The sequence below is a fragment of the Blastococcus sp. SYSU DS0973 genome (assembly GCF_054051055.1).
The window spans coordinates 1-228,533 of sequence record NZ_JBJHAN010000003.1; the positions used below are offsets into that span (position 1 = coordinate 1).

Annotated in this window: 213 protein-coding genes, 1 tRNA gene, 4 pseudogenes and 2 riboswitches (1 of these 220 running past the window's edge); of the genes and pseudogenes, 112 read left to right on the forward strand and 106 right to left on the reverse strand. The window is 74.3% G+C overall.

Annotation, left to right across the window (positions count from 1 at the left end; genetic code table 11):
• Positions 1–108: 108 nt before the first annotated feature.
• Positions 109–654 (reverse strand): YbhB/YbcL family Raf kinase inhibitor-like protein, encoded by a 546-nt coding sequence (locus ACI791_RS06705; RefSeq protein ID WP_456585338.1) that lies wholly within the window; start codon positions 652–654, stop codon positions 109–111.
• Positions 655–820: 166 nt separating this feature from the next.
• Between ACI791_RS06705 and ACI791_RS06710 the strand changes: the two genes are divergently transcribed.
• Together ACI791_RS06710 and ACI791_RS06715 are read left to right on the forward strand one after the other, a co-directional pair.
• Positions 821–1,564, forward strand: a complete 744-nt coding sequence (locus ACI791_RS06710) for a beta-phosphoglucomutase family hydrolase (RefSeq protein WP_456585339.1) — start codon at positions 821–823, stop codon at positions 1,562–1,564.
• Positions 1,561–3,921, forward strand: coding sequence for a glycoside hydrolase family 65 protein (locus ACI791_RS06715; RefSeq protein ID WP_456585340.1), 2,361 nt, complete (start codon positions 1,561–1,563; stop codon positions 3,919–3,921). The genes ACI791_RS06710 and ACI791_RS06715 overlap by 4 nt, the downstream gene beginning before the upstream one ends.
• Positions 3,922–4,011: 90 nt before the next feature.
• On the opposite strand, the gene ACI791_RS06720 is transcribed toward ACI791_RS06715, so the two are convergent.
• The 3 genes from ACI791_RS06720 to ACI791_RS06730 form a co-directional block, all read right to left on the reverse strand.
• Entirely contained in the window at positions 4,012–4,716 is a 705-nt protein-coding gene (locus ACI791_RS06720) for a M50 family metallopeptidase (RefSeq protein WP_456585341.1), read from the reverse strand.
• Positions 4,717–4,829: 113 nt separating this feature from the next.
• On the reverse strand, positions 4,830–5,018 hold the full coding sequence (locus ACI791_RS06725) for a hypothetical protein (RefSeq protein WP_456585342.1): 189 nt from the start codon (positions 5,016–5,018) through the stop codon (positions 4,830–4,832).
• Between the two features lie 142 nt (positions 5,019–5,160).
• Positions 5,161–5,751, reverse strand: a complete 591-nt coding sequence (locus ACI791_RS06730; RefSeq protein ID WP_456585343.1) for a hypothetical protein — start codon at positions 5,749–5,751, stop codon at positions 5,161–5,163.
• A gap of 541 nt (positions 5,752–6,292) precedes the next feature.
• Between ACI791_RS06730 and ACI791_RS06735 the strand changes: the two genes are divergently transcribed.
• On the forward strand, positions 6,293–6,520 hold the full coding sequence (locus tag ACI791_RS06735; protein ID WP_347060639.1) for a hypothetical protein: 228 nt from the start codon (positions 6,293–6,295) through the stop codon (positions 6,518–6,520).
• A gap of 9 nt (positions 6,521–6,529) precedes the next feature.
• Here ACI791_RS06735 and ACI791_RS06740 read toward each other — a convergent pair whose 3' ends face one another.
• Complete coding sequence (locus ACI791_RS06740; RefSeq protein ID WP_456585344.1) at positions 6,530–6,934, reverse strand: hypothetical protein; 405 nt, start codon at positions 6,932–6,934, stop codon at positions 6,530–6,532.
• A gap of 73 nt (positions 6,935–7,007) precedes the next feature.
• On the opposite strand from ACI791_RS06740, the gene ACI791_RS06745 reads away from it, so the two are divergent.
• The 6 genes from ACI791_RS06745 (at position 7,008) to ACI791_RS06770 (ending at position 12,562) form a co-directional block, all read left to right on the forward strand.
• A complete protein-coding gene (locus tag ACI791_RS06745) occupies positions 7,008–8,231 on the forward strand; it encodes a MalY/PatB family protein (RefSeq protein WP_456585345.1) in 1,224 nt (407 codons plus the stop codon).
• A 4-nt stretch (positions 8,232–8,235) separates the two neighbouring features.
• Complete coding sequence (locus ACI791_RS06750; protein WP_456585346.1) at positions 8,236–9,012, forward strand: glycerophosphodiester phosphodiesterase; 777 nt, start codon at positions 8,236–8,238, stop codon at positions 9,010–9,012.
• Positions 9,009–9,890, forward strand: a complete 882-nt coding sequence (locus tag ACI791_RS06755; protein WP_456585347.1) for a lysophospholipid acyltransferase family protein — start codon at positions 9,009–9,011, stop codon at positions 9,888–9,890. The genes ACI791_RS06750 and ACI791_RS06755 overlap by 4 nt, the downstream gene beginning before the upstream one ends.
• A gap of 52 nt (positions 9,891–9,942) precedes the next feature.
• Positions 9,943–11,298, forward strand: a complete 1,356-nt coding sequence (locus ACI791_RS06760; RefSeq protein ID WP_456585348.1) for an MFS transporter — start codon at positions 9,943–9,945, stop codon at positions 11,296–11,298.
• Complete coding sequence (locus tag ACI791_RS06765; protein ID WP_456585349.1) at positions 11,295–12,029, forward strand: thymidine kinase; 735 nt, start codon at positions 11,295–11,297, stop codon at positions 12,027–12,029. The genes ACI791_RS06760 and ACI791_RS06765 overlap by 4 nt, the downstream gene beginning before the upstream one ends.
• Positions 12,030–12,217: 188 nt before the next feature.
• A complete protein-coding gene (locus tag ACI791_RS06770) occupies positions 12,218–12,562 on the forward strand; it encodes an RNA polymerase-binding protein RbpA (protein ID WP_347060647.1) in 345 nt (114 codons plus the stop codon).
• 164 nt (positions 12,563–12,726) lie between these two features.
• Here the strand turns inward: ACI791_RS06770 and ACI791_RS06775 are convergent, their stop codons facing one another.
• From ACI791_RS06775 to ACI791_RS06790, 4 genes are all read right to left on the reverse strand, one after another.
• On the reverse strand, positions 12,727–13,251 hold the full coding sequence (locus ACI791_RS06775; protein ID WP_456585350.1) for an FxsA family protein: 525 nt from the start codon (positions 13,249–13,251) through the stop codon (positions 12,727–12,729).
• Positions 13,252–13,314: 63 nt separating this feature from the next.
• Positions 13,315–14,088, reverse strand: coding sequence for a polyprenol monophosphomannose synthase (locus ACI791_RS06780; RefSeq protein ID WP_456585351.1), 774 nt, complete (start codon positions 14,086–14,088; stop codon positions 13,315–13,317).
• Positions 14,085–15,665 (reverse strand): apolipoprotein N-acyltransferase, encoded by a 1,581-nt coding sequence (gene lnt, locus ACI791_RS06785; protein WP_456585352.1) that lies wholly within the window; start codon positions 15,663–15,665, stop codon positions 14,085–14,087. Before lnt ends, ACI791_RS06780 begins: the two co-directional genes overlap by 4 nt.
• A gap of 608 nt (positions 15,666–16,273) precedes the next feature.
• On the reverse strand, positions 16,274–17,788 hold the full coding sequence (locus ACI791_RS06790; protein WP_456585353.1) for an amidohydrolase: 1,515 nt from the start codon (positions 17,786–17,788) through the stop codon (positions 16,274–16,276).
• A 224-nt stretch (positions 17,789–18,012) separates the two neighbouring features.
• Between ACI791_RS06790 and ACI791_RS06795 the strand changes: the two genes are divergently transcribed.
• Complete coding sequence (locus ACI791_RS06795) at positions 18,013–18,540, forward strand: GNAT family N-acetyltransferase (protein ID WP_456585354.1); 528 nt, start codon at positions 18,013–18,015, stop codon at positions 18,538–18,540.
• A 10-nt stretch (positions 18,541–18,550) separates the two neighbouring features.
• Here ACI791_RS06795 and ACI791_RS06800 read toward each other — a convergent pair whose 3' ends face one another.
• Together ACI791_RS06800 and ACI791_RS06805 are read right to left on the reverse strand one after the other, a co-directional pair.
• A complete protein-coding gene (locus ACI791_RS06800; RefSeq protein WP_456585355.1) occupies positions 18,551–19,411 on the reverse strand; it encodes a lysophospholipid acyltransferase family protein in 861 nt (286 codons plus the stop codon).
• 9 nt (positions 19,412–19,420) lie between these two features.
• Positions 19,421–20,599 (reverse strand): carboxylate-amine ligase, encoded by a 1,179-nt coding sequence (locus tag ACI791_RS06805; protein WP_456585356.1) that lies wholly within the window; start codon positions 20,597–20,599, stop codon positions 19,421–19,423.
• A 234-nt stretch (positions 20,600–20,833) separates the two neighbouring features.
• On the opposite strand from ACI791_RS06805, the gene ACI791_RS06810 reads away from it, so the two are divergent.
• Entirely contained in the window at positions 20,834–21,679 is an 846-nt protein-coding gene (locus ACI791_RS06810) for a hypothetical protein (RefSeq protein WP_456585357.1), read from the forward strand.
• A 7-nt stretch (positions 21,680–21,686) separates the two neighbouring features.
• On the opposite strand, the gene ACI791_RS06815 is transcribed toward ACI791_RS06810, so the two are convergent.
• From ACI791_RS06815 to ACI791_RS06825, 3 genes are read right to left on the reverse strand one after another with little or no spacing between them, the layout of a single operon-like run.
• Positions 21,687–22,814 carry an Rv2578c family radical SAM protein gene (locus tag ACI791_RS06815; protein WP_456585358.1) on the reverse strand — a complete coding sequence of 376 codons (1,128 nt, stop codon included), beginning with the start codon at positions 22,812–22,814 and terminating at the stop codon, positions 21,687–21,689.
• Between the two features lie 40 nt (positions 22,815–22,854).
• Positions 22,855–23,328 (reverse strand): Lrp/AsnC family transcriptional regulator, encoded by a 474-nt coding sequence (locus tag ACI791_RS06820; protein WP_347060661.1) that lies wholly within the window; start codon positions 23,326–23,328, stop codon positions 22,855–22,857.
• Complete coding sequence (locus tag ACI791_RS06825) at positions 23,303–24,448, reverse strand: M24 family metallopeptidase (protein ID WP_456585359.1); 1,146 nt, start codon at positions 24,446–24,448, stop codon at positions 23,303–23,305. The genes ACI791_RS06820 and ACI791_RS06825 overlap by 26 nt, the downstream gene beginning before the upstream one ends.
• 180 nt (positions 24,449–24,628) lie before the next feature.
• Between ACI791_RS06825 and ACI791_RS06830 the strand changes: the two genes are divergently transcribed.
• Positions 24,629–25,546: a 5'-3' exonuclease gene (locus tag ACI791_RS06830; protein ID WP_456585665.1), complete on the forward strand. Its 918-nt coding sequence runs from the start codon at positions 24,629–24,631 to the stop codon at positions 25,544–25,546.
• Positions 25,547–25,552: 6 nt separating this feature from the next.
• Here ACI791_RS06830 and ACI791_RS06835 read toward each other — a convergent pair whose 3' ends face one another.
• The 8 genes from ACI791_RS06835 to ACI791_RS06870 form a co-directional block, all read right to left on the reverse strand.
• Complete coding sequence (locus tag ACI791_RS06835) at positions 25,553–26,194, reverse strand: DUF4333 domain-containing protein (RefSeq protein WP_456585360.1); 642 nt, start codon at positions 26,192–26,194, stop codon at positions 25,553–25,555.
• Positions 26,195–26,276: 82 nt separating this feature from the next.
• A complete protein-coding gene (locus ACI791_RS06840) occupies positions 26,277–29,111 on the reverse strand; it encodes a DEAD/DEAH box helicase (protein ID WP_456585361.1) in 2,835 nt (944 codons plus the stop codon).
• Positions 29,112–29,218: 107 nt separating this feature from the next.
• Positions 29,219–30,130 (reverse strand): diacylglycerol kinase family protein, encoded by a 912-nt coding sequence (locus ACI791_RS06845; protein ID WP_456585362.1) that lies wholly within the window; start codon positions 30,128–30,130, stop codon positions 29,219–29,221.
• 5 nt (positions 30,131–30,135) lie between these two features.
• On the reverse strand, positions 30,136–31,050 hold the full coding sequence (tatC, locus tag ACI791_RS06850) for a twin-arginine translocase subunit TatC (protein ID WP_347056832.1): 915 nt from the start codon (positions 31,048–31,050) through the stop codon (positions 30,136–30,138).
• A gap of 25 nt (positions 31,051–31,075) precedes the next feature.
• Complete coding sequence (tatA, locus tag ACI791_RS06855; protein WP_456585363.1) at positions 31,076–31,402, reverse strand: Sec-independent protein translocase subunit TatA; 327 nt, start codon at positions 31,400–31,402, stop codon at positions 31,076–31,078.
• A gap of 113 nt (positions 31,403–31,515) precedes the next feature.
• A complete protein-coding gene (locus ACI791_RS06860; RefSeq protein WP_456585364.1) occupies positions 31,516–31,722 on the reverse strand; it encodes a hypothetical protein in 207 nt (68 codons plus the stop codon).
• A 10-nt stretch (positions 31,723–31,732) separates the two neighbouring features.
• Complete coding sequence (locus ACI791_RS06865) at positions 31,733–32,707, reverse strand: helix-turn-helix transcriptional regulator (RefSeq protein WP_456585365.1); 975 nt, start codon at positions 32,705–32,707, stop codon at positions 31,733–31,735.
• Positions 32,704–33,681 carry a helix-turn-helix transcriptional regulator gene (locus tag ACI791_RS06870; RefSeq protein ID WP_456585366.1) on the reverse strand — a complete coding sequence of 326 codons (978 nt, stop codon included), beginning with the start codon at positions 33,679–33,681 and terminating at the stop codon, positions 32,704–32,706. The genes ACI791_RS06865 and ACI791_RS06870 overlap by 4 nt, the downstream gene beginning before the upstream one ends.
• A 79-nt stretch (positions 33,682–33,760) precedes the next feature.
• Between ACI791_RS06870 and ACI791_RS06875 the strand changes: the two genes are divergently transcribed.
• A complete protein-coding gene (locus ACI791_RS06875) occupies positions 33,761–34,930 on the forward strand; it encodes a DUF3866 family protein (RefSeq protein WP_456585367.1) in 1,170 nt (389 codons plus the stop codon).
• Between the two features lie 102 nt (positions 34,931–35,032).
• Here ACI791_RS06875 and pafA read toward each other — a convergent pair whose 3' ends face one another.
• The 7 genes and pseudogenes from pafA to dop form a co-directional block, all read right to left on the reverse strand.
• Positions 35,033–36,391, reverse strand: coding sequence for a Pup--protein ligase (gene pafA, locus ACI791_RS06880; RefSeq protein ID WP_456585368.1), 1,359 nt, complete (start codon positions 36,389–36,391; stop codon positions 35,033–35,035).
• A gap of 56 nt (positions 36,392–36,447) precedes the next feature.
• A complete protein-coding gene (locus ACI791_RS06885; protein WP_456585369.1) occupies positions 36,448–36,795 on the reverse strand; it encodes a hypothetical protein in 348 nt (115 codons plus the stop codon).
• A gap of 27 nt (positions 36,796–36,822) precedes the next feature.
• Positions 36,823–37,704 carry a proteasome subunit alpha gene (gene prcA / locus ACI791_RS06890; RefSeq protein ID WP_456585370.1) on the reverse strand — a complete coding sequence of 294 codons (882 nt, stop codon included), beginning with the start codon at positions 37,702–37,704 and terminating at the stop codon, positions 36,823–36,825.
• Between the two features lie 3 nt (positions 37,705–37,707).
• Positions 37,708–38,565, reverse strand: a complete 858-nt coding sequence (prcB, locus tag ACI791_RS06895; protein ID WP_456585371.1) for a proteasome subunit beta — start codon at positions 38,563–38,565, stop codon at positions 37,708–37,710.
• A 245-nt stretch (positions 38,566–38,810) separates the two neighbouring features.
• A pseudogene (locus ACI791_RS06900) lies at positions 38,811–39,098 on the reverse strand (endonuclease domain-containing protein); the annotation flags it as partial.
• A 201-nt stretch (positions 39,099–39,299) separates the two neighbouring features.
• Positions 39,300–39,509 carry a ubiquitin-like protein Pup gene (locus ACI791_RS06905; RefSeq protein WP_456585372.1) on the reverse strand — a complete coding sequence of 70 codons (210 nt, stop codon included), beginning with the start codon at positions 39,507–39,509 and terminating at the stop codon, positions 39,300–39,302.
• Between the two features lie 467 nt (positions 39,510–39,976).
• A complete protein-coding gene (gene dop, locus ACI791_RS06910) occupies positions 39,977–41,482 on the reverse strand; it encodes a depupylase/deamidase Dop (RefSeq protein WP_456585373.1) in 1,506 nt (501 codons plus the stop codon).
• Between the two features lie 287 nt (positions 41,483–41,769).
• On the opposite strand from dop, the gene ACI791_RS06915 reads away from it, so the two are divergent.
• Positions 41,770–42,393, forward strand: a complete 624-nt coding sequence (locus ACI791_RS06915) for a transglycosylase family protein (protein WP_456585374.1) — start codon at positions 41,770–41,772, stop codon at positions 42,391–42,393.
• Positions 42,394–42,485: 92 nt separating this feature from the next.
• Here ACI791_RS06915 and arc read toward each other — a convergent pair whose 3' ends face one another.
• Together arc and ACI791_RS06925 are read right to left on the reverse strand one after the other, a co-directional pair.
• On the reverse strand, positions 42,486–44,261 hold the full coding sequence (gene arc, locus ACI791_RS06920) for a proteasome ATPase (protein WP_456585375.1): 1,776 nt from the start codon (positions 44,259–44,261) through the stop codon (positions 42,486–42,488).
• Positions 44,262–44,437: 176 nt separating this feature from the next.
• Entirely contained in the window at positions 44,438–45,385 is a 948-nt protein-coding gene (locus ACI791_RS06925; protein WP_456585376.1) for a tRNA (adenine-N1)-methyltransferase, read from the reverse strand.
• 95 nt (positions 45,386–45,480) lie between these two features.
• Between ACI791_RS06925 and ACI791_RS06930 the strand changes: the two genes are divergently transcribed.
• Positions 45,481–46,431: a RecB family exonuclease gene (locus tag ACI791_RS06930; protein WP_456585377.1), complete on the forward strand. Its 951-nt coding sequence runs from the start codon at positions 45,481–45,483 to the stop codon at positions 46,429–46,431.
• 91 nt (positions 46,432–46,522) lie between these two features.
• On the opposite strand, the gene ACI791_RS06935 is transcribed toward ACI791_RS06930, so the two are convergent.
• The 3 genes from ACI791_RS06935 to ACI791_RS06945 form a co-directional block, all read right to left on the reverse strand.
• On the reverse strand, positions 46,523–47,275 hold the full coding sequence (locus tag ACI791_RS06935) for an HAD family hydrolase (protein WP_456585378.1): 753 nt from the start codon (positions 47,273–47,275) through the stop codon (positions 46,523–46,525).
• A gap of 62 nt (positions 47,276–47,337) precedes the next feature.
• On the reverse strand, positions 47,338–48,027 hold the full coding sequence (locus tag ACI791_RS06940; protein ID WP_456585379.1) for a class F sortase: 690 nt from the start codon (positions 48,025–48,027) through the stop codon (positions 47,338–47,340).
• Positions 48,028–48,106: 79 nt separating this feature from the next.
• A complete protein-coding gene (locus ACI791_RS06945; RefSeq protein ID WP_456585380.1) occupies positions 48,107–48,877 on the reverse strand; it encodes a hypothetical protein in 771 nt (256 codons plus the stop codon).
• A 228-nt stretch (positions 48,878–49,105) separates the two neighbouring features.
• On the opposite strand from ACI791_RS06945, the gene ACI791_RS06950 reads away from it, so the two are divergent.
• Both ACI791_RS06950 and ACI791_RS06955 read left to right on the forward strand, forming a co-directional pair.
• Positions 49,106–49,708, forward strand: coding sequence for a copper resistance CopC family protein (locus tag ACI791_RS06950; RefSeq protein ID WP_456585381.1), 603 nt, complete (start codon positions 49,106–49,108; stop codon positions 49,706–49,708).
• Positions 49,705–51,093 carry a copper resistance D family protein gene (locus tag ACI791_RS06955; protein WP_456585382.1) on the forward strand — a complete coding sequence of 463 codons (1,389 nt, stop codon included), beginning with the start codon at positions 49,705–49,707 and terminating at the stop codon, positions 51,091–51,093. The genes ACI791_RS06950 and ACI791_RS06955 overlap by 4 nt, the downstream gene beginning before the upstream one ends.
• 100 nt (positions 51,094–51,193) lie before the next feature.
• Here the strand turns inward: ACI791_RS06955 and metH are convergent, their stop codons facing one another.
• Positions 51,194–54,994 carry a methionine synthase gene (metH, locus tag ACI791_RS06960; protein ID WP_456585383.1) on the reverse strand — a complete coding sequence of 1,267 codons (3,801 nt, stop codon included), beginning with the start codon at positions 54,992–54,994 and terminating at the stop codon, positions 51,194–51,196.
• A gap of 197 nt (positions 54,995–55,191) precedes the next feature.
• Between metH and ACI791_RS06965 the strand changes: the two genes are divergently transcribed.
• Positions 55,192–56,064 carry a PAC2 family protein gene (locus ACI791_RS06965; RefSeq protein WP_456585384.1) on the forward strand — a complete coding sequence of 291 codons (873 nt, stop codon included), beginning with the start codon at positions 55,192–55,194 and terminating at the stop codon, positions 56,062–56,064.
• Positions 56,065–56,079: 15 nt separating this feature from the next.
• Here ACI791_RS06965 and ACI791_RS06970 read toward each other — a convergent pair whose 3' ends face one another.
• Positions 56,080–57,132, reverse strand: coding sequence for an HD domain-containing protein (locus ACI791_RS06970; protein WP_456585385.1), 1,053 nt, complete (start codon positions 57,130–57,132; stop codon positions 56,080–56,082).
• Positions 57,132–58,382, reverse strand: coding sequence for a cysteine--1-D-myo-inosityl 2-amino-2-deoxy-alpha-D-glucopyranoside ligase (mshC, locus tag ACI791_RS06975; RefSeq protein WP_456585386.1), 1,251 nt, complete (start codon positions 58,380–58,382; stop codon positions 57,132–57,134). The genes ACI791_RS06970 and mshC overlap by 1 nt, the downstream gene beginning before the upstream one ends.
• Positions 58,383–58,490: 108 nt before the next feature.
• On the opposite strand from mshC, the gene ACI791_RS06980 reads away from it, so the two are divergent.
• Positions 58,491–59,207 (forward strand): maleylpyruvate isomerase N-terminal domain-containing protein, encoded by a 717-nt coding sequence (locus tag ACI791_RS06980; protein WP_456585387.1) that lies wholly within the window; start codon positions 58,491–58,493, stop codon positions 59,205–59,207.
• 131 nt (positions 59,208–59,338) lie between these two features.
• Here the strand turns inward: ACI791_RS06980 and ACI791_RS06985 are convergent, their stop codons facing one another.
• The 4 genes from ACI791_RS06985 to ACI791_RS07000 all read right to left on the reverse strand — a co-directional run bounded on the left by ACI791_RS06985 (position 59,339) and on the right by ACI791_RS07000 (position 62,356).
• Positions 59,339–60,088, reverse strand: coding sequence for an SCO1664 family protein (locus ACI791_RS06985; RefSeq protein ID WP_456585388.1), 750 nt, complete (start codon positions 60,086–60,088; stop codon positions 59,339–59,341).
• A gap of 14 nt (positions 60,089–60,102) precedes the next feature.
• Positions 60,103–60,654, reverse strand: a complete 552-nt coding sequence (locus ACI791_RS06990) for a DUF3090 family protein (RefSeq protein WP_456585389.1) — start codon at positions 60,652–60,654, stop codon at positions 60,103–60,105.
• A gap of 69 nt (positions 60,655–60,723) precedes the next feature.
• Positions 60,724–61,422, reverse strand: a complete 699-nt coding sequence (locus ACI791_RS06995) for a histidine phosphatase family protein (RefSeq protein WP_456585390.1) — start codon at positions 61,420–61,422, stop codon at positions 60,724–60,726.
• A 67-nt stretch (positions 61,423–61,489) separates the two neighbouring features.
• Entirely contained in the window at positions 61,490–62,356 is an 867-nt protein-coding gene (locus ACI791_RS07000) for an undecaprenyl-diphosphate phosphatase (protein ID WP_456585391.1), read from the reverse strand.
• Between the two features lie 177 nt (positions 62,357–62,533).
• On the opposite strand from ACI791_RS07000, the gene ACI791_RS07005 reads away from it, so the two are divergent.
• On the forward strand, positions 62,534–63,499 hold the full coding sequence (locus ACI791_RS07005; protein WP_456585392.1) for an aldo/keto reductase: 966 nt from the start codon (positions 62,534–62,536) through the stop codon (positions 63,497–63,499).
• Positions 63,496–65,457: an AAA family ATPase gene (locus ACI791_RS07010; RefSeq protein WP_456585393.1), complete on the forward strand. Its 1,962-nt coding sequence runs from the start codon at positions 63,496–63,498 to the stop codon at positions 65,455–65,457. The genes ACI791_RS07005 and ACI791_RS07010 overlap by 4 nt, the downstream gene beginning before the upstream one ends.
• A gap of 197 nt (positions 65,458–65,654) precedes the next feature.
• Here ACI791_RS07010 and ACI791_RS07015 read toward each other — a convergent pair whose 3' ends face one another.
• Positions 65,655–65,927: a hypothetical protein gene (locus tag ACI791_RS07015; protein ID WP_347056862.1), complete on the reverse strand. Its 273-nt coding sequence runs from the start codon at positions 65,925–65,927 to the stop codon at positions 65,655–65,657.
• Positions 65,928–66,058: 131 nt separating this feature from the next.
• Here ACI791_RS07015 and ACI791_RS07020 point away from each other — a divergent pair, with 131 nt between their 5' ends.
• Positions 66,059–66,262 (forward strand): DUF5703 family protein, encoded by a 204-nt coding sequence (locus ACI791_RS07020; RefSeq protein WP_269194247.1) that lies wholly within the window; start codon positions 66,059–66,061, stop codon positions 66,260–66,262.
• 58 nt (positions 66,263–66,320) lie between these two features.
• Here the strand turns inward: ACI791_RS07020 and ACI791_RS07025 are convergent, their stop codons facing one another.
• The gene (locus tag ACI791_RS07025) at positions 66,321–67,277 is read right to left on the reverse strand and encodes an NADPH:quinone oxidoreductase family protein (protein ID WP_456585394.1); all 957 of its coding nucleotides are present in this window, start codon (positions 67,275–67,277) and stop codon (positions 66,321–66,323) included.
• A gap of 131 nt (positions 67,278–67,408) precedes the next feature.
• On the opposite strand from ACI791_RS07025, the gene ACI791_RS07030 reads away from it, so the two are divergent.
• The gene (locus tag ACI791_RS07030) at positions 67,409–67,972 is read left to right on the forward strand and encodes a class I SAM-dependent methyltransferase (protein WP_347056864.1); all 564 of its coding nucleotides are present in this window, start codon (positions 67,409–67,411) and stop codon (positions 67,970–67,972) included.
• Positions 67,973–67,979: 7 nt separating this feature from the next.
• Here the strand turns inward: ACI791_RS07030 and ACI791_RS07035 are convergent, their stop codons facing one another.
• A complete protein-coding gene (locus tag ACI791_RS07035; RefSeq protein ID WP_456585395.1) occupies positions 67,980–68,789 on the reverse strand; it encodes an SDR family oxidoreductase in 810 nt (269 codons plus the stop codon).
• Positions 68,790–68,886: 97 nt separating this feature from the next.
• On the reverse strand, positions 68,887–70,212 hold the full coding sequence (locus tag ACI791_RS07040; protein ID WP_456585396.1) for a M20/M25/M40 family metallo-hydrolase: 1,326 nt from the start codon (positions 70,210–70,212) through the stop codon (positions 68,887–68,889).
• A gap of 87 nt (positions 70,213–70,299) precedes the next feature.
• On the opposite strand from ACI791_RS07040, the gene ACI791_RS07045 reads away from it, so the two are divergent.
• Together ACI791_RS07045 and ACI791_RS07050 are read left to right on the forward strand one after the other, a co-directional pair.
• The gene (locus ACI791_RS07045) at positions 70,300–71,337 is read left to right on the forward strand and encodes a diguanylate cyclase (RefSeq protein WP_456585397.1); all 1,038 of its coding nucleotides are present in this window, start codon (positions 70,300–70,302) and stop codon (positions 71,335–71,337) included.
• A 68-nt stretch (positions 71,338–71,405) separates the two neighbouring features.
• Positions 71,406–71,490 (forward strand) — tRNA-Leu (locus ACI791_RS07050).
• Positions 71,491–71,591: 101 nt separating this feature from the next.
• On the opposite strand, the gene ACI791_RS07055 is transcribed toward ACI791_RS07050, so the two are convergent.
• The 4 genes from ACI791_RS07055 to ACI791_RS07070 all read right to left on the reverse strand — a co-directional run bounded on the left by ACI791_RS07055 (position 71,592) and on the right by ACI791_RS07070 (position 74,858).
• On the reverse strand, positions 71,592–72,173 hold the full coding sequence (locus ACI791_RS07055; protein ID WP_456585398.1) for a site-specific integrase: 582 nt from the start codon (positions 72,171–72,173) through the stop codon (positions 71,592–71,594).
• 43 nt (positions 72,174–72,216) lie between these two features.
• A complete protein-coding gene (locus ACI791_RS07060; RefSeq protein ID WP_456585399.1) occupies positions 72,217–72,747 on the reverse strand; it encodes a hypothetical protein in 531 nt (176 codons plus the stop codon).
• A gap of 282 nt (positions 72,748–73,029) precedes the next feature.
• Positions 73,030–73,653: a TPM domain-containing protein gene (locus ACI791_RS07065; protein WP_456585400.1), complete on the reverse strand. Its 624-nt coding sequence runs from the start codon at positions 73,651–73,653 to the stop codon at positions 73,030–73,032.
• A 50-nt stretch (positions 73,654–73,703) separates the two neighbouring features.
• The gene (locus ACI791_RS07070) at positions 73,704–74,858 is read right to left on the reverse strand and encodes a heparan-alpha-glucosaminide N-acetyltransferase domain-containing protein (RefSeq protein ID WP_456585401.1); all 1,155 of its coding nucleotides are present in this window, start codon (positions 74,856–74,858) and stop codon (positions 73,704–73,706) included.
• Between the two features lie 1,121 nt (positions 74,859–75,979).
• On the opposite strand from ACI791_RS07070, the gene ACI791_RS07075 reads away from it, so the two are divergent.
• The 4 genes from ACI791_RS07075 (at position 75,980) to ACI791_RS07090 (ending at position 77,840) form a co-directional block, all read left to right on the forward strand.
• Complete coding sequence (locus ACI791_RS07075; protein WP_456585402.1) at positions 75,980–76,540, forward strand: P-type ATPase; 561 nt, start codon at positions 75,980–75,982, stop codon at positions 76,538–76,540.
• 8 nt (positions 76,541–76,548) lie between these two features.
• Positions 76,549–76,674: a hypothetical protein gene (locus ACI791_RS07080; RefSeq protein ID WP_456585403.1), complete on the forward strand. Its 126-nt coding sequence runs from the start codon at positions 76,549–76,551 to the stop codon at positions 76,672–76,674.
• Positions 76,675–76,707: 33 nt separating this feature from the next.
• Positions 76,708–77,385: an ABC transporter ATP-binding protein gene (locus tag ACI791_RS07085; protein WP_456585404.1), complete on the forward strand. Its 678-nt coding sequence runs from the start codon at positions 76,708–76,710 to the stop codon at positions 77,383–77,385.
• A gap of 308 nt (positions 77,386–77,693) precedes the next feature.
• Positions 77,694–77,840, forward strand: a complete 147-nt coding sequence (locus ACI791_RS07090) for a hypothetical protein (RefSeq protein ID WP_456585405.1) — start codon at positions 77,694–77,696, stop codon at positions 77,838–77,840.
• Between the two features lie 525 nt (positions 77,841–78,365).
• Here the strand turns inward: ACI791_RS07090 and ACI791_RS07095 are convergent.
• Entirely contained in the window at positions 78,366–78,719 is a 354-nt protein-coding gene (locus ACI791_RS07095; protein WP_456585406.1) for a nuclear transport factor 2 family protein, read from the reverse strand.
• Between the two features lie 78 nt (positions 78,720–78,797).
• Between ACI791_RS07095 and ACI791_RS07100 the strand changes: the two genes are divergently transcribed.
• The 7 genes from ACI791_RS07100 to ACI791_RS07130 all read left to right on the forward strand — a co-directional run bounded on the left by ACI791_RS07100 (position 78,798) and on the right by ACI791_RS07130 (position 88,102).
• Positions 78,798–79,595: a MerR family transcriptional regulator gene (locus tag ACI791_RS07100; RefSeq protein WP_456585407.1), complete on the forward strand. Its 798-nt coding sequence runs from the start codon at positions 78,798–78,800 to the stop codon at positions 79,593–79,595.
• Positions 79,596–79,913: 318 nt separating this feature from the next.
• Complete coding sequence (locus tag ACI791_RS07105) at positions 79,914–80,237, forward strand: type II toxin-antitoxin system RelE family toxin (RefSeq protein ID WP_456585408.1); 324 nt, start codon at positions 79,914–79,916, stop codon at positions 80,235–80,237.
• Between the two features lie 266 nt (positions 80,238–80,503).
• On the forward strand, positions 80,504–80,719 hold the full coding sequence (locus tag ACI791_RS07110) for a tautomerase family protein (protein WP_456585409.1): 216 nt from the start codon (positions 80,504–80,506) through the stop codon (positions 80,717–80,719).
• Between the two features lie 85 nt (positions 80,720–80,804).
• Positions 80,805–82,637 (forward strand): BTAD domain-containing putative transcriptional regulator, encoded by a 1,833-nt coding sequence (locus ACI791_RS07115; RefSeq protein WP_456585410.1) that lies wholly within the window; start codon positions 80,805–80,807, stop codon positions 82,635–82,637.
• A gap of 428 nt (positions 82,638–83,065) precedes the next feature.
• Positions 83,066–84,268, forward strand: a complete 1,203-nt coding sequence (locus ACI791_RS07120) for an MFS transporter (protein ID WP_456585411.1) — start codon at positions 83,066–83,068, stop codon at positions 84,266–84,268.
• Between the two features lie 494 nt (positions 84,269–84,762).
• Positions 84,763–85,566, forward strand: coding sequence for an ABC transporter ATP-binding protein (locus tag ACI791_RS07125; protein ID WP_456585412.1), 804 nt, complete (start codon positions 84,763–84,765; stop codon positions 85,564–85,566).
• Between the two features lies 1 nt (position 85,567).
• Complete coding sequence (locus ACI791_RS07130; protein WP_456585413.1) at positions 85,568–88,102, forward strand: ABC transporter permease; 2,535 nt, start codon at positions 85,568–85,570, stop codon at positions 88,100–88,102.
• Between the two features lie 52 nt (positions 88,103–88,154).
• Here ACI791_RS07130 and ACI791_RS07135 read toward each other — a convergent pair whose 3' ends face one another.
• The gene (locus tag ACI791_RS07135) at positions 88,155–89,801 is read right to left on the reverse strand and encodes a histidine kinase (RefSeq protein WP_456585414.1); all 1,647 of its coding nucleotides are present in this window, start codon (positions 89,799–89,801) and stop codon (positions 88,155–88,157) included.
• 139 nt (positions 89,802–89,940) lie between these two features.
• On the opposite strand from ACI791_RS07135, the gene ACI791_RS07140 reads away from it, so the two are divergent.
• The 3 genes from ACI791_RS07140 to ACI791_RS07150 all read left to right on the forward strand — a co-directional run bounded on the left by ACI791_RS07140 (position 89,941) and on the right by ACI791_RS07150 (position 92,284).
• Positions 89,941–91,134: a sensor histidine kinase gene (locus ACI791_RS07140; RefSeq protein ID WP_456585415.1), complete on the forward strand. Its 1,194-nt coding sequence runs from the start codon at positions 89,941–89,943 to the stop codon at positions 91,132–91,134.
• Positions 91,131–91,799, forward strand: coding sequence for a response regulator (locus tag ACI791_RS07145; protein WP_456585416.1), 669 nt, complete (start codon positions 91,131–91,133; stop codon positions 91,797–91,799). Before ACI791_RS07140 ends, ACI791_RS07145 begins: the two co-directional genes overlap by 4 nt.
• Positions 91,800–91,936: 137 nt before the next feature.
• Positions 91,937–92,284 (forward strand): hypothetical protein, encoded by a 348-nt coding sequence (locus ACI791_RS07150; RefSeq protein ID WP_456585417.1) that lies wholly within the window; start codon positions 91,937–91,939, stop codon positions 92,282–92,284.
• 144 nt (positions 92,285–92,428) lie between these two features.
• Here the strand turns inward: ACI791_RS07150 and ACI791_RS07155 are convergent, their stop codons facing one another.
• The 5 genes from ACI791_RS07155 to ACI791_RS07175 all read right to left on the reverse strand — a co-directional run bounded on the left by ACI791_RS07155 (position 92,429) and on the right by ACI791_RS07175 (position 95,738).
• The gene (locus ACI791_RS07155) at positions 92,429–92,929 is read right to left on the reverse strand and encodes a TetR/AcrR family transcriptional regulator (RefSeq protein WP_456585418.1); all 501 of its coding nucleotides are present in this window, start codon (positions 92,927–92,929) and stop codon (positions 92,429–92,431) included.
• Complete coding sequence (locus tag ACI791_RS07160) at positions 92,926–93,318, reverse strand: DUF4260 family protein (RefSeq protein WP_456585419.1); 393 nt, start codon at positions 93,316–93,318, stop codon at positions 92,926–92,928. Before ACI791_RS07160 ends, ACI791_RS07155 begins: the two co-directional genes overlap by 4 nt.
• Positions 93,315–93,779, reverse strand: coding sequence for an SRPBCC family protein (locus tag ACI791_RS07165; protein WP_456585420.1), 465 nt, complete (start codon positions 93,777–93,779; stop codon positions 93,315–93,317). Before ACI791_RS07165 ends, ACI791_RS07160 begins: the two co-directional genes overlap by 4 nt.
• A 190-nt stretch (positions 93,780–93,969) precedes the next feature.
• Positions 93,970–94,629 carry a response regulator gene (locus tag ACI791_RS07170; protein WP_456585421.1) on the reverse strand — a complete coding sequence of 220 codons (660 nt, stop codon included), beginning with the start codon at positions 94,627–94,629 and terminating at the stop codon, positions 93,970–93,972.
• The gene (locus tag ACI791_RS07175; RefSeq protein ID WP_456585422.1) at positions 94,626–95,738 is read right to left on the reverse strand and encodes a sensor histidine kinase; all 1,113 of its coding nucleotides are present in this window, start codon (positions 95,736–95,738) and stop codon (positions 94,626–94,628) included. The genes ACI791_RS07170 and ACI791_RS07175 overlap by 4 nt, the downstream gene beginning before the upstream one ends.
• 155 nt (positions 95,739–95,893) lie before the next feature.
• Between ACI791_RS07175 and ACI791_RS07180 the strand changes: the two genes are divergently transcribed.
• The 6 genes from ACI791_RS07180 to ACI791_RS07205 all read left to right on the forward strand — a co-directional run bounded on the left by ACI791_RS07180 (position 95,894) and on the right by ACI791_RS07205 (position 101,046).
• Entirely contained in the window at positions 95,894–96,238 is a 345-nt protein-coding gene (locus ACI791_RS07180) for a YrdB family protein (RefSeq protein ID WP_456585423.1), read from the forward strand.
• Positions 96,235–96,981: a hypothetical protein gene (locus ACI791_RS07185; RefSeq protein ID WP_456585424.1), complete on the forward strand. Its 747-nt coding sequence runs from the start codon at positions 96,235–96,237 to the stop codon at positions 96,979–96,981. Before ACI791_RS07180 ends, ACI791_RS07185 begins: the two co-directional genes overlap by 4 nt.
• Positions 96,982–97,140: 159 nt before the next feature.
• The gene (locus ACI791_RS07190; RefSeq protein ID WP_456585425.1) at positions 97,141–98,574 is read left to right on the forward strand and encodes a sensor histidine kinase; all 1,434 of its coding nucleotides are present in this window, start codon (positions 97,141–97,143) and stop codon (positions 98,572–98,574) included.
• The gene (locus tag ACI791_RS07195) at positions 98,571–99,215 is read left to right on the forward strand and encodes a response regulator (protein ID WP_456585426.1); all 645 of its coding nucleotides are present in this window, start codon (positions 98,571–98,573) and stop codon (positions 99,213–99,215) included. The genes ACI791_RS07190 and ACI791_RS07195 overlap by 4 nt, the downstream gene beginning before the upstream one ends.
• Before the next feature lie 516 nt (positions 99,216–99,731).
• On the forward strand, positions 99,732–100,142 hold the full coding sequence (locus ACI791_RS07200; RefSeq protein WP_456585427.1) for a hypothetical protein: 411 nt from the start codon (positions 99,732–99,734) through the stop codon (positions 100,140–100,142).
• Positions 100,143–100,479: 337 nt separating this feature from the next.
• Positions 100,480–101,046, forward strand: coding sequence for a hemerythrin domain-containing protein (locus ACI791_RS07205; protein WP_456585428.1), 567 nt, complete (start codon positions 100,480–100,482; stop codon positions 101,044–101,046).
• Between the two features lie 156 nt (positions 101,047–101,202).
• Here the strand turns inward: ACI791_RS07205 and ehuA are convergent, their stop codons facing one another.
• Genes ehuA through ehuB form a run of 4 tightly spaced genes read right to left on the reverse strand, consistent with a single transcriptional unit; the run spans position 101,203 to position 104,281 of the window.
• Complete coding sequence (gene ehuA / locus ACI791_RS07210; RefSeq protein ID WP_456585429.1) at positions 101,203–101,967, reverse strand: ectoine/hydroxyectoine ABC transporter ATP-binding protein EhuA; 765 nt, start codon at positions 101,965–101,967, stop codon at positions 101,203–101,205.
• A gap of 37 nt (positions 101,968–102,004) precedes the next feature.
• A complete protein-coding gene (ehuD, locus tag ACI791_RS07215; RefSeq protein ID WP_456585430.1) occupies positions 102,005–102,670 on the reverse strand; it encodes an ectoine/hydroxyectoine ABC transporter permease subunit EhuD in 666 nt (221 codons plus the stop codon).
• A complete protein-coding gene (gene ehuC / locus ACI791_RS07220; protein ID WP_347056904.1) occupies positions 102,667–103,368 on the reverse strand; it encodes an ectoine/hydroxyectoine ABC transporter permease subunit EhuC in 702 nt (233 codons plus the stop codon). The genes ehuD and ehuC overlap by 4 nt, the downstream gene beginning before the upstream one ends.
• Before the next feature lie 4 nt (positions 103,369–103,372).
• A complete protein-coding gene (gene ehuB / locus ACI791_RS07225) occupies positions 103,373–104,281 on the reverse strand; it encodes an ectoine/hydroxyectoine ABC transporter substrate-binding protein EhuB (protein WP_456585431.1) in 909 nt (302 codons plus the stop codon).
• Positions 104,282–104,657: 376 nt separating this feature from the next.
• Between ehuB and ACI791_RS07230 the strand changes: the two genes are divergently transcribed.
• A complete protein-coding gene (locus tag ACI791_RS07230; protein WP_456585432.1) occupies positions 104,658–105,674 on the forward strand; it encodes an SDR family oxidoreductase in 1,017 nt (338 codons plus the stop codon).
• 38 nt (positions 105,675–105,712) lie between these two features.
• Here ACI791_RS07230 and ACI791_RS07235 read toward each other — a convergent pair whose 3' ends face one another.
• Positions 105,713–106,465, reverse strand: a complete 753-nt coding sequence (locus ACI791_RS07235; protein WP_456585433.1) for an alpha/beta fold hydrolase — start codon at positions 106,463–106,465, stop codon at positions 105,713–105,715.
• Between the two features lie 336 nt (positions 106,466–106,801).
• On the opposite strand from ACI791_RS07235, the gene ACI791_RS07240 reads away from it, so the two are divergent.
• The 4 genes from ACI791_RS07240 to ACI791_RS07255 are packed head-to-tail and all read left to right on the forward strand — an operon-like array spanning position 106,802 to position 113,158.
• Complete coding sequence (locus tag ACI791_RS07240; protein WP_347056908.1) at positions 106,802–107,827, forward strand: 3-oxoacyl-ACP synthase III; 1,026 nt, start codon at positions 106,802–106,804, stop codon at positions 107,825–107,827.
• Positions 107,824–110,433, forward strand: a complete 2,610-nt coding sequence (locus ACI791_RS07245; protein WP_456585434.1) for an alpha/beta fold hydrolase — start codon at positions 107,824–107,826, stop codon at positions 110,431–110,433. Before ACI791_RS07240 ends, ACI791_RS07245 begins: the two co-directional genes overlap by 4 nt.
• The gene (locus tag ACI791_RS07250; protein ID WP_456585435.1) at positions 110,430–111,464 is read left to right on the forward strand and encodes an NAD-dependent epimerase/dehydratase family protein; all 1,035 of its coding nucleotides are present in this window, start codon (positions 110,430–110,432) and stop codon (positions 111,462–111,464) included. The genes ACI791_RS07245 and ACI791_RS07250 overlap by 4 nt, the downstream gene beginning before the upstream one ends.
• Before the next feature lie 23 nt (positions 111,465–111,487).
• Complete coding sequence (locus tag ACI791_RS07255) at positions 111,488–113,158, forward strand: class I SAM-dependent methyltransferase (RefSeq protein WP_456585436.1); 1,671 nt, start codon at positions 111,488–111,490, stop codon at positions 113,156–113,158.
• A gap of 457 nt (positions 113,159–113,615) precedes the next feature.
• Here ACI791_RS07255 and ACI791_RS07260 read toward each other — a convergent pair whose 3' ends face one another.
• The 4 genes from ACI791_RS07260 to ACI791_RS07275 form a co-directional block, all read right to left on the reverse strand.
• The gene (locus tag ACI791_RS07260) at positions 113,616–114,524 is read right to left on the reverse strand and encodes an NAD-dependent epimerase/dehydratase family protein (RefSeq protein WP_456585437.1); all 909 of its coding nucleotides are present in this window, start codon (positions 114,522–114,524) and stop codon (positions 113,616–113,618) included.
• A 205-nt stretch (positions 114,525–114,729) separates the two neighbouring features.
• Entirely contained in the window at positions 114,730–115,557 is an 828-nt protein-coding gene (locus tag ACI791_RS07265) for a phosphoenolpyruvate hydrolase family protein (protein WP_456585438.1), read from the reverse strand.
• 322 nt (positions 115,558–115,879) lie between these two features.
• Entirely contained in the window at positions 115,880–116,098 is a 219-nt protein-coding gene (locus ACI791_RS07270) for a hypothetical protein (protein ID WP_456585439.1), read from the reverse strand.
• 177 nt (positions 116,099–116,275) lie between these two features.
• The gene (locus tag ACI791_RS07275; protein WP_456585440.1) at positions 116,276–117,442 is read right to left on the reverse strand and encodes an MFS transporter; all 1,167 of its coding nucleotides are present in this window, start codon (positions 117,440–117,442) and stop codon (positions 116,276–116,278) included.
• A gap of 344 nt (positions 117,443–117,786) precedes the next feature.
• Between ACI791_RS07275 and ACI791_RS07280 the strand changes: the two genes are divergently transcribed.
• The 3 genes from ACI791_RS07280 to ACI791_RS07290 all read left to right on the forward strand — a co-directional run bounded on the left by ACI791_RS07280 (position 117,787) and on the right by ACI791_RS07290 (position 120,923).
• A complete protein-coding gene (locus ACI791_RS07280; RefSeq protein ID WP_456585441.1) occupies positions 117,787–119,301 on the forward strand; it encodes a flavin-containing monooxygenase in 1,515 nt (504 codons plus the stop codon).
• A 74-nt stretch (positions 119,302–119,375) separates the two neighbouring features.
• Entirely contained in the window at positions 119,376–120,197 is an 822-nt protein-coding gene (locus ACI791_RS07285; RefSeq protein WP_456585442.1) for an alpha/beta fold hydrolase, read from the forward strand.
• A 270-nt stretch (positions 120,198–120,467) separates the two neighbouring features.
• The gene (locus ACI791_RS07290; RefSeq protein ID WP_456585443.1) at positions 120,468–120,923 is read left to right on the forward strand and encodes a hypothetical protein; all 456 of its coding nucleotides are present in this window, start codon (positions 120,468–120,470) and stop codon (positions 120,921–120,923) included.
• Positions 120,924–120,949: 26 nt separating this feature from the next.
• On the opposite strand, the gene ACI791_RS07295 is transcribed toward ACI791_RS07290, so the two are convergent.
• Positions 120,950–122,773 (reverse strand): flavin-containing monooxygenase, encoded by a 1,824-nt coding sequence (locus ACI791_RS07295; protein ID WP_456585444.1) that lies wholly within the window; start codon positions 122,771–122,773, stop codon positions 120,950–120,952.
• Between the two features lie 132 nt (positions 122,774–122,905).
• Here ACI791_RS07295 and ACI791_RS07300 point away from each other — a divergent pair, with 132 nt between their 5' ends.
• On the forward strand, positions 122,906–124,123 hold the full coding sequence (locus tag ACI791_RS07300; protein ID WP_456585445.1) for a transcriptional regulator: 1,218 nt from the start codon (positions 122,906–122,908) through the stop codon (positions 124,121–124,123).
• A gap of 138 nt (positions 124,124–124,261) precedes the next feature.
• Here ACI791_RS07300 and ACI791_RS07305 read toward each other — a convergent pair whose 3' ends face one another.
• Positions 124,262–124,888, reverse strand: a complete 627-nt coding sequence (locus ACI791_RS07305; RefSeq protein ID WP_456585446.1) for a class I SAM-dependent methyltransferase — start codon at positions 124,886–124,888, stop codon at positions 124,262–124,264.
• Between the two features lie 82 nt (positions 124,889–124,970).
• Positions 124,971–126,548, reverse strand: a complete 1,578-nt coding sequence (locus tag ACI791_RS07310) for a phospholipase D-like domain-containing protein (RefSeq protein ID WP_456585447.1) — start codon at positions 126,546–126,548, stop codon at positions 124,971–124,973.
• Positions 126,549–126,665: 117 nt separating this feature from the next.
• On the opposite strand from ACI791_RS07310, the gene ACI791_RS07315 reads away from it, so the two are divergent.
• Positions 126,666–127,664: a YihY/virulence factor BrkB family protein gene (locus ACI791_RS07315; RefSeq protein WP_456585448.1), complete on the forward strand. Its 999-nt coding sequence runs from the start codon at positions 126,666–126,668 to the stop codon at positions 127,662–127,664.
• 58 nt (positions 127,665–127,722) lie between these two features.
• Here the strand turns inward: ACI791_RS07315 and ACI791_RS07320 are convergent, their stop codons facing one another.
• The gene (locus ACI791_RS07320) at positions 127,723–129,087 is read right to left on the reverse strand and encodes a TrpB-like pyridoxal phosphate-dependent enzyme (RefSeq protein WP_456585449.1); all 1,365 of its coding nucleotides are present in this window, start codon (positions 129,085–129,087) and stop codon (positions 127,723–127,725) included.
• Positions 129,088–129,283: 196 nt separating this feature from the next.
• Entirely contained in the window at positions 129,284–130,348 is a 1,065-nt protein-coding gene (locus tag ACI791_RS07325; RefSeq protein ID WP_456585450.1) for an AraC family transcriptional regulator, read from the reverse strand.
• Between the two features lie 64 nt (positions 130,349–130,412).
• On the opposite strand from ACI791_RS07325, the gene ACI791_RS07330 reads away from it, so the two are divergent.
• From ACI791_RS07330 to ACI791_RS07340, 3 genes are all read left to right on the forward strand, one after another.
• The gene (locus ACI791_RS07330; protein ID WP_456585451.1) at positions 130,413–131,912 is read left to right on the forward strand and encodes a flavin-containing monooxygenase; all 1,500 of its coding nucleotides are present in this window, start codon (positions 130,413–130,415) and stop codon (positions 131,910–131,912) included.
• Between the two features lie 71 nt (positions 131,913–131,983).
• Positions 131,984–132,919, forward strand: a complete 936-nt coding sequence (locus tag ACI791_RS07335; RefSeq protein ID WP_456585452.1) for an alpha/beta hydrolase — start codon at positions 131,984–131,986, stop codon at positions 132,917–132,919.
• Between the two features lie 264 nt (positions 132,920–133,183).
• Positions 133,184–133,618, forward strand: coding sequence for a fibronectin type III domain-containing protein (locus ACI791_RS07340; RefSeq protein ID WP_456585453.1), 435 nt, complete (start codon positions 133,184–133,186; stop codon positions 133,616–133,618).
• Between the two features lie 414 nt (positions 133,619–134,032).
• Here the strand turns inward: ACI791_RS07340 and ACI791_RS07345 are convergent, their stop codons facing one another.
• Positions 134,033–136,633 carry a SpoIIE family protein phosphatase gene (locus tag ACI791_RS07345; RefSeq protein WP_456585666.1) on the reverse strand — a complete coding sequence of 867 codons (2,601 nt, stop codon included), beginning with the start codon at positions 136,631–136,633 and terminating at the stop codon, positions 134,033–134,035.
• Positions 136,634–136,801: 168 nt separating this feature from the next.
• Between ACI791_RS07345 and ACI791_RS07350 the strand changes: the two genes are divergently transcribed.
• The 19 genes from ACI791_RS07350 to ACI791_RS07440 all read left to right on the forward strand — a co-directional run bounded on the left by ACI791_RS07350 (position 136,802) and on the right by ACI791_RS07440 (position 155,953).
• Positions 136,802–137,068: an isochorismatase family protein gene (locus ACI791_RS07350; RefSeq protein ID WP_456585454.1), complete on the forward strand. Its 267-nt coding sequence runs from the start codon at positions 136,802–136,804 to the stop codon at positions 137,066–137,068.
• A gap of 121 nt (positions 137,069–137,189) precedes the next feature.
• On the forward strand, positions 137,190–138,197 hold the full coding sequence (locus ACI791_RS07355; RefSeq protein WP_456585455.1) for an acetamidase/formamidase family protein: 1,008 nt from the start codon (positions 137,190–137,192) through the stop codon (positions 138,195–138,197).
• Complete coding sequence (locus tag ACI791_RS07360; RefSeq protein ID WP_456585456.1) at positions 138,194–139,717, forward strand: AtzH-like domain-containing protein; 1,524 nt, start codon at positions 138,194–138,196, stop codon at positions 139,715–139,717. Before ACI791_RS07355 ends, ACI791_RS07360 begins: the two co-directional genes overlap by 4 nt.
• A gap of 45 nt (positions 139,718–139,762) precedes the next feature.
• Positions 139,763–140,254: a 2-oxo-4-hydroxy-4-carboxy-5-ureidoimidazoline decarboxylase gene (gene uraD / locus ACI791_RS07365; protein ID WP_456585457.1), complete on the forward strand. Its 492-nt coding sequence runs from the start codon at positions 139,763–139,765 to the stop codon at positions 140,252–140,254.
• Positions 140,251–140,565, forward strand: coding sequence for a hydroxyisourate hydrolase (gene uraH, locus ACI791_RS07370; protein WP_456585667.1), 315 nt, complete (start codon positions 140,251–140,253; stop codon positions 140,563–140,565). Before uraD ends, uraH begins: the two co-directional genes overlap by 4 nt.
• The gene (gene pucL / locus ACI791_RS07375) at positions 140,565–141,476 is read left to right on the forward strand and encodes a factor-independent urate hydroxylase (RefSeq protein WP_456585458.1); all 912 of its coding nucleotides are present in this window, start codon (positions 140,565–140,567) and stop codon (positions 141,474–141,476) included. The genes uraH and pucL overlap by 1 nt, the downstream gene beginning before the upstream one ends.
• Positions 141,473–142,816 (forward strand): allantoinase AllB, encoded by a 1,344-nt coding sequence (gene allB, locus ACI791_RS07380; RefSeq protein WP_456585459.1) that lies wholly within the window; start codon positions 141,473–141,475, stop codon positions 142,814–142,816. Before pucL ends, allB begins: the two co-directional genes overlap by 4 nt.
• A complete protein-coding gene (locus tag ACI791_RS07385; RefSeq protein ID WP_456585460.1) occupies positions 142,816–144,036 on the forward strand; it encodes a pyridoxal-phosphate-dependent aminotransferase family protein in 1,221 nt (406 codons plus the stop codon). The genes allB and ACI791_RS07385 overlap by 1 nt, the downstream gene beginning before the upstream one ends.
• Positions 144,033–145,274 (forward strand): allantoate amidohydrolase, encoded by a 1,242-nt coding sequence (locus tag ACI791_RS07390; protein ID WP_456585461.1) that lies wholly within the window; start codon positions 144,033–144,035, stop codon positions 145,272–145,274. Before ACI791_RS07385 ends, ACI791_RS07390 begins: the two co-directional genes overlap by 4 nt.
• Positions 145,271–146,086: a MurR/RpiR family transcriptional regulator gene (locus ACI791_RS07395; protein ID WP_456585462.1), complete on the forward strand. Its 816-nt coding sequence runs from the start codon at positions 145,271–145,273 to the stop codon at positions 146,084–146,086. Before ACI791_RS07390 ends, ACI791_RS07395 begins: the two co-directional genes overlap by 4 nt.
• On the forward strand, positions 146,086–146,895 hold the full coding sequence (locus tag ACI791_RS07400; RefSeq protein WP_456585463.1) for an FAD binding domain-containing protein: 810 nt from the start codon (positions 146,086–146,088) through the stop codon (positions 146,893–146,895). Before ACI791_RS07395 ends, ACI791_RS07400 begins: the two co-directional genes overlap by 1 nt.
• On the forward strand, positions 146,892–149,534 hold the full coding sequence (locus ACI791_RS07405) for a molybdopterin-dependent oxidoreductase (protein WP_456585464.1): 2,643 nt from the start codon (positions 146,892–146,894) through the stop codon (positions 149,532–149,534). The genes ACI791_RS07400 and ACI791_RS07405 overlap by 4 nt, the downstream gene beginning before the upstream one ends.
• A complete protein-coding gene (locus ACI791_RS07410) occupies positions 149,531–150,007 on the forward strand; it encodes a nucleoside deaminase (RefSeq protein ID WP_456585465.1) in 477 nt (158 codons plus the stop codon). Before ACI791_RS07405 ends, ACI791_RS07410 begins: the two co-directional genes overlap by 4 nt.
• A 212-nt stretch (positions 150,008–150,219) precedes the next feature.
• Positions 150,220–151,275 (forward strand): ABC transporter substrate-binding protein, encoded by a 1,056-nt coding sequence (locus ACI791_RS07415; RefSeq protein ID WP_456585466.1) that lies wholly within the window; start codon positions 150,220–150,222, stop codon positions 151,273–151,275.
• Between the two features lie 5 nt (positions 151,276–151,280).
• Positions 151,281–152,144, forward strand: coding sequence for an ABC transporter ATP-binding protein (locus ACI791_RS07420; protein WP_456585467.1), 864 nt, complete (start codon positions 151,281–151,283; stop codon positions 152,142–152,144).
• Complete coding sequence (locus tag ACI791_RS07425) at positions 152,141–152,932, forward strand: ABC transporter permease (protein ID WP_456585468.1); 792 nt, start codon at positions 152,141–152,143, stop codon at positions 152,930–152,932. The genes ACI791_RS07420 and ACI791_RS07425 overlap by 4 nt, the downstream gene beginning before the upstream one ends.
• Positions 152,929–153,783: an ABC transporter permease gene (locus ACI791_RS07430; RefSeq protein WP_456585469.1), complete on the forward strand. Its 855-nt coding sequence runs from the start codon at positions 152,929–152,931 to the stop codon at positions 153,781–153,783. The genes ACI791_RS07425 and ACI791_RS07430 overlap by 4 nt, the downstream gene beginning before the upstream one ends.
• Positions 153,780–154,907, forward strand: a complete 1,128-nt coding sequence (add, locus tag ACI791_RS07435) for an adenosine deaminase (RefSeq protein ID WP_456585470.1) — start codon at positions 153,780–153,782, stop codon at positions 154,905–154,907. Before ACI791_RS07430 ends, add begins: the two co-directional genes overlap by 4 nt.
• Positions 154,904–155,953: an isopenicillin N synthase family dioxygenase gene (locus ACI791_RS07440; protein ID WP_456585471.1), complete on the forward strand. Its 1,050-nt coding sequence runs from the start codon at positions 154,904–154,906 to the stop codon at positions 155,951–155,953. Before add ends, ACI791_RS07440 begins: the two co-directional genes overlap by 4 nt.
• 55 nt (positions 155,954–156,008) lie before the next feature.
• Here ACI791_RS07440 and ACI791_RS07445 read toward each other — a convergent pair whose 3' ends face one another.
• Together ACI791_RS07445 and ACI791_RS07450 are read right to left on the reverse strand one after the other, a co-directional pair.
• Positions 156,009–156,314 (reverse strand): hypothetical protein, encoded by a 306-nt coding sequence (locus ACI791_RS07445; RefSeq protein ID WP_347056950.1) that lies wholly within the window; start codon positions 156,312–156,314, stop codon positions 156,009–156,011.
• Between the two features lie 108 nt (positions 156,315–156,422).
• Entirely contained in the window at positions 156,423–157,160 is a 738-nt protein-coding gene (locus tag ACI791_RS07450) for an HpcH/HpaI aldolase family protein (RefSeq protein ID WP_456585472.1), read from the reverse strand.
• A 733-nt stretch (positions 157,161–157,893) separates the two neighbouring features.
• Here ACI791_RS07450 and ACI791_RS07455 point away from each other — a divergent pair.
• The 3 genes from ACI791_RS07455 to ACI791_RS07465 all read left to right on the forward strand — a co-directional run bounded on the left by ACI791_RS07455 (position 157,894) and on the right by ACI791_RS07465 (position 161,257).
• The gene (locus ACI791_RS07455) at positions 157,894–158,544 is read left to right on the forward strand and encodes a hypothetical protein (protein WP_456585473.1); all 651 of its coding nucleotides are present in this window, start codon (positions 157,894–157,896) and stop codon (positions 158,542–158,544) included.
• A gap of 65 nt (positions 158,545–158,609) precedes the next feature.
• A complete protein-coding gene (locus ACI791_RS07460) occupies positions 158,610–160,622 on the forward strand; it encodes a sensor histidine kinase (protein ID WP_456585474.1) in 2,013 nt (670 codons plus the stop codon).
• Positions 160,619–161,257 (forward strand): response regulator, encoded by a 639-nt coding sequence (locus ACI791_RS07465; RefSeq protein WP_456585475.1) that lies wholly within the window; start codon positions 160,619–160,621, stop codon positions 161,255–161,257. The genes ACI791_RS07460 and ACI791_RS07465 overlap by 4 nt, the downstream gene beginning before the upstream one ends.
• A gap of 73 nt (positions 161,258–161,330) precedes the next feature.
• Here ACI791_RS07465 and ACI791_RS07470 read toward each other — a convergent pair whose 3' ends face one another.
• Positions 161,331–162,152: an SRPBCC family protein gene (locus ACI791_RS07470; RefSeq protein WP_456585476.1), complete on the reverse strand. Its 822-nt coding sequence runs from the start codon at positions 162,150–162,152 to the stop codon at positions 161,331–161,333.
• 184 nt (positions 162,153–162,336) lie between these two features.
• Positions 162,337–164,460: a DEAD/DEAH box helicase gene (locus ACI791_RS07475; protein WP_456585477.1), complete on the reverse strand. Its 2,124-nt coding sequence runs from the start codon at positions 164,458–164,460 to the stop codon at positions 162,337–162,339.
• Positions 164,461–164,829: 369 nt separating this feature from the next.
• On the opposite strand from ACI791_RS07475, the gene ACI791_RS07480 reads away from it, so the two are divergent.
• On the forward strand, positions 164,830–165,852 hold the full coding sequence (locus tag ACI791_RS07480) for an MsnO8 family LLM class oxidoreductase (RefSeq protein ID WP_456585478.1): 1,023 nt from the start codon (positions 164,830–164,832) through the stop codon (positions 165,850–165,852).
• 35 nt (positions 165,853–165,887) lie between these two features.
• Here the strand turns inward: ACI791_RS07480 and ACI791_RS07485 are convergent, their stop codons facing one another.
• Genes ACI791_RS07485 through ACI791_RS07495 form a run of 3 tightly spaced genes read right to left on the reverse strand, consistent with a single transcriptional unit; the run spans position 165,888 to position 168,172 of the window.
• Positions 165,888–166,148: a hypothetical protein gene (locus ACI791_RS07485; protein ID WP_347056955.1), complete on the reverse strand. Its 261-nt coding sequence runs from the start codon at positions 166,146–166,148 to the stop codon at positions 165,888–165,890.
• Positions 166,149–166,206: 58 nt separating this feature from the next.
• Positions 166,207–167,295 (reverse strand): 1-acyl-sn-glycerol-3-phosphate acyltransferase, encoded by a 1,089-nt coding sequence (locus tag ACI791_RS07490; RefSeq protein WP_456585479.1) that lies wholly within the window; start codon positions 167,293–167,295, stop codon positions 166,207–166,209.
• A gap of 1 nt (position 167,296) precedes the next feature.
• The gene (locus ACI791_RS07495; RefSeq protein ID WP_456585480.1) at positions 167,297–168,172 is read right to left on the reverse strand and encodes a patatin-like phospholipase family protein; all 876 of its coding nucleotides are present in this window, start codon (positions 168,170–168,172) and stop codon (positions 167,297–167,299) included.
• Positions 168,173–168,257: 85 nt separating this feature from the next.
• Between ACI791_RS07495 and ACI791_RS07500 the strand changes: the two genes are divergently transcribed.
• Positions 168,258–168,428: a hypothetical protein gene (locus ACI791_RS07500; protein WP_456585481.1), complete on the forward strand. Its 171-nt coding sequence runs from the start codon at positions 168,258–168,260 to the stop codon at positions 168,426–168,428.
• 41 nt (positions 168,429–168,469) lie between these two features.
• On the forward strand, positions 168,470–169,441 hold the full coding sequence (locus ACI791_RS07505; RefSeq protein ID WP_456585482.1) for a zinc-binding dehydrogenase: 972 nt from the start codon (positions 168,470–168,472) through the stop codon (positions 169,439–169,441).
• An 11-nt stretch (positions 169,442–169,452) separates the two neighbouring features.
• Here the strand turns inward: ACI791_RS07505 and ACI791_RS07510 are convergent, their stop codons facing one another.
• Both ACI791_RS07510 and ACI791_RS07515 read right to left on the reverse strand, forming a co-directional pair.
• A complete protein-coding gene (locus tag ACI791_RS07510; RefSeq protein WP_456585483.1) occupies positions 169,453–170,283 on the reverse strand; it encodes an SMP-30/gluconolactonase/LRE family protein in 831 nt (276 codons plus the stop codon).
• A 20-nt stretch (positions 170,284–170,303) separates the two neighbouring features.
• Positions 170,304–170,909 (reverse strand): peroxidase-related enzyme, encoded by a 606-nt coding sequence (locus ACI791_RS07515; RefSeq protein ID WP_456585668.1) that lies wholly within the window; start codon positions 170,907–170,909, stop codon positions 170,304–170,306.
• A gap of 144 nt (positions 170,910–171,053) precedes the next feature.
• On the opposite strand from ACI791_RS07515, the gene ACI791_RS07520 reads away from it, so the two are divergent.
• The 4 genes from ACI791_RS07520 to ACI791_RS07535 are packed head-to-tail and all read left to right on the forward strand — an operon-like array spanning position 171,054 to position 174,020.
• Complete coding sequence (locus ACI791_RS07520) at positions 171,054–172,025, forward strand: asparaginase (RefSeq protein WP_456585484.1); 972 nt, start codon at positions 171,054–171,056, stop codon at positions 172,023–172,025.
• Positions 172,026–172,080: 55 nt separating this feature from the next.
• Positions 172,081–172,971, forward strand: coding sequence for a polysaccharide deacetylase family protein (locus tag ACI791_RS07525; RefSeq protein WP_456585485.1), 891 nt, complete (start codon positions 172,081–172,083; stop codon positions 172,969–172,971).
• Between the two features lie 16 nt (positions 172,972–172,987).
• The gene (locus tag ACI791_RS07530) at positions 172,988–173,500 is read left to right on the forward strand and encodes a hypothetical protein (protein WP_456585486.1); all 513 of its coding nucleotides are present in this window, start codon (positions 172,988–172,990) and stop codon (positions 173,498–173,500) included.
• A 10-nt stretch (positions 173,501–173,510) separates the two neighbouring features.
• Complete coding sequence (locus ACI791_RS07535; protein ID WP_456585487.1) at positions 173,511–174,020, forward strand: phosphohydrolase; 510 nt, start codon at positions 173,511–173,513, stop codon at positions 174,018–174,020.
• Positions 174,021–174,282: 262 nt separating this feature from the next.
• On the opposite strand, the gene ACI791_RS07540 is transcribed toward ACI791_RS07535, so the two are convergent.
• The 4 genes from ACI791_RS07540 to ACI791_RS07555 form a co-directional block, all read right to left on the reverse strand.
• Positions 174,283–175,107, reverse strand: a complete 825-nt coding sequence (locus ACI791_RS07540) for a sulfite exporter TauE/SafE family protein (RefSeq protein WP_347060707.1) — start codon at positions 175,105–175,107, stop codon at positions 174,283–174,285.
• Positions 175,108–175,219: 112 nt separating this feature from the next.
• Positions 175,220–176,053: a crotonase/enoyl-CoA hydratase family protein gene (locus ACI791_RS07545; RefSeq protein ID WP_456585488.1), complete on the reverse strand. Its 834-nt coding sequence runs from the start codon at positions 176,051–176,053 to the stop codon at positions 175,220–175,222.
• Positions 176,054–176,127: 74 nt separating this feature from the next.
• Entirely contained in the window at positions 176,128–177,156 is a 1,029-nt protein-coding gene (locus tag ACI791_RS07550; protein ID WP_456585489.1) for an ATP-dependent 6-phosphofructokinase, read from the reverse strand.
• Positions 177,157–177,251: 95 nt separating this feature from the next.
• Positions 177,252–178,070, reverse strand: coding sequence for an acyl-CoA thioesterase (locus ACI791_RS07555; RefSeq protein ID WP_456585490.1), 819 nt, complete (start codon positions 178,068–178,070; stop codon positions 177,252–177,254).
• Between the two features lie 228 nt (positions 178,071–178,298).
• Between ACI791_RS07555 and ACI791_RS07560 the strand changes: the two genes are divergently transcribed.
• Together ACI791_RS07560 and ACI791_RS07565 are read left to right on the forward strand one after the other, a co-directional pair.
• Entirely contained in the window at positions 178,299–179,162 is an 864-nt protein-coding gene (locus tag ACI791_RS07560) for a siderophore-interacting protein (protein ID WP_456585491.1), read from the forward strand.
• Between the two features lie 152 nt (positions 179,163–179,314).
• The gene (locus ACI791_RS07565; RefSeq protein WP_456585492.1) at positions 179,315–180,847 is read left to right on the forward strand and encodes a DUF2252 family protein; all 1,533 of its coding nucleotides are present in this window, start codon (positions 179,315–179,317) and stop codon (positions 180,845–180,847) included.
• Here ACI791_RS07565 and ACI791_RS07570 read toward each other — a convergent pair.
• The 4 genes and pseudogenes from ACI791_RS07570 to ACI791_RS07585 form a co-directional block, all read right to left on the reverse strand.
• A complete protein-coding gene (locus ACI791_RS07570) occupies positions 180,838–181,911 on the reverse strand; it encodes a YihY/virulence factor BrkB family protein (RefSeq protein WP_456585493.1) in 1,074 nt (357 codons plus the stop codon). The two genes, ACI791_RS07565 and ACI791_RS07570, sit on opposite strands and share 10 nt — an antisense overlap.
• Before the next feature lie 25 nt (positions 181,912–181,936).
• Positions 181,937–182,455 (reverse strand): annotated as a pseudogene (locus tag ACI791_RS07575) (UGSC family (seleno)protein).
• A complete protein-coding gene (locus ACI791_RS07580; RefSeq protein WP_456585494.1) occupies positions 182,452–183,846 on the reverse strand; it encodes a thioredoxin family protein in 1,395 nt (464 codons plus the stop codon). Before ACI791_RS07580 ends, ACI791_RS07575 begins: the two are co-directional and overlap by 4 nt.
• A gap of 57 nt (positions 183,847–183,903) precedes the next feature.
• The gene (locus ACI791_RS07585) at positions 183,904–184,131 is read right to left on the reverse strand and encodes a hypothetical protein (protein WP_456585495.1); all 228 of its coding nucleotides are present in this window, start codon (positions 184,129–184,131) and stop codon (positions 183,904–183,906) included.
• Between the two features lie 224 nt (positions 184,132–184,355).
• Here ACI791_RS07585 and ACI791_RS07590 point away from each other — a divergent pair, with 224 nt between their 5' ends.
• Both ACI791_RS07590 and ACI791_RS07595 read left to right on the forward strand, forming a co-directional pair.
• Complete coding sequence (locus ACI791_RS07590; RefSeq protein WP_456585496.1) at positions 184,356–185,309, forward strand: hypothetical protein; 954 nt, start codon at positions 184,356–184,358, stop codon at positions 185,307–185,309.
• 241 nt (positions 185,310–185,550) lie between these two features.
• Positions 185,551–185,838: a Dabb family protein gene (locus ACI791_RS07595; protein WP_347056975.1), complete on the forward strand. Its 288-nt coding sequence runs from the start codon at positions 185,551–185,553 to the stop codon at positions 185,836–185,838.
• A 73-nt stretch (positions 185,839–185,911) separates the two neighbouring features.
• Here the strand turns inward: ACI791_RS07595 and ACI791_RS07600 are convergent, their stop codons facing one another.
• Positions 185,912–186,658 (reverse strand): alpha/beta fold hydrolase, encoded by a 747-nt coding sequence (locus tag ACI791_RS07600; protein WP_456585497.1) that lies wholly within the window; start codon positions 186,656–186,658, stop codon positions 185,912–185,914.
• Between the two features lie 185 nt (positions 186,659–186,843).
• Between ACI791_RS07600 and ACI791_RS07605 the strand changes: the two genes are divergently transcribed.
• A complete protein-coding gene (locus tag ACI791_RS07605; RefSeq protein ID WP_456585498.1) occupies positions 186,844–187,314 on the forward strand; it encodes a heme-degrading domain-containing protein in 471 nt (156 codons plus the stop codon).
• A 10-nt stretch (positions 187,315–187,324) separates the two neighbouring features.
• Here the strand turns inward: ACI791_RS07605 and ACI791_RS07610 are convergent, their stop codons facing one another.
• Positions 187,325–188,296 (reverse strand): patatin-like phospholipase family protein, encoded by a 972-nt coding sequence (locus ACI791_RS07610; protein ID WP_456585499.1) that lies wholly within the window; start codon positions 188,294–188,296, stop codon positions 187,325–187,327.
• Between the two features lie 208 nt (positions 188,297–188,504).
• Between ACI791_RS07610 and ACI791_RS07615 the strand changes: the two genes are divergently transcribed.
• The 3 genes from ACI791_RS07615 to ACI791_RS07625 all read left to right on the forward strand — a co-directional run bounded on the left by ACI791_RS07615 (position 188,505) and on the right by ACI791_RS07625 (position 191,784).
• Entirely contained in the window at positions 188,505–188,894 is a 390-nt protein-coding gene (locus ACI791_RS07615) for a universal stress protein (RefSeq protein WP_456585500.1), read from the forward strand.
• Between the two features lie 88 nt (positions 188,895–188,982).
• Positions 188,983–189,582, forward strand: coding sequence for a TetR/AcrR family transcriptional regulator (locus ACI791_RS07620; RefSeq protein WP_347056980.1), 600 nt, complete (start codon positions 188,983–188,985; stop codon positions 189,580–189,582).
• Between the two features lie 6 nt (positions 189,583–189,588).
• Entirely contained in the window at positions 189,589–191,784 is a 2,196-nt protein-coding gene (locus ACI791_RS07625) for an MMPL family transporter (RefSeq protein WP_456585501.1), read from the forward strand.
• Between the two features lie 71 nt (positions 191,785–191,855).
• Here the strand turns inward: ACI791_RS07625 and ACI791_RS07630 are convergent, their stop codons facing one another.
• A complete protein-coding gene (locus ACI791_RS07630; RefSeq protein WP_456585502.1) occupies positions 191,856–192,731 on the reverse strand; it encodes a mechanosensitive ion channel family protein in 876 nt (291 codons plus the stop codon).
• Positions 192,732–192,885: 154 nt separating this feature from the next.
• Here ACI791_RS07630 and ACI791_RS07635 point away from each other — a divergent pair, with 154 nt between their 5' ends.
• Complete coding sequence (locus ACI791_RS07635; protein WP_456585503.1) at positions 192,886–194,691, forward strand: helicase-related protein; 1,806 nt, start codon at positions 192,886–192,888, stop codon at positions 194,689–194,691.
• Positions 194,692–194,869: 178 nt separating this feature from the next.
• Entirely contained in the window at positions 194,870–195,289 is a 420-nt protein-coding gene (locus ACI791_RS07640; protein ID WP_456585504.1) for a WhiB family transcriptional regulator, read from the forward strand.
• Positions 195,290–195,354: 65 nt separating this feature from the next.
• Here ACI791_RS07640 and ACI791_RS07645 read toward each other — a convergent pair.
• A pseudogene (locus ACI791_RS07645) lies at positions 195,355–195,780 on the reverse strand (ferredoxin); the annotation flags it as partial.
• Positions 195,781–195,823: 43 nt separating this feature from the next.
• On the opposite strand from ACI791_RS07645, the gene ACI791_RS07650 reads away from it, so the two are divergent.
• The 4 genes from ACI791_RS07650 to ACI791_RS07665 all read left to right on the forward strand — a co-directional run bounded on the left by ACI791_RS07650 (position 195,824) and on the right by ACI791_RS07665 (position 199,563).
• Positions 195,824–196,852, forward strand: coding sequence for an acyl-CoA thioesterase (locus ACI791_RS07650; RefSeq protein WP_456585505.1), 1,029 nt, complete (start codon positions 195,824–195,826; stop codon positions 196,850–196,852).
• A complete protein-coding gene (locus ACI791_RS07655; protein ID WP_456585506.1) occupies positions 196,800–198,263 on the forward strand; it encodes a protein adenylyltransferase SelO in 1,464 nt (487 codons plus the stop codon). The genes ACI791_RS07650 and ACI791_RS07655 overlap by 53 nt, the downstream gene beginning before the upstream one ends.
• A 59-nt stretch (positions 198,264–198,322) precedes the next feature.
• Positions 198,323–198,478 carry a hypothetical protein gene (locus ACI791_RS07660; RefSeq protein WP_456585507.1) on the forward strand — a complete coding sequence of 52 codons (156 nt, stop codon included), beginning with the start codon at positions 198,323–198,325 and terminating at the stop codon, positions 198,476–198,478.
• A 113-nt stretch (positions 198,479–198,591) separates the two neighbouring features.
• Positions 198,592–199,563, forward strand: coding sequence for an NADPH:quinone oxidoreductase family protein (locus ACI791_RS07665; protein ID WP_456585508.1), 972 nt, complete (start codon positions 198,592–198,594; stop codon positions 199,561–199,563).
• Between the two features lie 24 nt (positions 199,564–199,587).
• On the opposite strand, the gene ACI791_RS07670 is transcribed toward ACI791_RS07665, so the two are convergent.
• On the reverse strand, positions 199,588–201,492 hold the full coding sequence (locus ACI791_RS07670) for a protein kinase domain-containing protein (RefSeq protein ID WP_456585509.1): 1,905 nt from the start codon (positions 201,490–201,492) through the stop codon (positions 199,588–199,590).
• 119 nt (positions 201,493–201,611) lie between these two features.
• Between ACI791_RS07670 and ACI791_RS07675 the strand changes: the two genes are divergently transcribed.
• A complete protein-coding gene (locus tag ACI791_RS07675; RefSeq protein ID WP_456585510.1) occupies positions 201,612–201,938 on the forward strand; it encodes a hypothetical protein in 327 nt (108 codons plus the stop codon).
• A gap of 218 nt (positions 201,939–202,156) precedes the next feature.
• On the opposite strand, the gene ACI791_RS07680 is transcribed toward ACI791_RS07675, so the two are convergent.
• From ACI791_RS07680 to ACI791_RS07695, 4 genes are all read right to left on the reverse strand, one after another.
• Positions 202,157–203,071 carry a hypothetical protein gene (locus ACI791_RS07680; protein ID WP_456585511.1) on the reverse strand — a complete coding sequence of 305 codons (915 nt, stop codon included), beginning with the start codon at positions 203,069–203,071 and terminating at the stop codon, positions 202,157–202,159.
• 268 nt (positions 203,072–203,339) lie between these two features.
• A riboswitch (cyclic di-AMP (ydaO/yuaA leader) is annotated at positions 203,340–203,487 on the reverse strand.
• Between the two features lie 69 nt (positions 203,488–203,556).
• On the reverse strand, positions 203,557–205,320 hold the full coding sequence (locus ACI791_RS07685) for a bifunctional 3'-5' exonuclease/DNA polymerase (RefSeq protein WP_456585512.1): 1,764 nt from the start codon (positions 205,318–205,320) through the stop codon (positions 203,557–203,559).
• 45 nt (positions 205,321–205,365) lie between these two features.
• Positions 205,366–205,935, reverse strand: coding sequence for a DNA-directed RNA polymerase subunit alpha C-terminal domain-containing protein (locus ACI791_RS07690; protein WP_456585513.1), 570 nt, complete (start codon positions 205,933–205,935; stop codon positions 205,366–205,368).
• Positions 205,936–205,982: 47 nt separating this feature from the next.
• A complete protein-coding gene (locus ACI791_RS07695) occupies positions 205,983–207,212 on the reverse strand; it encodes a saccharopine dehydrogenase family protein (RefSeq protein ID WP_456585514.1) in 1,230 nt (409 codons plus the stop codon).
• Between the two features lie 135 nt (positions 207,213–207,347).
• On the opposite strand from ACI791_RS07695, the gene ACI791_RS07700 reads away from it, so the two are divergent.
• Entirely contained in the window at positions 207,348–208,979 is a 1,632-nt protein-coding gene (locus ACI791_RS07700; RefSeq protein ID WP_456585515.1) for a glycoside hydrolase family 13 protein, read from the forward strand.
• Positions 208,980–209,042: 63 nt separating this feature from the next.
• Here the strand turns inward: ACI791_RS07700 and ACI791_RS07705 are convergent, their stop codons facing one another.
• From ACI791_RS07705 to ACI791_RS07720, 4 genes are all read right to left on the reverse strand, one after another.
• Positions 209,043–209,879, reverse strand: a complete 837-nt coding sequence (locus ACI791_RS07705; RefSeq protein WP_456585516.1) for an HpcH/HpaI aldolase/citrate lyase family protein — start codon at positions 209,877–209,879, stop codon at positions 209,043–209,045.
• Between the two features lie 78 nt (positions 209,880–209,957).
• Positions 209,958–210,986 carry an LLM class flavin-dependent oxidoreductase gene (locus ACI791_RS07710; protein WP_456585517.1) on the reverse strand — a complete coding sequence of 343 codons (1,029 nt, stop codon included), beginning with the start codon at positions 210,984–210,986 and terminating at the stop codon, positions 209,958–209,960.
• Between the two features lie 225 nt (positions 210,987–211,211).
• Positions 211,212–212,087: an alpha/beta fold hydrolase gene (locus ACI791_RS07715; protein ID WP_456585518.1), complete on the reverse strand. Its 876-nt coding sequence runs from the start codon at positions 212,085–212,087 to the stop codon at positions 211,212–211,214.
• 106 nt (positions 212,088–212,193) lie between these two features.
• Positions 212,194–212,832, reverse strand: coding sequence for a hypothetical protein (locus ACI791_RS07720; RefSeq protein WP_456585519.1), 639 nt, complete (start codon positions 212,830–212,832; stop codon positions 212,194–212,196).
• Between the two features lie 356 nt (positions 212,833–213,188).
• Here ACI791_RS07720 and ACI791_RS07725 point away from each other — a divergent pair, with 356 nt between their 5' ends.
• Entirely contained in the window at positions 213,189–214,136 is a 948-nt protein-coding gene (locus tag ACI791_RS07725) for a hypothetical protein (protein ID WP_456585669.1), read from the forward strand.
• 25 nt (positions 214,137–214,161) lie between these two features.
• A pseudogene (locus tag ACI791_RS07730) lies at positions 214,162–214,646 on the forward strand (acetyl-CoA hydrolase/transferase C-terminal domain-containing protein).
• Between the two features lie 131 nt (positions 214,647–214,777).
• Here the strand turns inward: ACI791_RS07730 and ACI791_RS07735 are convergent.
• Together ACI791_RS07735 and ACI791_RS07740 are read right to left on the reverse strand one after the other, a co-directional pair.
• On the reverse strand, positions 214,778–215,854 hold the full coding sequence (locus ACI791_RS07735) for a hypothetical protein (protein ID WP_456585520.1): 1,077 nt from the start codon (positions 215,852–215,854) through the stop codon (positions 214,778–214,780).
• A gap of 56 nt (positions 215,855–215,910) precedes the next feature.
• Entirely contained in the window at positions 215,911–216,375 is a 465-nt protein-coding gene (locus ACI791_RS07740; protein WP_456585521.1) for an SRPBCC family protein, read from the reverse strand.
• Between the two features lie 59 nt (positions 216,376–216,434).
• Between ACI791_RS07740 and ACI791_RS07745 the strand changes: the two genes are divergently transcribed.
• Together ACI791_RS07745 and ACI791_RS07750 are read left to right on the forward strand one after the other, a co-directional pair.
• A complete protein-coding gene (locus ACI791_RS07745; RefSeq protein ID WP_456585522.1) occupies positions 216,435–216,860 on the forward strand; it encodes a DUF1622 domain-containing protein in 426 nt (141 codons plus the stop codon).
• The gene (locus ACI791_RS07750) at positions 216,857–217,204 is read left to right on the forward strand and encodes a hypothetical protein (protein ID WP_456585523.1); all 348 of its coding nucleotides are present in this window, start codon (positions 216,857–216,859) and stop codon (positions 217,202–217,204) included. Before ACI791_RS07745 ends, ACI791_RS07750 begins: the two co-directional genes overlap by 4 nt.
• A 94-nt stretch (positions 217,205–217,298) precedes the next feature.
• Here ACI791_RS07750 and cobN read toward each other — a convergent pair whose 3' ends face one another.
• On the reverse strand, positions 217,299–220,928 hold the full coding sequence (cobN, locus tag ACI791_RS07755; RefSeq protein WP_456585524.1) for a cobaltochelatase subunit CobN: 3,630 nt from the start codon (positions 220,926–220,928) through the stop codon (positions 217,299–217,301).
• A 52-nt stretch (positions 220,929–220,980) separates the two neighbouring features.
• A riboswitch (cobalamin riboswitch) is annotated at positions 220,981–221,044 on the reverse strand.
• A gap of 278 nt (positions 221,045–221,322) precedes the next feature.
• Here cobN and cobG point away from each other — a divergent pair.
• From cobG to ACI791_RS07780, 5 genes are all read left to right on the forward strand, one after another.
• Positions 221,323–222,492, forward strand: coding sequence for a precorrin-3B synthase (cobG, locus tag ACI791_RS07760; protein ID WP_456585525.1), 1,170 nt, complete (start codon positions 221,323–221,325; stop codon positions 222,490–222,492).
• Positions 222,493–222,608: 116 nt separating this feature from the next.
• The gene (locus ACI791_RS07765) at positions 222,609–223,865 is read left to right on the forward strand and encodes a DUF222 domain-containing protein (protein ID WP_456585526.1); all 1,257 of its coding nucleotides are present in this window, start codon (positions 222,609–222,611) and stop codon (positions 223,863–223,865) included.
• A gap of 62 nt (positions 223,866–223,927) precedes the next feature.
• A complete protein-coding gene (locus ACI791_RS07770; protein WP_456585527.1) occupies positions 223,928–224,548 on the forward strand; it encodes a precorrin-8X methylmutase in 621 nt (206 codons plus the stop codon).
• Positions 224,545–226,062 carry a precorrin-2 C(20)-methyltransferase gene (locus ACI791_RS07775; RefSeq protein ID WP_456585528.1) on the forward strand — a complete coding sequence of 506 codons (1,518 nt, stop codon included), beginning with the start codon at positions 224,545–224,547 and terminating at the stop codon, positions 226,060–226,062. The genes ACI791_RS07770 and ACI791_RS07775 overlap by 4 nt, the downstream gene beginning before the upstream one ends.
• Before the next feature lie 47 nt (positions 226,063–226,109).
• Positions 226,110–227,342: an MFS transporter gene (locus tag ACI791_RS07780; protein WP_456585529.1), complete on the forward strand. Its 1,233-nt coding sequence runs from the start codon at positions 226,110–226,112 to the stop codon at positions 227,340–227,342.
• Positions 227,343–227,399: 57 nt separating this feature from the next.
• On the opposite strand, the gene ACI791_RS07785 is transcribed toward ACI791_RS07780, so the two are convergent.
• Together ACI791_RS07785 and ACI791_RS07790 are read right to left on the reverse strand one after the other, a co-directional pair.
• A complete protein-coding gene (locus ACI791_RS07785; RefSeq protein ID WP_456585530.1) occupies positions 227,400–228,011 on the reverse strand; it encodes a flavodoxin family protein in 612 nt (203 codons plus the stop codon).
• Positions 228,012–228,055: 44 nt separating this feature from the next.
• Positions 228,056–228,533: the 3' portion of a cobalt-precorrin-6A reductase gene (locus ACI791_RS07790; protein ID WP_456585531.1), read on the reverse strand. Its footprint extends 260 nt past the window's final position; only the last 478 of its 738 coding nucleotides appear in the window; its start codon lies beyond the right edge, outside the window; it ends in the stop codon at positions 228,056–228,058.

Sequence of the window (228,533 nt, forward strand, 5' to 3'; positions counted from 1 at the left end):
CCGCCGCCCGCCGGCGGCCCCGGGGCGGGGCCCGGGGGCGGGGCCGGCCGGGCGCCGGCCGCGGCGGCCCCCCCCCCCCCCCCCCCCCCCCCCCCCCCCCCCCAAGGCTCACTCCTGCTCGTAGGTGGCGACGAGCGTGGCCCGCGCCAGCGTGTGGAAGAACAGGTTGAACCCGAGGACGGCGGGCGTGGTGCCGGCGTCGACGTCGAGCCGCTCGGTGTCGACCGCGTGCACCACCACGAAGTAGCGGTGCGGGCCGTGCCCGGCCGGGGGAGCGGCGCCCACGAAGCCGGCAAAGCCGCCGTCGTTGCGCAGCTGCACCGCGCCGTCGGGGAGCTGCGGGGCGTCCTTGTCGCCGGCGCCGGAGGGCAGCTCGGTGACCGACGCCGGGATGTTGGCCACCGCCCAGTGCCAGAAGCCGCTGGCGGTGGGGGCGTCGGGGTCGTAGACGGTCACGGCGAAGCTGCGGGTGGCCTCGGGGAAGCCGGACCAGGCCAGCTGCGGCGAGCGGTCTTCGCCGCCGGCGCCCATGACGCCGCTGACCTGGGGCATCGGCAGCACCTGGCCGTCGGACACGTCGCTGCTGGTGACGGTGAAGCCCGGCACCTGCGGCAGGAAGTCGTACGGGTTCGGCGGGGTGGGCCGGTCGGCCATGGCGTTCCTCTCCTCGTAGCGGTGCGACGGCTGGTGGAGTTCGCCGAAGCGTTCCCCGTCGGGGACCCTAGGCAGCCCGGCTGCGCGGCGCCCGTCGGATCACCGGGACACGGCACCGCGCCCGGCTGGACACGTGCGCGTTGCCCCGCGCCGGTAGCGTCGAGGCGTGCCCACTCCGCGATCGCTCGGCCTCCCGGACGGCGTCCGTGCCTGCCTGTTCGACCTCGACGGCGTCCTCACCGCGACGGCGACGGTGCACATGGCGGCCTGGAAGCGCACCTTCGACGGGTTCCTGCGGTCGCGTGACCCCCGGGCGCCCGAGTTCACGCAGGACGACTACAACCGCCACGTCGACGGCAAGCCCCGTGCCGACGGCGTCCGCGACTTCCTGGCCAGCCGCGGCATCACCCTCCCCGAGGGCGACCCGGGGGACGCTCCGGACGCGGAGACGGTGCAGGGCGTGGCCACTCGCAAGAACGAGTTGGTGCAGCGGGAGCTCGAGGAGCACGGCGTCGAGGTCTACGAGGGGTCGGTGGCCTACCTGCGGGCGGTGAAGGAGGCCGGGCTGGCCACCGCGGTGGTCACGGCGTCGGCGAACGGGGAGCGGGTGGTGGCCGCCGGCGGCTTCGCCGAGCTCATCGACGCCCGCGTCGACGGCGTCGTCGCCCGCGAGGAGGGGCTGGCGGGCAAGCCGGCGCCCGACACGTTCCTCGCCGGCGCCCGCGCCCTCGGCGTGACGCCGCAGGAGGCCGTGGTGTTCGAGGACGCGCTCGCCGGGGTGGCCGCCGGACGGGCGGGCGGGTTCGCCTTCGTCGTCGGCGTGGACCGGGTCGGCCACGCCGACGGGCTGCGCGAGGCCGGCGCCGACGTCGTCGTCACCGACCTCGCCGAACTGCTGGACCGGACGTGACCGAGGGGCGGGCGATCTTCCCGGTCGAGCCGTGGGCGCTGACCGAGGTCGGGCTCGACCACGACAGCCTCGCCGTGCACGAGTCGGTCTTCGCGCTGGCCAACGGGCACCTCGGGATGCGTGGCTCCTTCGAGGAGGGCGAGCCGGTCGTCGTCCCCGGCACCTACCTCAACGGCTTCTTCGAGGAACGGCCCCTGCCCTACGCCGAGGTCGGCTACGGGTTCCCCGAGATGGGCCAGACCGTGGTCAACGTGACCGACGGCAAGCTCATCCGGCTGCTGGTGAAGGACTCGCCGCTGGACCTCAACTACGGCGAGGTGATCGACCACCGCCGCACCCTCGACCTGCGCGCCGGCGTGCTGCGCCGGTCGACCGAGTGGCGCTCACCCAGCGGCCGCACGGTGCGGGTCACCAGCACCCGCCTGGTCTCGCTGGCGCGGCGGTCGATCGCCGCGATCGAGTACCAGGTGGAGGTCACCGACAACCTCGGAGACCTCTACGTCGCCCTGCAGTCGGACCTGCTCGCCAACGACGACAACGCGCCCGCCGACGACGGCGACCCGCGCGCGGCGGCCGCCCTCGCCCGCCCCCTGGAGTGCGAGCTGGCCGCCGGCCGCGGGCGCCGGGCGGTCCTGGTGCACCGCACCAAGCGCAGCCGGCTGCGCATGGCCGCCGGCATGGACCACGTCATCCAGATCCCGGACAGCTGCACGGAGGACATCGAGGCCGCCGGGGACCTCGCCCGCTACACGCTGGCCGCCCGCATCCCGCCCGGCGGGTCGCTGAAGCTCGTCAAGTTCCTCGCCTACGGATGGTCCTCGCGCCGGTCCGGTGCGGCGCTGCGCGACCAGGTCGAGGCGGCGCTGGCGACGGCGAAGCTGGCCGGTTTCGAGCGGCTGCTGCGGGAGCAGCGGGAACTGCTGGCCCAGCACTGGGAGGACGCCGACGTCGAGATCGACGGCGACGACGAGCTCCAGCAGGCCGTCCGGGTGGGCATGTTCCACGTCCTGCAGGCCGGGTTGCGGGGGGAGCGGCAGGCCATCCCGGCGAAGGGGCTGACCGGCCCCGGCTACGACGGGCATACCTTCTGGGACACCGAGACCTACGTCCTCCCGGTCCTCACCTACACCGCCCCGCACGCCGCCCGGGATGCGCTGGCCTGGCGGCACACCACGCTGGCGCTGGCGCGCGAGCGGGCCCGGGTGCTGGGGCTGCGCGGCGCGGCGTTCCCGTGGCGGACGATCCGCGGCGAGGAGACCTCGGGCTACTGGCCGGCGGGGACGGCGGCCTTCCACATCAACGCCGACATCGCCGACGCGGTCATCCGGTACAACGACGCAACCCTGGACGAGGCCTTCGACCGCGACTACGGCGCCGAGCTGCTGATCGAGACGGCCCGCCTGTGGGCGTCGCTGGGACACTTCGACGCCGAGCACGGTTTCCGCATCGACGGGGTCACCGGCCCGGACGAGTACACCGCCGTGGTCGACAACAACGTCTACACGAACCTGATGGCGCAGCGGAACCTGCGCGGCGCGGTCGATGCCGTCCGCCGGCAACCCGAGGTCGCCGGCCGGCTGTCGGTGACCGAGGAGGAGGTCGACGGGTGGCTGCGGGCCGCGGCCCTGGTGGCGGTGCCCTACGACACCCAGCGCGGCGTGCACATGCAGTCCGACGGCTTCACCCACCACGAGGAGTGGGACTTCGCCGCCACACCGCGGGAGAAGTACCCACTCCTGCTGCACTACCCCTACTTCGAGATCTACCGGACGCAGGTGGTCAAGCAGGCCGACCTGGTGATGGCGCTGCACCTGCGGGGGGACGCGTTCACCCTCGAGGAGAAGATCGCCGACTTCGCCTACTACGAGGCGCGCACCACCCGGGACTCGTCGCTCTCGGCCACCCAGCAGGCCGTCGTCGCCGCCGAGACCGGGCACCTGCAGCTGGCCCACGAGTACTGGGCCGAGGCGGCGCTGACCGACCTGCAGAACCTGCACTCCAACTCCGGGCACGGGCTGCACATCGCCTCGCTCGCCGGTGGGTGGACCGTCGCCGTCGCCGGTTTCGGCGGGCTGCGCGACCACGGCGGGCAGCTGGCGTTCGCGCCGCGGCTGCCGGAGCGGATCAGCCGGCTGCGCTTCCGGGTGGTGTACCGCGGCCGCAAGCTCACCGTGACCGTGGAGCGGGACCGGGCCACCTACCGCCTGGTCGACGGCGACCCCATCGACGTCCGTCACCACGGGCGGCAGGTGCGGGTCGACCACGAGGACGTGGTGCTCGACGTACCGCCGCCCCCGCGAGTGGAGCCGGTGCACCAGCCCCCGGGCTGCGAACCCCGGCGCCGCGTCCGCGGCTGATCGCAGAGACCACCGGCCTGGCTTTTCCGTCGGCGACGCCTGGCTCGGGTACGACCGTTATCCCCAACGAAAACTTCAAGATGCTTGGGTTCAGCCGAGCAACCACCTCGCGCCCAGAACCAACGCCCCAAGGTCGACGACCAGGAAGACACCCACCCAGACGAGGGCAGGGAAGGGGGTCAGCCGGGCGAGCTGGTCGGCGTCGGAGTCCCGGGTGCCGCGGCGCCGGCGGGCGGTGTGCAGCTCGAGCACGGCCCGCGGCGCGGCCAGTAGCAGGAACCACGTGGCCACCGCCGCGAACACCGACTGGCCCGCCGGCGGCAGCCACCAGGTGGCGGCGAGGACGATCCCGCCGGTGACCAGCACCGACCACAGCCCGTACCAGTTGCGGATCTGCACCAGCAGCAGGGTGAGCAGGAGGAGCAGCGTCCACAGCAGCCCGATGGCGTGTCCGGCGGCGAGCAGGGCTGCGGCGCCGAGCCCGAAGAGGGCGGGGCCGGTGTAGCCGGCGGCGCAGGTCAGCACCATGCCCAGCCCGGTCGGCCGACCCGCGGAGACGGTCAGGCCGGAGGTGTCGGAGTGCAGCCGGATGCCGGAGAGCCGCCGCCCGGCCGCCAGCGCCACCAGCCCGTGAGCGCCCTCGTGGGCGATGGTCACGACGTTGCGGGCCGGGCGCCAGAGGCTGGGGGAGAGGACGAGGAGGGCGGCCGCCGCCGCGGTGGCGAGCAGCACCAGCGGCGGAAGGTCGGGGACGGTCGCCGTCGCGCGGGCCCAGAACCGGGCGAGGGCGTCCACGCCCGGCAGTCAACCGCACGTACCCGGCGGTTCCCGGGGGGCGAGCAGGGTGTCGGGGGAGGCGGGCCTCACACCGGCGCGGGGAGCCCACCGGGGCCCACCCCAGGCCCGACTCAGTTCCCCGGCTTCACAGCCTTGCCGCGCTCCTGCTCGGCCTCGTCGGCCTGGTAGACGCCCGGCACGGCCCGCGCCGCACCGTCGTCGCCGGGCCCCACCGGCCGGTCGGTCAGGTTGTCCGGGCCGGGGGAGGGCGTGCCCCCGGGCTCCCGGCGGTCGTCGGTGTCGGGCCGGGCGTCGGTCATGAGTCCTCCTGGTCGGATTGGTCCCCGGGTCCGCTACCCGTCCGGAGCGACCGGAACCGGGCTGGCAGCAGACCGGCGTCGTGCACCACCGCTCGGCAGCACCCGGCCCGGCGCTCCCGCGCCGACCGCCGGATCTGAGCGGTCAGCCCGCGCGGGTGAACAGCCAGCGGGCGAAGACCGCGTCCTCGTAGAGCTCCGTGCGCCAGAGGACCGACAGCCGGAACGCCCCCGGGGGCACGACCAGCAGCGGGCTGGCGTCAGTGGCCGCGCCGTCGCTCAGCGCGTCGGATTCCGGCGTCGGGCCGGGGGACTCGGGGAGCAGGAAGGCGCCGTCCTCGCCGGTGCCGTCCAGCGCCGCGCTGATGAACGCCAGGCGGCCGCTGGGTACGAATACCACGTCGCCAGCCTGGTCGTCGGCCTCGGGAAAGGCCAGGGCTGCGTCGAGGATGCCCCGGTAGTCAGCCGCGTTCGCCTGGACGACGGCGATGCTCCCGTCGTCGGCCCGGAAGACCTCCAGCCAGCCCTCGTCGCCGACCTCCGGGTCCGTGAGGACCAGTGCGGCGGTGCTCGCACCCACGGGGATGCCGGTCAGCTGGTAGTCCAGTCGCGGCACGAGAGCCTCGTAGGCCTGGTCGCTCAGCCCGCGCCAGGAGGGCAGCAGATCGCCGTCGAGGGCGAGGAACGGCTCACCGTTGGTCCAGCAGCGGCCGACATGGGTCCAGGTGCGGGGCATGGTCCGATCATCACCCTCTCGGGCAGGTTGCCGCCCTTGCTGTCCGGGGGATGGGGCTGCTTCACAGGCTAGTTGACATAACGTCGATTATCGGCGCGTCGATCAGGAGCGTGAGAGGGGCAGTGATCATGGTTCGCCGTCCGGTTCGCGCGCTCGGCACGCACGACGGCCATCGGGTGCTCGGGAGTTCCTCGAGCGGGTATCGCCGTGCGCGTCCCGCTGCATCCGCCCCGTCCCGCCCCGTCGTCGCAGACCCGACCCCGAAGCTCCATGGCCGGCCGGCCGTGCGGGATGAGACGACGGGCCTCCCGCCATTCCCGTCCTCGACTCCCCCGGCGTTGATCTTGGCCTTATTGATCTTGACCATCCGACTGGCCAACCCGATCGCTTGGTCCGGACGGCGTTCTGAAGCTCGGCGACCCGTCGGCGAGACCTCTTCCCCCATCCGGCTACACCGCCACCAATACGTCACGGTGACGTAAGCAATGTGGTCTCGGTCGTTCGACGGGCGCCGGACGGTCGGCGTTCGTAGGGTCGGTGCATGAGAATCCGACGGCCGTTCGCCGCACTGATGACCTCGCTGGCACTGTTCGGCGGAGCCGCCTCGTTGACCGCCTGCGGCGACCCGGCCGGGCTGGACCGCAACGACGGATCGACCGACGAGTCTGTCCAGACGGTCGACCCGGAGGACGCTGACCGCGAGAACCTGCCGGACGTCAGCAATCCCGAGATCGAGCAGAACACCGACGAGGACACACAGGGGGACTGACCCCGGGGCTCAGTTGGAGCGTTCGGTCACCCACAGGCGGTCGAGCCGGCCGGTCGAGTGGACGAGGTCGGCCAGCGAGCGCTCCAGCTCGGCCTTCGTCGGCCGTTCCTGCAGCAACGTCTGGACGTCCTCGAGGGCGCAGCGCAGCTGGAACAGCCGGTCCTGCAGGCCGTCGAGCTCGGCCCGGGACACGAGGACGACGTCGCCCGGCAGGCCTGCCTTCGCCGTCGCCGAGCGCTGCTCGTACGCCCGCTGGCGGCACGCCTGACCGCAGTACAGCCGTGGCCGCCCGACCGAGCCCTGCTGGGGAAGGGGCCGCCGGCACCAGCCGCACCGCCGTTCACCGCTCCCCCGGCCGGGAAGGGGTGCGACGGGGATGGCGGCCGTGCTGCCGGACGTGTGCTGCTGTGCCACGTCTGCGCACGGTAGACGCCACCACCGACAGGTTCGGGTGACACGCCAGGACGGCGCACGGAAGGGGCCGGCGATGGACGACCACGCTCCCGAGGACCTCTCCCCGGTCTTCGACGCGTTCAGCGAGGAGGGGCTGCGGGCCGCCGGCAGCCTGAAGTGGACGCGGTACGGCCAGGCCATGGGCGCGTTCGTCGCCGAGATGGACTTCGGGACGGCACCGGCGGTGACGGACATCCTCGCCGCCGCCGTGGCCGGGAACCGGTTCGGCTACCTGACGCCGGAGGCCGCGACGGACATGGCCCGGGCCTGCGCGCGGTGGCAGGCCGACCGCTACGGCTGGGCGGTGCCCGCCGAGTGGGTGACCCCGCTGCCCGACGTGCTGGCCGGCCTGCAGGCGGCGATCGAGCACTTCACCCCGCCCGGCAGCCCGGTCGTCCTCCCCACGCCCGCCTACATGCCGTTCCTGCGGGTGCCCGGTCTGCTCGGGCGGGAGATCCTCCAGGTGCCGATGGTGCGCCGCGATGGCCGGACGACCTACGACCTGGGCGGGATCGCCCGGGCGCTGCAGGCGGGTGGCCGCCTGGTCGTGCACTGCAATCCGCACAACCCGCTGGGGCGCGTGTTCTCGGTGGAGGAGCAGCTGGCGTTGGCCGACGTCGTCGAGCGGGCAGGGGCGCGCGTCTTCTCCGACGAGATCCACGCACCTCTGGTGCTGCCCGGCGCGGTCCACCGGCCCTACGCCTCGCTCTCCGCCGTGACGGCCGGGCACACCGTCACCGCGACGTCGGCGTCGAAGGCCTGGAACCTGCCCGGTCTCAAGGCGGCGCAGCTGATCCTCACCAGTGAGGCCGATGTGGACCACTGGTCGCAGGTGGGCTTCCTCGCCGGCCACGGCGCGTCGACGCCCGGAGTGCTGGCCGCCACCGCCGCCTACGACCGGGGCCGCGGCTGGCTCGACTCGGTCCTCGGCTACCTCGACGGGAACCGACGGCTGCTGGGACACCTGCTGGCCGAGCGGGTGCCGGGCATCCGGTTCGAGCCACCGGAGGGCACCTACCTCGCGTGGCTCGACTGCCGGGAGCTGGCCCTGCCGGGCCCGGCGGGCCAGTTCTTCCTCGAGCAGGCCGGCGTGGCGCTGGTCGAGGGCGCGGAGTGCGGCGCTCCCGGTGCCGGTCACGTGCGACTGAACTTCGCGACGCCCCGCCCGGTGCTGACCGCCCTGGTGGACCGGATGGCCGCCGCCCTCGCCCGCACGGACGGGGGCCCGCAAGGGGGCGTGGGGCTGCCACTAGCGTGAACGCGTGCCTGCCGCGCGGTTCGCCTTCCTCGACGCGCCGACCCCGTTGGCCATGGCCCACCGCGGTGGTGCCATCGAGCACCTGGAGAACAGCATGCCCGCCTTCGAGGCGTGCGTGGAGCTGGGGTACCGGTACCTGGAGACCGACGTCCAGGTGACCGCCGATGGCGTGCTCGTCGCCTTCCACGACCCGACGCTGGAGCGGACCACCGACCGCAGCGGGCGGATCGACTCCCTGACGTGGGCGCAGGTCTCCGAGGCCCGGATCGGTGGCCGGGAGCCGGTCGTGCGCCTGGAGGACCTGCTCGGCGCGTGGCCCGACGTCCGGATCAACCTCGACATCAAGGCTGCCGGGGTACTGGCTCCGCTCGTCCGGCTGGTCGGGCGCATGGAGGTGACCGACCGGATCTGCCTCGGCTCGTTCTCCGACGCCCGGATCGCGGCCGCCCGACGGTTGTTCGGCCCGACCGTCTGCACGTCCCTGGGGCCCCGCGGGGTGGCGGCGCTGCGGCTGTCGTCCTACTCCCCCCGGGCGGCCGGCCTCGTGCGCATCTCGGCCGGCTGCGCGCAGGTGCCCCTCCAGCTCGGCGGGCGCGCGCTGGTCGACGAGCGGTTCCTCGCGGCCGCGCACGCCCGCGGGCTGCAGGTGCACGTGTGGACCGTCGACGACCCGGTCGAGGCCGAGGCGATGCTGGACCTCGGCGTCGACGGGATCATGACCGACCGGCCGGCCATGCTGCGCGAGGTGCTGGAGAAGCGCGGTCAGTGGTCGCCGCGGTGAGGCGGCTGCGCGACTGGCGGCCGCGCACCCCTCCCCTGCCGGAGGACCTCGCGCAGCTGGTCCGGCCCGGTGACCCCGAGTGGTTCGCCCGCGAGCTGGCCATCGCCGTGGCGCCGCCGTGGTGGCTCTGGCGTTCGGTCCTGCGCCGGCTCTCCTGGCTGGTGGGCGTCTTCGGCCGGGTGGAGGTCACCGGCACCATCCCCGAGGAGCTGCGCCGGGGGCCGCTGCTGCTGGCGGCCAACCACATCGGCGACTTCGACCCGTTCGTCGTCGCCGTCGTCCTCCACCGACTGGGCGTCACCCCGCGGATCATGGCGACCGGCGGAATCATCTCCGCGCCTTTCGCCGGCGCGCTGCTGGAGCGGACCGGCGCCATCCGGGTCGAGCGGGGGACGGAGCTGGCGCGGCACGCCGTGCGGGTGACCGAGGTGGCCCTCGTCCACGGCGGTCACGTCGTCGCCTATCCCGAGGGCCGGGTGGGCCTGGCCCCGGACTTCTGGCCCGAGCGGGGCCGCACCGGCATGGCGCGGCTCGCACTCGGCCTGCGGGTGCCGGTCATCCCGGTCAGCCAGTGGGGGGCCCACGAGGTGCTCCAGTACGGCAACGACCGGGGCAAGCTGCGCACCGCCGTCCGAGCGGTGCTGCGCCGTCCGGCGCTGCGGGTCCACGTCGGCCCGCCGGTGGTCTTCGACGACCTGCAGATGGGCCGGGTCGGCGACGCCAACCGCGCTCGGGTCCGGATCGCCGCAGCGCTGACCCGAGGGCTGCGGCCGCTGCGCGAGGGAGAGCTCGACGGCCCCGCGTTCGTCGACCCGACCCGCCCGACCAGCGCCGTCGCCGCCTTTCCGGGTGGTGTCGTGCCGGACGACATCCCGTGAACGGCGGAGCCCGGTGCTGGACCGGTTCCGCCCTGCCTGGCACCCTGCCGCGGTGACCTCTGCCCCGGCCAGCGCCGGCCCGTCGGCGGCCCCCGCAGACCACGCCCTGAAGCGCGAGCGGTTCGGCTGGTACTCCTACGACTGGGCGATGTCGGTCTTCAACACCTCGGTGACGACGGTCTTCCTGGGCCCGTACCTGACGGCGATCGCCCGCGACGCCGCCGGCCCGGACGAGCGGCTGTCCTTCCTCGGCCTGTCGCTCGCCGCCGGCAGCTGGTTCTCCTACGTGCTGTCGGCCTCGGTCGTCCTGCAGGTGCTGGTGCTGCCGCTCACCGGCGCCGTCGCCGACCGCACCGGGCGCAAGAGGGAGATGCTGGCCGCCTTCGCGAGCCTCGGCGCGCTCGCGACCACGGGGCTGTACTTCGCCGGCGACGGGCGGTGGCTGCTGGCCGCGGCGCTGTTCGTCGTCGCCAACATCAGCTTCGGCGCGGCCACCGTCGTCTACTACTCGTGGCTGCCCGATCTGGCCGGTCCGGAGGAGCGCGACGCCGTCTCCAGCAAGGGCTGGGCGTTCGGCTACGTCGGCGGTGCGCTGCTGCTCGCCGTGCACCTGGGTCTCGTCGTCGCCGCCGAGGACCTGGGGCTGACGACCGGCGAGGCGGTGCGGATCTGCCTGGCCACTGCGGGGCTGTGGTGGGGCGCGTTCACCTTCTTCTCGGTGTCCCGCCTCCGCAACCGCCCGGTCGCCGCCTCCGCCATGCGGTCGGGCAGCAGCTTCCGCCAGCTGGCCACGACCTTCCGGGAGATGCGGGCCTTTCCGCTCACCCTGTGGTTCCTCGGGGCCTACCTGCTGTTCAACGACGGCGTGCAGACGGTCATCTCGCTGTCGGCCACGTACGCGACCGAGGAGTTGGACCTCGAGCAGGACGTGCTCACCGGCGCGATCCTGATGGTGCAGGTGGTGGCGGTCTTCGGTGCCCTGGGCCTGGGCCGGATGGCCGGGCGCTACGGCGCCAAGCGCGTGGTCCTCGGCGCCCTGGTGGCGTGGATCGGCGTGCTGTTCGCCGCCTTCTTCCTGCAGACCGGGGCCGTGGCGCAGTTCTACGCCCTCGCGGCGGTCATCGGGCTGGTCCAGGGCGGTACCCAGGCGCTGTCGCGGTCGCTGTTCAGCCAGCTGATCCCGCTGGGCAAGGAGGCCGAGTACTACGGCTTCTACGAAATCAGCGACCGCGGGACCAGCTGGCTCGGACCGCTGGCGTTCGGCCTGACCTACCAGCTCACCGGCTCCTACCGGCTGGCCATCGTCAGCCTGGTGGTCTTCTTCGTCGCGGGGTTCGTCGCGCTCGCGGCACTGCCCATGCGCCGCGCCGTGATCGCTGCGGGCAACGTCCCGCCGGAGCGGCTGTGACCACGGCCCCGCCCGCACCACCGGGACCATCGGCGGTCCCGGCGTCCGGCGACCGGCGACGGCACCCCGCACCTGCCCACCTGCACTTCTTCCATGGCCCCATGGACTGCGGCAAGTCCACCCTCGCCCTGCAGGTCGACCACAACCACAGCCGGCAGGGCAGGCACGGGGTGCTGGTGACCCAGGGCGATCGGTCGGCGGTTCCGCAGATCAGCTCCCGCGTGGGGCTGCGCCGGGAGGCGGTGGAGATCGACGAAGGCACCGATCTGCGGCTGCTCGTCCGTGACCGGTGGGCCGCCGGGCACCGGGTGGACTACCTGATCGTCGACGAGGCGCAGTTCCTCTCCCCCGCGCAGGTCGACCAACTCGCCGAGCTCGCCGACGAGTCGCACGTCGACGTCTACGCGTTCGGGCTGACCACCGACTTTCGGGCGCGGTTGTTCCCCGGCACCCAGCGGCTGCTGGAGGTGGCCGACGACGTGCAGCGCATCCAGGTCGAGGTGCTGTGCTGGTGCGGCCTCCCCGGGCTGCTCAACGCCCGCGTCGTGGACGGGGCCATGGTGCGGTCCGGCGCGACCGTGGTCGTCGCCGACACCGCGCCCCCGGAGCCGCCCGGCGAGGTCGCCGGCCCCTCCCCCGCCGTCCGCTACCAGGTGCTGTGCCGACGGCACTACGTGCGGGGCGAGCTGGGTCCCACGGCGGCCGGGCCGGGTCAGCTGGCCCTTCCCTGAGCGGCGCTCTCACCCCTCCGAGGGGCGGCGGGGCCGCGGATGCCCCCCCATGCGATGATGAACAGCCGTCTCGGCGGAATCTCTCCGCCTTTTCGGTCGTTCATCTCTCTGACTCCCCGTTGTCTGGGTAACGCCATGGCACCGGACGTCGAGTCCCGACCGACACAAGCACGAGAGGACGGTGTGCCATGGGCGAGCGTTCCCTGCGCGGCAGCCGACTGGGCAGCGTCAGCTACGAGACCGAACGGAACACCGCGCCGATCGAGCGGCAGTACGCCGAGTACCGCTGTTCCTCGGGGCACCTGTTCACGGTGCCCTTCGCCGACGACGCCGAGCTCCCCGACACCTGGGAGTGCAAGTTCGACGGCTCCGCGGCGAAGCTGGTCGGTGGGAGCGAGCCGACCCCCAAGAAGGTCAAGCCGCCGCGGACGCACTGGGACATGCTGCTCGAGCGCCGCAGCGTCGAGGACCTTGAGGAGGTCCTCGCCGAGCGCCTCGAGGTGCTCCGCGGCCGGCGCACGCGGGCCAGCTGACACCAGCACTACGCAACGGAACGGCCCCGGTGGAGCGATCCACCGGGGCCGTTCTGCGTCCGGAGGCCGTTCCCGCGCGGCGTCGCGACCAGCGATGACGGCGGTTGGCGACGATTGAGTCGAGAGGCTGGCGGCCGCACGAGCCTGACGTTCCGGGTGCCCAGCTAGGCCTTGGGGCGGCCGTCGGGGTCGCGGAGGACTTCCCCCTCGATGATGAGCGGCGTCGCCCGTGTGCTGCCGCTCCTGCTACCGGGGACGTCGCCCACCTCCTCGACCCGGACGCTGCGGGTGCGCACCGGGCCGCGCATCCGGTCGGGCAGCCGGGAGAGCACCGCCCGCGCCAGGGCCCGGCGCACCAGGCCGCGCGTCCCGGGCAGCAAGCAGAGCAGTCCGAGCAGGTCGCCGAGGAAGCCGGGCAGGACCATGAGCAGCCCGCCGACGGCGACCAGCCCGGCGTCCCCGAGCTCCCGGCCCGCGCTCTCGCGCGACCGGGCCCGTTCCCGCAGGTCCGCCAGCGCCCGCCGGCCCTGCCGGGCCAGCAGCACCGAGCCCAGCGCGCTGGTGAACAGGGTGGCGAGGATCGTCCAGGCCAGCCCGATCCAGGCGGCCACCAGGATGAGGACGACCAGCTCCGCCAGCGCGGTCAGCCCCACCACCACGCGCAGCCGTCGGCGCACCAGGTCAGCCACGACGGTCCCTCCTCCCGGTAGCCCTGCTCGTGCCCGGACGGCGGTGGCCCCACCGTGCGCGGGTCACCGGCCGGAGCTCCCGGCCGGGCCGGTCACCGGCGGAGGCATGCGGCCCGGCAACCACTCGGCCAGCCGGTCCTGCACACCCCACACCGTCACCCGTGCCCACGCCTCCCCAACGATCGAGCCGCTCATCTTGCTCCGGCCCAAGGCGCGTTCGGTGAAGGTGATCGGTACCTCGGTGATCCGCGCACCGGAGCGCAGCGCCCGCCAGGCCCAGTCCACCTGGAAGCAGTAGCCCTCGCTGGCGACCTCGTCGAAGGGCAGCCGGTCGATGAGGTCGGCCCGCGCGGCCCGGAAGCCGCCCGTGGCGTCCTGCAGGGGGAGGCGCAGCACCCACCGGGTGTACCGGTTGCCGAGGCGGGACAGCAGCAGCCGGTGGACCGGCCAGTCCTCGACCCGGCCTCCGTCGACGTACCGGGAGCCGAGCACCAGATCGGCGTCGGCCAGCGCGGCCAGCAGGTCCGGAAGCTGCTCCGGGGGGTGCGAGCCGTCGGCGTCCATCTCCACCAGCACCCCGTAGCCGCGCTCCCGCGCCCAGCCGAACCCGGCGACGTAGGCGCGCCCCAGGCCGGTCTTGGCAGTGCGGTGCAGCACGTGGACGCGCGGGTCGGCAGCCGCCAGCCGGTCCGCGAGGTCGCCCGTGCCGTCGGGCGAGCCGTCGTCCACGACCAGGGCGTGGGCCTCGGGCACGCTGGCGTGCAGCCGCTGGAGGACCCGCTCCAGGTTCTCGACCTCGTTGTAGGTGGGGATGATGACCAGCACCTGGTCGCTCACGCCGCTGCCCTCCCCCGGCGCCGGCCCAGCGCCCAGAGCGCCGCACCGAGGCCCACTGCGGTCAGCAGCCACTCGGGCGCGGCGCCGAGCCGCTGGGCCACCGTCCGGTCGTCGCGCTGCGCGATCTCCTCGACGAACACATCGGGCTCGAACAGCTCCGACGAGCGGACGACGGTGCCGTCCGGGGCGACGATCGCCGAGATGCCGCTGGTCGCGGCGACGGCGACGGTCCGGCCGACCTCCACCGCCCGCACGCGGCTCATCGCCAGCTGCTGGGCGCTCTCGTCGGTGTGGCCGAACGTGGCGTTGTTCGTCTGGACGACGAGCATGCCCGCGCCGCCGTCGACCACATCGCGCAGCAGCCCGTCGTAGACCACCTCGAAGCAGATGAGGTCGCCGATCCGGATGCCACCGATGTCGAGCACGCCGACCTCCTCGCCCGCGGCGAAGTCCCGGCGGACCAGGTCCACCTTCTCGCTGAACAGGCGGAAGAAGTCGCGGGCCGGCACGTACTCGGCGAAGGGCACTGGATGCCGCTTGACGTAGGTGTCTCCGGGGCCGTCCTCCGGGGACCAGACGATGGCGGTGTTGCTGATGAACTCCCCCGGGCCCTGGACGACCGCACCGACGAGCACCGGGGCGCCCACGGCGTCGGCCGCGCGCTGGATCTGCGCGGCGGCGTCGTCGTTGCGGTAGGGGTCGATGTCGGAGCTGTTCTCCGGCCAGAGGACGACGTCGGGCTGTGCGGTCCGGCCCGCGGCGACGTCCTCGGCCAGCCGCAGCGTCTGCTGGACGTGGTTGTCGAGCACCGCTCGGCGCTGGGCGTTGAAGTCCAGCCCGGCACGGGGGACGTCACCCTGGATGACCGCGACGGTCGCGGTCGGCCCGCCCGCGGTGAGGGATCCGCCCGTCAGCGGCAGCCAGGCCAGCCCGCCCACCAGCGGCACCGCGAGCGCGGCGGCGACCGCCTGCAGGGCGCGGCGGGGCGCGGTGCGCCGCGCCCCCGCGGGGTCGTTCGCGGCGTTCCGGGCGCGCAGCAGGGCCAGGACGGCGGCGGCCAGCAGCGTGCCGGTGAGAGCGACGGCGAAGCTGACCAGCGGCACGCCGCCGTAGGCGGCGAGCGCCAGCAGTGGGCCGTCGGTCTGCGAGAAGCCGAGCCGTCCCCAGGGGAAGCCACCGAACGGGAAGCGGCCGCGGACGGCCTCGTCGGCGACCCAGAGCGCCGCGGCCCACAGCGGCCAGAGCGGCAGCCGGGAGACCACCGCGGTCAGGGCGCCCAGCAGCGCGAGGAACAGCGCCTGGCTGACCGCCAGGGCCAGCCACGGGAACGAACCCACGTAGATGCCGGTCCAGGACAGCAGGGGCACGAAGAACGCCAGCCCGGTGACCAGGCCGAGCCACAGGCCGGCCCGCACGCCCTGCCCGCGCACGGCCAGGGCGAGGGCGGCGGGACCGCCGACGGCCAGGCCGGTCAGGTCGTGCTCGGGGAACGCCAGGAACAGCGACAGCCCGCCGGCGACGGCCAGCAGGGTGCGCCACGGGAGGTGGGACCGGCGGGAGCGCGTCGACGGCTCCACCGGCCGCCCGGGTGATCCTGGGCCGGCCGGACGAGGGAGCGTTCCCGTCACCGGCCCGCCATCGCCTGCGGGCACGCAGCGCCTCCCCGGTGCAGCCGCCTGTCGGGCGGATCCTCCCCGCACCGATCGGGCGGGGTCCGGACCGCGGCGTCCGCGCGCGGTCCTGACCCAGCATCCCATTCCGGCCCGGGCGGGCGAGCGGACGTGCCCGCCACCACCCGGCCGGGCTCCGGGCCCCCGACCGGACGGCGCCGGCGGCAGCTCCAGGCGTCGGCGCGCCTTCGGGCCGGACGGCCGGTCGCTGGCGGCGAGCGGCGCGACCGTTGTCTGATGGCTCGGGTCCACGTGGGCTTCACCGGGATGCCCGCCCCGCGGCCTCCCGCGGGCCCGCCGCTCCTCCACGACCTGGTGGCGTGCCGGCGCGAGCCGGTCCACGCCGGCCGGGGGGACCGTGCGCGCCCGAGGAGGAAGCGCAACGGTGCTTCCGGTCAGGAACTGCAGGGACTGTAGGAACCGCCGCCCGAGGAATCGAGACCGGGGAGGGTTGCGAGCCGCGATGTGATCGGATCGTTACTGCTCGGTGCAGCCGGCTCCGGCCGACCAGGCCCTCAGACCGGTGCGCCGACGGGCTCACCGGCGACCACCAGCAGCCGGCACGCCGGGCGTCCCCGATCCGCCAGGACCCGCGAGAGACCGTCCCCGGTCCCCCACAGCGCCAGATCCGCGGGCGCACCGACGGCGAGCGGCCCGCCGGGGTGCTCCGCCCGGGCGGCGAACCAGCCGCCGTGCGTGGCGGCGTCGAAGGCGTCGAACGGGCGCAGGCCCGATCCGGGCGCCCGGTGGTCGACGGCCGCGTGCACGCCGCCCCAGGGATCGAGCGGGGTCACCGGGGTATCGCTGCCCAGGGTCAGCGCCACACCTCCGTCCGCGAGATCGGCGAACGGATTGGTGGCCAGCGCCCGCTCCACCCCCAGCCGCTCGGCGTACATCCCGGTGTCCCCGCCCCAGGCCGCGTCGAACGCCGGCTGCACGCTGGCCACCATGCGCCAGTCGCGCATCCGGTCGACGACCTCCGCCGAGGGCATCTCCAGGTGCTCGAGGCGGTGCCGGCAGGCCCGGACGGCGGAGGCGCCGAGCTCGGCGACCACGGCTCCCACGGCGTCGAGGACCTGGTCGACGGCGGCGTCGCCGATGACGTGGAAGCCCGCCTGGATGCCGGCGACGGTGCACGCCCGGACGTGCTCCACCAGCGCGGCCGTCTCGAACCGGAGGGCGCCCGAGGTCTCGGGCCGGTCGGTGTAGGGGGTGCTCAGCGCCGCCGTGTGCGAGCCGAAGGCGCCGTCGCAGAACAGGTCTCCCCCGGCGCCGGCCAGGTCGAGCTCGCGCACCAGGTCCAGCCCGCCGCGTTCCGAGAGCTCGCCCCAGTACCCGAGGACGCGGGGCCCCGGCACCTCGGCCGCGAGTGCCAGCAGGTCCCCGAGGTCCTCGGCCGAGGAGACCTCCGGCCCGGCCATCTCGTGCAGGCTGCCGATGCCCAGCGCCGCCGCGGCGGCGCGGGTGGCCTGCTGCGCCGCTCGCCGCTGGGCCGGCCCGACCGCGCCGTAGGCGGCCCCGCGGGCGGCGTGGTGGGCATCGAGCCGCAGCTGCCCGTCGGCCGAGAACCCGGCCAGCCCGGCGATGCCCGGGATCCGGTCGAGCAGGGCGGTCGAGACGGTTGCGGAGTGGACGTCGACCCGCGCCAGGTAGACCGGCCGGTCCCCCGCCACCGCGTCGAGGTCGGCCCGGGTGAGCCCGCGGCCCTCGGGCCATCCGGTCTCGTCCCAGCCGGTGCCCAGGACGATGCCGTCCGGCGCGGAGGCGATGTGGGCCCGGACCGCAGCCAGGGCATGCGCAAGGCTCGAGCTCGAGTGGAGGTCCAGACCCGAGAGCGCCAGGCCGGTGGCCGTGGCGTGGACGTGCGCGTCGACGAACGCGGGGGTCAGCAGCGCCCCCTCGCCCCTGACCACCCGGTCCGCCGACGGCGCGGCCGCGGCGTCGCCGGTCCACGCGATCCGGCCGTCGTCGACGAGCAGCGACCTCCCGGGGCGGTCCCCCACCTGCACGTCGCTGAGCAGCAGGCTCATGTCGGCACCGGACCGCCCCGCTGGATGCGCACCGTCGTCCCTCCCTCTCGGTTCTCCTCGCCGCCCTGCGGCGGCGCCGGGGAGCAGGGAACCACGCGGTACCGACGGCGACGCCAGGTGCCGTCGGCGCCGTACGGTGCAGCGACGGCAGGCCCTCCGCGGCGTGTCGGGTCGTCGGTTCCGTCCGGGTGGCCGCAGCCCTCCCCCGACGGTAGGCAGGACGGATGACGGCGGTGGCGGAGGAGCTGCGCACGGAACGGCTGCGACTGCGTCCCTGGACCACCTGGCCGGCGGACCTGGCCCGGCTCACCGACATCTACGGTCGCGGGGAAGTGACCCGTTGGCTGGGCGGCGCACCGTCGGTGCCCCCCGAGGAGCTCGTGATCCGCTGGGCGGCCGTGCACCGGCTCGACGAGCGCTTCCTGTGCTGGGCGATCGAGCGGCCCGACGGCACCCCGGCGGGCACCGTGCTGCTCAAGCCGCTGCCCGACGGGGTCGGCGAGGTGGAGGTCGGGTGGCACCTGCACCCGGACTCCTGGGGGTACGGCTACGCCACGGAGGCGGCGCGCGCGGTCATCGACCGGGCGTTCGCCCTCGGCCTTCCTGAGGTGTACGCCGTGGTGCGGCCGGGGAACGAGCCGTCGATGGCCGTCTGCCGACGGCTGGGCATGACGCCGCTCGGGCGCATGCGTCGCTGGTACGACGTCGAGCTGGAGGCCTTCCGGCTCATGGCGCCGCCGGTCGTGGCGTGACCTCCCCGGGTCAGCTGCGGCGCACGAGCCCGGAGACGCGGCGGCCCAGCGACTTCTTCTGGGCCTTGGTCCCCCGGCCGGTGGCGCGCACCGTGTCGGCGGTGGCGGCCTCGGCGGGCGTCGGGGCGGTGCCGCCGAGGTGGGCCGGCTGCCACCAGCGGTCGTCGTCACCGGCGGGCTGGTCCGGGTAGCTGCGCTGGGCCTCGTCCAGGAGTGCCTCCATGGCCGTCCTCGTGCGGGCCAGGAGAGCCGGGATCTGCTCCCCCGGCTGGGCCGTGATCGGCTCGCCGAGGACGACGGTCACTGCGACGCCGCGGCGGAGCTCCACCTTGTGGTTCTTCGTGGCCACCCGGTGCCCGCCCCACACGGCGGCCGGGATGATCGGCACGCCGGAGTCGATGGCCATGCGAGCGGCGCCCGCCTTGAGGTCCTTCACGGTGAAGCTGGTGCTGATCGTCGCCTCCGGGAACACCCCGACGATCTCGCCGTCCTTGAGCGCCCGCACCGCCGCCTCGAAGGCTGCCGAGCCGGCCCTCCGGTCGACCGGGATGTGCTTCATCGCGCGCATGAACGGGCCGGAGAACCAGTGGTCGAACACCGCTGACTTGGCCATGAACCGGACCAGGCGGTGCTGCGGCAGCGCGCCGAGCCCGAGGAAGGTGAAGTCGAAGAAGCTGACGTGGTTGCTGCAGATGATCGCGCCACCGGTGGGTGGCACGTGGTGCGAGCCGCGGACGTCGAAGCGGAAGCGGAACAGCCGGAACACCACCAGGGCGAGCCGGATGATGAACCGGTAGGGCTTGTCCCGGGGGTCGGGCGAGGCACCGAACAGCCCGGGACGGACGACGTCACGCCAGCTCGCGGTGTACATGGCCGGAATCTAGCGGCTGACCCCGGCGGCCGCCCGGTCGCCTTCCGTCCCGGCGGTGACCTCGACGGCGGCCCGGACGACCGCGGGGAGGCTGCCGGTCTCCCGGTGGACCCGCCGCTGGAAGTCGGCCCCCGTGCCACGGGTGAGCAGCGCGTCGAGCCCGTCGGTCACCCGCTGCTCGTCGCCGGCGTCCGCGAGGGCGGGACGGACGTGGTCGAGGAGGTCCGCGAGCACGTCAGCCGCGGGCGCGGGCCGACCGGTGCTCGGGTGCACGAGCTCGCCGGACAGCCCCGAGCGGCCGGCTCGCCAGGCGGACAGGCGCAGGACCTCCGCCCGCATCTGCGGGGGCGCCGAGCCGGTCCGGGCCTCGCGGGCGGCGGTCTCCACCAGTCCGCGCACGATGCCGGTCACGGTGACGGCGTCCTCGACCCGCAACGCGACATCGGCGGTGCGGACCTCGACGGTGGGCCAGTTGGCCGACAGCCGGGCGTCGAAGTACACCATTCCCGTGTCCAGCACGGTGCCGGTGGCGAGCACCGCGTCGACGAGGCGGTGGTAGTCGGCGGCATCGGCGAAGGGGCCGTTCGGCCCGGCGGAGGGCCACCGGTGCCAGACCTCCGACCGGAAGCTGGCGTACGAGGTGTCCCGGCCCTGCCAGAAGGGCGAGTTGGCGGTGAGGGCGGTGAGCACCGGGAGCCAGCTGCGGATGCGGTTGAGCACCGCCACGCCCTCCTCGTCGTCGGCCACGGACACGTGGACGTGGCACCCGCAGGTCAGCACCTCCTCCGCCGTCCGACCGAAGGCGGTCACCAGGCGCCGGTAGCGCTCCCCCTCCGTGGGCACCGGCTCGACCGCGACCGGGGAGGTGGCCAGGGCAGCCACCCGAGCGCCCACGGCGCCGGCCGCGGCGTCGGCCCGGCCCCGCCAGTGGCGCAACTGGACACCCACCTCGTCGAGCGTCGAGCAGACCGGGGTGCCGAGCTCGAGCTGCTGGGCCTTGAGCTCCGGCATGAGGTGAGCGGTGTCGGGAACATCGGCTTCCTCGCCTCGCTCGGCCCGGTCGTGCTGCCGGACGTCCTCCCCTTCGCCGCGGCGCGCGGCGATCTCGAGGGCCTCGGGAGCTCGCGAGACGGGGACTCCCTCCGCGTCGACCACGAGCAGTTCCTCCTCGACGCCCACCGTTCGCACGGGTCCATGATCCAGAGCCGGTCGCCCGAGCGCAGAACCGGCCAGCGGTGGTGACACCCGACCTGGCCGGGTGCACGCGGGCTCCGTCCCGGCGGGGGCCATCGGTCCCGCGGTGCGATGGTCGGTGCCGGGTTGTTGGTGCCTCGGCGCCCGGAGGGCGCCGTGTCCGTGGTCTCGGCAGGTGACGACACAAATTTTGTGTGGCATTGTTGGGGATAACGGTAGTATTGCGCAATGCGACGTGCATGGCAGCAGCCGCTGCCCGACATGCCCGCTCCTTCTCCGGAGCGCGCCTGGGCGCGGTGGACGCCCCCTCCCGGGTACGAGGCGCAGTGGCGCCGGCTGGTCGATGCCGCGCTCGAGCTGGACCTCGGTCCCGACGACCTCGCGGCCGCCGGTCTCGACGAGCTGGCCGCCGCCCGGGGGTGGAAGCCGGCGACCGTGGCGCTCTACAGCAAGGTCGCCCGGTACGGCGGCCTGGCCCTGCCGCTCCCCCGCACACCCGAGCCCGATCCCCCGCGACTGGACCTGCGGCCTCTCACCCAGGTGCGCGGGAACGACCCGGAGCACCTCCGCTCGGTGGCCTGGTGCGCGCTCGCACTGGGCTGGCCGGCGCCCGTCGGCGTCTTCCGGTCGCTGCGCCGGGACCAGGTGCGGGTGACCACCCGCCGGCTGCTGCTGTCCACCGACGACGGCGAGTGGGCGGTCCCCGGTGCGCTGACCGCCTGGCACGCGTGGGAGTCGGTGCGGGCGAGGTACCCCGCGCTGTCCGCGAGCGACTGGGTGCTCCCGGCGCTCCGGCGCGGTCCGGGGCTGGACTCCCGGGTCGGGGGGCGGCTGTCCAACCAGGCGTTGCAGGCCACCTTCACCAAGCACGTGCGGAGGACGGTCGGGCATCTCCGGGCCGGCGCGCCGCCGTTCCGCCGCGAGTCGGTCGAAGAGCTCGCCGCCGCCTACCGGACCCTCTCCTACGACTCCTACCGCCGGCTCGCCCTGGCCGCCGGCGCCCCACCGGTGGCGTCCCGGGGCGCGGTCCGGGCGAGCCGCGCGGTGGCGCGGGCGTCCCGGCTGGCCGGCTGAACTCCGCTCACAGCAGTGTCAGCTGCTCGGCCGGCCCGGCCGACGGGGCTCGCCCGCGGGCCGGCGCGGGCACGGTGCCGGGCGATCGACCGGAGGGGAGGGTCCCGGCGGGGAAGCCGACGGCCTCGTCCACGGGCACGTCGTCGGCGACCGCCGGGTCGACCCGGCGTGCTGCGCCGCCGGCCCGGCGGTCGAGCCCGTGGCGCACGAGCAGGGGCGCCACCCGCCGTGCCAGCCAGGCGCGGTACTCGGCCGGGACGTACGCGCGCCGGGCGTAGAGCTGCTCGTAGCGCGGGACCAGCTCCGGATGCGTGCGGACCAGCCAGGCCATGAACCACTCCCGGGCGCCGGGGCGCAGGTGCAGCGGGATGACCGTCACCCCGGCGGCACCGGCGGCGGCGATCGCCCCGAGAGCCGTGTCGAGGTGCTCCACCGTGTCGGTGAGGCCCGGCAGCACGGGCGCGAGGAAGACGCCGCAGGGCAGCCCCGCCTCGGCGAGCGCCCGCACGAGATCCAGTCGGGCGCGCGGCGTGGGAACGCCGGGTTCCAGGCCGGCGTGCAGGTCGTCGTCCCAGATCGCCAGGGAGACCCCCAGGCCGAGCGGGACGTCGCGGGCCGCCGCAGCGAGCAGTGGCACGTCGCGCCGCAGCAGGGTGCCCTTGGTCAGCACGGAGAACGGGGTGCCCGAGCGGGCGAGCGCGCCGATGACGCCGGGCATGAGCCGGTAGCGCCCCTCGGCCCGCTGGTAGGGGTCGGTGTTCGTGCCCAGCGCCACGTGCTCGCGCTGCCAGGACGGCCGGGCGAGCTCCCGCTGCAGCACCTCGACCAGGTTGGTCTTCACCACGACCTGGCTGTCGAAGTCGCGGCCGGTGTCCAGCTCCAGCCACTCGTGCGTCCGGCGGGCGAAGCAGTAGACGCACGAATGGCTGCAACCACGGTAGGGGTTGATCGTCCACGGGAACGGCATCGCCGACTCCCCCGGCACGCGGTTCAGGGCGCTCTTCGACCGCACCTCGTGGAAGGTCAGCCCCGGGAACTCGGGCACCTGCACGCTGCGCAGCAGGCCGCGGATGCTCGGCATGCCCGGCAGGGCCCCGGGCTCCTCCAGGTCCAACCGCTGCGAGTCCCACCGCATGGCCCTATCCGAACACGCGTTCGAACCGTTGTCCAGCGGGTCAGAGCAGGGGGCGGGCCTCGTAGGGGGTCGAGAGGACCACCGTGGTCCGGGTCGTGACGTTCGCGGTGCAGCGGATCTCCTTGAGCAGGAGCTCCAGCGCGTCCGGCGAGGCCACCCGCACCTTGAGGATGTAGCTCTCCACGCCGGCGACCGCGTGGCACTCCTCGATGGCGTCCAGGTGCGCGAGCAGGGCCGGGGCGTCGTCGGTCTGCGCATCGGTCGGGGTGATCGACACGAACGCCGTCAGCGGGAGCCCGATCTGCGTGGCGTCCAGCGTCGCGCGGTATCCGGTGATGAGCCCACGCTGCTCCAGCCGGCGCACCCGCTGGTGCACTGCCGAGACGGACAGGCCCACGCGCTCGGCGAGGTCGGTGTAGCTTGCGCGGCCGTCCCGGGCCAGGGCGGCGAGGAGGGCGCGGTCGACGTCGACCGCGGTCGCCCCGGCCTCAGCCGGGGAGTTCGACGAGCTCACGGGAACCGTTGTTGAGGACGCGGACGCCGTCGTCGGTGCAGACCACGATGTCCTCGATGCGGGCGCCGTGGCGGCCGGGCAGGTAGATGCCCGGCTCCACCGAGAACGCCATGCCCGGCTCGAGGGGCAGCTGGTTGCCCGCGACGATGTAGGGCGCCTCGTGGGTGTCCAGCCCGATGCCGTGACCGGTGCGGTGGATGAAGTACTCCCCCCAGCCGGCGCCGGCGATGATCTCGCGCGCCGCGGCGTCGATCTGCTCGGCGGTGACGCCCGGCCGCACGGCCGCGGTCGCGGCCTGCTGCGCCTCGTGCAGCACGGCGTACCACTCGGCGATCTCGGCATCGGGGGCACCGCCGACGACGTAGGTGCGGGTGCAGTCGGAGCGGTAGCCGGTGGCGGTCTCCCCGCCGATGTCGACCACGACCAGGTCGCCGGCGGCGATCACGCGGTCGGAGAGCTCGTGGTGGGGGCTGGCCCCGTTGGGCCCGGCGCCCACGATGGTGAAGTCCACGCCGACGTGCCCCTCGGCCAGGATGGCGGCGGCGATGTCCGCGCCCACCTCGGCCTCCGTGCGCCCGACGGTCAGCCACTCCCCCATGCGGGCGTGCACCCGGTCGATGGCGGCGCCGGCCAGCGCCAGCTCCTCGACCTCGGCGGGGGTCTTGACCATGCGCAGGCGGTCGACGACCGGCGACGCCAGCTCCAGGGTGGAGCCGGGCAGTGCCCGCTGCACGCCGAGCGCGTGTTCGGCCCAGGTGCGCGAACCGACGGCGACCCGCACCGGGGCCGAGCCCAGCCGCTCGGTGGCGGCCGAGGCGAGCGCCGCGTACGGGTCGTCGGTCTCGTCCCAGGCCATCAGCTCGAGGCCCAGCGCACCGGCGGGGCTGACGCCGACCATGGGGGCCTCCAGCCGCGGCACGACGAGGAAGGGCTCCCCCGACCGCGGGACGGCGAGGGCGGTCAGCCGCTCCATCGCGTGCGCGTCGTACCCGCACAGGTAGCGCAGGTCGGCGCCCGGGGTGAGCACGAGCAGGTCGACACCCAGCTGCCCGGCGACCGCCCGCGCGGCGTGCACCCGGTCGGTTGTCAGGAGCGGGCCGGTTCCGGCCGGAGTCGTCACGGTTCCCACCTGCGCAGACTAACCACGGGGACCGCCGTTTCCCGCAATCGTTGCCAGACCGCTACCGTCCGCCGTCGTGGACGAGTTCGCGAGGTCCGGCACGAGCACGGCACCGTCGATCGCCCGGGCGGCGGACCGCTGCCCGTCCGCCGGGATCGGCGGTGCAGTCGCGTGACCACCATGCTGCTGGATGCCGCGTCCCTGTACTTCCGCGCCTTCTACGGCGTGCCCACCAGCGTGACCACGCCGGACGGGCGCCCGATCAACGCCGTCCGCGGCTTCCTGGACATGACCGCGCGGCTGGTCGCCACGCAGGCCCCCGACCGGCTGGTGGCCTGCTGGGACGACGACTGGCGGCCGGCGTTCCGCGTCGAGGCGCTGCCCTCCTACAAGGCCCACCGGCTCTCATCCGACGGCGGCGAGGAGACCCCCGACGAGCTCGGACCGCAGGTGCCGGTCCTCGTGGAGGTGCTGGCCGCCGCCGGGCTCGCCCGCGTGGGCGCGCCCGGCTACGAGGCCGACGACGTGATCGGCACGCTCGCCACCCGCGCGCGCGGCCCGGTCGACGTCGTCACCGGTGACCGCGACCTGTTCCAGCTCGTCGACGACGCCCGCGGGGTGCGGGTGCTCTACACCGCCCGGGGCATCTCCGACCTCGAGTTCGTCGACGAGGCCGCCGTCGCCGCCAGGTACGGGATCCCCGGCCGCGCCTACGCCGACTTCGCCGTGCTGCGCGGCGATCCCAGCGACGGGCTGCCCGGCGTGGCCGGTGTCGGCGCCAAGACGGCGGCCGCCCTGATCAACGAGTTCGGGGACCTGGCCGGCATCCGGTCGGCGGCCGCGCGGACCGTCGTCCCGAAGCCGCCGTTGACCGCCGCGGTGCTCAAGAAGCTGCACGCCGCGAGCGACTACCTCGACGCGGCCCCGGTCGTGGTGGCGGTGGCCACGGGCATCGACCTGCCGGCGGTCGAGGGCACGCTCCCCCGCACGCCCGCCGACCCGGGGGCCCTCACCGCCCTGGCCGAGGCCCACGGGCTGCAGTCGTCGCTCAGCCGGCTGGGCGCCGCCCTCGGCTGGCCCGACGGCGTGCTGGGCTGACCGGGGTCAGGGCTCGGTCCAGGTGTAGCGGGCACCGTCCTCGTCGGTGATCTCGATCCGGAGGGTGATCCGCTCCTCGTCGGCGGTCACCCCGGTGCACTCGTAGGTGGCGCCCTGCTCGACGGTCATCTCCTCGGCGCACTCCAGGTCGACCGCCACGCCCTCGCGCTGCTCGAACTGGACGGCGACGTCGCGCTCGACCGCCCCGCGCGACAGGACGGTCGGCCCCGACGTGGTCGCCAGCACGGCGATGCTCCCCAGCACGACCACGGCCAGGACCGCCAGGACGGCGAGCACGCCCCGGCGGGGCCCGCGGCGCGCCGGGGTCGGGCCGGACGGGGGGCCGCCGTCGCCGGGCGGTCCGTACCCGGGCACGCCGGAGGAGGGCATGGCGCCGGCTGGGGATCCGTAGGGCCCGGCGGCGCTCGGCGGCGTCGCCCAGTGCTGTTGCGGTGGCGGCAGCGGCTGACCGAAGCCCCCGGGCGGCCGGGCGTAGGGCTGGGTGGCCCCGTGCGGAACTCTCCCCGGCTGCTGCCGCCAGGGCCCGGGCCGGCCGTGCGGGGGCTGCTGGCCGTACGGGGGCGGCTGCGCGGAGTCGCCGTCGGGGTCCCCGCCGCGGCGGCCGTCGCGGTACGGCGGGTCGGTCATCGTCGCTCCCGGGTCGCTGGCGCTCCTCGCGGAACGCGCTCGGATTCTGCCGCACCGGCCACGCCCGCGCGGAACGCGCCGGTCAGCCGCCGACGGCCACGGCCACCACGCCACGCCGGATCCGGTCCACCGCCGCGCGGGCCGTCCGGGCGACCGCGTCGTCGGCGACCTTGCCCAGCTGGTCGAGCAGGTCGAGCAGCTGCCGGGTCCACCGGACGAAGTCACCACCGGAGAGCTCGGTGCCGGCCTGCTCCGCCCCGGCCAGCACCCGGTCCAGGCTCTGCCCGTCGGCCCAGCGGTAGGCGGCCCAGGCGAAGCCCAGGTCGAGATCGCGGCTGGCCGGCACGCCATGGTCGAGCTCGACGTCCTGCAGCCGCGACCGGATCTGCCGCATCCCGCCGATCGCCGCGGCGACCTTGCCGGCCGGAACCGCGGGCAGGCTCGGGGTGTCCCGCCGGGCCTCGAAGACCAGCGTGGAGACCGTGGCCGCCAGCTCCGGCGGGTTCAGCCCCCGCCACACGCCGGCCCGCAGGCACTCGGCGGCCAGCAGGTCCGACTCCGACCAGATGCGGGACAGCCGGCGGCCGTCGTCGGTCACCACCGGGACGTCGTCGACCGCGCCGACCACCTCGGTGTCGGCCGGGACCAGCGGCGCGACCTCCGGCACCAGGTAGCCCAGCTCCTCCAGGACGTCGCAGGTGCGGTCGAACTGCCGGGTGAGGGATCCGGTGCGCTCGGCCATCGTCCGCTGCAGCGACTCCGCCTCCCGCACCGCGCGCAACCAGCGCTCGGCCACCCGCACCCGCTCCTCGCGGTCGGGCAGCTGGTGCACCGGGTGGTGACGCAGCGCCTGCCGCAGCTCGGCGAGCACCGGGTCGTCGGCCGCGGCCGAGCGGTTCTTCACCCGCCGGGCACCCAGCTCGTGCTCCACCCGGGCGTTGCGCAACGTGGAGGCGAGGTCCCGGCGCGCGTGCGGGCTGCGGTGGTTGAAGTTCTTGGGCACCCGGACCCGGGCCAGCGCCGTCACCGGCGCGGGGAAGTCCACCGAACCGAGCCGGCCGGCCCACTTGTCCTCGGTCAGCACGAGCGGCCGGGGGTCGGCGAGGTCGGTGATGCCGGGGTCGAGGACGACCGCGAGGCCCTGCCGCCGCCCCGTGGGCACCCGGATGACGTCGCCCGGGCGGAGCGCGGCCAGGGCGTCGGCGGCCTCCAGGCGGCGCTTGGCCTGCGAGTCGCGGGAGAGCTCCTTCTCCCGGTCGGCGATCTCCCGGCGCAGCCGCGCGTATGCGCCGACGTCCCCGCGGTCGGACCGCATCTCGGCGGCGAACTGCGCGGCGTCCCGTTCGTGCCGGGCGGCCGCCCGGGCCAGGCCCACGACCGAGCGGTCGGCCTGGAACTGGGCGAACGACGACGCCAGGAGCTCCCGCGCCCGCGCCCGGCCGAAGGAGCTGACCAGGTTGACGGCCATGTTGTAGCTGGGCCGGAAGCTCGACCGGAGCGGGTAGGTGCGGGTGCTGGCCAGTCCGGCGACCACCGAGGGGTCCATGCCCGGCGACCAGATGACCACCGCGTGCCCCTCCACGTCGATGCCGCGGCGGCCGGCCCGGCCGGTGAGCTGTGTGTACTCTCCCGGCGTCACGTCGACGTGCGCCTCGCCGTTCCACTTGACCAGCCGCTCCAGGACGACGGTGCGTGCGGGCATGTTGATGCCCAGCGCGAGGGTCTCGGTGGCGAACACGGCCTTGACCAGGCCGCGCACGAAGCACTCCTCGACCGTCTCCTTGAACGCCGGCACCAGGCCGGCGTGGTGGGCGGCCAGCCCGGCCAGCAGGCCCTCGCGCCACTCCCAGAAGCCGAGGACGTGCAGGTCCTCCTCCGGCAGCGAGCCGGTGCGCTCGTCGATGATCGCGGCGATCTCGGCGCGCTCGGCCTCGTCGGTGAGCCGCAGGCCGCTCATCAGGCACTGGTGGACGGCGGCGTCGCAGCCGTTGCGGCTGAAGACGAACGTGATCGCCGGGAGCAGGCCGGCGCGGTCGAGCCGCTCGACGACGTCGGACCGGGCCGGCGGACGGTACCGGGGCCGGTGGTGGCTCTCCCGGCGGCTCGGACCGCCCCAGCTGTCGATCCGTCGCTCGTACTCGCGCACGTAGCGCACCAGCTCGGGGTCGACGACGGAGGCGCCGCGCTCCCGGGTGGACAGCGGACGGGGGCTGTCCCCCTGCTCACCGGCGTGCGCGGCCGGGCGGAGGGAGAACAGGTCGAACACCCGGCTCCCGACCAGCATGTGCTGCCAGAGCGGGATCGGCCGCACCTCGCTCACCACGACCTTCGTGTCGCCGCGCACGGTGACCAGCCAGTCGGCGAACTCCTCGGCGTTGCTCACCGTCGCCGACAGGGACACCAGGGTCACCGACGGCGGGAGGTGGATGATCACCTCCTCCCAGACCGCGCCCCGGAACCGGTCGGCGAGGTAGTGCACCTCGTCCATGACCACGTAGCCCAGCCCGCTCAGCGCCGGCGACTCGGCGTACAGCATGTTGCGCAGCACCTCGGTGGTCATCACGATCACCGGGGCGTCGCCGTTGACCGCGTTGTCGCCGGTCAGCAGCCCCACCCGCTCGGCGCCGTAGCGCTCCACCAGGTCGTTGTACTTCTGGTTCGACAGCGCCTTGATCGGCGTCGTGTAGAACGCCTTCCGCCCCTCGGCCAGGGCCTTGTGCACGGCGAACTCGCCCACCACGGTCTTGCCGGCGCCGGTGGGCGCGCAGACGAGGACCCCCGAGCCGTCCTCCAGCGCCTCGCAGGCCTCCACCTGGAACGGGTCCAGGGAGAAGCCCAGCTCGGCGGTGAAGTCGGCCAACGTCGGGTGGGAAGTCCGCCTCCGGGCAGCGGCGTACCGCTCAGCGGGGCTGGACATGGCTCCACGTTAGGCGCTGGGCCCGGAACGATCAGGTCGGCTGACCATTCGGGGTCCTGGCTCACTGCTGACGGGCAGCCAGGACCCGGAACGACCAGGCCACCTGATCATCGGGGAGGTTCAGGCCGAGTCCTGGACGGGGCCGCGCCGACCACCCGGAGGGCGCCGGGGACGCACTCGCTCACGACCGGCAGCGGCGCCACCGGCTCGCCGTCGGCGTAGGTGGTGACGCCGGCGCAGGCCAGCTCCACGCGGGCAGCCCGGTGCACGGTGACCAGCGGGTGGTCGACGTGGGAACCGTCGGCCAGTCGCGGCTTGGTGCGGACCAGCTCCCGCCGGGTGGTGGCGCCGACGACGGTGACGTCGAAGAGCCCGTCGGCCGGGTCGGCGGTCGGGCAGATGCGCAGCCCGCCGCCGTACCAGGCGGTGTTGCCGACGGCGACCATCGTCGCCGGCAGGGTCCGTTTCTCACCGTCCAGCGACAGCGTCACCTCGTACGGGCGCAGCCGGGCCAGCTCGGTGAGGACGGCGAGGTCGTAGCGCCGTCGCCCCGGCGGCCAGCGCAGCCGGTTGGCCCGGTCGGTCACGGCGGAGTCGAAGCCGCAGCACAGCACCGTGGCCCACCACCGGTCCGCGGACCGGCCGGCGTCGACGCTCCGCGAACGGCCGGCGAGCAGGTCGGCGGCGGCGGCGCGGACCGCTGCGGCGGGGTCGGCGGGCACGCCGAGGGCGAGCGCCAGGTCGTTGCCGGTGCCGGCGGGGACCACCGCCAGGGTCGTCGTGGTGCCGGCGACCGCCTGCAGCGCGGCGTGCGCCGCGCCGTCCCCGCCGACGGCGAGCACCGCGGCCGCTCCGCCCGCCACCGCGGCGGTCGCCTGCCGCTCGGCGTCCGGCCGCGTGCACGCGTCGAGGACGCGGGGCGTCAGCCCGGCTTCCCGGAGCAGGCCGGGGACGGCGGCGGACAGGGCCCGTGCGCGGCCCCGGCCGGCGGCGGGGCTGGTGAGGACGGCGACGTCCACGCCGGTCAGCGCTGGGGGGACGGCGAGGAGTCGACGGGCTCGTCGAGGGACGAGGGCCGGGCGTCGAGGGGAGAGGCCTCGTCGTCGCCGAGGTCGTGGAAGTGCTCGGCGGCGGCGCGCCGGGCCCGGCGCCGGTCGACGACGCGGGCGAGTTGGATGGCGAGCTCGAACAGCACGATCATCGGCCCGGCCATGAGCAGCATGGTGAACGGGTCCTGCGTCGGCGTGACGAACGCGGCGAACACGATGGTGAGGAAGAAGATCCACCGGCGGCTCCTGGCCAGCACCTCGTGGCTCAGCACACCGGCCAGGTTCAGCGCGACCGCGATGAGCGGCACCTCGAAGCTGGCGCCGAACGCGACCAGCAGCGACAGCACGAACCCGATGTAGTCCTGGGCGGTCAGCGCGACGACGACGCCGTCGCCGGCGAGGCTCAGCAGCAGCTCCAGCCCGGCCGAGAGCGACACGTAGGCCAGGACGGCGCCGAGGGCGAACAGCGTCGAGGAGACGGCGACGAACGCGATGCCGTAGCGCTTCTCGTTGCGCTTGAGGCCGGGGGTGATGAACGCCCACAGCTGGTACAGCCAGAAGGGGGCGGAGAGCACCACCCCGGCCAGGAAGGCGACCTTGAGGCGGATGAAGACGCCACCGAAGACGTTGGTGATGAGCAGACCGCACCCGCCGGCGTCGTCCCCGCCGTAGCGGAGCTCCTCGGGCAGCCCGCAGTACGGGGCACGGATGAACTCCCCGAGGCCGTGCCCGTACCACCAGAACGAGATGGCGGTGGCCACGAGGATGGCCAGCCCCGCCTTGGAGATGCGGTTGCGCAGCTCGGTGAGGTGCGCGATCAGGCTCATCGTCGCCTGCGCGTCGCGGGGTGGCCGACGCCGACGGCGCGTGCCGCGGGTCGACTCGCTCACCGCCGTGCTCCCGGGTGCAGGAGGGTCAGCGCGAGCTGTCGGACGAGCGCGCCTGGTCCGCCCGAACCCGCAGCTCGGCGGCGCGGAGCTCGGCGAGCCGGGCCTCCTCCTGCAGCTGCGCGTTCGGGTCGCCGGACGGGGCCGCCGGGGGAACGATCTCGCCGCGGACCGGCGTGGTGGTCGTGGCGGCGTCCTTCGAGCGGACGTCGTCGTCCTTCATGCCCTTCATCTCGCCCTTGAAGATGCGCAGCGAACGGCCGAGCGAGCGCGAGGCGTCGGGCAGCTTCTTGTAGCCGAAGAGCAGCAGGATGGCCAGGATGATCAGGCCGATCTCGAGCGGGCCGAGTCCCATGGCGCGTCCTCCAGAACGTTCGGGTGGCTGCGGAGATGCTACGCCGGGAAATGGGGCGTCCCAAGGGCCTGCGCCGACGCCGCGGGGCAGGCGGCGGCGTGTTCGCCCGCCGTTCAACCGGCGGTCGCGCGCTGGTCGCGCAGCTGCGCGGCCCGTTCCGCGGACTGCTGCGCCTGTGCGCGCACCGGGGCGACGTCGCGCTCGGCCGCCTCGAGCTCCCGGCCCAGCCGGGCGAAGGCGCCCAGCGTGCCGTGCGCGACCACACCGAGGACGACGAGCGCCAGCACCACCACGACGGCCAGGACGATCCAGAACACCACGGGGGCGACCCTAGCCGTCGCGGCCCGGCCGAACGCCGTACCGGGCGAGGGCGGCCCGCGCCTCGGCGGCCACCTGGACGCCGATCTCGGACGGCTCGTCGACGACCGCCCTGCCGCCGAGGGTGGCCACCAGCCGCCGCGCCCAGGCGAGGTCGCCGGTGCGGACGGTGACGGCCAGCCCACCGGGGGGGTCCTCGACCGGGGTGACGTCCTCGGTCGGGTAGTACTCGGCGACCCACCGCGCGCTGCGGTCCAGCCGCAGCCGGACCGCCGGGGCGTCGGGGGCCGGCTGGTAGATGCCGTCGTCCAGATTGCGTTCCGTGGCCTGCGGCGGGGGCGCGGCCGCCTCGTCGAGGACGACGACGTCGTCGAGCCGGTCGAGCCGGAACAGCCGGACCCCCTCGGCCCGCCGGCACCAGGCCTCCAGGTACGACCGGCCGTCGACCAGGAGCAGCCGCATCGGGTCCACGGTGCGCTCGGTGCGCTCGTCACGGGTCGGCACGTAGTAGTGCAGGTGGAGGGCGCGGCGGCGCTCCAGGGCGTCGCGGAGGACGGCCAGGTTCTCCTCCCGCGCGTCCACGCTGACCGCCACCGGGCTGACCCGGTCGGCCGCGTCACCGGCTGCGGCCGACACCTTGGCCAGCGCGTGGCTGACCGCGTCCCGCTCGGCGAGCCCCGGCAGCTCGAGCAGCGTGCGCAGCGCCACCACGAGCGCGACCGCCTCGTCGGTGGTCAGGCGCAGCGGCCGGACCATGCCGGCGCTGAAGGTGACCCTGACCCGGTCGCCCTCGAAGGCGACGTCGATCAGGTCACCGGGACCGTAGCCGGGCAGGCCGCACATCCAGAGCAGCTCGAGGTCGCTGCGCACCTGCCGCTCGGTCACGCCGAAGTCGCGGGCGGCCTCGGCGACCGCCACCCCGTCGGGGCGGGCGCTGAGGTACGGCACGAGGGCCAGCAGCCGGGTCATCCGGTCGGTCGTCCTCACGCCCCCTCCCCCATCGCGGCCAGGCGGGTCAGCCGGGCGATGACCGCCTCGCGGACCTGGGTGGGCGCCTCCACCACGACGTCGGCGCCGTAGGCGGCCAGCTGGTCGGCCAGCGCCCACGGCTCGGTGGTGCGCAGCTGCAGCCGGTCGTCGCCGTCGTCGGCGGGGCCGAGCGACGTGGCGTGCCGGCGCAGCCCCACGGCGGTGCCGGGCCGGGCGCGGACGACGACCAGGTGCTCCTCCCCCCCGACCTGGCCGGCCACGACCGCGGTGAGGTCGAGGTCGGCCGGGGGCTCGAACGCCCCGTCCGGGCCGACCGCCTTGGGTGCGCCGACCACCCGGGACAGGCGGAACACCCGCGGGGCCTGCCGGTCCAGGTCGTGGCCGACGAGGTACCAGCGCCCGTGCCAGGCGACGACGCCCCACGGCTGGACGTCCCGGCGGACGGCGGTGTCCTCGTCGGGACGCCGGTAGTCGAACTGCAGCCGCCGGCGGTCACGCGCCGCGGCGTAGCAGGGCTCGAACGCCGTCTCCCCCCGGTCGATGCGTGGCTGGATGGGGATCGAGCCGGAGGTGTCGACGTCGACCCCGGCGGCCCTGAGCTTGACCAGCGCGCTCTGTGCGGCGCCGGCCAGCTGCGCCGACTCCCAGAGCCGCAGGGCCAGGCCCACCGCGGCCGCCTCCTCGCCGGTCAGGTGGATCTCGGGCAGCTCGTAGTCGGCGCGGGCGATGCGGTAGCCGTCCTCGGTGTCGAAGACGCTGGTGCGGCCGGTCTCCAGCGGCACGCCCATCTCGCGCAGCTCGGCCTTGTCCCGCTCGAACATCCGCTTGAACGCCTCGTCGGCCCGGTCGCTGCCGTCGTCGGCCTCGTAGCCGGGCACCGTGGCGCGGATCCGTGCGGCGGTCACGTACTGCCGGGTGCTGAGCAGCGCGATGACCAGGTTGACCAGTCGCTCCGCCCGCTTGGCCGCCATGACGACCAGGCTAGTCAGCCGGTGCCCGGTCCACCTCGCCGGTGCGCCCTCCCCGGGGTCCGCTGGCTAGCCTTCGTCCATGCCCTTCTCCGCCTCTCCCCCGCCCTCGCGCATCCGTTGGCGCCGCGGTCGGGTGACGGCCAGCGCACGGAGCGGGCGGGACACCTTCGCGCTGACCGTCGACGTTCCCGGCGACGGGGAGCTCCCCGCCCTCGCGTACGCGTCGCTGGTCGGCTCACCCGAGGTCGGCGACGACGTGCTCCTCAACACCACGGCGCTCGCCCAGGGCCTCGGGACCGGGGGCTACGCGCTCGTCGTCGCCCTCCCCGACCGGCTGCCGCCGGACCCGGAGGGCCCCGGCCACCTGGTCAAGGCCCGGTACACACCGCTGCAGGTGACGGTGCAGGGCGTCGATGAGCAGGACACCGAGCACCACGCCGCGATCGCGGCGGCCGACGACCTCGCCGGGATGCCGGTGGTGGTCGCGGACCTGCACTCGGCGCTGCCGGCCGTCCTCATCGGGATGCTCGCGACCGACCCGGACCTGAAGGTCGCCTACGTGATGACCGACGGCGGCGCGCTCCCCGCCGCCTTCTCCCGGACGCTCGACGCGCTGAAGACCTCGTTGGCGGGGGTGGTCACCGTGGGTCAGTCCTTCGGGGGTGACCTGGAGGCGGTCACCCTGCACACCGGGCTGCTGGCGGCCAAGCACGTGCTCGGCGCGGACCTGGCGGTCGTCAGCCAGGGGCCGGGCAACCTGGGCACCGGAACGCCGTGGGGCTTCTCCGGCGTCGCCGCCGGCGAGGCGTGCAACGCGGTGAGCGTGCTGGGCGGCCTGCCCGTAGGCGCGCTGCGGATCTCCGACGCGGACCCGCGTCCCCGCCACCGCGGGGTCTCCCACCACTCGCTGACCGCGTTCGGGCGGGTGGCCCTCGGCGGAGTGACCGTGGTCGCGCCGCGGGGGCTGACGTCGGAGCTGGGCGGCCAGGTGGACGAGGACCTCGCCGGGCAGCCCGAGCGCAACGTGGTGGTGTGGGTGGACACCGATGGGCTCGACACCGCTCTGGGGCTCTCTCCCGTGCCGCTGCGCACGATGGGCCGGGGCTACCCCGAGGAGCGCGCCTACTTCCTCGCCGCCGCCGCGGCCGGCCGCTACGCCGCCCTGCAGGTACCCCTGCCGGAGGCCGCCGTCGCCCAGGAGGAGGCCACCGGGAGCACCGACCGAGCGGGTGCGGACGCCACCACCTGAGGTCGTGCCGAGCCGGCCCGGAGGGGCCCGCGCAGGCACGACGCAGCGGCTCGACGCCGTCGGGCGCGGCACCTGGCCGCGTGCGGTCCGGAGAACCGCAGGTCACATGGAGGCGATGAGCTTCTCGACGCGCTCGTCGACGGACTTGAACGGGTCCTTGCACAGCACGGTGCGCTGGGCCTGGTCGTTGAGCTTGAGGTGCACCCAGTCGACGGTGAAGTCCCGGCGCTTCTCCTGGGCCTTGCGGATGAACTCGCCGCGCAACTTGGCGCGGGTCGTCTGCGGCGGCACGTTCTTCGCCTCGAACACCCGGGGCTCGTGGACGACGCGGTCGACCTGACCGTTGCGCTCGAGCAGGTAGTAGAGGCCGCGGGTGCGGCTGATGTCGTGGTAGGCGAGGTCCATCTGCGCGACCCGCGGGGAGGACAGCGGCAGGTCGCGCTTGGTCCGGTACCGCTCGATCAGGCTGTACTTGATGGCCCAGTCGATCTCGCGGTCGATGAGGCTGAGGTCCTCGCTGTCGACGGCCTTGAGCACCCGCCCCCACAGCTCCAGCATCTGCCGGTGCACGGGGCTGCAGCCCTCGCGGTCGACGAACTCGGTGGCCCGGCTGTGGTACTCGGACTGGATCTCCAGCGCCGACATCTCGCGGCCGCCGGCCAGCCGCACCTTGCGGCGGCCGGTCATGTCGTGGCTGATCTCCCGGATCGCCCGGATCGGGTTCTCCAGCGTCATGTCCCGGATGGGCACCCCGGCCTCGATCATGCGCAGCACGAGGTCGGTCATGGTGACCTTGAGCAGCGTCGTCGTCTCGCTCATGTTCGAGTCGCCGACGATGACGTGCAGCCGGCGGTAGCGCTCGGCGTCGGCGTGCGGCTCGTCGCGGGTGTTGATGATCGGGCGGGACCGGGTGGTGGCGCTGGAGACGCCCTCCCAGATGTGCTCGGCCCGCTGGCTGACGCAGTACAGCGCGCCGCGCGGCGTCTGCAGCACCTTGCCGGCGCCGACGACGACCTGCCGGCTGACCAGGAAAGGGATCAGGACGTCGGCCAGCCGGCCGAACTCGCCGTGCCGGCCGACGAGGTAGTTCTCGTGGCAGCCGTAGCTGTTGCCGGCCGAGTCGGTGTTGTTCTTGAACAGGTAGATGTCGCCGGTGACGCCCTCCTCGGCCAGGCGTTGCTCGGCGTCGACCAGCAGCCCCTCGAGGATCCGCTCACCGGCCTTGTCGTGGACGACCAGCTCGGAAAGGTCGTCGCACTCGGCCGTGGCGTACTCGGGGTGGCTGCCGACGTCGAGGTAGAGCCGGGAGCCGTTGCGCAGGAACACGTTGGAGCTGCGCCCCCACGACACCACCCGCCGGAACAGGTACCGCGCCACCTCGTCCGGCGAGAGCCGGCGCTGGCCCCTGAAGGTGCACGTGACGCCGTACTCGGTCTCGATCCCGAAGATCCGTCGGTCCACGCTTCGAGACTAGGCGCCGAAAGCGACACAGGCCCATCGCCGGACCCGCGGGTTCGCTACCGCTTCGCGTCGAGCCGCTGCAGCAGGTCGTCGAACGCCTGCTCGATCTCGTCGTGCCCGTTCTGCGCCGCGCGCTGCTTGCCGTGGATCAGCGCCGCCCGGTTGACCTTCGCGAAGTCCCCGTAGGGGAAGTGGTAGCGCTTCTTGGTCTCCACGTTCGCGTCCGGGTCGACGGCGAGGTGCCAGGCGGCGTAGCCGTCCCAGCCGTGCTCATCGATCTCGGTGTTGCCGTCGTCGGCGGACGGCGCGGCGTCGGACCACTCGGTCTCGTCGTCGTAGGTTCCCGCGTCGATCAGCTTCCGCGCCCGGGCGACGGCGTCCTGGTTCACCTCGTAGTTCGGCATGCCGTCTCCCCTACCCAGCCGACGGGCTCAGTCCTCCGGTTCCCCGTCGGTCCGCGGGTGGCTCTCGCCGGTGTCGGGAACGCCGCCCGCGGTGTCCGGCGCCGCCGGGTCACCGAGGCCGGCGGGCGTGCCGGGTGCGGGGTGGGTGGGCACGTGGGCGGAGTGCTGCGTCTGCGGCTCCTGCTCCCCGGCCTGCCCGTCGCCCAGGAGGCCGTGCAGGGCGGCGCCGACGACGCGTCGGAACGCCCGCTTGGGCCGCCGCCGGTCGAGGACGGCGACCTCGAGCTGCTGGGCGCCCAGACGAGCGGGGCCGCCGTTGCCGGCGCCGGCCGTGGCGGGGCTGACGGCGGAGAGTGCGTCGACCCCCACCTTGAGCGCGTCGGCCAGGCCCATGCCCGGGTGGAAGTTCTCGCGCAGGTGCGAGGTCACCGAGTCGGCCTGACCGCCCATGACGACGAAGTCCGGCTCGTCGACGACGGAGCCGTCGAAGGTGAGCCGGTACAGCTGGTCGAGGTCGGGGGTCTCCCCGACCTCGGCGACGCAGAGCTCGACCTCGTAGGGCTTCATCTGCTCGGTGAAGATGGCGCCGAGCGTCTGGGCGTAGGCGTTGGCGATGACGCGGCCGGTGACGTCGCGGCGGTTGTAGGAGTAGCCGCGGACGTCGGCCAGGCGCACCCCGGCCACCCGGAGGCTCTCGAACTCGCTGTAGCGGCCGACGGCGGCGAAGCCGATCCGGTCGTAGATTTCGCCGAGCTTGTGCAGCGTGGAACTGGGGTTCTCGGCGATCAGCAGGACGCCGTCGGCGTAGGTGAGGACGGCGACGCTGCGGCCGCGGGAGATGCCCTTGCGGGCGTACTCCGAGCGGTCGCGCATGACCTGCTCGGCGGAGGCGTAGTACGGCATGGTCATGGCTCAGGCCTCCCGCTCGGTGTTCTGGCGGTCCGCGGCCGCGCGCTCGGTGACGATGCGGTCGGCGACCGCGGCCACCTCGGCGTCGGTCAGCCGGACGGCGCCCTCGGCGTCCACCCGGTAGACGATCGGGTAGAGCCGGCGGACCGGGTCGGGGCCGCCGGTGGCGGAGTCATCGTCGGCGGCGTCGTAGAGGGCCTCGACGACGGTGCGGGTGGCCTCGTCGGCCGGCAGGCCGTACCGCCAGGTCTTCTTCAGCGAGTTCTTGGCGAACAGCGAGCCGGAGCCGACGGCGGCGTACCCGCGCTCCTCGTAGTTCCCGCCGGTGACGTCGTAGCTGAAGATGCGCCCCGGGGAGGAGCCCGGCGCGGCGTCGAGGTCGAAGCCGGCGAAGAGCGGAACGACGGCGAGGCCCTGCAGTGCCGCGCCGAGGTTGCCGCGGATCATCTGGGCCAGGCGGTTGGCCTTGCCGTCGAGGCTCATCGTGAGCCCCTCGATCTTCTCGTAGTGCTCGAGCTCGACCTGGTAGAGCTTCACCATCTCGATCGCGATGCCCGCGGCGCCGGCGATGCCGATGACGCTGTAGGAGTCGGCCGGGTAGACCTTCTCGATGTCGCGGCTGGAGATCAGGTTGCCCATCGTGGCCCGGCGGTCGCCGCCCATGAGGACGCCGCCGTCGTAGGTCGCCGCGACGATCGTGGTGCCGTGCGGCGCGATGTCACCCACGGGCAGCTGTGGAACCGGCCGGCGGCCGGGTAGCAGCTCCGGCGCGGCCGTCGACAGGAAGTCGGTGAACGAGGAGCCCACCCGGTCCAGGTAGGCGGGCGGGAACCCGCTCCGGCCAGCCGACGACTCGCTCACCCATCCACCTCTCCCGCCTGCGTCTGCCGGCGTGACCGCTGCTCCACCGGGACGCCGCGCGTGGTGCTCGTGCGTGTTCCCGGACCTCGCTGCGACCCTACCGGCGGCCGGTGACGTCGGCTGGCCCGTCCGGGTCCGCGCTGCCCGCGGCCCGGAGCAGCGCCAGCGCGTGCTGCTCGCGGTGGTGCTGCACGTAGAAGGCGGCCACGTGCAGCAGGTCGGGGTCGTCGGTAAAACAGACCGAGGCCGTTGTTGCATCTCTGACACAAGGGTCGGCGGGTGACCCCGGTGTCGTGGTCGTGATCCAGGTGCTCCGGAGACGGGCTCCGACAGATGGCGCAGACGTCTCCCTGCGCCATCCGCAGCGCATCAACCTGGGACTTGGTCATGCCGTAACGACGCTCGAAGTAGCCCTCGCTGCTGGCGGCGTTCGCGCAGCTCTTGCACCGGCTGCCGAATCCCGGGTGCGGCGGTTGCGCGTGTAGTCGTCGTGGGACACCGGTCGACGACAGGAGGGGTACCAGCGGAAGCATCGGGGATCCACGAGTAGGCGCGGACTTGCTTGCCCATCTCCTCCCGCCGCTGGCGATACCAACCGCTGTTCCGCTGGCGAGTGCACGCGAGGCAGTAGAACAACAGCCCGCCCTCGAGCGAACGGTTGCGGCCGAACTCAGCAGCCTGCACGTGGCCGCATGCCGGACACTGCTTGCTCATAGCAGGCAGTAATCAGCTGATCACTGTCCGCCCTTCTGTACGTAGGCCCGAACGAACTCCTCGGCGTTCTCCTCGAGGACGTCGTCGATCTCGTCCAGGAGCGAGTCGACGTCCTCGGTCATCTCCTTGTGCCGCTCGGCGACCTCGGTGTCGACCGAGGCCTCGACCTCGTCTGTCTCCTCGCGCGACCGCGTCGCCTTCTGCTGCCCGCCGGTGTCCCTGGTGGCCATCGCTCGCCCTCCGCTCCTGAGAACTGCTGCTGCGCAGAAAGCTACCCGCACACACCGACATCCGGACGCCCCGAGAGCGACTCCGCCCTGCCCGGCACAGGCGACCGGCCGACAGGAGGCATGTCGCGGCACCGTCATGGGATTGTCAGGGCTCCGGGCTGTCGGCCGAAACTCCGGGCGGAAACACCGAGGGTGCGGACCGTTACCTCCTCGGTCCGACGACCGTTCAGAGGCCGTGGCGGGCGCCCGAAGGGTCCCTGTCCTCGGTCCCGGAGGACCTGCGCGACGACCTCGTGCGGCTGTCGCGGCATGAACCCGGGTCGACTCGGCTCGCTCCGGTCAGTACGGCCTGGGCCTGGACACGCGGACCGGCTGGGCGGCCGACGCCGCGGAGCGGTGGAACCTCTCCAGAGGACCCGACGGCACCTCGGGCGACGGCGGCAACTGACCACCCGGTCCCCGGCGGCTCAGCTGCCGGTGATGGTGTCCACCAGCTCCTGCGCCGTCGCCGAGGCCTCGAACAGGGCGCCCACGTGCTCGCGGGTGCCCCGCAGCGGCTCCATGGTCGGGATCCGGACCAGGTTGTCCCGCCCCAGGTCGAACACCACCGAGTCCCAGGACGCCGCGGCGACCTGGGCGGGGAAGCGGCGCAGGCACTCGCCGCGGAAGAACGCCCGCGTGTCGCCGGGCGGGTGCACCATCGCACAGGCGACCTCCTCGTCGGTCAGCAGCCGCTGCATGGCACCCCGGGCCACCAGCCGGTGGTACAGCCCCTTGTCGGTCCGCACGTCGGAGTACTGCAGGTCGACCAGGCGCAGCCGGGAGTCACCCCAGCCCAGGCCGTCGCGGGCGCGGTAGCCCTCCAGCAGCCGCAGCTTGGCCGGCCAGTCCAGCCGGTCGGCCAGGCGCATGGGGTCGGCCTCCAGGTCGTCGAGCACCTCGGCCCAACGGCGCAGCACGTCGGCGGTCTGCTCGTCGGCCTCTCCCCCGCTCTCGATGAACCGCACGGCATGCTCGAGGTAGCGGCGCTGGACCTCGACGGCGGTCATGCGACGGCCGTCGCGCAGGAGCACCCGGTGGCTGAGCGTCGGGTCGTGGCTGATCGCCTGCAGCTCCTGCACCGGCTCCTCCAGGGCCAGGTCGTGCGGGAGCGCCCGCGCCTCGATCATCGCCAGCACCAGCGACGTCGTCCCGACCTTGAGGTACGTCGCGAGCTCGGCGAGGTTGGCGTCACCGATGATCACGTGCAGCCGGCGGTACTCGTCGGGATTGGCGTGCGGCTCGTCGCGCGTGTTGATGATCGGCCGCTTGAGCGTCGTCTCCAGGCCCACCTCGACCTCGAAGAAGTCGGCCCGCTGCGACAGCTGGAAGCCCTCCTTGCGGCTCTCGGTGCCGATGCCGACCCGGCCCGAGCCGGCGAACACCTGGCGGGTCACGAAGAACGGCACCAGCCCGCGGATGATGTCGATGAACGGGGTGCGCCGGTCCATCAGGTAGTTCTCGTGGGAGCCGTAGGAGGCGCCCTTGCCGTCGGTGTTGTTCTTGTAGAGCTGGATGGGCTGCGTGCCGGGGATACGCGCCGCGCGACGGGCCGCCTCGGCCATCACCCGCTCCCCCGCCTTGTCCCACAGCACGATGTCGCGCGGGGTCGTGACCTCCGGGGTCGAGTACTCGGGGTGGGCGTGGTCGACGTAGAGCCGGGCGCCGTTGGTCAGGATGACGTTGGCCATCCCGGAGTCCTCGTCCAGGTCGTTGTGATCGAGGGCCTGCGCCGGCGTGAGGTCGAAGCCGCGGGCGTCGCGCAGCGGCGACTCCTCCTCGAAGTCCCAGCGTGGCCGGCGCGGGGTCGGCGCCTCGGCGACGGCCCACGCGTTGACGACCTGGCTGCTCAGCGTGGTCGGGTTCGCCCCCGGCTGCCCCGGCACGGAGATCCCGTACTCCACCTCGGTGCCCATGACCCGCCGCACGCTCATGGCCCAACCCTAGGCCGCGTCGGTCCGGAGGCTCCGGGTCGCCACCGGACCGGTGCGGTGGCAGGCATCGAGACGAATCCGTAACCTGGGTGACGCCCCGGCCGCAGCAGAGCGGCCGGGACCGCGTGCGGGATGCCACGGCCGTCGAGCCGCTCCCCGTGCAGTCACCGGACGTGCCGCGCGTCCTCTCCGCCCAGCGGCACGGTCCTCCACCTCTCCGGCTCCGTGGGCGGAGCGTGCTGCCGTCGCGACGGCGGGCACGTCGGCGCCCGCCGTTCGAGAGGATCATGACGAACCCGAGCACGAACTCACGCCTGTCCACCCGCTCCCTCCGGCGTCGTACCGCCGGCATCGCCGCCACCGGCGCCGTGCTCCTGGCCCCGTTCCTGGGAACCGGCACCGCCGCGGCTGCCGACGGCGCCACCTGGGACCGCCTCGCGCAGTGCGAGAGCAGCGGCGACTGGGCGATCAACACCGGGAACGGCTACTACGGCGGCCTGCAGTTCTCGCCGTCCACCTGGGCGGGCTTCGGCGGCACCGAGTACGCCGAGCGTGCCGACCTGGCCACCCGTGAGCAGCAGATCGCGATCGCCGAGAAGACCCTGGCGGTCCAGGGCTGGGGCGCCTGGCCGGCCTGCTCGGCGAAGCTGGGTCTGGGCGAGGCGGACAAGGCGGGCAGCGCCGCGGCTCCCGCACCCGCCCCGGCGCCGGCGCCGGGGCCTGCGGCGGAGGCCCCAGCGCCCGCTCCGGCCGACCCCGCCGCGCCGTACACGGTGCGCGCCGGCGACACGCTGTCGGCGATCGCCGCGGACAACGGGCTGCAGTGGCGGTCGCTGTACGAGAACAACCGGGACGTCATCGGTGCGGACCCCGCGCTGATCTTCCCCGGTCAGGTGCTCGACGTGGCCTGACCGACCGGCACAGGGATCGGCCCGGCCCACCCCGTGGGTGGACCGGGCCGTTCGCTGTCCTTCCAGACCTGCCCCGGGCGGACTGGCCCTGGCTACAGGTACTGGCCGGTGTTCGTGGCCGTGTCGATGGCCCGGCCGGTCTCGTTGCCCTTGCCGCTGATGAGCGTGCGGATGTAGACGATCCGCTCGCCCTTCTTGCCCGAGATCCGCGCCCAGTCGTCGGGGTTGGTCGTGTTCGGCAGGTCCTCGTTCTCCTTGAACTCGTCGAGGCAGGCCTGCATCAGGTGCCCGACCCGGAGCCCTCCGGTGCCGGTCTCCAACCGCTCCTTGATCGCCATCTTTTTCGCGCGGTCGACGATGTTCTGCAGCATGGCCCCGGAGTTGAAGTCCTTGAAGTACAGGACCTCCTTGTCGCCGTTGGCGTAGGTGACCTCGAGGAAGCGGTTCTCCTCGCTCTCGGTGTACATCCGCTCGACGGTGCGCTGGATCATCCCGGCGATCGTCGAGTCGCGGTTGCCACCGTGCTCGGCGAGGTCGTCGGGGTGCAGCGGCAGCTCCGGCACCAGGTACTTGCTGAAGATGTCGCGGGCTGCCTCGGCGTCGGGGCGCTCGATCTTGATCTTCACGTCCAGCCGGCCGGGCCGGAGGATCGCCGGGTCGATCATGTCCTCGCGGTTGGAGGCGCCGATGACGATGACGTTCTCCAGCCCTTCGACGCCGTCGATCTCGCTGAGCAGCTGAGGGACGATCGTCGACTCGACGTCGGAGGAGACCCCCGAACCGCGGGTGCGGAAGATCGAATCCATCTCGTCGAAGAACACGATGACCGGCGTGCCCTCGCTGGCCTTCTCGCGGGCCCGCTGGAACACCAGCCGGATGTGCCGCTCGGTCTCCCCGACGTACTTGTTGAGCAGCTCCGGGCCCTTGATGTTCAGGAAGTACGACTTCGCCTGGTTGACGCCCTCGCCGCGGACGGCGGCGACCTTCTTCGCCAGCGAGTTCGCCACCGCCTTGGCGATCAGCGTCTTGCCGCAGCCGGGCGGACCGTACAGCAGGATGCCCTTCGGCGGCCGCAGCTGGTACTCGCGGAACAGGTCGGCGTGCAGGAACGGCAGCTCGACGGCGTCGCGGATCTGCTCGATCTGCCGGGAGAGCCCGCCGATGTCGGCGTAGTCGATGTCGGGGACCTCTTCGAGGACCAGCTCTTCGACCTCGCTCTTGGGGATGCGCTCGTAGACGTAGCCCGAGCGCGTCTCCAGCAGCAGCGAGTCGCCCACGCGCAGCGGCTGACCGGTCAGCGAGTCGGCGAGGTAGACCACGCGCTCCTCGTCGGTGTGTCCGATGACCAGCGCACGCTGGGTGACGCCGTCGACCGGCTCCAGCAGCTCCTTCAGCATGACGACATCGCCCTGGCGCTCGAACTCCCGCGCCTCGACGACGTTCATCGCCTCGTTGAGCATGACCTCCTGGCCGGCCCGCAGCTCGTCCACCGGGACGTTCGGCGACACCGACACCCGCAGCTTCCGGCCACCGGTGAAGACGTCGACGGTGCCGTCGTCGTACCCGGTGAGGAAGACGCCGTAGCCCGACGGCGGCTGCCCGAGCCGGTCCACCTCCTCCTTGAGCGAGACCAGCTGCTCGCGGGCGTCCCGCAGCGTGCCGGCCAGCTTGTCGTTGCGCTCGGAGAGGAAGGCCGCCCGGCCTTCCGCCTCCGCGATCCGCTCCTCCAGCGCACGCACCTGGCGCGGGCTGTCGGCCACCTTGCGGCGGAGCAGGCCGATCTCCTCCTCGAGGTAGGAGATCTGGCTGAGCAGCGCCGTCACGTCGCGTTCGCGCCGCGCGCGCAGTTCGTCAGGACCCAGGCCCATCACGCACCTCCGCACTGTCGGGGGAGCCAGGACGCAAATCTATACACGCGCGGCGACACTTCGCCGTGGGCTCGCTGAGGTCGCGACGCGGTGCTAGGAGGTCGCGAACGGCGCCCACGGCTCCGTCCCGGGGCTCGCCGCGAGCTGGCCAGCGGGAAGGGGGCCGGGGTCCGCTTTCAGTGCTTCTGCGCGCGGCGCTGCCGGATCGGGGCGACGGTGCCCTCGGCGAGACGGCGGGCGGTCACCAGGAAGGCGGTGTGCGCCACCATCCGGTGCTCCGGCCGCACCGCCAGGCCCACCGCGTGCCACGGCCGCATCAGCGTCTCCCAGGCGTAGGGCTCGGTCCAGGCGCCCTGCGCGCGCAGCGCCTCCACGTAGGTGGACAGCTGGGTGACCGTCGCGACGTAGCCGACCAGCACCCCGCCCGGCCGCAGCGCGGCGGCGACGGTGGGCAGCACCGCCCAGGGCTCGAGCATGTCGAGGACGACGCGGTCGACGACCTCGTCGGCGGGGTGGTCGGCGAGGTCGCCCAGCCGGAGGGTCCAGTTGGCCGGCACCTCGCCGAAGAACGCCCCGACGTTGCCGCGGGCGACGTCGAGGAAGTCCTCGCGCCGCTCGTAGCTGGTCAGGGAGCCCTCGGCGCCGACCGCGCGCAGCAGCGAGCAGCTCAGCGCGCCCGAGCCGGCCCCGGCCTCCAGCACCCGCATGCCCGGGCCCACGTCGCCGAAACCGACGATCTGCGCGGCGTCCTTCGGGTAGATGACCTGCGCGCCGCGGGGCATGGAGAGCACGTAGTCCGACAGCAGCGGTCGAAGCGCCAGGTAGCCGGTGTTGGCCGTCGAGTGGACGACCGACCCCTCAGGGGCGCCGATGAGATCGTCGTGCTCGATCGCCCCGCGGTGGGTGTGGAACTGCTTGCCCGGCGTGAGGACGACGGTGTGCAGGCGGCCCTTGGGGTCGGTCAGCTGCACCCGGTCGCCGGCCACGAAGGCGCCGTCGACCGGCTCGGCCCGCTGGGCCGACACCTCGGCCGGCGCGTCCGTCGGCGCCTGCGCGGGCGTCTCCCCCGGCGCGGGCTGCGCCTCGTCGACGACGTCGGTCCCCGGCTCCTGCTCACTGGTCACGGGCGACCAGCGTACGGACGGCGTGGATGTGACCCGGGACGCCGATGCGGCGCGGGCACTCGGAACTGTCGGAGGGGCGACCTAGCCTCGGGGGCATGACGGCGATGGTGCACACCGAACCGCAGGCCGACGGCTCCGCTCCGGCGGCCGTCCCGCCCGCCCAGGACGCCCCGGCCCCCCGCCGCCCCTCGTTGTCGCCCAGCCGCGCGGCCGACTTCAAGACCTGCCCGCTGCTGTACCGCTTCCGCACCATCGACCGGCTGCCCGAGCGCAAGAGCCTCGCCGCGGTCCGTGGCACCCTCGTCCACTCGGTGCTCGAGCGGCTCTACGACCTGCCGCCGGCCCGGCGCACCCCCGAGGAGGCGCTGGAGCTGCTGGAGCCGGCCTGGGCGGAGCTGCGGGAGGAGCCCGGCATCGCCGAGCTGTTCGAGACCGCGCAGGCCGATGGCGGCGAGACCGACGCGAACGCCCCCGAGTCCGTCGCGGTGTGGCTGGCGTCGGCCGGAAAGCTCGTCGAGCGCTACTTCACGCTGGAGGACCCTCGCCGGATCCAGCCCGACGGGCGCGAGCAGCTGGTGGAGGTGACGCTCCCCGACGGGCTGCTGCTGCGCGGTTACGTCGACCGGCTCGACGTCGCCCCGAACGGTGCACTGCGGGTGGTCGACTACAAGACCGGCTCGATGCCCCGCGAGGCCTTCGAGTCCAAGGCGCTCTTCCAGATGAAGTTCTACGCGCTGGTCCTCTGGCGCACCCGCGGCGTGGTCGCCGCCCAGCTCAAGCTGCTCTACCTGGGTGACGGCGACGCGCTGACCTACGCCCCGGAGGAGGCCGAGCTGGTCCGCTTCGAGCGGACGCTGCTGGCCATCTGGTCGGCCATCGAGCGGGCCGTCGCCACCGGTGAGTTCCGGCCGAACAAGTCCCGCCTGTGCGGCTGGTGCGACCACCAGGCGCTGTGCCCGGCGTTCGGCGGCACTCCCCCGCCGTTCCCCGCCGAGGCGGCCGCGGCCGCGGGCTGGCGCACCACCCTGCCGGTCGCCCCCGTCTGACCCACGGCAGCCGCTGACGGTGATGCGCACGTCGGTGAGCGCACGAGGGTCGGGCGGCGGGGGCGTCGGGTCGCCCGGTCAGGCGGGGCGCTCAGCGGCCGGGGACCGCCCTGGCCGGTCCGGCCGCGAGCACCTCGTCGAGCTCGGCCGGCCCGACGCCCACCAGCGTGCCCCGCAGGGTGAGCCCGGGGGTCGGCGGCACCGGCTGCAGCGCGGGCACGCCGAGCACCGCCATCCCGGCGGCCAGCCCCGCGGTCACGCCGACCAGGGAGTCCTCGATCACCACGCAGCCGACGGGATCGACGCCCAGTGCCGCCGCGGCCTGCAGGTAGGGCGCCGGATCGGGCTTGCGGGCCGGCACCTCGTCGCCGCAGACGGTCACATCGAACGGATCCGCGCCCAGGTCGGCGGTGATCCTGGCCAGGACGAGCGCGGCGAGCCGGCGGGGGGTCGTCGTCACGAGGGCGGTGGCCGGGCCGGCCTCGCGGACGGCGGCCAGCAGCTCGCGAGCCCCGGGGCGCCACGGGATGCCGCCCCCGGACATCAGCACCGCCACCCGGTCCTCGATCCAGCCGGCATCGGCGAGCAGCTGCGCCTCGGTCCGGTGCACCCCGAGATCGGCGTGGAGCACCTGCATGGCGCGCCGCATGCTGGTGCCCACCGTCGCAGCACGTGCCTCCGGCGACATCTGCCCGCCGAGCGAGGCGGCGAGCTCGAACATCGCCTCGCCCCAGTACTCCTCGGTCTCCACGAGCGTGCCGTCCATGTCGAACAGCACCGCCCGGACGCCGTCGCCGACCGAGGGGGCCGTGGCGCCCCGTCCACCCACCGGAGCCACCGACACGCTCCCGAGTCTAGGGACGACGCCACCGTCGCTCCCCCGCGCCGGGCGACGTGGCGCGGAACTCAGGCCGGGCGGGTCCCCACCATCGTGGCGAAGGCGATCACGTTGTCCTCGTAGCTGCGGGCCGAGGAGTCGAAGTCGCCGCCGCAGGTGATCAGGCGCAGCTGCGCGTCGTCGGTGTTGCCGTAGACCTCGAGGGTCGGGAAGTCGTTCTTCGGGTGCCGCTCCACCCGGTCGACGGCGAACACCGCGACCGTGCCGTCCGCGCGCGCCACCTCCACCTCGTCGCCGGGCTGCAGCGCCCCGAGGCCGAAGAAGACACCTGGGCCGTGCTCGGCGGAGTCCACGTGGCCCAGGATCACCGCCGGTCCGAGCGCGCCGGGGGCCGGACCGCGCTGGTACCAGCCGGCCTGGTCGTCCGGGCCTAGCGGCGGCACCTCGACGGCGCCGTCGTCGTCGAGGCCCAGACGCAGCAGGCCGCTGGTGACATCGATGGCAGGGATGGTGACCGAGACGGGGGCGGCCACGGTCCCGGCCTGCGGCGCGGGAGCGGGCTGCTCCCCCGCCTCTGCCGGTGCGGGCTCGGCCGTGGGCGAGGGCTGGATCCGGTCGGGGGGCGCCACGGCGGGCTGCGGCGCCTGCCGCTGACCGGTCACGGCCACCGCGACGGCGACCACGGCCACGACGAGGAGGCCCGCGGCCAGCGCCAGCCAGGTGCGGGGGCTCGGCCGGCGGCCGGTCTGCTCGGTCACGGTGGTCCTTCCGATGGGGGTGGACGGTATCCGGGTCGCGCGGGAGGCGTGCTGCCTCCCGCGCGACCCGGCGGCCGGATCAGGCCTGGTCGGCCTGGCGACGGCGGTAGGCGACGGCGCCGGCGGCAGCCGCACCGACGGCGGCCAGGGCCCCGACACCGATGGCGGCTCGGTTCTCCGCACCGGCCGTGCTGCCGGCGCCGGTCTCGGCTCCACCGGCGGGTGCGGCACCCATCTGCGCGACCTCGAGCACACCGCAGGCGGCCGGGGCAGTGGCCTCCATGGGCAGCGACGGGTCGAGGTCGCTCATCACGTCGCCGTCGTAGGCGCCGCTGCCGTCCTCGTCGACCCCGTGCAGCACGAGAACGGCGGTGCCGTTCTCGAGGGCCGTGTGCACGTCGTCGGTCACCTCGAAGGTGCGCTCATAGCCGAGCGTGCCGTCGTCGGCGGTCGGGAACCGGTCGATGGCCAGGCCGCTGTCGGGGCCGGTGCCGCCGGTCGTGGTCAGGGACGACCCGATGGCGCCGTAGTACGGGGCGCCCTCGGTGACGCTGACGAAGCCGTCGCCGTTCTCGTCGTCGGCGTCGGTCGGGCACTGGCCCTGCGCGCCGATGTGGAAGTGCTGGGCGTGCGGGGAGCCGGCCAGGAGACCCGAGGCCTCGATCATGACGGTGGCGGCGTTGCCGTCCAGCGTCACCATGCCCGTGCCCTGGACCCCGGACTGGTTGAGTGCGCCGAGGTCGGCTTGGTAGCTCTGCGGGCCCTCGTGCGCCGAGGCGGCGGACGTGGACAGCAGCGGGAAGGCCGCGGCGGCGAGCGCGACGGTCGGGAGTGCGAGTGCCTTGCGCAAGGTGTGCTCCTCGTGGTCGGAATGGTGGCCGGAGCAGCGCGCGTTGCCGGGCAGGAGGTTCCTGCCGCCGCGCTGTTCGTCCTGCTTTCGGCGGCCGCGGTCGGATCGGTTCACCCCGGTCTGGGGGAATGCCGACCGCCCGGTTGGTGGTCGACCGCGGGCCGCGTGGTCGCCGACGCTGTCGCCGCCCGGGACAACCGGAAACCCGGCGGTGCGCGAAGGACGGGCATGACTGCTTCGCGACGCCCGCCCTGCGGCCGGGTCCACCGGCAGCGGGCAGCCACGCTGCTGCTCGCCCTGGTGGCCGGCGTGCTGTCGCTCGGTGCGCCCGCACTCGCGCACGACGGCCTGGTCAGCACGAGCCCCGCGGCCGGCGCCACCGTGGCCACGGGCCCCGCCGTCGTCGAGCTCGGCTTCACCGGCGAGACCCTCCCCCTCGGCACGCAGGTGGCGGTCACCGGCCCCGACGGCGCCACCGTGTCCGAGAGCCCCGCCGAGATCCAGGGCACGACGGTTGTCCAGGCGCTCGCGGCCGACCTGCCCGCCGGGAGCTACCGGGTGGAGTGGCGCAGCGCGTCGTCCGACGGGCACCCGCTGGTGGGCAGCTTCGACTTCACCGTGGCCGCGGGCAGGGCTCCGGCTGGTCCGGCATCCGTGGCGCCTCCGTCGGCGGCGGCCGACGGGGACGCGAGCACCGGCACGGACACCGCAGTCGCCGGCTCGGGCGGCCCCGCCGGCACGGACCTGGCGACGGTGTGGCCGGTCGTCGCCGCCGTCGTCCTCATCGGGCTGGGCGCCCTCCTCGTGGGCCGGCTGCGCAGGCGCGCGTGAGCCGCGCCGTTCCGCTGGCCCGCGCCCGTCCGGCCACCGTCGAGGACCGGCCGCCGCGGGGCGGCCGGGTGCCGTGGCGTGCTCTCGCTCTCACGGGCGTGGGCCTGGTCGCCGTCCTCGTCGCCGCGCTGGTCGTCGGGGGCGGGACCCCCGGCTCCGCCGCGTCCGGGCTGCCGGGCGCCGGCCGGGCCGTCGAGTGGGGGCTGCCGCTGGTCACGCTGGCCGGCCGGATCGCGGCCGTCGGCACGGTGGGCACGCTGCTCGCCGCCGCCGTCCTGCTGCCCGGCCGGGCCGGATCGCCCGCGGAGTCGCGGCGGGCGTGCCGGGCGGCGTCGGGCTGGGCGCTGGCCTGGACGGTCGCGACCGCACTGGCTGCGCTGCTCACGGTCAGCCGGCTGGTCGGCGTCGCACCCACGTCGCTGACCTGGGAGGCGCTGCGGATCTTCGTCGAGGACACCGGGGCCGGTCGCGCCGCCGTGCTGGTGGTGGTTCTCGGCGGCCTCGTCGCCGTCGCCGCCCGCCGCAGCACCGGGGCGCTCGCCGCCGGGCTCCTGCTGGTCCTGGCGCTGTCGGCGCACCTGGTCCCGGTCGTGCTCAGCGGCCACTCCGCCGGGGCGCAGGACCACGTGCTCGCGGTCACGACGCTCGGCGTCCACGTCGTCGCCGCGACCGTGTGGGTCGGTGGCCTGCTCGCCCTCCTCGCCATCGCGCGCCGCGGGGCGGCGTCGGCCGAGGCCGCGACCCGGTTCAGCCGCCTGGCGCTGGCCTGCTTCCTCGCGACGGCGGTCTCCGGCGTCCTCGCTGCCTCGCTGGTGCTCGGCGGCCCCGACGCGGCGCTCGCCGCGCTGGGTACCGGCTACGGCGCGTTGCTGCTGGCGAAGACCGCCGGGCTGACCGTCCTGGGTGTGCTCGGCCTGCACCACCGCCGGCTGACCCTCCCCCGGCTGCGCGCGGGCGACGGCCGCGACTTCCGCCGGTTCGCCGCGGGGGAGGTCCTGCTCATGCTCGCGACCGTGGCGCTCGCCGTCGCGCTCGCGGCGTCCCCGCCGCCGATGGACGCCGCGCACGCGGTCCCCGGGACCACCGCTCCGGCGGCCGGTCCTGCCGCGGACCCGATGGCCGGGCACGACCACGGGGAGCTGTCGGTCGGCGTGCTGGTCGACGGCACGCGCTTCCACGTCGCCGGCCCGGTCGCCGCCGGCTCCCGGGTGACCGTGCACAACGCCACCGAGGCGGAGGTGACGCTCACCGCGGCCGACGGGTCGTTCGACGTCGCCGTCCCCGGCGGGACACTGACGACCTTCCTGGCTCCTCAGCAGCCGGGTGAGTACCGCTTCACCAGCGGCCATTCGGCGTCATTCACCGACGTGCTCGTCGTCGAGTGACCGCGGTGCGCGCGCTGGCACGGTCGCGGTGCAGGGCCCCGCCGTCGGCCCCGTCCCGGTGCCGCCCTGAGCCCGCGGAGGGTGGGGACGACGGGGTCCTTCATTCGTCCTCGGTGCGGTAACCCAGGTTCGGGGAGAGCCACTTCTCCGCCTCGTCGACCGTCCAGCCCTTGCGCCGCGCGTAGTCCTCGACCTGGTCGCGGCCGACCCGGCCCAGGACGAAGTAGCGCGACTCCGGGTGGGAGAAGTACAGCCCGCTGACCGCCGCGCCCGGCCACATCGCCATGCTCTCGGTCAGCTCGATGCCGGTGGTCGCCTCGACGTCGAGCAGGTCCCAGATGGTGAGCTTCTCGGTGTGCTCCGGGTACGCCGGGTAGCCGGGCGCCGGGCGGATCCCGGCGTACCTCTCGGCGATCAGCGCCTCGTTGTCCAGGCGCTCGCCGGCCGCGTAGCCCCAGAACTCGGTGCGCACCCGCTCGTGCAGCCGTTCGGCGAACGCCTCGGCAAGCCGGTCGGCCAGCGCCTCCAGCAGAATCGCGCTGTAGTCGTCGTTGTCCTTCTTGAACGCCGCCACCCGCTCGGTCGACCCCAGGCCCGCCGTCACGGCGAACGCCCCGACGTAGTCGCGCAGCCCGGTCTCCTTCGGGGCGACGAAGTCGGCCAGCGATTTGCGGGGCGAGCCGTCGCGGCCCTCGGTCTGCTGGCGCAGCTGGTGCAGCGTCGTCCGGACGGCGGTGCGCGACTCGTCGGCGTACACCTCGATGTCGTCGCCGTCGACCTGGTTGGCCGGGAACAGCCCGAACACGCCGCTGGCGCGCAGCCACCGCTCCGCGACGATCCGGTCGAGCATCACCTGGGCGTCCTCGTACAGCCGCCGCGCGGCCTCGCCGGTCGCCGGGTTGTGCAGGATGTCGGGGAACCGGCCGCGCATCTCCCAGGCGTTGAAGAACGGCTGCCAGTCGATGTAGCCGCGCAGCTCCTCGAGCGGGTAGTCGGGGAACGTCTTGACGAACTGGGTGGCCCGGTCGTGCAGGTGGTCGCAGCCCGGGCCGCTGCACACGTCCTTCGCCTGCTGCAGCAGCATCCGCGGGCGCGGCGGGGTGTAGCCGCTCCACTCGATGGGCGTCGCGGCGGCGCGCGCGGCGGCGATCGGCAGCAGCGCGCGGCTGTCCTGGCGGGCGGCGTGCCGCTCCCGCAGCGCGGCGTAGTCGGCGTCGGTCTCGGCCAGCAGCGCCGGCCGCTGCTCGTCGGACAGCAGCGCGGCGACGACCGGGACCGACCGGGAGGCGTCCTTCACCCAGATGACCGGGCCGGAGTACTGCTGCGCCACCTTCACCGCCGTGTGCGCCCGGGACGTGGTGGCGCCGCCGATGAGCAGCGGGATCTCGAAGCCCTGCCGCTCCATCTCCGAGGCCAGGCTGACCATCTCGTCCAACGAGGGCGTGATGAGGCCGGAGACGCCGATGATGTCGGCGCCTTCGGCCTTGGCGGCGTCGAGGATGCGCTGCGCGGGAACCATGACGCCGAGGTCGACGACGTCGTAGTTGTTGCACTGCAGCACGACGCCGACGATGTTCTTGCCGATGTCGTGGACGTCGCCCTTCACGGTGGCCATGACGACCTTGCCGTTGCTCCGCTCGGCGTCACCGGGCTGCTTCTCCGCCTCGATGAACGGAATGAGGTAGGCGACGGCCTTCTTCATCACCCGGGCGGACTTGACCACCTGCGGCAGGAACATCTTCCCCTGACCGAACAGGTCGCCGACGACGTTCATGCCGGCCATCAGCGGGCCCTCGATGACCTCGATGGGCCGGCCGCCGCGGGCGGCGATCTCGGCCCGCAGCTCCTCGGTGTCGTCCTCGACGTGCGCGTCGATGCCCTTCACCAGCGCGTGGGTGATCCGCTCCCCCACCGGCAGGGTGCGCCACTCCTCGGTGGCGACCTCCCGGGCCGCGCCGTCGCCGGCGTAGTCGCCGGCGATCTCCAGCAGCCGCTCGGTGGCGTCGGGGCGCCGGTTGAGGACGACGTCCTCGATGCGCTCGCGCAGCTCGGCCGGCACCTCGTCGTACACCTCGAGGGCGCCGGCGTTGACGATGCCCATGTCCATGCCGGCGGCGATCGCGTGGAACAGGAACACCGCGTGGATGGCCTCGCGGACGCGGTTGTTGCCGCGGAAGGAGAAGGAGACGTTGGAGACACCGCCGGACACCAGCGCGCCCGGGAGGTGGGACTTGATCCAGCGGGTGGCCTCGATGAAGTCCAGGCCGTAGTTCGCGTGCTCCTCGATGCCCGTGGCGACGGCGAAGACGTTCGGGTCGAAGATGATGTCCTCGGCCGGGAAGCCGACCGTCCCGGTGAGGATGTCGTACGCCCGGCGGCAGATCTGCTTGCGGCGCTCGAGGTCGTCGGCCTGCCCGTCCTCGTCGAAGGCCATGACGACGACGGCCGCGCCGTACTTGCGGCACAGCTGCGCCTCGCGGACGAACTCCTCCTGGCCGTTCTTGAGCGAGATCGAGTTGACGATCGCCTTGCCCTGGACGCACTTGAGCCCCGCCTCGATGACCTCCCACTTCGATGAGTCGATCATCGTGGGAACGCGGCTGATGTCGGGCTCGGCGGCGATCAGCTTGGTGAAGCGGTCCATCGCCTCGACGCCGTCGATCATCCCCTCGTCCATGTTGACGTCGATGACCTGCGCGCCGGCCTCCACCTGCTGGCGGGCGACGGCGAGGGCGGCCGGGTAGTCCCCGGCCTTGATCAGGTTCCGGAAGCGGGCGGAGCCGGTGATGTTGGTGCGCTCGCCCACGTTGACGAAGAGACTCTCCTCGGTGACGACGAGCGGCTCCAGGCCCGACAGCCGGAGCGCGGCCCGGTGCTCGGCCGGCGTCCGAGGGGTGCCGCCCTCGACGGCCCGGGCGATGGCGGCGATGTGCGCCGGGGTGGTGCCGCAGCAGCCGCCGACCAGGTTGACGAATCCGCTGGCGGCGAACTCGGCGACGATCGACGCGGTCTCCTCAGGCGACTCGTCGTACTCGCCGAAGGCGTTGGGCAGGCCGGCGTTCGGGTAGCAGGAGACGAAGGTGTCGGCGACCCGGGAGATCTCGGCGATGTAGGGCCGCATCTCCTTCGCGCCGAGGGCGCAGTTCAGCCCCACCAGCAGCGGCTTCACGTGCCGGACCGAGTACCAGAACGCTTCGGTCACCTGACCGGAGAGGGTGCGGCCGGAGGCGTCGGTGATCGTGCCGGAGATGAGCACCGGCCAGCGGCGGCCGCGGTCCTCGAACAGGGTCTCCAGGGCGAAGATCGCCGCCTTGGCGTTGAGCGTGTCGAAGATCGTCTCGATCAGCAGCGCGTCCGCCCCGCCGTCGACCAGGCCGTTCGCCTGCTCCAGGTAGGCCTCGACGAGCTGGTCGAAGGTGACGTTGCGGGCGCCGGGGTCGTTGACGTCGGGCGAGATCGAGGCCGTCCGGCTGGTCGGGCCGATCGCCCCGACGACGAACCGGGGCTTGTCCGGCGTGCGCTCGGTCATCACGTCGCACTCGCGGCGGGCCAGCCGGGCCGAGGCGACGTTGAGCTCGTAGGCCAGCTCCTGCATGCCGTAGTCGGCCAGCGAGATGGTCGTGGCGTTGAAGGTGTTCGTCTCGATCAGGTCGGCGCCGGCCTCGAGGTACTCGCGGTGGATGCCGGCGATCAGCTCGGGCCGGGTGAGGCTGAGCAGGTCGTTGTTGCCCTGCACGTCGCTCGGCCAGTCGGCGAACCGCTCCCCGCGGTAGCCGGCCTCGTCCGGGCGGTCCCGCTGGATCGCCGTCCCCATCGCGCCGTCGAGCACCAGGATGCGCTGCTCGAGCAGAGCGGTGAGATGCGCGGTGGCGTCGGGACGGACGGAGGGGGGTACGGGCACGGGCTTCCTCGCGGTTCGATCGGGGCGCTGGGCCACCCGCGGCGCCCCCGGACGGGACACCGAGGGCGTCGACAGCAGCAACGTCTGGCCCATGGTCTCATTCCGCACGCCCCCGACCGGGTGGGCGGCGGGGAGCGCCGGGCGCGACCGTGGCGCGCAGCGGGGCCCGGCGGCCGGACCGACGTAGGCTGACAGGGGTGATCGATCCCCAGTCCAGCGCCGATGACCTTCCCCAGCTCACCGACCCGGTGGTCGTGGTGGCGTTCGAGGGCTGGAACGACGCCGGCGACGCCGCCACGGGGGCCGTCGAGCACCTGGAGCTGATCTGGGACGCCAAGCCGCTGGCCGCCCTGGATCCCGAGGACTACTACGACTTCCAGGTCAACCGGCCCACGGTCTCCCTGGTCGGCGGGGTCAGCCGGCGCATCGAGTGGCCGACCACCCGCATCTCGGTGGCTCGCCCCGAGGGCCTGGGCCGCGACGTCGTCCTCATCCGCGGCATCGAGCCCAACATGCGCTGGCGGAGCTTCTGCGAGGAGCTGATCGACGTCCTGGAGGAGCTCGACGTCTCGATCGTCGTCGCCCTCGGTGCCCTGCTCGCCGACACGCCGCACACCCGGCCCACGCCGGTCACCGGCTCGGCCTACGACGGCGATTCGGCCCGGGCCTACGGGCTGGAGACCTCCCGCTACGAGGGGCCGACGGGCATCCTCGGGGTGTTCCAGGACGCCTGCGTGCAGGCGGGGCTGCCGGCGATCAGCTTCTGGGCCGCCGTGCCGCACTACGTGTCCCAGCCGCCGTCCCCGCGTGCCACGGTCGCGCTCCTGCAGCGCGTCGAGGAGGTCCTGGAGACCACCGTGCCGCTGGGCGCCCTGCCGCAGCAGGCCGACGAGTGGGTGCAGACCGTCGACGAGATGGCCAACGAGGACGCCGAGGTCGTCGAGTACGTCCGGTCCCTGGAGGAGCGGGCCACGGAGGTCGACCTCTCGCAGGCCAACGGCGACCAGATCGCCCGCGAGTTCGAGAGGTATCTGCGCCGCCGCGGCGGCTCCGCCGGCGGCGGCGCCTGACCCCGGCTCCGCCGGTCAGCTCGTGGGCAGCAGCGGGCGCATCTGCGCCGACGTGTCGGTGCCGAACAACCGGTCGTGGGTGGCGAGGGCGAACCGGTCGGTCATCCCGGAGACGTAGTCGACGACCTGGGTGAGCGCGTCGGCTTCGGTGTCGCGGTAGGACGCCGGGATGAGCTCGGGATGGGCCAGGTGGTGGTCGACCAGCCGGCGGATGACGCCGATCGCCAGGTGCTTCTGCCCGGCGGCGACGTCGGAGGCGTAGACCCGGGCGAACATGAAGTCGCGCAGCTCGTGCATCGCCTCCAGCGCCTCGGCGTCCATGACCACCGCGCCGGCGGCGTTGGCCGGGGACAGCGACCCGGTGACGACGGCGTCGATCATCGTCCCCACCATCGCGCTGCCGGGCTGCCCGAACACGGCGACGGCGCGCGCCGGCAGGTCGGCGGTGCGGATGACCCCGGCTCGGGCCGCGTCCAGCGCGTCGTGGGACAGGTAGCCGATGCGGTCGGCGTAGCGCACGCACTCGGCCTCCCGGGTGGCCGGCGGCGGGTCGATCTTCCAGCTGTGCGCCCGGATGCCGTCGCGCACCTCCCAGGTCAGGTTGAGGTGCTCGAGGACCTCGACGATCCGCACGCCCTGGGCGGCGTGGTGCCAGCCACCGGCCACGTACGGGTCGAACGCCTCCTCCCCGATGTGCCCGAACGGCGAGTGCCCGACGTCGTGGCCGAGCGCGATCGCCTCGGCGAGCGGCTCGTTGAGGCCCAGTGCCCGGGCCAGCGAGCGCGCCACCTGGGTCACCTGCAGCGTGTGGGTCAGCCGGGTGACGAAGTGGTCGCCATCGGGGTTCAGGAAGACCTGCGTCTTGTGCTTGAGCCGCCGGAATGCCTTGGCGTGCAGGATGCGGTCGCGGTCCCGCTCGAAGGCGGTGCGCAGCGCATCCTCGGGCTCCTCGCGGATGCGCCCCCGGCTGCTCGCCGACCGGGTGGCGGCGGGCGCGAGGTGCTCCTCGGCCTGCTCGCGCGCCGCGCGGTCGGTCAACCGGAACGGGCCGGCGGGGGCGCTGGACATCAGCTGACCTGCAGCTCCACGCCGAGGAGCGCGTCGACGGCGTCGCACACCACCTGGGGCGCGAGCTCCTCGAGGTCCTGGCCGCCGGCCAGCGTGTGCTCGGCCCAGGCGTCGACCACGGCGATCGCGCCCGGGCTGTCGAGGTCGTCGGCCAGCCGCTCGCGGAGCCCGTGCAGGACCGCCCCGGCCGGGGCCCCGGCGTCCCGGGACACCGCGCGGCGCCACGTCGCCAGCCGCGCCTCGGCCTCGGTGAGCAGCTCGGCCGTCCAGGCCCGGTCGGTGCGGTAGTGGCCCGACAGCAGCGCGAGCCGGATGGCCATCGGGTCCACGCCCTCGCCGCGGAGCTTGGAGACGAAGACCAGGTTGCCGCGGCTCTTGCTCATCTTCTGCCCGTCCAGGCCGATCATCGCAGCGTGCACGTACGCCTGGGCGAAGGGCTTCGTGGCGGTGAGCGCCTCGGCGTGCACGGCGGAGAACTCGTGGTGCGGGAAGACCAGGTCGCTGCCGCCGCCCTGCACGTCGAACCCCATGCCGATGGTGTCCAGGGCGATCGTGGCGCACTCGATGTGCCAGCCGGGCCGCCCCGCGGCGCCGCGCGGGCCGGTCCACGACGGCTCACCGGGGCGCTGCCCGCGCCAGAGCAACGGGTCCAGCCGGTTGCGCTTGCCGGCCCGGTCGGGGTCTCCCCCGCGCTCGGCGAAGAAGCCCAGCATCGTCGGCTCGTCGTAGCCGGACTCCGAGCCGAACCCGGGCGCCTGCGCCACGTCGTGGTAGACGTCGCCGGTGTCGTCGTCGAGCACGTAGGCAAGCCCCTCGTCGAGCAGCCGCTCGATGTGCGCGACGATCCGCGGGATGGCCTCGACGGCGCCCACGAAGTCCTCCGGCGGCAGCACCCGCAGCGCCGTCATGTCTTCGCGGAACAGCGCTGTCTCGCGCATTCCCAGGACGATCCAGTCCTCCCGGTCGCGGTCGGCGCGCTCCAGCAGGGGGTCGTCGATGTCGGTGACGTTCTGGACGTAGTGGACCGCGTGCCCGGCGTCGCGCCACATCCGGTTGATCAGGTCGAAGGCCAGGTACGTGGCGGCGTGCCCGAGGTGGGTGGCGTCGTACGGGGTGATGCCGCAGACGTACATGCGGGCCGTCCGGTCGGGCGTGGTCGCGACGATCTGCCGCTGGGCGGTGTCGTAGACCTTGAGGACGGGGCCGGTGCCGGGCAGGGTCGGCAGCAGCGGAGCGGGCCAGGAGAGCACGGCACGAGCCTAGAGGCGAGGTCCGACGACGCTGCCCCGCCGGTCCGTGCCGGTCATCACGTCGGAGAGCACGCCGCCGGTCCCCCACCGGGCGGGCGAGGAGGAGCGATGGAGCTCGACGAGTACCTGCCGGCCCTGCGTCGGGCGGACGCCCGGTTCGCCGACGCCGCGGCGGAGGCGGTGCTGGCCTCCGGCTGGGGCGCCCGCGTGCCCGGCTGCCCGGAGTGGACGCTGGCCGACCTGGTCTGGCACCTGGCCGAGGTGCAGCACTTCTGGACCTGGGTGGTGCGCGCCCGCGCGGCGGACCGGTCGGCCTACGTGCGCCCGCGCCGCCACCCGGACGACGAGCTGCTGGGCTACGGCAGCGCGCGGAGCGCCGAGCTGGAGGCGGCGCTGGCCGGGGCCGCCCCGGACGAGCGGGTGTGGACGTGGGCGCCCCAGCAGGACGTCGCCTTCGTCCTGCGCCGGCAGCTGCAGGAGACGACCGTGCACACCGCCGACGTCGAGCAGGTCCGCGGCGACGTCCGGCCGATCCCCGCGGCGGTGGGCCTGGACGGGCTGGACGAGTGGCTGGAGGTCATGGTGCCCGCGGCCCTGCCCGACGGCCCGCCGGAGAGCGCGCACCCGGTGGTGTTCCACGCCGTGGACGCCGACGCGGAGCGGACGCTGTTCCCCGGCACGGCGCCGTTCCCGATCGCGGCGCTCACGGGCACGGCCGGCGACCTGCTGCTCGCGGTCTGGCGCCGGGTGCCGCTCGAGGTCCTCACCGTGGACGGCGACGGCCTGCAGGCCGCCGCGATGATCGGCCTCGTCGACCTCGAGTAGCACCGGAAGCCGTCCCGCGACGGCGACGGGCCTTCCGCGGGATCAGGTGACGCCGTGGCGGTCGAACCCCTCGCCGGTCGGCGGGGATGTCGTCGGTCTCCTGGCCGCGGTCGGAGCCCGGAGGGCGACAGTCAGAACGGCGGCCAGGGCAGGGCGGGCCACTCGCCGCTCGGCTCGGGGTGGCGGCCGGTGCGCAGCAGGTCGGTGACCCGTCGCTGGGTGCAGCGCACCTCGGTGCGGGTCAGGTGCTCGTGCAGCTGCTCCCCGAGCCCGTCGCGCAGGTCGTCGGCCAGCCGCTCCAGGACGGCCAGGGCCTCGGCGGGCAGCGGCTCGCCGGCCCAGCGCCACAGCAGCGTCCGCAGCTTCGGGTCGACGGAGAAGCAGATGCCGTGGTCGACGCCGTACACGTGGCCGTCGGGCATCGGGATGATGTGCCCGCCCTTGCGGTCGGCGTTGTTGACCACGGCGTCGAAGATCGCCATGCGGCGCAGCGCGGGGTCGTCCCGGCGCACGAACGCGGCCAGGTCGACATCCGGGTCGCCGTCCATCCACAGCTGGACCATGCCGGGGCCGAACGGGCCCTCCCGCAGCACCGTGGGCGGCACGACGTGCCAGCCGGTCGCCTCCGACACCAGGTACGCGGAGATCTCCCGGCCGGCGAGGGTGCCGTCGGGGAAATCCCACAGCGGCCGCTCCCCGGCGACGGGCTTGTAGACGCACTCCGCGGCGAGGGTGTCGGTGCGGATGGCGCCGACGAGCGTCACGTTGGACGCGTCCACCATCCGGGCCTCGACGTCGATTTCCCCCTCGGTGAGCAGCCGGTGGGCCTCGGCGTCATCGGCGGGCGGGCGGAGACCGGGGTCGGCGGGCTGCTCGCTCACGGAGGCGTCGCCGCTCAGCGGCGGTAGCCGTTCTGCCGCGGGCACACGTGCCCGACCGGGTCGAGCGGCAGCGAGCACAGCGGGCACGACGGGCGGCCGGCCGCGACCACCCGGAGGGCGCGGGCCACGAAGGCGCGCGCGGCCATCGGCGTGATCGTCACCCGCAGCGCGTCGGGGCCCTCGTCGCTGTCGGAGAGGATGGCGTCCTCGTCGATGGGCTCCTCGCCGGCGGCGACGGCCTCCACCACGACCGCCTCGGCGGCGCCGTCCCAGGCCAGGCCCATGGCGGCGACCCGGAACTCCTCCTCGACCGGCGCCGTCAGCGGCTCCAGGTCGTCGACGTCGGCCTCGGCCGGGACCACCGAGTCGGCCCGGTTGCTGACCTCGTCGAGCAGCTCGTTCATCCGGTCGGCCAGGACCTGCACCTGGGTCTTCTCCAGCGCCACGCTGACCGTGCGGCCGGTGTCGTCGGTGGCCTGCAGGTAGAAGGTGCGGTCCCCGGGCTGCCCCACCGTTCCTGCGACGAACCGGCTGGGGCGATCGAATTGATGGACCTGGCGGGACACGCACCCAGGTTACGCGGGGGCGCCGACGACCTGCCGGGACGACCCGCGGGCGACGGCGACCCCGACGGCTCAGGCGGGGGCGCCGGCCCCGCCGCCCACCACGGCGTCGGAGGACGCCTTGCGCCGGCGGCCCTTGCGCGGCGGCGGGATCAGGGCCGAGACGTCGCCCCCGGTGTCGTTGATCCGCCCGACGAACGGCCGGGTGTCGGTGTAGGACACCACGGAGATGGACGCCGGGTCGACGACGATCCGCTGGAAGGAGTCCAGGTGCATGCCGAGCGCGTCGGCCAGGATCGCCTTGATGACGTCGCCGTGGCTGCAGACCAGCCACATCGCGTCGGCGCCGAGCCGGGCGTTCCACTCGCGCACCGCGGCCACGGCGCGGGACTGGGTCTGGGCGAGCCCCTCCCCCGCGGGCCCGGGGAAGACGGCTGCGGACGGGTGCTGCTGCACGACCTTCCACAGCGGTTCCTTGACCAGCTCCTTGATGCTGCGGCCGGTCCAGTCGCCGTAGCGGGCCTCGCCCAGCCGGTCGTCGGTCGCGAGCTCGAGCTGCCGATCGGCCAGGACGGCGCCCGCCGTCTGCTGGCAGCGCTCCAGGGGGCTGCTGACGACGGCGGCCAGCGGCACCTTCGCCAGCCGCTCCGACACCGCCTGCACCTGCGCCTGGCCGGTGTCGTCCAGCTGCACCCCCGGCGTCCAGCCGGCCAGCACGCCCCCGGCGTTGGCGGTCGTCCGGCCGTGCCGCAAGAGGATGACGGTGGTCACGGGGCCGAGCCTAGGCGGTCGCGGGAGGCGACCCGCTGGTCGGCGGAGCCCCGCCGCGCGCCTGACCTCAGCGCGGGATCGGCGGGGAGGTGATCTCCGTCGAACTCACCGGGTCGAGCACACCGGTGAGGACGAGCACGAGGATGAGCACCCCGAGCACGATGCGGTAGACGACGAACGGCACGTAGCTGCCGCGGTCGAGGTAGCGCAGCAACCAGGCGATGACGACGAGGCCGATGCCGAAGGCGAGCACCGTCGCGAGGATCGTCGGCCCCCAGGCCACCTCGGCACCGGCGACCTCACCGGTGAGCGCCTCGTACACCTGGAAGAAGCCCGCGCCCAGCACCGCCGGAACGGCCAGCAGGAACGAGTAGCGGGCCGCCGCCGACCGGGTGTAGCCGAGGAAGAGACCGGCGGTGATGGTGCCGCCGGAGCGGGAGACGCCGGGGATCAGCGCCATCGCCTGGGCGAACCCGAAGGCGATGCCGTGCCCGACGGTCAGCTTCCGGAGCTCGCGCTGCTTGGCGCCCACACGGTCGGCCCAGAACAGGACCAGCGAGAAGAGGATCAGCGCGACGGCGACGATCCGCAGGTCCCGCAGCGTCGTCTCGATCGAGTCCTGGAACAGCAGGCCCAGGACGACGATCGGCAGCGTGCCGACGATGATCAGCCAGCCCATGCGGGCATCGGGGTCACCCTTCCGGCGGCCGCCGAGGGAGGCGACCCAGGCGGTGATGATCCGCCAGATGTCGTGCCGGAAGTACAGCAGGACGGCGGCCTCGGTGCCGATCTGGGTGATGGCGGTGAACGCCGCGCCGGGGTCGTCCCAGCCGAAGGCTTCCCCCACCACGCGCAGGTGGGCGCTGGAGGAGATCGGCAGGAACTCGGTCAGCCCCTGGACGAGGCCGAGGACGACCGCCTCGATCCATCCCACCGTCAGCACCCCCCGGTGGACGGGCGGGCGGCCGGACGGGAGCAGGAGCGTTCGGGCACGGGTGCTGACCCTAGGTGCCGGCCCGGGGCGGCCGGGCGCGCCGCACCGGAGGCCCGGGTGCTCCCGGGTGCGGGCCGGGCGGCGGCGGTAGGTTGGCCGGTCGTGGAGCAACGGGCGTTGGGACGCAGCGGTCTGGTCGTGTCCCGGCTCGCGCTGGGCACCATGACGTGGGGCGGGGACACCGACGAGGACGAGGCAGCCATGCAGCTGACGGCGTTCGTCGACGCCGGCGGCACGCTGGTCGACACCGCCGACGTCTACCGCGACGGGGAGAGCGAGCGGGTCCTGGGTCACCTGCTGGCCGACGTCGTCCCGCGATCCGACGTCGTCGTCGCCACGAAGGCCGTCGGGCGCACCGGGCCGGGGCCGACGGGCCGCGGCGCCTCCCGCGGGCACCTCATCTCGGCGCTGGACGCCTCCCTGGAGCGCCTCGGCCTGGACTACGTGGATCTCTGGCAGCTGCAGGCCTGGGACGAGACGACGCCGCTGGAGGAGACCCTCGCCGCCTGCGACGTCGCCGTCTCCTCGGGCCGGGTGCGCTACGTCGGCATCAGCAACTTCACCGGCTGGCAGACCGCCCAGGCCGCGACCTGGCAGCGGGCGTGGCCGGGCCGCACGCCGCTGGTGAGCACCCAGGTGGAGTACTCGCTGCTGCAGCGCGGGGTCGAGCGGGAGGTCGTGCCCGCGGCGGAGTCGCTCGGCCTGGGCGTGCTGGCGTGGTCGCCGCTGGGCCGCGGGCTCCTGACCGGCAAGTACCGGCACAGCACCCCCTCGGAGTCCCGTGGTGCCGCGCCGCAGTGGCAGGGATTCATCGACGGGCTCCGGTCGTCGAAATCCGACCGCATCGTGGAGGCGGTCATCACCGCCGCCGAGGGCCTGGGCACCAGCCCGCTGGCCGTGGCGCTGGCCTGGGTGCGCGATCGGCCGGGGGTGGTCGCCCCGGTGGTCGGCGCCCGCACCGCCCAGCAGCTGCAGGCCTCGCTCGACGCCGACGGCGTCCGGCTGCCCGCCGCGATCCGCACGGCGCTCGAGGACGTCTCCGCGCCGCCCTTCAGCTATCCCGAGCGACGGTCGCACCGGTGACGGCCGACCCGACCACCCCCGGCCCGGACCTGGTCTTCGCGGCCTTCTGCACCGCCGGGCTGTGGCCCGGCCTGGGCAAGCGGACGGCGGCGGAGCTCCCGGCCGCGGGCATCACCGGCCCCGACGACGTCACCGCCGACCGGCTGACGAAGCTGCCGCGGGTGGGCCGCCAGCGGGCCGAGCGGTTGTTCTCCAGCTTCCTCGCCGCCGCGCCCACCTACGAGGTGGTGCAGATGCTGGTGACGGCAGGGCTGCCCGCCAAGCTGGCCGCCGGCGTCGCCGACGGGCTGGGACCCGACGCCGCGCGGCGGCTGCGCGACGATCCCTGGGCGCTCCTCGGGCTGCCCGGCGTGACGCTCGGGGACGCCGACCGGCTGGCCATCGCCGTCCTCGCGGGGGCCGACCGGCAGGACGCCCGCCGCGGCCGGGCCATCGTCGGGCTGACGCTGCGGACCGCGACCCGCGACGGGCACACCGTCCTGCCGATCGACCTGGTCGTGGCGGCGCTGCGCGCCGAGGGCATCGGCGACCCCGCCGCGGCGGTGGTGGCGGCCGTCGACTCCGGCGAGGTCCTCGAGCACGAGCCTCCCGAGCCGGAGTTCGACGAGGACCGGGTGGGCGGGGAGGACGGCGCAGCGCCGGGCCCATCGCTGCGCACGCTCTCGCTGGCCCGGTTCGGCATGGCCGAGGAGGCCGTGGCCGAGGGCGTCGCCCGGCTGGCGGCCGCGGCGGAGCGGATCGCCGATCCCGCGTCGGTGCGCTCGGTCGCCAAGGGGCTGGACGAGGCGCAGAAGCAGGCCGTGGCGCAGGTGCTCTCGGCCGGGGTCAGCCTGCTCACCGGTGGTCCCGGCACCGGCAAGAGCCGCACCGTCGCGGCGGTGGTGAAGCTGCTGCAGGCCAAGGGCACCGACGTCGCGCTGGCCGCGCCCACCGGCCGGGCCGCCAAGCGCCTGGAGGAGCTGACCGACCACCCCGCGGTCACGGTGCACCGGCTGCTCGGCGCCCAGGGCGCCTCGGGTGGCTTCTCCCGGAACGAGGAGTGGCCGCTGGACGCCGACGTCGTGGTGGTCGACGAGGCCTCGATGCTCGACGTCGAGCTGACCGCGGCGCTGCTGGAGGCGTGCCCGGACGGCACGCACCTGCTGCTGGTCGGCGACCCGGCGCAGCTGCCCTCGATCGGGCCGGGGCACGTGCTCGGCGACCTCATCGACTCCGGCGTCGTGCCGGTGACCGAGCTGACCACCCTGTACCGCCAGGCGGAGGGCGGGGCGATCGCCCGGCTGGCCTCGGCGGTGCGCAGCGGTGAGCTCCCACCCGTGGACTCCCCCGACCGCGAGGTGGTGGTCGTCCCCGCCACCGGCAGCGCCGAGGCCTCGCGGCGGGTGGTGCAGCTGGTCACCGACTCCATCCCCCGGGCGCTGGGCATCGAGCCGGCCGCGGTGCAGGTGGTCACCCCCGTGCACCGCGGCCCGGCCGGCACCATCGAGCTGAACAAGGCGCTCAAGGCGAAGCTCAACCCCGGTGACGGCGCGGTCTTCGGCTTCGACCCCGGCGACCGCGTGGTCGCGACCGCCAACCACCTCGACCTGGAGCCCACCGGGTTCGCCAACGGCGAGGTCGGCGTGGTCACCGGCACCGGCGAGGGGTCGCTGAACGTGGACTTCAGCTCCGGGCCGGTCACGGTCAACGGCCAGGCGCTGTTCGACCTGCGGCACGGCTGGGCCATCACCGTGCACCGGGCGCAGGGCTCGGAGTGGCCGGGCGTCGTGGTCGTACTGCCGCCCGAGGCCGGCGGGATGCTGTCCCGCCCGCTGGTCTACACCGCCCTGACCCGGGCGCAGCGGCACCTGTCGATCGTGCACGCCAGCGGTGCGGCCCTGGCCCGGGCCGTCCGCGACGTGGACGTGCGTCCGCGCCGCACCCGGCTGGCGGAGCTGCTGCGCGAGATCGCCGGGTGAGCTGAGGCTCCGGAGGGCCGGCGCCACCCGGGTAGCGCAGAGGACCTGCACGACGGCGCCGTCGCACCCGGGACGCGGTGCCGCCGCTGCTCATCCGCCCCACCATCTCCGGGATCCGCCGCCCGCTCTCACCGGTCGGCGGACCCGGGGCGGGCCGGAGCCGGGAATCCACCCGGCCGGCGGACCGTCGCGGCGGGTCAGGTGAGGACGTCGTCCTCGTCGACGGGCACGTCGGCGTCCTGCTCCAGGACGTCGGCGTCGTCGGCCTCGCGGTAGCCGATCGGCCCGCGGGGCGTGCCGGCCTCACCCGGTCGGGCGGCCAGCTGCTGCTCCAACGCGTCGGCCTCCGGAACGTCGCCGGCAGGAGATGTCGCCTCCCCGGCGCGGCCGGGGGCGGGCGGATCCAGGAGCGCCTCCTGCTCCGCGCGGTCGGCGTCGGGCACGTCGCTCGAGATACCGGGCTCGGTCACGTCGTCCTCCCTGAGAAGCGGGTGCGGTCGCCCCCATCGTGCCGTCCACCGGGCGACCCGGCAGAGCGGGGAGGTGTGAGGGAGACGACGAAGCCGTGACCGGATCGCCAATGGCAGGCACAATCGAGGTGATGGACACGCCCGGGGACTACGAGTTCGCGCCGCTGCGGATCCCGCCGGGCACGTCCCGGTCCGCGGCGGCGACCATGCTGAGCCTGCAGTCCGACGTCGGCGGCTGGGAGCTCGCGCGCCTGCAGCTGCACGCCGACGGCACCCGCAAGGTCATCTTGCGGCGCCGCGCGCGGCTGTCCTACCTGCCCAAGCCGGTCATCTAGCGCCAGGCGCCGGCGGCGCACGGCGGCGGGGATCCGGGTCGCGGCGTCGCCGGGCCGGTCAGGGGACGAGCACGACCTTGCCGACGGTGTCCCGGGAGGCGAGCCGGGCCAGCGCCTGGGGCGCCTGGTCCAGCGGCAGCGCGGCGCCGACCAGCGGGTCGATCGAGCCGTCGAGCACCAGCCGGGTGAGGTCCCCGTGCACCGCGCCGACCACGGCCGGGTTCTTCGTCCGGTACAGGCCCCAGTGCAGGCCGACCACGCTGTAGTTCTTCACCAGCACGTGGTTGGCCGGTGCCTGCGGGATCGTGCCGCTGGTGAAGCCCACGACGACGATGCGGCCCTCGAAGGCGATGCACTTGCGGGACTTGTCGAAGACCTCGCCACCGACCGGGTCGTAGACGACGTCGGCGCCGTGCCCGCCGGTGACCTCCTTGACGATCGGCACGAAGTCCTCGGTCGTGTAGTCGATGACGTGGTCGGCGCCCAGCTCACGGCAGATCTGGGTCTTCCGGGCGCCACCAGCCGTGGCGATGACCGTGGCGCCTGCGGCCTTGCCGAGCTGGATGGCCGCCGATCCGACGCCCCCGGCGCCGGCGTGCACGAGGAGGTACTCCCCCGCCTGCAGGTGCGCGCGGCGGTGCAGGCCGACGTGGCCGGTCTGGTAGGTCAGGTAGAGGGAGGCTGCCTTCTCGTCGGACATCCCCTCGGGCACCGGCCAGGCGTTGGCGGCGTCCATGAGCGCGTACTCGGCGAACGCGCCCGGCCCGCCCGACGGGCCGCCGATCACCCGCTGGCCGGTCTCGACGATCTCGCCGCACAGCTCCACGCCGGGCGTGTACGGCAGCGGCGGCTTCTCCTGGTACATGCCCATGGCCATGAGCACGTCGGGGAAGTTCAGCGCGGCCGCCCGCACCTTGACCAGCAGCTGCCCCTCGCCGGGAGTCGGCCGGTCGACCTCGTCGAAGGACATGACCTGGGAGGGATCGCCGAGTTCGTGGACCCGCCATGCACGCATGGGCCCGACCTTGCCAGACCGCGGGTGACCGTCATCACGCGGCCCGGCTCGCCTCGCCAGGACCCCGGGCCGCATGCCAAGGTGCGGACGAGCGGCCACCCGTTCCTGCCGGTGGCCCGGAGGGAGACCTGATGATCGAGCAGCTCACCGACCGAGTGCGCTTCCTGGGCGCGTTCCTCGCCAACCCCCGGCAGGTGGGCGCGGTACTGCCCACCTCCCGGACGGCGGTGCGGGACATGCTGGACATGGCCGACGTGCCCGGTGCCGCGCTGGTGGTCGAGCTGGGCGCCGGCACCGGGGCGCAGACCCAGGAGATCCTGGCCCGGCTGGGCCCCGACGCGCGGCTGGTCACCCTCGAGATCGACCCGCGCCTGGCGAAGCTGCTCGACGAGCGGTTCGACGATCCGCGGGTCCAGGTCGTCTGCGACTCGGCGGAGAACCTCGGCGCGCACCTCGGGGAGGCGCGGGCCGACGTCGTGGTGTCCGCGCTGCCCTACACGTCGCTGGAAGCGGGGCTGCGCCGCCGGATCCTCGACGTGCTCCCGGGCGCGCTGGCCCCGGGCGGGAGCGTCGTCGTCATCCAGTACTCGCCGCTGCTGCTGCCCGAGCTGCGCAGGCGGTTCTCGTCGGTGCGGTGGCGGGTGACGCCGTGGAACGTGCCGCCGGCCTTCCTGTACGCCTGCCGGCAGGACTGACCGGCGCTCAGCGCATCGACGGCGGGCGCAGCGCCTCCGGGACGACGGCGGTCTCGCCGGTCGTCGTCTTGGCGCTGGGCACGCCCTTGAACTTGTAGGGCACGGTGCCGACGCCGGGCTGGACCACGTACGCCGCACCGGGCTCCGCCGAGCCCCACGCCATGATCATCGCGTCGGCGACCTCCTCGGCGGTGAGGACCGGGAAGCCCGCAGCGGTGAACTGGTCGCGGATCCGGTCGATGATCGCCGTGTCGGCGAACCCGGGGCAGATCGCGGAGATCGTCGTTCCCTCGGCGGCCAGCCGCGGAGCCATGGAGCGCACGAACGCAATGGCCCCGCCCTTGGCGACGCTGTAGCCCGGGTCGGTCGCCATGGGCGAGAGACCGGCCAACGACGCGGTGACGACGATCGCCCCACCACCGGCGCGCTTGATCGCGGGGCGGGCCGCGGCGACGCCGTAGACGACGCCGAAAAGGTCGATGTCGACCACGCGCATGAACTCGTCCAGGTCCAGGACGTCGTCGCTCTTGGCCGCGGAGATGCCCGCGTTGAGGTAGGCCGCGTCGAGCCGGCCGTGGTCGGCCTCGATGCGGGCCACGAGGGCCTCGTTTGCGGCCCGGTCGGTGACGTCGAGGGCGGCGAACTCGCAGCCGAGGTCCGCGGCGACCTGCCGGTTGCGCTCGCTGTCGAGGTCGGCGAGGACGACGGTGACCTCGCGCTCGCGCAGCTTCGTGCCGAGGGCGCGGCCGAAACCGCCGGCCCCTCCGGTGATCAGGGCGACGGATCCGGGGCGGGGTGCGGAAGTGGTGTCGGTCACGCGCCCATCCTCGCTGGCGCTCGTCCGGCGCGCGCCGCCGGGTGCCCGGCCCCCGCGCGGCCACGCGGGTTCGGTGGCGTCCGCATCACGCCATGGCTCAGGCGTTGCGGAGGAAGCGGTCCAGCACCCGGACGCCGAACTGCAGCGACTCGACCGGCACCCGCTCGTCGATGCCGTGGAAGAGCGAGGCGAAGTCGAGGTCGGCGGGCAGCCGCAGCGGCGAGAACCCGAAACAGCGCATGCCGAGGCGCTGGAAGCTCTTGGCGTCGGTGCCGCCGCTCATCGTGAACGGCACCGGCCGGGCGCCGTCGTCCTCCGCCTTGAGCGCGGTGACCATCTGGTCGACCAGTGGACCGTCGAACGTCGTCTCCACGGCCTGGTCGTGCACCAGCCACTCGCGCTGCACCCCCTCGCCGATCAGCGCGGCCAGCTGGCGCTCGAACTCCTCCTCCTGCCCGTAGAGGAAGCGGCCGTCGACGGTCGCGCTCGCTGTGCCGGGGATGACGTTGGCCTTGTAGCCGGCGTCGAGCATCGTCGGGTTGGCGGTGTTGCGCAGCGCCGCGCCGATCATCCGGCTGATGCTGCCCAGGCGGGCCAGCGCGAGCTCGGGCTCGGCGGGGTCGATCTCGATGCCGTAGGCGTCCTCGACCGCGGCGAGGAAGGCGCGCATCGGCGGGGTGAGGGTGAGCGGGAAGCGGTGCGCGCCGATGCGGGCCACCGCTTCGCACAGCCGGGTGACGGCGTTGTCGTCGTGCACGAAGGAGCCGTGCCCGGGCCGTCCGCCGGCGGTGAGCCGCATCCACGCCAGACCCTTCTCGGCGGTCTGCACGAGGTAGAGGCGCAGGTCGTCGCGGACGGTGATGCTGAAGCCGCCGACCTCGCTGATCGCCTCGGTGCAGCCCTCGAACAGGTCCGGGTGCTCGTCGACCAGGAAGTGCGCGCCGAGCTTGCCGCCGGCCTCCTCGTCGGCGACGTACGCGAGCACGATGTCGCGCGGAGGCTGCACGCCGGTGCGGGCCCAGTCGCGCACCAGCGCCAGCACCATCGCATTCATGTCCTTCATGTCGACCGCGCCGCGGCCCCAGATGTACCCGTCGCGCTCCTCGCCGGAGAACGGGTGGACGCTCCACTCGGTGGGATCGGCCGGAACGACGTCGAGGTGGCCGTGCACCAGGAGCGCCGGCCGGCTGCGGTCGGCCCCCGGGATGCGAGCGACCAGGCTCGCCCGGCCGCGCTCGGACTCGTGGATGACCGACTCGATGCCCGCCTCGTCGAGCTTGCCCGCGACCCATTCCGCGGCCGCCCGCTCCCCCGCGCCGGTGGCGGTGCTTCCGGTGTTGGTGGTGTCGATCCGGATGAGGTCGGAGAGCAGCTCGGCGACCTCGTCCTGGGCGCCGGCGAGCGGGGCGGGGTTCTCGGCCATGGGCGCGATCGTGCCACCCGCGCGCGGTCACCCGTGCGAGTGATCCGGTACTCCACCGTCCGATACCTTCGGCCGATCACCCCATCCGTGAGGTCGTTGCGCGCCTACGGCGCCCGAGAGCCCCGTGCCGCCGTCACCACCGCCGGGGTGCTGCTGGTCGTGAGCGCGGCCATCCTGCTCGTCCTGCCCGTCTTCCACGAGGCCGACGGCGGAACTCCCGCGCTGGTCGTGCACTGGATCGGCATCGCCGCCCTGCTGGGTGCCGCGCTGGCGTGCCGGCTGGTGCCCGCGGACGTGCTGGACCGATGGCACCTCGGCCTCCTGCTCGGCTTGGGCAGCGTGGTGCTGATCGGCGCCCTCAACGTGCTGACCTCCGACGTCTCCGCCGGCTCGCAGGCCTTCTACGCCCTCCCCGTCCTCTGGGCCGCCGTCCACCTGCGGACCCCCGCGGTGGTCCTCGTGACCGCGTGCGCGCTCGCCGCCGACCTGCTCACCCTGCTGGTGCTGCTGCCCGCCGCTGCGGCGTTGGCGGACTTCGTCTTCTTCGGCGCCCTGCTGATCGTGATCGCCGTCCTGCTGGTGCGCGCCAACCGGACCCAGGAGCGGCTGGTCGCCGCCCTGCAGCGCCAGCTCACGATCGACTCCCTGACCGGCCTGGCCACACGGCGGGCCTTCGACGAGGCGTTGGAGACGGCGATGAGCCGGTCGTACCTCGGAGGCACCGCCCTGGTGCTCATCGACGTCGACTCGTTCAAGTCGATCAACGACCAGCACGGTCACCCCGTGGGCGACGACGTCCTCGTGCACCTCGCGCAGGTGCTGCGCGGCCACATCCGCACCGACGACGCCGTGCTCTCCCGGCTCGGCGGCGACGAGCTGGCCGTCCTGCTGCCCGGCTGCGGCCGCCACGTCGCCGCACGGCGCGCCGACGAACTGCTGCACGCGGTGCGGGCCGAGCCGCTGGCCCTGCCCGACGGCACCCTGCTGTCCCTGTCGATCAGCCTGGGCGTGGCCCACGTGCCGCGTTTCTCGCGGGACCGGCGGGCGCTCTACACCTCGGCCGATGCGGCGCTCTACGACGCCAAGCGGGCCGGCCGGGGGCAGGTCGCACTGGCCTCGGCCTGACACACCACGGCGGCGTCGGGGGGTGCGTGATCGGCACCCGGCGGTCAGGTAGTCTTCTCCACGCACTCGTCCGGGTGGCGGAATGGCAGACGCGCTAGCTTGAGGTGCTAGTGCCCTTTATCGGGCGTGGGGGTTCAAGTCCCCCCTCGGACACAATCTCGCCCCGGTGTCCCTGCAGGTCAGGAGCCCGGGGCGCTTCCATGCCGGGGTCTGAGAGGCCCTCGTGATACCGACGTGATACTTCGCGCCTCGGATCAGCCCTCGAGCAGCGCGGCGAAGCGGTCGGCCGCCTCGCGGCCCATGCGAGGGTGCACGTGCTGGTAGACGGTGAGTGTGATGGTGGCGCTGGCGTGGCCGAGGCGCTCCGAGACGACCTTCACCGGCACGCCGTCGGCCAGCAGCAGGGTGGCGTGCGTGTGGCGGAGGTCGTACAGCCGAATCACCGGCAGCCGCTCCTCCCCGAGCGCCTTCCACCCTTGGACGACTTGGCCGGTGAATCGGCGGGAGAACCGCTCGGCGTGCCGATGGGTGCCGTCCAAGTTGCTGAGCACGAGCGCCGAGCCACGCACGAGGTCGAGCGCCAGCAGTCCGCGAGCTGCCCGGTAGGCACGGAGCGCGGCCACCGTGCCCGCGTCCAGATCGACGACGCGTGCCCGACCCGTCTTGGTCGGCCCCTCGACCAGGCGCTCACCGGCGCCCTTGGTCTTCACCACGCCGATGCCGCGACGGACCGCGAGCCGGCCGACGTCCAGGTCGACGTCGCGCCAACGCAGGGCCAGTGCCTCTCCATGGCGCACGCCGAGCTGACCCTTGGGAGCGGCCTGGTCGTCGCGCACGGAACCGCGGAGCTGCTGATGCAGCGCGCGGGGCTCACGGGCGTCACCGGCCGGTCGAAGTGGTTGACGCGTCCGACCCGACGTGATCGCCATGGACTCGGTCGATCGGCGTTTCGCCCGCTCGGTGCCTAATCAGCTGTGGGTCACCGACACCACCGAGCACCCCCATCGAGGGCAAGGTCTGCTGCGCCGTCATGCTCGCTGCGTGCTCGCGGCGAGTGGTGGGCTGGTCGATCGGCTCCTCACCGACCGCGGCGCCGGTGACCAACGCGCTCGGCATGGCGATCGAGTCCCGCAAGCCACCGGCAGGAGCGATCATCCACTCCGACCAGTTGAGCCCAGGCAGTTCGGCTCCTAAACGTTCACAGACCGCGCCAAGGCCAGCGGCCTGATGCTCTCGATCGGCAGCATCGGCGACTGCTACGACAACTCGATGATCGAGTTCTTCTGGTCCCGGATGCAGGTCGAGTTCCTCGACCGCCGGCGCTGGAAGACCCGCATCGAACTGGCCAACGCGATCTTCGAGTACCTCGAGATCTGGCACAACGGGCAAACCGACACAGAGCCTGGACATGGCCACACCAATGGAGTTCGAGAAGCGACAACTGAGCATCGGGGCCTGAGGAGTCCAACGACCCGACTCCGTCGAACCCGGGACACGCCAAAGCCTTCATCGATCTCGGGGCGGTGCAGCTCCTGGCAGCGCAGAGTCGACACCCACCCCGCCAACCTGGGTGCCGCGATCCCCACGTCGCGGTCTGGGTCGGATTCCCTGACTGGCTGCCTGGGGGGCCCTGGTCGGATGACGCGCCACCTTGACGCGCGGCCTCCGCAACCGGCGACAGCACCAGGACGCTCAGCCGGTCGGGCCCTGCGCCTGGGCATCGGCAGCCTTGGTTTGCGTGGGCTGGGATCGTCGGGACAGCTGGCGGGCGGCCAGCAGGACGAGGAGGACACCACCGATGACCGCCGATGTCGTCGCCGCGCTCCAGCCCGCCTCCCCGGCCTCCTCGCCTCCGGAGGGGATCTCGCCGGTGCGCAGGCCTTCGGCGAGCGCCGTTACCGCAGCGCTCCAGTTCCCGTTGATGACCTCCGGCTGGGCCGCCGTGGTCACCAGCTGGTCGACCTCTGTGGCGTCGTAGGGGAACGTGTCCCGCAACCACCACTGGTACTCGTTGTCCTCCACTGCCATGGCGAACAGGAGATAGGAGGAGCCGAGCTCCGACTGGGTCGCGACCTGCTCCGCCCAGTCCGCTCCGGCCTCCTCGAAGCTCGACACGAGGACCACGTGCAGTGCTCCCCCGGTCTCGTCGCGGACGGCTTCGAGGGTGCGCCGGACCTCGGCCGCGTCGCTGCCCAGCACACCGTTCGGGTCGGTCAGCAGGTCGTCCACCGGAAAGGGCGGTTCGGCGACGGCCGGCCCCGTCCCGGTCAGCACGAGGACCGCGAGGCCGACAAGGACGGTGATCAGGCGGTGCACTCCGCTTCCTCCACGGAGGCGGATCGGTCGGGGACGGGCGTGGGGGGACCTCACGAGTTGGTGGCGTCCGGCGCCGCACCGTCAGGCCCGCGCACGGCGCGCCGCGCGCGGCCGGCGGCCTCCGCCGCCATTTGCTCGAGCGGTCCCCGGCCCACCGCCTGGCGCCAGGCCACCGCGAAGGCCAGGGCCACCGCGACCTGCACCAGGTAGCCCGGGGTGGCGCTGAAGGAGTCGAGGGGTGAGTTGATGAACAGGACGTGGGCGGTGTAAAGGGTGAGGGTCATGCCCCCGGCCGCGGCGATGGGGAGCAGGACGGTCCCGGCGCGGCGGGCGAGGAGCAGCATGCCGCCGAGCACCGCCGTCGCCACCCCGATGGTGTGAATCAGGTCCAGGGGGGTGGAGGTGTGCGGGGCGATGGTCGCCAGCCACCACCAGGTGCCTGTCGGGGTGACCCCGCCGCTGCCGAAGACCAGGAGGTCGCCAACCTCTGCCCCGCTCAGGCCGCTGGCGGCCGCGGTCGCGTAGAGCCGGGACTCACCGCCCAATGCCCCCAGCAGCGAGCTGGACAGGGCCCAGGCTCCGGCCCCGGCGGCCGCACCGACGGCGAGCAGGCGGACGGCGACCCGGTGCTCGGACAGCCGCAGGCGGCCGATCGCGATGCCGATGCAGATGTAGGCCATCCAGGGCAGTGCCGGGTAGAGCCCCGTGACGGTCAGCTTCAGCAGCAGTCCGAAGGGGTCCGTGAAGACCTGACTGAGGGCGACGTTGTCGGCGGACGCTGCCGGCAGCGCCGGGCGCGCGAGGTGGCTGAGCACCGGGACGACCACCGCGATCGTCACCCCCACGGCAAGGAGCGCCCGTGTGGAGAGCAGGACTGCAGGGATCGCCAGGACGAAAAGCACCGCGTAATAGACGAGGATGACCGTGGCCACCCCCGGGTCCGTCCAGCCCAGCGCCAAGCCCACGGCGGCGATGACCCCGGCGCGTGCGGCCAGCGACGCCGCGGCCGCCTTCCGGTCACCGGGCCCGACCCGCCGCCGCCCGGTCATGAACGCGATGCCGATCCCGGCGAGCAGCGCGAACGTGGCGGCCGACTGCCCCGCGGCCAGAGCGTAGTGCCAGGTGACGTCGCCGTCGTCGTCGTAGGCCCAGAGGGAGTGCACCGCCATCATCCCGAGCAGGGCCAGGCCTCGGGTGGCGTCCACGCCTGCCAGCCGGCCCGGGGCTGTCAGGGTCGACGGAGCAGAATCCGGCCGCCTGCCGGCCTCCCGCCTGCCGGCCCCCGAAAGGCCGCGCAGCTCGGGATGTTGGCGCGAACCCGGACCAGTCGGCTGGGGGGCCTCGGCGGGGGTGGGGCCGGTCGCCCGTGCAGCGGGGCACTGGTGGTCCCGCATCAGGAGCCCACGCCGTGATCACGGGAACGGAGCGGGGACCGCCGGGAGAACGGCGGCAGCGACTGCATGCCATCACGATGCGTCGGCCCGGTCACCCAGCGCCTGGTCACCCGGTGGCCGTCCTCGTCCAGGACGAGGTCACCCACGATGTGCACCGCGTCGCCCCGGGCGACCGGGTCCTGTAACGCAGGAGGCGATGCAACGGACGACGACGTCCTCCACGCTGAACCGCTTGGTCAGGTAGTCGTCGCCCCCCGGCGGTGAGACCGGCGAGGGGTCCTCGGCGGCTCCTTGGCGATCACGGACAAGACCGGCAGCGCCGGTGCGTCCCCGCACAGCCGGACGAGCATCTCGAACCCGGTGGCGTCGGGAAGCTTCACGTCGAGCAGTTCGCGACGAGCACCCGGGGAAGCGGTCAACGGGCACGTCGCGGATCGAGTGCTGTAGTGCTGTAGTCGACGTCATGCCGCTACGGTCGGCGGCGAACCTTGGCCTTCCCTGGACGTAGGGATGGAAGTGCCTGGACGGCCGGTGGACCAGCCGGGCAGCCGGCTGTGGGACCGCTGTGAGAAGCGGCCGTGGGCGGGCAGCCTCCTGCTGCGCCCGGCAGACTCCGGAAGGGCGCACGGTCCGGTCAGGCCGGATGACGGAGGGCTTCCCGGATGGACGTGCGGGAGTCGGGCTCGGCGTTGGGCGACGAGCCGGTCACCGGCCTTTCCCAGCGGGAGGCCGAGGCCCGGCGGCGCGGGGGCGAGGGCAACGTCGCCGTCAGTGCGTCGTCCCGTGGCTACGCCCGGATTCTGCGCACGAACGTCTTCTCGTTCTTTCAACATCATCCTGTTCGTCATCGGGGCCGCCCTGCTCGCGCTGGGCAGCTACAGCGACGCCCTCACCAGCGTCGGTCTCGCCTGGTCAACGCAGCCATCAGCGCCGTGCAGGACATCCGGGCCAAGCGCAAGCTCGACCGGCTGCAGCTGCTCGACCGGAGCCGGGTCACCGTCAACCGGGACGGCCGGGACGTCGAGGTGGTGCCGGAGGCCGTCGTCCGCGGAGACGCCGTCCACGTGCGCCCCGGTGACCAGCTCGTCGTCGACGGCCCGCTGCTCGACGGCGGCCGGGTGGACGTCGACGAGTCCCTGCTGACCGGGGAGTCCGAGCCGCTGCACAAGTTGCCCGGCGACGACCTGCTGTCGGGCAGGTTCTGCGTCGGTGGCGAAGGGCACCAGCTGGCCCGGGACGTCGGCGCCGCCAGCTACGCCAGCCGGCTCACCGCCGACGCGCGCCAGGTCCCCACCGACAAGACGCCCCTGCAGAACCCGATCGAGTTCGTCCTCCGGCTGATGAGCGCGACGATCCTGTTCTGCCTGCGGCCGCCGACGGCGCCGCGGCCGCCGGGCAGATGCCGATGGGACCGGGCGGCGCTGGACCCTTCGGCGGTGGACGTGGCGGAAACCCGATCGCCGACCAGACGAGCAGCGTCGACGTCGTCCTGAGCGCGCCCGTGAACGTGACCATCGTTCTGCTCGGCATCGCGCTGGCCCTCTTCGGCGGTCTCGTGGCCGGCGTCCTCGGGGGCTGGCGGGCCGCCCGGCTACGTCCGGCAGCGGCCCTTCGCAGCATCGACTGACCTGTCCTGACCTGACCTGATCGGAGACCGACGATGTACGTGCTCACAGAAGTCAGCAAGACCTACTCCTCGGACAAGAAAACCATCACCGCCCTCGACAAGGTGAGCCTCACCATTCCCGCAGGGCAGATGGTCGCCATTGAAGGTCCGACCGGGGGAGGAAAATCCACGCTCCTCCAGATGCTCGGTGCCGTCGACCGGCCCACGTCCGGCTCGGTGCGCCTGGGTGACGAAGACCTGTCCGAGGTTTCCGAGCGGCGCCTGACCGAACTGCGCGCCCGCGAGATCGGGATCATCTTCCAGTCGTTCAACCTGATTTCGACGCTGAACGCTCAAGAGAATGTCGAGACGGCGTTGGTTCCGCTCGGTGTCTCCTCGTCCGAGCGGCGGGAGCGCGCCGCCGCGGCCTTGGCGGTAGTGGGACTCGCGGACCGGCTCGACCACCTACCGCCACAGATGTCCGGTGGGCAGCAGCAGCGCGTGGCCATCGCCCGGGCCATCGTGAAGCAGCCGCGTGTCCTGCTCGCCGACGAGCCGACCGGGAACCTGGATGAGCCCACTCGCGACGAGATCATCGCGATCCTCAAACAACTCTGCCGGCAGCAGCAGCTGACGCTAGTGGTCGTGACACACGATTCCGCCGTCGCGGCGCGAGCCGAGCGCCGGCTGCGGATAGTGCGTGGCAAATTGCAGGAGCGTGCGGTCGTGTAACAGCCTGCCGGACGTGGTATCGGTGCAGGCCGAGGGCTGCGTCCGTGCCACCATGTTGACCTCCCTCCCCTCGGTTCATCCGGATTTGCTGGAGTCCGCACTCGTTGCGTATGCAGCCTGAGCTTCAGGAACGGACGTCGTGAAACCTCGGCGGACACGCTGCCCGATGCCCAGAGCTGCGGCCGCCACCTTCACCCCGCTTCGGTGACGCACCCCCGCCGGGGTCCTTGGCTGAGGACCCCGGCGGGTCGACTGTCGGGCTCGTCTAATCCTGTCTTCCCCGCAGGAGGTGCGAGATTGCGCATCGCGTGCAGATCCGGGCCATCGACAACGACGAGGGCAACCAATTGTTGCGCATCGTCCGCCACAGCAGCGGATTGGTGGTGACCTGGCGAAGAGCCCAGGTCGTGCTGCTCTCGGCCCTGGGCAGGGACGTACCGATGATGCGAAGGTGACGTTCGCCAGCCCCGACCCGGTGCGGGACGTGCTCCACAACTGTCCCGCCCCGGGTCTGATGGAGGCTGTTGATCCACGTGAAGATGAGAGTCTTGGCGGCACCGAGAAGGTATCCCGACGAGCAGCGTGAGCGGGCGACCCGGATGGCGGTCGAGGCCCGGCATGACCCGGCGAGCCGGACCGGGGCGTCGAAGCGGATCGGCGAGCAGCTAGGGACCAACCCCGAGACGCTGCCCAACTGGGTCATCCAGGCCAAGATCGACGACGGCCACCGGCCCGGCACGACGACCGATGACGCCACCACCCGGCTGGCCGAACTCGAGCCCCCGCCGCGCCGAAAGTCGTTCGACCCCTTCCCGCTGGCGCGTCTCCTCGATCATGTGGAGACATCAAGATCACGAGGCGACACATCTCTTGCATCTCGGGCTTCGGCAATTCGTGGTGACGAGTTACTGGAGCTTCGTCTGCACCCTCGACCGCATGAGAACGCCCACCGCCGAGGAGTGACCCTTGGGGGCTGGTCGTCAGGGCGCGATGACGAGATGTGCGATGAGGTCGCCGTCCATCTCGAAGCGGTAGCGGAGGTCAGCGACGCCTCCGGGGAAGTCGCCCTCCAGCCGGACGACGGCGACCCAGTGCGCGTCGTCGGTGCGCTCCGCGGCCACCAGCGTGGTCGTGTACGTGAACCCGGCTCCGGCCCTGGTCAGGAAGCCGCCGATTCCCTCGGTCCCGCGGTAGGTGATGCCCTCGTCGACCACCACGGCGGTGGGCATGAAGGCGCGCAGCGCGGAGTCGGTGTCGCGGGCCTCGTGCGCGGTGAGGTAACCGCGGATCGTGGCCGGGAGCTGGTCGGTGTGGATGCTGGTCGGTGTGGTCACGCCCCCACGGTGCGGCCTCCCGGTCCGGGAAGGTCAAACGCTGGACTCTCCCCCGGGGGGAGGGTGCACCGTAGGGGCGTGCTCACGATCGGCGAGTTCTCCCGGCTGACCCACCTGAGCGTGCGGACGTTGCGCCGCTACCACGATGCGGGTCTGCTCGAGCCGGCGACCGTGGACGCAGCGACCGGCTACCGCAACTACACCGTCGACCAGATCCCGGCCGCCCAGGTCATCCACCGGTTGCGGGAGCTCGACGTCCCGCTGCCCGACGTGCAGCGCATCCTGGGCTCCGCCGATCCGCGGATCCGCGCCGCGCTGGTCGCCGACCACCTGCGGCGGCTCGAGTCCGAGCTGGAACGCACCCGCGGCGCGGTGGCGTCGCTGCGCCGGCTGCTGGAGCCGGAGCCGCCACCACTGTCGGTCGAGCTGCGCGCGGTCCCGGCGACGACGGTGGCCGCGGTCGAGGACGACGTGGCGCACGAGGAGATGCTCGCCTGGTACGCCGGCGCCATCGCCGAACTGGACGCGGTGGTCCACGAGCCGGCCGGCGTCCCTGGAGGGCTGTACGACAACGAGCTCTTCTCGGCCGGGCGCGGGCACGTTCTCCTGTACCGGCCGACGGCGGAACCGCCGCGCAGCGGCCGGGTGCACCCGGTGACCCTGCCTGCCGTCGAGCTCGCCGTCACCACGCACGTCGGGGAGCACGACGACATCGACGTCACCTACGGCGAACTCGGCACCTGGGTGGTGGGCAACGCGCTGGCGGTCGCCGGCCCGGTGCGGGAGACCTACCTGGTCGGTCCCCGCGACACGGCTGACCCGTCGGCCTGGCGGACCGAGATCGGCTGGCCGGTCTTCCGCGTGGCGCCGCGCTGATGGTCCCCGCCGGTCGCTGATCCATCTCCGGGAGGTCTGTCCATGCCGGGCATCCGAACACCCGGCCAACGGCCCGGCGCCTTCGTGAGCTCGACCCGGGGCGAGGCGGCGGTGGGGCGCAAGGACGTCCTTGGAGCGGGGATCAACCCCTGATGCGCAAGCGTGTGCAGAAGTACCGTGCCCCCCTCGGACACAGGAAAGAAGCCCACGACCACCTGACCGTGGGGCTTCTGCTGTTTTGGAGTCGGCACGTGCGCCGATGCCTCGAGGTGCTCGTTCGGCGGGGACGGTCTCGTGTGCGGCGAGGCCGCGGACCCCGTGACGCGATCTCCCGGAAGTCCGGGCACGCAGCTGCTGCACGGCGGGTCGGATGCCCCGGACCTACACCGTCGTCGTCCTTCGGCAGCCGCCGAGCGGGCCATCGAGCTCGACCTCCCCGAGCCGGTCGCAGGTGCGGTCGTCGACTTCCTCTACGGACCGCTCGCCACGGATCCCCACCGCGTCGGCAATCCGCTGGGTTTCGAGCTCGAGGGCTACTGGTCCGCACGACGAGGCCAGTACCGCGTCATCTACTCCATCCACGACGACCAGGTCTTGGTCCGGGTCGTGCGCATCTCGCATCGCGCCGACGCCTACCGCTGACCGCCAGGTCACGACCGGCGCAGGCGTGTGCGGGAACCACCGTGTCGCCCCTCGGACACAGCAGCGAGGTCCCGCGGCCCCGGCCGCGAACCCCGTCCCTCAGGACGCGTCCGGGCGGGCCGGAGCCCGCACCGACCGGTGCACGTGCTGTCCGGACGGTTCGATCGAGTCGGTGACGCCACCCCATGTCAAACGGGTCCTCACACGCCCCGGCGGGACGGTCTGGCCAGCCGCACAACGGGGCGGCCCGAACCGAGGAGAACGTCATGCCGTTCGTCAACGTCAAGGTCATCGAGGGCGTCTTCACGTCCGACCAGAAGCAGTCCATGGTGGAACGCCTCACCGACGCCATGGTGGCGATCGAAGGGGAGGCCATGCGGGGGGTCACCTGGGTGGTCGTCGAGGAGGTCGCCAGCGGTGACTGGGGCATCGGCGGCAAGTGCCTCACGACTGCGGACGTGAAGGCCCTCGCCGGCGTGTAGCCGCCGCCCGAACACCGCACGGGACGGGTTGGCTGGCCTACGGTCACCGGTATTGGGGGTCACCATGTCCACTGCTGTCCGGCTCATGGGCCGACCTCGCGTGATCTGTGACGGCAGCCCGGCGCCCGCCCCGCGCGGCAACAAGGCGTGGGCCCTGCTGGCCTACCTGCTGCTGACCGAACGCGCGCCGTCTCGCCAACAGCTCGCCTCGCTGCTGTTCACCGAGGCTGTCGATCCCCTTCGCGCCCTGCGCTGGAACCTCTCCGAGCTGCGGCACACCATGCGCGGGGTTGCGTCCCTCGACGGCGATCCACTGGTCCTGACCCCGGCACTGCACTGTGACATCGACGTCCGCATCCTGACGGAGGGCAACCCGTCGCAGGCGCTCGCGCTCGAGGGCATCGGGCAGAAACTGCTCGAGGGGGTGGCCGTACCCGACGCTCCGGCGTTCGAGGCATGGCTCGAGGCGGAACGGTGCAGGATCACCTCCTGCAGTGAGACGGTGCTCGTGGACAGGGCACTGGAACTCCTGGCAGCCGGTGCCGCCCATGCCGCTGCCGGCCTGGCGGCACGGGTGGTGGCGATGGACCCCTTGAATGCGGACCACCACGCCGTTCTGGTCCGTAGCCTCGCCGCGGCCGGGGACCACCCGGGCGCCCGACGACAAGCCCTGCGCTGCGCCGACCTCTTCCGTCGCGAGCTCGGGTGCGCACCGCCCGCCGAAGTGCTGGCCGCGGCGCGACCGACGTCCGCGCGACAGCACCCGGGGACCAGTCCGGCGGCCGTGCGGTCCCTCCTGGACATGGGCAAGGCGTCCCTGTCGGCCGGGGCCGTGGACCGCGGCATCGAGCAGCTCGAGCGCGCGGCGGCGATCGCGGTGGACCTCGGCGACCCGCTCCTGCAGGCAACCGCCTTCGTGGCACTGGCCGGGGCCCGCGTGCACGGCGCCGGCGAGCGCGGCACGGCGGTGCGTGCTCTCCTGCAGGACGCCGCGGCCTGCGCCCGCCGGACAGAAGCGCCCGACCTCGCTGCAGCGGCCTGCCGGGAACTCGGCTTCCTGGCCCTGCAGCACGGCCACCACGACCGCGCCCTGGTGTCGCTCGACGAAGGCGAACGGCTCGCCACCGACGACGGTGAACGTGCCCGCCTGCTCGGGGTCCGTGGGATGTGTCTGACCGACGGGGCTCACTACGCGGGGGCCTTGTCGAGCCTCACCAGCGCGGTGCGCCTCGCCCGCACCGTCGGCGACCTCCGGCAGGAAGCCTGGTGCCTGTCGATGGTCGGCCGACTTCACGTGCTCCGGGGGGAGCCCGCCCGTGCCACCGCGCCGCTCGACGCGGCGCTCGAGATCGTCGACGACCAGGGCTGGACGGCGTTCCAGCCCTGGCCGCAAGCCTTCCGCGCCGAGGCGGCCATCGAAACTGGGGACCTCTCCACCGCGCGTGAGCTGCTGGAGCACGCGTGGGTCCTGGCCACGGAGAGCGGCGACCACTGTTGGATGGCGACCGTCGCGCACGGCCAGGCCTCACTGGCCATCGCCGCCGGGCAGCCGTCCTCGGCCCAGGACTGGGTCGAGCGCGGTCTGGCGCCCCTACCGTGGTACCTATGGCCGCGGGCGCGTCTCCTCGACCGGGCCTGCTCGCTGGCTCTGCGCGCCGGTGGGGCGGCGGCGGCCCGCGTCCTGATCGACCGGCTGGCCGGGCTCGCCGGCCGCGGGAACATGCGCGAGCTGCTCGTCCGCGCGCACCTGCACCGCGCCCGGGCCGGCTCGCACCAGGCACTCGCCGCCGCCCGCGCCCTGGCCGCGGAGGTCGACTCCCCCGCCCTCCATGCGCGCATCCGTACCGAGATGGAGAGTCCGGCGGGACACTCCGCCCGGCCGAGGAGCCGTCGTGACGACGCCACCGGACGCCCCTGACAGCGTGCGTCCCGGGGATGCAGACGTCCTCGCTGACGAGGGTCCGGACGACGCCGGCTGTGCGGTGATCCCGGTGCAGACGGCCAGGACGGCGCGCCGGCGAGACGATGGCGTCACCGCGGGCGCGTTCGCCCGCAGGCGGCCGGCGCCGGTGCGACGTGCCCCAGACGCGACCAGCACCGCCCCTGCCGCGCCGGCCACTCGCGCTCCGCACAGCCGATCCAGCGCCGTCTCGAGTACTCCCCGGAGGGGAGCTTCTGGGGAGCCCCCCGGGTAGTTCCAGCCGGCGAGCGTCGGCACCAGGACGGCGGACAGCGCCCCTCGATACCGTTCGACGACGGTACCGACGCCGGTGCCCCCGAGGGCCACCCAGCGGCCGGTGACCGTCTCACCGCCAGCACGACCGAATCGACCGAGCTCGCGACGGGATGAACGCCGTGCTCATGACACCAGGAGCGCAGCGCGCGGCGATTGCAGCGGTTCAGGTCCTCGGCCTGGCCGTGTGGTTCTCCGTCTCCGCGGTCGTTCCCGGCCTGCAGACCGAGTGGCGGATCTCCAGCGCTGCAGCGGTCTGGCTCACCGGGACCGTCCAGCTGGGCTTCGTCACCGGAGCGCTGGTCTCCACGGTGCTCAACCTCGCCGACCGGTTCCCGCCCCAGGTCCTCATGGCCGCCAGTGCCGCGCTCGCCGCCCTGGCCACCCTCGGCCTGGCAGTCCTCGCCGACGGACTTCCCGTCGCGTTGGTCCTGCGGTTCCTGACCGGGGTGTTCCTCGCCGGCGTCTACCCGGTGGGCATCAAGCTGATGGCCTCGTGGGCGTCCAGCAGCAACCGCGGCCTGGCCATGGGGATGCTCATCGGCGCGCTCACTCTCGGCTCGACGCTCCCGCATCTGATCGGCGGGCTGGTGACCCTGCCCTGGCGTGGAGTGCTGCAGGCGACGGCCGGAATAGGTTTGCTCGGTGCCGTACTGGCCCTCACCGCGGTCCGCCCGGGACCGCACCTGTCCACCGGCCCTATCAGCCTGCACCCCCGGTACGCGCTGCAGATGTTCGCCCGGCCCGGGCCGCGGCTGGTCAACCTCGGCTACTTCGGGCACATGTGGGAGCTGTACGCGCTGTGGACCTGGCTCCCGTCGTTCGTGCTCCATGCCGCATCGTCGGCCGAGTTCGGCTCCTACTCCCAGATCCTGGTGTTCGTCACCATGGGCCTGTTCGGCCTGGCCGGGTGCCTGCTCGGAGGATGGGCGGCCGACCGGTTCGGGCGCTCCGCGGCGGCCGTCACCGCCCTGACGGTCAGCGGCGCCTGCTGCCTGCTGTCACCCCTGGCGTTCCTCGCCCCGGCACCCGTGCTGGCCGTCTTCTGCGCGATCTGGGGCGCCTCGGTGATCGCCGACTCCGGCGTGTTCTCCACCGCGCTGTCCGAAGTCGCCGACCGCCGCTTCGTCGGCACCGCCCTCAGCGCCCAGACTGCCATCGGGTTCGCCCTCACCGTGCTCAGCATCCAGCTGGTCGCGCTTCTGGCCGAGGGCGTCGGCTGGCAGTACGCGTTCCTGATCCTCGCCCCAGGCCCCGCCCTCGGCGCTCTCGCCATGCGCCGCGTCAGGACCCTCTCTTCCGCGCGAAGCCGGTGACCGCCGGCCGGCACACGCAACACCGGTGCCGGCGGCGTGCGTTGCGTTCCTCGAGGTGCCACGGGCACGGGGCGTCCGACCGGCGCACCGCGTTCCGATCAATTCCAGAAAGGCCGTGTGCACCGCGCCCCTCCCCCACGCCGGGGACGCTGGTGGAACGGCTCCCACGTCGCGGTGCCCACGCGGCCGCGAAGGGCGTGCTCGCCGGCGACGCTGCCGAGCGGCTGCGAGCGGTGACCCCAGCGCCGAGGACCATGGATCGCCACGAACGATCACTGCCCAGGCCGGTGCGTATGGAGGGAGTCGCCCCTCGGACACCGAGCTGAACCCCCACGGTCTTCAGGCCTCCTCCTCGGGAAGGAGGTGTGCGCCCGTCTCGTCCTCGCGACCCACCGCGGGTCCCTTCGTCCGACTGATGGCGGAACGCCGCCCCCACTCCAGAGTTCATGGCGCCGCAGCTGGTGCGGCATCCCACGGACCCTTGAGGAGGGATCGTGACAACGGTCCACCAGGCGACGATCGCAGCCGACGCGCCGGCGGTCGCCCAGGCACACGCCGCTCGTGGAGCAGCGCTGACCAAGGTCTACGGAAGCGGTGAGACACGGGTCGTCGCCCTGGACGCCGTGGACGTCCAGTTCCGCCGCGGGCAGTTCACCGCGATCATGGGACCGTCGGGGTCGGGCAAGTCGACGCTGATGCACTGCATGGCCGGTCTCGACGGCCTCACCTCGGGGCGGGCCTGGATCGGCGACACCGAGATCAGCGGCCTGGACGACAAGGGACTGACCCAGCTCCGGCGGGACAAGGTCGGATTCGTCTTCCAGGCCTTCAACCTGCTGCCCACGCTGACCGCGCTGGAGAACATCACGCTGCCGATGGACATCGCCGGCCGCACCCCCGACCGCGCCTGGCTGGACGGCGTCATCGACGCCGTGGGCCTGCGGGAGCGGCTGGGGCACCGGCCGACGGAGCTGTCCGGCGGCCAGCAGCAGCGCGTCGCCTGCGCACGGGCGCTCGCGAGCCGGCCGGACATCGTCTTCGCCGACGAGCCGACGGGGAACCTCGACTCCCGCAGTGGCGCGTCGGTGCTGGCGTTCCTGCGCACGTCCGTGCGGGAGCTGGGCCAGACCGTCGTGATGGTCACCCACGACCCGTCCGCGGCCTCCTACGCCGACCGAGTGCTGTTCCTGGCCGACGGTCGCATCGTCGACGAGATGGCCGAGCCCACCGCCGAGCGGGTCCTCGAGCGCATGAAGGCCTTCGACCCCGCCGGCCCCCGCGCCGCGGAGGGGATCTGACATGTGGCGCACCACGTGGCGGAGCCTGCTCGCGCACAAGCTGCGGCTCGCGTTCTCCGGAATGGCCATCGTCCTGGGCGTCGCCTTCGTCAGCGGCACCATGATCTTCACCGACACCCTCGACCGCACCTTCACCGCGCTGTTCGAGAGCACGGCGGCAGACGTGAGCGTGCGCCCCGCAGCAGCGTTCGAAGCGGGCATCACCGGCCCCGGCGGAGGGATCGACCGACTGCCCCCGGGTCTGGTCGAGCAGGTTCGCGCCGTCGACGGCGTCGCCGCGGCCGGGGGCTACGTCCAGACCGAGGGCGTCTACGTCCTGGACGAGGACGGTGCGGTGCTCGACACCGGGGGCGCGCCCGGCGTCGGCGTCAGCTGGTTCGACCAGCGTGAGCTGTCACCGAGCGAGCTCGTCGACGGACGGGCACCCGCGGGAGACGACGAGGTGGCCCTCGACCGGGCCACCGCCGAGGACCTCGGCTACACCGTCGGCGATCGGGTCACCCTGCTCACCCCGGGACCACGGATGGAGGCCGAGGTCGTCGGAATCTTCACCTTCGGGGAGGACGGCGGCCTCGCCGGCGCGTCGCTGACCGCCTTCGAGCTGGCCACCGCCCAGGAGATGCTCGGGCTCGGGAACGACTTCACCGGCATCGACGTGCTCGTCGCCGACGGCGTCTCCGGCGACGAGGTACGGGACCGGATCGCGGCAGCCGTAGGTGGGAACTACGAGGTGACGACGGCGCAGGAGCAGGCCGACGAGCAGGCCGCGGCGCTGGAGGAGGGACTGTCCTTCATCACGGTGCTGCTCACCGCGTTCGCCGGTATCGCTCTGTTCGTGGGCTCCTTCATCATCCTCAACACCTTCTCGATGCTGGTGGCGCAGCGCACGCGGGAGCTGGCCCTCCTCCGGGCGCTGGGGGCCGGTCGCGGTCAGGTCACCCGGTCGGTGCTCGTCGAGGCGCTGGTCCTCGGTGTCCTCGGTTCGACGCTGGGCGTGCTGGGCGGGTTCGGCATCGCCACGGCGCTGCGTGCCCTGTTCTCGACGATCGGTCTGACCTTGGACGGCAGCCTCGTCCTCTCGGCGAGCACCATCACCTGGAGCTACGCCGTCGGGATCCTGGTCACGCTGATCGCGGCTTATGTGCCGGCCCGCCGGGCCGCGGCCACGCCGCCGGTCGCGGCGATGCGCGAGGACCACGTCACGGTGGAGCGCTCGCTGCGCAGGCGCACGTTCGCGGGCGCGGCGGCGACCGTGGCCGGTGTCGCCGGGCTCGGCGGGAGCGTCCTGGCCGATGGTGGGGCCGCCGCCCAGCTCGTCGGGGTCGGCGGGCTGTGCCTCGTCATGGCGGCCATCGTGCTGAGTCCCGTCCTGGCACGGCCGTTCGCCCGATCCGTGGGCGCGGTCCTTCCCCGCGTGTGGGGGACGACGGGCCACCTCGCCCGGCAGAACGCCGCACGCAACCCGCGGCGGACCGCGGCGACCGCGTCCGCGTTGATGGTCGGGCTGGCGCTGGTCACTGCGTTCAGCATCCTCGGCGCCTCGGCCAACGCCTCGGTCGACAAGCTGGTCGGAGCGGCGGTGCGCGCGGACTTCGTCGTCTCCACTGCGGTGGGGCAGCCCTTCACCCCCGAGGTCGCCGAACGGCTCAGGACGGTCGAGGGTGTGGACGCCGTGACCGCGGTGCGGTTCGGCTCGGCCCTGCTGGGCGGAGAGGAGACACTGGTCGCCGCAGTGGACGCACGCACGCTGGACCGGACGCTGGCACTCGACTACACCGCCGGGGGCGGCGCCGAGTTGGCCGCCGCAGGTCTGCTGGTCGACGAGTCGACGGCGAGCAGCTCGGGATGGGCGGTCGGTGACACGGTCGAGATGATGACGCCCACGGGCCAGGCCGCCCGGCTGACCGTCGGAGGGATCTTCGCCGTGAACCAGGCGGTGGGACCGGCGGTCGTGTCGCTGGAGACCTTCGTCGCCACCGGCGGCGCCGAGCTCGACCGGTACCTCTACCTCGACGTCGCCGAGGAAGCGCCCGCGCAGTCCGTGCGGTCGGCGATCGAGACCGCCATCGCTCCCTACCCGGTCGTCACCCTCAAGGACAGGGACGAGTTCGCCGGCGAGCAGAAGGGGCAGGTGGACCAGATCCTCATGCTCATCAACGCCCTGCTGGTGCTCTCGGTGCTGATCGCCGTGCTCGGGATCGTCAACACCCTGGCGATGTCGGTGCTCGAGCGGACCCGGGAGATCGGGTTGCTGCGGGCGGTGGGCATGACCCGCGGCCAGCTGCGCCGGACGGTGCGACTGGAGTCGGTGCTCATCTCGGTCTACGGTTCGTCGCTCGGACTGGCGCTGGGCGCCCTGCTGGGGATCGGCCTCACGAGGGCGCTGTCGGACCAGGGCATCACCGAGCTGGTGGTCCCGGGCGGACGTCTGGTGCTCTTCCTGGCCCTCGGGGCACTGATCGGCGTCCTCGCCGCGGTCTGGCCGGCGCGGCGGGCGGCACGGATGAAGGTGCTCGACGCCATCGCCACCGCCTGACGGCGGTGGACGGAGGGGCGCCCCGCAGCCGCGGCGCCCCTCCGGTCGTGCGTCAGCCGGACACCGGGACGCGGACGACGACGCGCGTCCCACGGCCGGGCGCGCTGTGCACGTGGAGGGTGCCGCCGCACAGCAGCGCCCGCTCGCGCATCGTCCGCTGCCCGTGACCGCCGACCCGGCCCACCGCCGGATCGAAGCCACAGCCGTCATCGGTGACCGTGAGGACGAGCTCCTTTCCACGCACGTCCAGGGACAGGGCCGCAGCCGACGCATCCGCGTGCTTCACGCAGTTGTGCAGCGCCTCCCCCGCGATGCGCACCAGGTGCTCGCTCGTCCCAGCGGCGACCGGCGGCACCGCATCGGTCGTCCGCACGTCGACCGGCAGGCCGTCCCGCGTCGTACAGGTCCCTGCCAGCTCCCGCAGCGCGACGGCCAGGTCCTCCGCCGACGCCTCCTCGCGCATGCCGGTGACCATGGCCCGCAGTTGGGAGATGGCCTGCTGCGACAACGCCTCCAGGTCACGCGCGGCTTCTTCGACGACCTCCGGCGCACCGGCGCGCAGCGCGCGCCGGACCGCCTGCGCGCGGGCGTGCACGGAGAAGAGTGCCGCGCTGACCGAGTCGTGCAGGTCCCGCCCGAGCCGGTGCCGCTCGAGTTCGGCGGCGTGCGCGATGGCCTGCTCGCGGAGCCGCTCCTCGGCCAGCGCCACCGACGCATGCGCCCCCAGGGCCGACCAGGCGGTCAGCTCTCCCTTCGTGGCTGCCGTCACCGTGCGAGGCAGCAGCAGGACCAGGCATCCGACGACCATCCCGCCCCGGTGCAGCGGGACCTTGACCGATCCCTCCCAGTCGAGGTCGTCCGTCAGTTCCGTGATGACGGCGGTGGACGCAGACGCCGCCAGCCGGGTCCTCCCGTCGGACAGCAGCATCAGCCGTCCGGCGGTGAGGAACTCGCCAGCGGGCAGATCGGCCAGCCGCAGGTCGGCGTCCGACACCGCCTCGCGCAGTTCTTCGGGCAGCCCCGCGCCCGCCAGCAGCGCGAGCCGCCCGTCGGGGCACTCGACCAGCACCAGGCACGCCACCGCGCGAGACCGCGCCACCGCCTCCTCGGCGAGGCTGCCGAGGACGTCCCGGACCGACCCGCCCTCGGCGATGCGGGCGGCCGCGGCACCGAGGACGACCGCGTCCTGATCGGTGCGCGCGAGGCCGAAGGTCGGGTGGAAGATGGCTGGGGCCAGTTCCTTGCCGTCGGCGTGCAGCACCGATCCCGACCAGGTGATCCCCACCTCGCTGCCGTCCGGACGGACGACGGTGTTGGCGTAGAAGCCGGTGTCGCCCTCGCGCTGGTCGTGCTCGAGCGCGAGCAGGTAGGCACGTTCGTGCTCCGCGAAGGACAGCAGGTAGTCCTCCCCCTGGAGCTCGGAGAACGGCCGGCCGACGAGCCGGCAGCCGGTGGGGTTCAGGTACACCCAGCTGTGGTCGTCGCCGGTCACGCAGACGCCGTAGCCGGAGGTCTCCAGCATCTCCACCAGGGCGTCCAGGCCCAGACCGCGCAGGACGGCGGCGCTGTCGGACGCCGGCCGGGCGTCGTCAGCGCTCCGCGGTCGCGGCAGTGGGGCGTCGTCAGCAGGACCGACGAGCTCGCCGGGGTCCGGCCGCTGCCCGTCAGCCTGCGCAACCGTGCTCTCGCGGCTCGCCACGGCTGGAGAGGCTAGCGACCGAGAAGCGACTGCGGCGCCCGGATCGCCGCGCCGGCGCTCCTCCGCGGGGAGGAGGACCTGCGGCGGACCGGTCCTGGAGAAGGAGGGGCCCGGCTGCCAGTTGTCCTAACGTGACCGCGTGCAGCGACTGGCCGCCGCGGTCTCGGGTTTCACCGGGCGACATGCCGCCCGGCTCGACGCGGCTCTCGGCGTGCTGGTGGCCGTGCTCGGCGTCCTGTCGCTCTGGCTGACGCCGGACACGGTGGCTTTCGACTACCGTGACCTCGACGCGCTGGGCGCGGGGCTGACGGCGCTGGCGGGCGCCGCGGTCGCTGTGCGGGGCCGGTGGCCGATCCCGGCGGTGGTGCTGGCGTCCGCGGCTGCCCTGGCCCCCCTGCACCTCGGCTACCCGCAGAGCGTGGCGACGTACGCACCGCTCCTCGTGCTCTACACCGTCGCCGCGCGACGACCGGTGTCGGTGAGCGCACCGGCCGCCGTCTGCGTCTACCTGCTGGTGGGTTGGCTTCTGGTCGCCGGCCCGGTGGAGCCCACGGTCACCGACTGGGTCAACAACACCTTCATGATCATCGCTGTCTGGGCTGTCGGCTGGTCGGTTCGCAGCCGCCGCGCCGAGAACGCCGGGCGGGAGGAACGCAACCGCGCCCTGTTCCAGGCGCGAGAGGCCCGCGCACGAGCGGTCGAGGTCGACGAGCGGGCCACCATCGCCCGGGAGATGCACGACCTCGTGACCCACGGCATCACCGCCCTGACCGTGCAGACCACTGCTGCCCGCCGTCTGCTGCGCGGCGATCCCGACACGGCCGACCAACTGCTGGCCGAGGCCGAACGCGCGGGACACGAGGCGGTCGCCGAGATGCGGCGGATCCTGGCAGTCCTGCGGCCGGCCGACGACGTCGCCGACCTGCGTCCCCAACCCGGGCTCGGGGACCTCGACGCGCTGGTCGACGAGGCCCGCGCCGAAGGAGTGGACGTCGAGCTCGTCCACCACGGCACACCGGTCCAGGTGGACCCGGGGGTGGCTCTGACCGCCTACCGGGTCGTCCAGGAGGCGCTGCGCAACATCCGCCGGCACGCCGGCCGGGCCGCCGCCCGCATCACCCTCGACTGGAGCGACGGCAGCGTGTCCCTGAGGGTGACCGACGACGGCCGGGGAGCCCTCACCCGGTTGGCCGACTCACCGCCCGACGGCCACGGCCTCGCCTCGCTCCGCGAACGGGTCCACGCCTACGGCGGAGCGCTCGCCGCCGGCCCGGTCCCCGGCGGCGGCTTCACCGTGACCGCCAGCCTCCCCCTCGATCGGAGCCCGTCATGACGATCCGCGTGCTGCTCGTGGACGACCAGCCGCTCCTGCGGACGGGCTTCCGCCTGATTCTCCAGACCGAGCCCGACCTCGAGGTCGTCGGAGAGGCCGCCGACGGCGAGGTCGCCCTCGCCCAGGTCCGGGCACTGCAGCCCGACGTCGTCCTCATGGACATCCGGATGCCGCGCATGGACGGCGTCGAGGCCACCCGCCGGCTGAGCGGGCTGGACTCGCCGCCGCGCGTGCTGGTGCTGACCACCTACGACCTCGACGAGTACGTCGTCGAGTCGCTGCGGGCAGGCGCGTCGGGGTTCCTGCTCAAGGATGCCCCCGCCGACGACCTCGTCGACGCGGTCCGCGTCGTCCACCGGGGCGACGCCGTCATCGCACCGCAGGTCACCCGTCGGCTGCTCGACCGCTTCGCCCGGCACCTCCCCATCTCCACCGCCGCGACGTCGATGCCCTCGCTGCCCCAGCTCACCGACCGCGAGCACCAGGTCCTGCTGCTGGTCGCGCGCGGCCTCTCCAACGCCGAGATCGCCGCCGAACTGCTCCTCAGCGAGACGACGGTGAAGACCCACGTCAGCAACCTGCTCATGAAGCTGGGGCTGCGCGACCGGGTGCAGGCCGTCGTCCTCGCCTACGAGCGCGGCCTCGTCACGCCGTCGGGGTCGTGAGGACGAGAACGCCCTCGCACCTCCTCCTCCTGGAGGAGCGCAGGACGAGACCGGCGGATGACGCCTCGCCCCGCTCCCGTCCCTAGCGTCGAGGACGAGCGGGGCAGGTGGCCCCGGCCCGAACACCGGAGGCCCTGATGACCTCGATCCACGTGTCCGCCGACGCGCTCACCGTCCGCCTTCCCCTGGCGAGCAGGATCGCCGGCCTGCTGCGCGACCAGGTCGTTCCGCGCTCGGCCATCATCAGCGCCGACGTCGTGACCGACGGGTTGGCTGCCGCCCGCGGCGTGCGCGCGCCGGGCCTCGCCATCCCCGGCCGGCGCAAGATCGGCACCTGGCGCGGCCGCGGCGCTCGACGCTTCGTCGACGTCCGCCGGGGCCAGCCGACCCTGCGCCTGCGCCTGCAGGGCCACCGCTACGACGAGCTCCTCATCGGCCACGACGACGCCGCCGCGCTGGCCGCGCGGCTGACCCCCCGCCGCTGACCTGGGCATGCGGAGGAGGTCCACCGATGGGACCACTGACCGAGAAGGAGATCCGCCGCTCGTACGTCAACCCCCCGGGCAGCGAGGCGCCGGCCATGACGTTGCCGCCGGGTTGTGCCGGATCGGGCTCTCGGCGGGACCGGCTCAGGCGTCGCGGAGGAACACGGCCACTGCGGTCTGCCACGTCCGGTCGATGTCCGCGCCTGGCGGGAAGCGCCCAGCGAGTTCCAGGTCCACCAGTCCGTGAGCCAGCGCCCACAGTGCTCTGGCGACGTGCTCGTCACCCCCTGCTGCGGAGAGGAGCGGCGCGGCGGCCGCCGCCTCGACGCCGGCGCCGAGCTCACCCCGTCGCAGAGGGCGGCGTGTGGCCAGCTCGTACAGCCGCGGGTGTGCCAGGGCCCAGGACCGGTACGCCAGCGCCAGGTCGGGGATCTGCGGGCCGGCCACGCTGAGCGCCTCGCCCATGCTGCGCAGGGCGCGCTCCTGCAGGCCCGCCTCGATGTCGTCCTTGCCGCGCACGTGCTTGTAGAGGGAGGGCGCCTGGATGCCCAGTTCGGCGGCCAGCCGCCGCATGGTCACGCTGTCGGGGCCCTCGGCGACGAGCAGGGCTTCGGCCACCGCCAGGATCTCGTTCCGCCGACTCATGACCGTTGGAAGCCTGATCCGCTGCGCAGCCCGTAGCCGGCGGCTCGATCGAAGGCGACGTGAGCCAGCCATGCCGCGCCGGCCACCAGGGCACCGGATTCCCCGGTCGTCCCCAGCCACAAGCCCCCGAGCGCCGTCAGCGCCAGGGGCCCGGCCAGGTGATGGGTCGCGTTGTAGGCGAGGACGGCGCGCGGATGCAGTTGGCCTGGCCGCAGCCCGCGCCCACCGCCGGCCAGGAGGGGGAGGTCCGGTGCCAGCGCGAAGACCCACAACTGCCAGGAGAACCCGTCGACGGCGACGACCGAGCCGGCCACGGCCAGCCCCAGGAACAGGTAGGCGGCGCGATCCGCCGCGATGGCCCGCCGGCGGACGTGGCCGCTCGCAGTCATCGGACACCACCCGCGGACGAAGGCCGACTGGCGAGCTCCTCCGCACGGTCGCGCAGCGCGTCGTTCATCGCCGCGAAGCCCGCCTCGGTGCGCCGCAGCGCTGCGCCCATCACCGGCACCAGCAGCCCGCGGAAGACCTCGCTGTGCGTGAACTCGGTGCCGCCGCCCGGACGCGGCCTCACGGCGAAGGAGTGGGCGCCGTCGAAGATCCCGGGTAGCCCGACGCGCCCCAGCCACGCCAGGTCGCGCCCCGGCACCACCGTGGTGACTACGGGCCGGAAGGTCATGCCCTTGCCCCCCGGAGGGGTGATGCGGACCCGCAACCGCTGGCCCGGCTCCAATGCCCCGAGGACCTCGGGGATGAACGGGTTCCACGCAGCGTAGGCCGCCGTGTCGATGAGTACGTCCCAGACCACGGTCGGGGTCGCGTCGATGGCCGTGGTCACGCTCAGCTGTCGCATTGATACCTCCTCCGATGGATGGCTAACGCTGTTATCCGAATGATGGCTAACCATGTTAGCCAGTGTCAAGGGGGACGTCGGCCGAGCCGCACGACCACCGGTCAGGCCGCGAGGTGGGGGCGCAGGCGCCGGCCTCGCACAGCTCGGGCAGCGCTGGTCGACCGGCACACTCACGGGGCGCACGGCGACTTCAGCGGGGGGCGAGCCCCGTGCGGTACGCGTAGGCGACGGCCTGGGCGCGGTCGCGGGCGCCGGTCTTGGCGAAGATGTGGTTGACGTGGGTCTTCACGGTGGCCTCGCTGAGGACGAGTCGTGCGGCGATCTCGGCGTTGGACAGGCCCTGGGCGATGAGGCCGAGGACCTCTGCCTCGCGCTGGGTGAGGCCGTCGGGTGTGGACCGGATGGCCGGCGTCCCAACGCCAGGCTTCCCCCCGCCGAGGCTCTCGACGACCCGTAGCTGGGCGGCGGTGTCCAGGACCATCTGCCCGGAAGCCACCGCCGCGATGGCCCGGGCGATCTCGTCGGCGCCCGCGTCCTTGGTCAGGTAGCCGCGCGCGCCTGCGCGGAGGGCGCCCACCACGGACTCGTCGTCGGCATAGGTGGTCAGCGCCAGGACGGCTACGGCCGGGCGCTCGGCATGGAGGCGTCGGGTGGCCTCGATGCCGTCCATCCGAGGCATGCGCAGGTCCATCAGGATGACGTCGGGGGAGAGCCGGCCCACGGCGTGGAGCGCCTGTTCGCCGTCCTCGGCGCTGCCGACCACCTCGATGCCGGGGAGCAGGCCCAGGAGCACCGCCAGCCCGTCGCGCACCACCCGCTGGTCGTCGACGACGAGGACGCGAACGGTCACGAGGCCACCGGGACGGCGAGCTCGACGCGGAACCCCTCGTCGCCGTGCCCGGCGCGGAACTGTCCACCCAGGAGGTCCGCCCGTTCCGCGATGCCGGTGAGGCCGTACCCGGTCGGAGCGGACGCGGGCTCCCCCGCCGGCGCCCCGCCGCGGTCCTGGACGACGGCGACCACCGCGGTGCCGGCCCATCGGATGGTGACCTCGGCCGTGGCGTCTGGCGCGTGCTTGCGGACGTTGCTCAGCCCTTCTTGCACGGTGCGGTACACCGCGAGCCGTGCGTCGGGGGCCAGCGGGACGGGGTCCCCGCTGACCGTCAGGGTGCAGCTGCCGCCGGATCGGCGGTGTTCCTCGACCAGTTGAGGCACCAGTTCGGGGCCGGGGAGCTCGTCGCCCCGCAGCGTGGCGACGGCCCTCCGGGCCTCGGAGAGACCGGCCCGGGCCAGCTGGTGGGCGTCGTCCAGCGCCGTGACGACCTCGGGAGCCGCAGAACCGGCCCGGGCCAGCAGGCGGGCACCTTCGAGGTGGACGGTCAAGCCGGAGAGCGTGTGGGCGAGCACGTCGTGCATCTCCCGGGCCAGCCGGGAGCGCTCCGCCAGCGCCGCGGCCACCCGCTCGGCGTCCCGGGTGACCTCCAGCTCCTGGCGCTGCTCGTGCTCGCGGCGCAGCAGCCACCCCATGAGGAAGAAGAACGCCGCGCCGCCATCGGTGACCAGGACGAACAACGCGGGAGACTCTGCGCTGTGGACCTGTTCGAGGTTGAACAGGAGCGCCGCGGCGACCGCGGCCGCTGCCGCCTCGCGAACCGGCAGGCGGAGCGGCGCGAACGCCGTGATCAGGAAGAGTGCCACCACCGGCCCGTCGGGGTCGGCGTTGCGGACGGCCGTGGCGGCGACCGCCATCGCGACCAGCAGGAGGATCACGGCGCGGCGCGGCGCGTGCGCCCACAGCAGGAACAGCCCGGCGGCCACCGCGTACGCCGCGGTGGCCGTGGTGACCTGGGCCGCCGGACCGCTGACGCCGAAGCCGACGGCGCCGGCGGCGTTGGCCACGACCACCAAGGCGACGACGGCGAAGCCGACCGAGGTCAGCAACCTGGTACGAACCTGCACCCGACGACAGTGCCAGGTCCGCCGTCTCTGCGGGATCCACCTCCGGGTGGATCCCGAGCCTGTCGGGTGGAGATCGCAGGCTCCACCCGGACGCCGACGACGGGCAGCCGCGGCCCCGGCCAGGCTCCTGCCATCCCGTTCGAGAAGGAGCCGACATGGTCCTCAGCGCACTACAGGGCGCCAACCTGGCCGCCCGCTTCGCCCTGGAGCTCAGCGCACTGGGCGCGCTGGCGTACTGGGGTCTGCAGTCTTCCGCCTCATCCGGCATCCGGGTGCTGGCCGGGCTCGGCGCGCCGCTGGTCGCCGCCGTGGTGTGGGGCCTGTTCGCCTCGCCACGGGCCACCGTGCAGGTCCCGGCGCCCGCGCAGCTGGCCGTCCAACTGGCCGTGTTCGGGGTGGCCGTCGCTGCCCTCATCGCTACGGGCAGGCCGCAGCTGGCCGGGGCGCTCGGCGTCGCCGCTGCCGCCAACGCGGCGCTGATGGCCTGGTGGGAGCAGTGAGGTCCCCTGCCGCGATCGGACGCTGGGCGGCAGCCGCGTCGGTCACCTACGTCCTGGCCTGGGTCATCGGCCTCCTCGCAGCCCCTGCTCCTCCCGCCGGGGCCTCGCCTGTCGAGGTGCACGAACAGATCGCCGACCACCGGCTCGGCGCGCTCGTCCAGTCGCTGCTGGTGCACGGAGCGGCCGGTGCCGCCCTGGCGGTGCTGACCGTCGGTCTGGTCCGGCTGGCCGCCCATCCGATCGGCGGCCGCGGTCCTGTCCTCATCGCGGGTGGGGCCGCGGCGGTGTCGTCCTGGGCACAGGCCGCACTGTTCGTCGTGCTCGTCGCGGGGCTCGACGGCGGCGGCCCCGAACGGAGCTCGGCGCTGCGGGAGGCCATCGACCGGGTGGACGGCGTGAAGCTGATCGCGCTGGCCGTCTTCACCGTCGCCGCGACCGTTCTGGCGCGGCGAGCTCGGCTCGGCCAGCGGTGGCTGGTCGTCGCGGCATGGGCGCTCGCGCCGCTGCTCCTGGCCGGCGCGATCTCCTTCGTCGTCGCGTCGCCGCTCCTGACGGCGACGCTCTACGCCAGCCTGCCGATGCTGCTCCTCGTCGTGGGCGGCACCGGGATCGCCGCGTGGCGGCGATCCCGGTGCCGAACGGAACGCCCGCCGACGTCGGATCGATCGACCGATGGCGGTCAGGCGTCCCGTCGACTGCCCTGGCCGGGGCCCGCCCGATTCCGGCGACCGAGTCGCCCATGACGCACGGCCCGGCGCCGCCCGCCGCCTCGAAGCCGTTCTGGACCGGCTCGGCGTGCGAAACGTCGTGCCGGCACCCGTGCTGACCGGGGCGTATGCGCGAAGCAGGCGCCCACCGACCGGGTACTGGTCAGGGCGCAGCGGGCGGGCCACCATGGCGCGGTGGCACACCCACCGGTCCGCACGGCGCTGCCGTGGCTGGTCCCCGTCGGCGCGGCAGCCGCGGTGGTGGCTGCCTTCGTGCTGCACGCTCAGGTCTCGGCCGTGCGGGCCGACGTGGCCGAGATCTACCTGGCCGACGTCTGGGCCTCGCTGCTTTATCCCGTCGTCGGAGCCTGGTTCCTGTCCCGGGGCGGCGCGCGGCCCGTGGGGGCCCTCCTGCTGCTGGCCGGCTGCCTGTCGCTGGCCGCACTGGGCACGGGGCTGGCCGACCTCGACGCGCTCGACGGGGCACTGGGCCCCGTGGGCACACTCTCCGCCTGGATCACGGCCTGGGCGTGGACGCCGTACCTGCTGCTGCCCACGGTGCTTCCGTTGGTCTACCCGGGTGGCCGGCCGTCCTCAGCCGCGGCGCGCGCGGTCGCCATGGCGGCCCTCGTGCTCACCGGGCTGATCACCCTCGGCTCCGCCATCGCACCGGGCCCGGTCAACGAGGCCACCGACGTCGGCAACCCGCTGGGGATCGCGTCGCTGCCACTGATCGGCGAAGTCGGCGGCGCCCTGATCGCGGTCGTGGTACTGGTCCTGGCCCCGCTCACCGTGGTGGTGCTGGCGGTCGAGCGCGTGCGCCGGCCCCGCCCCGGCGGTACGGCCGCCCTCGTCGGCAGCGCGGCCTTCGTCCTTGCCACGTTCGCGTTCGGGCAGCTGAGCTACCCGTGGCCCGACGTCGCCACCGCGGCCGGGCTGTCGGTCCTTCCGCTGGCGATCGTGGTGGACACGCAAGCGCACTCGGTGCGCGAGGCGGAGCGGGCCGAGCAACGACGGATGCGGGCCGCCCGCGAGGAGGAACGGCGACGGATCCGGCAGGAGCTGCACGACGGGGTGGCACCCGAGCTGGCCGGCCTGAGTCTCCAGCTCGAGGGACTGACCGCCGAGGTGGACGACGCACAGCAGGCGGCGCTCGCGCAGGCCGGGCGCCGGCTGCGGGAGTCGGCCGTGGAGGTCCGCCGAATCGTCGACGGCCTGGGCCCGAGTGCGGTCGACCAGCTCGGCCTGGTGGGCGCCCTGCGCGTACACGCCGACCGGGTGGCCGGGGGCGGTGCGGTCGTGCGGGCCGGCGACCTGCCGGACCTCCCGGCGGGCACGGAGGTCACCGCCTACCGCATCGGGTGCGAGGCGCTGACCAACGCCGTCCGTCACGCCGGCGCCGCCCGGATCGAGGTGGACCTGCGAGCCGACGCCGGGTCACTGCGGCTGACGGTGACCGACGACGGCGTCGGTGGGGTCGAACAGCGCCCCGGCGGTCTGGGGCTGCATGGCATGGTCTCCCGGGCAGAGGAGTCGGGTGGTAGCTGCCACGTCCGGGCGCGGGACGGCGGTGGCACCGTCGTGGTGGCCGAGCTGCCGCTCTCCCCCGGAGAGGAACGGCCCGGATGACCCGGGTCCTGGTGGTCGACGACCACCCGACGTTCCGCGACGGCGTCCGGGCGGTGCTGTCGAGGGCCCCCGGCATCGAGATCGCCGGGGAGTGCGGCAGCGGTGAGGAGCTGCTCGAGCAGTGCGCCGCCGACCCGCCCGACGTGGTGGTGCTGGACCTCCTCATGCCGGGTATGGGCGGGCTGGAGGCAGCGCGCCGGCTGTCCGTCCGGCACCCGGACGTCGCGGTGCTGGTGGTGACGATGAGCGATGCGGACGAATCCGTCTACGCCGCGCTCCGCGCCGGGGCCGCCGGCTACGTGCTCAAGGAAGCGCCGGGCACCCAGATCGTCGACGCCGTCCGGCTGGTGGCCGAGGGACAGGCGGTGTTCGGCGCGCCCGTGGCTCGCCGCATCTCGGCGTTCTTCGCCGGGTCCGCGGCGCCGCCGCGGCCGTTCCCGGAGCTGACCGACCGGGAGCGGCAGGTGCTGGAACTCCTGGCCCGCGGTCTGGACAACGGCGAGATCGCCGAGCGGCTGTCGGTCTCCCGCAAGACCGTGCGCAACGTCGTCTCGACCGTGCTCGGCAAGCTCCAGGTGGCCACCCGCGCCGAGGCGGTCGCGCGCGGCCGTGATGCCGGGCTCGGCAGCCCGCCGGTCTGACGCCGCCGTCCGCGAAGTTCCCGACCTCGTCGGGACCTCGGCCCCTGCCGACCGGGACGGTCACGGCGGTGTGCTCCGGGAGTCCGTCTCACGCCCCCCGGGAGTCCCGTCATGCCCACCCAGGTCCCCATGCGCCGAACGGCGCGCTGCCGGTGCTGGCCCGCCGACCGGCACCGTCCGCGCTCCCCCGCCGCCTGGCCGCAGACGGCGTCGCAGCCACCGGTGTGCTCGCCGTCCGCGCCGCGAGGCTGTACCCGGTGCGGACCAGCGACGGGCCGGCGAGGGGAAGCCGCCCTCCGGCACAGCGCAGCCTGGCCGTGACGCCCGCGGAGGTCGTGGTGACGGCGGAGGACGGCGCGGCACCGCTGGTGGTCCGCAACGACGACTGGCTGCACGCACGGTCCTGCGACATCGACACGACTTCCTCACGTCCACCCCGGCCACCCCGGCCACCGAGGGCAGCGTCGTCGTCCGCCGCGGCGCCTGACGCGACCCCATCCTGAGAGGAGAACGCTCGTGAACGTCCGCATCGAGGACCGGGCCGGAGGTGTCGCCGCCGCGGCGGCCATCGGCGCCGTGGGGGCCTGGCTGGCCAAGGCGGTCGTCATCGCGGCGTCCGGCGGCCTCGGTCGCAGCGCCCTGGAAGGTCCGCTGTTCCTGACCGGGCTCCTGCTGCTCGTGCTGGCCTTCATCGCCGGCGGGGTGTCCGTCGCCGGTGGTGGGCCGGCGCGCCGGGCGCTCACTGGCGCCGTCGCGGCGGTGGTCGGCATAGCGCTTGCCCTGCTGATCGAGACGGGGGTCGACGCCGTGCTGCCGGAGTCCTCCGGCTGGGTGGCGGAGGAGGCGGGGCTCTGGGCGGTCAGCCTGCTCACCGCGGCGGTGCTCGGTGGCCGGTGGCTGCGGCGGAGGAACGCGGTGCCCGTCTAGTGCGTCGGTCGGTCACCACTCCGCTGCTGGACGTCCGCAGTCCGGTGGACCTGTCATGGCTTCACACCGGTGGGCTGGAGCCGCCGACTACGCCCCTGCCCGAACGGGCTGGTCGAGGCCTCGACACCAGACGTCTCCGGTGTCACCGGCAAGGCCCCGCTCGACGCGCGTACCGCCCACACGCCACTCCAGGCATCCCCGCTGTTCCGCCATGCCTCGATGAGCACGGAACCCGAACCCCTATCCATGCCTCCACGGGGATTGCGAGGGCGACCTGGGGTACCGGAGCCGAGGCAGAGCAACGCCCACAGGCCAATGCACTGGGAGATGAGAGCGGATGACCGCCAGCACGGGAGAACAGGACGTCATCGACATCCTGACCACGGACCACCAGGAGGTACTGGCCCTCGTCAGCCAGATCCCGGCCGCCGATGCTGGACAACGGCGGGACATGATCGACACGGTCATCGCCGAGCTGATGCGCCACTCGATCGCCGAGGAGATGTACGTCTATCCGGCGATGCGTGAGCACCTCGCCGACGGGGACAGCCACGTCCAGCACGACATCCAGGAGCACCAGGAACTCGAGGAGGTCATGAAGGAGCTCGAGGGCGTCGACACCGCCGACCCGCGGTTCCTGGAGACGCTCGCACGCCTCGAGGCGGTGCTGCGGGACCATGTCTCTGACGAGGAGAGCGAGCAGTTCCCCATGCTCCGTGCACAGTTGCCCCGCGAGCAGCTGGTCAAGATCGGCAGCAAGGTGGAGGCGGCGAAGAAGGCTGCGCCCACCCGTCCACATCCCGCGGCACCGCACAGCGAGCTCTTCCACAAGCTCGTCGGCCCGGGTGTCGGCATGGTCGACCGGCTCAGGGACAAGCTGACCGGCCGGCAGAACAGCGCCTGATCCGCACAGCGCAGCCGGTCGAAGGCGCAGCCAGCGGCCTGGTGGTCCGGGACCACCAGGCCGTTGCTGTCCGGGCGCCGTCCAGCGAAGCGCCCGGGGATGGCGAACGGGGCGACGTAGATCAGCGGCGAGGCCTTCTGCCGGTGGTGGCTGCCGTCAACGCTCCTCGAGAACCGCCTTGAGGAACGTACGGGTGCGCTCGTGGTCCGGGTCGTTGAAGATCTTCTCGGGCGGCCCGTCCTCGACGATGACCCCGGAGTCGAACATCATCACGCGGTGGGAGACGTCGCGGGCGAACTGCATCTCGTGGGTGACGATCAGCATGGTGATGTCCGTGGTCTGGGCGATGTCGCGCAGCACGTTGAGGACGTCGACGACGAGTTCCGGGTCCAGCGCGGACGTCACCTCGTCCAGCAACAGAACCTCAGGTTCCATCGCCAGCGCTCGGGCGATGGCGACCCGCTGCTGCTGGCCACCGGAGAGCTGGGTCGGGTGCGCATCGGCTCGGTCGGCCAGACCGACCTTGCCCAGCAACTCCTCACCGCGCGCCCGCGCCTCGGCCTTGCTCAGCCCGAGCACGGACACCGGTGCTTCCATGATGTTCTCGATGACCGTCATGTTCGGGAACAGGTTGAACTGCTGGAAGACCATCCCGATCCGCTGACGGGCCTTGCGGAGGTACTTCTCGGACGCCGGGACCAACCGGTCTCCCTTGCGCTCGTGGGTGAGCGGCTCCCCCTTGACCCAGATGACGCCCTCGGTCACCTCCTCGAGGGTCATCAGCAGGCGCAGGATCGTCGTCTTCCCGGAGCCCGAGGGACCGATGAGGGTGACCCGCTCCCCCGGTGCCACGGTGAAGTTCATGCCGTCGAGCACGGTGTTGTCGCCGAAACGTTTGACGACGTCCTGGAAGCGGATCATCGCATCCGGCTCCCCCGGGCGGACCGACGCTGCTGTCTCAGTAGCCAAGGTGGGTCTCCAACCTTCTCAGCACGACCGACGTCGGGTAGCTCGCCGCCAGGAAGATCAGGCCGGCGATGGTGATCGGCTCGATGTAGCGGTACTGCTGCGCCGCGAGCTGGTTGGCGACCGTGACCATCTCCAGCACGCCGATGACGATCAGGAACGGCGTCTCCTTGAACAGGGCGATGATCTGGTTGCCGGTGGCAGGCAGCACCCGACGGACCACCTGCGGCAGGACCACCGCCCGCCATGTCCGTTGCGGCGGCAGGGACAGCGCGACGCACGCCTCCCACTGACCCTTGGGCACCGCGTCGATGCCCGCCCGGTAGACCTCCGACATGTAGCAGGCGTAGTGGACGCCCAGCACGATGATGCCGGTCATCAGGGCGCTGATCCGGATCCCGGTGGCCGGCAGCGCGTAGTACACGAAGAACAGCTGGATCGGGATCGGCGTGCTGCGGACGAACTCGACCAGTCCGTACACCGGCCAGGAGATGCCCCGGATCCGCGACCGCCGGCCCAGTGCGAGCACGAGCCCCAGGACGACGGCGATCAGCGACGCAGCCGCAGTGATCCCCAGGGTCAGCCGCAGGAACGCGGTCACCAGCTCGGGGAGGACGTCGAACGCGTACTCCCAGTCCCACAGTGACCTCTCGTTCACGTGTGGGCCACCGCCTGCGGATCGGCGGTCACCGTCACGGCTCTGGGCCCTCTGCCCACCTTGGCCGCCGCGCGGTTCTCCCAGAACCGCATACCGGCGAGCAGCAGCTGGGCAAGGACGAAGTACACGACGAGCGCGATCCCGAAGGCCGGGAGGCTGCCGAGCTCGAACCGCAGCTGATTGACCTCGAAGGTCAGGTCGGTGATGCCGACGATGAACAGCAGCGACGAGCTCTTCAGGATCTGCACCAGCAGGTTGCCGAACGGCGGGATCATCTCGGGGATCGCTTGAGGCATCAGGACGCGCCGCATCCGCTGGACCCGTCCCATGCCCAGGGCGACGGTGGCCTCCCACTGCGCCTTGGGCACCGACGTGACGGCCCCGCGGACGATCTCGGATCCGTAGGCACCGAAGTTGAGCGCGAAGGCCAGCGTGGCCGCCGCCATGGCCTCGAAGCGCAGGCCCAGTTGGGGCAGCACGAAGAAGATCCACAGCAACTGCACGACCAGCGACGTGCCGCGGAAGAACTCGACGACGGCCCGGGTCACGCCACGGACGACCGTCGACCGGGACATGGCCAGCAGGCCGAACACGAACGAGACGACCAGCGCGGACACCGCAGCGAGCAATGTGTAGAGGATCGTGATGCCGACCCCCCGGAGGAACAGGGGGCCGGCATCGATCAGCTCCTGCAGCAAGGGCTCAGCCCTGGCAGAGCTCTTCGGCGGTCAGCCCCGGATCCGGGCGTTCGGCCTCGGTGAAGCCGTACGGCTCCACCAGCTCGAGCCACATGTCGCTCTCGATCAGCTCTGCCAGCTCGGCGTTGAAGGCCTCCCGCAGCTCGTCGTCGCCCTGGCGGAACACCGCCGCGCCGGCGCCGATCTGCTCCTCGCCGTCCACGACGGGGATGAAGGCCTCGGCGACCTCGACGCCCGCGTCGTTCTCGGCGAGCGCCCGCAGGGAGATGGCCGTCAGGGCGAAGGCGTCGGCACGGCCGGACTTGACCGCGTCCAGGCCCGACTGCTGGTCGGGGACGATCTGCAGCCGGTCGTCGGGGATGCCGTTGGCACGGGCCTGCTCCACCTCGACCGCACCGTTCATCACCGCCAGCACGGCGTCGCTGTTGGCGACGGACTGGTAGTCGGTGAGGCCCATCGGGTTGCCGGTGGGGACCAGCATGGCCGTCGTGGCCACGTACACGGGGTTGCTGAACGCGGCCTGCTCGCAGCGCTCCGGGGTGATGAACATCCCGGCGGTGACCACGTCGACCCGCTCGGAGTTCAGCGCCTGGATCAGCGAGCCGAACTCGAACAGGTTCGGTTCGAGCTCGATACCGCCGATCTGGTCGAAGATGTAGCCGTGGACGGCGGGTGACTGCCCCACGAGCTCCCCGTCCTCGCGGTAGGCGTAGGGACGCTCGTTGGCGAATCCCACCTGGACGACGCCTTCATCGGTGATCCGGTCCAGCGTGCTGCCGCCGCCCGTCGCCGCCCCCGTACCCGGCTCGGTGCTGGAGCAGGCGGTGACCAGGCCGACCGCAAGGACGACACTTCCGGCGCCCAGCTTCCGTCGCTTCGATCCACGCGGCGCCCGGCTCAAGTGATAGCTCACGTCTTCCCCTCATCTTCGATTCCAAAGGTCATCGAAAAAGAGCCGCGCCGCTAGGCCGACCGTGGTTCATCGTGGGCCGAACGCGGCTTGCGGCCGCAGTCACGAGGCAAAACGCTATGAAGACCGACGAGAGGTGTCAAACCCACCGCCGGAGCGCAGGGTGCTCGCCGCCCCCTCCCCACGGGCCTGCACGTCGACGCCAGCGTCCTGCCCGAGTCGCTCCGCGCTGCGTTCGGTGGGACCCGAGCGTCTGCGGACGGCGGCAGACGTATGCATTGCACGACCAACACCGCGTGCTGCATCGACGATCGCGCTGTCGTCCGCCACATCCGCGCCGTTAGCCCATCAGGACCGGACCACCGGGTAAGGGGGAGTCATGCCGCAGCCAGTGTTGAAGTCAGTGCGTGACCAGGTCGTCGTCGTGATGGGCGCCTCGAGCGGGATCGGTCGTGCGGCCGCCACCAGGTTCGCCGCGGAGGGCGCGAAGGTCGTCGTCGCCGCCCGGGGAGAGGCCGGCTTGCGGTCGCTGGTCGAACAGATCCGGGCCGACGGCGGAGACGCTGTCGCCGAGGTAGCCGACGTGACCGACCCCGCGCAGATGCGACGCGTGGCCCAGCGCGCGGTGACGGAGTACGGCCGGCTGGACACCTGGGTGCACGCCGCTGGGGTCCTGCTGGTCGCCCCGTTCGAGGAGACGACGCCGGAGGAGTTCCAGCGCGTCATCGACGTGAACCTCATGGGCCAGGTCCACGGTGCCATGGCGGCTCTTCCGCACCTGAGGCAGCACGGCGGAGCGCTCATCCACATCTCCTCGATGGGTGCCAAGCGCGGTGTACCCCTGCAAACGGCCTACTGCGCGTCCAAGCACGGCATCGACGGCTTCGTCGAGACGCTGCGGATGGAGGTCCAGCGCGAGGAGCTCCCGGTCAGCGTCACCAACGTCATGCCGGCGACCATCAACACCCCGCTGTTCGACCAGGCGCGCACGAAGATCGGGGTGAAACCGGTCGCGCCCCCGCCCGTCTACCAGCCGGACGTGGTGGTGGACGCCCTCCTGTACGCCGCCGAGCACCCTGTCCGGGACCTCGTCGTCGGCGGGGCGGCGAAGGCGCTCATCCTCGGGGAGAAGCTCGCGCCCCGGCTGCTGGACGCCCTGCTGGTCCGCTTCGGTTTCGAGGCGCACGACACCGGGGTGCCGAAGTCGGCCGACGCGCCGGACAACCTCTTCGCTCCGCTGGACGCCCACGACACCGCCCGCGACGGGTTCGACGAGAGCGCCTGGCCGCGCAGCCTCTACACGTCCCTGCAGCGACAGCCGCTCGTCCGACACATCCCCCTGGCCGGCGAGGCGCTCGCCGTGGCCGGTTTCGTGCTCAAGCCGCTGCTCCGGTGACCGGCGCGGCCGTGCGGCGTGAGCGCAGAGCCTGCCGCTCACCGGTGCGCGGCAGCCCGCGCGGCCTCGGTCACGAGGCCGAGAATCCGGTCGGGGACGTCGGCGATGCTGCTGTGACCGGCGACGGGTAGCAGCCGGAACCGGGCGCCTGGCACCAGGGCCGCCAACCACGCCGACTGGCTGGCGGCGAGGACGTCGTGGGTGCCCTGCGCGATGATCACCGGGCAGTCGACCGCGCGGTAGTCCAGCGTCGCCTCGGGCAGGACGGCGTACCGCAGCAGCCGCCAGAAGTCCTCCGTCGTCGCGAACTCGCGGACCAGCGCCGCTGCCTCGTCGGCCGGCGTGCGCCATCCCCGCGCCCGCAGGAAGCCGAGCACGGCCGTGCGGGGGACGGCGAAGCGCAGCAGCGGGCCGGCGACCGGTGCCAGGGCGCCGGTCATCAGTCGTGCGCTCACGAGCATGGCCGCCTGGTACGCCCGCACCGGCGGTGTCACCGGCCCGGTCGGGGCGATGGCGACCACGGACGCTGCGCGGTGGCGTCGAGCCAGCTCCAGGGCGATGCGGCCGCCGAGGGAGACGCCCAGCACCTGCGGCACGGCAACGCCTTGCCTGTCGAGCTCCCGCTCCACGGCGTCGGTCAGCGCCCCGACGTCGGGCCGCAGAGGCGCGGGCAGGGCGGGAGATCCGCCCTGGCCAGGCAGGTCGAGCGCCAGCACCTCGTACCGCCGGGCCAGCGCCGGCAGCACCGCGCCGAACTCGCCGATGTGACTGGCGAGGCCGGGGAGGAGCACCAGGGTCGGTCCGGTCCCCTCCCGGTGCGTGTTCAGTCTCGGTAGCTCTGCCGCCCGGTGCACCCGGCACATTCAACGCGCCGCGCCGAAGGTGATCGCCGTCACCCCGCGTCGGGGCCGGACAGTGCGTCCGTCGTTCCCCTGCTCGGCCTCCCGCGTCGCGTCGCGGCCGCCGGCGCCGCTGCCGGGCCACCGCCTCCCCCCCCGGGCACGTCCGGCTGCGATGCTCGAGCCGACGGCCCGGCCGGTGTACCTGTCGCCCCGACGGGTAAGCGCGCCGGACGAGGGTGGCGCAGGAGGACGACGGCCGCCCGCCGCACCTCACGAGTGGACCTGATGACCGGCAACGCCACACACCGATTCAGCAACACCGCGATCCTCACCGTGCAGACGGTGGACGCGTCCCAGGTCGTCACGTCGGCCTCGTTCGACGAACGGCTGGGTGACACCTACCAGCGCGTCGGGCTGCGCCCCGGGCTGCTGCAGCGGCTCGCGGGCATCGAGGAGCGCCGCTGGTGGGCCGACGGCGTCTCGTTCGTCGACGGCGCGGCCACCGCGGGCGCCAAGGCGATCAGCGAGAGCGGGGTCGACCCGGCGCACATCGGCCTGATGGTGAACACGTCGGTCAGCCGCAAGCACCTCGAGCCGTCCACGGCCGTCGCGGTGCACGACGCCCTCGGGCTGCCGAGCTCCTGCCAGAACTTCGACGTGACCAACGCCTGCCTGGGCTTCGTCAACGGCATGGAGCTGGCCGCGGCGATGATCGACAGCGGGATGGTGGACTACGCGCTGATCGTCAACGGTGAGGACGCACGGCCCGTGCAGGAGCGCACGATCGACCTGCTCAACCGGCCGGACACGGTGGCCAAGGACGTGATGGGGCACTTCGCGACCCTCACGCTCGGCTCCGGCGCCGTGGCCATGGTGCTCGGTCGGGCCGATCGGCACCCCGAGGGACACCGGCTGGTCGGGTCGGTCAGCCGGGCCGGCACCGAGCACCACCAGCTGTGCACCGGCGACAACGACGGGATGCAGACCGACCTCAAGGGGCTCCTCGCCGCCGGCCTCGAACTGTCCGGCGAGCTGTGGGCGGACGCCGCGGCCGAGTTCGACTGGGCACGGGGAATGGACCGCTACGTCATCCACCAGGTCTCCAAGGTGCACACCGGGGCCCTGTGCGACCGGTTCGGCATCGACCGGGCGCTGGTGCCGACGACCTTCCCGACCCGCGGCAACCTCGGCCCCGCGTCGGTGCCGTTCACGCTGGCGGGGCAGGCCGACACCCTGGCCGACGGCCACCGCGTGCTGCTGATGGGGATCGGCTCGGGCCTCAACGCCTGCTGCCTGGAGATCGCCTGGTGACAGCGGGCGCGACGGTCCAGCTGCCGGGCCTGGACCCGTCCTGGTCGCGGTGGGTCGCCGCTCCCGGTGCGGACGGCGGCACGCACCTGTGGCACGTGCTCGACAACGGTGTGACCGACCCGGTCGGCACCTTGCTCTGCGTGCACGGCAACCCCACCTGGTCCTACCTGTGGCGCCGGATCGTCGGCGCCGCCCCGCCGGGGTGGCGTGTCCTCGCCCCCGACCAGCTGGGCATGGGCTGGTCCGAGCGGCCGGCCGCGCCGCGGACCCTGACCCAGCGGGTCACCGATCTCGGGGACCTCACCGCCGCGCTGGGCATCACCGGCCCGGTCGTCACGGTCGCCCACGACTGGGGCGGCATCATCTCCCTCGGCTGGGCGCTCCAGCACCGCCAGGACGTGCGCGGCGTGGTCCTCACCAACACCGCCGTGGCCATGCCGGAAGGCGACCTGGGGCCCGCGCTCATCCGGCTGGCGCACGCGCCGGGCCTGCGCACCGCCGTCACCGTCGGCAGCTCGGTGTTCGTCCGCGGGGCGACGGCGCTGTCGTCGCCGCCGCTGCCCCGGGAGATCCGCCGGGCCTACGCGCAGCCCTACCCATCGGCCGCGCGGCGCCGGGCCGTGGGCGAGTTCGTCGCCGACATCCCCTTCCGGCCGGGACACCCCTCCCGTCCGGCCCAGGAGGCCATCGCCGAGGGCATCCGCACGCTCGACGTTCCCACGCTCCTCCTGTGGGGCCCTCGCGACCCGGTCTTCGGGGAGAAGTACCTGACCGACCTGCGCGAGCGCCTTCCCCAGGCGGACGTGCACCGCTACGAGGGCGCCTCCCACCTCCTCCCCGAGGACGCGCCCCAGTACGCCCAGGCGGTGGCCACCTGGGTGACCGACACGTTCGCCACGCCGGACGCCACGGCGGCGGGCAGCCGCGGCACGTCGGCCGAGCCGGCCCGGCCCTGGGCGGCCCTGGCCGCCCGCTCGGACGACGACTCCCCGGCGGTCGTGCAGACCGGCGGGGGCTCGGTCACCTGGGCGCAGCTGGCCCGCCGGGTCGCCGACCTCGCCGCCGGCCTGGCGGCGGCCGGGGTCCGTCCGGGAGACCGGGTGGCGCTCCTGCTGGAACCATCGGCGGACCTGACGGCAGCGGTCTACGCCACCTGGCGCGCGGGCGCCGTCATCGTGGTCGCCGACAAGGGGCTCGGCTTGCGAGGCATGCGCCGCGCGCTCCGGGGAGCAGCGCCGGACCACGTCCTGGGCAGCGCCGCCGGCCTGGTCGCCGCACGGGCGATGGGGCTGGCCGGGACGCGCATCGTCGCGGGCCGATCGACGGCTGGACTCCGCCGGGTCCTCGACGCCGAGCACGACCTGACCTCGCTGGAGGCCCTCGGCCGGTCGTCGGCCGCGCCGGCGGAGGTCCCGACGGACTCCGACTGCGCGGTCGTCTTCACCTCGGGGGCAACCGGCCCCGCCAAGGGCGTGGTCTACACGCAACGACAGGTCGGCGCTCAGCTTGAGCTGGTCCGCACGGCCTACGGCCTCACCCCGGGCGACTCGCTGGTGGCCGCGTTCGCCCCCTTCTCCATCCTCGGGCCGGGGCTCGGGATTGCCTCGTCCGTCCCCGACATCGACGTCACGGCGCCCGGCACGCTCACCGCCGCGAAGCTGGCCGACGCGGCGGCCGCCGTGGACGCCACGGTCGTCTTCGCCGCGCCCGCTGCCCTGCGGCACGTCGCCGCCACCACCGCGCAGCTGACCGGGGAGCAGCGCTCGGCGTTGAGCCGGGTGCGGCTGCTCATGTCGGCCGGAGCCCCCGTGTCGACACCGCTCCTGCGCTCCCTCCGCGGGACGTTCCCGCAGGCCGAAGCGCACACGCCGTACGGCATGACCGAGGCGCTCCCGGTCACCGACGTCTCCCTGGACGACGTGGAGGCCGCCGGGCCGGGGAACGGCGTCTGCGTCGGCCGCCCGGTGCCCGGTGTCGAGGTCCGGATCAGCCCCCTCTCCCCGCTGGGGGCCGCCGACGGCCCGCTCACCGAAGCTCCCCACACTCCCGGCGAGGTCTGCGTGCGCGCCCCGCACGTGAAGGACCGCTACGACGCACTGTGGGCCACCGAGCGGGCGGCCACCCGCGAACCGGGATGGCACCGCACCGGGGACGTCGGGCGCCTGGACGGCGCGGGACGGCTCTGGATAGAGGGCCGGCTGGCGCACGTGATCAGCACATCGGACGGGCCGGTGACCCCGGTCGGCCCCGAGCAGCGCATCGAGCGCCTGGACGCCGTCTCCGCTGCGGCGGTCGTCGGCGTCGGCCCGGAAGGCGCGCAGGTGGTCGTCGCCGTCGTCGTGCCCAGCGACGGCGCCGGGCGACGGCGCCGTCGCCTCCGGGTGGGAGCTGGTGCCGAGCGGCTGACCGCGGCGCCGGTCGAGCTCGCCGACCGGGTCCGGGACGCGGCCGGTACCGGCCTCGCCGCCGTGCTCGAGACGAAGGCGCTCCCGGTCGACATCCGGCACCAGTCGAAGATCGACCGGACGGCACTGGCACGCCGGGCAACCCGAACTCTCTCCGGCACGCCGGTCCGGTGGGCGACCCGGAACGGCGAAAGGGCGTGAAGGTCCTGGTCACCGGCGCGAGCGGATTGCTCGGCCGGGTCACCGCCCAGCGCCTGCTCGCACGGGGCGACGAGGTCACGGTCCTCCAGCGCCGTCCCTCGGGCCTGCCCTGCTCCGAGGTGCTCGGGGACATCGCCGATCCCTCCGTGGTGGCACGGGCCGCCGTCGGGCAGGACGCCGTCGTCCACCTCGCCGCGAAGGTGGACGTGACCGGGAAGTGGGAGGAGTACGCGCGGACCAACATCCAGGGCACGAGGAACGTCGTCGCCGCCTGCTCCGCCGAGGGCGTCGAGCGGCTGGTGCACGTGTCGTCGCCCTCGGTCTCGCACGCCGGGTCACCCCTGTTCGGAGCGGGGGCAGATCCCGCCGATCCAGCCCGGGCGCGTGGCGCCTACTCGAAGTCCAAAGCGGTGGCCGAACAGGTTGCGCTCGCCGCGGACTCAGCTGCCCTTGCGGTGCTGGTCCTCCGCCCGCACCTGGTGTGGGGCCCCGGCGACGAGCAGCTCGTGGCGCGGATCATCGCGCGGGCCAGGAGCGGCCGCCTCCCGCTCATCGGTTCCGGCACGGCCCTGATCGACACCACGTACATCGACAACGCCGCTGCCGCCGTCCTGGCAGGGGTCGACGCGTGCGGGCCCGTCCACGGGGAAGCACTGGTGGTCTCCAACGGTGAACCCCGCACGGTGGACGAGATCCTGAGGCGGCTGTGCTCGGCAGCCGGCGTGCCCGGACCACGGGGTCGAGTCCCCACGCACGCAGCCTGGCTGGCCGGCGCCGTGGTGGAGAAGAGCTGGTCAGCTCTCGGCCGTCGGTCGACTCCTCCACTGACCCGGTTCCTCACCGAGCAGCTGACGACGGCGCACTGGTTCGACCAGCGGCGGACCCGGAGCGCGCTCGGCTGGCGGCCGGAGGTCGGCCTCGACGCCGGATTCGCCCAGCTGGCTGCCTGGTACGGCGGTTCGGGCACAGGGGCGGGCTCCCGGGTCGGGCACCGTCAGCCGCCTCACGGCGCCGGCCGTGGGGGTAGGTAGCGCGTCGCCCCTCGGACACCGAGGTGGACCTCGGCGGGCGGGATCTCGGCCTGACCGGCCGGGAGGTCGCCGTCCTGCAACCGCTGGGGCAGGGCCTGACCGCCGCGTCGATCGCCCGGCGGCTGGGCTCCTCACCACGAACCGTGCACGAGCACCTGGAGCGCGTGTACCGCACGCTCGGCGTCGGGGACCGGCTCGTGGCGGTGCAGCGGGCCCGCGATCTGGGTCTGCTCACCCGAGCCCACCGCACAGCCGATGGCGCCGCGTGCTGGCGAACGGTGCGGACGAGCTCCGGCATCGCTGTGCAAGGGTTGGGCATGGTTTCCTCTTCGCGCGGGGCTGCCGAGTTGGTGGACGAGCTGGGACGGCTGCTGCTGGGGGCGCCGTTTCCGCTGTCGGTGCGGTGCTGGGACGGCTCGGAGTCCGTCGTCCAGGGGGCCCCGACTCTGGTCGTGCGCCACCCGCGCGCCCTGCGCCGGTTGGTCTACGCGCCCGGGGAGCTGGGCCTCGCCCGCGCCTACGTCAGCGGGGATCTCGACATCGAGGGGGACATCTACGCGGCGCTGAGCTTTCCGGATCGGCTGCCGGCCCGCCCGGAGCTACGCCTGGACCGGGCGGCCCTCGCCCGGCTGGCCGGCCCGCTCCTGCGACTGGGGGTGCTCGGCCCGCCCCCTGCGCCGCCGCCCGAAGAGGCTCGGCTGCGCGGGATCCGGCACTCGCTCGGGCGGGACCGGAGCGCCATCAGCCACCACTACGACATCGGGAACGACTTCTACCGGCTCCTGCTGGGGCCCTCACTCGTGTACAGCTGCGCCTACTTCCCCGAGCCGACGGCGACGCTGGAGCAGGCGCAAGAGGCCAAACTCGACCTCGTCTGCCGCAAGTTGGACCTGCAGCCCGGGATGCGGCTGCTCGACGTCGGGTGCGGCTGGGGCTCGCTGGCCCTGCACGCCGCCGCCCGGTACGGGGTGTCGGTGACCGGGGTGACCATCTCCGCCGCCCAGGCCGAGCTGGCCACCCGCCGCGTGGCCGAGGCAGGCCTCTCCGAGAGCGTCGAGGTCCGGCAGCAGGACTACCGGGAGGTCGTGGACGGGCCCTTCGACGCGATCGCCTCGATCGGGATGGCCGAGCACGTGGGCCTCGCCCAGTTGCCGGCCTACGCCGCACAACTCCACGCGCTGCTGCGCCCCGGTGGCCGGCTGCTCAACCACGCGATCGCGCGCGGCCCGGCAGCCGGGCCGGACCGCCCGGATCCCGGCTCGTTCCTCACTCGCTATGTCTTTCCCGACGGAGAGCTGCAGCCGCTGGCCACCCACGTGCGGGTGCTGGAGGAGGCGGGTCTCGAGGTCTGCGACGTCGAGGCGCTCCGCCGGCACTACGCGCTCACCTGCCGGGCCTGGGTGAACAACCTCGAGCGCCGATGGGACGACGCCGTCCGGCTCTCCTCCCCCGGCCGGGCCCGGGTGTGGCGGCTCTACCTGGCAGGATCGGCGCTGGCGTTCGAGGGCCGCCGGGTCGGCGTGAACCAGGTCCTGGCGATCAAGCCAGGACTTCCCGGAGACGACCGGCTCCCGCTGACCCGTCCGGACTGGAGCGCCCGCGCAGTGCGGGGAACTCACCAGCCGGGCAACGACTCAGCCGCAGGACGTGGCGGCGGATCAGCGGCGGCAGCCGGTGACCCGTTCGTCCCCTGAGGCCCATCGTCACCATTCGGCCGCGGCAGCCGGCTCCCCGCGACGGTCTGGAGGGCGGCGATCAGCTGACGCCGGACCCGAGCGTAGGGAGCGAGCCGCCCCTCGGACACGTGCACGCCCCGGTCGGGACTGCCCCGAGTCCAGGTGACTCATCGGGTGGGATGGTCCGGCCGCGGCGAGGTCGAGCGCCGAGGGCGAGCCACTTCTGCACGATCGGGGACGTCTATCCCGACCGGATGTCGGGCGCCATCGACTCCCGGGTGAAGGCCTCCGTGGCGGTCGCGGCGCTGAGACATTGCCCGCGAAAAGCTCCCCTCGCTGCCGGTTCTCCTCGTCGGGAGGGTGTGCGCAGGGCGGAGGTGACCTGGGCGGAGGTGACCTGGGCGGAGGTGACCTGGGCGGAGGTGACCTGGGAGGTCGCCGGCGGCCGGCCACCGTGACCCACGAGACCGCTGTGTCACGCGCGCGTCGTCAGGCCTCGCCGCAGCTCGTCCATGGCTTCGGCGAGGCTTACTCGAGGCGCCCAGCCCCACCCGCGCGCGCGGTCGGTGCGCAACTGCCCCGTCCAGGCCGGCTCGTCGGTCCACTCCGGCTCGACGCCCAACGCCTCGGTCACCGTGCCCAGGTAGTCCCGCCACGTCGCCGGCTCGCCCGCGACGATGACCGCGGTCGTGCCACCGGCCACAGGGCCTCGCGCCGCGTCGTCGCCGGCCGGAACGGCGCCCGTGGCGAGGTCCGCGATCAGATCCGCCAGGTCCTCGACGTGCACCCAGGGCCAGGTCTGTGCCGGGTTTGCCCGGCGATCCCCGTCGCGGACCTGCTGCGGTCGCAGCGCGTTCCAGACCGACGTCTCGCCGGCTCCCATGATCGCCGGCGGGCGCACCAGCACGGTCGTGAGCCCGCCGACCTCTGCCAGGGCGGCGTCGGTGGCGTTCTTGGTGTCGGGGTAGTCCCCGCTCCCCTCGGGCAGGAGAGCACCGTCCTCGGCCACGTCCCCGACGCCGGCCGAGCGGTCGTAGACCCCGGCCGTGGAGACGTGCACCAGCCGGGCGACACCGGCGTCCCGGGCAGCCCGGGCGAGGACCTGCGTGCCCTCCGCGGCCACCCGGTGCTGCACTTCCCGGGGCGAGCCCATCGGATGCACCGTCGTGACCACCGCGTCGGCGCCCCGGCTCACCTCGCGGGCGAAGCCCTCGTCGGCGAAGTCGCCGACGTGCTCGGTGACCTCGTCGAAGGCGGGCGCGCTGCCCTCGCGGCGGACGACGGCGCGCACCTGCGCCGACCGCTCGACCAGCGCCCGGCACACCGCGGTGCCCACCAAGCCGTTCGCACCGGTCACCACGACGACGGGAGATGGAGTGGTCATGCCCTCCACACTGCCAGCCGCCACCCGACGACGCCCGCTCTGCAGCACGTCGTCGCAGCGCCTCCGAGCGCCCGGCACTCACCGGGCCGGCCGGTCGGACTGCGGCAAGCAACGCGCCGAAGCCCCGCGAAACACCCCTCGCATCGAGAGGTCGCTCGTCGCCTGCCGACACCGAACGAGAGCTCCCACCTCGGGACGGCGAGGGTCAGCGGGCGATGTCGATGGCCTTGAACGCCTCGGTCTGGGTACGGATGGCGATCTCGGTGGGCAGCCGTTCAATCGAGGATGCACCGAAGAAGCCGACCACGCCCTCGGTGCGCTGCAGGACGTAGGCGGCGTCGTCGGGCTCGGCGATGGGGCCGCCGTGGCAGAGGCACAGGATGTCCGGGTTGACCCGCTTGGCCGCGTCGGCCATCGCCTGCACCCGTGCGACGGACTCGTCCAGGGTGAGTGCGGTGGCCGCGCCGATCGAGCCCTTCGTGGTCAAGCCCAGGTGCGGAACGAGGATGTCGGCGCCGGCGGCGGCCATGCTGCGGGCCTGCTCCTCGTCGAACACGTACGGCGCGGTGAGCAAGTCCTTCTCGTTGGCGAGGCGGATCATGTCGACCTCCAAGCCGAAACCCATGCCGGTCTCCTCGAGGTTGGCCCGGAAGACGCCGTCGATGAGGCCCACGGTCGGGAAGTTCTGGACGCCGGTGAACCCGAGGCGCTTGAGGTCGTCGAGGAACGGCCCCATCAGCCGAAACGGATCGGTGCCGTTGACGCCGGCCAGGACTGGGGTGTCCTGGACGATGGGCAGCACCTCGCTGGCCATGTCCACGACGATGGCGTTGGCGTCGCCGTAGGCCATCAGCCCGGCCAGCGAGCCGCGGCCGGCCATCCGGAACCGCCCCGAGTTGTAGATGATCAGCAGGTCGATGCCGCCGGCCTCCGCGGACTTCGCCGAGATCCCGGTCCCGGCTCCGCCGCCGATGATCGGTCGGCCGGCGGCGACCTGGGCGGCGAAACGGGCGCGTGCGGTACTGCGGTCCATGTCAGCTCTCCTTCGGTTGGCGACGACGTCCTGGCAGGCGTCGGCCGCCGCGGCGGAACCGGGGCGGTGATGGCCTCGTCGCGTCTGGGACGGCACGGGTCTGTCCCGCCGGGGCGGACGGCGTCGGAACAGGCCGCAATCGACGTGGACGCACTCACGTCGGGCAGCGGGATGACGGCCGCCGTGCCCCCCGTCGCCGCGGCGAGCTTAGCGGCGATCCCCGTGCCCGGCTCCGCCATCCCGCCCGGGTGGTACGCATCGGGGTCACACCGGGCGTGCAGTGACCGACGGTCCTGATCTGCTGGGGACCGGAACCTGCGGATCAGGACCGCGTCGCGTCCTCGGCGGCGACCAGCCATGCGCGCGCCGACGGGTAGTCCTCTGCCACGCCGAGAACCCGGTACCCGCTCCGCGTCCGCTCCAGCAGCAGCCAGGCGTCGTCGAAGGCCTCGACGACCGTGTCGTCGCAGCGGTCCGGCAGCCCGTGGGGAAAGCGGGCCGAACGGATCTCGCGGTGGAAGGGAGGCGGGGTCGCGGACATCGGTCCAGCCGGGATAGGGGTCGATGCGGTACTCCGCCACCCGCTCGCTGGACACGAGTGCCTGGCCGGTCCGCACTCTCGGGGCGGAAGCCGATTCTGCCCCCGGACCGCACTCCCCGTCAGCCTTCCGCGCATGCGGAGCCGGATCGGGTCACGGGTCGCGGCGGCCCCCGGTGCTCAGGCCCGGCCGACGCTGAGCACCGTCAGGTAGGCCGCCAGCCCCAGGACCAGGCATCCGGCGACGACCGGTGTGTAGGACCCCGAGGCGTCCACGGCCGTACCGGCGAGCGGAGCGCCCAGGGCCGAGCCGAGCCCGGCGCTGGTGTAGAGCACCCCCAGCAGCCCGCCCAGGCGGGTGGTGCCGAAGCGCTCGGCGACGACGGCGGGACCGATGGCCACGAACCCGCCGTAGCCGACGCCGAGCACGACCGCGAAGGCGAGCAGCATCCCGTAGCCGCCCCCCACGCCCCACAGCGCGAAGCTCAGGCCCATGGTCAGGAAGCACCCCTGGAAGGCCCGCAACGCACCGGTCCGCCCCGCCACCAGGCCGAGCAGCAGCCGGCCCGCGATGCTCGCCGCGCCGATCACCCCGACCAGGGCCGCCGCCGCGACCCGGTCGGCGCCCTGCTGCACGGCGTACCCGGGCAGGTGTACGAAAGGCACGAACAGGGCGACGGACAGGAGGCCCGACGCCAGGTACAGCCTCCGGTAGTCGCGGTTGCGCACGGCCTCGCGCAGCGTCAGCGCCGCGGGGCCGCCCTCCACCGGTGGGCGCTCGACGACCACGGCGCAGAGCACGAGCACCAGCGCGCCGGCCAGGCCCAGAACGAGGTGGGTGCTGCGCCACCCCAGCTCACCGATCAGCGCGGCCGCCAGCGGGGCCACGGCGAGCGTGCCCAGGCCGATGCCCGTCACCGCCACCCCGACGGCGAAGGTGCGGCGCTGCTCGAACCATCCGCTGACAACGGCCACCATCGGCACGTAGGCGCAGCCCACCCCGATGCCGACCCCCAAGCCGTAGGTGAGCAGGCCGATCCACAGCTCCCCGGCCACCGACGTCGCGGCGAGCCCGGCACCGAGGGCGACGGCGCCGACCAGCAGCACCCGCCGGGGGCCGTAGCGGTCCACCGCGACGCCGCTGAGCGCGCCCAGGCCGAAGTACGTGAGCGAGGTCAGGGCGAAGAAGGCCGACGTCATGCCGCGACCGGAGCCGAACTCCTCCGCCATGGGACCGAGGAACGCGCCGAACGAGTAGGCGATCCCGAACGTGACGAACATGCCCGCGAACCCGGCGGCGACCATCACCCAGCTACGGACCGAGTCGACCGCTGCCGCAGGGCGCATGCCGGAGGACGATACGAGACCGCCCGGCGCGTTGGACCGATGCGCCAGGAACAGAACCGCAGGACGACCACATCCGAGTTCGCGACGGCGGGTCCTCGTCGAACTGGCTCTCCACCAGGAGCAGCCGCCCGCGGGCGACGTCCGCGGGCGGCGCGCACGGGATCGGGGTCGGTGGGCACCTCGGCGATCGGCTGGCCGCCGTGTCGCCGCCGTCCCGTGCCGACGTGGGTGGGTGCCGCAGTCACCGAGTTCTGCACCACGCTCGCGCCGGAATCACTCCGCAGGCGCCGGCACGTGGGTAACGTCTGTGTCCCACGTCACAGCGCCGCAGTGGAGGTCGATCCATGACCGCGACCGAACAGCGAACCGTCCCGGAGCGGCACGGCGCCGCGTCCCCGCCGGAACACGTCGACGTCCTCATCGTGGGGGCCGGGGTCTCCGGCATCGGGGCCGCGCACCACCTGCAGGAGCGCTTCCCGGAGCGGTCGTTCGTGCTCCTGGACGCGCAGGACGCCCGCGGCGGCACCTGGTGGACGCACCGGTATCCGGGGGTGCGCTCCGACAGCGACCTGTTCACCTACGGCTACCGCTTCAAGCCCTGGCGAGGTCCCTCCATCGCAGCGGGCGAGGAGATCTTGAACTATCTGGACGAGGTCATCGCCGAGGACGACCTCGCCACGCACATCCGCTACCTGCACCGGGTGACCGCGGCCAGCTGGTCGAGCGAGGACCGCCGGTGGACGGTGCAGGTCACCCGCTCGGACACCGGGGAGGAAGTGCAGTTCACCACCGGCTTCCTGTGGATGTGCCAGGGCTACTACAACCACACCGAGCCCTACCAGCCGCGCTGGGAGGGCATGGACCGGTTCGAGGGCCTGGTCGTGCACCCGCAGCAATGGCCGGACGACCTGGATCTCAGCGGTAAGCGCGTCGTCGTCATCGGCTCCGGTTCCACCGCCGCGACGCTGATCCCCGCGATCGCGCAGCAGGCGGACCACGTGACCATGCTGCAGCGGTCCCCGTCGTACTTCTTCGCCCCGCCGCTGACCCACGAGCTCGCGGTGACGCTGCGCCAGCTGGACATCCCGGAGGAGTGGACCCACGAAATTATGCGTCGCGCCTACACCGCCCAGCTCAACGAGCTGGCGAGGCTGGCGCACGAGGCGCCCGACGAGCTGCACACGTTCCTCATGGAGTCGATGAAGCCGCTGCTCCCGGAGGGCTTCGACGTCGAGAAGCACTTCACCCCGCGCTACCGCCCGTGGCAGCAGCGGATCGCATTCGTCCCCGACGGCGACCTGTTCGCGGCGCTCCGGGAGGGGAAGGCCTCGATCGTCACCGACACCATCGACACCTTCACCGAGAAGGGCATCCGGGTCAGCTCCGGTGAAGAGCTCGAGGCCGACGTCGTCGTCACCGCCACGGGGTTCAACCTGTCGGTCCTCGGGGATGTCGCGTTCACCGTGGACGGCGAGGCGGTGGACTTCCCCGAACGCGTCACGTGGCGCGGCGTGATGATCAGCGGCGTCCCGAACATGGCCTACATGTTCGGCTACTTCCGGCACAGCTGGACGCTGCGCGTCGACCTGGTCAGCGACCTCGTGATCCGGTTGATGGAGAAGATGGAGCTCGAGGACGCGACCATGGTCGTCCCGACGCTGCGCGACGAGGACGCCGGCATGCAACTGCGCCCGTGGTCGGATCCGGAGGACTTCAACGCCGGCTACGTCATGCGCTCGCAGCACGTGCTGTTCAAGCAGGGCGACCGCGAGCCCTGGACCCACATGCTGGAGCACGCGGCGGAGATGGAGATCCTGCCGAAGGCCGACCTCGACGACGGGTCGCTCGTCTACCGCTGACGTCGATCCCCCATCCCCCGAACCTCCCCGCGGGCGCCGTGCCCGCGGGCTCAGTCGCTCAGTGAGGAGCCACCATGCCGCAGACGCCCGTCCGGACCGGGGTCACCCTGAACTACGAGATCACCGGCGAGGGCGACCCTCTGCTGCTGATCATGGGAACGTCGGGGTCGATCCCGCTGTGGGGCGAGATGATCCCGCGGCTGGCCGAGCAGTACCGGGTGATCGCCTTCGACAACCGCGGGCTCGGCGGGAGCGAGCGCGGCGACGGCGCGATCTCCGTGGCGTCCCTGGCCGAGGACGCCTCGGCGCTGCTCACCGCCCTCGACGTCCCCCGGGCGCACGTCATGGGGTGGTCGCTCGGCTCCGCCGTCCTGCAGGAGCTGGCCCTCGCGCACCCGGAACAGGTCGCCACCGCGGTCATGTACGCCAGCTGGGGACGGTGCGACGGTTTCCAGCGTTCCGTCCTGTCGGCTCTGCGGTACCCCTACGTCCACCGCGACATGGAGACGGCGCTGGCCACCGCCGGGCTGGCCTTCTCGCCGCAGCTGCTCGACCACCCGGACTTCGCGGCGATGCTGGAGCCGATGCTGCCGGCGTTCCCGCAGACGGACGAGCAGATGCAGGTGACGGTCGAGCAGTGGGACGCCGACCTGGCGCACGACACCCTCGACCGCCTCGGCGACATCACCGCCCCCACCCTGGTGATCGTGGGCGAGCAGGATCTCCTGACCCCGCCCTGGCAGGCGAAGGCCGTGGCCGATGCCATCCCGGGCGCGCAGTTCGAGCTGCTGACCGGGCCCGGGTCGAGCCACGGCGTGCACATCGAGCGCCCCGAGGACCTGGCGCGACTCGTGACCGGGTTCCTCAGTCGGCACACCGTGCTGCAGTCGAGCTGATCCTCCGGACCGTCCCCGCCCCCGGCCCGGGGTGCCGGAACCGTCACGGGGTCACGGCGGGCGGGCCGCCGGCCGCCCCGATGATCCCGTCCTCGACCAGCTCGCTGGGCCGGGGAGCGCTGACCGGCAGCGGCGCGGACTCCCAGTGCGCGGAGACGACCAGGATGGGCTTCGGCCCGGGCAGGGAGCCGGCACACCGGTGCAGCGGGTCGAACGCCAGGCCGGAGGCACAGATGCCTTCCGCCCGTCCGGGCGCGGCAGGATGGCCGCATGACCACCCGGCCGACGTCCTCCCGAGGAGTCGAGGCGGCGGTCACCGGAGCGGTGACCGCCGTGTACTACGCCACCCCCGACTTCATCCCCTCCCGCCGGGCCCGCGGCTGGGCGAAGGCCGGGCTCGTCGCCGCCTCCGTCGCAGCCGCCATCCCAGGCGCCCGGGCGGCGCGGGCCACCGCGCGCGAGGCCCGGGAGGAGGGCAGCGCAACCTCCCTCCCGCAGGCGTTCGGTGCGCTGACCACCGGGCGCGAGGTCGTCGCCCTCGCGTTCTTGGCCGCCGTGCTGACCTGCTCGGTCGCCGGGGTGGTGGCCGCCGAACGGCGGGCCCTCCGCCAAGGGCAGGCGCGGGCGGCCGCGGGCCGGCGGCTCGCGCACACCGGCCCGGCGCTGCTGTACGGCGCGCTGGCGGGCGCGCTCCGACTGGTGCCGGCGCCGCCCGACACGGCCTGACGCCCGCGAGTGGCCAGGCGCCGCGGTCACCGCAGGTGGTGCACCTCCTGGAGGCCGTGGACCGGCGTCGGGATCCCCTCGTACCGGGCCTTGAGCTGCAGCGCGAGGTAGAGCGAGTAGTGCCGCGACTGGTGCAGGTTGCCGCCGTGGAACCACAGCGCCTCCTGCTGGGTGGGCTTCCACATGTTGCGCTGCTCGCCCTCCCACGGCCCCGGGTCCTTGGTGGTGTCCGAGCCCAGGCCCCACACCTTGCCGACCCGGTCCGCCACCTCCTGGCTGATCAGGTCCGCCGCCCAGCCGTTCATCGACCCGTAGCCAGTGGCGTAGACGACCAGGTCGGCCGGGAGCTCGGTGCCGTCCTCGAGGACGACGGCGTCCTCGGTCAGGTGGTCGACCTGCCCGTGCACCAGGCGCACCTGCCCGTCGGCCACCAGCTCCGCGGCACCGACGTCGATGTAGTAGCCGGAGCCGCGGCGCAGGTACTTCATGAACAGGCCGGACCCGTCCTCACCCCAGTCCAGCCAGAAGCCCGCCTTCTCCAGCCTGTCGTAGAAGTCCGCGTCGCGCTCCCGCATCTGCTCGTACAGCGGGATCTGGAACTCGTGCATGATCCGGTACGGCAGCGAGGCGAACGTCAGGTCCGCCTTCTCCGTGGTCACCCCGGCGGCGACGGCCTCCTCCGAGTAGAGGGCACCGAGGCCGATCTCCATGAGGCTGTCGCTCTTGACGATGTGCGTCGAGGAGCGCTGCACCATCGTGACGTCGACGCCGTGCTCCCACAGGGCCCCGCAGATGTCGAACGCGGAGTTGTTGCTGCCGATCACCACCACCCGCTTGCCGGCGTAGGCGTCGGGCCCGGGGTGCTGGGAGGAGTGCTGCTGGTCGCCGCGGAAGACGTCCTGCCCGGGGATGACCGGCACGTTGGGCTTGCCGGACATCCCGGTGGCGAGGACGACGTGCCGCGGTCGCAGGGTCAGCGGCTTGCCCTCGCGCTCCACCTCGACGGTCCACTCCCCCGCCTCCGGCGAGTACGACGCCGACAGCGCCACGGTGCTCGACCAGTACGGGATCTCCATCACCCGCGTGTAGGACTCGAGCCAGTCGCCGATCTTGTCCTTGGGCGCGAACACCGGCCAGTTGTCCGGGAACGGCAGGTAGGGCAGGTGGTCGTACCAGACGGGGTCGTGCAGGCACAACGACTTGTACCGGCCCCGCCACTGGTCGCCCGGTCGCGGGTGCTTGTCGACCACCAGGCTCGGGACGCCGAGCTGGCGCAGTCGGGCGCCGAGCGCGATGCCGCCCTGCCCGCCACCGACGACCAGCACGTACGGCTGCGTGGCGACGCCCAGCTCGGCCGCCTCGCGTTCGCGGCGCTCCAGCCAGGTCTCCCGGCCGCGGTGGATCCCGTTCTCGGCACCCGGAGGACGACGGGGACCACGCGGCTCCTCGTGCCCCTTCAGCTCGTGCATCGTGGTGAGGAACGTCCACGCCTTCGGGACGCCGTCCTCCTCGACCAGGCGCACCAGCCCCTTGCCTCGCCCTACGGCGGTCTCGAAGGTGAACCACGCGGTGGTGACGCCGTCGGCCTCCTCGGGCGGCTCCGACACCGCGAAGGACGACGGGTCGGTGCGCTCGAGCGTCGCCGTCAGCAGGTCGGTGACCCCGGCCGGGTTCTCGGCGGTCGTGATGTTCCAGCTGAAGGCGATCAGGTCGCGCCAGAAGCTGGTGGCGGCGAACATGCCCGCCGCGCGGGCGACGTCGCGGGCAGCCAGCGCCTCGTCGAAGTCGGCGAGCCAGCGCTCCGCGCGTTGTACCGGGGCCTGCGTGGTCGTGTCGAGGGTCTGGGTCATCCGGGCTGCCTCCTGCGGACACCGGTCGGCATGATGTGATGTGCAGCACAGCGCCTGGGGGGCCTCGGCGGAAGCGTTGCAGCGTGTTGCGCGCAGCCGGCCCGGGCGGGAGACCCGAGCTGGAGGTGGGACGTGACCGGCTACTCGGCGATCACCCCCGGCACGGACCTGTCCCAGCACGCCCGGGTGCTGGTGCGGGTGCACGACGCGGTGATCGGGGGCGGCCGTCCGCCCGTGCGTCCCCGCGGCGTCGTCGCCCGATCGTGGACGCGCGTCCTCGGCCTGGGGCTCGACCCGTCCCGCACGAACGCCCGCGAGCCGCTGCTGCCCACCGAGGTGGAGCGGCGACGCCGGTGCTCACCCCTGCTACCGGTGATCGGGGAGCTCCGGGAGGTCCTCGGCAGCGTCGCCGACGCCTCGGCGTTCCTCATGGTGGTCACCGACGCCGACGGAGTCATCCTCTGGCGGGAGGGATCGCCCCGGGTACGGCTGCGCGCCGACGCCCTGGGTTTCACCGAGGGCGCCCGGTGGACCGAGGGCACGGTGGGCACCAACGCCATCGGGACGGCGCTGGCCGAGGCGGCTCCGGTGCAGCTGTTCTCCGCCGAGCACTTCGAGCAGGCGCAGCACCCCTGGTACTGCACCGCCGCCCCCATCCACCACCCCGTCAGCGGCGAGCTGCTGGGGGTCGTCGACGTCAGCGGGCCCGCCCTGACCCTGCACCCGGTCATCGGAGCGCTCGTCGACACCGCCGTCAGGCTGGCCGAGTCCCAGCTGTGGCGGCACCACGAGCAGCGGCTGGAGCGGTTGCGCCGGTCGGTCCGGGGCCTGCTTGCCACGGTCTCCGGCCCGCTGCTGCTGGTCGACGACCACGGCTGGGTCGCCCACCGGTCGGGCATCGCGGCGCGCGACCGGGTCGCGGTCCCGCGCGACGGCACGTTGATCGCCGTCCCCGGCCTCGGGCTGTGCGCGCCGGAACGGGTCGGCGAGGGCTGGCTGGTCCGGCCGCGCGAGGCCGCGGACGACGTCGTCGCCGAGCTGGACCTGACCGGTGCGCCCGTGCTCCGGCTCCGGTCCCGTGGTGAACCGTGGGTGACCCCGCTGACCCGGCGGCACGCCGATCTCCTGCTCCTGCTGCGGCACGCCGGCCGGTCGGGGCTGAGCTCCGCCCGGCTGAGCGCGGCCCTGTTCGGCGACGAGGAGCACTGCGTCACCGTCCGGGCCGAGATCTCCCGGCTCCGGAAGGTGATCGGTGGCCTGGTGACCAGCAATCCCTACCGGCTGGCTGCCGGCGTCACGCTCTCCGTCGTCCGGCCCGACGAGGCGACTGCGGTGCCGGGCCCGGGGTAGGGAGAGCCGGGTCCGCGACGGCCGGGTTCACCGGGCCGACGGTCACCGGCGGTGCCGGCGCACCGCCCCGGCCGCCGGCATCGTCAGCACCGCCGCCCACACCGTGGGCAGCGACCTGCGCGGGCTGCGCCGCCGGAGTCACGTCCGGGTCGCGACGAGGGCCGTCCAGCAACCGGCGAGCCGGGTCTCCTGGGCGGCCACGGTCAGCCCCGCCTCCTGGCAGGCCGCCGCCAGTCCGGACGGGGTGGGCCGATCGGCGTCGGCCGGGTGGAAGGCGACCGCGCGCAGCAGGCGGCTGTCGACGAACCGCGCGGTCATCTCGCAGGAGAAGAACCGGCCGCCCGGTCGCAGCACCCGCGCCGCTTCGCGGACCACGTCACGCCAGGCCTCGGCGTGGTGCAGCACGTGGTAGGCGAAGACCGCGTCGTAGGACGCCTCCGCCGCCGGAAGGGCGGTGGCGTCACCCTCGCGCACGTCGACCCGCCCGCCGAGGTCGGCGAGGGCCGCCCGGCTCGCCGCCACGCTGGCGGGATGCCGGTCGATGCCCTCGGCACGGTCGGCGCCGAAGACGTCGACGGCGAGCCGCAGGCCGGTGCCCCGCCGCCCGGTACCCAGCTCGAGGACGGTACCGCCGGTCACCTCCCCGCCGAGGCGCCGCAGGATGGCCGCCTCCCCGCGGCGCTGCACGAACGCCCGGGGCCGGGAGTCGACCCACAGGCGGGTGGCATCGATGTACGTGGGTGGAACCGAGGGCCTGTCGCGCACCGTGCGGTTGTGCCCCTCGGGGGCTGGGCGAAACGGGACGATGGCAAGCCGGCACGGCTGGTCGCGCAGCACGCGCGCGGGCTCAGGAGCGCACCCGGTTCCGCGGCCTCCGGCGGCGGGCGAAGAACCGCTCGATCCGGCGCCACCGGTTCGGCGTCTTCTCCGGGTCCATGACCTCCGACTCGGCGAGCGCCCGGTCGGCCGGACCGAGCTCGGGCGGCTCGAAGGGGATCAGCGAACGGCCGGTCGGCCGGCGCAGCCGCTCGATGCCCTGGACGAGCGACCCGGTGTCGGCGACCGCGGCGGCGACCTCGTCCGGGGTGCAGCCGAGGTGCTCGGCCAGCAGTCGGTCCCGGAAGCCGACGATGGTCTCGGCGAGCCGGTCGGCCCCCGGCCGTCCCGCCGCCGCCTCGATCGCCAGGTCGCACTCGGTGTCCAGGCCCATCGACCGGTTGTTCACGTTGCTGGAGCCGATGCGCAGCAGCCGGTCGTCGACCACGGTCACCTTGGCGTGCACGTAGATGTGCTCGCGCTGCTCCGTCACGGGCGTGTAGAGCCTGAACCGGTCGTGGACGTCGGCCTCGCGGAGGTCCTCCAGGATCGCGGCCCGGGCCGTGCCCATCGCCTTCTCCGAGAGCCAGCCGTCGGCGGTCCAGGGGTTGACCACGACCACGTCGGGGCCGTCGGGCTCGCGCAGCCGCTCCGCGATCGCCTCGGCGATCCGGCGGCTGGCGAAGTACTGGCTCTCCACGTACAGCGCGCGGCGGGCCGCGGCGACGACCGCCAGCCACAGCAGTTCGATCTCGTGCACCAAGGGCGCTCCGGCGTGCTCGGGCCGGGTGCGGGAGATCGCGACGTCGACGTCGGTGAGGAGGGGTTCCACCTCCTCGGGCCAGCACGCCCGATCCTCGTCCAGGGGCTCGAGCCGTTCCCCGGTGCCGCTCTCCCACCGTTCCCGGGCGAGCTCGGCGACCGCGCGGGCGGCGGGCCCGGTCATGATGCTGGTCGCGTCGTGCCACGGCCCGGTGGGCCGGCCCGGGCCGCGACCGTTGGCCGGCCGGCGCCGGTGCGGGTTGCCGTCGGCGTGCTGGGAGGTGTCCCAGCGGTCGGCGGTGATGTCGATGCCCCCGGCGAAGGCCAGGCAGTCGTCGATGACCACGATCTTCTGGTGGTGGGCTCCGCCGACCGGGTGGTGGGTGTCCACGGCGAAGGTGAGCCGGTCCGGAGTGCGCCGGTCGAGGAGCACGATCGGCGCCAGGCCGCGCCCGAGCGCGCGCAGCATGCCCAGATCCCACTGCAGGACACCGATCTCCAGCCGGGGGTTCTGCTCCACCGCCCGTTCCAGCACGGCGCCGAGCCGGTCGTCCTCCGGCGGGCCGCCGTCCAGCGGGTCGAGCTGGATCCGGGGGTCGAAGTCCCAGCCGATGAACAGCACCCGCCGCTGGGCGCGCAGCACGGCCCGCTTCACGGTGGCGAAGTAGTCGGCCGCGTCGACGAAGATCGCGAACCGGGTGGCCCGCTCGATCCGCCAGCAGGTCTCACCGGGGATCAGCAGCGGCGCGCCCTGCTCGGGGCGCCCGTCGTCGGTGGCCCGGTCGAGGCCGGGCAGCGCGGTCTCCGCATCCGTGTCGGGCTCCGCCGTCGACTCTGCCCCGTCCATCACACGGGCAGTCTGCCCGCCGGCGTGGGCGGAGCCAACGCCCGACCCTTCCGGGCGTGCCTCGCGGGCGGCGCCGAGCGGTGTTGCGGTCGGTCGGCGCCGCGGGTGTGATGAGCCATGACCTCGGCCGGGGGGAACGGCGGTGAGGGTCCGGCCTCCGCGGGGGAGTGCGGTCCCGGGTCCAGGGGCGCCACCTCCCCCGGCGCCCTGTCGGCCGACGCCTGGCGCTCCGTCCTCAGGCGCGTCGTCCGGCACGTGGTCAGCGATCGGCTCATGGTCCAGAGCGCCGGGGTCGCCTTCTTCGCCCTCCTGTCGATCGCGCCGGTGCTGGTCACGGCGATCTCCGTCTACGGGGCCGTGCACACCCCGGAGCAGGCGCTGGCGCAGCTCTCGGACGTCACCGAGATGCTGCCCAGCGAGCTGCAGCCGATGGTGGCCGACCAGCTCACCACCATCACGACCGCCTCGACGCAGGTGCTCACCTGGCGCGGGCTGGCCGGGCTGGTCGTGGCGCTGTGGACCGCGACGACCGCCATGACCTACCTCGTCGACGGGCTGACGCTGGCCTACCACGAGACCGAGACCCGCAGCTTCGTGCGCCGCGGCGGGCTCGCCCTCCTCCTCGTGCTCGGCGGCGCCGTCCTCCTCGGCGCGGTGATCGCCGGATCGGGTGCCGTCTCGCGGTGGCTCGCCGGAGCGCCGGGGCCGGTCCGAGCCGGCGCACCGGCGCTCACCTGGGGGGTCCTCGCGCTGCTCATGGCCGTGGTGCTCGCCATCCTGTACCGGTTCGGCCCCGACCGGAAGCAGGCCCGCTGGCGGTGGATCTCCGCCGGCTCGGCGATCGCGACGCTGCTGTGGCTGGCCGTCACCTTCGGATTGTTCGCCTACGTGGAGCAGCTGGGCAGCTACCGGGCGACGTACGGGTCCCTCGCGGGGGTCGCGATCAGCATGCTGTGGCTTTGGGCGACCGTCTTCCTCGTCATCGTCGGCGCCGCGATCAACGCCGAGACCGAGCGCCAGACCAGCTGCGACTCCACGGTGGGGCCGGAGCGGCCGCTGGGCGAACGGGGCGCCGTCGTGGCCGACAGCGCCCCGCCCTACCCGGGCGACGGATGACCCGCCGGAGCCGCCCGGCCGGTGGGAGGCCACGCGCTCTCCGGTCGGGCGGCCGCCGTCAGAAGGGCTGGTCGCCGGCTGCCGAGGTGCGCCTCCCGGTGAGGTGCTCGGCGTAGGCGGGCAGGTCCAGCTGACCGTTGCCGGACAGCCCGATCACCAGGACGCCCTCTTCTCCCGTGCCCGCACGCCGGCGCGCCTCGGTGACCGCCGCGGCGATCGCGTGGCACGACTCCGGCGCCGGCACCAGGCCCTCGGTCCGGGCGAAGAGCACTCCGGCGTCGAAGGCCTCCGCCTGCTCGACCGCCTGCGCGGTGATCAGCCCGAGCTCGACCGCGTGGCTGACCATCGGGGCCATGGCGTGGTATCGAAGGCCGCCGGCGTGGATCGGGTCGGGCACGAAGTCGCGGCCCAGGGTGTGCATCTTCATCAGCGGGGTCAGCCCGGCCACGTCGCCGTGGTCGTACTCGTAGCGGCCCTGCGTCAGCGACGGGCACGCAGCGGGTTCCACCGCCACCACGCGCGTTCCGGTGCGGCCGGCGAGCCGCTCCCGGACGAAGGGGAAGGCCAGCCCGGCGAGGTTGGACCCACCCCCGGCACAGCCGAAGACGAGGTCGGCCTGCTCCTCACCGAACATCCCGAGCTGGCGCAGGGCCTCCTCGCCGATGACGGTCTGGTGCAGCAGCACGTGGTTGAGCACGCTGCCCAGCGCGTAGCGGGCCTCGGGGTCGGGCACCGCCGACTCCACCGCCTCGCTGACCGCCATGCCGAGGCTGCCGGTGGTGTCGGGGAAGCGCTGCCGGAAGCCACGCCCGGACTCGGTCAGCTCCGACGGGCTGGAGTGCACCACCCCGCCGTAGGTCTCCATGAGCATCCGGCGGTAGGGCTTGCCGTCGTAGGAGGCCCGGACCTGCCACACCTCGCACTCCAGCCCGAACATCGTGCAGGCCAGGGAGAGGGCACTGCCCCACTGACCGGCGCCGGTCTCCGTCGTCAACCGGCGGACGCCTTCCGCGGCGTTGTAGTACGCCTGCGCGACGGCGGTGTTCGGCTTGTGGCTGCCGACCGGGCTGACCCCCTCGTACTTGTAGTAGATGCGCGCCGGCGTACCCAGCGCCCGCTCGAGGCGGTGCGCCCGGTACAGCGGCGAGGGCCGCCACAGCCGGTACACCTCGCGGACCGGCTCGGGGATGGGGACGAACCGCTCGGTGGTCATCTCCTGCTCGATCAGCGCGGCGGGGAACAGCGGCGCCATGTCCGCCGCCTCGAGCGGCTGCCCGGTGCCCGGGTGCAGGTACGGCGGCATGGGCGCGGGCAGGTCGGCGGCCAGGTTGTACCAGTGGGTGGGCAGGTCCTCGTCGCTCAGCACGGCCTTGGTCATGGGCCGGACGTCGCGGTCGACGCCGGGCACATCGGTGCTCGTCACTGTCCTTCTCCTCGGGATGCGGCCCACCGGCCGCCCGAGGCGAAGCTCCTCGAACCGTCCGGCGGGGGGACGATCCGAGCGCGCGTCAGCGGCCCTCGGTCGTCCTCGACGACCGGGCCCACCAGCACGCGCGACGGCTCACGGGCGCGACTGTAGCGTTCCGCCCCGTCCCCGACGAGACCGGTCGCGCCCGCGCTCAGCGAGCGGCACCGGCACGGGCGGCCTGGGCCCAGCGGCCGGGGCTGAGCCCCTTCCAGCGCCGGAAGGCCTGCACGAAGCTCGACGCCTCCGAGTAGCCGAGCCGCTCGGCGACCTGCTCGACGCTCAGGCCCGCCGTCAGGAGCAGCTCTTCGGCGAGGTGCTCGCGCGTCTGCTCCAGGACGGCGCGGTAGCTCGTCCCCTCGTGGGCGAGGTGGCGACGCAGCGTCCGCACGCTCAGGTGCAGCGCGGCGGCCACCTCGTCCTGCCCGGGCATCCGCCACGGCTCCCGCAGCAGGACGTCGCGCACCCGGCCGCTCGTTCCCGAACGGGAGTGGCGCCGGTCCAGCACGTCGCGGCACTGTGCCTCGCAGGTCGCCGCCGTCAGGGGAGCCGCGTGGGGCAACGGCTGGTCGAGGAGCTCCGCGTCGAAGGACACGACCGAGCGGGGCGCACCGAACTCGGGGAGCAGGCCGAAGGCCGCCTCGTACGGCGCCGGGTCGGTGGGCGGCGGCAGGGTGAGCGCCACGCGCCGCGGCACCACGCCCCGCCCGAGGGTCTCCCGCCAGATCTGCAGGGCCGCCGACGTGTCCCGGAGCAGTGCGAACCGCCGCACCGGGCCGGGCAGGTCCAGGTCGTCGAAGAAGAGCGCGAGCTCGTCGCGGAACTCCTGCGCGCTGATGCGGGTGAGCGCATAGCTGAGGTCGAGGAAGCGCATGCCGATCTCGTGGCTCTCCCGGATGGTCCGGCTCGACAGGAGCGCGAAGCCCCAGATCCCGTACGTGGTCAGCCGGTAGCGCGCCCCGGCCTGGAGCGCGGCGGTGTCGGGCAGCCGGGCGGCGAGCGTCCCGATGAGCCGGGCCTCCTGGACGGCGGCGATCTCGGCCCCGGGGTCGCCCAGCGCCGACGCGGGGATCCCGGTGCCCTCGAGTGCCTCCTGGGTGGGGACGCCGTGCTCGGCCGCCAGCGCGCACAGCAGCGCGACGCTGCCCGTACCGCGTACGGCAGCGTGTCCAGGATTGGCCGGATATCTCAACCCGTGACCGGTTGTGTCATGGCTCACAACGTGCCAGACGTCCTAGCGTTCGGGCCGTGACGTACATCACTACTCCGTGGGGGGCCTGGGCATGACGGTGTTGGCAGAGACCGAGCGATCGGCGACGGCGACCGAGCACGTCGACGTGCTCATCGTGGGAGCCGGCATCTCGGGGATCGGTGCGGCGCACCACCTGCGGGAGCGGTTCCCCGACAGGTCGTTCGTCCTCCTCGATGCGCTGGAGGCCCGGGGGGGCACGTGGTGGACCCACCGGTACCCCGGGGTTAGATCCGACAGCGACCTGTTCACCTTCGGCTACAAGTTCAAGCCGTGGCGGGGGGCGTCGATCGCGACGTCCGAGGAGATCCTCCGCTACCTCGACGAGGTCATCGACGAAGAGGACCTGACCGGCCGCATCCGCTACCGGCACCGGGTCACGACCGCGAGCTGGTCCTCGGCGGAGCGCCGTTGGACCGTCCAGGTGACCCGGGAGGACACCGGTGAGGAGCTGCGCCTCACCACCGACTTCCTGTGGATGTGCCAGGGTTACTACGACCACGGCCAGCCCTACCGGCCGCAGTGGGCGGGCCTCGACCGCTTCGGCGGCGAGGTCGTGCACCCCCAGCAGTGGCCCGACGACCTGGACCACGCCGGCAAGCGCGTGGTCGTCATCGGCTCCGGCGCGACGGCGGCGACCCTCGTCCCGGCCATCGCGGAGACCGCCGACCACGTCACGATGCTCCAGCGGTCGCCGACCTTCTTCTTCGCCCGGCCCCGGACCCACGAGCTGGCCGACACGCTGCGGTCGCTCGATATCCCCGACGAGTGGACGCACGAGATCCTGCGCCGCGCCTACATCGCGGAGGGCGACGAGATCACCCGCCTGTCCTTCGAGTCCCCCGACGAGCTGCGGGCCATGCTCATGGAGGCCATGAGCCCGTTGCTGCCCGAGGGCTTCGACGTCGAGAAGCACTTCAGCCCGAGCTACCGGCCCTGGCAGCAGCGCCTCGCCGTCGTCCCCGACGGCGACCTGTTCACGGCCCTGCGCGAGGGAAAGGCGTCGGTCGTCACCGACACGATCGAGACCTTCACCGAGACCGGCATCCGGCTGGCCTCCGGTGAGGAGCTCGAGGCCGACGTCGTGGTCACCGCCACGGGCTTCGACCTGAGCCTCTTCGGCGGGATCGCGTTCACCGTCGACGGCGAGGCGGTGGACTTCACCGACCGAGTGACCTGGCGCGGCGTCATGATCAGCGGGGTGCCGAACATGGCCTACGTGTTCGGCTACTTCCGGGCCAGCTGGACCCTCCGGGCGGACCTGGTCAGCGAGCTGGTGTGCCGGCTCCTGGCGCACGCCCAGGAGCGGGGGGCGTCCACGGTGGTCCCGCAGCTGCGCCCCGAGGACGCCGACATGCCCCTGCGGCCGTGGGCCGACCCGGAGAACTTCAACTCCGGCTACGTCATGCGCTCGATGCACCTGATGTTCAAGCAGGGCGACCGCGAGCCGTGGACGCACCTGCTCGAGTACCAGCAGGAGCGGACCGCGCTGCCCGCGGCCGACCTCGACGACGGGACCCTGCGGTACAGCTGAGCCGCGCGAGCGAGACACCGGCGGGGCACCCAGCTCCCGCCGTCCACCCCCTTTCAGAAACAGGAGAAACCGTGCCGGTCGACCCGCACATCGCCGCGATGCTCACCATGATGGAGGAGGCCGGGCTGCCCCCCATGTACGAGGGCAGCCCCGAAGCCGGACGGGCGCTGTACCTCCAGCTCACCCACGGCGCCCGCACCCCCGAGCAGCTGGTCCCCGTGGCCGGTACCGAGGACCGCACCGTGCCCGGCGCCACGGGCGACCTGAAGGCCCGCGTCCACCGGCCGGCGGGTGAGGGCCCCTTCCCGACCGTCGTCTTCTTCCACGGCGGCGGCTGGGTGATCGGCGACCTCGACACCCACGACAACATGGCCCGGCACATCTGCCGGGGCAGCCGCGCGGTCGTCATCGCGATCGACTACCGGCTCGCCCCCGAGCACCCCTTCCCCGCCGCGGCCGAGGACGCGGTCGCCGCCGCGCGCTGGGTCGCCGGTTCCCTGGGCGAGCTGGGCGGGGACCAGCGCCTGGCGCTCGCCGGCGACAGCGCGGGTGGCAACCTGGCCGCGGTCGTCGCCCAGGTGCTGCGGGACGATGGCACCCCGCTGGCCGGGCAGCTCCTCATCTACCCCGCGGTCGACGCCGAGGGCGACTACCCGTCGCGCGTGGAGAACGCCAAGGGGTACTTCCTCGAGAAGGACACGATGGACTGGTTCTACGGGCACTACGCCGGGGCCTGGGACGACGCGAAGGATCCGCGGCTGTCGCCGCTGCACGGCTCGGACCTCTCCGGGTTGCCGCCGGCGGTCGTCGTGACAGCGGAGTACGACCCGCTGCGCGACGAGGGCGAGGCCTACGGCGAGGCGCTGCGGGCCGCGGGCGTCGAGGCCCACGTCCAGCGGTACGACGGCCTGATCCACGGGTTCTTCGACATGGGGACCATCTCCCCCGCTGCCCAGCGCGCGATCGAGGAGAGCTGCGAGCGGTTCGGCCGGCTGCTCCACCGCTGACCGGCACCGGGGGGCGGGCAGGGCGCGCCCGCCTCCCGGTGTGCGGGAGCCCGGGCGAGGACGACGAGCCCCGGCGTCCTGGTGGACTCGGCGGTCCCCCTCCGTCGACGCGTGCCCGGAGCGGTGCTGCCCGGCGGCCCCCCATAACTGGGGGTCCGAAGACCCCACGCACGCGTGTGCCGCGCCACCCCTCGGGGACGCGATGCTCCTCCGGTCACGGGCCGCCGGCCCGGCGCCGCGGTCACGCTGCCCTCGGCCGGCCCGGTGTCCATCCCGATCGCCGCCCCGCCGGCGACCGTGACCGTCAAGGACGCCGCCGGCACCACGGCCGTCCTGCCGGTGACCGTCCTGGGCGGGGCTGCGCCCCCGGGCGGCTCCTCCGGCGGCGGGACCGCGCCCGACGCCGGCACCCCGCCCGGCCAACCGACCGGCGTCGTGGCCACGGTGGAGGACGGGCAGACCACGGTGACCTGGGTCGCCCCCACCGACCTCGGCGACACACCGCTCATCCGCTACCTGGTCACCGCCGTCGACCCGGCCGGCACCGTCTTCCGGGCGACCGCCGCACCCGATGCCACCTCTGCGGTGGTGACCGACCTGCTCAACGGGGAGCGGTACACGGTGCGCGTGCGGGCGGTGAACGAGGCCGGGGCGGGAATGCCGTCCACGCCGGTGTGGGTCGTCCCGGCGGCGCCCTGAGCCGCCGCCGACCGGTCGGCCACCGCTCGGGCGAGCCCGCCCCGACGGCCTGATGGCGACGAACCGAGCGCCCGGCACCGGTTGGTGCCGGGCCCTCGATGCCGTGCGGTCACCGACCACCACGCGGTCGCGGGGCATCACCACGGGCGCTGCACACCCGGCGGCGATGCTGGTGACCTGTGCCGTCAGGCCGTCAGGTCCGACGACGGCCGCTGAGGCGGCTGAGCAGCCGCTTGAGCAGGTTCGCCTTGATGAGCCCGGAGACGAGTCCCATGCCGGTTCCTCCTTCGGGGGGGGGGGGGTGGTGGAAGTCGTCTCCCTACCCAGGGAACACGGACCCCATGTCCGGAGGGGTGGAACGCCGTGCAGCGGTCGCCCGGAAGCGCCGCGCAGGCGACGGCTCCGGGCGTGCGGTCAGCCGGTCCGCTCGATGATGCCGGGGGCGTCGGGGATGCGGCTCGGCCGTGCCTCCGGGGGTCGCGGCCGGTCCTGCGGATGCAGTCGGACGGCGATCAGCGCGACGTCGTCGTCGACCGCTGCCGGGAGCATCCGGGTCAGCAGCTCGTCGCAGAGCACGTCGAGGTCCTGCCCGGCCAGATCGCCCAGAGCGTCGGTCAGCCGCTCGAACCCGGCGTCGAGGTCGGCGTCGCGCCGCTCGACCAGCCCGTCGGTGTACAGCACGAGGACGGCGCCCCTGTCGAGTTCCACCTCGTGCTCCGACCGGCGGGCGGAGTCGTCGACCCCCAGCAGCAGGTCCGCCCGCGGAGCGGTCAGCGGCCGGACGGTGCCGTCCGCGCCCACCACGACCGGCGGTGGGTGACCGGCGTTGGACCAGCGGATGGTGGTGGCTCCTCGACGGGCCTGCTCGTCGGTCTGCTCGAGGCGGAGGACGACGGCGGTGGCGTTCGTCCGGGTCCGCAGGACCGCCATCGCCTCGTCCACGCGGGTGAGGATCTCCGCCGGCCCGGCATCGGTGGTGACCGCGATCGCCCGCAGCATCGAGCGGACCTGGCCCATCGCGGCGGCCGCCTCGGTGTTGTGCCCGAGCACGTCGCCGATGGTCACGATGGTCGCGCCGCCCGGTTGGCGGAACGCGTCGTACCAGTCGCCGCCGACCTTCGCCGCCTCGGCCGCGGGCGTGTACCGCACCACGATCTGCACGTGGTCGGGCTGGACGGGTGCGGTGAGCAGCGACCGCTGCAGCCCCTCGGACAGCTGGCGCTGCTGGCGGTAGAGCCGCGCGGTGTCCAGAGCGAGCCCGGCGCGGGCGGCGATGTCGGCGGCGATCTGCCGGTCGGCGGCGGCGATCGGCGCACGCGCCGGGCCGCTGAACAGCGTGAGCACGCCGACGGTCCTACCCCGGCCCCGCAGCGGGAAGACGGCGAAGGACTCCGGCGCCAGCCGCTCCAGGTACCGGTGCACCGGCCCGGGCTCGAACACCTCCCGGAGACGTTCGGTGCCCTCGGCGCTGACGGTGACGACCCGGCCGGTGACCAGCGCCTGCCGGAGGTACGACGTCTCACGCAGCGCGCCGATGCGCTCGTGCGCATAACCCTTCACGACGGGGCGGAGCTCCGGTCGGGCGTGCCACCAGCCGACGTCGCGCACGGCACGCCAGCTACCGGCCTGGTCGTCGTCGACGAGGCTGACCAGGCACCAGTCGGCCAGCGACGGGACGACCAGCTGGGCCAGGCGGCCGACTGCCTGCTCGGCGTCCAGCGTGCCGTTGAGCTCGCGGGTGACGTCGCCCAGCAGCTCGCTGCGCTGTTGGGCGCGCACCCGCTCGCTGATGTCCACGAAGTAGAGCGCCAACCCGCCGTGCTCGGGGTTGGCACGGACCTCGACCCAGGTGTCGAGCGGCTCGGGGTAGTACGCGTCGAACGCGACCACGTGGCCCGTGGCGACCGCCCGCCGGTAGCTGTCCTCGAACTCGCTGCCGACGGTGGCCGGGAACGCCTCCCAGAAGATCCGCCCGACGAGATCCGCCCGCCGGTAGCCGGAGACCCGCTCCGCCTCGGAATTGACGTACGTGACCCGCCAGTCGGCGTCCATCGCCAGGTAGCCCACGGCCATCGACTCCAAGGCCTGCGCGGCCAGCTCCAGCGACCCCCGCTGCGCGGTGGTGTCGTGCACGACGCCGATCAGCCGTCCGGTCAGCCCCCCCTTTCCACCGACCACCTCGCCGCGGGCCGCGACCCAGCGGGGCGCCCCGCCGGGGACGACGATCCGGTACTCGGCCTCGTAGGTCCCCCCGGTCTCGATGGCTCGCCGCACCCGGGCGACGACGTCCGCAACGTCGTCGGGGTGCACGTGCGCGTAGACGTCCTCGGGCCGGCCGCTGAACCCGGCCCGGTCCATCCCCGACAGCTCCAGCAGGCGGTCGTCGACGTCGAGGTCACCGGTGGCCAGGCCCAACTCGAAGGTGCCGACCTGCCCGGCCTCGAGCGCGAGCAGCCAGCGGGACCTGTCGATGGCGTGCTGGGCGAGCAGCCGCTGGGCCTGACCGGTCGCGCTCCGTGCCACCGCGGCGGCATCCACCGAGCGCCGTCGCGCACCCCGCAGCTGGAACTCGGAGCTGCACGCATCGGCCAGGTCGGTGAGCACGGCCAGGTCCCGGTCCGACCAGGTGCGCGGCCGGCTGTCGATGGCGCACAGCGACCCGACCACGGCGCCGTCGACGTCGGTGAGCGGCACGCCGGCGTAGGCGATCACCGACAGGTCGGGGATGGCCAGGTTGTCGCGAACCAGCGGGTGCGTGCGCGCGTCGGTGATGACCAGCGGCTCCGCCGACCGCACCACGTGCTGGCAGAAGGAGTGGCTCAGCGGCGTGCGGCGGGTGGACTGCCAGGGCTCGGGCAGGCCGAGGGCACCCGGGAACACCTGCTCCTCGGCCGACACCAGGGTCACCAGCGCGACCGGCACGTCCAGCTGCCAGCGGACGAGGCGGGCGAAACGCTCGAACGCAGGATCGGAGTCCGCCGGCAGCGGCGTCCCGGAGGGCAGCGATCCAGTCAGATGTCCTCCCGGAGCAGGGGCACGTGACCGACGACGTCCCGATGGGCCAGCCCCGCGATGCTACTGCTCGTCCCCGTCCTGGTCCGCTGCCCGGACGTCCGCCCATCGCCGGCGGCGGTTCCCGCGGTGCGGCTCCGCCGACCATGGGCGATGTGGAAGCCTCGCGATGTGGAAGCCTCGCTGGGGAGCATTCCACCGCACCCCCTGGACGGGCACCTGCGCGCCCTCGGCATCAGCACGGTCGTGATCGCCGGCTGCAACTACCCCAACTGCCCCCGCGCGACGGTGTACGGGGCCAGCGAACGGGACTACCGGACGCTGATCGCCGAGGACGCGATCCCCGGCCTGAACCGGATGCACCTGGCGGAGGCCGCCCGGATGGGGGTGCTGCACGCGCCTAGCACCGAGATGCTCCGGTGGCTGACGCCAGGGTGACCCGGGGGCCGGTCGCAGCGGAACATGGTGGAAACGTCGGGCTCCTAGGTTCCGGCGGGTGTCCCACCCCATGCTGCAGCCCGGGAGCGGTCGGATCCCGGCACCGACGTACCTGCCCTCCATGCCCGAACACGTGCTGTGGGGACGGCTGCCGTGCGAGAAGGACCCACCGGTCCTCACCGTCGACCCCGGCACCGAGATCACCGTCGACACGGTCAGCCACGAGGGCATCCTGGAGGACCAGGGCCGGGACCCGGCTGCGTTCTTCGCCCGCCACGGTGCGACCGGGGTGCTCGAGGACGCCGTCGCCCTGGCGCACAGCGACCACCCGCACCGGTTCGGGGTCGACGGGCCGCACGTGGTCAGTCGGCCGATCGCCGTCGACGGTGCGCGCGTCGGTGACCTGCTGGCGATCACGGTCCTCGATGCCACGCCACGGGTGCCGTACGGCGTCATCTCCAACCGGCACGGCCGGGGCGCCCTGCCGGGCGAGTACCCCCTCGACGGCGAGCCCCTCTACAGCGCCTTCGCCACCGTCAGCGACGACGCGGCGCACGGCCGGCTGCCGCTGACCGAGGGCGGCGAGCCGGCGGTGCGGTTCCCCCTCGCTCCGTTCCTCGGCATCATGGGCGTCGCCGTGCCGGGCGGCGAGCGACCGCACTCGGTGCCACCCGGTCGCCACGGCGGCAACATCGACATCTCCCTGCTGACGGCGGGGAGCACGCTGTACCTGCCGGTCCAGGTCGACGGGGCACTGGCCTACGTCGGCGATCCGCACTTCGCCCAGGGCGACGGCGAGGTGAGCCTGACCGCGATGGAGGGCAGCCTGCGCGCGACGCTCCGGCTCGACGTGGTCGCCCACGAGGACGCGGTGCGGCGGTTCGGCGAGCTGGCCGCCCCGCTCGCCGAGACGACCGAGCTCCTGGTCCCCACGGGCATGGACGAGGACCTCGACCGCGCCGTCCAGAACTGCGTCCGTGCCGCGATCGCCCTGCTGGAGGCCCGGTTCGGCATGGACCCGCGCCTGGCCTACGCCTACCTCTCCGCGGCCACCGACTTCCGCATCAGCCAGGTGGTCGACGTCGTGAAGGGCGTGCACGCCAGCATCCGGAAGGCGGACTTCGCGTGACCGGCCCCGAGCCCGTCCCGTCCGGGCTGCTCGAGGCGTTCGACGCGTACGAGGCCGCGCTCATGGCCGACGACGTCGCGGCCCTCGACCAGCTCTTCGCCCCGGGCCCCGGCACGCTGCGCGCCGACGCCGACGGCGTCCTCGTCGGGCACGGGGAGATCGCCGCGTTCCGCCGCGGCCGCGGCGGGGCGCCGGGGCGCACCGTCGTCCGGGTCCACGTGCAGGTGATCGACGACGACCACGCGCTCGTCCTGGCGGTCACCGAGCTCGCCCGCGGCGGGCGGGGGGCGCAGACCCAGCTCTGGGCCCGGTCGGCCGGCGTCCCGGAGCACGGCGGCTGGCAGGTGACCGCGGCGCACGTCGCTGTTCCGCCGCCGGTCCTCGACACCCGGATCTGGCGGGTGGTCGGCGATCCGCTCGTCCCGCCGGCGGGCGACGGGCCGCTGACGGGCCAGACCCTCGCGGTCAAGGACCTGTACGCGGTGGCCGGTCACCCGCTCGGCGCCGGCAACCCGGCCCGGCTGACGCAGGCCCGGCCCGAGCCGCGGCACGCGGACACCGTCGACCGGCTGCTGCGCGCCGGTGCCTCGGTCCGCGGCATCGCCCGCACCGACGAGTTCGCGTACTCGCTGGCCGGGGTCAACCCCCACTACGGCACGCCACCGAACCCCGCGGCACCGGGCCGCCTCCCCGGCGGCTCCTCCAGCGGGAGCGCCAGCGCGGTCGCCCTCGGCCACGCCACCGTCGGCCTGGGCACCGACACCGGCGGATCGATCCGCGTCCCTGCGGCCTACCAGGGGCTGTACGGCATCCGCACCACCCACGGCGCCGTCGACCGGACCGGTCTGCTCCCGCTCGCCCCGGACTTCGACACGGTGGGCTGGCTCAGCCGGACGGCGGACGTGCTCCGCGCGGTCGGCGACGTGCTGCTGCCACCCGGGTCGCCCGGGGGCAGCGATCAGCTCGTGTTCGTGCCCGGGCTGGTCGACCTCGCCGGCCCCGAGGTCCGCGACACCGTGCTGGCCTGGGTCGGGACGGCCGGCGCGACCAGGCTCGACCGGTCGCTCGACGACCTCGACGAGTGGCGCGCCGCGTTCCAGACCTGGCAGGCGTCGCAGGCCTGGCGCTCGCACGAGAGGTGGCTCGACGGGAACCTCGACGCGCTGGGGAACGACGTCCGGTCCCGGTTCGAGGTCGCCGCGGCCGTCGACGCGGGCACCGCCGGCCGGGCCCGCGCGGTGCTCGACGAGGCCCGCGGAGTCGTGCGGGAGCTGGTCGGCGACCGGGTGCTCGTGCTGCCCAGCGCGCCCTCGGTGGCGCCGCCGGTGTCGACCCGCGCCACGCTCGAGGAGCGCAACGCCACCATGCGGCTCACCTGCCTGGCGGGGCTGGCCGGCCTGCCGGCCGTCAGCGTCCCCACCCGGACCCCCGACGGGCTCCCCGTCGGCGTCTGCCTCGTGGCCGGCGCCGGGCGCGACCGCGACCTGCTCGACCTGGCCGTCGAGTACACACAACGCTGAAACGGACGCAACGCCCCTGAAACCGGTGTTTCCTACGTTCGCTGGGTGCGCATCGCCGAGTTCGACACGCTCGCGGCCGAGGAGGCCGCGGCGCTGGTACGGCGCTGCGCCGACATCCCCTCGTTCGCGACGGGCGTCACCGACGGGCGGCCCTACGGCTCCGTCGGTGCCCTGCTGACCGCGGCCTGCGAGCAGGCCGGCACCTGGACCGACGCGGAGGTGCAGGCGGCGCTGGCCGACCACCCCCGCATCGGCGAGCGGCCGGCCGGGCACGGTGCCGGGCTGTCGGACCGCGAGCAGGCCGGGGTCGACCCGGCCGACGCCGAGCTGCAGCGGCGCCTCGCCGACGGCAACCGGCGCTACGAGGAGCGGTTCGGCCACATCTACCTGGTCCGCGCCGCCGGGCGCACCGGAGCGCAGCTGCTGGAGCTGCTGGAACAGCGCCTGACCAACGACCCGGGCACCGAGCGCGCGGTGACCCGTGAGCAGCTGACCGAGATCGCGCTGCTCCGCCTGGAAGGGCTGGTGACCCCCTGAGCACCTTCAGCGCGCACGTCCTCGACGCCGCGCTCGGCCGTCCGGCGGCCGGGATGGACGTCGTTCTCACCCTGGCCGACGGCAGCGTCCACCCGGGCGGCACCGACGACGACGGGCGCGCCCGGGTGGACGCCGACCTGCCGGCGGGCCTGCACACCGTGCGGTTCGGGACCGGCGCCTGGTTCGCCGCGCAGCAGCGCGCCACCTTCTACCCGTCGGTGACGGTCACCTTCGCGATGGTCGACGGCGAGCACCACCACGTGGCGCTGCTGCTCAGCCCCTTCTCGTACACCACCTACCGGGGGTCCTGATGAGCAGCTCCGACCGCCCCGCCCCGTACGTGCTCGGCGCGCACCAGTACGGCAAGGCGGAGTGCCGCCTCGTCCGCATCGAGCGCGCCACGCCGGTCCACGGCATCGCCGACCTCACCGTCACCACCCAGCTGCGCGGCGACTTCGACGCGGCCTACACCCACGGCGACAACGCGCACGTGCACGCCACCGACACCCAGAGGAACAGCGTGTACGCGCTCGCCAAGGAGCACGGCGTCCACTCCCCCGAGGCCTTCCTGCTCGTCCTGGCCGACCATTGGCGCGCGCAGCCCTGGGTGACCGGTACGCAGCTGACCGCCCAGCAGCACGCCTGGGACCGCATCGGCGCGGGCACGCCCGGCGCCGGCCACTCCTTCGCCCGCCGCGGGGCGGAGATCCGCACCGCGGTCGTGCAGACCGACGGGAGCGACACCTTCGTCCTGGGCGGGCTCGCCGGCCTGACCGTCCTCAAGAGCACCGGCAGCGAGTTCGCCGGCTTCCCGCGCGACCGGTTCACCACGCTGGCCGAGACCGACGACCGGATCCTGGCGACCAGCGTCACGGCCTGGTGGCGGTACACGGTGCCGGCGCCGGACTGGGACGCCGCCCACGCCGCGATCCGCGCCGCGCTGGTGGACGCCTTCGCGGCGACGCACAGCCTGGCGCTGCAGCAGACCATCCACGCCATGGGCACCGCAGCCCTGGACGCCGTCCCCGAGCTGGCCGAGATCCGGATCAGCTGCCCGAACAAGCACCACGTCGAGGTCGACCTGACGCCGTTCGGGCTGGCCAACGGGGGCGAGGTGTTCGTCGCAGCCGACCGGCCCTACGGGCTGATCCAGGCCACCCTGCAGCGCGCCGGCGTCCCCGCGGAGCCCCGCGCCTGGGCCGCCGTGCCGGCGTTCGCATGAGCGCCGCCCTGACCGTCACCGCCGTCGTACGCGCGCGCCGGGCCCTGATCGGGAGCACCCTCCGGCCGGCCACGCTGCGCATCACCGACGGGAGGATCACGGCGATCGAGCCCTACGACGCCCCGGGACCGGGGCTCGACGTGCCCGACACGGCGTACCTCCTCCCGGGCGTGGTGGACACCCACGTGCACGTCAACGAGCCGGGTCGCACGCACTGGGAGGGCTTCGCGACGGCGACCCTGGCCGCCGCGCTCGGCGGGGTCACGGCGCTGGTCGACATGCCGCTCAACTCCGTCCCGCCGACCACCACCGTCGGGCACCTGCACCGCAAGCAGGACGCGGCGCGCGGCCGGCTCGCCGTCGACGTCGGCTTCTGGGGCGGCGCGGTGCCGGGCAACGAGCGCGACCTCGAGCCGCTGTGGGCGGCGGGCGTGTTCGGCTTCAAGTGCTTCCTCTCCCCCAGCGGCGTCGACGAGTTCCCACCCCTGGACCCCGCCGCCTTCGGCCGCGCGCTCCGGACCGTCGCCGGCTTCGGCGGCCTCGTGGTCGTGCACGCCGAGGACGCCGGCGTCCTGGCGGCGGCGCCGGCGCGGCCGAGCCGGGCCTACGCGGACTTCCTGCTCAGCCGGCCGGACGAGGCCGAGACCCGCGCCGTCCGGCAGGTGCTCGACGGCGCCCGGGAGACCGGCGCCCGCGTGCACGTGCTGCACCTGTCCAGCGCGCGGGCGCTGCCGCTGATCCAGGCCGCCAAGGACGAGGGACTGCCCGTCACGGTCGAGACCTGCCCGCACTACCTCGCCTTCACCGCCGAGCAGATCCCCGATGCCGCGGCCCAGTTCAAGTGCTGCCCGCCGATCCGCGACGCGGGCAACCGCGACGAGCTGTGGTCGGCCCTGGCCGAGGGCGTCATCGACTGCGTGGTGAGCGACCACTCCCCCGCGACGGCCGAGGAGAAGGCGAAGGGGGGCGGGGACCTGCAGCAGGCCTGGGGCGGCGTCTCCGGTCTGCAGGTCGGCTTCTCCGCGGTCGCGGCCGAGGCCGCCCGGCGCGGCATCGACGTGGCCGCGGTGAGCCGGTGGATGTCCCGGAACACCGCCGATCTGGTCGGCCTGGACCGCAAGGGCCGGATCGCCGTGGGCGCCGACGCCGACCTGGTCGTCTACGACACCGCCCAGGACACCGCCGTCGCCGCCGAGCGGCTGGCCCACCGCAACCCCATCTCGGCCTACGACGGGCTGACCTTCCCCGGCCGCGTCACCCGCACGCTCGTGCGCGGTCGCGCCGTCGACCCCGGCCTGCCCGACCACGGGTGGGGCGAGCAGCTGAGGAGGAGCGCCTGATGGGAACCACCGCCGACCTCGACGTGCCGCCCCGGCTGCTCATGGGCCCCGGGCCGATCACCCTCGACCCGCGGGTGCTGCGCGCGATGTCCGCGCAGCTCGTGGGGCAGTTCGACCCGTTCATGACCGCGGCGATGAACGAGACGATGGCCCTCTACCGGGAGGTGTTCCGCACCGCCAACGAGCAGACCTTCCTCGTCGACGGCACCTCCCGGGCGGGCATCGAGGCCGCACTGGTCTCCCTGCTCGAGCCCGGCGACCGGGTGCTGGTGCCGGTCTTCGGGCGCTTCGGGGCGCTGCTCCGGGAGATCGCCGAGCGGTGCGGCGCCGAGGTGCACGTCATCGAGGTGCCCTGGGGCCGGGTGTTCGCGCCCGAGGAGATCGAGGCGGCGGTCGTCCGGGTCCGCCCCAAGCTCCTCGCGCTGGTCCAGGGCGACACCTCCACCACGATGTGCCAGCCGCTCGCCGACATCGGCGAGATCTGCCGCCGGCACGACGTGCTGCTCTACTGCGACGCGACCGCCTCGCTCGGGGGCAACCCCTTCGAGGCCGACGCGTGGGGCATCGACGTCGCGACCGCGGGCCTGCAGAAGTGCCTCGGCGGACCGCCGGGGAGCGCGCCGATCACCCTCTCCCCGCGGGCGGTCGAGCTGATCACCGCCCGCACCCACGTCGAGGCGGGCATCCGCGACGACGGCGACAGCGACCGTGGCGCGCGGATCGCCTCGAACTACTTCGACCTCGCACAGGTGATGGCGTACTGGGGGCCGCGCCGGCTCAACCACCACACCGAGGCCAGCTCGATGCTCTACGCCGCCCGCGAGTGCGCCCGGTTGCTGGTCACCGAGGGTGTCGACGCCGCGATCACCCGGCACGCGCTGCACGGCCGGGCGATGCTCGCCGGCGTCCGCGGGCTGGGTCTGCAGGTCTTCGGCGACCCGGAGCACCGGATGAGCAACGTCGTCGCGGTGCACATCCCCGACGGCGTGCCCGGGGACGGCGTCCGCACCGCCCTCCTGGAGGACTTCGGCATCGAGATCGGCACCTCGTTCGGTCCGCTGCACGGCAGGGTCTGGCGGATCGGCACCATGGGCTACAACGCCCGCCGGGACACCGTGCTGACCACGCTCGCCGCCCTCGAGCAGGTGCTCCGCGGCTGCGGCGCGCCCGTTCCGGCCGGCGGCGGCGTCGGTGCCGCGCGCGAGGTGTACGCGGCATGACCACCGCTGCCCACGTGCTGGCGCGCTGCGCCGAGCTGGACCGCATCTCCGCGAGCCCGCACCACCTCGAGCGGGTGCACCTGACCGCCGAGCACGCGGCCGCCAACCGGCTGGTGGCCGGCTGGCTGGCGGCGGCCGGCCTCACCCCGTGGCAGGACGCCGCCGGGAACCAGTGGGGCCGCCGCGAGGGCACCTCCCCCGGACTGCCGGCGCTGGTGCTCGGCTCGCACCTGGACACCGTTCCGGACGCCGGGAGCTACGACGGGATGCTCGGCGTCGCCATGGCCGTCGCGGTGGCCCAGCGGCTGCGCGGCACGGACCTGCCGTTCGCCCTGGAGGTCGTGGGCTTCGGCGACGAGGAGGGCGCCCGGTTCGGCAAGGCGCTGCTCGGCAGCCAGGCGGTCGCCGGCACCTGGGACCCCGCGTGGTGGGACCTGCGTGACGCCGACGGCGTGACCCTGCGCGAGGCGTTCCACGGCTTCGGGCTGGACCCGGCGCGCGTGGCCGAGGCCGCCCGCCGGCCGGAGGAGCTGGTCGGTTACCTCGAGGCGCACATCGAGCAGGGGCCCTTCCTGGAGGCCGCCGACCGCTCCCTGGGCTACGTCACCACCATCGCCGGCGCCCGGCGCTTCCGGCTCTCCGTGCTCGGCGAGGCGCGGCACGCCGGCGGCACCCCGTACGAGCGGCGCCGGGACGCGCTGGTCGGCGCGTCGGAGGCGGTCGTCGCCGTGGAGCGGCTGGCCCGCGTCGGCGGCTGCATCGCCACCGTCGGCCGGCTCGAGGTGCGGCCGGGTGCGGTCAACGTCGTCCCCGGCCGAGCCGACCTCACCCTCGACCTGCGCGCAGCGACCGACGAGGAGCGGGACCGGATGTGGGAGGTGCTGCGGGCCGAGATCGGGGCGATCTGCGCGCGCCGGCGGCTCACCCTGGAGGTCGTCGAGACCCACCGCGCCCCCGCCGCGCCCTGCGCCCCGTGGCTGCAGCAGGCGGTGGTGGACGGCATCCGGACCACCGACGACGCCGGCTCCGCCGATCCCGTGGGCCTGTGGAGCCCCGCCGGCCACGACGCGATGGCCGTCGCCGCCGTCGCCGACATCGGCATGCTCTTCCTCCGCTGCGCCGACGGCATCAGCCACTCCCCCGACGAGGACGTCCGGGAGGTCGACGTCGCCCGTGGCCTCGACGCGTTCGAGGCCACGGTGCTGCGCGTCGCGGCCGTCGTGGGGGCACGGGCGTGACGGAGCTGCGGATCGACGAGCGGATCGCCCGCCACCACCCGGAGCTGACGTCCCAGGAGCGGCGGGCCGCCGAGGCCCTGCTCGAGCACCTGGACGACCTCGCCATCTACCGCGCCTCCGAGCTCGCCGCGCTCGCGGGCGTGTCCAAGGCGACGATGAGCCGGTTGTTCCGCTCGCTGGGCTTCACCGGTTTCGACGAGGTCCGCGACCACCTCCGCGCCCTGCGCGGCACCGGCGAGCCACGGCGGACCGAGGGCCCGCCCGATCTGGCCGCCCACGCCGAGCAGGAGGCGGCGGCCGTCGCCGACGCGGTGCTGCAGCCGGGGGTCGCCGACGCTGCGGCGGTGCTCGCCGGCGCCCGCTCGGTGCTCGTCGTCGGCTGGCGGAACAGCCACCCGGTCGCGTTGCACCTGCGCGAGCAGCTGGTGCAGGCCCGGCCCCGGGTGGCCCTTGCTCCCCTGCCCGGGCAGGTGCTCGGCGAGGAGCTGGCCGACCTGGGCAGCGGCGACGCGGTCGTGGCCGTGGGGTTCCGCCGCCGGCCGGCCGGCTTCGCCGCGTTCATGGCCGCGGCCGCGGCGACCGGCGCGGACGTGGTCCTCCTGGGCGACCCGACCGCGGCCGGCCACTCCGGCTCCGCCCGGGTGTGGCTGCCGTGCCCGGTCCAGGGACCGCTGGCCTTCGACTCCTACGCCGCCGCGATGAGCCTGGTCGGTGTCCTGGCCGACGGCGTGCTCTCCCGCGCGGGTCGCGCCGGGCAGGACCGGATCTCCGCGATCAGCGCCGCCTACTCACGACTCGCGGAGGTGGAGTGATGGACCTCGCCTGGGTGGAGGCCTACCGGAGGGCCGAGGACCGCGGCGCCCTGACCGTGCGGCCCGGCGAGCGCCTGCTGGCCGGGGGCACCTGGCTGTTCTCCGAGCCGCAGCCGGAGGTGACCGGCCTGGTGGACCTCACCGCCATGGGCTGGGCGCCGTGGGAGCTGCTCCCCGACGGCGGTCTGCGGCTGGCCGCGACCTGCACGGTCGAGCAGGCCCGGCGGGCGCCGTGGCCCTCGCCGGCCCTCGCGGAGCTCTGCGCCGACGCGCTGCTGATGTCGTTCAAGGTGCAGTCCGCCGCCACCGTCGGCGGCAACGTGTGCCTCGGTCTCCCGGCCGGTGCGATGATCTCCCTGACCGCGGCCCTCGCGGGCGAGGCGGTGATCTGGCCCCCCGGCGGCGGCGAGCGGCGGGCGCCCGTCGCGGCGTTCGTGCGGGGCGCGGGCGTCGTGGACCTGGGGCCCGGCGAGGTGCTCCGCGCCGTCGAGCTCCCCGGTTCCGCGCTCCGCGCACGCACCGCGTTCCGGCGGGCGTCGCTGACGGCGCACGGCCGCAGCGCCGCGCTGGTCATCGGCCGGCGGGAGCCCGGCGCCGTCGTCCTCACGGTGACGGCATCGGTGCCGCGGCCGGTGGTCCTCGTACTCCCGCCCGCGTCGCCCGCGCACGCGGTGCGCCGGGCGGTGGCCGAGGCCGGTGCCGAGGTCGGCTGGTACGCCGATCCGCACGGCGCGGCCGACTGGCGGGCGGCGCAGACCGGGCTGCTCGCCACCGAGGTGCACGCCGAGCTGTCGGAGGTGGCGGCGTGAATCTGGACGGGACCGAGGTGCCCGGGTCCCCGGCCCCGGGTCAGTGCCTGCGCAGCTGGATCCGCGAGTGCGGCGGAACGGCGGTCAAGAAGGGCTGCGACGCCGGTGACTGCGGCGCGTGCACCGTGCTGCTCGACGGGGCGCCGGTGCACTCGTGCATCACCCCGGCGGCCCGGGCGGCCGACCGGGCGGTCACCACGGCGGCCGGGCTGGGCACGCCGGAGGACCTCTCCCCCGTGCAGCGCAGGTTCGTCGAGGCGGCCGCCTTCCAGTGCGGGTTCTGCACCCCGGGCTGGGTGGTGACGGCGACGGCGCTGGCCGACGAGGACGGAACGGTGCGCGTTCCCGAGCCGGAGCGGAGCTTCAAGGGCAACCTGTGCCGCTGCACCGGTTACCGGTCCATCCGCGACGCGCTCGAGGGCCGGGCCAACGTGACGACGGAGGGCGGCTTCGGCTGCTCCGTCGCCGCGCCCGCCGGGCCGCGGGTGGTCACCGGGCAGGAGCCCTACACCCTCGACCTGCCCGACGCCGGGGTCCTGCACGTGAAGCTGGTGCGCGCGGAGGCGGCGCACGCGCGCGTCCTCGCGATCGACACCGCCCGCGCCGAGGCGGTCCCCGGCGTCGTGCTGGTGCTCACCCCCCGGGACGCCCCGGACGTCCTCTACTCGACCGCCCGGCACGAGAGCCGGCTCGACGATCCCGACGACACCCGGCTGCTCGACGACGTGGTCCGCTTCCGCGGCCAGCGGGTCGCCGCCGTGGTGGCGGTCTCGGCCGCCGTCGCCGAACGCGCCGCCGCGCTGGTCGAGGTCCGCTACGAGCTGCTGCCGGCGGTGTTCGACCCCGAGGACGCGCGTGCCCCGGGCGCCCCGCTGCTCCACGGCGACAAGGACCCGGCCGTCTCCCGGATCGCCGAGCCGTCCCGCAACGTCGTGGCCCGCACGCACGGGGAGGTCGGCGACGTCGCCGCCGGGCTCCGCGACGCCGTGCACACCGTCCGCGGCACCTGGACCAGCGGCCGGGTGGCCCACGCCGCCCTGGAGACGCACGGCGCCCGGGCCTGGGTCGACGACGACGGCGCGCTCGTGGTGCGGACGAGCACGCAGGTGCCGTTCCTGGTCCGCGACGAGCTGGCCCGCGTGCTCGGTCGCGACCCGGCCGCGGTGCGCGTGGTCGCGGCCCGGGTCGGCGGCGGGTTCGGCGGCAAGCAGGAGCTGCTGGTCGAGGACGTCGTCGCGCTGGCCGCGCTCCGGCTCGCCGACCGGGGGGACCGCCGGCCGGTGCAGCTCGAGATGACCCGCGAGGAGCAGTTCACCGCGATTCCGCTGCGCCACCCGATGCGGGTGTCGGTGGAGCTGGGTGCCGACGGGGACGGCCGGCTGACCGCGATGCGGGTCGGGGTGCTCAGCGACACCGGCGCGTACGGCAACCACGGCCCCGGGGTGATGTTCCACGGCGTGCACGAGTCGGTGGCCGTGTACCGCTGCCCGAGCAAGCGGGTGGACGCCGAGGCCGTCTACACCAACAACCCACCGAGCGGCGCCTTCCGCGGGTACGGGCTGGGCCAGGTGGTGTTCGCCATCGAGTCCGCCCTCGACGAACTGGCCCGGCGGATCGGCATCTCCGCCTTCGACCTGCGCCGCCGCAACGTGGTGGTCCCCGGCGATCCGCTGGTCGTCAACGGGCCGCCGTCGACCGATCTCGAGTACGGCAGCTACGGCCTGGACCAGTGCCTGGACCTGGCCGAGGAGTCGCTCGCCGCGACCCGCACCGGCGACCGCCCCGGCGACGGGTGGCTCCTCGGTGAGGGGATGGCGCTGGCGATGATCGCGACCATCCCACCGCGTGGCCACCACTCGCACGCCCGGGTCACCCTCGACGCCGAGGGCACCGCCACCGTCGAGGTCGGCACGGCCGAGTTCGGCAACGGCACCGCGACCGTGCACGCGCAGCTGGTCGCCGACACCCTCGGCATCGCTCCCGGGCGGGTCCGCCTGATCACCTCCGACACCGCCACCTCCGGCTACGACTCCGGCGCGTTCGGCTCCACCGGCTCCGTCGTCGCGGGCCTGGCCGTGCAGCGCGCGGCCGAGGAGGTCCGCCGGCGGCTGGACGCCCTGGGCGGGCCGGGCGCCCTCCGGGCGGTCGAGGGGCCGCTGGCGGCGACCGGTGCCAGCGACGGCACCCGGCGCTCGGTGGCGTTCAACGTCCACGCCGTCCGCGTGGCGGTGCACCCGGCGAGCGGCGAGGTGCGGCTCCTGGACTCGGTGCAGGCCGTGGACGCCGGCGTCGTGATCAACCCCGAGCAGCTGCGCGGGCAGGTCGAGGGCGGCGTGGCCCAGGCCGTCGGCTCGGCGCTGCAGGAGGAGGTCGTCGTGGTCGGCGGCGAGGTGCTCACCCGGGGCTTCCGCTCCTACCGCACCCCGCAGATCGGTGACGTCCCGGCCACGCGGGTGTTGTTCGCCGGCACCTACGACGCCCTGGGCCCCCGCGGCGCGAAGTCGATGAGCGAGGCCCCCTACAACCCGGTCGCACCGGCGATCGCGAACGCGGTGCGCGACGCCCTCGGTGTCCGCCCCCACGACCTGCCGATGAGCAGGGACCGCATCTGGCGCCTGGCCCGAGGAGGAGCACCATGACGTCCGCCGTCGACGAGAGGTGGCTGCAGCAGGCCGTCGACCTGGCCACCGCGAACGTGGCCGCCGGCGGCGGCCCGTTCGGAGCGGTCGTCGTCCGCGGGGACGCGGTCGTCTCGACCGGCGTCAACCGGGTGACCCGCGACCTCGACCCCACCGCGCACGCGGAGGTCACCGCCATCCGGGGGGCGTGCCGGGACCTCGGCACCTTCGCGCTGGGCGGCTGCACCCTGTACACCTCCTGCGAGCCCTGCCCCATGTGCGCCGCGTCGGCGCTGTGGGCGCGGTTGGACCGGGTGGTCTTCGCCGCCAACCGCCACGACGCGGCGGACGGCGGCTTCGACGACCGGGCGTTCTACGACCTGCTCGCCTCGGCCCCGCCCGCCTGGCCCACCCCGGTCCAGGAGCTGCGCCTGGGCTCCGCCGTCGCACCGTTCGACGCCTGGCGCGGCAACCCGCTGCGCGTCGACTACTGAGGGCCCTCCGGACCGGCAGTGCGACCGGCGTCACCCCGGACGACGGCGGTACGCCCGTTCCGGCCTGGAACGGACGTTTCCTTTACCGGCGCGAAACGCGGCTTCACCTGCGCCGAAACCCGCCGCTCCTAGCGTCCAGCAGCAGACGACGGCGGGCCGGACCACGGCCCCGCCGTCGAGCCGGACAGCCCTCTCGCGAGCAGGAGACGCCCATGAACACCCGCGCCGTGCGCACCGCCGCAGCGGTCACCACCGCCGTCCTCGCCCTCTCGGCGTGCGGTGGGAGCGACGAGACCGACGCCGCCGCCGAGGGCGGCGACCTCGGCGCGCTCACGCTCCAGCTGTCCTGGATCAAGAACGCCGAGTTCGCCGGCGAGTACTTCGCCGACGCCAACGGCCACTACACCGAGGCCGGGTTCTCCGACGTCACGATGGACCCCGGCCCCGGCCCCATCGAGACCCTCGTGGCCAGCGGTGAGGCCGACTTCGGGCTCAGCAACGCCGTGGCCACCGCGCAGGTGGTCGCGGAGGAGGACGCGCCCCTCAAGATCGTCGGCACCAAGTTCCAGAAGAACCCGTTCACGATCCTGTCGCTGGCCGACGGCGGGAACATCGCGACGCCGGAGGACCTGGTCGGAAAGCGGATCGGCGTCCAGGCGGGCGGCAACGAGACGCTGTTCGACGCCCTCCTCGAGGTGAACGGCATCGATCCGGGCCAGGTCGAGAAGGTGCCGGTCGAGTACGACCCCGCGCCGCTGATCGACGGTGAGGTCGACGGCTTCCTGGCCTACCTCACGAACGAGTCGATCACCGTGCAGGACGCCGGCTACGAGGTCACCAACCTGCCCTTCGCCGACAACGGGCTGCCGTTCGTCGCGGAGAGCATCATCACCACCGAGGAGATGATCGCCGACGAGCCCGAGAAGGTGAAGGCCTTCCTCGAGGCCGAGATCCGCGGCTGGCAGGACTACCTCCGCGACCCGGAGGAGGGCGCCCGCCTCGCGGTCGAGGAGTACGGCGCCGACCTCGGCCTCGACATGGCCAAGGAGATCGAGCAGGCGGAGGTCCAGAGCACGCTGATCGTCACGCCCGACGTCGAGAGCAACGGACTGCTGACCATCACCGACGAGCTGATCGATCAGAACCTGGCCACCCTGGCCGCCGCCGGTATCGACCTCACCGACGCCGGGGACCTCTTCGACCTCTCGCTGCTCGACGAGCTGCTGGCGGAGAAGCCCGAGCTGGTCGAAGTCCCCAGCGCCGCCTGAACGCCGTGGCCCTCCTGTCATCGCACCGGAAGCCCGCCCGAACCCGGCCGGGCACTCCCGCAGCCGCCCGGCCCGCCGCTCCGCGGCGGGCCGGGGGGACCGGGATCCACCTGCAGGACCTGACCAAGACCTTCGGCACCGGCCGCAAGGAGGTGCAGGCGCTCACCGCCGCCACCCTGCACAGCGACCAGGGCAGCTTCGTGTCCCTCCTGGGCCCCTCGGGGTGCGGCAAGTCGACGATCCTGCGGATCCTCGCGGGGCTGGAGCAGCCGACGAGCGGCACCGCGCTGGTCGACGGCATGACGCCGCTGGAGCTGCGCCGGGAGCACGCCCTCGGCATCGCCTTCCAGGACCCGGCGCTGCTGCCGTGGCGGTCGGTCGAGGCCAACGTCCGGCTGCCCTTCGAGGTCTCCGGAGCCCGGCCCGACGCCGCGCTGGTGCGGGAGCTGATCGACCTCGTCGGGCTCTCCGGGTTCGAGAAGGCCAAGCCGGCCCAGCTGTCCGGCGGCATGCGCCAGCGGGTCTCGATCGCCCGCGCCCTGGTCGTGCAGCCGTCGGTGCTGCTGCTGGACGAGCCGTTCGGGGCGCTGGACGACATGACGCGGCAGCGGCTCAACGTCGAGCTGCTGCGGATCTGGACCGAGCAGCCCGCGACCACGCTCATGGTCACCCACGGCATCTCCGAGGCGATCTTCCTGTCCGACCAGGTCGCCGTCATGAGCCCTCGCCCGGGCCGGATCAAGGAGGTGATCGAGGTGGACCTGCCACGCCCGCGACAGCCCGAGATGATGCGGACGCCGGAGTTCCACGCGCTGCACGACCACGCCTCGGAGCTGCTCTTCGGCGGCGACGCGGGAGGCGGGGAGTGATCACCGTGCCGATCCGCGCCGCGCTGCGGTCCGCCGGTCCGGGCGCCCTGGCTCTCCTCGGCGTGGTGGCCGTCTGGTGGCTGCTCCAGCTCACCGTGCTCGCCGGCGCCCGGATCCCCTCCCCCGCGGAGGTCGTGCGGGCGGCGATCGACCGGGGATGGGGCTTCCACGCCACCCACTTCGGCATCACGCTCGAGGAGGCCGCGGTGGGCTTCGGCTACGGAACCGTCGCGGCCGTCGCGCTCGCCGCCCTCACGCTCCTCGTGCCGGCCCTGGAGCGGCTGGTCATGCAGATCGCCGTCATCACCTACTGCGTGCCCCTGGTCGCGATCGCACCCGTGCTCTTCATCGTCATCGGCAACCCCGGCGAGGGGGAACGGGCCGGTACCGCCACGGCCCTGGCCGCCCTGTCGGTGTTCTTCACCACCGTCGTCGGCACCGTGCTCGGGCTGCGCTCGGCGGACCCGGCCACCCTCGAGGTCGTCCGCGTCTTCGGCGGTGGCGCCGTCCGGCAGCTCACCAAGGTGCGCCTGGTCGCCGCGCTGCCGTCGGTGCTGGCCGCCCTCCGCGTGGCCGCGCCGCTGGCCTTCCTCGGCGCGATCCTCGGCGAGTACGTCGGCGGTGTCCAGCGCGGCGTGGCCGTCACCCTCAAGATCGCCCAGCAGAACGTCGACGTGGCGGGGGCGTGGGCCATCGGGCTCGGCTGCGCGCTCGTGGCGGGCTGCTTCTACGCGCTGTTCGCCGTCCTGGCCCGGTTCGCGGCCCCGTGGTCCCGGGGCGCCGCATGAGCGCGGACCTGCTCCTGACCGACCGGCCCGCCGCAGGCGCGCCGGCGCCCCGGGGACGCCACCCGCTGCTGTTCGCGGCGCTGCGGACGGTGGGCACCATGGGCCTGGTCCTCGTCGTTGTCGTCGCGCTCTGGGCGGCGGCGCTGTGGGTCTTCGACGTCTCGCCCTACGTCGGCAAGGGCCCGCTGGACGTCGTCGACATCCTCGTCGTCGACGAGGACGCCCCCGCGCTGCGGGCCGAGATCGCCGGGCTGCTCGGGCGGACCCTGCTCGACGCCGGCGTCGGCTTCGCCGCCGGCATGCTGGTCGCGATGCTGCTGGCCGCCGTGGTGGTCCGCTTCCGCACCGCGGAGAGCGCCGTGATGCCCGTGGCGCTGGTGCTGCAGACGGTGCCGCTGATCGCCCTCGCGCCGATGCTGATCCTGCTGGTGGGACGCGGCTATCCGACCGTGGCCCTGATGAGCACCATCGTGGTGCTCTTCCCGGCGCTGGTGACCATCGTGGTCGGGCTGCGCTCGGTCAGCCCGCAGATGCGCGACCTGGTGGTGGTCTACGGCGGCTCGCCCATGACGGTCCTGCGCACGGTCGCTCTCCCGTCCGCGCTGCCGGCGCTGTTCGCCTCGGTCCGCATCGCCGTCCCGGGCTCCATGACCGGCGCCCTGCTGGCGGAGTGGCTGGCCACCGGCAAAGGCATCGGCTACGCGGTGGTGTCGGCCGCCGCACGGTCCCAGATCGGCAAGGTCTGGGCCCTGGTCGTGGTGATCACGGTGGTGTCGCTGCTGCTCTACCTGCTCGCCCAGCTGGTCGAGGCCGCCGTGCTCAGCCGCTTCGGGCAGGCCGACCGCGCATGACCACCGCGCACCGCCCGCCGCCGGGCTATCCGGCGCACTCCCGCCCCGTTCCGCACGACCCCGCCGTCGACGCGATGGTGGCCGCACTGCCCAAGGTGAGCCTGCACTGCCACCTGATCGGCACGGTCGCGCCGCAGACCGTCCTCGACCTCGCGGCGAAGCACGGCGTGCCGCGCGAGCGCGGGGCCGACGACCTCTACGACTCCGAGAGCTACGCGGACCTCGGCGAGTTCCTCCGCGTGCTCGACGTGGTGGGCTCGGTGATCCGCGACGTCGACGACTTCCACCGGGTCACCTACGAGTCGCTGACCGCCGGGGGCGCCGACCACGGCGTCCTCTACCGGGAGATCCAGCTCAGCCCCCCGGGCCACCCGGGCGTGCCGTACCGGCGGATCCTCGAGGGCGTCGTCGCCGGGCTGCGCGACGCGCGCACCGACACCGGCATCGACGCGCGGCTGGTCGTCGGGATCAACCGTGAGCGCAGCGGCGCCGAGGCGGTCGAGCTCGTCGAGCAGGTGATCGAGCACCGCATCGACGAGGTGGCCGGGATCGGCCTGGACTACGCCGAGGTCAACGGGCCGCCCGGGCGGTTCGTCGAGGCGTTCCGGCTCGCCGGGCGGGCGGGGCTCGGTCGCACGGCGCACTCCGAGTCGGGCCCGCCCGCGCACGTGCGCACGCTGCTCGACGAGCTCGGCTGCAGCCGCGTCGACCACGGTTACCACGTCGTCGACGACCCGGAGCTCACCGCCCGCTGCGTCGCCGAGCGGATCCCGTTCACCTGCACGCCGGTGAGCTCCGACATCGGTCGCTACTCCGGCAGCGGTGACGGCACGCACGCCCGGATCGGGCAGATGGTCGACGCCGGGCTGTGCGTGACCATCGACTCCGACGACCCGCCCATGTTCGGGACCGACCCCACCCACGACCTCCGGGTGCTCGCCCACGCGCTGGGCTACCGCCGCGACCAGCTGGCCGCCTTCACCGCCGAGGCCGTCGAGGCCTGCTGGCTCGACGAGACGGGCAAGGCGGCGCTGCGCCGGCGCACCCGGGCGCTGGTGGCCGCCACCCCCGACGCCCCTCCCCCGACCTCCACCACCGATCCGATCGAGGAGCCCCTCCGATGACCGACTTCGCCGTGCCCGTCGTGGACATCTCCGCCTACGTCGACCCGGACGGCAGCCCGGAGGCGCGGCGGGCGGCGGCGCGGGCCTTCGACGAGGCCGCCGCCACCGTCGGCTTCGTCCAGGTGCTCGGCCACGGCGTCCCGACGGCGGTCACCGGCGCCTTCGCCGACGCGCTCGACTCGTTCTTCGACCTGCCCCTGGAGGCGAAGAAGGTCTACCGGACGCCGCCGGAGATCAACCGCGGCTACAGCCCGCCCAAGACCGAGTCGCTGAGCCTGAGCCTGGGGCTGGCGCCGTCGAACCGGATGCACGACTTCTTCGAGGCGTTCAACGTCGGTGCCGCCCACACCGACTACCCCGGGGTGGAGCTCCCCGCGACGGACTACCCCGAGAACGTCTGGCCCGAGGAGGCCGGCGGCTTCCGCGAGGCGGTGTCGGCGTACTTCGACGAGGCGGGCCGGGTGGCGCGCACGCTGACGACGCTGTTCGCCGACGCCCTCGGGCTGCCGGCCGGGTTCTTCGAGCGGTACACCGACCACAGCCTCGACGTCCTGAGGATGAACAACTACGCCCTGCCCCCGGGCGAGGTGGCCCTCGACGGTGACCTCACCGGGATGGGCGAGCACACCGACTACGGCATCGTCACCGTGCTGTGGGCCGACCAGGTCCGGGGGCTGCAGGTGCTGGGCCGCGACGGCGGCTGGCACGACGTCATGCCCGCCGATGGCGCGCTGCTGATCAACCTCGGCGACCTCATGGCCCGGTGGACCAACGAGCGGTGGATGTCGACCCTGCACCGGGTCAAGCCGCCCATCGTGGCCGGTCGGATCGAGCGCCGGCGGTCCGCGGCGTTCTTCCACGACGGGAACATCGACGCCGTCATCGAGACACTGCCCACCTGCGTGGGGGCCGACGGCACGTCGGCGTACCCGCCGATCACGGTCGGCGGCCACATCCGGGCGAAGCTCGCCGGCTCGCGGGCCGGCGTCGCCAACACCGAGGCCGAGCGCGAGGCCGCACGGGTCCTGGCGGCGCGGTCGGCGTGAGCAGGGGACCGGCGGGCCGGCCGGAGGTCGCCGGCCCGTCGTCCCGCCGGTGCGCTCAGCGCTGCACCAGCGGTGCGGTCTCCTCGGCGGACGCGCCGGCCGGCCGCGGGGTGGCCGGGAGCAGGAGGTCGAGCAACCGGTCGTCGAGGGCGGCGCCGTCGCCGGAGACGACCACCGTCGCGCTCCACTCCGACAGCCCCACGCCGCGGTACTTGCCGACCCGGACCGGTCCCTCCACCCGCAGGGTCGACCAGTCCGGATCCGCACCTGCGGCGGCGGCCATCACCCGGAGCTGGCCACGGAGTCCGGCGGTCACCCGGTCCCGGTCGTCGAACGGCAGGGCGGCTGCGGCGCGGTACATCACGGCGCCATGGGTGCCCGATCCGCGGCGGGCTACACGGCGCCGCTCGGAACGTGACCCGATCGTGGTACCCCGTCCGGCCCCCGCCGGGCCCTGGGCCGGGGGCGGTCATCCGGTGGACCGGCCCCGCGCGACCGCGAGGTGGTGCGCCGTGGCCTCGCCGAGGGAGACGGCGTCGACGGCCACCGTGACGATCGTGGCGCCCTCGGCGGCGTGACCGGCCGCGGCCTCGCCGCTGCGGGCGTGGACCCCCACGGGCACCCCGGCGGCCCGCGCCCGGCCGATGACGGACGACAGGACGTCGCGGAGCTCGGCCCGGTGGTGGTCCCCGGTCAGCTCCAGGGACAGCGCGAGATCGGCCGGGCCGACGTACACCCCGTCCAGGCCCTCCAGGGCGAGGACCGCGTCGAGATCGGCGAGCATGGACGCCGCCTCGACCATCACGATCACCAGCGGCTCGTCTGCACCGCCGGACAGCCGGCCGATGGACCGCCCGCCGGCCGGCGCGTACCGGCAGGCGGCGATGACCTCGCGGGCGTGGTCGGCGTCGCGGACGTTGGGCACGATGACGCCGCGGGCACCCAGGTCCAGCGGCCGGCCGATGTCGGGGAACAGCGGGCTCCGCGTGCGGACCAGCGGCACCGAGCCAGCGGCCGTGATCGCCGCCGCAACACCCGGCAGCCCGGCCTCGGTCGTGGCCCCGTGCTGCAGGTCGACGACGACGAAGTCGGCGCCGGTCCGCGCCAGCACCTCGCCGGTCACCGGTCCGGGCAGCATGTTCCACACGCCCTGGCACGGCTCCCCCTGCGCCCACCGCTGCCGCAGCTCCGCCTCGCTGATCGCCATCCGGACCACCCTCCACGACTCCGCACCCCGTCGGTGCGGCCAGGACGATCCTGCGCGGACGGTCCGGTGGGCGCGACCGCGGTCCGGTTCCAGCGGCCGCCTCGGGGCCGCCCGGTACGGCCATCCAGATCGCACCGCCCGAGCCGACCACGACGATCGGTGTCCCGACCGGGTCGAGACCGCCCGGACGGAACCTGTCGCGGACCAGCCGCTTGCTCAGGTGTCCCAGGCTGATCCCGCTGCCGATGCACCGGAGCACCCGGCGCGCGCTCGTCCGGCCCGCGCACCAGCCGGGCGACGGCCCGTGCCTGCAGCCCCACCAGGTACGACGGCGCGCTGAGGGCCGTGCCGAACGACACCCAGTCGCGGACGACGTGCTCGGGGCCGCCGGTCATGTAGGGCACGTCGACGTGCCGGCGCCGCCGCAGCGCGCAGACGTGACCGGCCGGCTGCGCGGGCGGCTGGACCGAGGACACCGCCACGAGCGGCGATCGGTGCGCCATGTGTCGCACCATGGGGCTCCCGCCCGCCCCGGGGGCGGAGCCGACGTCACCGGGTTCCGCCGCGGCCGCCCGGGGGAGCTTCCCGGTCGGCCGGGAAGTGGCCGGATGCGGCGGGGAACGGCGGTGGCCCACGGTTACCGGGTCCCGCGCACCCTCGAGGAGCTCGGCTCGATCCCCTCGACCAGTACCTCGATCGGTGCGCACCGGAGCCACGATCGAAGAGGTCTGCCATGTCCTTCCCCACCCGGAGCCGGGCGCCGATGGTCGCCGGCGTCGCATTCGCCATCCTCGCCGTGGCGGGCAACGCCCTCCTGGGGGCAACGCCGCCGCTGCACGGTGACGCCGCGGCCGTCGCACAGTTCTACGCCGACGCCCCCACCCGCATCGCACTGGCGATGACGCTCTCGCTGATCTCGGTGTTCTTCCTCGCCGCGTTCCTCGGCACCCTGCTCCAGGTCCTCGGCTCGGCCGGAGGCCCGGACGCCTGGGCCGGACGGATGGCGGGGATCGGCGGCGCGGCAACCGTCGCCCTGGTGGCCGGCGGATCCGCGCTGAACTCCGCCGGTGCGCTTCGGGCCGTGGACGGCGGCCTGCTGGCGCCGGAGAGCGCGGTCGTGTTCTACGACGGCGGACTCGCCCTGTCCGGCCTCGCTGCGCCGCTGGCGATGGCGGTGCTGCTGGCGGCTACCGCTCTCGGAGCGCTCCGTGGGCGGTTGCTCCCCCGCTGGTTCGGATCGATCAGCGCAGTGCTGGCCACCGTCGGTGTGGTCACGCCCGTGTCGTTCCTCCTCGCCCTGCTCTTCCCCGCCTGGGTCGTCGTGGCCGGCGTCGTGCTGTCCCGCCGACCGGCTCCCACGGGTGAGGCGGTGCTCCTCCGGTGACCGCCCGGTCCGTCCGGGCGGCCGGGCAGTCCCGCCCGAGGGCGTGAGACGACATCATGATGCGCATGACCAGGGCCGGCTCCGCGGCGTTGTGGCTGGCCACCCTGGCCTGCGTCACCACGGCGACCGGAGCCGCGGCGGTCGCCCACGACCGCGGGCTCCTCCAGGCCCAGGCCCGCGTCGTCGACGCCGTGGTGGTGGCGATGTTCGTCGTCGCCGGGGCCGTCGTGCTCGTCCACCGGCCCCGGCACCGCATCGGTGTGCTGCTGTGGGTCGGCGGTGGCCTCTGGGGCTTCGCATCACTGCCGATCGAGCTGGCCACCGCCGAGCTCGTGGCACGCCCGCAGCAGCCGGCGTGGGCCCTCCTCGCGGTGGTGGCGCTGGCGGTACGGGGGGCGGGCTGGATCCTCGTAGTCGTCGCGCTGCCGCTGCTCTTCCCCGACGGCCGGCTGCCCTCGCCCCGGTGGCGTCCCGCGGCGGGCACCGCCTGCTGCGCGTTCGCCCTGTTCGAGCTGGCCGCGCTCACCGCTCCGGAGCCGCTGGACTACCGGCTCACCGGTGTCGACAACCCCATCGGCCTGCCCGCTGCCTGGCGGCCGGCGGCGGACCTCGTGCCGGTGTCCGGCTTGGCGCTCGTGGTCATCAGCGGCCTCATCGGCCTGTGCGCGGTCGCGCTGCGGCTGCGGCGGGGCGACCCGATCGTGCGCCAGCAGATCGGCGCACTCGCCGTCGCCGCCGCCGTGTCCGTCCTGGTGGGCGTCTGGATCGTCGCCGACCTCAGCGAGCGTGCCATCGCGTTCCCGCTCGCGGTGGCGGCCGTTCCGGTCGCCGTCGGCGTCGCGGTGCTCCAGTACGACCTGTACGACCTCCGCCACGCGGTCAACCGCACGCTCACCTACGGCGTGCTGACCGCCGCTGTGGTCGCCGTCTACGTGGTCGTCGTGACCAGTGCCGGCGCGCTGCTGGGGGCGCACGGCTCGGGCTGGCTGCCCCTCATGGCCGCGGCGGTCATTGCCGTGGCGTTGCAACCGATGCGGGACGCGGTGCAGCGGTCGGTCAACCGGTTGACCTACGGGACCTGGGACGACCCGTCCGAGCTGGTCGGACGCCTGGGTGAGCGACTCGCCGACGCCGCAGCCCCGGAGCAGTCCCTGCCGACGGTGGTCGATGCCCTCGCCGACTCGCTGCGGCTGCCCTACGTGGCTGTGCTGGACGCCGAAGGTGCCGTCCTGGCGTCCCGTGGCACGCCCGCGGAGCGCACGCACGACGTGGCCCTCGTCCATGAGCGCGCCCGTGTCGGGGTCCTGCGGGTGGCCGGCGTCCGTCCCGGCCGCTCCGTCGACGTCGTCCTGCGCACGCTGGCCGCGCAGCTGGCCCCCGTCGTCCGGGCGCTGGAGCTCGCCGGCGAGCTCCGGGCATCGCGGGAACGTCTCGTGCTCTCCCGGGAGGAGGAGCGCCGCCGGCTGCGCCGTGACCTTCACGACGGCCTGGGCCCCTCGCTGGCCGGCCTCACCCTCCGGGTGGACACCGCGCGGAACACCGTCGGGAAGGACCCGGCGGTGGACCGTGCGCTGATGGAACTCCGCGACGACGTGCAGGCCGCCGTCGCCGACGTCCGCCGCGTGGTGGAGGACCTGCGCCCGGCGGCGCTGGACGACCTGGGTCTCGTCGGCGCTGTGGAGGCGCTCGCCCGGCGACTGGCGCCCGGGCCGCTGGCCGTGGTGGTCGAGGCGTGCGCCCCGGCCCTGCCGGCGTTGGCTGCTGCCACCGAACTCGCTGCCTACCGGATCACCCAGGAGGCGGTCACCAACGCGGTGCGCCACGCCGGCCGCACCGCGGGGCGCGTGCACGTCCGCATCGGCACGGAAGCGGAGCGGCTGCTGACGCTCGTGGTCGAGGACGACGGGTGCGGAAGCGTCTTCAGGTCGGGGTCTTCTGGTCGCGGCAACGGGCTGACGACGATGCGGGAGTGGGCCGACGAGTTGGGTGGGGTGCTGACCGTCGACGACCGGGCAGGCGGTGGGACGGTGGTGTGCGCCGCCCTCCCGCTCGCTCCCCGCCCCGGCGGCACGACGTGACCGCCCGGATCACCGTCGTCGTAGTCGACGACCACCCGATGTTCCGCCGGGGACTGCGGGGTCTGCTCGAGTCGGTCGAGGACACGGTCGTCGTCGGTGAGGCCGCCAGCGGGGAGGAGGCGGTCCGGCTGGCGACCGAGCACCGTCCGGACGTGCTCCTGATGGACCTGAACCTGCCCGGCATCCCCGGGGTGGAGGCGACCCGCCGGCTCGTCCGGGCCAGCCCGCAGACCGCTGTGCTGGTGATCACCATGGTGGAGGACGGCGATGCGATCGTCTCGGCCATGGAGGCCGGTGCCCGCGGCTACGTGTTGAAGGGCGCCGGTCAGGAGGAGCTGCTCGGCGCGGTGCGCGCGGTCAGCAGCGGTTCGGCCGTCTTCGGCAGGACCCTCGCCTCCTGGGTCGTCGCCGGTCTACGCGAGGGACGGCACACCGGGCCGGCCCGGGTTCCCGGGCTCAGCGAGCGGGAGAGCGAGGTGCTGCACCTCATGACCGAGGGATTGGACAACGCCGTCATCGCCCGACGACTGGGCCTGTCGGTCAAAACTGTCCAGAACCACGTCTCCCGGCTGCTCACCAAGCTCGATGCGGGCAGCCGCGTCGAGGCGGTCCTCCGGTTCCGGGGCGAACGGTGAGCCGGCGACCGACGGCCTGAGGACCCACGGCCGGTGGGGTCGGGAGAACCGCCTCCCCCACCGGCCGGGCCGCTCAGCGGGAGCCGCCGCCGATCATCGGGTCGTCGCCGGGCTCGGCTCCGCCACGCTCGACGCCTTCGCTGGACGTCCGGGTGGTGTAGCCGGCCGGGTTCGACTCGTCCACCACCACCTCGTCCCGCACCACGTCCGCCGGCGGCTGCGGGACGACGGCGACGTCCTCCTCCGGCCGGCTCCCCCGCTGCTGCGGGCTCTCACTCTCCTGACCGCTCGAGGACCCGGCGGCGACGGCCCCCGCGGCCGCGGCCGCCGCTCCGGCCACGGCGGCTCCGGCGGCGACGGCCTTGCCCGAGACGCCGGCCTTACCGCTGTCCCCCCGCGACGAGAAGGCGGCGTTGGCCCCGGGCGTGCCGACGTCCTGGCCCGGGTTGATCGTTCCGCGCCACCCGCCGGTGGCGTACCCCGGGCTCTCGACGAGGGCCTTGAACCGCTCGAGGTCGGCGTCGACCTGCCGCTCGACGACGCCGAGCTTGTCACCGACCTTCTCGACCAGCCCCTCCGGCTCGTACTCGAGCGACAGGTGGACCAGCGTGGACCCGGCGCCGACCGGCTCGAACCGGACGGCCCCGGCGTTGGTGGCGCCCTCCGTCGCGGCCCACGCGATCTTCTGGTCGGGGATCTGCTCGATGATCGTGGCGTCCCACTCCCGACGGACGCCGGCGATCTCGGCCACCCAGTGCAGCCGCTTGTCGCCGTGCTGCCGGACCTCCTTGACCCCGCCCATGAAATGGGGGAAGTCCTCGAACTGGGTCCACTGGTTGTAGGCGGTGGACACCGGTACGTCGACCTGGATCGACTTCTCTGCCTTGGTGGTCATCGTTGACGCCTCCTCGTGCGGGATCCGTGCTGGACTGTGCGGGTAGCGCTACCCGTCCGGCCGGTGGTGAAAGCCCGCACCGTGAACCGATCCGATCCGGTCCACCCGGAGCCGGCTCCGGCACCGGCTGGTCGACCTGGCGATCGAGTCGTCAGCTGCCGCCGAGATGCCGGGCGCCGAGTCGCTACCGCGAGGAGAGGGCGTCGGTCAGCAGGGCGACGAGCGCCTCCAGCTGCACGTCCGCCGACGACGAGACCTCCTGGTCGGACCCGTCGAGCGCCCGGGCGGCGAGCCCCGCCTTGCTGTCGATCAGCTCGGCGATCCGGGCGTCCATCGTCTGCGCGGCGATGATCCGCCAGGCGGTGACCGGCTCGGTCTGCCCGATGCGGTGGCTCCGGTCGATCGCCTGGGTCTGCTCGGCGTCGGTCCAGGACAGCTCGGCCAGCACCAGGTTCGAGGCCACCTGCAGGTTGAGCCCCACGCCGGCCGCCGTCAGCGAGCACACCGCGACGGCGACGTCCGGGTCGTTGACGAAGACGTCGATGTTCCTCTGCCGCGACGACGGCGTCTGGTCGCCGCGGATCGAGGAGAACCGGACGCCCTGCCGGGTGAAGGTCTCCTCCGCAGCGTCCATGACGTCCACGTGCTTGGCGAAGAACACCACCTTGCCGGCACTGCGGGCCAGCTGGGCGGCGTAGTCCGCGGCGAGGCCGGCCTTGGCGCGCCCGATGCGGCGCATCATGCCGAACACGTTCTCGCCGGCCGTCGACGTGGTCGCCTCCTTGAGCTCCCACCGGGCCACCTTGCGCACCAGCTCGGCATCGATCCCCTCGACGACGTCGGCGGACTCGCGGGCCGCGAGCGCGCTCTCGTACCGCTTCACCAGCCGGCGCGCGAGATCCCGCTCCGCCGCCCGGATCGACCGCCCCGCCGCCGCGTCCAGCTCGACGGGGAGGTCGGCGATCCGCCGGGCCGGGATGTCCGCCGCCACGTCCACCTTGCGGCGGCGGACGATGCCGAGGTCGATCACGCACCGGCGGGCGGCGGCGTAGAAGCCGAAGTCCGCGGGGGTCAGCCCGGTGTCCTCGAGGGCGTCCATCAGCTCGCCCAGCGGCTTGCTGTCGTCGATCCAGCCGAGGAACTGCCAGATGGCGCGGAAGTCCTCGATGTCGTTGATCAGCGGCGTGCCGGTGAGAGCCATGAGCAGCGGGCGCACGGTGCGGGCCCGGATCCGCGCGGAGAGGTCGAGGACGTTGCGCGACCGCTGCGAGGACTTGTTCTTGATGAAGTGCGCCTCGTCGACCACCATCCCGCGGAACCCGAAGTCGCCGATCCAGCCGACGTGGCGGTCGAGCACCTCGTAGTTGACGACGACGATGTCGGCGAAGCCGTCGATCGTCTCGCCGTCGCCCTGGATCACGGTGGCCGGACGGTGCGGGGTCCAGAGCCCGGCCTCACGGGCCCAGTTGGTCTTGACGACGCTGGGGACGACCACGAGCAGCGGGTAGGCGTCGGCCGCCTCGGCGGCGAGCAGGGCCTGCGCCGTCTTGCCCAGGCCGGGCTCGTCGGCGAGCAGGAAGGTCCGGTGACCGGCGGCGGCCGCGGCGACCAGCTGCGCCTGGTGCGGCATCAGCTCCAGGCCCTTGGGCACCGGCAGCCACGACGGCGTCGGCAGCGGCATGCACGCCGGCTCGCCGCTGCCGGCGCGCTCGAAGGAGCTCAGCAGCGGGTCGAGCAGCTCCCAGCCCGCCAGGCGGCGCGGCCGGGACACGCGCGGGGGCGCCGCGGAGAAGTCGGGCGCGAGGAAGGGGTTGGCCAGCTGCCGGGAGACCACCGACTGCGGCACCACGCGGCGCTCGGGCAGGACGGGGACAGTCGCCGGCTCCGCCGGCGGGGCCTCCTCGGGGGCGGCCTCGATCCCGGCGTCCCTCAGCAGCTCGCGGCGCAACGCCCGGGCCGCGTCGGAGGCGACGGCGTCCTCGGCCAGCAGCCCCAGCAGCCCCGCGTCCTGGACGGCGGTCGTGGCCAGGATCGTGGCCACGCCGTCCAGGCGCTTGAGCTGCTCGGCCCGGTGCGCCTCGCTGCCGGTCGTCTCCTCCCGGACGCGGGCGCGCTCCTCGCGCAGCAGGAGGGCGACGGCCTGGAACTTCGTCCGCACGGCGGGCGTCACGCGGCCGCGCTGGGCGGCGGCCTCGACCTCGCGCACGGTGCGGGCGAGCACGCCGATGACGCCACCGTCCCGGACGCGTCGCTGGCTCCGCGGAGCGGTACGGCGAGTGCCCGCCCGGGACTGGCCTCGTCGAGCCACGTGCTCCTCCTTCGCGACGCCCGGCAGTGTTGCCGCAGCGGTGTGCCGCCCGGACCCGCGGTCGGGCGGCCGACGTCCCCGGCGGAGCGCTCCGTGCCGCTCCGGGACTTCGAGCCCGGACGCACGGACCGGCGGCGGTCCGGCGCCGCACGGTTCGGCAGCCTCCCCGTGGCGGGCGGCTCCGGCCACCGGTCGAGGACCGGGGCGCCGGCTGATCTGGGACGACGTCGCCGCACGGGCGAGGGATCGCCCCGGGGTCGGTACGCCACGATGCTAGCCCCTGCCGGCCCGGCGTGACGGGCGGCGCCTGCCGGGGCTCCCCCGTACCGCGTGCGGAACAGTCCCCGGCCGCCCCGCGCTGCAGCTGCCGTGATCGACGCGCGGCTCTCCCTGCTGGACCGGTCCCGCACCCGGGCCGGCGAACCCGACATCGCGGCGCTGACCGGCACCGTCGTCCGCGCCGTGCACGCCGAGCGGCTGGGCTTCGACCGGTTCTGGGTGGCCGAGCACCATGGCGTGCCCGGCATCGCGGGCGCCGCCCCGGCGGTGCTGCTGGCGGCCGTGGCCGGCCGGACGACGGTCATCGGGCTGGGCTCGGCCGGCGTCATGCTGCCGCACCACCAACCGCTCGTGGTGGCCGAGCAGTTCGTCACGCTGTCGGCGTTCGCGCCCGGCCGGGTGGCCCTGGGGCTGGGCCGCTCCCCCGGGTTCACCCCGCCGGTGCGCCGGGCGCTGCGGGAGGGCGAGCGGGACTTCGCCGCCGACCTCGCCGAGCTGCGCGGTTTCCTCACCGGAACGGCGGAGATCACCGTGCACCCCCGGCCCGCCGGCCCGGTGCCGATGCACGTGCTCGCCACCGGGCGCGGCCTGGAGGTCGCGGCGCAGCTCGGGTTGCCGGTCGTCGTCGGCGGCCCGCTGCTGGGCGTGGCCGGCGATCCCGAGCCGGGGCTCGCGGCCCTGGCCGGCTACCGGCGCGCGTTCCGCCCGTCGGCGCAGCAGCCGCAGCCACGGGTGGCGGTCAGCCTGGACGTGCTGGTGGCCGACACCGCCGCCGAGGCCGCCGACCTGCTGCTGCCCGAGGCCTGGGCGATGGCCCGGGCGCGCACCACCGGGAGCTTCCCGGCACTGGAGCCGGTGGCCGCCGTCCGGGCCGCCGACCGCACCCCGCGCCAGCAGCAGTACCTGGAGCAGACCGCCGCGGCCGCGATCGCCGGCACCCCGGCGCACGTGGAGGCGCGACTGGCCGAGCTGCTGGAGCGCACCGGGGCGGCCGAGCTGGTGGCGAGCAGCAGCACCTTCGACCGGGGCGCCCTGGCCGCCTCGGACGCAGCGCTCGCCACGCTGTTCGGCCGGTCCGCCGGCCGCGGCCCCGCCCCGGCGTCGCCGGCCTGATCTCCCTGGCACCGCGGGGCAGCCGGAGGCGTCGGTCAGCCGCCGACGGTCTGCTGCAGGTCCCCGCGCGGTGCCACCCGCAGCGCGCGGTAGGGCAGCCCCTCCGCTCCCGGCTGCGTCCACTCGACCTCGACGACCTGGCCGGCCCGGAGCTCACCCGGCGTCGATGTGCCGGGCTCGACCACGGATCCGTCCGCCCAGCACCCGCCCGGCAGGTCCGGGACCTCGATGAGCGCACCGCCGCGTTCGTCGTCCCACCGGACCACCGTGCCGAAGCTGGTGCCGCCGCCGGTCATACCGTCGAGGTTGCGCCGTCCCCGCCCGGGAGGCAAGCCGACGGCGCACGGCACGCCGTCACGCGCGGCGCCGGCGCCCGAGGGCGGGCCGGCGGCGCCGGCCACGATCCGCTCCCGGCGACCGCTCGTCCTCCCGCCGCTGTGTGGCCTCGATCCACTCGTCGATGGTCTGCCACCAGGAGTAGAGCCACTCGGTCCGCTCGTCCTCGCCGCGCGGCACCTCCGCGGCGGGGACGAACCACCAGCGCAGGTGCAGGGTCTTGTCCACCGGGAGGTGGCGCCAGACGTCCCGCATGGTGCTCAGGTGCTCCAGGCCGGTGTGCGCGACGAAGACGACGTCGGCGTGCGGAGCCGCCCGCAGCGCCGCGGCCACCCCGGCCGGGCGCGGGGGCAGGAGGTGCTGCATCGCCTCCGCCCGGCGCACCGCCTGCTGCAGCCCCCGATCGCGCAGCCGCTGGATCGCCCGCACCCGGCGGCCCGGGGTGGCGTTCGCCCCCTCGGGGAAGATCAGCAGGGCGTCCTCCTCGCCCAGGTCGCGGGCCAGGTCGCCGATCGCCCCCACCGAGCCGGTCCCGGGCCCCGCCGTCACGAAGTGGTTGGGCAACCGGTTGAGGTAGACGTCGAGCAGCGGGTCCAGTTGCAGCACGTCCTTGAGCACGATCCGCGGCCGGCGCAGGTGATCGCGGTCCATGAGCGTGTGGACGAGCAGGAACGAGTCACCGGGCCCCGCGTGCCGGGACAGCACCACCATCGCGTTGGTCGAGCCGGGCCGGCCGTCGTCCAGCGGCGACCAGGACTCGCCGTCGGTGACCAGCCGCAGCGCGAACAGCCGCCGCGCCGCGCGCATCAGCACCTCGAGCAGCAGCCGCAGCACCGTGTAGTGGGCCGACCGGTACGCCGCGGTGTGCGCCCGGCGGCCGAAGCCGGCGAGCACCCACAGGCCCCCGGCGGCCACCAGTCCCGCCACCTGCAGCGCCAGGTACACCAGCGCGAAGCAGAGCAGCCGCAGCGCCTGCCAGCGACCGGGCAGCCACGCGGAGACGACGGCCGCCACGAGCACGAGCACGGGCAGCAGCGCGACCGCGGCCACCAGCGCACCGATCAGCAGCGGTCCGGTCAGCCGGCGCACGCGACGGGGTGGCAGCACCTCACACCCCGCTCTCGCCCCGGCCGGACCGGTCCAGGTGCTCGCCCGCGGCGGCGTGGGCGCGGTCGATCCGGTCGGTGACGCCGGAGAAGTCGCGGTAGCGCAGGCTCCGCAGGTCGCCGGCCGACGGCGGAGCCTGCTCGCCGGAGGGGAGCACCTGCACGGTCACGCCGTCGGGCAGGGCGGCCAGGTCGGCGGCGAAGCGGTGCCGCCGGGCGATCTCGAAGGCGACCAGCGCGACCTCCCACGGCCTCGTCGGCGCGCGCAGCGGGCGGTCGATCCGCCCGACGTGCAGTACGTAGATCGTGTGGGCCCCCAGCGCGACCGCCCGGCCGACCGGGATGCTGTGCACCAGGCCGCCGTCGAGGAAGTGCTCGCCGTCGAGCTCCACCGGGGGCAGCAGCCCGGGCACCGCGCAGGAGGCGAGGACCGCGTCGACCAGCGCGCCGTCGGTGAACCAGTGCTCGGCGGCCCGCTCGATGCTGGCGGCCACGCACTGGAACGGGACGGGCAGCTCGCCGAAGGTGCGCACCGGCAGGTACTCGGTGAGCAGGTCGCGCAGGGGCTCGCGCGGGTGGACGTGCGTCCGCGTGCGCACCAGGGTGCCGACACGGGAGAGCATCGATCCGGCGAATACGCCCCGCGAGGTGAGGTCGGTCCAGACCCCGCGCAGCCGGTCCACCCCGGCAGGCGTCGGGTCGGCGGCGACCAGCGCACCGTTGATCGCCCCCACGGACGTGCCGACGACCAGGTCCGGCCGGATCCCGCGCTCGACCAGGGCCCGCAGCATCCCGACCTCGGCCGCGCCGAGCACTCCGCCACCCCCGAGGACGAACGCCGTGCCGCCCCGCCCACCGGGCACTCCTGTCGACGACATGGGGCCATCGTGCCAACCCGTGGCCGCGCCGTCGGCCGGAGGACGAGGCGCTGCGCCGCGGGCCGCGCGCTGGTTGACTTCCCGGATGGTCGAACCACTGCCGCAGCCCGACCCGCAGATCGATCCGGACCAGCCGGTCCCCGACGATCCCGGCGAGCTGCTCCCCGACACCCCGGACACGCTCCCGCCCCCGCCCATCGAGCCCACCCCGGACGATCCCGGCGGCGATCCCGGCAGCGTGCCCGAACCGGCCTGACCCGGCGCCCGCCGGCACCGACGAGACAGGAGACGACGCTCATGTGGGCCCAGCGGCTGAGCGGACCTTTCACCTTCGAGCGGGTCGAGGTCGGCGCGCCACGCGCCGACGGGCTGGCCGAGGGCCAGGTGCTCCTCGCCCCGAAGGCGGGCGGCATCTGCGGCAGCGACCTGCCCTTCTTCAAGGGCGCGCCGTTCCTGCACGCCGCCAACCCGGGGAGCGCGACGACGCCGGCCCCCGGGTTCCCGATGCACGAGGTGGTCGGCGAGGTCGTCGCCAGCCGGCACCCGGCCCACGCGGCGGGCGACCGGGTCGTCGGCTGGGCGTCGGCGTTCGACGGGCTGGCCGAGCTGGTGGTGACCGACGGCGAAGGGCTGGCCGGCTACGACACCGGGATGGCGCCCACCACGGCGGTCATGCTGCAGCCGCTGGCCTGCGTGCTGTACGCCGTCGAGCAGCTCGGCGACGTGCGGGGCCGGACGGTGGCGGTCATCGGCCAGGGGCCCATCGGGTTGCTGTTCAGCCACGTGCTCAAGCAGCGGGGCGCCCGGCACGTCGTCGGGGTGGACCGGGTCGACCGCAGCGCCGCCGCGGGGACCTTCGGGGTGGACGAGACGGTCACCGCCAGCGCGAACCTGTGGGCGGCGACCCTCGGCGAGGAGGACCGTCCCTTTCTCGTCGTCGAGGCGGTCGGCCACCAGGTGACGACCCTGACCGACTGCCTGCAGGCCGTGGCCCGGGGCGGGCAGGTGCTGTACTTCGGCATCCCCGACGACCAGGTGTACCCGCTGGACATGCTCACGTTCCTGCGGAAGAACCTGACCCTGCGGGCCGGGGCCACGCTGGAGCGACGCCGGGTGCTCACCGATGCCGGGAGCTACCTCGCCGGGCACCCCGCACTGCGCGAGGCATACGTGACCGACGTCCATCCCGTGGACGACGTCCAGGCCGCCTTCGCCGCGGCGATCCAGCCCCGGCCCGGCCAGTACAAGGTCGTCGTCGACCTGAGCTGACGCCCGCGGGCTCAGGCCGCCCCGACGTCCACCCGGGCGGTCTCGATCCGACCGGCGCGCGGACCCGGGCGCCAGCTCGGGGCCGTGCAGACGAAGAGGGTGCGCCCGTCGTCGCCACCGAGCGCGCAGGCGTAGGACAGCGACCCGCTGCCCACCGCCACCCGGCCGGTCACCTCGCCGCCGTCCCGGACGCGCAGCACCTCGGATGAGCGGGCGGTGGCCACCCACACCTGGCCCTCGGCGTCGAGGCAGATCCCGTCAGGGGCGATCCCGGGCAGCTCGGCGAAGACCCGCCGGCCCGACAGCGAGCCGTCCGCGGCGACGTCGAAGGCGGTCAGCCGGGCCGCGTAGGTCTCGGCGAGCACCAGCGTGCGGCCGTCCGGGGTCAGCGCCATCCCGTTGGGGAAGACGACGCCCTCGGCGGCTCCGGACACCGAGCCGTCGGGGTCGACGCGCACCAGGACCGTGGGCTCCGGCTCGGCACCGGCTTCGAGGTCGAAGCCGAAGCTGCTCACCCAGGCCCGTCCGGCGGCGTCGACCACCAGGTCGTTGGCCCGGAAGCGGGTGACGCCGGAGAGGTCGGCGTGCAGCCGCGGTCTCCCGTCCACCACCCGCAGCAGCGCCCGCTGCACCATCGAGACCACCAGCAGGTCGCCGCCGGGCAGCCAGCCGAGCCCCGACGGGCTGTCGTCCAGCTCCAGGGCCACGGACAGCTCGCCGTCCGGCGCGAGCCGGCGCACCACGCGGTCGTGGAAATCGGAGAACCACAGCTGCCCGTCGTGCCAGCGGGGGGCCTCCGGGAAGCCGAGGTCGTCGGCGAGGACGGTGGTCGTCGTCGTCACGGGCCGGACCGTAGCGGGCATCACCCGGGGCCGGCGCCCCCGGGAGGTGCGGCGGGCCGGGGCAGCCGCCCCATCAGGAAGAACTCGGGGTTGGGGGTGATCGCCGCGAAGTGCGCCAGCCGGTTCGACAGGGCGAAGAACGAGGTGATCATGCCAACGTCCCAGACGTCGTCCTCGGTGAGGCCGTGCTCGGACAGACCCGCCAGGTCTTCCGCGGTGACGGCGGCCGGGTCGGCGGCCAGCCGGGTCGCGACCGCGAGCACCGCGTGCATCCGGGGCGGCAGCGGCGCCTTGCGCCAGTCCACGGCGACGTGGTCGGCGATGTGCGGGTCCCGCGTGCGGACGCGCGCGACGGCCCCGTGCGCGACGACGCAGTACAGGCAGTCGTTGCCGGCGCTGGTCGCCACCACGATCAGCTCCCGGTCGGCCTTGGACAACCCCGGGGTGTCCTTGTCCATCAGGGCGTCGTGCATCGCGAAGAACGCACGGGCCTCGTCCGGCCGCCACGCCAGCGCGGCGAAGACGTTGGGCAGGAAGCCCGACCGCTCCTCGACCTCCGCGTAGCGCTCGGCGAGGTCGGCCGGCAGCTCGGTGGCCGGGCGGAGCGGAAAGCGGCTGATCGGCATCCGGGTCACCGCCCCACTCTGGCAGCGACTCCCCCGGTGCGCACCGCCCGACGTGCGCGCACGTCCCGCCCGTGGTGACGTTGAGGCCGGTGGCGGTACCCCGCGTCGGGCCGGGCCCGGCGCATCGGCGAACCGGGAGGTCGCGTGCGACGGGTGCATCTCCTGGCGACCGGGGGCACCATCGCCAGCCGGCGCGGCCCCGCCGGGCTCGCGGCCACCACCCCGGCGGCCGAGCTGCTCGCCGCGGCAGGGTCCCCGGACGGCGTCGAGGTCACGGTGCGCGACCTGACCACCGTCGGCAGCTACGCGCTCTCGGCAGCCGACCTCCGAAGGCTGGTCGCGGAGGTCCGCCGCTGCCTCACCGACGACGACGTCGACGGTGTCGTGGTCACGCACGGCACCGACACGATGGAGGAGTCGGCGTACCTGGCCGACCTCGTCCACGACGACCCGCGCCCGGTGGTGTTCACCGGGTCGCAGCGACCGTTCGACTCCCCCGCCCCCGACGGCCCGGGCAACCTGGGCGCCGCCCTCGGCGTGGCCGCCTCCCCGGCGGCCCGCGACCTCGGCGTGCTGCTCTGCTTCGACGGCCTGGTCTTCGCCGCCCGCGGCGTGCGCAAGGTCGAGACCCTCCGCAGCGCCGCCTTCGCCGCACCCGGGAGGGGGCCGGTGCTGCAGGTGGCGGACGGAACCCCGGTTCCGCTGGCCCGTCCGGTGCGTCCCGCGCCGCTGCCCCTCGACCTGGACCGGGAGCTGCCTCGCGTCGACGTCGTCGCCTGCTATCTGGGTGCCGACGCCGCGCTGCTGCGCGCCGCGGCCGCGGCCGGCGCGCAGGGGGTCGTGCTCGAGGCCTTCGGCGCGGGCAACGTGCCGCCCGGCATCGCGGAGGAGGCCGGCCGGCTCGTCGGCCGCGGCATCCCGGTGCTCGTGTGCTCCCGGGTGCCGTCCGGCCCGGTCGCCCCCCTCTACGCCGGTGGCGGCGCCGGCCTGGCCCGCGCCGGGGCCCTGTTCGCCGGCGACCTCAGCCCCTGGCAGGGCCGGCTGCTCCTGGCCGCCGCGCTCTCCCTCGACCCCCGGGAACCGCACCGGCTGCTGGCCGACCGGCTCCCCCGGTGATCCACCCGTCCACGTCCGGGGCCGCTCGCGGCCACCAGGGAAGGAACCGACAGGGATGACCAAGGAGATCTACGTGGCCTTCGGCGTCGACATCGACGCGGTGGCCGGCTGGCTCGGCTCCTACGGCGGGGAGGACTCGCCCGACGACATCTCCCGCGGCCTCTTCGCCGGGGAGGTCGGCGTACCCCGCGTCCTCGAGCTGTTCCGGCGGTACGGGCTGACCCAGACGTTCTTCTGGCCGGGCCACTCCATCGAGACCTTTCCGGAGCAGTTCGACGCCTGCGTCGCGGCGGGGCACGAGATCGGGGTGCACGGCTACAGCCACGAGAACCCGATCGCGATGAGCCGGGAGCAGGAGCGGGCGGTCCTCGACCGCTGCATCGAGCTCATCGAGCAGCGCACCGGGCGCCGCCCCACCGGCTACGTCGCGCCGTGGTGGGAGTTCAGCCCGGTGACCAACGAGCTGCTGCTCGAGCGCGGCATCACCTACGACCACTCGCTGATGCACCGGGACTTCGAGCCCTACTACGTGCGCGTCGGCGACAGCTGGACGAAGATCGACTACTCGCAGCCGGCCGAGACCTGGATGCAGCCCCTGGTGCGTGGCGAGGAGACCGACCTCGTCGAGATCCCGGCGAACTGGTACCTCGACGACCTGCCGCCGATGATGTTCATCAAGTCCAGCCCGAACAGCCACGGGTTCGTCAGCCCCCGGGACATCGAGCAGTCGTGGCGGGACCAGTTCGACTGGGTGTACCGCGAGCAGGACTACGCCGTGTACACGATGACCATCCACCCCGACGTCGCCGGGCGGCCCCAGGTGCTCCTGGCGCTCGAGCGGCTCATCGAGCACATCAACGCCCACGACGGCGTCACCTGGGCGACGTTCGACGAGATCGCCCGGGACTTCCTGCGCCGCCGGCCCCGGACGGGCGCGGGTTCGTGAGGCCCGGGCACCCCTGATGTGCGGCGGCTGCCGCGGCGCGGCGGGGCCGGCGCCTCCGGAGGACCTGCTCGCCGGGGCCGGACCGGCGCAGCGGGTCGCCCGTGCGGCGGCGGCCGGCCGGTTGCTGGCCGGCCGGCGGATGCGGGTCTCGGCCTGGCGCGGTGGATACCTGCTCACGGCCGCGACCGGGCGGGCCCACGTCGCGGCATCGCTCGAGGAGCTCTGGAACGCCGCCGGCCTCCCGCGCGCGGCACCCCACCGCCCGGCCGCCGAGGAGTGGGCGGAGGCGGCGCCGCCGGCCGGCTGGGACGTCCAGGCAGGCGTCGTCTGGTTCTCGGCGGCGCTCCGGAGCGGCGAGGTCACCGAGGCGGCGCTGCCCGCCGGGCCGACCGGCCGGATCGGCGTCCGCGGACCGGAGCCCGGGCGGGCGCTCGCCGGCCTCCTCGCCTTCGGGTCGGGGGACGGCCCGGCGTCCCCCGACACCCGGTCGTCGGCCGCGCCCGACGCGTCCGGCCGCAACGCCGCCTAGCCTCGGCCGCGTGGGTTTCTCCGTTCCCGACGCGCACCTGCTCGCGCTCGACGCGCACGACGGGCAGGTCGACGAGCAGGGGCACGACCACTACCTCGCGCACCTGCGGCCCCTCGGGGAGGCGCTGCGCCCGTACGGCCCCGACGCGGTGATGGCCGGGCTGCTCTCGGGCATCGTCGAGAGCACCCGCGACCACCCCGACCCCGCCCGCCGCTTCGACCTCGACCGGTTGCGGGGACTGGGTGTGCCGGAGGTCGTCGTCGAGGCGGTCGACGCGGTCACCCGGCGGCCCGGCGAGCCCTACATGTCCGGCCTGGTCCGGCGGGCGGCCACCCATCCTCTCGGCCGCCTGGTCATGCTCGTGGCCAACAGCCGCGACCTCGCCGCCAGCGCCGCCCTGGCCGCGACCGATCCCGACCGGGCCCGCACACTGCGCGAGGGCCGCTACCGCCCGGCGCGCCGGATGCTGCTCGCCGCCGAGGCCGCCGACCGCCTGCACGGGTGCCGCGTCCTCGTCTGACGCCCTCGGGGAGGTGCACCGACAGCCCGGTGGCCCCGGCTCGCAGGTAGCCCACCGGCTTGCCGGCTCGGAAGTCGCCGATGTCCTGCTGCGCGTCCTCGGTGGAGCCGCCGACGTGCGGGGTGAGGACGAGGTCGGGCAGCCCGCGCGGCTCCGACCCGGACGGGCCTCCCGGGCCGGTCGGCTCCTTCGGGAAGACGTCGGAGTCAGCCGCCAGCTACTCCGGGGTCGCGCATCGGCGGGCGTCGCCGAGGGCCGGGGATCAGCCGAGGAGGGGACGGACGTTCTCCGTCCACACGTCCCAGCCGACCCGGCCGATCAGTGCGGTGACCACCACGAGGAAGACCACCCGGATGAAACCGCTCCCCCGGGTGGCCGCCGTCCGGGAGCCCACGTAGCCGCCCAGCATGTTCGCCGCGCCCAGGACGAGCCCCAGGCCCCAGAAGACCGCACCGTGGGGGGCGAAGAACAGCAGCGCCCCCAGGTTCGTGGCGACGTTGACTATCTTGGCCTTGGCGCTGGCGTTGAGGAAGTCGTAGCCGAGCAGCGAGACCATGGCGAACACGAGGAACGACCCGGTCCCCGGGCCGAGGATGCCGTCGTAGAACCCGATCACGGCACCGACCAGCCCGGCGACGACGTGGTGCCGCTGCCCGCTGTGCCGCAGCGCCGTCACCTCGCCCAGCGATGGGCGCAGCAGGGTGAACGCGGCGATGGCGATCAGCGCCACGACGATCACCGGCTTGAACACCGCGGCCGGCAGCGCTGCCGCGACCGACGCCCCCGCGAAGCTCCCGACGAGCGCGATCCCGGCCATGGGCAGGGCCGTCCGCAGATCGGGGTGGACCCGGCGGTAGTAGGTGACCGCGCTGGTCGTGGTGCCGAAGATCGAGGCCAGCTTGTTGGTGGCCAGCGCCTGCACCGGGCTCATCCCCGGGACGAGCAGCAGCGCGGGCAGCTGGACGAGCCCACCGCCGCCGACGACGGCGTCGATCCACCCGGCCGTGAGCGCGGCGAGCAGGAGCAGCAGCAGGATGCCCGGGGTCAGGCCCTCGGGCAGCAGGTCGGCCGGGACGGCGTCCAGCATTCCGCCCACGACCTCCTCGTCCCCCGCCCCCGGCCCGGGCGTCCACGGGAACGGTAGGGCCCGCCGCCCACCTACTCGACCGCGGGGTGGGGCCGGGGCGCCCCCGCGTGGATCAGGTCGCGGATTGTCCGCCCTGGCCGCGCGGGGAACCGGCACCCCGGGTGCTCTGGAGGCGCCGGTTCACCACCGCTACCTGCTCCGGGGAGCCGATCAGCCCACCGATCGCCTCCTGCTCGGCCTGCAGCCCCTCGGCCAGGCCGACCCGGCCGGCGAGGTCGACCAGGCGCTTGACGTGCCGGGTGGCGGTGCGGCTGTGCCCGGCGATCTCCCGGGCCAGCGCGCCGGCCGCCTCGAGCGGGTCGTCGGCCCACCGCGTGGCCAGGCCGAGGCGTACCGCCTCCGCGCCGTCGACCTGCCGGCCGGTCAGCGCGAGGTCCTTGGCGACGTCGCGGCCGACGAGCTCCGGGAGCAACTGGGTGCCCATCATGTCGGGCACGAGCCCCCAGTGGACCTCCATGACCGCGAGCCGGGCGTCCGGGGCGACGATCCGGATGTCGGCCCCCAGGGCGATCTGCAGCCCTCCGCCCAGCGCCACGCCGTGCACCGCCGCGATCACGGGGGCCGGTACGAGGGACCACACGTGCACCGCCTGCTGCGCCAGCGCGCGTGCCGCCCCGAGCGGCTCCCGGGGCGCCGCCGCCCCCGACCGGCGGCCGTCGCCCATCGCGGCGAACTGGGCGAAGTCCAGCCCGGCGCAGAAGGCGCGGCCGTTCCCGGCGAGCACCACCGCGCCGACGTCCTCACGTGTCATGAGCTCGGTCCCGACGGCCACGAGCGACTCGAACATGGCGGGGTCCAGCGCGTTGAGCTTCTCCGGCCGGTCGAGCCGCACGTGGGCGACCCCCTCCACCACGTCGAGGGTCACGCGTCGGTCCTGGTCGCTCACGGCCGCCTCCGGGAAGTCCTCGGCGGCACCGTCGCGGCCCGCCGGCATGCTAGTGAGCGCCAGGTCACGTGCGGTCAGCCGGTGAAGGCGCGGGTCTCGGCCAGCCGGGCGGGGGGCACCGTCTTCAGTTGGGCGACGGCGCGGGCCAGCGGGACGAGCTCGATCTCGGTTCCGCGCAGGGCGACCATCTGGCCGGTGCGTCCCTCGTGCGCGGCGATCGTCGCGTGCAGCCCGAAACGGGTGGCCAGCACCCGGTCGAAGGAGGTCGGCGTCCCGCCGCGCTGCACGTGGCCCAGCACGGTGGCCCGCACCTCCTTGCCCGTGCGCCGCTCGAGCTCCTCCCCCAGCTGCTGGGTGACCCCGGTGAAGCGGCGGTGGCCGAACTCGTCGACGCCGCCCCGCCGGAAGGCCATCTGCCCGGGCAGCGGCTCGGCGCCCTCGGCGACGACGCCGATGACGTGGGAGTCCCCCCGCCCGAAGCGCTCGCACACCAGCGAGACGACCTCGTCGACGTCGAAGGGCTGCTCGGGCACCAGGGTGAGGTGCGCCCCGGCGGCCAGGCCTGCGTGCAGCGCGATCCACCCGGCGTGCCGGCCCATCACCTCGACCAGCAGCACCCGCTGGTGGGACTCGGCGGTGGTGTGCAGCCGGTCGATCAGCTCGGTGGCGATGCTGACCGCGGTGTCGAAGCCGAAGGTCAGGTCGGTGCAGTCGATGTCGTTGTCGATCGTCTTGGGGATGCCCACCACCGGCACGCCCGCCTCCGACAGCAGGTGGGCCGCGGTCAGGGTGCCCTCGCCGCCGATCGGGATCAGCACGTCGATGCGGTGCTCGTCGAGGGTGCCGATCATCTCGTCGATGCCGGCGTGCAGCTTCTCCGGCGCGACGCGGGCCGAGCCCAGGGTGGTGCCGCCACGGGTCAGCAACCCGTCGACGGCGGCGACGTCCAACGGCGTCGACCGGTTCTCCAGCAGCCCGCGCCAGCCGTCGCGGAAACCGACCACCTCGCTGCCGTAGTGGGCGCCGGCGCTGCGGACCACCGAGCGGATCACGGCATTGAGACCGGGGCAGTCCCCGCCTCCGGTCAGTACTCCGATGCGCACCGGCTGGCTCCTCGCGGTCGTTGGCCGGGACGCGCCCGACGGTACGTCATGACGTCTGGACGAACCGGCGACGCGCGGACCGCCGCGGCCGGTCGTCACCGGCTGCGGTGCCTGCACGCGCCGTTCGTCAGCTGCCCGGGCGGAACGGGTTGCGACCCGGCCGGAACAGCGTCTCCTGGGTGAAGCTGGCGGCCAGCACGCCGCTGGGTGTGGTGATCGAGCCGGTGTACCAGCCCCGCCCGCCGGAGACCGTGCGCGGGACCATGTCCATGAGCACCCAGTCGTCGAGCCGGGCGTGCCGGTGGAACCAGACCGCGTGATCCAGGCTCGGGCCCGGCGCGGCCTCGTCCTCGGGCAGCGCCGAGAGCCCGGTGCCGATGTCGGACAGGTAGGTAGGTCAGCACGCAGGCGTGCACCAGCGGGTCGTCGGGCAGGGCCACCGTGGACCGGGCCCAGAACCGGGTGGGCCAGTGCGCCGCCGGGAAAGGCTGGTCGGGCCGGCGGGCCGCCATGGAGAACAGCCGCGGCAGGTCGAACCGGGGCAGCGCGTCCGGCGCCTCGACGGTCGGCGTCTCCTGCACCCGCTGGTCGGGCCCCGGCCCGGGCACCGAGAAGGATGCGGACATGCTGAAGATGACGTCGCCGCCCTGGACGGCGACCACCCGGCGGGCCGAGAAGGAACCGCCGTCGCGGTCCCGGTCGACCCGGAAGATGGTCGGGCGAGCGGAGTCCCCGCTGCGCAGGAAGTACCCGTGCAGCGAGTGCGGGAGCCGGTCGGCGCCCAGGGTGCGGCCGGCCGCGTACAGCGCCTGGGCGGCCACCTGACCGCCGTACAGCGGGAACGGGTCGGTGAACAGCAGGGTGCTGCGGTAGAGGTCCCGGTCGATCTCCTCCAGCGCCAGGACGTCGAGCACGCTCGGCCCGGCTCCGGATCGGTCCTCGCCGCTGCCGGCCGCCACGGATCCCGCGCCGGGACAGTAACCGCAGCTCCCTGCCGCCCGGGGCGAGCGGGCCGGCCGACCGACCGGGCGCGGTGATCACCGGGCTCTGTACCGTCGTCCGCGCGCAGCGGCCGCACACCGGCCGGGGACGACGGGCCGGTCGGTACAGCGGTCGCCGGGGCGACCGGGAGCGGAGCAGCGATGAGCGAGCCACGGCGGAACGGCGACGGGCGCCCGCCCCGCAAGCGGACACCGCGGATCGGGGAGGTCGTCCGCACCTCCTGGATCACCCCGCACATGGTCCGCGTCGTGCTCGGCGGCGAAGGCCTCGCCGGTTTCCCGGACGGCAAGTTCACCGACCGCTACGTGAAGCTGATGTTCCCGCCGGCAGACGCGACGTACGCCGTTCCCTACGACGTCGAGCAGCTGCGCGCCGAGCTCCCGGCCGACCAGTGGCCGGTCACCCGCACGTACACGGTCCGGGCCTGGGACGCGGCGGCCGGTGAGCTGACCATCGACTTCGTCCACCACGGCGACGAGGGGATCGCCGGGCCCTGGGCCGCCGCGGCCCGCCCCGGCGACCGGATCCAGTTCATGGGCCCCGGTGGCGCCTACGCGCCGCGGCCGGATGCCGACTGGCACCTGCTCGCGGGGGACGAGGCCGCCCTGCCCGCGATCGCCGCGACCCTCGACCGGCTGCCCGCCGGCGCCCGGGCGCTGGTGTTCGTCGAGGTGGCCGGGCCCGAGGAGGAGCAGACCGACGTCGCCACCGGGACCGGCGTGGAGCTGCGCTGGCTGCACCGGAACGGCACCGAGCCGGGAACGGTGCTGGTCGATGCCGTCCGCGCCGTTCCGCTGCCGCCTGGCGACGGGCACGTGTTCGTGCACGGCGAGGCCTACGCGGTCCGGGAACTGCGCCGGCACCTGCGCGCGGAGCGGGGCCTGGACCCGGCGTGGACGTCGGTCTCCGGCTACTGGCGGCGGGGTGACACCGAGGACGGCTGGCAGTCGACCAAGCGGCAGTGGAATGCCGCCATCGAGGCCGAGGACGCGGCCGGCCGCTGACCGTCACCCCCTCCCGGGCGGCGGGGCGAGGAGGCGCTCACGGGCCCACCGGCCGCGAGCGCTCCGCCGGCGAGCACGGTGACGACCACGAGGCCCGGGCCGTAACACAACCGTCGTGCCTGCTCGGGGCGCCGGCGGGTAGGCGTGAGGCCATGGACTCCTCCCCCCAGCTCACGACCGCCACCCGCGACGAGCTCCTGCGCCTGGCCCGCGAGCACGGGATCCCCGGCCGGAGCCGGATGAGCAAGGAGGAGCTGGCCGCCGCGCTACGGCAGCGGGAACGGCCCGCGGCGCAGCGCGGAACCGGGCGCCCGGAGTCCGGCCGGCGGCGGATCGGCTCGCGGGTGGACGCCTTCCGCCGGCTCGCCGAGGCCCGGGCAGCGGGCGAGATGGTGCCGGTGCCCCGCATGCTGACCGGCAACGACCGCCGGATCCACGTCCGCGAGACGGTGCGCGAGGACCACGAGACCCGGATCGCCAGCCACGACGTCGAGGCGCAGGAGAAGTTCGACAAACTCGCCCGGTCGGTCTTCCAGTTCTTCCGCGGTACCGCCTTGCTCTTCTACCGCGACCTGGTCGGCGAGGACGCCCGCATGCCCACGGTGCTCGCCCTCGGCGACGTCCACCCGGGCAACTTCGGGGTGATGCCGAGCGCGGACGACGTCCCGATCTTCGGGGTCAACGACTTCGACGACGCCTTCTACGCCCCCTTCACCTGGGACCTCAAGCGCGGTGCGGTCGGCTTCCTGCTCGGCGCGGGCGAGAAGGGCGGGCAGGGCCCCGCGAAGCAGCGCGCCATCGCCCGCCGGTTCGTCCACGGCTACGTCTCGGGCATCGCCTCCTACGCCGCCGCCGCCACCGAGGACTCCGAGCAGCTCCGGCTGGACAACGCCCCACCGCTGATCGCCGACCTCATCGCCGGTGCGCTCGAGGTGAGCCGGGCCGACTGGCTGGCCGGCCTCCTGGACGACGCGCGTAGCGGCTTCCGCACCGACGACGAGGTGGTGCCGGTCAGCAGCCGCCGCGCCGAGTTCCAGCAGATCGTCGACCGGTACGTCGCCGACAACGAGGTGCCGGTGCCCGAGCGGGCCGGCCGGATGCGGGTGAAGGACGTCGCCGAGCGCAAGGGCGCGGGCACCGCCTCCCTCGGCCTGACCCGCTTCTTCGTCCTGATCGAGGGGCCGCGCGCCGACGGGACCGACGACCTCCTCCTGGAGTTCAAGCAGGCCCGCCGGTCCGCGCTCGACGGCGTGGTCCCGCCCTCGGACTACCGCATGGACGGCCTGGCCGACCGGATCCGGCACGCCCAGCGGGTGCACCTGGTGGACGGCGACGTCTTCTACGGCAGCGTGGACATCGACGGCCGCAGCTTCATGGTGCGCGAGCGCGCGCCCTTCCGGGACTCGATCAGCCTGGGCAAGCTCTCCGGCCGCGAGTGGAAGGAGTACGCCGAGATCTGCGGCCGGGTCCTCGCGCACACGCACGCCATGTCCGACGACACCGGGAACGTCGACTACGACCTGGAGCCCGCGATCCTCGACGCGATCGGAGGCCGGGACCTGTTCGTCGACGACGTCCTGCGGTTCGCCGAGGAGGCGGCCGCCCGGGTCCGGCAGGACCACGAGCACTTCGTCGCCGACCACGCGCTCGGCGCCTTCCGGAGCGTCGACGTCGTCTACCGCTGACCGCTGCCCGCGGACCCGTCCACGGCGGCCGCGGCGTCGTCCCCGGCGACGTCCCCGGGGAACCCCTCGGCGTCGGCGGACTGCGGCCGGCCGCCCTTGCCGAACGTGGCCTCCACGCGCTGGAACCCCTTGTACCGCTCGCTGCGCGCGTAGCCGGTGTACGCGCGGACGTCGGCGGGCGTGAGCTCCACGTCGTCGGTGAACGGGGTCAGCAGCGACCGGGGGTAGAGCCGCCGGTGGCGGACGACGTTGATCTCCGCGGCCAGGACGACGACGAGCGCCTGGAGGTAGATCCAGACGACCAGGCCGAGGATCACGCCGAAGACGCCGTAGACGTCGCTGGACCGCGTCACGTACGTGCCGAAGTAGTAGGTGCCGAGCACGTGCAGCAGCTCCCAGAGAACCGCGGCGATGACGGCGCCGACGGCGACGTTCCGCCAGTCCAGCCGGCGCGCCGTGAGCACCTGGTAGACCACCAGGAAGATCCCGACGTTGATCATCAAGCTGGTCAGCGTGGCCGCGACGGTCACCACCGGCCCCGGCACCGGCAGGGCGCCCGAGAGGGACGACACGGAGGCGGTCAGCGCGGTCGACGTCACCGCGCCCAGCCCGAGGGCCAGGACGAGCAGCAGGCTGCGCAGCCGGGACAGCAGCGGGTTGGGCTGGGCGAAGCGCGGCACGGCGTAGATCCGGTTGAGGGCGGCCTGGGCCGCCTGCATGACGCCCAGCCCGCCGTAGAGGCTGCCCAGGATCCCGATGACCAGCGCGACGCCGCTCCCCCGGAACGTGCCGATGTTCTCGACCAGCACCGGCCCGAGCAGCGGGAAGTCCGACAGCGCGGACTCGAGGATGCGCTGCTGGAGCCCGGGGTCGTCCTGCAGCAGGAAGCCGAGCACGGACGTCAGCATCAGCAGCAGCGGGAACAGCGACACGAAGCCGTAGTAGGTGATCAGCGCGGCGAGGTGCGGTCCGCGGTCGTCGGCGAACTTGTAGACCACCGCCAGTGGGAAGGCCACCGCGGGATGCCTGGCCTGGAACGCGTCGAAGCGTGCGGCGAGCGCCATGCGTGCATCCCTCCTTCGTCGGCGGCTACCCCGTCCCCGTCACCGCACTCACCACCGCCGGGTAGACCTGCTCGGCGACGGCCCGCAGCTCCGCGTCGGTGCGGTCCTGGACCGGGTGCGGCACCAGGACCGACGGCGCGGGGAAGCCCAGCGCCTCGCCCTGCAGCCGGGATGCCTCGGCGAACGCCTCGCTGGCCAGGAAGACCCCGACCACACCGCGGCGCTCGAGATCGGCGATGTCGTGCACACTGCACGACGTGCAGGAGCCCTAATCGGCGAGCGCCTCGATGACCACCTCGCACTGCTCGGCGATCTCGTGGCGCAGGTCGACCGGGGCGGTCCGGGCGAACGTGGGCTTGCGGTACCGGCGCACCACCGCGCCGTCCGCGGTCAGCAGCTCCTCCAGGCGGTCCAGGACGACGTCCCCGCGGGCCTTGCTGATGTCGAGCAGCCCGACGGTTCGGCCGCGCAGCGAGGGCGGCCGGGGCAGCAGCTCCCGGGCGGACGCCTGCCGCTCACCCGTCGGGTCCAGAACCGTTCTCATGCGCGCACCTCTCGTGTCACGGGGACGCTTCCCGTCGCACCGGCCACCCAGCCGCCGACGATCGCGCTGAACAATCCGGCGTCGCCGCCCGCGGAGGTGACGAGCAGCCCACCCGGGCGGAACTTCGGCACGGTTCCCTCGACCGGACCGGGCAGGCCCTCGGCCATGCCGTCGACCCCCCGGACCAGCTCGGCGGCCGGCAGCGCGAGCAGCCCCTCCAGCTCGGCCAGCAGACGGGCCCGGTCCCAGCCCGCCGCGCGGAACACCCGGCCGTGCTCCGGGGAGACGACGAGCATCGCATCGAAGGCCATCGGCAGTTTGGGGTGGGCGTTGACCCGCAGGCAGGCCGCGAACGTGCGGGCCAGCGACTCCGGGTCGCGGCTGAGCTGGTCGACCACGGGTTGGACACCGGACCCCGCGAAGACGGTGACCGCGTCGCCGGGGACGCCCCGGTCGGCGGCCAGCGGGCGGAACGGGCTGGTCTCCTCCCGCTCGGCGAAGCAGAAGGTGAACTTGCCCGGGTTGCCCATGGTCGCCCGGTCGACCTCGCCGGGTCGCCCACCGCCGACGTTGCGCACCACCAGCTGCAGCGCCCGGCCGATCGTCGCGTTGGCCCGGTTGCCCTGACCGAACGCGTTCACCCCGCTGTTCATCCCGATCCGCCCGGCGACGGGCCCGTTCACGATCACCACCGGCCCGGCGAAGTACGTCGTCGCCAGCAGGCCGTGCAGCGCGAACTCCTCCGCGGAGGCCGCCTCCAGGGCGGCCAGCACGACCGGGAGGTACTCCGGCAGGCAGCCGGCCATCACCGCGTTGACGGCCACCTTCTCGACCGTGCACTCCACGAGGTCCGGCGGCACGAGGGCGATCACCTCGGCCGGGTCGCGGGTCGTGCCGCGCAGCATCCGCAGCACCCGTTCCCGCGTCGGCGGGACGACGGGCAGCCCGTCGGTCCAGCCGCGGTCGAACATCGCCTCGTGTTCGTCCTCGAGGTCGGCCAGCTCCACCCGCCGGCTGGTCAGGCCGCTGGCGCCGTACCGCGCCTCCAGGGCGTCGACCCGGAAGGGGTCCACCGACAACGAGCCGCAGCCGGGCCGGTGCTCGGGCAGCTCCGCGCCGAGCCCCGCCACACCCGTCAGCTGCTCCCACTGCTCCCGGCTCCAGCCCACGACCCGGGCCGTCTCCACACCGTCCTGCACCCGCAACAGCGTGGGGACGGTCTCGATCCCCAGCCGGTAGGACAGCTCCAGCTCGGTGTCGTCCCCGGGGAACCACGCGGCGTCGTCCTGGCACCACACGGCCGCGCCGAGCTGCCGCAGCACCGGCTCGACCAGCACGCAGGTGGGGCAGTCGCGCTTGACCACGGCGACGAGGCCGTCAGGGAGGCGCACCCCCGGACCGTACCGAGGTGCCGCTCCCCCGGCCACCGACGCCCTGGGCCGGCTCCGCTACCGATCGGCGCGCACCTCGTCCGGGTCGTGCGGGGCCCGCGACCGTGCGGCCAGCCACTGCTGCCACTCCGCACGGCCGCTCGCCCCCTGGCGGGCCGAGAGGGTGAACAGCGTCGCCACGGCGACGAGCGCCACGAGGATGACGACGGAGGCGAGGACGTGCCAGTCGAACAGCGGCGGAACCGTCATGCTGCCGGGGGCCGGCACGGGAGTGGTCAGGGCCATGAGGAACGGTCTGCCCCGGCGCCGCGCTGTTCCACCCTCCGCGCGTCGTGGCTCACCCGTGCGGGGGATGTCGCGGGGAGCGACCGCTGAGGAAGGCGACGACCCGGACCGGGCGACCCCTCCCACCCGCCCGGGTGATCGGCCGCCACGCGCGGGAGCGGACCGGCGCCCCGCCCACCTAGCGTCGGTGCGATGACGACCAGGCGGGCACCCGAGGGGCACCGATGAGCGCGGCGACGCAGCACCAGCGCCCTGCAGGGATCACCGGTGGCGACCCGTCGGCCGAGCGCGAGCGGCCCAACGTCACCGGCGACCTGTCCACGCTGTTCCGGGCCGCGCCGATGTTCGGCCGGGCGCTGGCCGGTTACGACCGCTTCCAGGTCGACACCTACGTCCAGTGGGCGGAGGACGAGCTGGCGACGGCGGAGCGGGAGCGCGAGCACCTGCTGGCCCGCTGCCTGGACACCCGGAGAGAGCTCGCCGAGGCCCGGGAACTGCTCGACCACTCGGCCGGCGCGGGCGAGTTCCTCCGGCTGTCGGACCGGATCGGGTCGATGCTCGCCGCCGCCGCCGACGAGGCCGCGGGCATCACGGCCGAGGCCGAGGCCGTCCGCGCCGCGGCGCAGGCGGAGGCCGAGGAGCTCGTCGCCCGTGCCGCCGCGGAGCTCGCCGACGCCCGGACGCGCGCCCGCGAGATCATCGCCGACGCGACGGCACGGGCGGAGACGATCCTCGCCGCGGCCGGCCGGACGCGCGATGACGCCGAGCAGGCTCGACGCGACGCCGCCGAGGAGGCCGCCGCCCGGATGGCCGAGGCGGGGGCGGTGGAGCAGCGCGCCGCCGACCGGGCCGCCCTGCTGGGGCGGCAGGCCGCGGCCGACGTGGCGCACCTCCGGTTGCAGGGCAGGGACGAGGTGGTCCGGATGCTGGCGAGCGGCCGGGCGGAGCGCCGCCGTGCGGACGCCGCGGCGGAGGTGGAACGGGAGCGCCTGGACTGCGCGGCCGCAGACCGCCGCGCCGCCCTGCTGGCCGACGTGACCGCCCTCGTGCGCCGGCGGTCCGAGCTCGAGGCGGAGCTCCGGCGCGCGGCCGGCTCGATCCCACCCGCGCCGGGAGGTCCGCCGTCGGCCGCCGGCAGCCTCTCCGCCCGACGGCGCTGGACCCGGCGCAGGAGCTGACATCCGCAGGGCAGCGAGCGCACGTCGCCGACCGCGCCGAGGTTCCCCCGCGCACCTTCCTCGATACTTTCCGTCGACGGTCGAGTCGGCGTCGACGCCTACCCCGCTCGCCTCCGTGCAGGCCTGCGCCGTGCGCACCGCCCTCCACCGCCGGCCGGCCACCGACCTCGCCGCATGTTCCTCCGCGGATCCCGACCCACCCCGGCCTGCGCCCACCTCGCTGCCGTGCTGGACTGGACGCGTGATCCGCAACGTGGTCGTCGGCCGGGTGCGAGCGGGAGTGCCGCAGCAGCGGATCGAGGAGGCGCTGGCAGCCGTCGTCGCCCTGCATCCGCCGGGCTGCCTGGACATGCGGGTCGGTGTCGACGCAGGCCTGCGGGCAGGCAACTGGAGCTTCTCGATCACCGCGGACTTCGTCGACGCGGACGCCTACCGGGCCTACGACGCCGAGGCCGAGCACGACCGGGTGCGTCGGGAGCTCTTCGCTCCCATCAGCGAGGAGGTCGTGCGCATCCAGTTCGAGGCCTGAGCCGGCCGCGCGAGGGCGGCCGGAAAGACCCAGGAGACCTGGCGCGCCGTCCGCCAGCGCCTCGCCACGGCCGTCACCGCGTGCCGGCGAGCTCCTGCAGCGCGGCCGGGACCGTGGGCCAGACCGCGCTGCGCGGATCGATCACGGCGAAGTGCCCGGCCGGAACGGGGACGAGCACGGCCCTCGGGCGGGCGGCCGCGTAGGACTCGCTGAGCTCGAGGGGTACCACCTCGTCCGCCGTTCCGTGCACGATCCGGACCGGCACGGCCGGGGCCGGCAGCTGCGCGGGGTCCAGGTCGGGGCGCGCCGCCGCGTCCTCCCCGAGGAAGGCGGCGACCGCGCCGCCGCCGCAACCGAGCGCCTGCGCCCGGCGCAGGTCGGCGACCGGCGCGAGCGCCGCCACCCCCACCGGCGCCTCCGGCCCGACCATGGTCGCGGCCGCCTGCAGCACCAGGTGCCCGCCCGCGGAGTGACCGACCAGCAGCACCCCGGCGGACCGCGCCCGGCCGGCGACCGCCCGCACGGCCGCGTGGACGTCCTGGACGGCGAGGTCGGGGCGGCCGGGGACGCGCCGGTACTCCGGTGCCACCGTCGTCCAGCCCGCGGCGGTCAGCGCCTCGGTCATCGGCCGCACGTGGAGCCGGTCGTACTCCGGGCGCCAGAACCCCCCGTGCACCACCACGACGAGCGGCCGGTCGGCCCGGCCGTTCCGGACGTCGGCCACCTGCTCCTCCTCCGGGCCGTACCGCAGGACCGTGTCGGGCCCCGGCACCCGCCGGGTGAGCACCGACCGGTCCTCCGGCGCGGGAGGAGGAAGCACGTCCGGAAGCATCGGCCACGTCCGCTGCCGGCGTCCAGCGGCGATGCGGACGGTCGTCGGGGCGCCGAGTCGGCGTCGTCCCAGACCTCCGGCGGCCCGCCGGGCTGGCCACGGCCTGGGGACCGGCTGGACGGTCCGCGAGTGAACGTCGTCATCGGCTCAGCCGGGCACGGTAGGAAGGTCGCATGGCCGATCCCTTGCCCTCCCTCGCCGATCTCGCCGCCGAGGAGGCCGAGCTCCAGCTCACGTCCTTCACCAACGACGACGCCTGGGAGCTCGGCTCCGCGCTGGTTGCCGCCGCCCGCCGGGCCGCCGCGCCGGTCGCCGTCGAGATCTCGCGCAACTCCCACCGGCTGTTCGCGGTCGCGCTGGCCGGCGCCACCCCGGACAACGCGTCGTGGATCGAGCGCAAGTCGCGGGTGGTGCACCGGTTCGGGCACAGCTCCCTCTACGTGCGCCAGGACAGCATCGAGCGGGGCACCACCTTCGAGGCCGAGTTCGGCCTGGACCCCGCTCGGTACGCGGCCCACGGGGGCGGCTTCCCGCTGCTGGTGCGCGACGTCGGCCCGATCGGCGTCGTGACGGTCTCCGGGCTCCCCCAGCTCGCGGACCACCGCATGGTCGTCGGGGCGCTGCGGGAGCACCTCCGCCGCTGACCGGCCGGCGCTACGGCGCCGCCGCGGCGCGGAGCAGCTCGGCGATCTCCGGCTCCGCCGCGTGCGCGCCCGCAGAGAGGAACGCGTGCCGGACGACCTCGTCCAGCCGGGCGCGCGACATCATGTCGGTGCCCATGACCTCCTGCTCCTCGGGGCCGGGCGTGAACACCACGGTCCGGATCCCTTCGGCGCGCAGCGCCCGCACCTCGCGCTGCAGGAGGCGGTCGGAGTACCGGCGGGCAGCCGGGAACACCCCCGGCCGCCACCCGGTGGGACCGCTCATCGGCGCGATGACGATGACGACGTCGAGCCCTTGACCGCGGAGCACGGCTGCGTTGGTCGGCGAGTGCACGCCGCCGTCGATGTAGCTGTGCCCCCCGATGGTCACCGGGGCGAAGTAGCCGGGCACCGCGCACGACGCCCCGATCGCCAGGTGCAGCGGCGCCTCCGGCGATCTCGGGCGACCGAACACCACCCGGCGGCCGTCCCGGCGGCGCACCGCGCAGATCCACAGGGCCGGTTCCGGCCAGCCCGGTCCCTCCAGTTCCCGGAGGGCGGCCAGCTGCTCGACGACGTCGTGCCGCCCCGGCGCCATGAGCGCCATCCCGGCCGCCATCGGCCGGAACTGCAGCGGCCGGGTGAGCGCCCGCTGCACCATGTGCCGCCCGGGCAGCCGCAGCGGGCGGCACAGCAGCTCCCAGGCGCGGAACGGCGCCAGCTCGGGCACCGCGGCGTCGGCCATGTACCGGAGCACGTCCTCGGTGCCCGAGAGCGGTGCCCGCACGGTCCAGGCGGCGAGGTTCTCCGCCGACACGCCCAGCCGCAGCAGAGCACCGGTGATGGAGCCGGCCGAGGTACCCACGACCACCTCGGCGGTGCGTGCGTCGAAGCCGGCGTCGTGCTGGAGCACCGCCAGCACGCCCGAGTGGTAAGCCTGCCCGACGACGCCGCCGCCGCCCAGCACCAGGCCCACGCGCGTCACGGGCCCGAGCCTGCCACGGGCGGCCCACGCGGGCAGGTCGTCACCGTCCCGGGCCCCGGCTGCCGGACGTCCACCGCCCGGTTCCTCACCGGGCCGACCCCGGCAGGCTGCTCGTAGTCTTCCTGCTGGTGGCCCCGGCCCCCGCGATCCGCACCGCCCTGGCCCGGCGGAAGTCCGCCGGGCGCCCCAGCGACACCGAGGAGCTCGCATGACCGTCCTGGTCGGATACCTGCCCACCCCCGCGGGCGAGGCCGCCTTCAGCGCAGGACTGCAGGAGGCGCGGCGGCGCTCGGAGCCGCTGGTCGTGGTCAACACCGCCCGGAGCGGAGCGCCGGTGAGCGCCGAGGTCGCGCCCGAGCACGCGGTGCAGCAGATGATCCAGCGCGCCGCGGCCGAGGACGTGGCACTGGACCTGCGGCAGACGAGCCACGACGGCGACGCCGCCGACGAGGTGCTCCGCACCGCCCGGGAGGTCGACGCCTCGGTGATCGTGATCGGCCTGCGCCGCCGCTCCCCCGTCGGCAAGCTCCTGATGGGCAGCGACGCCCAGCGGATCCTGCTCGACGCCGACCGCCCGGTGCTCGCCGTCAAGCCCTGAGCCGCCCGCGCTCGGTGTGACGAACGTCCACCGACCAGGCCGGTCGGAGAACCTACCGATCCGGTCGGGCGGTCGTACGCTCGTCGCCATGGCGCGACCGTTCCGGCAGCAGGCCGACGACGGCATTCTCGACCGGGCCGCCGGGCTCTTCGCCCGCCGCGGCTTCGCGAAGACGTCGCTCCAGGACATCGCCGCCGCCGTCGGCCTCTCCAAGGCGGGGCTGCTGCACCACTTCCCCAGCAAGGAAGCGCTGTACGACGCGGTGCTGGCCCAGGCCGGCGCCCTCGGCGAGCGGGTGCTGGGCCAGGTGAGCGACCTGCCCGTCGGGGCGGAGCGCGACCGGCGCGCCATCGAGATCCTGGTCGACATCGCGTTCGACCACCCCGGGGTGGTCGCCCTGCTCCTCACGCCCCTGACCCAGGACAGCTCCGGCCGCGGTGAGGCCGAGATGGACGCCGCCGGAGCCGCGGCGCTCCAGGCGCTCGGCGTCTCCGCCGAGGCCCCGGTCTCCGAGCGGGCCATCCGCGCCATCGGCGCCCTCTCCGCGCTCGCCGTGCTGACCCTGGCGGCGCACGGCCAGGAGGAGCCGGCGACCTGGCGGGCCGCCATCGTCGCCACCTGCTTCGACGCGCTCGGCCACCCCCGGCCCGGCGCTGCCCTTCCCGTTCCGCACCAGGTGGAGGCCTGATCCCGCATGGCTGTGCTGTTGTCCCGGCTCGGCGCCTTCTCGCACCGGCACCGGCTGTCCGTGGTCGCCGTCTGGCTGGTCCTCCTCGTCGGCGGGAGCGTGGGTGCGCTCACCTTCGCGGGCGAGACGTCGAGCAGCTTCGCCATCCCGGGGCAGGAGTCGACCATCGCCCTGGACCGGATCGGCGCGGAGTTCGGCCCCGGCGGTGACGGCGCCACCGCGCGGGTCGTGGTGCAGGCGCCCGACGGCCAGACCCTGACCACGCCGGAGAACGTCGTCGCGCTGGGTGAGCTGGTGGCCGGGCTCGGTCAGCTGCCGGGCGTCACCTCCGCCACGAACCCGCTCGACCCGGCCGCGCCGTCGGTGAACGCGCAGCAGACCACCGCCTACAGCACGGTCACCTACGACGCCGCACCCGGCGAGGTGACCCCGGCGCAGCAGGAGGCGCTGCTCGACGCGGTCGCGGACGCCCGCGCCGGCGGGTTCACCGTCGAGGCCGCCGGTGAGGCGATCCAGGAGGCCCCGCACGTCGGTGGCCCCAGCGAGGCGATCGGCGTCGTCGTCGCCCTCCTCGTCCTCGCCGTCACCTACGGCGCGCTGGCGGTCGCGGGCCTCAACCTGCTCACCGCCCTGGTGGGCGTGGGCATCGGCGTCCTGGGCGTCACCGTCGCCACCGGGTTCATCGAGCTCTCGTCGACCACCCCCACCCTGGCCGCGATGCTCGGCCTGGCGGTCGGCATCGACTACGCGCTGTTCATCATCACCCGGTACCGGCAGGAGGTGCGCTCCGGCTCCGACGTCGGCACGGCCATCGCCACCGCCGCGGGCACCGCGGGCTCCGCGGTCGTCACCGCCGGCCTGACCGTCGTCATCGCGCTGGCCGGCCTGTTCGTCGTCGGCATCCCGTTCCTGACCCAGATGGGGGTGGCCGCCGCGCTGACCATCGTGGTCGCCGTCCTCGTGGCTCTCACGCTGGTGCCCGCCGTGCTGGGCTTCCTCGGCTACCGGGCACTGCCCCGCAAGCACCGCGCCGCAGCGCGGGAGGCGACCGCGGGCAGCGCCGCGCCGGCCGGCGGACGCGGCTTCCTCGCCGGCTGGGCCACCACGGTCACCCGCCGCCGGGTGCCCTCCCTGCTGCTGGCCGTCGTCGCCCTGGGGACGATCGCGCTCCCGTTCCTCGCCATGCAGACGACGCTCGTGCAGACCCCGCCCGAGAACTCCACCCAGGCCCGGGCGCAGGAGCTGCTGGCCGACGGCTTCGGCGCCGGCTTCAACGGCCCGATCACCATCCTGCTGGAGGGCGAGGGCGCGTCCGGCGCCGCCGGACGGGCCGCCGCACCGATCGGCCGGCTGGATGACGTCGCGCTCGTCACGGCCCCGGTGCCCAACGCCGACGACACGGCGGCGCTGCTCACCGTCATCCCCAGGTCCGGCCCGACCGACCCCGCCACCGAGCAGCTCGTCGCCGACCTGCGCGACCGGCTCGCCGGCGTGGAGGGGGTCGACGCCTACGTCACCGGCCAGACCGCGGTGAGCGTGGACGTCGCCCAGAGCCTGGACGAGGCACTGCCGGTCTACCTGGCGCTCGTGGTGGGCCTGGCGCTGGTGCTGCTGGTCCTGGTATTCCGCTCGCTGCTGGTCCCGCTGGTCGGCGTGCTCGGTTTCCTGCTGACCATCGGCGCCTCGCTCGGCGCCACCGTGGCGGTGTTCCAGTGGGGCTGGCTGGCCGACGTGGTCAACCTCGACACCACCGGGCCGCTGATCAGCCTCACTCCCATCCTGGTGATCGGCATCCTCTTCGGCCTGGCGATGGACTACCAGATCTTCCTGGTGTCCCGGATGCACGAGGCGCACAGCCACGGCACCCGCCCGCTGGACGCGATCCGCACCGGCTTCGGGCAGGCGGCCCCGGTGGTCGTCGCCGCCGCGCTGATCATGTTCTCGGTGTTCGCCGGGTTCGTGCCCGCCGGCGAGGCGACGATCAAGTCGATCGCCTTCGCCCTCGCGGCCGGGATCCTGTTCGACGCCTTCGCGGTCCGGATGGTGCTGGTGCCGGCCGCGCTGGCGTTGCTCGGCGAGCGGGCCTGGTGGCTGCCGGGCTGGCTGCGGTGGCTGCCCGTCCTCGACGTCGAGGGCGCCGCGCTCGAGAAGGCCGCCACCCCTGCCGGGGACCGGGAGCCGGTCGGCGCCAGCCGCCGCTGAGCGCCGCCCCCGTCCCACCCCGCACGGCCCGTCCCCCGGGAAGCGGGCCGTGCGCCGTCCGGGGTGGCAGCTCAGCCCGCGTCGCTCCCGTCGGCTCCGGGAGCGGACGCATCGCGATCCCGCGGGAACCAGAGGACCCGCTGCGGGAAGGGGATCTCGATGCCGGCCGCGTCGAGCGCCTTCTTCAGGGAGACGGCGACCTCGTTGCGCACCCGCCAGCGGCTGGCGATGTCGGCCGGGTGCCAGTAGCGCACCGCCACGTTGATGGAGGACTCGCCGAACTCCTCCACCCACACCTCCGGTGGCGGGCTCGGCTGGACGCCGTCGGCACGGGCGCACGCCTCCGCGAGCACCTGCCGGGCCCGATCCAGGTCGGCGTCGTAGGGCAGCCCGACGGTGAGCGACGTCCGGCTGGTCGGCGTCCGCGTGTAGTTGATGATCGGGTTCTTCAGCACCTCGGCGTTGGGCAGGTACACGGTCAGCCCGTCGTAGGTGCTGAGCTGCGTGGTCCGCAGGTTCACGTCCTCGACCACCCCCTCGTGGTCCCCGCTGCCGATCTGCTCCCCCACGCGGAAGGGGTGCCGGACCTGGAGGAGCACCCCGGCGACGAAGTTCTGCAGGATGTCCTGGGCGGCGAAGGCGATCGCGATGCCGCCCACCCCGAGGGCCCCGACGAGCGGCCCGATGCGCACCCCGAGCAGGTCCAGGGCGTAGACCCCGGCCACGGCCGCGACGACCACGCTCACGAAGCGCCCGACGACCCGGCCGATGTGGCGGCTGCCCTCGCGGTCGATCGCCCGGACCATCACGCGGCGGACCACGACCGCCAGCACCAGGCCGAGGAGGAAGACCACCAGCGCCTGCACGGCCTCCTGCCAGGTGATCGGATCGGTGACCACCGGGTCCTCGACCGCGAGGAGAACGGTTCTGGGCAGGGCTCCGGGCACCTCCGGAGGCTAGGCAGTGGCGGGCGTTCGCGCAGACCGGCACCCGGCGGCCGGCCCCGCGGGCATGGATCGGCGCCCGTCGGTGTTGGCTGGATGACGGTCCGTCCCGGAGGGACGCCGACCACCTCAGCCGTTCCCCACCGAAGGACGTCGTTTGCCCCAGCACGACCCCCAGCCCGCCGCCACCTCGCGACGCCGGGAGCGCTCTGCCACCCGCCGATCGGCGGGGCGGCAGACCGACCGCGCCGCCGCCCTCGAGGAGCGGCTCGCCCAGCAGAGTTGGGTCGAGGGCGCCGAGCCGGAGCTCCCCGCCCGCCCCACCCGGCCGGAGAACGTGGTGTTCCACCTCGGCCCGACCAACTCCGGCAAGACCTACGACTCGCTGCAGGCGCTGGCCGCCACGGGGTCGGGCGTCTACGCCGCACCGCTGCGCCAGCTCGCCCACGAGGCGTACGCCAAGCTGTCCGCCCAGCTCCCCGAGGGCACGGTCGGCCTGTCCACCGGCGAGGAGGAGATCGATCCGTTCGCGCCCATCGTCTGCTGCACGGTCGAGAAGGCGCCCGACCGCGGCCAGATGCTGGTGCTCGACGAGGCGCACTGGGTCACCGACCCCGATCGCGGCCACCACTGGGCCCGCCTCCTGCTGACCGGCGAGTACCGGGAGATGCACCTCATCTCCGCCGCCGAGGCCTACCTCGTGCTCAAGCCGCTGGTCTCCGACGCCGAGCACGTCGAGGTCGTCAACCACAAGCGGTTGTCCCGGCTCGACGTCCTGCGCGGCCCGGTGCGCCCCGAGGGCGTCCGGCCCCAGACGCTCGTCGTCGCCTTCTCGCGCAAGGCGGTCTACGCCGTCGCCGCCGAGCTCGACCAGCACCGGCCCGGCAAGGTCGGCGTCCTCTACGGCGCCCTCCCGCCGGCCACCCGCCGTGAGGTCATCGAGCGGTTCACCAGCGGCGAGCTCGACGTGCTGGTCACCACCGACGTCATCGGCCACGGCATCAACGTGCCGGCCACGACCGTGCTCTTCGCCGAGACCACGAAGTTCGACGGCCAGGAGATGCGACCGCTGCGCACCTGGGAGGCCGCCCAGATCGCCGGGCGGGCCGGGCGCTACGGCCTGACCGGGCACGGCGGTGTCGGCATCCTCATCGGGGTCAGCGGGCTCAAGCCCGTGGCGTCGCTGGTCGGCGCCGGTGCGGCCGTCGCCCGCGGCGACGAGATGAGCGACCTGCCCAAGCGCGCCCCCCGGCTGCGGCCGGAGCTCGAGGACCTCGGCGCCTTCGAGGCGGTGGACCTGCCCGAGGCGCTGACCCGCTGGATGGCGTGGGCCCGCGCCGCGACCCGCGACGAGGCGATGACCGCCGACGACGTCACCAGCCTCGTGCTGCGGGTGCACGCCCTGTTGCCGCTGCTCCGCGGCCCGCTCGGGGCGGCCGGCGACCTGGCCACCGTCTGGCGGCTGGTCAACCTGGCCATCGACTACAACCCGCCGCGGCGCACGCGCTGGCTGGTGCTCGCGAAGGCCGCGCTGCAGCACGCCGTCGGCCTGCCCGTCCCGCCGGAGACCGTGCTGCCGGACGTTCCCCGGGGCGGCACCGTCGAGGACTACGAGCAGGCCGCCGCGGCGGCTCGCGACGCCCAGACCCTGCTCCGCCAGTTCCCCGGCGTCGCCGGACTGGACAGCGAGGACGCCGCGTGGGTCGAGGAGGAGTGCGCCGAGATGATCACCGAGCTCCTCCCCGACGCCATCGCGCTGGGCCGCTCGGGGAAGTGCGCCGAGTGCGGCAACGCGATCGCGCCCTGGTTCACCACCTGCCGGCCGTGCAGCGCGCCGGCCGGCCGGCGGGAAGGCGATCGCGACCGCCGTCCCGGTGGTCGTCGGCGGGCGGCGGGCCGGGCGGCCGGTCGCGCGCTGGGCGGCCGCCAGGGTGGTCCCCGGGGACGGACCCGCCGCGGCTGAGCCGGCTCACCGCCGACCACGGACGGCGGTCGCAAGGGGCAGATTTCACCAAGAGCGGCGCCGGTTTCGTCCAGTTCTTGCCAGTGCCGACCCGCCGCCCGGTCCGTAGCGTCACTGACAGCAGCCGGGCCGTACCGGTCCGTCACCCGTCGTGTCCCACGACCCCGAGGAGCTTCCCATGCCTTCCCTCTTCCGCCCCTCCCTGACCCTCGTGCACGACGGCGAGGCCCGCCTCGACGGCGCCGTTCCTGCGCCCCACACCGCGCCGGTGTGGGAGGCCGCGCCCGAGTGGGACGACGCGCCGCAGTGGGGTGCCGGCTCCCCGTGGCAGCAGACCCCTGCGTGGACCGGTGACCAGGCGGGCGAGGACGCGTGGCGGCAGGACGCGCTGTGCGCCGAGACCGACCCGGAGGCGTTCTTCCCCGACAAGGGCGGGTCGACCCGGGAGGCCAAGCGGGTGTGCACCGGCTGCCCGGTGCGCGCCGAGTGCCTGGAGTTCGCACTGGCCAACGACGAGCGGTTCGGGATCTGGGGCGGGCTCTCCGAGCGGGAGCGCCGCCGGGTGCGGCTGCAGCGCCGCAGCTCGATCAGCGCCTGACCCCGCGGTCCGCCGGTCAGCCGAGGGTCGGCGCAAGGCGCTTCCGGCACCGCCACGGCCGACTCCGGGCAGTCGGCGGTGGCCAGCCGGGCACCGTCCTCGCGACCGGCGAGCACCTCCCCGTCGCCGGGCACCGTGCCGTAGCCGCCCTCGTCCTGACCGAAGAGGTCGGGGCTGAGCTCGTAGCAGCGGCCGTGCCCCTGGCAGCGATCCGCGTCGATCTGCGCTCTCATGGGTCGGTTCCCAGCTGTTCTCCGGTGTGGACAGGGGCGAGGTCGGCCATCTGCGGCCGGCCGTGGGCCCGGGGGGCGCCGACCAGCAGCTCGGCCTTCGACGGGGAGCACGCGTAGCGGGCGCAGTTGCTCACCCCCGCCGCGTCGCGCTGTCGGGGACCCGGGCGCCGTCGTGGCCGCGCCCGGCGCAGACGTCGGCAGCAGCCGTTCCCGGGTTCCTACGGCGCGCCCCGTGCACCAGTCGAGGGGTGATTCCATTCACCCGGCAAGTGCTCCGGACGGGACGAGGTGGACGACCGACATGCCGCTCGACGACGAACGGCCGGCACCCGCACGGCAGCCCACCGGCGCGGGCTCCGGTGGGCTGGCAGAGCTGCTCCAGCTGGAGGCGGCCCCGCCGGGGCGCTTTCGCGCCGGGCCCCGCAGCGCCGTCCCGGGGCCGGCCTTCGGGGGCGCGGTGGCGGCACAGGCACTGCTCGCCGCCGGGCGCACGGTGCCGCCCGAGCGGGCGGTGCACTCGATCCACGGCCACTTCCTGCGCCCGGGCGACGTCACCGCACCCACGGATTTCTCCGTCATCCCGGTCCGCGACGGCGGCAGCTACTCCACCCGCTCCGTCGTCGCCGAGCAGCACGGTGCGGCGGTCTTCGCGCTGACCGCCTCCTTCCACGTGACCGAGGAGGGGTGGGCGCACCAGCTGCCCCAGCTCGACGCACCGGCACCCGAGGAGCTGCCGACGCTGGAGGAGGTGGCGGACGCGAGCGAGGGACCGGCTCGGGAGTGGCTCCGCTGGCTCGCCCAGCGGCACCCCTTCGACATCCGCTTCGCCGGCGACTCGCCCCGGCTGGCCGCGGCGCGCGGTGAGCGCAGGCCTCCTCTCCAGCAGTTCTGGCTGCGCAGCCGCACCCCCGTCCCGGACGAGCCGCTGGCGCACGGCTGCGGGATCACCTACGCGTCGGACATGCTCCTGCTCGGCACCGCCCTCACGCCGCACGGCACCATGATCGGGGAGCCCGGCGTCGCCGCGGCGAGCCTGGACCACGCGGTGTGGTTCCACGAGCCGGCCCGGATCGACCAGTGGCTGCTGTTCGACCAGGAGAGCAGCTGGGCCGGCGCGGGCGGACGCTCTGCCGCGGCCGGCTGTTCGACCACGCGGGCCGGCTGGTCGCGACCGTCGCCCAGGAGGGCATGCTCCGCCGCCGCTTCCGCTGACCGCCGGCGTCGGTCCCGCCGCCGCGGCCGGGGACGATCGCGGAAATCGACGTACCCTCGATGCGGTGAGCGTCGCACCGTCTCCGACAATCGTCCTCGGCGACCACTTCGCCCGTGAGCTCGGGGAGATGGCCCTCCCCTGGCAGGCGGAGGAGGCGCCGGATCCTCGCCTGCTGGTGCTCAACGAGCCCCTCGCCACCGAGCTCGGTCTCGACCCGGCGGCCCTGCGCACCCCCGACGGCCTCCGGCTGCTGGTGGGCACCCTCGTGCCCGAGGGGGCCACCCCGGTGGCACAGGCCTACTCCGGGCACCAGTTCGGCAGCTTCAACCCGCGCCTCGGCGACGGGCGGGCGCTGCTGCTCGGTGAGCTGCCCGGAGCCGAGGGCGCCCTGCACGACCTGCACCTGAAGGGCTCCGGCCGGACCCCGTTCGCCCGGGGCGGCGACGGCCTGGCCGCCGTCGGCCCGATGCTCCGCGAGTACGTGATCAGCGAGGCGATGCACGCCCTGGGCATCCCGACGACCCGCTCGCTGGCCGTGGTCGCCACCGGGCGCGCCGTGCGCCGGGAGACCCTGCTGCCCGGCGCCGTCCTCGCCCGGGTCGCGAGCAGCCACCTGCGCGTCGGCAGCTTCCAGTACGCCCGGGCCACCGGCGACGTCGACCTGCTGCGCCGGCTCGCCGACCACGCGATCGATCGCCACCACCCCGGCGCGGCCGGCGCGGAGAACCGGTACCTGGCCCTGTACGACGCCGTCGTGGCGGCGCAGGCGTCGCTGGTGGCGCAGTGGATGCTCGTCGGCTTCGTCCACGGGGTCATGAACACGGACAACACGACGATCTCCGGCGAGACCATCGACTACGGCCCGTGCGCCTTCCTCGACGCCTACGACCCGGCCACCGTGTACAGCTCCATCGACGCCGGCGGGCGCTACGCCTACGGCAACCAGCCGGTCGTGGCCGAGTGGAACCTCGCGCGGCTCGCCGAGGCGCTTCTTCCGCTGTTCGACGACGACCAGGAGCAGGCCGTCGCCGTGGCCGTGGAGTCCCTCCGCGGTTTCGCACCGCGGTACGAGGCGGCCTGGACCGCCGGCGTCCGGGCCAAGCTCGGGCTGCCGGAGGGGCTCGACGACGCGGTGGTCCGTGCCCTGGCCGAGGACCTCTTCGTCCTGCTGCGGCAGGACCACGTCGACCTCACATCGGTCTTCCGGGCCCTGGGCGGCGCCGCGCGCGGGGACGTGGAGCCCGTGCGGCTGCTCTTCCTGGATCTCGCCGGGATCGACGGCTGGCTGGAGCGCTGGCGGGCCCTGGCTCCCGACGCCGCCGGGATGGACCGGGCCAACCCGGTCTACATCCCGCGCAACCACCTGGTCGAGGAAGCCCTCGACGCCGCGACCGAGGGCGACCTCGCCCCGCTCGGGCAGCTCCTCGAGGCCGTGACCGCGCCCTTCGACGCGCGGCCGGGTCTGGAGCGGTACGCCTCGCCCGCCCCGCAGGACTTCGGCGCCTACCGGACCTTCTGCGGCACCTGAGTCGCGTCGGCGCCGGCCGGCCGCCGGTTGGCGCCCGGCCCCGCGGGTAGTCCGGCCCCGTGCCCCGCGAGATGGACCCCAAGGACCCCGACACCCTCTACGCCGAGGGGCCGGTGGCGCCCGAGCCCCCGGACGACGACGTCCCCGACACCTCTCCCCTGGTCGACTCCGGCGGCACCGGGCCGGGGCCCGACGACCTCGACCGGCTGCTCTGAGGCTTCCGGCCGCCTCCCCGGAACCGGGGCCACATCCGTCTGAGAGGCTTGCGGAACCCGGTCCGCGTGGCGACGCGCCGTGCCGGCCACGTGCCCACCGAGCAGGAGGACCTGTGCGCGCCGCCCAGATCAGCTCCCACGACGGCCCCCGCGCGGTGCGGGTCGTCGACATCCCCGAGCCCGAGGCCGACGGAAAGGTCCTCGTCGACGTGCACGTCGCCGGGGTGACCTTCCCCGAGGTGCTCCTCAGCCGCGGCGAGTACCAGCTCAAGCCGGAGCTGCCGTTCGTCCCGGGCAGCGAAGTCGCCGGCACGGTGCGCAGCGCCCCCGAGGGCAGCGGGCTGCAGCCCGGTCAGCGGGTGGCCGCGTTCCCCGGATTCGGCGGCTTCGCCGAGGCGGTCGCCGTGCCCCCGTCGCTGGTCTTCCCGCTCCCCGACCGCACCAGCTTCGAGCAGGGCGCCGCCCTACCGATGAACTACCTGACGATGCACTTCGCGCTGCACCGCCGGGGTCGGCTGGCGGCCGGCGAGACCGTGCTGGTGCACGGCGCGGCCGGCGGCCTCGGGACGGCGGCCGTCCAGCTCGCCCGTGCCGCGGACGCCCGCGTGCTCGCCGTGGTCTCGACCGAGGCCAAGGGCGAGGTCGCCCGGGCCGCCGGCGCCGACGAGGTCGTCCTCGCCGAGGGGTTCCGCGACCGCGTCAAGGAACTCACCGGCGGGCGGGGCGTGGACGTCGTCGTCGACCCGGTCGGCGGCGACCGGTTCACCGACTCGCTGCGCAGCCTGGGCCGGGAGGGCCGGCTCCTCGTCCTGGGCTTCACCGGCGGCGACATCCCCACGGTGAAGGTGAACCGGCTGCTGCTGAGCAACGTGTCGGTGGTCGGCGTCGGCTGGGGCGCGTTCTGGTCGGGTGGCGAGCCGGGCTACCCGAAGGAGCAGTGGGTGGAGCTGGCTCCGCTCCTCGAGCAGGGCCGGTTGGACCCGCCCCTGGGCTCGGTCCACGAGTTGGCCGATGCAGCCGAGGCCGTCGCCGAGCTCGACGAGCGCCGCGCCACCGGGAAGGTGCTGCTCCGGGTCCGCGGCTGACCGACCCGGGGGGCAGGCCCCAGGTCAGACCCGGGGGTCGGCCGTGCCGTCCTCCGGGTCACCCGCGTCGCCGTCCTCGTCGCCCTCCGGGGTGGTCGGGGTCTCCGTCGTCCCGGTGGACGGGATCTCCGTCGTCCCGGTGGACGGGGTCTCCGGCTCGGCGACGGGGGTGGACGGCTCGGTCGGCTCCTCCCCCTCTCCGGTCGGAGTGGTCGGCGTGCCGGTCGCCTCGTCGGCCGGAGTGGTCGGCGTGCCGGTCCCCTCGTCGGCCGGAGTGGTCGGCGTGCCGGTCCCCTCGTCGGCCGGCGCGGTGGGCGTGCCGGTGCCCGGATCGGTGGGGTCGCCGGCCGGGCTGCTGGGCGCCGACGTCCCGGGCGCCGGCTCGTCGACGGCCGGCGGCTCCGTCGTCGTGGCCGCCGGCGCGGGCGCAGGGGCCGGCGCGGGCGCAGGGGCCGGCGCAGGCGCAGGGGCCGGCGCGGGCGCAGGGGCCGGCGCAGGCGCAGGGGCCGGCGCGGGCGCAGGGGCCGGCGCGGGCGCAGGGGCCGGCGCGGGCGCCGTGGCGCCGCCGCCGTCGGTCGACGACGACGTGTCCGGCGCGGCGGGTGGTGCCGCGACGCGGACGAGGACCTCGTCCCCGGGCTCGGGTCGCGCATCGGCGGCCTCGACTCCGGTCACTGTCCCCGCGACACCGCCCGGGGTCGGCTCCTCCTGCAGCCGCACGGTCAGGCCGAGCGCGCTGAGTTCGGCGACGACCTCCTCGACCGGCCGCCCGACGTAGTCCGCGGCCACCAGGTCCACCTCGGCGACCGACTGCGACTCGACGGCCCCGGCCGCACCGCCGGGATCGGAGGCCGACGCGGCGAGCAGGGCGGCCACGCCTCCGCCGAGCAGGAGGAAGACGATGACCGGGAGGAGGACCAGGAGGACCGGCCGGCGCCCCGCGGGTCGCTCTGCCGGCGTCTCCCGGCGGGCGCCGGCCTCCCCGACCGAACCGGTCCCCCGGTGCGCGCCCGTGCCGCCCCGGGAGCCGGTCGCGCGGGCGGCCGCCACGACGGCCACGGGCCGGGTGAGGGACGCGGTGTCCGGCGGGCCGTGCATCGTCTCCTCGACCGCGTGCAGGAAGGCGTTCCCGTCGGGCAGGCGGTCGTCGGGGTCCTTGACCAGCGCGGCGTCGATGAGGGCGCGGACGTCCCGCGGCAGCGCGGCGGGCAGGGGCTCGGGGTGCTCCTGCACCTGCTTGAGCGCGACGGTCACCGGGTTGTCGCCGTCGAAGGCGGCGTGCCCGGCGAGGGACTCGTAGCCGACCAGCCCCAGGGCGTAGACGTCGCTCGCCGGGCCGACGTGCTCGCCCCTGGCCTGCTCGGGGGACATGTACTGCGCCGTGCCGATCACCTGGCCGGTCTGCGTCAGCGGCACGCTGCCCGCCGACCAGGAGATGCCGAAGTCGGTGAGCTTCACGGTGCCGTCGTGGGTCAGCAGGATGTTGGCCGGCTTGACGTCGCGGTGCACCACACCGGCCCGGTGAGCGGCGGCGAGCCCGGCCGCGGCCTGCTGCAGGACCGAGAGGGCGGCGCCGGTGCCGAGCGACCCGTCCTCGGCCAGCAGCGCCGACAGCGGCGGCCCGTCGACCAACTCCATGACGAGGTAGGCGAGGTGCTCGCCGGTGCCCTCCGCCGTCGACTCGCCGTAGTCGAGGACGGCGGCGATGTTGGGGTGGCTGAGGCTGGCGGCGTTCCGGGCCTCCGTGCGGAACCGCGCCACGAACACCGGGTTGTCGGCGTACTCACTGCGCAGCACCTTGACGGCCACCCAACGGTCGAGCAGCACGTCGCGGGCCCGCCACACCTGGCCCATCCCGCCGACGGCGATCAGGTCGCGCAGCTCGTACCGGTCGCCGAGGATCTGCCGGCTGGTCTCGGCCGTGGCCACTCCCGATTCCCTCGTGCTGGTCCCCGCGAGGCCGTCCCCGCCCGTCGCCCGTGCCCCTGTGGGTGCCCGTCCCGGCCGTAGCCGAACCCCGTCGGCCCCGAGGAGGTCAGACTGGGGTGGTGCACCCGTTCCCCTCCCGTCCGTCCGCGCAGGTGCGCGGCGTGGTCCGGCTGCTCAACACGGCCGGCGGCCGGGTGTTGTGCCTGGCCGGGGAGGTCGACGACGCCGTCGTCGACGCCTTCCTGCAGCACTACGGCGGCGAGCCGGTGCGCGTCGATGCGGTCGACGCCGGCTCGGTGACCGGGCTCTCCGCCGCCGGCCGGCAGCTGCTGCTCGACCACCTCGACGCCGCCGCGCGGGCCGGTCGGCAGCTGCCGCTGCGCCGTTCCGCGGCGCTGACACGGGCCCTGGCCGGCACCGGGTCCGTACCCGCCGAACCGGACTGACCGACGGGCGAGCCGGTCGGCAGGCCCCGACGCATGAGCACGTCGACCGCCCACGGCTCCATCCGCTCGGAGAGAGATCAGCACGTCCCCGTGTGGGCCCCGGGTGCCGATCCCCCACTGGCCATGCGGGTGCTGCCGCTGTCGGTCGTCCGGAAGCTGACGCTACGTCCTCCGGGGGTCGAGCGGCCCGGGCCCTGCCGGGCCCGGGGCGTCGGCGATCAGCCCCGGTAGTTCACGTGCGGGTGATCCATGTGGTTGGCCGTGGGGCTGCCCCGGTTCGCCATGGGCTGCCAGGAGCCGTTCGCGGACGACAGCATGCGCTGCTGCCAGATGATGTAGTCCACCCCGAGCTCGGCCCAGTGCGCACGGTGGTACGCGACGATGGCGTCCCCGAGCGCCGCGTTGGACATGACCATGTAATCCAGCGCCAGCCCGGACGGGTGACCACCCGGATCGGCCGCGCTGGCGCGCGTGCCGCCGATCGTGATGCTCGCCGCACCCGGCACGTTGCTGACCACGGCGTCGGCCGCGGCCTGGGCCTGCGGCCTGACGGCTCCGGCGCTGTTGCTGATCCGCGCGACCGCCGACGCGGCCACCGAGGCGGCCGGCGAGCTGGACACCGGCGCCTGCCGGCTCCGGCTCGCGGCAGCCGGTGCCGCGGCAGCCGGTGCCGCGGCAGCCGGTGCCGCTGCCTCCGCGGCCGCGGCGGCCTTCGCCTCGGCCTCGGCCTTCGCCTTGGCCTCCGCCTCGGCCATGGCCTCGGCCTCGGCCTCGGCACGGGCTGCGGCCTCCGCCTCGGCCTTCTGCCGGTCGAGCTCCACCTGGTCGGCGGCGGCCTGGGCCTGCTGCGCCGCGACCTGCTCGGCGGCGCGGGTGCTGCGGCTGGCGGTGAGGTCCTGCAGCGGGGCCAGGTCCTCGGTCACGTCGATCGGGCCGGACTGGGCGGTGAGCCCGAGCTCCTGGGCGACGCTGACCGACTGCGGCGCATCGGCCTCGGCCTGCGCCGCCGGGTCCGCGCCGACGAGGACGTTGACGAGGAGCGCGCCGGCGGCGGCGGCACCCAGGTACAGGGCGGGACGGCGGACGTGCGCCGGCGGGCGGCGGCGGCCGGAGGTGGTGGTGCAAACATTCATGGGTACGGAAGCTCCGAGGGTGTTCGCGCGACCGGCCGGAGAGCGGGCCGCGGCGGGGTGCGGGCAGCAGGGCGCCGGCGTCAGGACGACTGCCTGGGCCACCGGGAGACGGCGGGGAGCCGGTCGAGCGGGAAGTGCTCGGTGGTGGGCGGCAGTCGGCGGGGCGCCGGGCGTGGCGCGGTCAGTTCCGCGGGCGCACCCGGATGCGGCGGTGCCGGGTGGTGCAGGGACGTGCGGCGGTGCAAGGGCGCGCCATGCGGCGGCTCTCCGTTTCTTCCGTTGCCGCCTACCGGGTTAGCTGACGGATTCGGGCGGGAAGTAGCCCTACCCGCGCCGCCGACGTGCTCGGCGCAGGATTCACCCCAGTGCTGCGGTGGGTCCCCGGCTCACCCGCAGCGCGATGGCAGTGGGTGACTCGGCGGCGCCGATCGGACTCCCCGGACGGGGACGTGTCGACCGATCGGACCTGGCCACGGTAACCGCCGTTATGCAGTTGTGACAATCGAGGGCCGGTTATTTCCACGGCGTGACGTGTGTCGCCTGCCCCTCACCGGCCCCCCGGCGGTGTAGGGCGGACCCCGGCTCAGCCGGCGTCGGCCCACGACCGGACGACGGCGACGTCGAGCGGGAAGTCCACCGGGAACGCGCCGAACAGCAGGCGTCCGGCGGTCGACGCGGCGGCCCGGACCGCCTCCACCACGTCGTCGGCCAGGTCTTCCGGAGCGTGCACGACGACCTCGTCGTGCAGGAAGAAGGCCAGGTGCGGCCGCTCGGCCGGCGACCCGGTCCCGCCCAGCCGCCACAACCGGTTGCGCAGGTCGGCCATCCAGCACAGCGCCCACTCCGCGCCGGTGCCCTGGACGACGAAGTTGCGGGTGAACCGGCCCCCACGCACGGCGGGCGCGGTCGCGGTCCTCCCGGGAGCCGGCCTGCTCCGCGGGCTCCCCGAGCTCGACCGCCCGCTGCGCCCACGCCCCGGTCGGCGACGGCGCCCCCCGGCCCAGCAGGGTGTGCACCACCTCGCCGCGCTCCCCCGCCCGGGCCGCCTCCTCGACCAGGCCGATGGCACGCGGGTAGCGGCGGGTGAGCCGTGGCATCATGCGGCCGCTCTCCCCGCGGGTCCCGCCGTACATGGCGCCGAGGATGCCCAGCTTGGCCTCCGCCCGGGACGCCACCGTCCCACCGGCGACCATGCCCTCGTAGAGGTCCGAGGCGCGCGCCGCCTCGGCCATCGCGGTGTCGGCGCTCATCCCCGCGAGCACCCGCGGTTCCAGCTGGGCCACGTCGGCGACGACGAACCGCCAGCCGTCGTCCGCGACCGCCGCGGGGCGGATGAGCGTGGGCACCGAGAGCGCGCCGCCGCCGGTGGAGGCCCACCGCCCCGTGACTACCCCGCCGGGGAGGAAGGAGGAGCGGAACCGCCCTTCCTGCACCCAGGTCTCCAGCCAGCTCCAGCCGTTGGCCGTGAGCAGCCGCATCAACTTCTTGTACTCGAGCAGCGCCGGGATCACGGGGTGGTCCAGCTGCTCGAGGGTCCACGAACGGGTGTCTGCCACCGGGAGACCGGCCTGCTGGAGCGCTCGCAGCAGCTCGGCCGGCGAGTCGGGGTTGAGCCCCGGGACGCCCAGCGCCGCACGGATCTCGCCGAGCAGCCGCTCGAGCACCGCCGGCCTCCCGCCGGCCACCGGGCGGGGGCCGAGCAGCGCGGTCAGCAGGCGCTCGTGCACGTCGGCCCGCCACGGCAGGCCGGTGTACGTCATCTCGGCGGCAACCAGAGCGCCGGCGGACTCCGCCGCGAGCAGCAGGGCGAGCCGGCCGCGCCGCGGCGAGGCGGCCAGGGCCGCCTGCTGGCGCCGGTGCTCGGCCGCCGGGTCGAGCAGGTCAGCCGGATCAGCGGGCGGGAAGAGCGCGGGGCCGGCCGCCGCGACCGGCTGCAGCGCGTCCCAGCCGGCGGTGTCCCCACCGACGAGGAGCGCCTGGTCGGCGAACGGCGACCGCCGCAGCAGGGCGTGGCTCAGCCGCAGGTCGGTGCAGCGCTCCACGCGCGCCCCGGCCGCCAGCAGGGCCGGGTACCAGCGGGTCGTGTCGTCCCAGACCCAGCGGACGGGCGCCGGTGCGGCCTCCCGCTCGGCGACGACGGCGGGCAGCTCCTCGACCGGGATGCGGGTGGCCGCCGCCGTCGACCCGTCGTCGCTGTGCTCCGTGACCTCCACCGCGGACTCGCGGCGCCGGAGCAGGACCCGCTGCACCCCCGCAGTGTCGCCGACGGCACCGAGGGATCCACGGGCCGGTCCCTAGCCGAGCAACCGGCGCAGACAGCGGGCCGGCGCGGTGAGCACCGTGCGGGCGACGTGCACCCCCAGCCGCAGCAGATCGGCGTAGTCCGGTGGCCGCACCGCCGCAGGGGCGGCCGGCCCGGTCGGTGCCGGCCGCGCGGTCGGCGGGCGGGACGGCGACGTGGCGGCCGGCGCGGCCGGGTCCGCGGGCACGCCCGGCGGCGGCGGGTCCGGGAGCAGCAGGTCGACCGCCGACCGGCGGCGCGGGCCGCGCAGGGAGGCGAACGACGGGATCGCCGGGGCGGCCGGGGACTCCTCCTCCGCCGCCGCGGGCTCCCGGTCGGCCGCGGGGTCGGCCGGCGGCCCGCCGGCCGCGGGCAGCCGCGCGGGCGGCTCGGGGACGACGGTGCGGATCGCGGCCACCATGCCGGGGCCCAGCCCGGCGACCGCGCTCAGCTCCCGCCGGGTGAGCGCGGCCAGCGCCCCGACGTCGGTGATCCCCGCGCGGGTCAGCGCGGTCACCGCCCGCGCGGGCAGGCCGAGGTCCCGGATCGTCCCTGCGGGCTGGTCGGGCGAGCTGATCGGCATGTCGGCCAACCCTAGCGACGCCGCTCCGGCGCCGCCGACGCGCCCGATCAGCGGGCGGCCACCTCGTAGGTGTGGCCGGCGGTGCGCAGCCGCTCCACGAGCACCTCGCCCATCGCCGTGGCCGGCGTCAGCGACCCGGCCCGGTCGGGCAGCCGGTCGCCGTCGAGGGCGAGCGCCAGGGCGCTCTCCCCGAGCATGACCGCCGTCGCCGCGTAACCCGGGTCACCCTTCCCCGCCGCGGTCGCCCGGTACCGGCGCCCGTCCTCGGTCTCCGCGTCGACCACCATCCGGAACCAGCCCCTCTGCCGGGCCGCCTCGCCCGGGCCGGTGCCGGGCGCCGGTAGCACCCGGTCCAGGAGCGCGCGGGTGGGCGGGAAGGCCATCGCGGAGACGGCGCCGACCAGGCCGGCGCTGATGCCGGCGGCGGTCACCGCGCCGACGGGGCCCCGACCGCAGCCCATCACCTCGCCGTAGCTCATCCCCCGCCCGTACGCCCAGCCCTGCAGCGCGTTGCTCCGCCGCACGATCCGGGTGTTGAACGGGGCCATGACGAAGGCGGCCGTCCAGCGCCCGTCGGCGGTCCGGGTCGGCAGGACGCCGTCGCGGGGCTGCCGCGTGTCGGGCTCGGCGGCCCGGTCCGGGCTGAGCGCGAAGGGGTCGCCGACGACGCGGCGCAGCGACGGGTCCTGCTGCAGGACCTCCACCTGCGCCCGCATCGAGTCGATCGTGCCGCCGCTGAACCCGCCCCGGGCCGTGGCGACCAGCTGGACGTCGCGGAGGCCGCCCGCACCGTCGGCCGCGGCCCGCCGGCCGAGCAGGAACACGCTGAGGTCGGAGGGGATGGAGTCGTAGCCGCAGGCGTGGACGAGGCGGGCGCCGGTCTCCTTGGCGACGGCGTCGCAGCGCTCGATCGCGTCGCGGACGAACAGGACCTCACCGGTCAGGTCGGCGTAGTGCGTGCCGGCCCGGGCGCACGCCTCGACCACCGGCAGGCCGTACCGGGCGTAGGGGCCGACCGTGGTGACCAGCACGCGGGCGCTCCCGGCGAGGGCGGCCAGCGAAGCGGCGTCGGTGGAGTCGGCCTTCTCCAGCGCCCAGTCGCGGCCGGCGGCCGGCAGCCCGGCGCGGACCTCCTCGAGCCGCTGCCGCGACCGCCCGGCCAGCGCGATGCGGGCTCCCTCCGGGGCGTGCTCGGCGAGGTAGGCCGCGAGCAGCCGCCCGACGAAACCGGTGGCCCCGTAGACGACCAGGTCGTAGGTCCGTCCGTCAGCTGCCATGCGGCCATCCTCGCCTGCCCGGCCGGCCCCGGCAGCCGGCGGCCCCACCTCACGGGCAGGTCACGGAACGGCACACGGATCACTCCGGTGCGCAGGAGGCACGGGCCTTGCTGCCGCCCTGCCGATGGAGGTCGCATGGCAGTGCGGCTCGCAACGGTGCGGACCGCGACCGGTCAGCAGGTCGCGGCCCAGACGTCGTCGTCCCCCTGGTGGCGATCGGCGGTGGTGTACCAGGTCTACCTGCGCTCGTTCGCCGACGGCAACGGCGACGGCATCGGCGACCTCGCCGGGCTGCGCTCGCGCCTGCCCTACCTGTCCTGGCTGGGTGTCGACGCGGTGTGGATCAACCCGCACTACCCCTCCGGTGGCGCCGACGGTGGCTACGACATCGTCGACTACCGCGCCGTCGACCCCGAGTACGGCGACGTGGCCGACCTGGAGGCGCTCATCGCCGAGGCCCGCGCCCTCGGCCTGCGAGTCGTCCTCGACGTCGTCCCCAACCACACCTCCGACCGGCACCCCTGGTTCCAGGCCGCGCTGGCCGACCCGGACTCCCCCGAGGCCTCCCGCTACCACTTCGCACCCCCGTCGGAGGAGCCGCCGAACAACTGGCGCTCGCTCTTCGGCGGGCCGGCCTGGTCGCGCACCCCCGACGGCCGCTGGTACCTGCACCTGTTCGCCCCCGAGCAGCCCGACCTCAACTGGCGCGACCCGGCCGTCGCCGCCGACTTCGAGCGGACCCTGCGCTTCTGGCTCGACCGTGGCGTCAGCGGGTTCCGGGTCGACGTCGCCTACGGGCTGTTCAAGGACGCCGGCCTGCGGAACAACCCGGGCGTCTACTCCCCCACGCTGTTCGGCCACGGCCCCGAGCAGGCGATGACCTGGAACCAGCCCGAGGTGCACGACGTCTGGCGCCGGTGGCGGTCGGTCTGCGACGAGTACCCGGGCACGATGCTGGTCGGGGAGGTCTGCCTGGCCGACCCGCGGGAGGTCGCGCTCTACTCCCGCCCGGACGAGATGCACCAGTCGTTCTCCTTCCGGCTGCTCAAGTCGCCCTGGTCGGTGGAGTCCTTCGCCGACGGCGTGCGCAGCGCCCTGGACGCCTTCGGCGAGGTCGGCGCACCGGTGTCCTGGGTGCTCGGCAACCACGACAAGGACCGGCAGGTGACCCGGTTCGGCGGCGGCGCCGTGGGCACCGCCCGGGCCCGGGCCGCCGCGCTGCTGATGCTGGCGCTGCCCGGCTCGGCCTACGTCTACGCCGGTGACGAGCTGGGCCTCCCGCAGGCCGACGTGCCCGACGAGGCCAAGCGCGACCCGATCTTCTTCCGCAGCGGAGGGGCCCGCTCGGGCCGCGACGGGTGCCGCGTGCCGATGCCCTGGAACCCGTCCCCCGGAGTCGGCTTCTCCACCCGCCCGGCCGAGCCCTGGCTGCCGATCCCCGACGACTGGGAGCGCTACGCGGTGTCCCGCCAGTCACGGGACGGCGGCTCGATGCTGACCCTCTATCGCCGGGCGCTCGCACTGCGTCAGGCGCACCCGGCCCTCGGCTCCGGCGAGGCCACGGTGAGCACACGCGGCGACGTCCTCACCGTGCGCTGCACCGCCGCGGACGGCGCCGTCGTGCGGTGCGTGGTCAACATGGGCTCGGCGACGGCGCTGGTGCGCTCCCGCGGCCCGGTGCTGCTGGCCTCGAACACCAGCGTGCGCCGGTCCCCGGCCAGCGTGGCGCTGCCTCCGCACACCGCGATCTGGCTCGCCGAGGGCTGACGGCGACGGCCGCCCCGGCCTGGCAGGCGGGGCGGCCCTCCGTCGTCGTGCGCGGCGACGGCCTCAGACGGGCTCGACCCCGAACACCCGGGCCAGGCGCTCGATCTTCCGGGCGCGCCCGAGCCGGGGCAGGTCGCTGCCGTCGCGGATGACCTGGCCGCGCGCGTCGAAGTCGGCGAGGAAGTCCCGCGCCCACGCGACGTCAGACGGCGTGGGGCTGATGACCTCGTTGATGACCGGGAGCTGGTCCATGTCCAGGCACAGCTTGCCGGTGAGGCCCAGCGAGACGGTGACGGCGGTCTGCTCGCGCAGCACCGGGTGGCTGCTGCTCACCGTCGGTCCGTCGATCGGCCCGGGGAGCCCGCCGATGCGGCTGGCCACCACCAGCCGCGAGCGCGGGTAGGCCATCGCCAGGTCGTCGGCGCTCGTGCCGGTGTCGCGCCGGTAGTCGCCGCTGCCGAACGCCAGCCGGAAGGCGCCGCGGGCGCGGGCGATGTTCACCGCCTCCTCGATGCCGAGGGCCGACTCGACCAGCGCCAGGACCGGCGTGGCGCCACCGAGGCGGTCGAACGTCTCGGTCACGTGCTCGGCGGCCTCGGCCTTGGCCAGCATCACCCCGAGCAGCCCCGGCAGGCCGGCCAGCCCCGCGACGTCGTCGGCCCAGAAGGGCGTCGAGTGGTCGTTGATCCGCACCCAGGCGCTGCGGTCGCCCCGGGAGAGCCACTGGACCACGCCCTCGCGGGCCTCCGCCTTGTGCGCGGGGTCGACGGCGTCCTCGATGTCGAGTACCACCGAATCCGCCCGCGATTCGTGCGCCACGTCGAACAGCTCCGTGCGCGCGCCGTTCACCAGCAGCCAGGAGCGTGCGTCCTCCGGCCCGACGTTCCGTTTTCTCGCCACGTCCACATCCTCGTACGGATCAACCGGCGGCACCGCTCCGGGTCCCCGCCGGGCCGGTTCCGGCCCCTCGCCTCCGCGTCAGCCGGCCGCGACCCGCGGGAGGACCTCGGTGCCCAGCAGCTCGATCCCGCGCAGCAGGTCCTCGTGCGCCAGCCGCGGGTTGGTCATCTGCAGCGCCACCCGGTCCACGCCCCCGAGCTGGTCGGAGACGCGGCGCAGCTTGGCCGCGACCGTCTCGGGATCGCCCATGAAGAAGGCGCCGTCCGGCCCGCTGGTCGCGTCGAACTGGGCCCTGGTGGGCGCGGCGAACCCGCGCTCGCGGGAGACCTTGGTGAACATCTCGTGCCACCCGGGGTAGATCGTGTCCGCGGCCGCCTGCGTGCTGTCGGCGACGAAGCCGAAGACGTGCAGGCCGACCTGGAGCTTCTCCGGCGCGTGCCCGGCGTGCGCACCGGCCCGCCGGTAGAGGTCGACGAGCGGGGCGAACTGGCGGGGTTCGCCGCCGATGATCGCCACCATCAGCGGGAGGCCCAGCAGCCCGGCGCGGACGAAGGACTCCGGCGTCCCGCCCACGCCGACCCAGATCGGCAGCGGGTCCTGGAGCGGTCGCGGGTAGACCCCCTGACCGGTCAGCGGCGGCCGGTGCTTCCCGGACCAGGTGACGTGCTCGCTCTCCCGGATCTGCAGGAGCAGGTCGAGCTTCTCGGCGAACAGCTCGTCGTAGTCGGCCAGGCTCAGGCCGAAGAGCGGGAACGCCTCGGTGAAGGAGCCGCGGCCCACCACCAGGTCGATGCGGCCCCCGCTGATCAGGTCCAGGGTGGCGAACTGCTGGAACACGCGCACCGGGTCCGCGGCGCTGAGCACCGCCACCGCGCTGCCCAGCCGGATGCGGGACGTCCTCGCCGCCGCGGCGGCGAGGATCACCGGCGGCGCGGAGTCGTAGTACTCGGGCCGGTGGTGCTCCCCGATGCCGAAGGAGTAGAGCCCGACCCGGTCGGCGAGCTCGATCTCCTCGAGCAGGTGCGCCATCCGTTCCTCCGGGCCGATGACTCGCTCGGTGCGGGGATCGGTGACGGCGGAGACGAAGCTGTCGACGCCGAGGTGCATGGCCGTCCTCCGGGGGTGCGCGGACGGGCGCCGGCCGGCCGGCCGGCCCCGCGGGGATCCGGCCGTCAGTCAAGCACCGAGGGGCTGCCGGGGCAGGGCAGGGCACGTCCGGCCCGGACCCGCCGAGGACCTCGACCGGCTGGCCTGGTCGCCCCGGCTCCCGATGCGCCCGACCGCAGCGCGGCGGCCACCTCGCCGGAGGTGGCCGCCACGTCGCGTGCCGGCTCAACCCGCCGGCGGCACGACCCGGTCCAGCCAGGCGAGCAGGTCGCGGACCACCTCGGCGCGGTTGGTCTCGTTGAACACCTCGTGCCGGGCGCCGGGGTACGCCTGCAGCGTCACGTCCTCCACCCCGGCCTCCCGCAGCCGCTCGACCAGGACCCGGACCAGCGTCAGCTGCCCGTTGAGCGGATCCGCGTCGCCGACCGCGACGTACACCGGCAGACCCGGCCGGATGCGGCGCACGCGGTCGGCGTCGGCCAGCTGCCGCCCCGAGAGGAACATCTGCCGGCTGTCCGCGGTGGCCAGGCCGAACCCGCACCGCGGGTCGGCGACGTAGGCGTCGACCTGCGCCTCGTCGCGGGAGAGCCAGTCGTAGTCGGTGCGGGCCGGCGCGAACGGCGCGTTGAACGCCGAGAGGTCGGTCGGCCCGTCGAGGTCGACGGCGGGCTCGAGCAGGTCCAGCACCGTCGTCCCGGTGAGCACCAGGCCGGCCAGCTCCGCGGAGTGGTCGAGGACGTGCTGCTGGGCGGCGAAGGACCCCATGCTGTGCCCGAGCAGGACCAGCGGGGCGTCGGGCAGCCCGGCGCGCACGTGGGCGCTCAGCCGGCCGACGTCGCGCACCAGCTCGTCCCAGCCACCGGGTCCGAGGTCGCCCCAGCGGCCGTCCTCCGCGGTGGCGCCGTGCCCGCGGTGGTCCTGGCCCACGACCACCCAGCCGGCGCCGGTCAGCGCGGCGGCCAGGGGCTCGTAGCGGAGCAGGTGCTCACCCATCCCGTGGGTCAGCTGGACGATGCCGCGCACCGGGCCGGCGGGATCCCAGCGGTAGGCGGTGACGCGGACGTCGGAGGCGGAGTCGATCGAGAAGGTCTGATCGGGCATGCCGGGAGGCTACGGGCGACCCCCGGCCGGGAGGACCCGGGAAGGAGGCAGCGGCGCCGCCTCCGCAGAACGGGATGCGGCGCCGCTGGGCGACGGGACCAGGAACTCAGTCGGCCGGGGCCTGCTCCGTCTCCTCGGTCGACTCGGTGCCGTCGGTCGAGTGCGTGCCGTCGGTCGAGCTGCCGGGGTCGGCGGCGTTCCCCCGGGGGCCCTTGCCCCCACCGCGGCCGGGGAACGTGCGCCCGATCCGCTCGGCCATCCGCTCCTCGACGTCGGCCAGCCGCTCGTCGGCCTGCCCCTGGGTGATCCGGCCCTGCTCGACGGCCTCGGCGATCCGCTCCTCCTCCGCCTGCACCAGAGCGTCGAGCAGGGTGTCGGTGGCCACCCCCTGCGCCTCGGCGACGTCGGCGAGCGTGGTGCCCTCGGGCTGCAGCGCCGTGTGGAGCTCCTCCTCGCTCAGCCCGAGCGCCCCGGCCGCGGCCGACAGGTCCAGCCGGCCAGCTCCGTGGTGCCCACCGCGGCCGCCCGGCCCGCTCTCCGCCAGCGTGTCGGCGACCTCGTCGGCCTGTTCCTGGCTGATCGAGCCGTCGGAGACCAGGCCGGACAGGGCATCGCGGATGCGGTCGGCGGCGGTGGACGCCGCCTCGGCGGTCGTGCCCGGCGCGGCGAGGGCCGGTACGGCCACGGCCAGCCCGGTCAGGCTGAGCGCACCGGCGGTGGCGCCGATGATGATCTTCTTGCGCACGGAACTCCTCCTCCTCGGCCGGCACCTCCGACCGCTGCCGCCACCCTCCGGGCCGCTGCTGTGGCGTACCTGTGATTCCGCCGTGAACCGGCCGTGGGCCACCCACGGGCGGGGCGTCCTCCAGCTCCGGCTGGCCGCCGGCCCCGTCGCGGTGACCGCCCAGCCGACCGCCTCGCCCGCTCCGGGGCGCCGCGGACGGCGCCGTCGGGGAGGATCGGCCGACGACGCGGCCGCGCCACCCGGGTGCCGGCGCGCACGACCTGACGGAGGGCCCGCGCCATGGCCGGGGACGGCCGCATCCAGCACCCGGACCTGGCGCGCCGGGTCGTGCCCACGGTGTCGCCGCGGCCGCCCTCATCGGCCCCGGCGACACCGTGGGCATGAGCGGGTTCACCGGCGCCGGCTACCCCAAGCCGGTCCCCGAGGCGGTCCCCGAGGCGCTCGCCCGCCGGATCAGCTCCGCACACGCGGCCGGGGAGGCCTTCCGCGTCAACGTCTGGACCGGCGCCTCGACGGCCCCGGAGCTCGACGGCGTCCTCGCCGCGGCCGACGGCGTCGACCTGCGGCTGCCCTACCAGTCCGACCCGGTCACCCGCGCCAAGATGAACGCCGGGGAGACGGACTACCTCGACGTCCACCTGTCGCACGTCGCCCAGCTGGCCTGGGAAGAGGTTCCTCGGGCCGCTGGACGTCGCCGTCGTCGTGGTCAGCGGCATCACCGCCGACGGCGACCTCGTGCCGTCGTCCTCGATCGGCAACAACAAGACCTGGCTCGACCGCGCCGAGCGGGTGGTCCTCGAGGTGAACTCCTGGCAGAGCGCCGACCTCGAGGGCATGCACGACATCTACTACGGCACCGCCCTCCCCCCGAACCGGCTGCCGATCCCGCTCACCGGGCCGGCCGACCGGATCGGCGTGCCGCATCTGCGGTGCGCGCCGGAGAGGATCGTCGCGATCGTCGAGACGCACGCACCGGCCCCGAACAGCCCGCTGGCCGCCCCCGACCAGACGTCGCGGCGGATCGCCGGGCACCTGGTGGAGTTCCTCGAGCACGAGGGGGCCCGGGGGCGCCTGCCCGACGGACTGCTTCCCCTCCAGTCCGGGGTGGGCAACGTGGCCAACGCCGTACTGGCCGGCCTGGAGTCCTCCCGCTTCCAGGGGCTGTCGGCGTACATCGAGGTGATCCAGGACGGCATGCTCGAGCTGCTGGACTCGGGCACGCTCTCATCGGTCTCCGCGACCGCCTTCTCCCTGGGCCCGGAGGTCGCGGCGGCGTTCAACGACTCGGCCGCCGCCTACCGTGACCGGATCGTGCTGCGGCCGCAGGAGATGAGCAACCACCCGGAGATCGTCCGGCGCCTCGGGGTGCTGGCGATGAACGGGATGATCGAGGCCGACATCTACGGCAACGTCGACTCCACGCACCTCATGGGCAGCCGGATCCAGAACGGCATCGGGGCTCCGGCGACTTCGCGCGCAACGGCTACCTGTCGTTCTTCCTGAGCCCGTCGACCGCCAAGGGCGGCGCGATCTCGAGCATCCTGCCGATGGTCTCCCACGTCGACCACACCGAGCACGACGTGCAGGTGCTCGTCACCGAGCAGGGGCTGGCCGACCTCCGGGGGCTCTCGCCGCGGCGGCGGGCGCACGCGGTCATCGCGCACTGCGCGCACCCCGACTACCGCCCGCTGCTGGAGGACTACCTCGAGCGGGCCGAGCGCGGGGCGTACGGCCGGCACACCCCGCACCTGCCTCCCGAGGCGCTGTCCTGGCACACGCGGTACCTGGAGACGGGTTCGATGCTGCCCCGCTGAACGCCGCCGGCAGGCTCGGGTGTCCACCGCCTCGTGGGTGTTCACCCCGGGGACCCGGCGCACCGAGCCCCAGCCGGACCGGCATCCCCGGCGGCCGCCTACCCTCGGCCCGGGAGCTCATCCCGCACCGGTCAGAGCTGCGGATGCGGATCGGCACCGCGTTCCCGGGCCCGGGTGGCGCCGGGCATCCCGGAGAGCACCTGGTGGAGGTCGTCGAGGATCTCCAGCATCGCGTGCAGGTCGGCCGGCACCCGGCCCAGCTCCCGGCTGCTGGGCAGCTCGTCCCCCTCCAGCGCGCCGGTCAGCCACGGCGCCCGGTCGACGAGCGCCGCCAGGTGCTGGGTGCGTTCCCCCGTGAGCACCGCCGCGCCGCGCTGCAGCAGGTCGGCGAGCTCCTCGGCGCGGGGCTCCGGGAGAGCCTGCTCGAACCGGGCGAACAACCGCAGCGCCGCCGCCAGGCCGCCCTCGGGGATCAGTCGCTCCAGCCGCTCCACGTGCTCCTCGGCGAGCACCCGGTCCAGCCGGTCGCCGACCCCGCGCAGCCGGTCGTCGTGCAGCAGTTCGTCGGCGCGGTGCAGGACCCGGTCGGCGCGGTCGTCGGCGAGGAGGGCGTCGAGGCGGGCGAGCACCCGGTCGGCCCGCCCGTCGGTCACGAGGTCCAGCACCCGGTCGGCCCGCCCGTCGGCGGCGAGCTCCAGCACCCGGTCGGCCCGCCCGTCGGTCACGAGGTCCAGCACCCGGTCGGCCCGCCCGTCGGCGGCGAGCTCCAGCACCCGGTCGATCCGCCCGTCGGCGGCGAGCTCCAGCACCCGGTCGATCCGCCCGTCGGCGGCGAGCTCCAGCAGCCGGTCGAGGAGCCGGTCGGCGCGGCCGTCGGTGGCCAGGTCCAGCAGCCGGTCCAGCCGCCGGTCGGCCAGCACCCGGTCCAGCAGCTCCCCGACGGCGGCGGTCCGCTCCGGCGTGAGCACCCCGGCCACCCGTTCCAGCACTGCCGCCGCCGTCCCGACCACCCGGGGCAGCGCCGGCAGGGCTTGGCCGATCGCGGGCGCGGCGCGGTCGAGCAGGACCCCGGCGCGCGCGAGGACGTCCTCCGCCCGCGGCATCAGGGCCTCGACCCGGGGCAGGACCGCGCCCAGGGCGCGGACGGCGTCGGTCACGGCGCCCGGGAGCCGGAGGAGGTCGGCGGGCGGTGGCAGTCCCAGCGGCATGGGCGCCCGTTACCCCGCCGCGCCGGATCCAGGCGCGGCGGTCGGTGCCGGACCGCTCAGCCTTCCTCGGCGATCCGCTTGATGGCCGCGAGCGTCGCGGGGATGCCCTCGCGCGCCTGGCGGGTGCGCAGGTCGATCTGCTCCTGCGCCTTGTCGCCGAAGCGCTGGGCGAAGTAGGCCAGCCCGGCGGGGAGGAACTCCCAGGACTCGGTGAGCCGCGTGCCGCCGTCGGCCGGCCCGAGGGTGAAGCCCCAGCGGACGTAGCCCTTTCCGACGAGCCAGGCGAACTCCCGGCCGCGGTCGGCCGCCACGACCTGCGAGCGCGTCTCCCAGGTCCGGTCGGGGGTGACGTTGCGGCCGGTGAACCAGTCCCCGACCGTGCCCGAGGCGCCCTCGTCCCACCAGCAGGCCGCGCAGACCGGGCTCCACTCGCCGGTGCGGGTCACGTCGGAGACCAGGTCGTAGAGGTCCTCCGGGGACGCGGCGACGGTGATGGACTCGGAGTGACGTAGCTCGCGCACACCAGAAGTCTCGCAGTTGTGATGCGTGGTCGGGTGGAAGGCCCGGGTATGCGCGCCGCGTGGAAGAGCTGCTGCAGGAAGTCGTCGACGTCCTGGTCGTCTTCGTAGAGGCCTGCGGCGCCGCGGTCATCATCGTCGGGGCGGTCTGGGCCTTCGTCCGGTTCCTGTGGGTCGGGTTGCGGCACCGCGCGGCCGACGGCTTCCTCCCGGTCCGCCTGACGCTGGGTCGGTTCCTCGCCCTGGGGCTGGAGTTCCAGCTGGCCGGCGACGTCCTGCGCACGGCCGTGGCCCCCAGCTGGGAGGAGATCGGCCAGCTCGCCGCCATCGCCGCGATCCGGACGGCGCTGAACTACTTCCTGGGCAAGGAGATCGCCGAGGAGCGCCGGCAGATGGAGGAGGACGAGAACCGGTCCACCGACGGTCCGGACGACGCCTCGTCGCCGGGGACGGACCGGTCGACGTCGCGGGCCGGACGCACCAGGTGATCTCCACGCTGGCGGCCGTCTCCGGTACCGCCGCGCAGCTCGTCGCCGGCGCGGCGCTCGTCAGCGGCCTGGTCACCCTCGCCGCCACCCGCCGGCCCGCGCTGGCCCTGGGCGTCCTGCTCGACATGCTGGTCGCCGCAGGGCTGCTCCGGCTGGTCGGTGACCCCAGCTGGCAGGCGCTGGCCACCGCGGCCGTCGTCATCGGGCTGCGCCACCTGGTGGGCTACGGCCTGCGGCTCGGGGCCCGTTCGTGGGCGGAGACCCGGCCCCGCCGCCCAGGCCGGCCGCCCCGGCGGTACGACGACGCGGCGCGCCGCCTGCTCCGGCCCGCCTGGCGGGCGTGACGACCGGCCGGCCCGGCTGCGATCCGCCGGCCACCTCCCCCGTCGTCGGGCCATCCCCGGTCGACAGCCCCGAGACGGTCGGCAGCCCGCCGGATCAGGACCGGCCGGCGTCGACGGCGGCCGGCGTCTCCCCGCCCTCGAGGTCGCCCTCCGTGTCGAGGTAGGCCTGCTGCAGCTCGGCGAGCAGCGCCGGGTCGGGCTCGGCCCACATCTTCCGATCGACCGCCTCGAGCAGCCGCTCGGCGATGCCGTGCAGCGCCCACGGGTTCGACGTCTCCATGAACTCGCGGTTCTCCGGGTCGAGCACGTAGGTCTGGGCCAGCTTCTCGTACATCCAGTCGGCGACCACGCCGGTCGTGGCGTCGTAGCCGAACAGGTAGTCGACGGTGGCGGCCAGCTCGAAGGCGCCCTTGTAGCCGTGCCGGCGCATGGCGGCCAGCCACTTCGGATTGACCACCCGCGCGCGGAACACCCGGGCGGTCTCCTCGGTCAGCGATCGGGTGCGCACCTGCTCCGGGCGGGTGGAGTCACCGATGTAGGCCTTCGGTGCCGCACCGGTGAGCGCCCGCACCGTGGCCACCATGCCGCCGTGGTACTGGAAGTAGTCGTCGGAGTCGGCGATGTCGTGCTCGCGGGTGTCGACGTTCTTGGCCGCGACGGCGATCCGCTTGTACGCGGCCTCCATGTCCGGCCTCGCCTGCACGCCGTCGAGGTCGCGGCCGTAGGCGTAGCCGCCCCAGACCGCGTACACCTCCGCGAGGTCGGCGTCCCCGCGCCAGTCGCGGCTGTCGATCAGCGACAGCAGCCCCGCGCCGTAGGCACCCGGCTTGGACCCGAACACCCGGGTGGTGGCCCGCCGCCGGTCGCCGTGGGTGGCGACGTCGGCCTCCACGTGCGCCTTGACGAAGTTCTGGTCGTCGGGCTCGTCCAGGGAGGCCGCCAGGGTGACGGCGTCGTCGAGCATGGTCACCACGTGCGGGAAGGCGTCCCGGAAGAAGCCGCTGATCCGCACGGTGACGTCGATCCGCGGGCGGCCCAGCTCGTCGAGCGGGACGGGTTCGAGCCCCGTCACTCGCCGGGAGGCGTCGTCCCACACCGGGCGGACGCCGAGCAGCGCGAGCACCTCGGCGACGTCGTCGCCGGAGGTGCGCATCGCCGAGGTGCCCCACACCGACAGTCCGACCGAGCGGGGGTGGTCGCCGGTGTCGGCGACGTAGCGGGTGACCAGCGACTCGGCCATGGCCTGCCCGGTCTCCCAGGCCAGCCGGGAGGGCACCGCTCGCGGGTCGACCGAGTAGAAGTTGCGCCCGGTCGGCAGCACGTTGACCAGCCCGCGCAGCGGCGAGCCCGACGGCCCGGCCGGCACGTAGCCGCCCTCGAGCGCGTGGAGGGTGGCGTCGAGCTCGTCGGTGGTCCGCGCCAACCGCGGCACCACCTCGTCGACGGCGAAGCGGAGGATCGCGGCCACCCCGTCGTCCGTCCTGCCGAGCACGTCTCCGACGACGTCGGCGACCGCCGCCGGCGACCAGCCCCGGGCCTCCATGCCGGCCACGAGCGCCTCCGCCCGGGCCTCGACCTCGTCGGTCGCCTTGAGCCCGGCGGTGCCGTCCTCGCGCAGGCCGAGCGCTTCCCGCAGCCCCGGCAGCGCCACCGACCCGCCCCAGATCTGCCGCGCGCGCAGCATGGCCAGCACGAGGTCGATCCGGTCCTGGCCGGCCGGCGGGGTGCCGAGGACGTGCAGGCCGTCGCGGATCTGGGAGTCCTTGATCTCGCAGAGCCACCCGTCGACGTGCAGGATCATCTCGTCGAAGTGGTCGTCCGCGGGCCGCTCGTTCAGGCCGAGGTCGGCGTCGAGCTTGGCGGCCTGCAGCAGGGTCCAGATCTGGGCGCGGACGGCCGGCAGCTTGGCCGGGTCCATGGCCGCGACGTTGGCGTGCTCGTCGAGCAGCTGCTCTAGCCGGGCGATGTCGCCGTAGGAGTCCGCGCGGGCCATCGGCGGAACCATGTGGTCGATCAGCGTGGCGTGCGCGCGGCGCTTGGCCTGGCTGCCCTCGCCGGGGTCGTTGACCAGGAACGGGTAGATCAGCGGCAGGTCGCCGATGGCGGCGTCGGGGCCGCACGAGGCCGACAGCCCCACCGTCTTGCCCGGCAGCCACTCCATGTTGCCGTGCTTGCCGACGTGCACCAGCGCGTGCGCACCGAAAGACTCCCGCAGCCACCGGTAGGCGGCCAGGTAGTGGTGCGAGGGCGGCAGGTCGGGGTCGTGGTAGATCGCGATCGGGTTCTCGCCGAAGCCGCGCGGCGGCTGCACCATCACCACGACGTTGCCCGCGCGCAGGGCGGCGAAGACGATCGCCTGGTCGTCGCCGTCGCCGTCCACGAACAGCGAGCCGGGCGCCTGGCCCCAGTGCTCCTCCATCGCGCCCCGCAGGTCCGCGGGGAGTGTGTCGAAGAACGCGCGGTACTCGGCGGCGGGGATGCGGACGGGGTTGCCGCTGAGCTGCTCCTGCGTCAGCCAGTCGGCGTCCTGGCCACCGGCGGCGATGAGCGCGTGCACGAGCGCGTCGCCGTCGAGGTCGGCGACGCCGGGCAGCGCGCCCGGCCCGTCGAAGGGGCCGATGTCGTAGCCCTGGCCGGCCATCGCGGCGAGCAGCCGGACGACCGAGGCGGGGGTGTCCAGGCCGACGGCGTTGCCGATGCGGGCGTGCTTGGTCGGGTAGGCGGACAGCATGACCACGATCCGGCGCTCGGCGGGCGGGGTGTGCCGCAGCCGGGCGTGCGCGACGGCGGTGCCGGCCACGCGGGCGGCCCGCTCGGGGTCGGCCACGTAGTGCGTCAGCCCGTCGGCGTCGGTCTCCTTGAACGAGAACGGCACGCTGATCAGCCGGCCGTCGAACTCCGGGATCGCCACCTGGTTGCCGACGTCGAGCGGCGAGAGGCCGTCGTCGTCGGCCAGCCACTCCGCACGGGACCGGGTGAGGCACAGCCCCTGGATCACCGGCACGTCGAGCTCGGCCAGGGCCCCGATGTCCCAGGCGCCGTCGTCACCGCCGGCGGAGGCGGTCGCCGGCCGGGAGCCGCCGGCGGCGAGCACCGTGACGACGAGGGCGTCGGCCCCGCGCAGCGTGTCGAGGAGGTCGGGCTCGACGGTGCGCAGGCTGGCGGTGAACACCGGCAGCGCCTGGCCGCCGGCGTCCTCGATCGCGGTGCAGAGCTCCTCGACGAACGCGGTGTTCCCGGCCAGGTGGTGCGCCCGGTAGTAGAGGACGGCGATCCGCGGGCCGGTCGTCGCCCGGGCGGTGCGCTCCAGCAGCCCCCAGGCGGGGGCGACCGACGGCGGGTCGAACCCCTCGCCGGTGAGCAGCACCGTGTCCGAGAGAAAGCGGTGCAGCTGGACGAGATTGTCCGGCCCGCCCTGGGCGAGGTAGCCGTGCGCCTCGGTGGCCACGCCCATCGGAACGGTGGAGAGCTCCATCAGCTCGGCGTCGGGCACCTGCTCGCCGCCGAGGACGACGACCGGCGCGGGCCCGGCCAGCAGCGGCGCGAGCATCTCCTCGTACTGCCGCCGGACGCCGAGGATGCGGACCACCACCACGTCGCTGCCCTCGACGAGCGCGGCGACACCGTCGGTGCCGAGGCGGACCGGGTTGCCCAGGCGCCAGTCGGCGGCGCTGGCACGGGCGGACAGCAGGTCGGTGTCGCTGGTGGAGAGCAGGGTGAACACGAGTTCCGCCTCCCTCGGGGTCCGCGCCCCGGTCCGCTCGGCACGGCAGCCGGAGTGTCTGGCTCACCCGAGGGCTCACAGTGGCGGGACCGCACCGGGATCGCACCGGTTTCCTCGCTGCACTGCCGTGATGTGGCCCGGACGCTACCGGGGTGCCTGCGCGGCGCGGGGCAGCACCCACCGTCCGCATCCGGGGGGAAGGAGGGCTATCGACCGGTTCCTCGGCGAAGGGCGATGCGGAACGCGGAGGTCGCCGTCGTGCAGCACACCGCGACCCCCGACCAGCACCGCCGCGCGGCCGCCATGGCCGAGGCCCGGAGCCGGGCGGACCGCCGCGGGTGCGGATGTCCTTCGACGCCGGCGGGCCGGGCGCCGGGACGTAGCCTTCTCCGCCATGACCTTCCCGGCGGCGGCCCGCGACCGTGCGGACGCCTGCCCGGGCGCCCTGCAGACCCACCCGGCCGCCGACGGCGCGCTGGCGCGGGTGCGGGTGCCCGGCGGCGTCCTCACCACCGCACAGCTGCGGGTGCTGATGACCGCGGCCGGAGAGCTCGGCGACGGCGCGCTCGAGCTGACCAGCCGCGGAAACGTGCAGTTGCGCGGGCTGGCGCGCGGATCGGAGCCCGAGCTGGGCGAGCGGCTGGCGGCGGCCGGGCTGCTGCCGAGCCCGACGCACGAGACCGCGCGCAACGTGCTCGCCAGCGTGCTCAGCGGCCGCTCCGGCGGGCTGGTCGACGTGCGTCCGTGGGTGCCGGCCTTCGACGCCGGTCTGTGCGCCGACCCCGCCCTCGCGCAGCTGCCGGGCCGCTTCCTGGCCGCGTTCGACGACGGCCGCGGCGACGTCGCCGGGCAGGGTGCCGACGTCACCGTCCTCGCGCTCGCCCCCGACGCGGTGGCACTGCTCCTGGCCGGCGCCGACTCCGGCGTCCGGGCCCGGCCCGAGGACGCGGTGGACCTGGCGCTGGCCGCCACGCGCGCCTTCGTCGCCGAGCGGGCGGCCCAGGGCGGTACCGCCTGGCGGCTGGCGGAGCTGGCCGGCGGCGCGGAGCGGGTCGCCGCGGCCCTGGGCGGCGCCCGGGCAGAGCGGGTGCCCGCACCGAGCGCACCCCGGACCGGCCCCGCCGGTCCGGTGGCCCAGGACGACGGGCGGACGGCGCTGGTCGGCGTCGTCCCGCTGGGGCGACTCACGGCCGGACAGGCCGCCGTGCTCGCCGACGTCGGCCCGTCCGAGCTGCAGCTGACGCCGTGGCGCAGCGTCGTGGTACCCGACCTCGCCGACGGGAGCGCGTCGGACGCCCTGGCGGCTGCCGGTCTGGTCCTGGAGCCGGGCAGCCCCTGGCTGCACGTCACCTCCTGCGCCGGCCTGCCCGGGTGCGCGAAGTCGCGAGCCGACGTACGTGCCGACGCCGAGGCCGCTGTCGCAGCCGGCACCCTGCCCGCCGGCGGGGCACGACAGCACTGGGCCGGCTGCGAACGCCGCTGCGGCCGGCCGGCCGGCGGCGTGGTCGACGTCGTGGCGACCGGCTCGGGCTACCGCGTCGACAGGGATCCGACTTCCCGCTGAGGCAGCGCCGGCGACGAGAGCCGTCGGCCCGTCAAGACGTCACGGCAAGCTGTGGACGAGCCGCTCACCTGGGGATTCGTCCTGCGTCGGCGGCGGGCGGGCGGTATTCTTCGTACATGCGTTCGACGGGTGGGTCCGATGCGCTGAGCCGGTTGGCGGCCGCGCTGGACGACCTGGCCGCCGAGGAGCTGGCGGACCGGTTCGGCCCGGAGTTGCTGGACCGGCTCGGTGGCCTGTTGACCGCGTCGAACCGGCTGGCCGCGCAGGTGGCGCGCACGGTGTGGGAGTGCGAGGTCACCCAGGCCGCCGAGCACGACGGGCTGAAGACGATGGCCTCCTGGCTGCGCGGGCACGCCGGGTTCTCGGCGGCTGCGGCGTCGCGGTTGGTGGGTTCGGGGCGGGCACTGGCGGAGTTGCCGGCGGTCGCTGCCGCGGCGGTGGCCGGTGCGGTGTCGGCCGAGGGGGTGGCCGCGGTCGCGCCGGTCGCGGCGCCGGAGCACCTGGCCGCCGCGCAGGCGCAGGGCGTCGATGTGGCGGGGGTGGATGCGGCCCTGGCGGAGGTGGCGGCGACCCAGCCCTACGCCGAGCTGCGGCAGGTGGTGCACCACTACCTGGCCCGGCTCGACCCCGACGGACCCGAACCCGACCCGACCGAGCAGCGGTCGCTGGTGATCGTGCAGCACGCCGACGGATCGGTGTCCGTGCGCGGTGAGCTCGACGCCGTCGGCGGGGAGAGGCTGCAGGCCGCGGTCGAGTCGATCACGCAGGCCACCCGCCCCTCGGGTGACACGCGGACGCGGGCGCAGCAGTCCGCCGACGCCCTGGTCCAGCTGTGCGACACCACCCTGGCCGCCGGGCAGCTGCCGGTGCTGCGGACGGTCAAGCCGCACGTGGTGGTGCGCGTGGACCTGACCGACCTGGTCGACCCTTCGAGGGGCCCGGCCGCGGGGCGGATGGGCTTCGGCGCGACGATCTCCGCCGCCCGCGCCCGCTGGCTGGCCTGCGACGGCGCTGTCACCCGCATCGTGCTCGGCCCCGAAGGTCAGCCGCTGGACCTGGGGCGCACCCATCGGGTCGTGCCACCGCATCTGCGCCGGGCGGTGGAGGCCCGCGACGGCGGCTGCGTGTTCGCCGGCTGCGACGCCCCGTCCCACTGGTGCGACGTCCACCACCTGATCCACTGGGCCGAGGGCGGCGACACCTCACTGGACAACTCAGGGCTGCTGTGCGAACGACACCACACCAAGGTCCACCACGGATACCGGATCGAACGACAACCCGACGGACGATGGCGCACCTGGCGCCCCGACCGCACCGAAATCCTCCTCCTCCCCCGCCGCACCGAGCAGACGGCCGACGCACGCGCGGGCTGATCCCGGCTGCCCGCCGTTCCCCGGAGCGAATGGTCGCAGCGTGGGACGTAGCCTCCCTGCCGATGTACGACTACGAGAAGGACGGCGCCGAGATCTACCGGCGCTCGTTCGCGACCATCCGCGCCGAGGCGGACCTCGCGAGCCTGCCCGCCGACGTCGCCCAGGTGGCGGTGCGGATGATCCACGCCTGCGGGCAGGTCGACCTGGTCGACGACGTCGCCCACTCCGGCGCGGTGGTCGAGCGCGCCCGCGAGGCGCTGCGCGCCGGCGCGCCGGTGCTCTGTGACGCGCAGATGGTCGCCAGCGGCATCACCCGCCGGCGGCTGCCGAAGGACAACGACGTCGTCTGCACCCTGAACGACCCGCGCACCCCCGGCCTGGCCGCCGACCTCGGCACCACCCGCACCGCCGCCGCCCTGGAGCTGTGGCGCGACCGGCTCGACGGCGCCGTCGTCGCGATCGGCAACGCGCCCACCGCCCTGTTCCACCTGCTGGAGATGGTGGCCGCGGGCGCACCCCGGCCGGCCGCCGTCATCGGCATCCCGGTCGGGTTCATCGGCGCGGTGGAGTCCAAGGAGGCCCTCGCCGCCTCCGACCTGGAGCACCTGGTCGTACACGGCCGGCGCGGCGGCAGCGCCATCACCGCCGCGGCGATCAACGCGATCGCGAGCACCGAGGAGTGAGCACCACGGACGCCACCACCCCCGGCCGTCTCTACGGGGTCGGGTTGGGCCCCGGCGACCCGGAGCTGGTCACCGTCAAGGCCGCCCGCCTGATCGGGTCCGCCGACGTCGTGGCGTTCCACGCCGCCCGGCACGGGCGGTCGGTCGCCCGCGCGCTGGCCGAGCCCTACCTGCGGGAAGGCCAGGTAGAGGAGCTGCTGGTCTACCCCGTCACCACCGAGACCACCGACCACCCCGGCGGCTACCAGGGTGCGATCGACGAGTTCTACGAGGCCGCCGCCGCCCGGCTCGCCGCGCACCTCGACGCCGGCCGCGACGTCGTCGTCCTCGCCGAGGGCGACCCGCTCTTCTACGGCTCCTACATGCACATGCACAAGAGGCTGGCACACCGCTACCCGACCGAGGTGGTCCCGGGCGTCACCAGCGTCAGCGGCGCGGCCGCCGCCGTCGGCCGGCCGCTGGTCGAGCGTGACGAGGTCCTCACCGTCCTGCCCGGCACCCTGCCGGCCGACGAGCTCGCCGCGCGGCTCGCGGCCACCGACTCCGCCGCGGTCATGAAGCTCGGCCGCACGTTCCCCCGGGTGCGCGAGGCCTTCGAGCGGGCCGGCGTCCTCGACCGGGCCCTCTACGTCGAGCGCGCCACCACCGATCGCCAGCGCTGCCTGCCGCTGGCCGACGTCGACCCGGCGAGCGTCCCGTACTTCTCCCTGGCCCTGCTGCCCAGCCCGCTGACCCCACAGGGCACCGAGCCGGCCCCGCCGACCGGACAGGCCGCACCGCACGGCGAGGTCGTCGTCGTCGGCCTCGGCCCCGGCTCGCGGAGCTGGACGACGCCGGAGGCCGCCGAGGCGCTGGCCTGCGCCGACGACCTCGTCGGCTACGGCCCCTATCTGGACCGGGTGGCGGCCAATCCCCGCCAGACCCGCCACGCCAGCGACAACCGCGTCGAGGCCGACCGCGCCGCGCACGCCCTGGAGCTGGCGCGGTCCGGCCGGCGGGTGGCCGTCGTGTCCAGCGGGGACCCGGGGGTCTTCGCCATGGCGGCCGCGGTGCTGGAGGTCGCCGAGCGGCCCCAGTTCGCCGGCGTCCCGGTGCGTGTGGTGCCCGGGCTGACCGCCGCCCAGGCGGTGGCCTCCCGGGTCGGTGCTCCGCTCGGCCACGACTTCTGCGTCATGTCGCTGTCCGACGTCCTGAAGCCCTGGGAGGTGATCGTCGACCGGTTGCGGCACGCGTCCGCCGCCGACCTGGTCATCGCCCTCTACAACCCGCGGTCGAAGCACCGCCCGCACCAGCTCGGCGAGGCGCTGCAGGTGCTGCTGGAGACGCGCCCCCCGGAGACCGTGCTGGTCGTGGGCCGGGACGTCGGCGGCCCCGAGGAGACCGTCCGGGTGACCACCCTCGGCGCGTTGGACCCGGCGACGGTGGACATGCGCTGCCTGGTCATGATCGGCTCGTCGCAGACCCGGGTCACGCCGTCGGGAGCGGTCTACACCTCCCGCAGCTACCCACGCTGACACGCCGGACGGGAATGCCGCGGAGACCGTTGCCCTTGCCCACCACCGTGGCACCTCCGACGCTCTCCCGCACCCCCGCGTTCTGGACCACGGCCGGCCTCCTCCTGCTGGTGCTGGCCGCGTCCGGCGTGCCGACGCCGCTGTACCGCGTCTACCAGGAGCAGTTCGGCTTCGGTCCGGGCATGCTCACGACGGTCTTCGGCATCTACGCCCTCGCGCTGCTGGCCGCGCTGCTCGTCGCGGGCGGGCTCTCCGACCACGTGGGGCGCCGGCCGGTGGTGGCCGCCGGGCTGCTGCTGCAGGCGGCCGCCATGCTGGTCTTCCTGACCGCGGACGCGGTGAGCTGGCTGCTGGTTGCCCGCGTGCTGCAAGGCCTCTCCATGGGCGTGCTGACCGGCACGCTGGGCGCCCTGCTGCTGGACACCCAGCGCCCGGGCCGTCCGCTGGGCGCCCTGCTCAACAGCGCCGCGCCGGGCCTGGGCCTGTCGGTGGGTGCGGTCGGCGCCGGCCTGGTCGTCGAGTACGTCGCCACGCCGTCCCGCTGGGTCTTCGGCGTCCTCGCCGTCACCGTGCTGCTGGCCACCCTGGCCGTCGTCGTGCTGCCCGAGACCTCACCGCGCTCCCCGGGTGCCGTGCGGTCCCTGCGCCCGACCGTGCGGGTGCCCCGCTCCCAGCGGCCGGCGTTCCTCACGGTGCTGCCGGTCATGGTCGCGGCCTGGGCGCTCGGCGGGCTCTACCTGTCCCTCGGTCCGTCCCTCGTCGCCTCGGTGTTCGGCATCGAGGACCACCTGGTCGGCAGCCTGATGGTGCTGGCCATGCACGGGTCCGGCGGCATCGGCGCGATCCTCGGCCGGAACCTGCCCGCCGAGCGGGCCATGGTCGGCGGCGCGACGCTGTTCGCCGGCGGCGTCGCCGGCACGATCGCCGCCCTGCTCACCGGGCAGGTCGCCGTGCTCTTCGTCTCCGCGGTCGTCTCCGGCCTCGGCTTCGGCCTGTCGTTCCTCGGGTCGGTGGCGACCGTCAGCGCCGGCGTCGCGCCTGCCGAGCGCGCCGGGCTGCTGTCCAGCGTGTTCGTCGTCGGCTACCTGAGCTTCAGCGTCCCGGCGGTGGTCGCGGGCTCGGCCGCGGCGGTGATCGGCCTGGAGACCGTCACCGAGATCTACGCCGCGGTGCTCGTCGTCCTGGCGCTGCTGGCCATCGGCGGGGTGCGGCTGCGCCGCCGCCGCGCCCGGCTCCCCGGGGGCGCGCCCGGCGCGACCAGGGAACGCCTCCCGGCCTGACAGGAGGAGCTCGTCCTCCCCACCCCACGCAGGCCCGGGGGCGGAGCCGGGTCGGGGTCAGCTGTACGGCTGGGCCTTGAGCGCCCGCGCCAGGGAGGCGGCGTTCTCCGCCAGGGTCGCGGTCGTGGAGGCGACGGCCTCGGGCGTCTGGTCGAGGTCCATGTAGTCGGTGCCGCCCATCGCCTGGTCGTTCCAGTAGGTCGACCCCTGGGACGGGATGGTGAAGCCGATGTCGTTGAGCCCCTGGAAGAGATCGGCGACGATCTTGTGCGCGCCGTCCTCGTTGCCGACGACGGAGACCACGGCCACCTTGCCGGCCAGCAGCGGACGCCCGGAGTCGTCGGTCTCCGACAGCTCGCCGTCCAGCCGCTCGAGCACCCGCTGGGCCACGCTGCTCATGTGCCCCACCCACGTCGGCGTCGAGACCACGAGGATGTCGGCGGCCATCATCCGCTCGCGGATCGCGGGCCACTCGTCGCCGTCCCCCATGTCCAGCTCGACGCCGGGCACCACGTTCGAGTCGACGACGCGCACGACATCTCCGGTGACGCCGTGCTTGCCCAGCTCTTCCAGCACCTGCCGGGCGATGAGGTCACTGCTCGACGGTGCGGGCGAGGGCTTGAGGCTGCAGACGAGGGCCAGCGCACGGAGCGACGCGGTGTCGGTCATGGGCGATGCACTGCCCCGTCGACCGGCGGCTCCACACATGACGATCAGATCGCCTGCAATCGAACCCAGTCCGCAGCAGCCCCAACCGTCGCGGCCACCGGCACTCCCTGCGGCAGCGCCGGACGGCGCACGACCACGACGGGCAGGCCCAGCTCGCGGGCGGCGATGAGCTTCGCGGCCGTCATCGGTCCCCCGCTGTCCTTGGTGACGACGACCTCGACGCCGTGCTCCCGCATCAGCGCCCGCTCCGCCGCGACGTCGAACGGCCCGCGGTCGAGCAGCACGGTGGCCCGCCGCGGCAGCGGGGGCGACGGCGGATCGACCGAGCGCACCAGGCAGTGCCCGGGCACGTCGGCGAAGGCGGCGAGCCCCTGCCGGCCGGTCGTCACGAACACCGAGCCGAACCCGGCCACCGCGGCCGCGGCGTCGGCCAGCGAGTCGACCCAGCGCCAGTCGTCGCCCGGTCGCGCCGTCCAGCCGGGTCGCTGCAGGCGCAGCAGCGGGATGCCGGTGGCCGCCGAT

Bases quoted from the DNA above. Each gene is read 5' to 3' on its own strand.
- ACI791_RS06705 (WP_456585338.1), bottom strand. From the start codon at position 654: ATGGCCGACCGGCCCACCCCGCCGAACCCGTACGACTTCCTGCCGCAG.
- ACI791_RS06725 (WP_456585342.1), bottom strand. From the start codon at position 5,018: ATGACCGACGCCCGGCCCGACACCGACGACCGCCGGGAGCCCGGGGGC.
- ACI791_RS06730 (WP_456585343.1), bottom strand. From the start codon at position 5,751: ATGCCCCGCACCTGGACCCATGTCGGCCGCTGCTGGACCAACGGTGAG.
- ACI791_RS06735 (WP_347060639.1), top strand. From the start codon at position 6,293: ATGAGAATCCGACGGCCGTTCGCCGCACTGATGACCTCGCTGGCACTG.
- ACI791_RS06745 (WP_456585345.1), top strand. From the start codon at position 7,008: ATGGACGACCACGCTCCCGAGGACCTCTCCCCGGTCTTCGACGCGTTC.
- ACI791_RS06770 (WP_347060647.1), top strand. From the start codon at position 12,218: ATGGGCGAGCGTTCCCTGCGCGGCAGCCGACTGGGCAGCGTCAGCTAC.
- ACI791_RS06790 (WP_456585353.1), bottom strand. From the start codon at position 17,788: ATGAGCCTGCTGCTCAGCGACGTGCAGGTGGGGGACCGCCCCGGGAGG.
- ACI791_RS06795 (WP_456585354.1), top strand. From the start codon at position 18,013: ATGACGGCGGTGGCGGAGGAGCTGCGCACGGAACGGCTGCGACTGCGT.
- ACI791_RS06800 (WP_456585355.1), bottom strand. From the start codon at position 19,411: ATGTACACCGCGAGCTGGCGTGACGTCGTCCGTCCCGGGCTGTTCGGT.
- ACI791_RS06810 (WP_456585357.1), top strand. From the start codon at position 20,834: ATGCGACGTGCATGGCAGCAGCCGCTGCCCGACATGCCCGCTCCTTCT.
- ACI791_RS06815 (WP_456585358.1), bottom strand. From the start codon at position 22,814: ATGCGGTGGGACTCGCAGCGGTTGGACCTGGAGGAGCCCGGGGCCCTG.
- ACI791_RS06830 (WP_456585665.1), top strand. From the start codon at position 24,629: ATGCTGCTGGATGCCGCGTCCCTGTACTTCCGCGCCTTCTACGGCGTG.
- ACI791_RS06835 (WP_456585360.1), bottom strand. From the start codon at position 26,194: ATGACCGACCCGCCGTACCGCGACGGCCGCCGCGGCGGGGACCCCGAC.
- ACI791_RS06840 (WP_456585361.1), bottom strand. From the start codon at position 29,111: ATGTCCAGCCCCGCTGAGCGGTACGCCGCTGCCCGGAGGCGGACTTCC.
- tatA (WP_456585363.1), bottom strand. From the start codon at position 31,402: ATGGGACTCGGCCCGCTCGAGATCGGCCTGATCATCCTGGCCATCCTG.
- ACI791_RS06870 (WP_456585366.1), bottom strand. From the start codon at position 33,681: ATGGCGGCCAAGCGGGCGGAGCGACTGGTCAACCTGGTCATCGCGCTG.
- ACI791_RS06875 (WP_456585367.1), top strand. From the start codon at position 33,761: ATGCCCTTCTCCGCCTCTCCCCCGCCCTCGCGCATCCGTTGGCGCCGC.
- ACI791_RS06885 (WP_456585369.1), bottom strand. From the start codon at position 36,795: ATGCCGAACTACGAGGTGAACCAGGACGCCGTCGCCCGGGCGCGGAAG.
- prcA (WP_456585370.1), bottom strand. From the start codon at position 37,704: ATGACCATGCCGTACTACGCCTCCGCCGAGCAGGTCATGCGCGACCGC.
- ACI791_RS06905 (WP_456585372.1), bottom strand. From the start codon at position 39,509: ATGGCCACCAGGGACACCGGCGGGCAGCAGAAGGCGACGCGGTCGCGC.
- dop (WP_456585373.1), bottom strand. From the start codon at position 41,482: ATGAGCGTGCGGCGGGTCATGGGCACCGAGGTGGAGTACGGGATCTCC.
- ACI791_RS06915 (WP_456585374.1), top strand. From the start codon at position 41,770: ATGACGAACCCGAGCACGAACTCACGCCTGTCCACCCGCTCCCTCCGG.
- arc (WP_456585375.1), bottom strand. From the start codon at position 44,261: ATGGGCCTGGGTCCTGACGAACTGCGCGCGCGGCGCGAACGCGACGTG.
- ACI791_RS06930 (WP_456585377.1), top strand. From the start codon at position 45,481: ATGACGGCGATGGTGCACACCGAACCGCAGGCCGACGGCTCCGCTCCG.
- ACI791_RS06950 (WP_456585381.1), top strand. From the start codon at position 49,106: ATGACTGCTTCGCGACGCCCGCCCTGCGGCCGGGTCCACCGGCAGCGG.
- ACI791_RS06970 (WP_456585385.1), bottom strand. From the start codon at position 57,132: ATGTCCAGCGCCCCCGCCGGCCCGTTCCGGTTGACCGACCGCGCGGCG.
- ACI791_RS06980 (WP_456585387.1), top strand. From the start codon at position 58,491: ATGGAGCTCGACGAGTACCTGCCGGCCCTGCGTCGGGCGGACGCCCGG.
- ACI791_RS07020 (WP_269194247.1), top strand. From the start codon at position 66,059: ATGGACACGCCCGGGGACTACGAGTTCGCGCCGCTGCGGATCCCGCCG.
- ACI791_RS07025 (WP_456585394.1), bottom strand. From the start codon at position 67,277: ATGCGTGCATGGCGGGTCCACGAACTCGGCGATCCCTCCCAGGTCATG.
- ACI791_RS07030 (WP_347056864.1), top strand. From the start codon at position 67,409: ATGATCGAGCAGCTCACCGACCGAGTGCGCTTCCTGGGCGCGTTCCTC.
- ACI791_RS07040 (WP_456585396.1), bottom strand. From the start codon at position 70,212: ATGGCCGAGAACCCCGCCCCGCTCGCCGGCGCCCAGGACGAGGTCGCC.
- ACI791_RS07060 (WP_456585399.1), bottom strand. From the start codon at position 72,747: ATGTCCAGGCTCTGTGTCGGTTTGCCCGTTGTGCCAGATCTCGAGGTA.
- ACI791_RS07085 (WP_456585404.1), top strand. From the start codon at position 76,708: ATGTACGTGCTCACAGAAGTCAGCAAGACCTACTCCTCGGACAAGAAA.
- ACI791_RS07110 (WP_456585409.1), top strand. From the start codon at position 80,504: ATGCCGTTCGTCAACGTCAAGGTCATCGAGGGCGTCTTCACGTCCGAC.
- ACI791_RS07115 (WP_456585410.1), top strand. From the start codon at position 80,805: ATGGGCCGACCTCGCGTGATCTGTGACGGCAGCCCGGCGCCCGCCCCG.
- ACI791_RS07120 (WP_456585411.1), top strand. From the start codon at position 83,066: ATGAACGCCGTGCTCATGACACCAGGAGCGCAGCGCGCGGCGATTGCA.
- ACI791_RS07130 (WP_456585413.1), top strand. From the start codon at position 85,568: ATGTGGCGCACCACGTGGCGGAGCCTGCTCGCGCACAAGCTGCGGCTC.
- ACI791_RS07145 (WP_456585416.1), top strand. From the start codon at position 91,131: ATGACGATCCGCGTGCTGCTCGTGGACGACCAGCCGCTCCTGCGGACG.
- ACI791_RS07150 (WP_456585417.1), top strand. From the start codon at position 91,937: ATGACCTCGATCCACGTGTCCGCCGACGCGCTCACCGTCCGCCTTCCC.
- ACI791_RS07155 (WP_456585418.1), bottom strand. From the start codon at position 92,929: ATGAGTCGGCGGAACGAGATCCTGGCGGTGGCCGAAGCCCTGCTCGTC.
- ACI791_RS07160 (WP_456585419.1), bottom strand. From the start codon at position 93,318: ATGACTGCGAGCGGCCACGTCCGCCGGCGGGCCATCGCGGCGGATCGC.
- ACI791_RS07165 (WP_456585420.1), bottom strand. From the start codon at position 93,779: ATGCGACAGCTGAGCGTGACCACGGCCATCGACGCGACCCCGACCGTG.
- ACI791_RS07180 (WP_456585423.1), top strand. From the start codon at position 95,894: ATGGTCCTCAGCGCACTACAGGGCGCCAACCTGGCCGCCCGCTTCGCC.
- ACI791_RS07195 (WP_456585426.1), top strand. From the start codon at position 98,571: ATGACCCGGGTCCTGGTGGTCGACGACCACCCGACGTTCCGCGACGGC.
- ACI791_RS07205 (WP_456585428.1), top strand. From the start codon at position 100,480: ATGACCGCCAGCACGGGAGAACAGGACGTCATCGACATCCTGACCACG.
- ehuA (WP_456585429.1), bottom strand. From the start codon at position 101,967: ATGATCCGCTTCCAGGACGTCGTCAAACGTTTCGGCGACAACACCGTG.
- ACI791_RS07230 (WP_456585432.1), top strand. From the start codon at position 104,658: ATGCCGCAGCCAGTGTTGAAGTCAGTGCGTGACCAGGTCGTCGTCGTG.
- ACI791_RS07240 (WP_347056908.1), top strand. From the start codon at position 106,802: ATGACCGGCAACGCCACACACCGATTCAGCAACACCGCGATCCTCACC.
- ACI791_RS07260 (WP_456585437.1), bottom strand. From the start codon at position 114,524: ATGACCACTCCATCTCCCGTCGTCGTGGTGACCGGTGCGAACGGCTTG.
- ACI791_RS07265 (WP_456585438.1), bottom strand. From the start codon at position 115,557: ATGGACCGCAGTACCGCACGCGCCCGTTTCGCCGCCCAGGTCGCCGCC.
- ACI791_RS07270 (WP_456585439.1), bottom strand. From the start codon at position 116,098: ATGTCCGCGACCCCGCCTCCCTTCCACCGCGAGATCCGTTCGGCCCGC.
- ACI791_RS07275 (WP_456585440.1), bottom strand. From the start codon at position 117,442: ATGCGCCCTGCGGCAGCGGTCGACTCGGTCCGTAGCTGGGTGATGGTC.
- ACI791_RS07280 (WP_456585441.1), top strand. From the start codon at position 117,787: ATGACCGCGACCGAACAGCGAACCGTCCCGGAGCGGCACGGCGCCGCG.
- ACI791_RS07285 (WP_456585442.1), top strand. From the start codon at position 119,376: ATGCCGCAGACGCCCGTCCGGACCGGGGTCACCCTGAACTACGAGATC.
- ACI791_RS07290 (WP_456585443.1), top strand. From the start codon at position 120,468: ATGACCACCCGGCCGACGTCCTCCCGAGGAGTCGAGGCGGCGGTCACC.
- ACI791_RS07295 (WP_456585444.1), bottom strand. From the start codon at position 122,773: ATGACCCAGACCCTCGACACGACCACGCAGGCCCCGGTACAACGCGCG.
- ACI791_RS07310 (WP_456585447.1), bottom strand. From the start codon at position 126,548: ATGGACGGGGCAGAGTCGACGGCGGAGCCCGACACGGATGCGGAGACC.
- ACI791_RS07315 (WP_456585448.1), top strand. From the start codon at position 126,666: ATGACCTCGGCCGGGGGGAACGGCGGTGAGGGTCCGGCCTCCGCGGGG.
- ACI791_RS07330 (WP_456585451.1), top strand. From the start codon at position 130,413: ATGACGGTGTTGGCAGAGACCGAGCGATCGGCGACGGCGACCGAGCAC.
- ACI791_RS07355 (WP_456585455.1), top strand. From the start codon at position 137,190: ATGCCCGAACACGTGCTGTGGGGACGGCTGCCGTGCGAGAAGGACCCA.
- pucL (WP_456585458.1), top strand. From the start codon at position 140,565: ATGAGCAGCTCCGACCGCCCCGCCCCGTACGTGCTCGGCGCGCACCAG.
- allB (WP_456585459.1), top strand. From the start codon at position 141,473: ATGAGCGCCGCCCTGACCGTCACCGCCGTCGTACGCGCGCGCCGGGCC.
- ACI791_RS07385 (WP_456585460.1), top strand. From the start codon at position 142,816: ATGGGAACCACCGCCGACCTCGACGTGCCGCCCCGGCTGCTCATGGGC.
- ACI791_RS07390 (WP_456585461.1), top strand. From the start codon at position 144,033: ATGACCACCGCTGCCCACGTGCTGGCGCGCTGCGCCGAGCTGGACCGC.
- ACI791_RS07400 (WP_456585463.1), top strand. From the start codon at position 146,086: ATGGACCTCGCCTGGGTGGAGGCCTACCGGAGGGCCGAGGACCGCGGC.
- ACI791_RS07410 (WP_456585465.1), top strand. From the start codon at position 149,531: ATGACGTCCGCCGTCGACGAGAGGTGGCTGCAGCAGGCCGTCGACCTG.
- ACI791_RS07415 (WP_456585466.1), top strand. From the start codon at position 150,220: ATGAACACCCGCGCCGTGCGCACCGCCGCAGCGGTCACCACCGCCGTC.
- ACI791_RS07430 (WP_456585469.1), top strand. From the start codon at position 152,929: ATGAGCGCGGACCTGCTCCTGACCGACCGGCCCGCCGCAGGCGCGCCG.
- add (WP_456585470.1), top strand. From the start codon at position 153,780: ATGACCACCGCGCACCGCCCGCCGCCGGGCTATCCGGCGCACTCCCGC.
- ACI791_RS07440 (WP_456585471.1), top strand. From the start codon at position 154,904: ATGACCGACTTCGCCGTGCCCGTCGTGGACATCTCCGCCTACGTCGAC.
- ACI791_RS07445 (WP_347056950.1), bottom strand. From the start codon at position 156,314: ATGTACCGCGCCGCAGCCGCCCTGCCGTTCGACGACCGGGACCGGGTG.
- ACI791_RS07450 (WP_456585472.1), bottom strand. From the start codon at position 157,160: ATGGCGATCAGCGAGGCGGAGCTGCGGCAGCGGTGGGCGCAGGGGGAG.
- ACI791_RS07455 (WP_456585473.1), top strand. From the start codon at position 157,894: ATGTCCTTCCCCACCCGGAGCCGGGCGCCGATGGTCGCCGGCGTCGCA.
- ACI791_RS07460 (WP_456585474.1), top strand. From the start codon at position 158,610: ATGACCAGGGCCGGCTCCGCGGCGTTGTGGCTGGCCACCCTGGCCTGC.
- ACI791_RS07470 (WP_456585476.1), bottom strand. From the start codon at position 162,152: ATGACCACCAAGGCAGAGAAGTCGATCCAGGTCGACGTACCGGTGTCC.
- ACI791_RS07485 (WP_347056955.1), bottom strand. From the start codon at position 166,148: ATGACCGGCGGCGGCACCAGCTTCGGCACGGTGGTCCGGTGGGACGAC.
- ACI791_RS07495 (WP_456585480.1), bottom strand. From the start codon at position 168,172: ATGTCGTCGACAGGAGTGCCCGGTGGGCGGGGCGGCACGGCGTTCGTC.
- ACI791_RS07500 (WP_456585481.1), top strand. From the start codon at position 168,258: ATGGTCGAACCACTGCCGCAGCCCGACCCGCAGATCGATCCGGACCAG.
- ACI791_RS07505 (WP_456585482.1), top strand. From the start codon at position 168,470: ATGTGGGCCCAGCGGCTGAGCGGACCTTTCACCTTCGAGCGGGTCGAG.
- ACI791_RS07515 (WP_456585668.1), bottom strand. From the start codon at position 170,909: ATGCCGATCAGCCGCTTTCCGCTCCGCCCGGCCACCGAGCTGCCGGCC.
- ACI791_RS07525 (WP_456585485.1), top strand. From the start codon at position 172,081: ATGACCAAGGAGATCTACGTGGCCTTCGGCGTCGACATCGACGCGGTG.
- ACI791_RS07530 (WP_456585486.1), top strand. From the start codon at position 172,988: ATGTGCGGCGGCTGCCGCGGCGCGGCGGGGCCGGCGCCTCCGGAGGAC.
- ACI791_RS07540 (WP_347060707.1), bottom strand. From the start codon at position 175,107: ATGCTGGACGCCGTCCCGGCCGACCTGCTGCCCGAGGGCCTGACCCCG.
- ACI791_RS07560 (WP_456585491.1), top strand. From the start codon at position 178,299: ATGAGCGAGCCACGGCGGAACGGCGACGGGCGCCCGCCCCGCAAGCGG.
- ACI791_RS07565 (WP_456585492.1), top strand. From the start codon at position 179,315: ATGGACTCCTCCCCCCAGCTCACGACCGCCACCCGCGACGAGCTCCTG.
- ACI791_RS07570 (WP_456585493.1), bottom strand. From the start codon at position 181,911: ATGGCGCTCGCCGCACGCTTCGACGCGTTCCAGGCCAGGCATCCCGCG.
- ACI791_RS07585 (WP_456585495.1), bottom strand. From the start codon at position 184,131: ATGGCCCTGACCACTCCCGTGCCGGCCCCCGGCAGCATGACGGTTCCG.
- ACI791_RS07590 (WP_456585496.1), top strand. From the start codon at position 184,356: ATGAGCGCGGCGACGCAGCACCAGCGCCCTGCAGGGATCACCGGTGGC.
- ACI791_RS07605 (WP_456585498.1), top strand. From the start codon at position 186,844: ATGGCCGATCCCTTGCCCTCCCTCGCCGATCTCGCCGCCGAGGAGGCC.
- ACI791_RS07615 (WP_456585500.1), top strand. From the start codon at position 188,505: ATGACCGTCCTGGTCGGATACCTGCCCACCCCCGCGGGCGAGGCCGCC.
- ACI791_RS07620 (WP_347056980.1), top strand. From the start codon at position 188,983: ATGGCGCGACCGTTCCGGCAGCAGGCCGACGACGGCATTCTCGACCGG.
- ACI791_RS07625 (WP_456585501.1), top strand. From the start codon at position 189,589: ATGGCTGTGCTGTTGTCCCGGCTCGGCGCCTTCTCGCACCGGCACCGG.
- ACI791_RS07640 (WP_456585504.1), top strand. From the start codon at position 194,870: ATGCCTTCCCTCTTCCGCCCCTCCCTGACCCTCGTGCACGACGGCGAG.
- ACI791_RS07650 (WP_456585505.1), top strand. From the start codon at position 195,824: ATGCCGCTCGACGACGAACGGCCGGCACCCGCACGGCAGCCCACCGGC.
- ACI791_RS07680 (WP_456585511.1), bottom strand. From the start codon at position 203,071: ATGAATGTTTGCACCACCACCTCCGGCCGCCGCCGCCCGCCGGCGCAC.
- ACI791_RS07690 (WP_456585513.1), bottom strand. From the start codon at position 205,935: ATGCCGATCAGCTCGCCCGACCAGCCCGCAGGGACGATCCGGGACCTC.
- ACI791_RS07695 (WP_456585514.1), bottom strand. From the start codon at position 207,212: ATGGCAGCTGACGGACGGACCTACGACCTGGTCGTCTACGGGGCCACC.
- ACI791_RS07700 (WP_456585515.1), top strand. From the start codon at position 207,348: ATGGCAGTGCGGCTCGCAACGGTGCGGACCGCGACCGGTCAGCAGGTC.
- ACI791_RS07710 (WP_456585517.1), bottom strand. From the start codon at position 210,986: ATGCACCTCGGCGTCGACAGCTTCGTCTCCGCCGTCACCGATCCCCGC.
- ACI791_RS07715 (WP_456585518.1), bottom strand. From the start codon at position 212,087: ATGCCCGATCAGACCTTCTCGATCGACTCCGCCTCCGACGTCCGCGTC.
- ACI791_RS07735 (WP_456585520.1), bottom strand. From the start codon at position 215,854: ATGCCGCTGGGACTGCCACCGCCCGCCGACCTCCTCCGGCTCCCGGGC.
- cobG (WP_456585525.1), top strand. From the start codon at position 221,323: ATGACCTTCCCGGCGGCGGCCCGCGACCGTGCGGACGCCTGCCCGGGC.
- ACI791_RS07765 (WP_456585526.1), top strand. From the start codon at position 222,609: ATGCGTTCGACGGGTGGGTCCGATGCGCTGAGCCGGTTGGCGGCCGCG.
- ACI791_RS07770 (WP_456585527.1), top strand. From the start codon at position 223,928: ATGTACGACTACGAGAAGGACGGCGCCGAGATCTACCGGCGCTCGTTC.
- ACI791_RS07785 (WP_456585530.1), bottom strand. From the start codon at position 228,011: ATGACCGACACCGCGTCGCTCCGTGCGCTGGCCCTCGTCTGCAGCCTC.